We start from the raw sequence: 223,721 nt of genomic DNA on the forward strand, positions 1-223,721 counted from the left end.
TACGTCACCGCGCCGAACGGGACGGCGACCGCGAGGAGGAGCGGGTTGACGACGACGCCGGCGACGAGGAGCAGGGCCGTGAGCCCCGCGAACGCCGCCGCCATCCCGACGATGATCGGCCGGTTCGTCACGTGCTCGCTTGGGAGTGGAGGATTGTAAGCGTCTCGGGACCCGGACCCGTTCACCCTCGCACGTGGATCGAGGAGCCGAGATACTTGTGGAGCGTCTCGTCCACCGAGTCGGCGTTGAACGCGTCGAGGTCGTCACGAATGGCCGTTTTGAGAGCGTTGAGAGACGCCTCGTCAGTGCGAAGCTCGCGGAAGTCGACGGCGACCACGTCGACGCCGAGTCGGTCGCCGGCGAACCGGCGGAAGGACGGCTCATCCCCGACCTCGCCACGCCAGAGTCGGTCGCGGAAGAACAGCCACCCGTTCTCACCGGGCTCCGCGGCGGGGACCTCCATCGTCGTCTCGAAGGTGTCGGGGTCGACGCGGACAGCGTCGCCCTCCTCGCGGATGGGAGCCGGATCGAGCCGGAACGTGACGTTGAAAACGTACGCGGCGTCCATGTGGTGAGAGTCGGCGGCCGACCGGAAAAGTCGTCGGGCCGGCTCAGAACTCGTCGTTACAGAGGCCCGCCAGCCGAATGTCGCGGTTCGTGATACCGTCGGCCTCGTGAGTCGTGAAGCGGACCGTCACCTCGCCGTAGCCGATCACGATCGTCGGGTGATGTTGCTCCTCCTCGGCTACCTCCGCGACGGCGTTCGCGAAGGTGACGCCGTCGAGATAGTCGTCGAACTGGTAGCTGCGGACGACCTCGTTCTCCTCGCGGTGCCACCCGTCGGGCAGGTTCCGGTCGATCGCGTCGTCGTCGAGTACGTCGGGCATGCACGAACAGTCACCGTGTGGCCCGTTAATCGTTTCCCCACGAACTGCGGCGAGCGACCCGGGTCGGACGGTCGGCGGACGGCCGAGGAGTCACACAAACTACATACCTCGGGGTGGCGTTCGTTCGCCCATGATCGGTCGGCTCCGCGACGGCTTCGAGCGCGCCTACCGGCGCCACCTCCGGCGGGAGATCGACGACCCGCCCGCCCACGTCGCGGTCATCCAGGACGGCAACCGGCGCTACGCCCGCGAGCGCGGCGACGATGCGCCCGACGGCCACCGCGCCGGCGCCGACACCACCGAGCGCGTGCTCGACTGGTGTGCGGATCTCGGCGTTGCCGAGCTCACGCTGTACGCCTTCTCCACGGAGAACTTCGACCGGCCGGACGAGGAGCTCGACCCCCTCTTCGACCTGCTGGAGCACAAACTCCGGGAGTTCGCTGACGCCGACCGCGTCCACGAGCAAGGCGTCTGCATCCATGCGATCGGTGACGTCGACCGGCTTCCGCCGCGCGTGCGGGACGCCGTCGCCTACGCGGAGCGCCGCACCGCGGGCTACGAGGAGTTCCGACTCAACGTCGCGCTCGCGTACGGCGGTCGCAACGAACTGCTGTCGGCCGCCCGCGAGATCGCCGGCGAGGCCGCCGCCGGCGACCTCGACCCGGAGTCGGTGGATGCAGAAACCGTCGAGGACCGGCTGTACGACCGACCGGTTCGCGACGTGGACCTCATCGTCCGCACCGGCGGCGACGAGCGCACCTCCAACTTCCTCCCGTGGCACGCCAACGGCAACGAGGCGGCCGTCTACTTCTGTGCGCCCTACTGGCCGGAGTTCTCGGAGGTCGACTTCCTCCGGGCGATCCGCACCTACGAGTCCCGCGAGGAGTCCTGGCAGCGCGCCCGCACCGAGCGCGCCGCCGCGCTGGTTCGTGCCGTCGCGGAGGTCGAACTCGACGAGGCGCGGCAGGTCGCCGCGCGACTCCGCGAGCAGCTCCCCGGCGGCGACCCCGACTCGCTGGCCGACGACGCGCTCGGGGTCGGTGCCGCGGACACGGAGGGGGCGGACTCGGAGCCGGCGGACTAAGGCAGCGCACCGACCCCCGGCGCGACGCCGCAGTCGTTCCGGGGCAGCAGGGACAGTGTAGCCGACGACAGCCGGTGAGGAGGTGACGTGGGCGGGCAGTCGACGGCGGCGTCGGCGGCCAGCCGGCGCGTCGCTACGAGGGGTTCTTGCGGCTCAGGTCGCTGCCGCAGATCGGGCAGCGCTCCTTGTCGTCGTCGAAGACGCGGCCACAGCCCGCACACTGGAAGCGCCACTCGCGTTCCTCGGTGATCCCCTCTTGGGCGATCGCCTCGACGGGAATGTCGAGGCGCTCGGCGACGTTCTGCATCGCGTAGTCGTCGGTGACGAGCGTGGCGCCGAGTTCGAGGGCGGCGGCGATCAGCCGCACGTCGGTCTCGGAGAGCTCGCCGGCGTCGCCGGAGCCCGCGGCGGCGCGCTCGACCCGGCCGATCACCTCCGGCTGGGGGACGTGGACGCGCATGCCGGAGCCCTCCATCGCGTCGAAGCGGAGGGCGTGGCCGCCCTCCAGCTCCTCGTGGACTTCGGGAATCGAGACGACCTCGGCGTTCGTCGTGTACTCGTGGATGAACGCGGACGTATCGAGGACTTGCATCAGCGGCTAACGACGATGTAGTCTTTCACCGCCTGCACGTTGGCGACCGGCACCAGCAGTCGCCCCATCTCGTCGACCTTGAAACTCGACCGCGCGGGGTCGAGGTGTTCGTGCGGGCTCACCAGCAGGTGGTGGAGCTGCCCCGATTTGAGGTCCATCGTGATGTTGTACAGGTCGCCGATCTCCGTCCCGTCCGACCCCATCACGGCCTTGCCGGAGAGGTTCTCCGCGAGGATGTCTGCCATGTCCCCATCCACCCGTGCAACGGGCTTAAACGCCACGGAGCGTCAGACGGGCGGCCGACGGCGACGCCCGGCGGTCGAGCCCGGCGTCTGCTCCACCCGTCGTCATTCTGAAAGGCTTAACTGACGCCCGGGCGGAACCATGGACAACCACCTTTTTGGGGCGATTTCCATGACGAACGACACCAACTCGGAGACCCTGCGGACGCCCATCGTCGCCGTGCTCGGCCACGTCGACCACGGCAAGACGAGCCTGCTCGACAAGATACGCGGATCCGCCGTCAGCGAGGGTGAAGCCGGCGCGATCACCCAGCACATCGGCGCGACGGACATCCCGCTCTCGACCATCTCGGAGATGGCCGGCGAGCTGATCGACCCGGACGACTTCGACCTCCCGGGGCTGCTGTTCATCGACACGCCCGGCCACCACTCCTTCTCGACGCTGCGGGCGCGCGGCGGCGCGCTCGCCGACATCGCGGTGCTGGTCGTCGACGTGAACGACGGCTTCCAGCCGCAGACCGAGGAGGCGATCGACATCCTCCGACGGACGGGCACGCCGTTCGTCGTCGCTGCCAACAAGGTGGACACGACGCCCGGCTGGAACCCGCAGGAGGGCGAGCCGATCCAGCAGAGCATGGAGGCACAGTCCGAGCGCGCGATGTCGATGCTCAACGAGAACCTCTACGAGATCATCGGCGAGCTCTCCGATAACGGGTTCTCCGCCGACCTCTACTGGCGCGTGCAGGACTTCCAGAAGAACATCGGCGTCGTCCCCGTCTCCGCGCTCACCGCGGAGGGCATCCCGGACCTGCTCACCGTCCTGATGGGGCTCTCCCAGCGGTTCATGAAAGAGGAGATGGAGATCGACGTGGCCGGCCCCGGCGAGGGGACGGTGCTTGAGGTGAAAGAGGAGCGCGGCTTCGGCGCCACCGTCGACGCCGTCCTCTACGACGGCGTGGTCCGCGCCGGCGACACGATCGTCGTCGGCGGCCAGGACGACCCCATCGTCACCGAGGTGCGCGCGCTGCTCCAACCGCGCCCGCTCGCGGAGATCCGCACCGAGAAGAAGTTCGAGAAGGTGGAGGCCGTCGGCGCGGCCGCCGGCGTGAAGATCGCCGCGCCCGACCTCGACGACGCGATGGCCGGCGCCCCCGTGCGCGTCGTGCGCGACCGCCCGCTGGAGGAGGTCATCGAGGAGGTAAAAGCCGAGCTCGCCGAGATCGAGGTCGACACGGCCGAGGACGGCGTCGTCGTCAAAGCCGACACGCTCGGCTCGCTGGAGGCGATGGCGAACGCGCTGAAGGAGGCCGAGGTGCCGATCATGCGCGCGGAGGTCGGCGACATCGCCCCGCGCGACATCGCCATCACGGAGACGGCCAACCAGGACGAACACAAGGCGCTGCTCGGGTTCAACGTCGACGTGCTGAAAAACGCCGAACGCGAGCTGGAGAGCGCGGACGTGAAGCTGTTCACCAACGACGTCATCTACCAGCTGATCGAGGACTACGAGACGTTCGTCGAGGAGCGCCAGCGCGCCCAGCAGGAGACCGTCCTCGACAAGATCGTCAAGCCGGCCCGCTTCCGGATCCTCCCCGACCACACCTTCCGCCAGAACGACCCCGCAGTCGTCGGCGTCGAGGTGATCTCCGGCACCCTCCAGAACAACCGCAACGTCGGGTTCTTCGAGGGCAACGAGTTCGAGCGCGTCGGCCAGCTCTCGGGCATTCAAAAGCAGGGTGACGACGTGGACGAGGCGCGCGCCGGCGAGCGCGTCAGCATCGCCATCGACGGCCCGACCGTCGGACGCGACATCGAGGAAGGCGACACCCTCTGGACGGAGATCCCCGAAAAGCACGCCAAGATCCTCGAACAGGAGCTGAAAGGCGAGATCACTGCGGACGAACTGGAGGCGCTCTCCGGCTATCTGGAGACGCGTCGCAAGCGGGACCCCTTCTGGGGCAAATAATTGGAATATTATTCACCAATCCACCGGCAATTGACCGTGTCTGGTTGGTGATCCCTGTTGAAATTCGCCGACAATAATCTATATTTGATATTCTCCCGTAGTGTACACCGGAGGTGATGAACATGAGCGTACAGTCCCCAAACACCTTCGACGACGTACAGGCGAACGACCAGTCGACGACTACGTACGACCTGCTACTGGCGTCGATCCCAGTTCCGTTGGCCGTCGGCGGTGGTGCGGCAACGCTGGGGATAGTGAGCGAGCCCGTCGGCGTCGGCCTCGGCGCCGTGCCGGCGGCGCTGCTCACGCTGTACGCGCTGTTCGTCGCCGCCCCGAAGACGCCGAGCGTGTCGGCAGCCTAATGTGAAACCCCGGGCCAGGAGTATCGCGACCGAGAAGATTCGCTCCGTCCAGTCGGATTCGCGCCGGCTGACTCGCTTTTCTACCGCGCGGTCGGCGTCACGTCGCCGACCGCGTTCATCACCTGGACCGCCGCGCTCGCGGCGAGCCCGCGGGCGACCTCGTCGGCGTCGTCGTCGGTGATACCGTCGGCGAGCTCGTCGGCATCCGGCGTGAAGCCGGCCGACACGGGGTGGCCGGCGGGTGGGTTGACGGCGACGGTCGCCTGTGCTCCTTCAGCGCCGACGGAGAGCTCGGAGCCGACGACGTAGCTGTCGGGGAGGTACGATTCCGTCCGCGTGACGATGCCCGCGACCGTCGTCCGAAGTCGCCGTTCCTGCTCGGGCGTGAGGTCGACGGCGGCGGGCTCGCCGGCGTTCGTGACGCCGGGTGCACCCGCGTACGGGTTGTTGCCGTTCATGAAGCTGACACACCTTGGCGGCAGCGCCTCAAAAAGGCGTCGGCGTCGAGGGTCGTTGCCGGTTATAAGGGCGACTCCGAGACGCCGTAGGCGGCGATGACGACTGCGGTCGTGTAGCCGTCGGGCGCGGGGTCGGCCGCCTCCACGTGGACGGTCCGCTCGGGGAGTTCCCAGTCGCGGAGGTCGGCGCCGGCGTCGAGGCCGGCGTGGATCCGCTCGCGCACGTCGTCGGGGTCCTCGCCCGTCACCTCATAAAAGAGCCCCGGGCCGGGACCGGTCGCCCAGCCGAGCCCGGCCGCGACGGGTGGGTGATGGCGCGGCGCTCGCGTCGAGCCGGACTCCTCCGCGCCGGCGCGGCCACCCTCGCGGAAGTCGACCTCGTCGCCCGGACCGACGGTCCGGCGGGCCTCGACGACGGTGAGCTTGTTCCCGGCCGGGCCGAGATCCGGGGCTTCCTCCACGTGTTTCACCTCGGCTTCGGCGGGGACGACTGACGACACCGCGACGAGGTTGTAGTTGTGGAGGTTCGCGTCAGCGAGCGCGGCGTCGTAGGAGGCCATCGCCGTCGGGGCGACGCCCACGCCGCCTGCGACGTGGATGGTGTTCATGTTTGGTCATCGACGGCGTCCGAGGTAAGGGGTTACGGAATGCGGTTCAGAGGGTGGTGTTTGAACGCTTATAAGGGACGTTTTCTCATCCGGATCCACTCCAGACAGAATCCTTGATGAGTGACTGCGGGAGTGAGTATTGCAATTCGTCATCGGCGGGAGAGTATATAAACCGTCGAGAGTGGCGGTGACGCTCTCCTTATAAATGGAGGTGCGGTGCGGTGGCGCGCCCGGCGAGCGCCCCGCGGGGCGCTCGTCGGCGCGCGAGGGAGTCGTCGCCGCAGGCGACGACGAGGCTGGGGAGGCGTGAGGTGCGGTCCGGTTGCGGGGCGGGGTGGGACTCAAAGGGGCAGCCTGCTCCGGGACGACGGGCGACGTAAGCACTCAAAAGGCCGAGCATCGCGAGGCCTTTTGAGCGCGCAGCGAGCCCCTCGACCGGAGCCGGCTGGGGCTTTGCCGGCGGTCCTAACCAGCGTCTCACCAGCGATTCACCAGTCAAACACACCTTATAAACAACCGACAACCCCACCAACGCCCCACTTATAAATGCCACTACCAACCACGTACTACACTCACTCTCGAGGTCGCTCAACAGGCAATCTCCATCAACCGGCAGTTTCAGATTAGTTGGCGCCTAAAAAGGAGTTTCAACAGAGTCGGTACAGAGAGACTGGGCGGGCGGTTGTGGTGCCGCGCAGTGGCTGCAAGAGGACGTTGCGGTTCGGACGGCCACCGGCGAGTTCCGCGAGCGCCGGCGCTCGCGGCCTTGTGGGTGAGATTTGTGGCCGGGGTTGAGCCGAATCGCCGCGGGCGATTCGGCGAACCTCCGGCGAAAACGGTCCGCTCTAGTACTGGTAGTTGATGACGCGGTCGGCGGTCTCCTCGGCGTCCGCGAGCTTCTCGCGGGCGTTCTCGAAGTCCTCGCGCCGGACCTCGGTGCGGTCGTCGCGGATGGCGAACATGCCGGCCTCGGTGGCGAGCGAGGCAACGTCGGCGCCGGAGTAGCCCTCGAGCTCGCGGGCGATGTCGGCGGTGTCCACGTCGTCGGCGACGTTCATCTCCTCGGAGTGGATCTGGAGGATGCGCTCGCGACCCTCGGCGTCGGGCTCGGGCACCTCGATGAGGCGGTCGAAGCGACCCGGGCGGAGGATCGCCTCGTCGAGCATGTCAAAGCGGTTGGTGGCAGCCATGATGCGGATCTCGCCGCGGTCGTCGAAGCCGTCCATCTCGGAGAGCAGCTGCATCATCGTCCGCTGGACCTCGGCGTCGCCGGAGGTCTTCGAGTCCGTCCGCTTGGCGGCGACGGCGTCGATCTCGTCGATGAAGATGACGGCGGGCTCGCGCTCCTCGGCCAGCTCGAAGAGGTCGCGGACGAGCCGGGAGCCCTCGCCGATGAACTTCCGGACGAGCTCGGAGCCGGCCATCTTGATGAAGGTCGCGTCGGACTCGTTGGCGACGGCCTTCGCGAGCATCGTCTTCCCCGTGCCCGGCGGGCCGTGGAGGAGCACGCCGCTCGGCGGGTCGACGCCGACCGCATCGAACTGCTCGGGGTTCTCGAGGGGATCCTCGACGGCTTCACGGACCTCCCGGATCTGCTCGTCGATGCCGCCGATGTCGTCGTACACCACGTCCGGCGACTCCTGGACCTCCATCGCCTGCGCACGCGAGTCGGTCTCGTCGTCGAGCACCTGCTGGACGGCGAAGGAGTCGTTGATCGCGACACGGTCGCCCGGCCGGAGGTCAGCGTCGAGCCGCGTGGCAGCCTTCGTCAGCACCTCCTGATTGTTGCCGTGCTGTTTGATCACGACGCCCTCGTCAGTGATCTCCTCGACGGAGGCGATGTACAGCGAGGAGGTTTTCAGCACCTCGTTTTCGCGTTTGAGCTGGTCGACGTCCTCCTTCAGGTCGGTGCGACGACCCTGGGCGTCGTCGAGGCGATCCTCGAGCTGGTCGTTCACCTGCACGATCCGCCGGAAGTGTTGGCGGATCGCCTCGAGCCGTTCCGCCTCGCTCATCTCCGGATCGAGTTCCAGGCGGGGGCGGTCGGGCAGTGAGGGGCTGTGTGACATTCGTTGTGGTCGGCTACGGCGCGCGCGTAAATGTGCCTTTGGGTCACGGCTCCCTCAGTTCGGGTCACGATCGTCGGTTCGTCGGTAGCCGGCGTGCTTGTCGTGGCCGCTGTTCGCGCTCGACGTGCTCGCCGCGCGCGACGCCTCACCCATCCTGTTATCATGACGGATCTCTCGGGGACAGCGTTTATTGCCGCGCCCGTGAAGGTTCACTCATGACCGTGCGAGTCGTGACGACGGACACCGAAAGACCGGATCGGGCTGTCGTACACACGGGCGACCACGGGTGGCCATGAGCGACGACACAGCGACGGTGCTCGCCGTCGACGATGAGGCGGACTTGGCGGAGCTGTACCGGGTCTACCTCGCCGAGGCGTACGACGTTGACACCGCCACCAGCGGCGCCGAGGCGCTCGACCGCATGAACGAGGACGTGGACGTGGTGTTGCTCGACCGGCGTATGCCCGACATGTCCGGCCACGAAGTGCTGACGGCGATCCGCGAGGAGGGATACGACGCCCGCGTCGCGATGCTCACCGCCGTCGAGCCCGACGTGGACATCGTCGAGATGCCGTTCGACGATTACCGGACGAAGCCGGTCGACAAGGCGGAGCTGCTCGGACTCGTTGCGGTCCTCCTGCGCCGTGCGGAGTACGACGCCCACAGCCAGGAGTTCTTCGCGCTCGCCTCGAAGAAGGCCGCTCTGGAGGTCGGCGACCGAACGAACACCGAGGAGTACGAGGAGCTACTCGACCGAATTGACGACGCCCGCGAGGAGGTCGACGCTGCGCTCGAGGAACTGGCCGCTCGCGACGCTCTCGTGGAGATCTCCGGGGACGTGTCCTGAACCTGCGGGACCGCGGCGGACCGCCGTCCGCCGCCACCCACTACACGACCCTTAAAAGTCGTCCTCGAACACGAACGTGCCGTTGCGCTGGACGACCTCGCCGTCGACCTCGATGACGGAGTCCTCGCTCATGTCGACGATCATGTCGACGTGCTCGGCGGACTCGTTGCGCTCGTTCTCCTCGCCGACCGTCTCCGGATACGCGGAGCCGACAGCCATGTGCACGGTGTCGCCCATCTTCTCGTCGAACAGCATGTTGTAGGTGAACTGGTCGATCTGGCGGTTCATCCCGATGCCAAGCTCGCCGAGATACCGCGAGCCCTCGTCGGTGTCGAGGATCCCCTCCAGCAGGTCCTCGTTGCGCTCGGCGGCGTGTGAGACGACCTTCCCGTCCTCGAACCGGAGGCGCACGCCCTCGATCTCGCGGCCGTAGCGGTACAGCGGCAGGTCGAAGTACACCTCGCCGTCGACGCTATCGCGCACGGGCGCGGTGAACACCTCGCCACCGGGGAGGTTCGCCTCGCCGTAGTCGTTGAGCGTGTCGTTGCCCGCGACGCTCATCGTGAGGTCCGTCTCGTCGCCCGACTTGATCCGGACCTCGTCGGCGTCGTCGAGGAGTTCGACCATCTGCGCCTGGAACTCGCGCTGTTCGTCCCAGTCGAGCGAGACCGCGTCCCAGACGAAGTTCTCGTACGCCTCCGTGCTCATCCCGGCGAGCTGGGCGTGTCCCGAGGTGGGGAACTGCGTGAGACACCACGTCTTCGAGAGCCGCTCCTTCTTGACCGCCTCCATCGCCCGGTTGTACGCCGCGTTGGTCTCGGGGTCCACGTCGGCGTCCTCGGTGACGTTGGGGCCGCCGCGCGCGATGACGAACACGTCCGTCTCCTCGAACAGCGCGAGCTGGTGGTCGGGCTCGTCGAACTCGTCGGCGCTCCGCTTGAACGCCCGGTCGGCGCGCTTGGAGTAGTTGATGTACACCGGATTCGCACCGCGGTCGCCACACACCTCGTGGAGCGCGACGGCGAGCTCCTCGGCCTCCTTGGGCAGCTGGATGACGACGTTGTCGCCCGACTCGATGCCGGTCGAGTGGTCCGCGATGATCTCCGCGTGCTCTCGGATACGGGAATCCATACGGGTGGCTCTCGCTCGCAGGAATTACTCCTTTCGGAACGAGAATACGGTGGTCGGCCCCACAGCCGGGGCCGTCGCCGGTGCGCGATCTCGGTCGTCGTCCGTCTCACCGTGGGGATCGACCGGAACGGCCGAACGTTGCACTACACGTTGATCCCGTAGTGGGTGTACAACAGCAGGCCGACGGAGACGGCGCTCACGATGACGATCCAGCCGACGATGATCCAGCCGACCTGCCGCATCGTGAGGTTCTGTCCGTCGAGGATTTCGGAGATGCCCATAACTCACCAACCGAACGCCGACATATAAAATATCTCAATCGCCGGGGGCGGTGTCGCCGTCGTCGTCGCTGGCCGGCGCCGGCCAGCGTCGACCAGCCCCGACTACCCCTCGAAGCCGTCCTCCCACCGGAACGTCCCGTCCCGCTGGACGACCTCGCCGTCGACCGCCATCCGGGAGCGCTCGCTCACGTCCGTGATCATGTCGACGTGGACTGCGGAGTCGTTCCCGTCCTCACCCTCGGGCATGCAGGCGTCGTAGGCGCGCCCGACGGCCATGTGAACGGTGTCGCCCATCTTCTCGTCGAAGAGGATGGAGTCGGTGAAGCGGTCGATGCCGCGGTTCATCCCGATGCCCAGCTCGCCGAGCCGGCGGGCGCCCTCGTCCGTGTCGAGGATGCTCGCAAGCTCCTCTTCGCCCGTCTCCGCCGAGAAGTCGACGACCGCCCCGTCCTCGAAGACGAGATGGACGTTCCGGACGCGGGTGGCGTTGATCGTCATCGGCACGTCGAAGTACGCCTCGCCCTCGGTGCCGTACGGCGCCGTAAAGACCTCGCCGGACGGGAGGTTGTGTGAGTCGTACGCGACCGACGCCGCGGAGTTGACCGCCGTGCGGCCGTCGATCCGCATGGTCACGTCCGTGTCGGGAGCGTCGTCGCGCTCGGTGACGAGCCGGACCTCCTCGCCGTCGTCGAGGATCTCCTTCATGTTCGCCATCTCGTCGGCGAGGGTCTCCCAGTCGCGGAGCACGGCGTCGTACACGAACTCCTGATACTCCTCGTAGGCCATCCCGGCCTGCTGGGCGAGGCTCCGGGTGGGGTGGACCGTCGAGACCCAGTCGGTGTCCATCCGCGCCTCCCGCACGTCCTCGCGGGCCTTCGAGTACTCCCGGCGGATCTCGCTCGGCACGTCGGCGGTTGCCGTGGTGTTGCGCCCGCCGCCGAGGCTGAGGTAGACGTCGGCGGCCTCGAACAGCGCGCGGTCGACGGCGGCATCGTCGTCGAACTCGCCGTCGTGCGCCTTCAGGTACGCCCGGCTCATCTCGGCAGAGGCGTACAGCGTCGTCACGGTGGCCCCGACCGCACCGAGCTTCTCGGCGACCGCGACGCCCAGCTCGTGGGCGTCCTCGGCAACGCTCACGACCACGTCGTCGCCCTCATCGACCCGTGCGCTCCAGTCGACGAGCACGTCGGCGTGCTCGCGTACACGTTCGTCCATGCCGGTCCAACTCCATCCCGGACAAAAACCCCGACGGAAGCGGCTCGGAGGACCGGTGTGTCCAGCGACCGGCTTTTAAGACCCCTCGCGGAGACGCTGTTCCATGTACCACCCCTCCCGGAGCGAGCTCGGTCGACCGCTCGGTCCCCTCGCGTTCGCCGCGCTCTGGCTCGCCGGCGACGGGCTCGGGCTCGCGCCGGATGCGGCCGCCGCGCTCGCGTGTACCGCGTGGATCGTCGTCTGGTGGGTGACCGAGGCGGTCCCCATCCCGGCGACGAGTCTCCTCCCGATCGTCCTGTTTCCGGCCGCCGGCGTCTTCGACACGGCGACGACCGCGCGCCAGTACGGCGACCCGATCGTCTTTCTCCTGTTGGGCGGCTTCCTGCTCGCGCTCGCCGTCGAGCGCACCGGCCTCCACGAGCGCGTCTCGCTGCTCGTGATCAGCAAGGTCGGGATGAGCGCTCCCGGGCTCCTGTTCGGGTTCATGGCCGCCACCGCGCTGCTGTCGATGTGGATCTCCAACACCGCAACCGCGATGCTGATGATCCCCATCGCGGTCGCCGTTATCTCCCAGACGTACACCGTGACGCCCGGTCCAAAGGTCGACATCCCCGAGGGCGTCGGCGACCTCGTCCACGACACCGACGAGGACCCCGACCAGCTCCCCGTCACGGAGTTCGGCGTCGCGCTCATGCTCGGCATCGCCTACTCCGCCTCCATCGGCGGCGTCGGGACGATTATCGGCAGCCCACCAAACGGGATTCTCGCGGGCGTCGCGGAGAACCAGCTCGGCGAGCCCGTCGGCTTCCTGGAGTGGATGCTGTTCGGGGTCCCGGTCGCGGTCGTCGGCGTGCTCGCGGCGTGGGCCGCGCTCGTCGCCGTCGTCCGGCCGACGGTGAACGTGGAGCCGGGCCGTGAGGCGGTCGCCGCCCACAAGCTCGCGGAGCTGGGGCGGATGACGCGGGGCGAGCGCCGGATCGCCGTCCTGTTCGGGCTCGTGGCGCTCGGATGGATGACCCGTCCGTTCCTGATCGAGCCGTATTTCCCGATGATCTCCGACGCGGTCATCGCGGTCGCCGGCGGCGTTGCGGCGTTCCTGATCCCGACCCGGGCGAGGAAGGGGGAGTTCCTGCTCGACTGGGAGTACGCCGTCCGCCTCCCGTGGGGCGTCCTCCTGCTGCTTGGCGCCGGCTTCGCGTTGGCGGCGGCGTTCCGCGAGACGGGACTCGACCGGCTGGCGGCCGACGCGATCACCGGCATCGGCCTGGAGTCGTTCGTCGGACTGGTGATTCTGCTCGCGGTCGTCGTCGTGGTTCTCACGAACGTCACCTCCAACACGGCGACGGCGTCCGTCTTCATGCCGATCGCGGTCGCCGTCGCCGCGGCGGTCGGTGCCGAGCCGCTGGCGCTGATGGCGGTCGTCGCGCTCGCGGCGTCGTTCGCGTTCGTGCTTCCCGTCGCGACCGCGCCGAACGCCATCGTGTTCGGCTCCGGCTACCTCACGATTCCGCGGATGGCGAAGGTGGGCGCCGTGGTCAGCGTCGTCGGCACCGTCGTCATCGTGCTCGGCGTCGTCGTCTGGCTGCCGATCGTGTGGGGCTGAGGCTCCCCTACTCGTCCTCTCCAGGCGACCACAGGACTATCCGACTGGGAGGCATATGATAAACGATGCCAGATGACAAGCGCGGTCGAGAGAAACAGGCACGCAACGCCGAGCGGCGCCAGCGAGAGCGAAGTATCGCCGAGGAGCTGGAACGGGGAGACGAGAGCGAGCCGCCGATCGACGACGACGCGCTCGTCGACGTTGACGCGGACCTCGAATCGGTCGAGTTCCCGGCAACGGGAGCAACGGTCGTCGCGGCGGTCGGCGATCGAACGATCGACACGGGCGAGGAACGCTACGCCGTGGCTGACCTCGTTCCCGAGACGGCCGCGGAGTCGTTCGACTCCCCGGGCGCCGTTCGAATGCGCATACAGCGCCCGACGGTCGCCGCGGCGATGAAACGCGTCGTCGAGGCTGCCGAATCGCTCCCGAACACGGAGCTCGTCAACGCACAGCGGAAGGCCTACGAGACGACCTTCCGGGAGCTGAAGGCCATCGATGCGGATGACGACGACGAGGGGATCCGCGTCGTCGCCGACTGGATCGTCGACCGGATCCGCGACGACGAAACCGTCCCGGGCTCCCGGGCGGTACGCCGCCGCGCGGCGGAGTTTTGCCGGGAGAACGGCTACGAGATCCGGAACGACGAGTGGCTCGGCATCTAGGCCGATACTGCGGATGCAGGCGTTGCCGGTCGCTTTTTCAGCTGTCCAGTTGCTCCCGTGCGACCCACCCACCTACGCCGTTCGTCGCCGGAGCCACCAGCCGCCGATGGCGAACGCCGTGAGCACGGCGAGCACCACGATCACGGTCACCGCCTCCAGCGGCGCGCCGTCGGGCAGCCGGCGCCACGCGGTCACCAGCGGGTCGGTGGCGAAGCGGTAGGCCGTGACGACCCCGAGCATCGGGGGGATGACGTACTTCACCAGCGGGAGGACTGGCGAGGATCCGAACTCCGCGCGGAGGGCCGCCGAGTCGCGGTACCACGTGAAGCCGACGGCGACGAGGAGCGCGGCGACCGGCAGGCCGAACGCGCCGACGGAGCCGTCGAGCAGGTCGAGCACGGGCACGCCGGCGAGCGTCAGGTCGACCGCGCTGTAGCTCAGCGCCGAGGGAAGCCCGAGCAGGATGATGCCACCCGTGGCGACGACGGTTGCCGCGCGCCGGCTCAGGTTCGTCGTCCGAGTGACCGAGGCGACGCCGACCTCCAGCATCGAGACGGAGGGCGCGATCGCGGCAAAGAAGAGCAGCCCGAAAAAGAGCAGGCCGAACACGCCGCCGAACGGCATCTGCGCGAACGCCTCGGGTAGCGTGGCGAACGCGAGCTCGCTGCCGGCGGTCGGCGTCAGCCCGAAGGTGAACACGACGGCGAAGATGACGACGCCCGCCAGCAATGCGACCGCGAGGTCGGCGGCGGCGATGACGGTCGCCGACTTCGCCACGTTCGCCTCGCCGTCGAGGTAGCTCCCGTAAGTGAGCATCACGCCCATCCCCACGGAGAAGGAGAAGAACACCTGGCCGAACGCCGCACTCCAGATCAGCGGGTCCGACAGCACCGAGACGTCCGGCGTGACGAAGAACGCCAGCCCCTCGCGGAACCCGTCGAGCTGGGTGGCCCACAGCGCCATCGCGCCGAGGATGACGAACGCGAGCGGGATCAACACCGTGGTGAGCCGCTCGATGCCGTCCTGCACGCCGAAGGAGACGACGAGGCCGACCAACAGCGCCGCCACGACGAACGTCACGACGGGCTGGAGCGTCGCCGTGAAGCCGGCAAAGGTGAGCCCGCCGCCGGTCGCGGCGTCAACGAGAAACGCCAGCACCCAGCCGGTGATCACGAGATAGTAGCTGAGCACGACGACCACGACCGCGGTGACGAGCCAGCCGAACGCCGCGAACGCCGGGCGCACGCTACGGAACGCCGATACCACGTCCGCGCGCAGCGATCGTCCGGTCGAGATCTCGAAGATGAGCAACGGCAGCGCGAACGAGACCACCGCGATCAGGTACGGGACGAGGTACGCACCGCCGCCGTTCTGTCCGACCACTGCCGGAAACCGCCACACGTTGCCGAGGCCGACGGCGGCGCCGATCGCCGCGAAGACGAATCCGAGTCTGGAGGACCACTGTTCCATGCGAGGGCGGTCGGCGGGCCACCTCAAGTAGGTTCGGGCGTGATCGTGTTCGCCGAACGACGTTACTCAGTCCAGAAGGCGCGCTGTCGGTCCTCTATCTCCGCAAGTACCGCCGAGAGTACGTCACGCCAGTCGGTTGAGTGGTCGGCGTCGTCTCCCGGCGTCGGCGCGTCCGGTCCGCGATGAACGTGGTCCCGCGTATTGTGGTCCGAGGGGTGTCGGTCCCATCGATGGTCGAACGTCCGGTCTCCGTGGTCCTCGTGGTAGTGGAGCGAGAAGTCCCCGTTCTCGTACCACGCGACCTCGAGATGCGCTCGTTCGACGACGTCGGGATAGAACCGCGAATCGTACACGCACACGAGACGGTCCGGCACGAATTCGGGCCGTTCGTCGATCCGGCTGAAGCGGTCGTCGGTCGCGAGGCGGTCCCGAACGACTTCGAGCCGGTCGAAGTCGATCGGTGCTCCGCCGTTCCCCTCGGGTGTAGTGTCGCCGTCTTCCCGGTCCGTCATACCGCCGTTCGCCCACCGACGGCGCCGTCGGATCCGGTCGTGAGAGCGCGTTCGAGAAGCTCGACGCGCCGTCGAGCCGTCTTCCACGCGGACACGTCCTCCCACACGTCCTCGACCGACCGACCCGTCTCGGAAGCGTGTGTGGTGATCGACACCGATTCGGGTGATGCAACGTCGAAGCGTTCGCTGAGCGACTCCGTACGCTCGGTTTCCTCCTGCAGAAACGCGAGGAGCTCGTCGTCCGAGTACGCCTCCCGGAGTCGCTGGACGCGACGCCAGTTCAGGTACGCCTGATTCCGGCGGTACGTCGCCGGCGATTCGGTGACCTGCGTGACGATTCCGAGGCGCTCGAACCACTCCAGATACTCCCGTGCCGCGTCGACGCCGCGTCCTGCGCGATCGGCCACCTCGCCTGCGGTCGCCGGCTCGTCCAGCCCGAGGACGGCGTCGAAGAAGTCGTCGCGGGTTCGGTCGCCACGGACGACCTCATCGGGCGGCGTCAGGGAGTCGAAGTCGGGAGGAGTCGCCTCATCGGCAGCCGCCGCTTTGCGCTCTTCCCTCGGGGTCTCCATGTACCATGCTACACGTGCTGACGGAATAAACCTTGTTAAGGAGATATATCCCGTCCACATACGATCCGTCGTTTTCGGTCGCCGCGTCGGTCTCCGCTCCGTCCCCGGCCGAACCGCAACCACTACGGCGGCCGCCAGCGACCCTCCGCACATGCAACTGGGCGTCATCGGACTCGGACGGATGGGGCAGATCGTCGTGAACCGCTCGCTCGACGCCGGCCACGACGTGGTCGCGTTCGACCTCTCGGCGGAGGCGACCGCACACGCCGCGGACGCGGGTGCGGAGCCGGCCGACTCGGTCGCCGACCTCTGTGAGCGACTCGGCGCCGAAAAGCGGATCTGGCTGATGGTGCCCGCTGGCGACGCGGTCGACGCCACCCTGGAGGACCTCGAACCGCATCTGACGGAGGACGACGTGGTCGTCGACGGCGGCAACTCCCACTTCGAGGAGAGCGTGCGCCGGGGCGAGGAGACCGACGCCGCCTACCTCGACTGCGGCACCTCGGGCGGCCCCGCCAGCGCGACCGAGGGCTTCTCGCTGATGGTCGGCGGTCCCGAGTGGGCCTACGAGGCACTCGTCCCCGTCTTCGACGCCGTCGCCACCGGCCCGGCGGGCCACGACCGCATGGGCGAATCCGGGTCGGGCCACTACGTGAAGATGGTCCACAACGGCGTGGAGTACGCGCTGATGCAGGCGTACGGCGAGGGGTTCGAGCTGCTCCACGACGGGCGCTACGACCTCGACATGGAGACGGTCGCGCGCACCTGGAACAACGGCGCCGTCATCCGGTCGTGGCTGCTGGAACTCTGTGAGGAGGCGTTCGCCGAGGAGGGCTCCGACCTCGGGGACGTGGCCGACCACGTCGCCGGCGGCTCCACGGGGACGTGGACCGTCGAGGAGGCGCTCGAACAGGAGGTGCCCGTCCCGCTTATTTACGGCGCGCTCGCCGAGCGCTTCGACTCCCGCAACGAGGGGCGGTTCTCCCGGCGGCTCGCCAACCGGCTCCGCTACGGTTTCGGTCGTCACGAGGTCGCGCGCGAGGAGTAGGCGAGAAAGAAGCGGGACACAGGCGAAATCGTTTTTCACCCACGCACCGAAACGTCGCGTATGAGTGAGAACCCCGACGACGAACGGCTGGAGGAACTGCGCGAAAAGAAGATGCAGGAGCTTCAGGAGCGCGCCGGGGGCGAGGGCGCCGGCGCCGACGCACAGGCCCAACAGCAGGCACAGGAGCGCGCGGAGGCGCAACAGGAGGCCGTGCTCAAACAGCACCTCACCGACGGCGCGCGCCAGCGACTCAACGCGGTCGAGATGTCGAAACCCGAGTTCGCGGCCAAGGTGAAAAAGCAGGTCGCCGCGCTCGCCCAGAGCGGGCGGGTGCAGGGCCGGATCGACGAGGACCAGATGAAGGAGCTGCTGCGGGAGCTCCAGCCCGACCAGCAGAGCTTCGACATCCGGCGGCGGTAGATGGAGCTCGCGCTGCTGTACAGCGGGGGGAAGGACTCCTCGCTCGCCGCGCTCCTGCTCGACCAGTTTTACGACGTGCGGTGTGTGACGGGCACGTTCGGGCTCACCGACGACTGGGAGCACGCCGAGCGCGCCGCCACGGAGCTCGGCTTCCCGTTCGAGCGTGTGGAGCTGGACCGCGCCGTCGCCGAGGCTGCCGTCGAGCGCATGGTCGCCGACGGCTATCCCCGAAACGGGATCCAGCAGGTCCACGAACACGCGCTGGAGACGATCGCCGAACTCGACGTGGACGCCGTCGCCGACGGGTCCCGGCGTGACGACCGGGTTCCCACGGTGTCGCGAGCGCAGGCACAGAGCCTGGAGGACCGCCACGGCGTCGACTACATCTCGCCGCTGTCCGGCTTCGGCCGGCACGCCGTCGACCGGCTCGTGGCTGCTACCTTCGAGGTGGAGCAGGGGCCGAGCGAGGAGATCCCGAAGGCCGACTACGAGGGCGAGCTCCGGGCGCTGCTCGCGGAGACCGCCGACGAGGCCGCCGTCGGTGAAGTGTTCCCCGAGCACGACCAGACGTACGTCCACGGACGGAGCGACTGAGCGGAGGCTGGCTTTTTTTGATCGACCGCCACGCCCCGCCTCGAAAGGAGTGGTTTCAAGCGGCCGAACGCCGAACCACGGTTCATGTACGACCGACTCAAGGGGTTCCGTGACTTCTACCCCGGCGAGCAGTCCGCCCGGCGTGAGGTGACCGACGCCGTGGAGGGCGCCGCCGCGCGCCACGGGTTCCGCGAGATCGCCACGCCGGCGTTGGAGCGAACCGAGATGTACACCGACAAGTCCGGCGACGAGATCGTCGAGGAGCTGTACGCCTTCGAGGACAAAGGCGGCCGCAATGTGGCGATGACGCCCGAGCTGACGCCGACCGTCGCCCGGATGGTCGTCGACAAGAGTCAGGAGCTCTCGAAGCCGATCAAGTGGGTGTCCACCCGCCCGTTCTGGCGCTACGAGCAGGTCCAGCAGGGCCGGTTCCGCGAGTTCTACCAGACCAACATCGACGTGTTCGGCTCCTCTGAGCCGGAGGCCGACGCCGAGGTGCTCGCGGTCGCCGCTGAGGCGCTGACGGACCTCGGGCTGACGGGCGACGACTTCGAGTTCCGGGTCTCACACCGCGACATCCTCGGCGGGCTGGTCCGCGCGCTCGCGGACGACCCCGATTCCGTCGATACCGCCGACGCCATCCGCGCCGTCGACAAGCGCGCGAAGGAGGATCACGCCGCGTATCTCGGCCTGCTGACGGACGCCGGGCTCGCCCGTGACACCGCTCGGGAGTTCGACGACCTGATCGCGGGCGTCGACACGGTCGACGACCTCGACGCGATCGCGGATGCCGGCGGCGAGGACGTGGAGGCCGCCGTCGAGAATCTCCGAAACGTGCTCGCGGCCGCCGACGACTTCGGCGCCGGCGAGTTCTGTGAGGTCTCCCTGACGACCGCCCGCGGGCTCGACTACTACACCGGCGTCGTCTTCGAGTGTTTCGACTCCACCGGCGAGGTGTCCCGCGCGGTTTTCGGCGGCGGGCGCTACGACGACCTGATCGAGAGCTTCGGTGGCCAGCCGACGCCCGCGGTGGGCGTCGCCCCCGGCCACGCCACCCTCAAGCTGCTCTGTCAGCGCGCCGGCGTCTGGCCCGACGAGGAGCCGACGACGGACTACTACGTGCTCTCCGTGGGCGACACGCGCGCGAAAGCGGCGGCGATCGCCGGCGGGCTCCGCGAGCTCGGCCACGTCGTCGAGCAGGACGTGTCCGACCGGTCGTTCGGCGGCCAGCTCGGCTACGCCGACTCGATCAACGCCGAGACGGTGGTCGTCGTCGGCGAGCGCGACCTCGCGAACGGCGAAGTGACGATCAAGGACATGGCCAGCGGCGACGAAACCACCGCCCCCGTCGACGACTTCCCGCCCGAGTCGGGCCGGCCGACCTACGAGGACTACGAGTAGGCGCATGCGCCGGCTCGCCGTCCGTGCCGTCATGGGGGTCGTGGGGATCTTCCTGCTTGTCGCCTACCTCGCCGCCGCGGGGCTCGCCGCGTGGGTTCTGAGCTGGCTGTGGGCCGCACGACCGGACCCGCTGGAGGTGGCCGCGATCCTCGCCGGCATGACGCTGCTGTCGGCGTACCTCAGCTACCGCGTCGGAACCGCACAGCTCGTGCGGGCGCTGGAGTCGACGCGGGTTCCCCGCGATCGGGCGCCGGCGGTTCACCGCCGGGTGGACGCGCTGACGGAGCGAATGGAGATAGACCGCCCCGAGCTGTTCGTCGCGGACATGCGCGCACCCAACGCGCTCGCAGTCGGCGGGTCGGAGAACGGCGCCGTCGTGCTCGACCGGTCGCTGTTCCACCTGCTCGACCCCGCAGAGCTGGAGGCGATCATCGCACACGAACTGGCGCATCTGGAGGCGGACGACGGCCTGATACAGGCGATCGGCCACGGGATCGGCCGGATGCTCGCCGGGCTCGTCACGCTCGTGTTTCTCCCCGCGCTGTTGGCGCTGTCGGGGTTCGCGAAGGCGTCGGCGTGGTTCCGTGGGCAGCCCTTCGACCGCACGGGGCCGTTCGCGCGGCTCCACTGGACGCTGGCGTCGGTCGTGATGCTCGTCGTCGTGATCGGCACGCTCGTCGTGCGCGCCCGGTCGCGCAAGCGGGAGTTCGCAGCCGACGACCGTGCGGTGGCGGTGACCGGCGACCCGATCGCGCTCGCCCGCGCGCTCCGGAAGATCGAACGCGCCAGCGAGCCGTCGTGGCCGCTGGCGCCGCTGTCGACCAACCGGGAGACCGACGACGCGATCGAACGCTGGCTCTCGACGCATCCGCCCACGGACGAGCGGATCGAGCGGCTGGTCGAGCGGGCCGAAGTCGAGTCAAAGCGGCGGGGACGGGAGGGGTGGACGGGCGTGCCGGTGCGGTAGCGCCGCCGCACGCAGGTCGTCACCCTCCGACCACCCACGAAACCGCCGGTTCCCACAGCCCCTTTTGACCCCCGGCCGTCGCGCCGGTATGACGGAGCTTCCGGCGCGCGTCCTCGGCGACGCGCGCACCAGCGACTTCGGATGGAACCTGCTCACCGACCTCACCGATATCGGCGACCGGATGGCCGGCACCGCCGGCGAGCGCGCAGGCGCCGAGCGCGTCGTCGAGGCCTACGAGGAGGCCGGGTTGCGAAACGCCGGCTTGGAGGAGTTCGAGATCCCCGGGTGGTGGCGCGGCGACAGCGCCATCGGGGTTTCAGGACCCGTCGAGCGCCGACACGAGAGGAGCCACGACGTGATCGCCCTTCCGGGAACTCCCGCTGGCGAGGTGACGGCGCCCCTGGTGGACGTGGGTGACGGCACCCACGAGGAGTTCGAGAACGCGGGCGCGAAGCTGGAGGGCGCGGTCGCGATGGCGAGCTCGCGAACCCCCGACGACCACGGGCGCTGGCTCCACCGGATGGAGAAGTACGTCAACGCGGCCGAGCACGGCGCCGTCGGCTTCGTCTTCCGCAACCACATCGAGGGTGCGCTCCCGCCGACCGGCGAGATCGGCTACCACAACCGCCCCGGTCCGATCCCGGCCGTGGGGGTGTCAAAGGAGGTCGGCGCCCGGCTGGAGCGGCTGACGGCGGCCGCCGAGGAGCCCGGAGGCGACGGCGAGCGCCCCGAGGTCACCATCGAGGTGGACTGCCGCAACGAGCCGACCACCTCCGTCAACGCGGTGGCGGACGTGGGGCCCGACACGGAGTCCGCCGTGTTCCTCACCGCGCACGTCGACGCCCACGACGTGAGCGACGGCGCCAACGACAACGGTGCGGGCTCCGCGCTCGTCGCGGAGGTCGGCCGGCTCCTCAAGTCCGTGGAGGACGACCTCGACACCCGCGTCCACCTCGTCACCTTCGGCGCCGAGGAGATCGGCCTGTGGGGCGCCTACCACGCCGCCGAGACGACGCCGACGGAGGCGATCGAGTGCGTCGTCAACCTCGACGGCGCCTGCAACTCCCGGAATCCCCGGGTCGGGACGAACGGCTTCGACGCGATGGGCGAGGTGTTCGCGGACGTGGCCGACGCGTTCGCCGCGCCGCTCTCGACCGGAGACACCATCTCGCCGCACGGCGACCAGTGGGCGTTCGTCCAGGAGGGGATCCCCGCCGTGATGACGTCGACTACCTCCGGGCAATCCGGGCGGGGATGGGGCCACACCCACGCCGACACGCTGGACAAGCTCGACGAGCGCGACCTCCGCGAGATGGCCGCGTTCGTCGCGGAGGCCGTCTTCCGCTTCGCGAGCGACGACGTGGAGACGCCGCACCGCTCGCGTGAGGAGGTGCGCGACGACATCGACGACGGCTACGTGCAGGAGCTGAAGACGGGCGGGCGGTGGCCGTACGACGACGAGTAGAGCGGTGTCGACGGCGACGGCGGCTTCGGCCTCTCTCGTGGGTGATTCCGGGGCGTTTCTGGCCTTAAAAGGGGGTTCCGGCCTTTCCGTTCGAGGGCAGCAGCCTGTGCAACGTCGGGTGGTTGTGCGGTTGCGGTGGTGAGCACGACGGCGAGCATCTTCCACGCCTCTGCCGGACCCTTATAAGCGGTTGATGGTGTGATGGTGAAAGCAAACACCGCCAAAGCACCAGCCGGCTCCTTATAAGCAAGTTGTGAGGAGAACACGCCGGCGAGCACCTCCAAAGCCCCAGCCGGCTCCTTATAAGGAGTCTGTACGGTGAGCACGACGGCGAACACCTCCAAAGCCCCAGCCGGCGACGACTCGCGCGGCTTGCTGCGCGCTCAAAAGGCCTCTCCGCACCGCCCGGCCTTTTGAGTGCTTGCGTCGCCGTGCTTCGTCCTCGCCGGCTGCCCCTTTGAGTCCCGCCCCGCCCAGCACAGCAACCGCACCTCACACCTCCCCAGCCTCGGCGGGCGGGCGCCCGCGGGCTCCGCACCGCGCCGCGGGCGCCCGCCGCCTCCCTCGCGCTCCGCTCGCGCCCTTAAGAGGGCGCTCGCGGGCGCGCCAATCGCATTAAAAAGAAGTTTTCTCGCGTCTCCCGTTTCAGTGTTCGCCGCCGGTGCCGCGCCGGTCGGAGTCGAGGTCGATGTCGAGGTCCTCCAGCAGTTCCTCCGCCTCCTCGCGTTTCTCCTGGTGGTCTTCGAGGAACTCGCGCATGAGCTCGGCGGCCTGCTCCTTACAGCCGCCACAGAGGCGCTCGCCGCCGACGCACTCCGTGTACACCTCCTTGGTGAGTTCGTCGTCGTCGCCCGCCAGCAGGTAGGCGTACAGCTCGTAGACGGGGCAGTCGTCGGGCTCGCCGCCGAGTTCGCGCTGCTCGTCCGCGGTGGCGCGCCCGCCGGTCGCCGCCGCCTTCACCTTGTCGTAGCCGTCCTCGGGGTCGTCGAGCAGCGAGATGTGGCTCGCGGGGATCGACGACGACATCTTCCCGCCGGTGAGCCCGGACATAAAGCGGTGGTAGATGGAGGAGGGCTGCCGGAAGCCGAAGCCGCCGTGGTCGACCTCGACCTCCTGTGCCAGCGTCTCGGCCTCGCTCCGGGTGAGGTCGAACGCGTCGACGTGGCCCTCGAACACGCGTTTGTCGCCCTCGACGGCGTCGATGAGGGCCTCGAACGCCTCGTCGGTCGCGTTACGATCGAAGAAGCGGACACGCGGGCGGAGCGGCTCCTTGCCGCCGGCGCGGAGCTTCTCCATCGCCCCCGGCTTCGCGCCGGCGAGCTCGGGTACCGGCCCGTACGCTTCCAGCCAGTCGGCGGCGTCCGCACACCGAACGTCCGGGTCGTCGGGATCGTCCGCCTCCGCGGCGAGCGCGTCGTAGGCGGCCCGCACCAGCTGGCGCTCGTCGTCGTCAAGCTCGAAGGAGGCGAACGCCTCGGTCACCTTGAAGTAGCGCATCCGGGTGGCGAGGTCACGCGTGAGGCGGACGTGCGGGTCCTGGTCGGGTCCGACCGGGATGACGGTCGGCTTCGGCTCGTCGACGAGCTGCGGGTAGAGGATGTCGGCGGTCTGGGTGATCACGCTCTGCATGTGCGAGATGTTCGTCTCGCCGTCGAAGCCGTAGATCGCCTCGAACTCGGAGAAGTTCGCCTTCGAGCCGAGCTCGAAGCCGAGGTCCTGCACCTCGCGGTTGTCCGACTGGCGGTAGAGCTCGCCGTCCTCGGCGTCGAAGCCGAGCGCGAGCAGCGAGAGGAGGTAGTTGCGCGCGTGCTCGTCGATCTCGTCCCACGACATCCCTCGCGCGGAGTGCGCCTCCAGGTCCGCGATGAGCCCGAAGGCGTCGGCGCCCTGCTCCTGATGCCAGATGATCTCGTCGAAGACGAGTTTGTGGCCGATGTGCGGGTCGCCCGTCGGCATGAACCCGGAGAGCGCGGCGAACGGCTCGTCGTTCGCCATCGCCGAGGCGACGGCGTCGTACTCGCGGTGGCCGAAGATGACGCCACGGCGCATCAGGTAGTGTGGGTCCGGCACCTCGTCGGCCACGTCGTCGAACGCCTCGATGCCGAACTCCTCAAACAGGTCGCGGTAGTCGCCGACCGACGCCGACCCCCACGGGTCGAGCGCGACGTCCTCGGCCGGATCGTCCGCGCGCTCCGTCCCGCCGTCCGTGCGGACGGCGTCCGTGGGGTCCTCGGCAACCGGGGGCATGCCGCCGTCCGCCGGCGGGCTCCCCTCGGGGGTGTCCTCGTGCATACATATCCCTCCCGGCGGTCGACGCAAAAACCGTTCGCTTGCGCGGGAGGGCGTGACACCCCGTCGAAACGGTGATCGCTCTGTCGCTGTTCAGGGGGTGAGCCGGGTCACCGCCAGCCACTCGATGTCGGCATCGGTGCCGGTCGCGTCGTCGCCGTCCGCGCGGTCCGCGCCGTCGCCCGCGTCCCCGCGGACGGGCGAACCGTCCGTCAACGCGAACGTCATCTCCTTGCGGACGCCGCCCGCTAACCGCACGTCCAGCGAGAGCTCGCGAGGCGAGAACACGTGGTCCGGCTCCACCACCCGCACGAGGTGCGTCGAGTGGGGGAGGTCCTCAATCGTCTCCACGTCGAGGTACGTCCGGAAGTCGGCACCGAACTTGAACCCGGTCTTGGGCACCGCCTTCCCGCGACGGAGCTCGCGGTAGACCGCCAGACGACGGTCAAACCGCTCACCTTCCACGGCGCGCCCGCGGTCGAGGATCGCCGCGGTAGCGGCCGCCGGGTCGTCGGTGCGGCCGGTTTTACCAGCTCCACCGATCGCTTCGTCGAGCGTCAGCACGCCGTCGCTCGCCAACGAGGCGGCCTCAAGCAACGAGAGCTGGACTGCACCCTCGATTTCGGCCGCGCGCCCCGTCAGCGGCTGGCCGTAGAAGCCGCGCTCGTAGAGTCTCTCGGGGGCGTCCCAGACGACCACCCGGTCCGAGAGCAGGACGCCCGAGAGGGTCGCCGGCGGCTCGTAGTCGGTGGCACCGCCCATCTCCGGCTCCGTCGCAGCGAAGTAGGTGAGGTCGCTCTCCTCGTCGACGACCGCGAGGGTGCGGCCGGCGAGCCCCGCGGCGGGCAGGGACTCGCGCTCACCGACCACCCGAACCGGGTGGAGCACGTCGCCCGTGTCGGGCGTGGAGCCGCGCTCGTAGGCGATCAGGTCCACGTCGTCACCGAAGTCGGCGCCGTCGCGGCCGCCGTCCCATCCCTCGCGGACGGGCGAGAGGTAGAAGCCGCGGTCACGGAGGTCGGCGTACACGAGGTAGCGCACGGCGAACCGCGATTCGGCCGCCGCGCTCGCGACGAAGAAGCGCTCGAAGCCGACCGTCTCGCCGATGCCGCTGGCCCCCTCGTCGTCTCCGAGGTCGATGCCGGAGAGGTCGCCGCGGAACAGGAGGTGTGCCGCCTCCACGCGGGTCAAGGCGATCTCGTTGCCCGAAAGCGGGCGGCCGTAGCCGCGGGAGTCGTAGAAGCGCTGGCGGGCGTCGCCGCCGACGCGGACGGCGCCGTCGCGGAGCACGCCGGTGGGTTGCATGCACGAATCGCCGGCCGGGCGGCGTAAGGGGGTTGCGGTTACCGGCCCGCCTCGACCGCCTCGCGCATGTCGTTCGCGAGCCGCTCGGCGCGCTCGGCGTCGGCGGACTCGGCGTAGATCCGGATCTTCGGCTCCGTCCCGGAGGGGCGAACGAGCACCCACGCGTCGCCGTAGTCGAGCCGGTAGCCGTCCGTGGTGTCGGCGTCGGCCTCGGCCGTCTCGACGTACGCGCGGGCGGCCGACAGCATCTCGTCGCGCTCGTCGGCATCCTCGTGGGTCACGTTGATCCGGACGAAGTGGTAGTCGCTGTACGGCGCGACGACCTCGCTGGCGGGCGCGTCGCTCGTGGCGAGCAGCTCGAGGAACTTCGCGCCGATGTAGGCGCCGTCACGCGAGAGCCGGTACGGCGGGAAGAAGACGCCGCCGTTCCCCTCGCCGGCGATGGGGACGCGGGTGCCCTCGCGCTGAAGCTCGCGGGTGCGGGTGATGATGTTCGTCGCGCCGATCGGCGTCAACTCCAGGTCGGCGCCGGCGGCCTCACACACGTCGACCAGCCGCTGGGAGACGTTGACGGCGCTGACGACGGCGTCGCCGGCCTCCAGCTCGGCGTCCGCCAGCGCGGCGAAGGAGGTGTCGCCGTCGATGAACGTCCCGGTCTCGTCGACGAAGACGGCGCGGTCGGCGTCGCCGTCGTGGGCGATCCCCACGTCGGCGTCGGAGGTGGCGACCAGCCGACGGAGCGCTTCGAGATTCTCGGGGACGGGCTCGGACTCCCGGCCGGGGAAGTGACCGTCCGGCGTCGCGTTGACCGTCCGCACGGTGCAGCCGAGTTCGCGGAGCACCTCGGGAGCGGCGACCGACGCCGACCCGTGACCGGGGTCGACCGCGACGGTGAGCTCGGCGTCGGCGATCGCCTCGCGGTCGACTGCGTCGACCAGCTGGGTGACGTAGTCGTCGACGACCCCCTCCACGCGGGTCGTGTCGCCGGCGGTGTCCCACGTCGCGAGATTGTAGTCGTCCTCCAACACGCGGCGTTCGACCCGTTCGAGGTCCTCAACGGCAAGCTCCACGCCGTCCGGGCCGACGAGTTTGACGCCGTTGAACTCCGGCGGGTTGTGCGATGCCGTAACGAGCACGCAGGGGACGCCCGCACTCTCACAGTAGTTTCCCACGGCCGGCGTGGGGACGACGCCCAGCCGATCGACGTCACAGCCGACGGCCGCGAGCCCGCTGGCGGCCGCATTGACGAACAGCTCGCCGGTCGTTCGGGTGTCGCGTGCGACGGCGACGCGGTCGGCGTCCCACGTCGAGCCGGCCGCCTTCGCGATGTCGAGGACCAGCTCCGGCGTGAGGTAGCGCAGCGCCACCCCGCGAATGCCGCTGGATCCGAACAGTTCCATATCCGTTCGTCCGCCGGCCGACGGGAAAGCCGTTCCGAACGACCACCACTACGACTGGGCCTCACACGCGCACGCCGGGACAGCCGGCCCTGTCGCCGGCGTCCGCGGCGATCGGCCGGCTTCGCGGGGTTGAAACCCGACCGGCGGCAAACTGGAGCATGACTCGTTCGCGACGCGACCTGCTCCGTGCCGCCGGCGGTCTCGCCGGCGCCGGCGGACTCGTCGGTGCCGCCGGCTGTCTCGACTTTGCGGCCGGCGACGGCCCACAGGGCCCCGACGGGACGCCGACGGAGCTCTCCTGTGCCGACGAGTCGTTCGTCCGGCTGGACGCCCCGTTCGACGGGCACGTCGCCGAGCGCACGACGGAGACGCCGGAGACGACCCTCGAACTCTCGACCGAGGGAACCTCCGAGACGTACGGCAGCGACCTCCGGCTCGTGCTCCGGAACACGGGTGACGCCGCCGCCGAAACCCGCGGCGACGAGGCGTACGCCCTCCAGCGGGAGACCGACGCCGGCTGGCAGGACGTTCGCGGCTCTCCGGACGGTGAGGCGAGCGAGCTCGGCGACGACCCCGCCCCGTTCGAGCCGAACAGCACCCACTCGTGGGACCTGACGCTCACCGAGGACGGGCTAGCCGACGACATCGACGCCGTCGACTCCGTCGGCCTCACGGTCTGTCCAGACCTCGGCCCGGGCACGCACCGGTTCGTCTACTGGGGCATCGAGGACGCCGACCCGGTCGGGATCGAGTTCGAATTGGTGGGGTAAGGGGCCCCCACGAGCGTCTCCACCCCGTGGCGCCCCGTCCGCGTCAGTCGACGGTTTCGGCGACCGCGTACCGTTCGGTGGCGGGCGTGTGGACGATCTCGCTGCAGGTCCCCACGAACTCGGTGAGCCGTGACGCGGCCGACCGGTCGAGCGAGATCAGCGTTCCCTTCGTCCCGTCTTCGGGGAGGTGGATGACGACGCCGTTCTCGTGGACCTCCGTCGTGGCGTGGGTCCGTCCGAGTCGTGGGTACTCGGACTCGGGGATCAGCGCGCGCTCCGCCCGTGCCCGTTTCACCGCCGTCGACACGATGTCGCGGAGCTCCTCCGGGGGGAGGTCCGGTCGCCCGTAGATGGCATCCCAATCGTCCGCGTCGTAGTGGACCGCCGTCCGGTAGCTGTCGCCCGCCTCCTCTTTGAGGTACTCGTGGAGCCGCCGGTGGCGTTCGGATAGCACAGTCGACATCTCATTTCGCTAATTGAAAGAAAGTGGTGGCCGTGAATCGGCTTACTCAGTGTGAGACACGCTGAATGGGGGTCTCAGCGGTTCAGCGTGTGGATCGCCTGGCCCTGCGCGTTCTCGGCGGCCTCCATGACGGCCTCCGCGAGCGTGGGGTGGGTGTGGACGGTGGCGCCGATGTCCTCCAGCGTGGCGCCCATCTCGATGGCGAGCGTCACTTCCGCGATCAGCTCGGACGCCTCCGGGCCGACGATCTGGCCGCCGAGCACGAAGCCGTGTTCGGCGTCGGCGACCAGCCGGACGAACCCCTCGGTGTGACCCGTCGTCATGGCGCGTCCGGAGGCGTTAAACGGCATCTGGCCGACGGCGACCTCGAAGCCGGCCTCCTCGGCCTCCGCTTCGGTCATCCCGACGGTGGCGACCTCGGGGTCGGTGAAGACGGCCGCGGGGATCGCCTGCTGGTCGAGCGCGGCGGGCTCGCCGGCGATCACCTCCGCGGCGACGACGCCCTCCTTCGACGCTTTGTGGGCGAGCATTGGCTCGCCCGCCACGTCGCCGACTGCGTGGATGTGCTCGACGTCCGTTCGGGTGCGGTCGTCGGTCTGGAGGAAGCCGCGCTCGTCGGTCTCCAACCCGGCCTCCTCGAGGTTGAGCGTGTCCGTCACGGGCTGGCGGCCGACGGCGACGAGCACCTTGTCGGCAGGATAGGTGGACTCCTCGCCGTCCTCCGTCTCCGTGTGGACCTGGTAGCCGCCGTCGGGGGACTCCGACCAGCCGCTCGCGCCCTCGCCGAAGTGGAACTCGACGCTGAGCTCCTCGGCGCGCTTGCGAACGACGCGCTTGATGTCGTCCTCGTACGGTCCGAGGATGTCGTCGAGCATCTCGACGACCGTCACGTCCGCGCCGAGCTTGGCGAAGACCGTGGCGAGCTCCATGCCGATGTAGCCGCCGCCGACCACGACGAGCCGCTCGGGCACCGTCTCGGCGGCGAGCGCGTCCTCCGAGGTCCAGATATGGTCCTCGGCGAACTCGAAGCCGGGGATCTGGATCGGCCGCGAGCCCGTCGCGACGATGGCATGCTCGAAGTCGATCGACTCCGACCCCTGGCCCTCGCCGCCGTGTGCGACGCGGACGCTGTTCTCGTCGGCGAACGTCGCCGTCCCCTCGATCAGGTTGACGCCGTTGGCCTTACAGAGCTTCTCGACGCCGCCCGTCAGGCGGTCGACGACGCCGTCCTTCCACTCGACCATGCGCGTGAGGTCGACGGCGGGGTCGGCGTGGACGCCCATGAACTCGGCGTTGCCGGCCTCGTGAGCCAGCCCCGCGCCCGTGATCAGCGCCTTCGACGGGATACACCCGCGATTTAAGCAGGCACCCCCGTAGGCGTCCTTCTCGACGAGCGTCGTGTCGAGCCCCTCCTGTGCGGCGCGGATGGCGGCCACGTAGCCGCCCGGTCCCGCCCCGATCACCAATACCTCCGTTCCGGTTGAAATGTCTCCTACGACCATCTTACTCGTTCAACAGCAGCAGCGGGTTTTCCAAGTGGTCCATCACGGTGTTCGAGAACTCGGCGGCGATCGCGCCGTCGATCACGCGGTGGTCGATCGACAGCGACAGCGGCAGCGTCGGGGCGGGGACGACCTCGTGGCCACCCTCGTCGTCGAGGAAGCCGTCGCTCCCTTCCCGTTCGCGTACGACGGGACGCTTCTCGATCGCCCCGAGCCCCATGATGGCGGTTTCGGGATAGTTGATGATCGGCGTGGCGTACTCGCCACCGATGGCGCCGAAGTTGGTGATCGTGAACGTACCACCCTGCATCTCCTCCGGCTTGATCTTCCGATCCCGGGCGCGGCTCGCCAGGTCGTTCACCTCATCAGCCAGCTCGAAGATCCCCTTCTTGTCGACGTGTTTCACGACGGGCACCATCAGCCCGGCGTCGGTCGCCACGGCGATCCCGATGTTGTACTCCTTTTTGAGGGCGATCTCCTCGTCGTCCTCGCGCAGCTCGCTGTTGAGGTACGGGTGCTCTTTGAGCCCCGCGACGATCGCCTTCATCACGAACGGCATGTAGGTGAGCTTCACCCCCTTGGCCTCGGCTTTCGGCTTCAGCTGCGCGCGCGCCTCCACGAGCGCGTCGACCTCCGCCGTGTCGTGGTGGGTGACGTGGGGTGCCGTGTACTTCGACTCCGCCATCTTCTTGCCGATCGTCCGGCGGACGCCGCGGTACGGCACGGTCTCCTCAACCTCTGTTGCCCCACCCGTCGCGGAGACGGGCTCGGTCTCGCCGACCGGCGTCGCCGCCGGCTCCGTCTCACCCTCGGCGTACGCCCGCACCTGCTCGGCGGTGACGAACGCCTCGCCGTCGCGCGTCTCGTCTGTCGGCACGTCGTCGATATCGACGCCGAGTTCGCGGGCGACTTTCCGGGTTGCTGGCACCGCCAGCGTCGTTTCGCGGCCGGCGGGCTCCGCTGTCGGCGCAGCGGAGGGCGACGCACCCTCGGCCATCTTTGCGCCCTCGCCGCGCTTTTTCACGGCGGACTTGCGCTTGCCGGACTCCACGTCCGTCGGCTTGGGGCTCGGTTTCCCATCGTCCTCGCCGGCCGCACCGTCCTCGCCGCCCGCGCCGCCCGCGCCGCCCGACTCCGCGTGGGCGCGTACGTCGGCCTCCGTGATCCGACCACCCGGGCCGCTCCCGGAGACGTCGCCGATGTCGACGCCGAGCTCGCGGGCCATCCGGCGGGCGGACGGCGGCGCGAACGTCCGGCCAGAGGCGGTCTCGGGCTCGGTGTCGGCCGATTCGGCCTCGGTCTCCGGAGATTCGGATTCGGTCTCGTCGGTCGACTCTCCCGGCTCCTCCTCGCTGGCGTCCTGGGCCTCGTCGGCCGCCGCAGCCTCCCCATCCTCGTCGACGCGGAACGAGATGATCACGTTGCCGACAGGGACGATCTCGCCCTCCTCGGCGAACAGTTCCTCCACGACGCCGTCGTACCGCGAGGGCACCTCGACGAGCGCCTTGTCCGTCTCGACCTCGGCGACGGGCTGGTCCTCGGTGACGCGGTCACCCGGCTCCACGAGCCAGTTGACCAGTTCTCCCTCGGCGACACCCTCGCCCACGTCAGGTAGCTTGAACTCCTTGATGGCCATGTTAGAACTCCACCGTGTCGATGATTCCCTCGGCGATGCGCGCCGCGCTCGGGAGGTAGTAGTCCTCCAGCGCGTACAGCGGGTACGGCACGTCGAAGCCGGTGATCCGCTTGACCGGTGCCTCCTGATACAAGAGCGCTTCCTCCTGTAGAATCGCCGTAATCTCGCCGGCGAGGCCGCCCGACTTGGGCGCCTCGTGGACGACCGCCGCACGCCCGGTTTTCTCGAACGCCTCGATGACGGCCTCGCGGTCCAGCGGGGAGATGGTGCGGAGGTCGACGACCTCACACTCGATCCCCTCGTCCTCGGCGAGATGCTCGGCGGCCTCCAGCGTCGGGCGGGTCATCGCGCCGTAGGTGAAGACGGCCACGTCCGAGCCCTCACGCCGGGTTGCGGCCTCGCCCAGCGGGATCGTGTACTCCTCCTCGGGCACCTCGCCGCGGAACGCCCGGTAGATCAGCTTCGGCTCCAAGAAGACGACGGGGTCGGGGTCGCGGATCGACGCCGCGAGCAGCCCCTTCGTGTCGTACGGCGTCGAGGGGATGACCACCTTCAGCCCGGCCTCGTGGGCGTAGAACGCCTCCTTCGACTCCGAGTGGTGTTCCGGCGCGCGGATGCCGCCGCCGTACGGCGCGCGTAACGTCATCGGCAGCGACATCTCGCTGCGGGTCCGTGTGCGGAACCGCGACATGTGTGAGACCACCTGGTCGAACCCGGGGTACATGAACCCGGAGAACTGGATCTCCGGCACCGGCTTCAGCCCCATCGCGGCCATGCCGACCGCACAGCCGATGATGCCGGACTCCGCCAGCGGCGTGTCGACGACGCGGTCGCCGCCGAACTCCGAGAAGAGTCCTTCCGTCGCGCGGAACACGCCCCCGTTTTTTCCCACGTCCTGGCCCAAGACGAGCACCTCGTCGTCCCGGGTCATCTCGGTGTACAGTCCGTCCCGTACCGCCTGTACCAGCGTTAGATTCTGTGTGTCGCTCATTTAGTCCTCCAGGAACGCCTCATCGCCGTGCTTCTCGCGAACCGCCGCGAACTCCTCGTACTGCGCGGCGAGCTCGGCGGGCATCTCCGCGTAGGCGTGCTCGAACATCTCGCGCGGCTCGGGGCGCGGGACGCTCTCGGCGTCGTCGATGGCGTCTGCCACCTGTGCCTTCACGCCGTCCTCGATCTCCGCGACGCGCTCGTCGTCGAGGATGCCCTCGTTCCGGAGATACGCCTCCAGCCGCGGAATCGGGTCCTTCGCCTTCCACGTTTCGACCTCCTCGTCGTCGCGGTAGACGGTGGGGTCGTCCGCGGTGGTGTGCGCGCCGAAGCGGTACTGGACCGCCTCCACGAGCGTCGGGCGCAGCTGCCCCTCGTCGGGGTTCCGCGCCTTCTCGACGGCCGCCTTCGCGACCGAGTAGACGGCGAGCGGGTCCATCCCGTCGACCTGGACGCCGTCGATGCCGTACGCCTCCGCCTTCTGTGCCAGCGTCGCGCTCGCCGTCTGCCGCTCGCGCGGCACGGAGATCGCCCACTGGTTGTTGTTACACCAGAAGACGGTGGGGGTGTCGAACACGCCGGCGAAGTTGAGCCCCTCGTGGAAGTCGCCCTCGCTGGTGGCGCCGTCGCCGAAGTAACACATGAACACGTCGTCCTCGCCGCGGAGCTTCTTCGCCCACGCGCCGCCGGTCGCGTGCGGAATCTGCGAGGCGATGGGCACCGCGACGGGGAACACGTTCGTCCCCTCGGGGAACTCGTTGCCCGCCTCGTGGCCCATCCAGTAGAGCAGCGTCTTTTTCAGTGGAACCCCGCGGACGAGCGCGGCGCCGTGCTCCCGGTAGGACGGCACCATCCAGTCGTCCTCGGCGAGCGCGAACGCCGAGCCGATCTGTGCGCCCTCCTGGCCCGACAGCGGCGGATACGTCCCCATCCGCCCCTGTCGCTGCAGGCTCACCGCCCGCCCGTCGAAGTGGCGGGCGAGTTTCATGTAGCGGTACATCTCGACGAGTTCGCCCTCGTCGAGGTCGGGGACGTCGCCGACGACCTCCCCGTCCTCGTCGATCACGCGGACGGTGTCGTCGTACGCTCGGTCGAACACGGTCACGGCCGAACCCTCCTGTGCATACATGGACACTCCGACGCCCGGCTAATAGGGTTTTCGTAAATAATTTACTATGAACAGAAATTCTGCCAACGAGTAGCAAACCGTCCAGCGTCACGGTTCCAAATCGTACACTCTTCTACCCGATCTCGATTATAGGGCAATACTTTCGGCCAAACGGTAATTTTGCCGAATAGTAATGGACAAACGGGAGGGATTCTCGGGGAATCGGAACCGGCCGGCGACACCCATCGTGGACTCGGGCCCATGGATGCGGTTTCACTTCCGATCGACGGTGACGCCGTTGGTGTTCCAGCGTGTCGTCTCGTACCCGTACAGCTGTCCTCTCGACGGAGTTTGTTGAAACACGCCGATTCGATCGTGTTTTCGCCCGAAACTGCAGGCCAATCAGTGCCGCTTGATGACCGATACCGGGAGTGAGTATTGCAATTCGTCATCGGCGGTAGAGTATATAAATCGTCGAGAGTGGCGGTGACGATCTCCTTATAAATGGGGTGCGGTGGCGTCGCCGGCGCCCCGCGCCGGCGGGCCGCGGCGGCGAAGCCGACGCGAGGCGCCCGGCGAGCGCCCCGCGGGTGCTCGCCGGCGCGCGAGGGAGTCGTCGCCTACGGCGACGACGAGGCTGGGGAGGCGTGAGGTGCGGTTGCTGTGCGGTGCGGGGCGGGACTCAACGGGGCAGCCGGCGAGGGCGACCGGAGGGAGCCCTCGGAAAGCGAGCGGCGAAGCCGCGAGCTGGCTCCGGGAAGACGGGCGACGTAAGCACCACAGCGGGCGGTGCTGAGAGCGAGGAGCGCAGCGAGCGTCCCGCGAGTCTACGAGCGGGACGACGGAAGTCGCAGCCGGCGAGCGCTTAAAAAGCGCGAGCCGGACCGTCTTCCGGAACCCTCGACCGGAGCCGGCTGGGGCTTTGCAGGCGGTCCTCACCGGCGAACTCCCGGCGACCCACCGATCATTCACGCCTTATAAACGAAGTACGACACCATCTACGACCTACTTATAAATGCCGCACCCACTCACGTAATACCCCCACTCCCGATCTCGCTCAGCAAGGAATCTGCACTGACCGGGTCCGAGTCAGAATGTGTCCGCTTCCAGAGCGTGCAACAGAGCCGTCCGACGAGAAACGCCACGGAACCCCGACTCCGACGGTACGGGAACGAGTAGCCCCGCCCGGTCAGTCGCCGCCGGCCGCCCGCGCCCGCCGGCGGGCCTCCTCGGCGGAGGTGCCCTCGCGCAGAAGCGCCTCGACGAACAGCTCGCCGGCCTTGTACGACGACCGGACCATCGGGCCGGACGCACAGTAGAGGAAGCCGAACTCCGCTTCTGCCACCTCGCGCCACACGTCGAAGGTGTCGGGGTGGACGTACTCGAACACGTCGAGGTGCGAGCGCGACGGCTGGAGGTACTGGCCGAACGTCACCACGTCGACGCCGATCTCCCCGAGGTCGCCGAGCGTCCGGTACACCTCGTGGTCGTACTCGCCGACGCCGAGCATCAGGCTGGTTTTCGTTTTGATCTCGGAGGTCCGGTCCACGTGGTCGAGCACGCGCAGGCTCTGCTCGTAGGTCGCCCGGCGGTCGCGGACGGGCCACTGGAGCCGCTCGACCGTCTCCACGTTGTGGGCGATCACGTCCGGCCCGGCGTCGATGATCCGGTCGACGGCCTCGAGGTCGCCGCCGAAGTCGGGGATCAGCGTCTCCACGAGGATGCCCGGGTCGCGCCGTTTGATCTCGCGGATCGTCTCCGCGAAGTGGGCGGACCCGCCGTCCGCGAGGTCGTCGCGGTCGACGGAGGTGAGCACGACGTAGTCGAGGCCGATCTCCGCGACGGCGTCCGCGACGTTCGCCGGCTCGTCGGGGTCGAGCGGCTCCATGCCGCCGGTCTCCACGTCACAGAAGTTGCAGCCGCGCGAACACCGGTCGCCGAGCAGCATGAACGTCGCCGTTCCCGGGCCATCCCGGCCGGACCAGCACTCCCCCATGTTCGGGCAGTTTGCCTCCTCACAGACGGTGTGAAGGTCACGCTCCCGAAGCGACTCCGTGATCTCCGTGAACCGGCTGCCGGACGGGGGCCGGGATTTCAGCCAGTCGGGTTTCCGCCGGCCGCGTTGCATACCTGACCCTTGGCGGGGGGAGGCAAAAGCGTGAGGATCCCCCGTCTCTCGTGTGGTGGCGGGAGGCGGCCGCGTGTCATGACCCGTCACGTGTCGTCCACCGACCGCCTTCGTCGCCGACTTGGTGAAGTACCGGGCGATTCGCTTCCCCATCGCCGTCGCCGCAGTCCCCGCAAGTGCCATCGTCCCCGCGTTCGGGGTCGCGGGTGTCCCGGGGTCGGTTGGGGAGGCGAGGCGATCGTCTGTGCGGTCATCATCTCGAACGTCGCCGGCTTCCTCGGGCTCGCGACCTCCTTCACGTACACGACGGCACAGGGATCTTCGCCAACGCGGCGGACCGTGCGACCGCGGCCGCCGGCGGCGGAGACGGCGCGGACGCCGACGCCGCGAACGACTGAGCCGCGTTCCGCGGCGGCCGCTTCTCCTCCCCCTCACCGCTCCCGCTCGAAGCCGGCGGCGAAGGCGTCCGCCCCGATCGTGAGCACCGTGGGTCGGCCGTGCGGGCAGGCGAACGGGCGCTCACACTCCCCGAGTCGGTCGACGAGCGCGCGGGCCTCCTCGTCGCCGAGGGTGTCGCCACGTTTCAGCGATGGGTGACAGGCGAGATCGGCAAGTAGTCGCTCGCGGGCGTCCGCTCCGGATGCCGCCTCGTCGGCCAGGGTCGCGATCGCGTCCCGGAACGCCTCGGGCTCCGCGGTGCGGCCGAACGGAGCCGGAACGCTTGCGAGCCGGACCGTCCCGCCGCCGAACGCACTCGTCTCGAACCCGAGCGCCGCGAGGTCCTCGGCGTGCGCCTCGGCGGCGGCCGCCTCCGGCGCCGACAGCGAGACGGTCACCGGCGGGTCGAGCGGCGCGGTCGCCACGTCCTCGTTCGCGAAGGCCCGCTGGAGGCGCTCGTAGTTGACCCGTTCGTGGGCCGCGTGCTGGTCGACCACCAACAGTTCACCGTCGGCCTCGAACAGCAGGTATAGTTCCGCAAACTGGCCGACCGGCTCCGCGTCCGCGAACGTCGCCGCTCGCGTGCCGTCAGCCTCGCCAGCCGGCGTCAGCGCGGCGTCGATCCCGGTTGCCGTCTCCTCGCGCCGCCGGAGGTCGGCTCCCGTCAGCGCGTCGTGGACGGCGGCCTCGACGGCCGTGGCGACCGCCTCCCCATCCCGCAGCCCGACCTCGCGTTTCGCCGGATGGACGTTCGGGTCGACCCTGTCCGGGGAAAGCTGCACGTCGACGGCCGCCACGGGTTCGCGCCCGTCGGGGAGCAGCCGCCCGTATCCCGCCCGCACCGCGCCGGCGAGGGCGGGGTTCCGGACGGGCCGACCGTTGACGGAAATCCGCACGTGGTCGCGGTTCACACGGGTGACGGCGGGATACGCGAGCACGCCGGCACACGCCACCTCGACGCCAGTATCCGATGTCGCGGTCGCCGTGAACGTCGTCGACTGGCTCGCCGTCTCGCGGTCGTACACGCCGAGCAGCGCGTCGGTCGAGCCGGTGCCGGGCGTCGAGAGCGTCGTCGACCCGTCATGGTCGAGCGTGAACGCCACCCCGGGATTGGCGAGCGCGTAGTCGGCGACGGTGCTGGAGACCCGCGCGAACTCGGCCCCTTCGCTCGCGAGCGCGTCCCGTCGCGCTGGCCGATTCGCGAACAGGTCCCGGACGATGACGGTCGTCCCGCGTGCGCGCCCGGCGTCTCGAACTTCGGGGTCTGCGGAGTCGTCGTCACCTCCTCGGGGTCGCCCGTCCACGACGACGCGCGTCCCGAGCGGACCGCCGTCGTTGGTGACCACCTCCAGCCGCCCGGCGTCGGCGAGGGCCGCAAGCGCCTCCCCGCGAAAGCCGAGCGAGGCCACGCCGACGGGGTCGTCGCCGGGCGCGAGCTTGCTCGTGGCGTGGCGGGCGACCGACAACTGCGCGTCCTCGCGGGACATGCCGTGGCCGTCGTCGGCGACGCGGATCTCGTCCGTGCCGTCGCCCTCGACGGCCACCTCGATTCGGGAGGCGTCGGCGTCGAGCGCGTTGTCGACCAGCTCCGCGACCGCACGAGCGGGGCGGGTCACCACCTCGCCGGCGGCGATCCGGTCGACCGTCGCGTCGTCGAGCCGACGAACGCGGGGCGGGTCGTCCCGGCTCATCGCTGCCCGCCGAACCTGCCTGGCCCGTCGTCGTTCTCGCCGTCGTCGTCCTCGCGATTCCGGTTCGTGCGGTTTCCTCCCTCTCCGTTCCCACGATCCGCCTGCTCCTGCAGATCGTGGAGGGCGTTCAGCGCCTCGATCGGGGTCATCCGTGCGAGATCGAGGTCACGGATCGCGTTCTCCAAGTCGCTCGCCGGCGGTTCCGGTGCTTTCGGAGCTCCGTTCGCCTCGTCAGTGGCGGATCCGGGCCGTGGCGGTCCGTCCGCCGCCGGCGAGTTCGCACCGGATTCCGTCTCACTGGCCTCCGTTTCCTCAAGGAACTCCCGAAGTGACCGTTCCTGTGAGGGCTCTTGGTCGGGCGTCGTTTCGTCGGGGTCCGGCCCTTCGTTTCCCGCCTCTGCACGTTCCGTCTCGTCCGCATCGACGAGCTCGCGCGAGCGCTCGACGACCGTCGAGGGGATCCCCGCCAGCTCGGCCACCTCGACGCCATACGACGACGACGAGGCGCCCCGCACGACGCGGTGGAGGAACGTCACCTCGCCGTCCTCGCGGGTGGCGGTGAAGTGGAGGTTGAACACGCGCTCGCGCTCGTCCGCGAGGTCGGTGAGCTCGTGGTAGTGGGTGGCAAAGAGGGCGGTGGCGCCGAGCTCGTCGTGGAGAAACTCCACGGCGGCGCGAGCGATCGCCCGCCCGTCGGTGGTGGCAGTTCCCCGTCCCACCTCATCAAGGAGCACCAGCGAGTCCGGGCCGGCGTCGTGGAGGATCTCCGTCAGCTCGCTCATCTCGCGCATGAACGTCGACTGGCCGCCGGCGATGTCGTCGGACGCGCCGACGCGGGTGAACACCCGCGAGAGGACGGGGAGCCGCGCGGCCTGTGCGGGGACGAACGACCCCGTCTGTGCGAGTACGACGGCGAGCGCAACCTGCCGCATGTACGTCGACTTTCCGCTCATGTTCGGACCCGTGATCACTGCCACGGAACCGCGTTCGAGGTCGGTCTCGTTCGGGACGAACGACTCCTCGGTGCGCTCGACGACCGGGTGGCGTCCCCCCTCGATCTCGATGCCGGCGCCGGTCCCGATGCCGGCGTCGGGGTCGTCGACCATCTCCGGCCGGACGTAGTCGTGGCGGACGGCCACCGCCGCCAGCGACCGGAGCGCGTCAAGCTCGGCGAGCGCGTCCGCGAGCGCCTGGATGCGCTCGGTGGCGTCGGCAACTTCCTCGCGCACCTCGACGAACAGCTCGTACTCCAGTGCGTCGGCGCGCTCGGCGGCGCCGACGATCTCCTCCTCGCGCTCCTTCAGCTCGGGGATGACGTACCGCTCGCTGTTCTTTAGGGTCTGCCGGCGGCGGTAGTCGTCGGGCACGCGGTCGAGGTTGGCGTCGGTCACCTCGATGTAGTAGCCGTGCACCTGGTTGTGGCCCACGGAGAGCGAGTCGATCCCCGTCCGCTCGCGCTCTTGAGTCTCCAGGTCCGCGACCCACTCACGACCCTCCCGCTCGGTCGCGCGCAGTGCGTCGAGCTCCTCGTCGAACCCCTCGCGGATCACGCCGCCCTCGGTGATCTCCTGTGGCGGATCGGTGGCGATGGCGTCCGCGATCAGCTCGCGCACCTCGGTCAGCTCGTCGAGCCGGTCGTGGAGGTCCCGGAGGTGGTCCGTCCGTGGGAGCGAGACGTTCGGCTCGTCGGTGGCTTCCCCGCTTTCCGCCCCGACGAGCGTCGCCTTCAGCTCCGGCACGACCGCGAGGGTGGTGTGCAGCGACCGGAGGTCGCGGGCGTCCGCCCGCCCCCGCGAGACCCGTCCGATGAGCCGTTCGAGGTCGTACGCCGTCGAGAGCGCGTCGGCGATTGCCTCCCGGGTGAGCGTCCGGTCGGCCAGCTCCCCAACTGCGTCGTGGCGACTCTCGATGGCGGTTGCGTCAACCAGCGGCCGTCGGAGCCACTGCTCCAACCGTCGTCGGCCAAGCGCACAGCTCGTGTCGTCGAACGCGTCGAACAGAGTGTCGCCCGCGCCCAGCCCGCGGTTCTCGAACAGCTCCAGACTCCGCTGGGCGGCGGCGTCCAGCCGCAGGTGGTCGCGGGGGTCGTACCGCCGGATACGGGTGACGTACTCCAGCGGGCCGTCGTCACCCTGGGTGTACTCCGCGTACGCGAGCACGGCGCCGGCGGCACGGATCTCGGCGTCGCCGTCGAATCGCCGGTCGGGCTGCGGGAGGTACGCCGAAAGTCGGTCCTGGGCCGCCCGCGTCTCGAAGACGGCGTCGTCGTAGTCGTGTTCCTCCCAGCCGCGTGCGGCGTCGGCCGGGTCGTATCGCGGAGCGTCGGGGCCGCGGATCAGCTCCGCCGGTGCGATGCGGTCCAGCTCGTCGGCGATCGTGTCGCGGTCGCCGGCGGTGACGAGACACTCGCCCGTGGTGACGTCGACGGCGGCGAGCCCGACGGGTGTCGTTGCGTCGTCAGGATGCTCGCCGCCGTCCTCATCGCTCCCGCGAGCGACCGCCGCCACGTAGTTGGTCGTGCCCGCCTCCAGCAAGTCGTCCTCGACCACCGTCCCGGGCGTGATCACCTCCGTCACCGCCCGGTCGACGAGTCCGGACGCCTGCTCGGCGTCCTCCACTTGGTCGCCGAGCGCAACCCGGTAGCCCGCATCTAGGAGAGAGTCGAGATACGGTGCGGCGTTGTCGATGGGGATCCCCGCCATCGGGTAGTCGCCGGTCGAATCCGACCGCTCCGTGAGCGTCACCTCACAGACGCGGGCGACCGTCTCCGCCGCCTCACAGAACGCCTCGTAGAAATCGCCCACCTGGAACAAGACGAGTGCGTCGGGGTGAGCCGCACAGAGGTCCGCGTATTGGGAGAGCATCGGCGTCAGCTCGTCGCGGACCGCCGCCACGCCGGGCGGCAGTCCAGTGACCGTCTCGCGGTCCGCCGTTGGCATACTCAAAAAACGGGTCAGCCGCGGATATAAACCGCACGGAGCGGCAGGTCCGGATCGGGGTCCGTCTCGGGATCAGGCTTGGAGACTAGTGCTCCTCGCCCGCCCAGTCGCCGCCGACGCGGTCCAGCCCCATCATGTTCTCACCGGCGTGCTCCGTGAACACGACCTTCGCGTTCGGCTCGGGGACGCCGAACTCCTCGACGGCGTGTTCCATCACGGCGACGGCGAACGCGCGCTTGTACTCGAACGGCCGACCCTCGCGGATTTCGGCGTCCAGCAACAGCAGGTCACCCTCGACGGCCCGTCCGAGATGAAGCTCGGAGGGTTCGCGCTCGCGGAGCACGACGGCGACGTGTCCGGCCGTCGTCTCCATCTCCGTCGTGTAGGCGTCGGTGACGAACGCCGCAAACGACTCGCGCGCGGCGGGCGACAGCGACAGGGTGGTCTCGAACTGTAAGAGCGGCATACCCGCGGGTGGGGTTGGTGGTTGTTGACTGTATCGGCGGTGGCAGTGGCGGCGACACGACGGCGGTTGGACGCACCGCTTGATGGGTAGTTTCGAAAGGAAAGGGCATCGGCCCGTGCCGGGAAAAGGTGGCACGAGCCGTCGCCCCTATAGGTCCCCGCTGACGCTTCGGCCCTCCAAAGCGAAGCGTCACCTGAACCAAACGGCGGGAACAACTTAAGGATGCCGGGGGCGGCAGTCGCCGCCGTTGAACAACTGTTCAGACAGTTTTCATCGGGATATTGTCGGGTGATTACACCCGAATAGTGTTCGCAGAATTACTGCTTTGCCGGGTGGTCCTCGCGAAGGCCGGATTGTCCCTCTCCGAGGAGTCGTTCACGGAGCGTGTCGCCGGCGGGCGCCTCGTCGGGCGCGCGAACCAGTCCGCGCTCGCGGAGCTCCGGCACGACGAGGTCGACGAAGTCCGTGAGCGAGTCGGGGCGGACGACCTCCTTCACGTTGAAGCCGTGAACGCCGACCGCCTCGTGCCAGTACTCGAGCTCGTCGGCCACCTGCTCGGGCGTGCCGACGAGCTTCGGCGAGGTGGTGCCGAGCCCGCAGAACTCCGCGACCTCGCGGACGGTCCACTCGCGGTCCGGCTGGGCCTTGGTGAACGCGTTCATCGTCCCCTGGATGGCGTCCGTCTCGATGTGCTCGACTTTGGTGTCGGGGTCGAGTTCCGAGAGGTCCATGTCGAGGAAGCCGGACAACAGCGCCAGCGTCGCCTCCACGTCGACGTGGTTTTTGTACTCCTCGTATTTGGCCTCCGCAATCGCCTCCGTCTCACCGACGACGGGGACGACGCCGATGAAGAACTTCAGGCTCTCGGGGTCGCGACCGTTGTCGGCGGCGCGCGCCTTCACGTCGTCCATGTACTCGCGAACGCCCTCCTCGGTGGGCTGGCTCGCGAAGACGGCCTCCGCGTTGGCGGCCGCGAAGTCGCGCCCGCGGTCCGAGGACCCGGCCTGATACACGACGGGCGTCCGCTGGGGCGACGGCTCACAGCCGTGCGGGCCGGGCACCGAGAAGTGCTCGCCCTCGTGGTCGATGGCGTGGACCTTCTCGGGGTCCGAGTAGCGCCCCGTCTCCGCGTCGCGCTCGACGGCGTCGTCCTCCCAGGAGTCCTCCCAGAGTGCATAACACACATCGAGGAACTCGTCGGCACGGTCGTATCGGGTCTGCTTGTCCATCCGCTCGTCGAGCCCGAGGTTCGCGGCCGCCGACTCCAAATAGGAGGTGACGACGTTGAGCGCGATCCGGCCGTCGGTGAGGTGGTCGAGCGTCGAGAACTCCCGTGCGAGCTGGTACGGGTGGGTGTACGTTGTCGAACGCGTCACCGCGAAGCCGAGGTCGTCGGTGACCTCCGCCATCGCCGGGACGACGAGCTGCGGGTCGTTCGCCGGTGTCTGGACCGCTCGCTCGACGGCGGTGTCGCGGTCGTCACCGTACACGTCGTAGATGCCGCGCACGTCGGCGAAGAACACCGCGTCGAAGCCGCCGCGCTCGGCGGTGCGCGCGACCTCCGTCCAGTACTCGCGGTCGGTGTACTCCGTCGAGCGATCCCCCGGATACCGCCACGACCCCGGCGAGACGTGCTCGACCGAGTTCATCGTGAAGAGGTTGAGGTGCAGGTGGTCGGACATACACAGGGGTACGTCGTCCGGCCGTAATACCCCGGAGATGGTGGCGATAATCGTTGGTTCTTGCCCGGATTCGGCATAGGCGTCCGGAACGCCGGCAAGGTTCGCCTCGCGACGCGGGCAAGGTTCGCCTCGCGGCGTCGGTCGCGGTCCGCCGCGATCCCGGACGTTGCCCCCTGAAAATGCGCCGTCAGGTCGTCGTCGGCGTCCCGACCGTCGAGAGGTACGACGCCAGGTCGGAGGTGGTGATCATCCCGATAGGGGACCCCGTCTCGTCGACGACGGGGACGTGGTGGAAGCCGCCGTCGACCATCTTCGCGGCCACGTCGGCGACGCTGTCCTGTGCGCCCGCCGTCACCAGCCCCGTCGTCATGTACCGTTCGACGGTCGTCTTCGCTTTCGGCTTGCTCTTGGCGACGATCTCCACGAAGTCGGTCGTCGTGAGGATCCCTACCAGCTCCCCGTCGTCGACGACCAGTACCGAGCTGATGTCGTTGTCCAGCAGCACCGCGGCGGCGTCCTCCACCAGCGTGTCCGGGGTGACCGTGTGGAGGTCCGTCGTCATCAGGCGTGCGACGAAGATGTCGTCGATGTCGTCCATACCCGGAAAATGCTCCGCTCCGCTCATAAGGATTGTCATGGGTAGGTGTGGCACCCGACTCAGGAGGGGCGGGTCGCCGGCGGCCGCCGTCCGGCTCAGTCCGGACTGTGGGTCAGATCGGGAAGTCGAGCACCCACGCCGAGACGCCGATGAAGATCACCATCCCGAACACGTCGACCATGTTGGTGACGATGGGGATGGTGGTGTCGTCGGGGTCGATGCCGAGCCGGTAGGAGCCGTACGTCGCCGCAAACGAGAAGACGACGGCGATGGCCGCGACGGCGAGCCCGCTGGTAAGCGAGATGACGAGCAGGTCGCCGAGGCTGAGCACGGCGCCCGTCGCCTGCCCGATACCCCACGCGCCGAGCGCCAGCGCGGTGAAGACGGTGGCGGCGAGCGCGAAGACGGCGGCGACGTTCGCCCAGAGCACGCGGTCGCGCGGGTCGAACTTCGTGGTCCCGAGGTGGAGCCGCGTGGTGAGCCGCGAGGAGAGGATGGCGCCGAGGTTCCCGCCCATGTCCACCATCGTCGGCACCATCACCGCCAGCAGGCCGTACTGCTCCAACATCTCCTCGGCGTCCTCCAGCGTAATGCCTGCCCAGAGGACGATCGCACAGAGCACGACCAGCAGGGGGAACATGTTGGTGACGATAGACTTCGCGTCCCACGAGCCGAGCGACCCGCTGCCGCCGGGGACGACCATCAGAAGGTCACCTCCACGACGAGCACGGCGAACAGCAGGAACACCATCCCGAAGATGTCACCCAGCGTGGTGACGATGGGACCGACGAGATTGTCGGGGTCGTAGCCGCGCTTGTAGCCTAAGAAAATGAGCAACAGCAGCCCGAAGATGAGCACGACGGAGGTGAGCACGCCGGCGACCAGCATGATCGCCACGAGCTCGTACATCGGCGCGGCGTCGCGACCGAGCGCGATGAGCGCGATCCACGAGATGATCCCGATCACGATCGAGATGCCGATTCCGTTGACGAATGAGGCGATAACGGCATTAACCAGCCGCTCCTGTCTCTCGAACCGTGGCTCGATCAGCCCCTGGTGGAGCCCGCTGGAGATCCGCCCGCCGAGCGCCCCGTACACGTTTCCGCGTGTCGCGAGGAACACCGGCACCATCACGAGTAGCCCGGGGAACCGCTCGACGCTCTCGATCAGCTCCTCCAATACGAGTCCGGCGAACAGGCCGCCGGCGAGCGCCACTAACAGGATCGGCAGCGCCTCCCGATAGATGGACCAGAACCCCTCGCGGAAGGTCATGTGCTGTGGTCGGAGAGTTCGATGTTAAAACTACCGAGACGATGAGATATGGGCGTCCGCCGTGCGAGGACTCGCCACTATCCGACGGATTCCGTGGCGTTCGGCTCGTGACCCCGCAACACTCAACAGTCGCCGGCGACTCACACGACACGAGTCGATGGACCCATCAAGAGGACAACGGGACGTGGACCCGCTCGGTGAGGACTACGACCCGTCGGTGTTCTCCCGGGGACTCGACAAGTTGGTCCCGAACGCGCTCGCACGCCGTGCGGTCGCCATCGACGTTGAGACCGACCGTGCGGCGTACGCGCCGGGCGACCGGATCGAGATCCGGGTGACGGTCACGAACCGGCTGCCGGTCCCCATCGAGGTTCCCATCGCCGGGCAGCGCATCTGGGGGTGGACGGTCGACGGCTTCCTTGAGGGCGCCGACGAGCGGACCTACGAGCCCGACGGGAGCCGAACGCTCGCGCTACGCGCCGGCGAGAGCCGGACGTACGAGCGGGAGTGGAACGGCCGGGTGCGCCACGACGCCGCCCGGACGACCTACGACGTCCTCGACCGTGGAGACCACGAGATCACGGCGTTTCTCGGAACCGACCCGAAAAAGACGGCGACGACGACGATCCGGGTCCGCTGACGGACGCCTCGTCGGTCTCCGGACGGTCACGGCCCGTTTCGGGGCGCTGCGGCCTGCGAAAATCACGGAGCGATCCCACGGCTGTAGCCGTCGAGGGATGTCACACCGCGTCGTCGCGGTGGAGGTGGCAGCCCACGAAGTGCCCGCCCTCGCCGTACTCGGACGGCACCGTATAGTGCGGCTTGTCGGTTGCACAGACGGACTGTTCCTCGAACCGCTCCGTGACGAGTTCCTGTGCGTCGTCCCACTCGCGGTCGGCAACCAGTCGACTGACTTCGTCGACGACGTCCCCGGCGGCACCGTCGGGACGGCCGTCGGGGAAGTACTCCGCGTCGACCGTCTCGTCGATGCGCCCGACGGAGAGGCCGGCGTCGTCGTCCGGGTAGTCCGGGGCGAACGTCCGGCGCTGGATCGCCCGCGTGAACGCGAGCACCCGGTCCCACCCCTCGGCATCGAGGTCGTACTCGTTGGGAGCGATCAGCTGTGGACATCGCGTCCGGAACCGGCAGCCGCTCGGCGGGTCGATGGGGCTCGGCACGTCACCCTCCAGCGTTCCGCGTGCGTCGCGGCTCCGCGGGTCCGGGATCGGGATGGCGTCGAGCAGCGCCTGCGTGTACGGGTGTTTGGGGTTCTCGAACAGCTCCTCCTTCCCGGCCAGCTCCGCGATGTGGCCGAGGTACATCACGGCCACCCGGTCGGCGATGTAGCGGACGACCGAGAGGTCGTGTGAGATGACGAGGTAGGTGTAGCCGTACTCGTCCTGGAGCTTTCGCATCGTGTTGAGCACCTGTGCCTGCACGGAGACGTCCAGCGCGGACACCGGCTCGTCACAGACGATGAGGTCCGGGTCCGTCGCCATCGCCCGCGCGAGGTTGATGCGCTGTCGCTGGCCGCCGGAGAACTCGTGGGGATAGCGGTTGTAGTACTCGCGGTCGAGCTCGACGCGGTCCAGCAGCTCCTTGGCGCGCTCGCGCCGCTCCTCGACCGTGTACATGTCGTGGGCCTCCATCGGCTCCTCGATGATCTGTCCCACCTTCATCCGCGGGTTGAGCGAGGACTGCGGGTCCTGAAAGATCATCTGCATATCCCGGCGGAGGGGACGGATCTCCCGCTGGGAGTGCTCGGTGAGGTCGACGCCCTTGAATGACGCGCTGCCGGCGGTGGGCTCGATGAGCTGGAGGATCGTGCGCGCGAGCGTGCTCTTCCCGCAGCCACTCTCGCCGACGAGCGCGAGCGTCTCCCCCTTCCGGAGGTCGAACGAGACGTCGTCGACCGCTTCGACGGAGTCCGAACCGAACAGCCCGGCGAGGAAGCCGGAGTCCGACTGGAAGTGTTTGGTCAGCCCGTCGATCTCCAGTATCGTCTCGCCCATCTCGACCTCGTCGAGCCGGTCGAGCACGCTCATTGCTCGCCCTCCGTCTCCAGCGGCTCGCTCTCCCAGTATCCGATGTCCTCGTGTTTGAGGCAGGCGGCGCGGTGCGACTCGGCGTCCGCGTCCCCCACTGACGTGAACGCCGGCGCGACCTCCCGACACGGCTCCCGCGCGTCGGGACAGCGCGGATGGAACCGACAGCCCGACGGCGGATTGCGCGCGCCCGGCATCGTCCCCGTGATCGGCTCGAGGTCCTCGACCGTCCGGTCGGGACGAGGGATCGAGTTCAACAGCGCCTTCGTGTAGGGGTGTTTCGTGTCGTAGAAGATCTCGTCGATCGGCCCCTGTTCGACGATCTCTCCGAGATACATCACGTTGACGCGGTCACAGATCTCGGCGACGACGCCCATGTCGTGGGTAACCCAGATGAAGCTCGTTCCGTACTCCTCTTGGAGCTCGTTGACGAGTTCGAGTATCTGTCCCTCGACGGTGACGTCGAGGGCGGTCGTCGGCTCGTCGGCGATTATCAGGTTCGGTTGACAGCCGAGCGCCATCGCGATCAGGACGCGTTGACGCATGCCGCCGGAGAACTCGTGTGGGTAGTCGTCGTAGCGGTCGGCTGCCTCAGGGATCCCAACGCGACGAAGCATCTCGATCGCCTCCGCTTTGGCCTCCTTCCCGTCGATGTCGCGGTTGAGTTCGATGAACTCCCTGACCTGTCCGCCGACGGTGTAGACGGGGTTGAGACTCTCCATCGGATCTTGGAAGATGATGGCGATCTCGTTGCCCCGGATCTCCCGGCGCATCTCGGCGTCCGAGAGCATCTCGTCGCGGGGGACGAGCTCCTCGCCGGTGTCCTCGAACCCGACGAGCGTCCGGTCGCCGTACGTCACTTCCCCGCCGACGACCTCGCCGGGCTCCTCGACGAGCCGCATAATGCTGGAGGTCGTTACGCTCTTTCCGGCGCCGGACTCGCCGACGAGCCCGACGATCTCCCCCTGTTTCACGTCGAAGGAGACGCCGTCGACGGCGCGAACGACGCCCCGTTCCGTGTAGAACTGTGTTTTCAGGTCGCTAACGTTGAGAATCGTGTCTGACATGTGTTGGTAAGACTGGAGTAGATCACTTGATTCGCGGGTCGAGCGCGTCCTGTAGCCCGTCGCCGAAGAGGTTGAACCCCATGATCGTGATGAGGATCGCCATGCCGGGCCAGATGCTCATCCACGGATTGGAGTGCATGTACTGGTGTGAGATCCGCAGCATCTCGCCCCAGTCCGGCGTCGGTGGCTGGGCGCCGTAGCCGAGGAACGAGAGTCCCGCGACGATGAGGATGGTGACGCCGATCTGTAGCGTCGCCAGCACCAACACCGGCGCGAAGCTGTTCGGGATCACGTGGCGCCGGAGGATGTCTCTGTCCTTCACGCCCGTCGCGCGGGCGGCCTCGACGTAGTCCATCTCCCTGACGCTGAGCACCCGGCTCCGTATCAGTCGGGCGAACACCGGAATGAAGGCGATCCCCACGCCGAAGACGGCGTAGGTGATGTCGGGGTCACCACCGCTCACGAACACCGTAAAGACGATGACGAGCACGAGCGGCGGGATGGCGTACAGCGTCTCGACGGCACGCATCAGCACGTCGTCGATCCATCCGCCGTAGTAGCCGGAGACCGCACCGACTATCGTCCCCCCGACCAGCCCGAGTCCCGTCGCGATGATCCCGACGAAAAACGAGATCCGGGTCCCGTAGACGAGCCGAGAGATGTAATCACGGCCGTTCCGATCGGTTCCCAGCGGATGTTCGAGCGACCCGCCCTCGACGAAGAACGGCGGCATCCGCCGTTCCGTCGTTCCGGGATCCGGATGTCGCTCGGGGTGATACCACACCGAATCGATGAGCGCGAAGTCGTCGACGCGTCCGAACGAGAGCCGTGAGAGGTTCGCGTCGACCGTCGTCACGACCGCGATGGTGGCCACCACCGCGATCACGTACAGCCCGAAGCGGGCCGTCGCGTCCTCCATGATCTTCCCGAACGTGTGACGCCAGCCGACGCTCGCCTCGAACTCGTCGCCACCTCCCTCGTCTTCCTGTGTCTGTTGTTCGCCGATAGCCATGTTAGCTCTCCTCCCCGTAGGACACGCGGGGATCCACGTACGCGTACGAGATGTCCGTGATGATGACGCCGATGACGAACACGAACCCGATCACGACGGTCGTCCCGAGCGTGAGTTGGTAGTCGTGCGTCTGGATCGCCTGGATCAGGAGCCGTCCCATCCCGTTGATCGAGAACACGGTCTCGATGAGGACGGCACCCCCGATGGCGCTCGTCAGATTGAGACCGATGAGCGTGATGACGGGAAGCTGGGACGGCCGGAACGCGTGCTTTCGAACGATCTTCCGTTCGGAGACGCCGTACGCGCGGGCGAGCTTGACGTACTCCTTCTGGAGCGATTCGATCATCGAACTCCGCTCGACCCGCATGATGGTCGCCATCTGCAGCGTCCCGAGCGCGATCATCGGGAGGATCAGGTGTCTGACCGTCTGGTAGTACAACTCGAGCTGTGAGCCGAGCCCGTAGTGTGACGGGTCACGCCATGGATACACGAGCCTGCCGGAGGGTAACCATCCCAGTTGGACCGAAAAGAGGATGATCAACATGATCCCGATCCAGAACGACGGCGTCGACACGCCGATCAACGCGACGACCCGCGAAACGTGGTCGGCCGGCTTGTTCCGGCGTTTCGCCGCGAGCACGCCGAGCGGAACGGCCGTCACGATCGCGAACGCGAACGCGGAGGCCATAAGCAGCAGCGTCGGCGGCAGCCGATCGATCATGAGGCCCGACACCGGGCGTTCGTAGTACATGCTGAATCCGAGGTCACCCTGTAGCAGTCCCGGCGGGCTCCCGGCGAATCCGGGGACCCCGACGGCTCCGAGGATCCACGACGCCCCGATGTAGTTCAGAAACTGGATGTGTAGCGGTTCGTCGAGCCCGTACCGCGCCTCGATGGCCGCGATCAGTTCCGGGCTCGCTTCCTGCTCGGCAAGCATGAGATCCACCGGATCCCCCGGCATCGCGTTGACGAGCAGAAACGTGATAACGGCGATCCCGAACATGACGGGGATCGACTGTAGCACGCGGTTGAGTGTGTATCGGAGTAGTCCCATTGATTAGTCGTTGACGATGGTTATCAGTGATGTCCGCCCGATTCGTGTGAACGATCGCAGTGGATCGAACGGCGAGTCGGTCGAAGGGTGTGAGCCCGGCGTTACTGTAGCGAGACCGATGGCAGGTCCACGCGCGGGGTCGTGGACGTGCTCGTGTCAGGGAGCACGCCGTCGACGCGACTCTCGTTGATCGCGATCGCGCTCAGCGTGTTCCAACCGGGGATCCAGACGCACTCTTCGAGGAGCTCCTCCGTCACGTCGATATAGTTCTGGCGACGGGTCTCGAAGTCGACAGTTCGTCGCGCTTCTTGGATCTTCTCGTGGAACTCGTCGCTGTCGTAGAAGTGGCCCTGATTGACGCCCTCGCTGTCACGATGGAGCAGGTTGTAGAAGTACGTGTCCGGATCCGCACCGCCGGTCCACCCGAGCGTGTAGGCGTTGTAATCGTCTGCGTCCCCGGTGTCGTACGTGTTGGTGAACGTGTCCCAGTCGAGGCGCTCGACCGTCCCGCCGTACCCGATCTCGTTGAGCCGGTCGGCGGCCAGCTCACACCACTGCTGACGGAGGTCGTCCGGCGGGGAGATGAAGTGGAGCTCCTCACCCTCCTCGATCGCGTCGGAGCCGTCGAGCAGCTCCTGTGCGAGGTCGGGGTCGAACTCGTACGCCATGTCGTTCCACTCGTCGACCGGGAAGTCCCACTCGTCGGCGATCGTCGGCGCGACCGGATAGTTGATGTGCTGTCCGGCCTCGCCGATGACGTCGTCGACGAACGCGCCGATGGAGTGGCAGTGGGCGACCGCACGGCGGACGTCGGGATCCGTGGTCGGGCCTTCGTTCGTGTTGAACGCCATGTAGAACACGCCGGTGTCCGGCGTGGACTCGACGCGGATCCCGTCCTCGTTTTCGATCTGCTCCCAGTCAGCCGGCGGAATGCCCTCCATCACGTCGGTCTCCTGTGCGAGGATCCGCGAGACGCGGCCCGCGTCGTCCTCGGCGGGCTCCCACCGGATCGAGGGGATCTCGCTCGGCTCATCCCAGTAGTCGTCCCATCGCGTGACGTCCGCGAACTCACCGACGACGGCGTCATCGAACTGGTAGGGACCGGAGCCGATCGGGTTCTCCGTGTTGTACGCTTCGGGGTCCGACTGACGTGCTTCGGCGTTGACGACGTGTCGGGCCAACGTCATCTCGGCGAACGCGCCGTACGGGAACTCGAGGTCGAACTGGACGGTGTGCTCGTCTATCGCCTCCGCCGACTCGATCATGTCGACGTCGGGCATGTTGTCGGTCTGCTCCTCGACCGGGGCCAAGTACGTGTGCACGACGTCCTCGGCCGTTACCGGCGTCCCGTCGTGGAACTCGGGTTCCTCCCGGAGCGGGACGATGAACCGCTCGCCGTCGCGCTCGATTTCAGGTTCGGCGGCCGCGATCTTCGGCTGCGGATCGAGCGTCTGCACGTCGTACTCGTAGAGACCGTCGTACACCGTGTGAATGATCTGTTCCGAGTACGCGTCGTTCAGGATGATCGGGTCCCACTCGATCGGCGCCACCTGTTGGGTGATGTTGAGCTGATCGACGATGTCGTCATCGCCGCTGGGGTCCTCCTCACCGTTTTCGCCCGGAAGTTCTTCCGACGGGTCATCGTCGGCACAGCCTGCCAGCAGCAACGGCACGGAAACTGCGGCTCCGCGAGCTATCGCCTGTCTGCGTGTGAGTCGTGAACGGGGATCACTGTCGCGTGACATGGACGGTGCTTTTGAGCATCAGTTTATAAATCTTGTCCAAAGTTACGGGAACCACCTCGAACGATCCGCGCATTTCGAGAAAACGCTGGGATTCTTCGAACTAAGCCTGACGATCGTTTCCACTGGGTCCCTCCCCCTCGCCGGCGTTCTCCGGCATGTTCGTCGCGTCTCACTCAACATCGACGACCGTTCCGACCCCCTTCGAGCCGCCCTCGCGGAAGACGAACCGCTGTCCCTCCTCGACGAGGTACGGCCGAAACTTGAACCGGACCGTCACGCGGCCGGTGTCTCCCGGGAGGAGCTGCCCCCCAGCCGGCCGAAACTCGGCGGCCTCCGAGAGCGTCTCTAGGTGGACGACGGGCTCGTACCCCTCCCGGATCCGAGTCGGGTGGTTGAGCACCATCACCTCGGCCTCGAACTCCCGGACGGCCTGCGGGTCGGCGTCCCGCGGCAACAGCGCCATGCCGCGCTCGATCTCCGCCTCCTCGACGCCCTTCAGCGCGATGCCGACGATGCGGCCGGCGGTCGCCTTGTCCACCCGGTGGTAGTGCATCTCGATGGAGCGCACCTCCACCTCGCGGAAGGAGCCGTCCGGCATGGGACCGAGCAGGAGCTCGTTGCCGGCCTCGACGGTGCCGGAGGTGACCGTCCCCGAGGCAACTGCGCCCACCCCGGTCACCCGGTAGCTCCGGTCGACGTACATGCGGAACGTCTCCCGTTCGGGCGTCGCGCGCTTGGGGAGCGCGGCGAACAGCCGGTCGAGGTCGTCGATCCCCTCGGTCGTCACCGCGCTGGTTCGCAGGACGGGCACCACGCCGTCGCCGACCTCGGCGACCGCCGTGTCGACGCCGTGGCGCTCGACGAGCAGCGGCGTCTGGTTCGCGTCCCGGAGCATCGACTCCACCTCGCGTTCGGCCGCGGCGAGTCGCTCGTCGGTCACGGCGTCCGTCTTGGTGAGCACGACGAGCGTCGGCAGCTCCGTCGCCAGCAGGATCCCGAGGTGTTCCCGAGTGGTCTTCGTCGGACCGTCGTCGGCCGCCACGGCGACGAGCCCGTAGTCGAGCTTCTGGCCCACCAACCCCCGAATCGTCGTGCGGAGCCACGGCTCGTGGCCCACCGTGTCGACGAACGAGACGAGCCGGTCGGCCTCCTCGACGACCGATGCGCGGTCCGTCTTGCGGTGGGGGTTGTCCATCCGCACCGCGTCATCGGGGTCCGGTGACCCCTCCTCGTCCTCCCGGAACCCGTAGACAGCGTACGAGAGGTCCGCGGAGAGGCCGCGCTCGACCTCGTGTGGCTGTACGTCGAGGAAGCTGCGCGTGCTTCCCTGTCCGTCGTCGGCCTTGCCCGTGACGAGCGTGCCGACGAGCGTGGACTTCCCGTGGTCGACGTGGCCCGCCGTCCCCACCACGAGGTGGTCGTCGTCGGCCTCGAACATGCCGCCCTCCCGAATCGTGGCGAGTCCGACGAGCCCCTCGTCGTCGCCGTTTCCGGCCGAGCCCGCGCTCCACGTCTCGACGTCGGCGATGTGGGCGTCTGCCTCCTCAGCCAACAGCGAGAGCACGTCCATCGTCTCCGAGAACGCACGGGGAGAGATGCCCGCGAGCCCGCCGTCGTCGGTGACGCCGAGCACGTAGGTGGCCTCGCCGTCCCCGGAGAGCACGCGATGCCGGAGTTGGGCCACGAGCGACTCCATACGACCCTCCGAGAGGTGTACCTCGCGGGTGAGTCGCTCTTTGAACTCGATGGAGCCGCCGTCGCGCTCGCCGTGGTCGATGGCCCGCCGGAGGGCGGACCGGTCGGCGCTCATAGAAGAGCGTAGGCGACGACGCTTGTTAACGGTTTCCGTGGGTTTGGTACACCCACGCACGAGGTTGCGGCGCCTCGCCCACGTTCGGCGATCGGGTCAGTACCCCTGCGCGTTCCCGTCTTTTCGCGGCTCCGTCGCTCCCGAGAGGACGCCCTCGGCGTCCTTCCGGGCGATCTGCGCGCCGCCGAACAGTCCGGGCGAGAGGGTGCGCACGTCGTGGCCCTTCCGGACGAGTTTGGCGGCCACGTCGTCGTCGAACTGCGGTTCCAAGGCGAGCTCGCCGTCCTCGCGGTAGCGCCAGCGCGGCTCGTCGAGCGCGCGCTGGAGCGGCATCCCGTAGTCGACGATGTTGGAGATCACCTGCACGTGCCCCTGCGGCTGCATGTAGCCGCCCATCACGCCGAAGGCGGCCCAGTCGTCCTCGTCGAACTCGACGAGCCCGGGGATCAGCGTGTGGAACGGGCGCTTGCCCGGCTCGATGACGTTCGGGTGGTCAGCGTCGAGCGAGAACGACGAGCCGCGGTTCTGGAGCGCGATGCCGGTGTCGCCGGCGACCAGCCCGGAGCCGAATCCGGCGAACCGGGAGTTGATGTAGGAGACGACGTTCCCCTCGTCGTCCGCGACGGTGAGGAGTACGGTGTCGGCGTCCTCGGCGACGGCCGCGTTCGGCACGCCGAAGCTCACGTCGTGGTTCGCCTCCTCGCCCACCTCGGCGGCGCGCGTTTCGGCCCACTCCTCGGATGCGAGGGGCGGAACCTCCTCGTACTCGGGGTCGGTGATGTAGCGGTGGCCGTCGTGGAAGGCGACCTTCATCGCCTCGGCGAAGTAGTGGACGCGCTCGGCGGTGTCGTAGTCGTACTCGCCGGCGCCAAGCTTCTCGGCGACGTTGAGTGCCTCCAGCGCGATGAGCCCCTGGTTGTTCGGCGGGAGCTCGTACACCTCGGCGCCGTTGTACGTCGTGGAGACGGGCTCGGGCCACTCGACCTCGAAGTCGGCCAGGTCCTCGACGGTGAGGAAGCCGCCCTCCGACTGCACCTCCGCCGCGATCTGCTCGGCGATCTCGCCCTCGTACACCACGTCGGCGCCCTCCTCGGCGATCGTCTCCATCGACGCGCCGAGCTTCGGCAGCGTGACGTACTGGCCAACGTCGGGGGATTCGCCGTCAAAGAGGAACGCCTCGCGGGCGTGGTCGCTCTCGAACAGCTCCTCGCCGTGCTCCCACTGGGCGGCGACGACCTCCGAGACGGGGAAGCCCTCGGTCGCGTACCGGATCGCGGGCTGGAGCAGGTCGCCGAGCCCGAGGGTCCCGAAGCGCTCGGCGGTCGCCTCCCACCCGCGGGCGGTTCCGGGGACGGTGACGGCCTGAGCGCCCGTCGCCGGCATCTCCGCGTCTGCGGGGTCCTCGGCGTCCGTCTCGTCGTCCGCGGCGACCGCTTCGCGGACGTTTTCGAGGGTGGCGTCCGCCGGCGCGCCGCCACAGGCGCGCATCGCGCCGACCTCGCCGTCGGCCGTTTTGTAGAGGGCGAACACGTCGCCGCCCAGTCCCGTGGAGGTGGGCTCGACGACGTTGAGCGCGGCGGCGGTCGCCACCGCGGCGTCGAAGGCGTTGCCGCCCTGCCGCATGATCTCGATGCCCGCCTCGCTGGCGAGCGGCTGGCTGGTCGAGACGACGCCGCGCGATCCGTAGACGGTGGATCGACGCGAGTTGAACCGGTCGAGGTCTGGTTCCATACGCTCGCTTGCGGGGGCGTCCCACTAAGAACCCCACCGAAATAGTTCGGTGTCGGTGGCTCCCCGAATAGTTCCGGTGTGAGGATTATTCGCCCGGCGTCCGCACCTCTCACCATGACGTTCTCCATCTGCGTTCGTGAGGAGACCGAGGACGGTCCCGTTTTCGCGACGGCCGTCACGACCGACGCGCCCGCGGTCGGCGCGCTCGCGCCGTGTATCGGCGAGCGCGGCGTCGTGAGCACCCAGGCGTTCGTCAACGTCCGGCTCGGCCGTCGCGGCGTCGACCTCCTTGATGCCGTGCCGGTCGAACAGGCGCTCTCCGGCGTGCTCGAACGCGACGCCCACAGCGACCTCCGCCAGCTTCACGGCGTGGACGACACGGGCGTGTTCGTGCACACGGGCGAGAACACCGAGGGCTGGTCCGGCCACGAGACGTACCCCGACGAGGGCGTCACCGTCGCCGGGAACATGCTCGTCGGCCCCGCCACCCTCACCGCGGTCGCGGAGGCGTTCCTCGAAAGCGAGCCCGGGGAGGGAGCGGGTGCTGGCGGGCCGGACCCTGACGCGCCCGACGCCGGCGTCGTCCCCCGCCTGCTCGACGCGCTCGCTGCCGGCATCGAGGCCGGCGGCGACAAGCGCGGCCACAGCTCCGCGGCGGTCCTCGTTCACGCGCCGACGGTGACGCCGTACCACGACCTCCGCGTCGACCACTGCGAGGACGACCCCGTCGTCGAGCTCCGGCGCGTGTACGAGGCCGCCTACGAGGCGACCGACGGCTTCAGCGAGGACTCCAAGGAGCGCGTGTTTCGGTGAGATCGCCCCGTTGTGGGCAAGCTTGGTGAGGAACGCTCACGGCATCTTCACCGGCGGGACGTAGCGGATTGTGAGTGACCACGGGAGTGGGTGTTGCACGTGGGTGGAGGTGGCGTTTATAAGCGAGGCGTTGGTGGGGTTGGTTTCTCTTTATAAGGCGTGTTTGTTCGGTGAGTTGCTGATGATTCGGTGACGGAGACCGCCTTCAAAAGCCCCAGCCGGCTCCGGTCGAGGGGCTCGCTGCGCGCTCAAAAGGGCTCGCACGGCTCGCCCTTTTGAGTGCTTACGTCGCCCGTCGTCCCGGAGCCGGCTGCCCCTTTGAGTCCCGCCCCGCACCGCACAGCGACCGCACCTCACGCCTCCCCAGCCTCGTCGTCGCCTCCGGCGACGACTCCCTCGCGCGCCGACGAGCGCCCAGTGGGGCGCTCGCCGGGCGCGCCACCGCACCGCATGTCTGTTTATCAGAGGAACGCCACACCCTCTCTCGACCGTTTATATGACACGTCGCCGGCGGCGAACTGCAATACTTATTCCCGATCTCGCTCAATAAGCAGCTCCTACTGACCGGCTGTTTCAGTCGAGAATATATTTAAAACCTATATCCGGCACGTCCGTAGCCCCACGTATAATGCAATTCTGCGACGCGTGTGGGTCGATGATGCACACGGAGGACGAACGGTGGGTCTGTCGCGCCTGTGAGAACGTGGAGCCGCGGGACTCGCAGGCGGAAGCGGCGATGGCGACGCGGGAGGGGCAGCGGGATGACGGGGCCCCTGCCGTGGCCGATACGACCCAAGACGCCACCGAGACGATGCAGGAGCCCTGTCCGGCGGACGACTGCGACGGCGACCGGGCCGACTACGAGATGATGCCGAAGCCGGGCGGGTCCTACGAGGTTCGGCTGTTCACCTGCGTGGAGTGTGGCCGCAAGTGGCGCGAGTCCTGACGGCACATCTCGCGCCCGCCCGTTTCACCGACGCACGGGGTTAGTCGTCGACGGTCGGCGTCCCCGGCGCCTCGGGGTCGTTGCGGTGGCACGCCGCCCAGCCGGGGTCGACCCCCTCGGGCGTCGTGGCGTCGATGTCGCCGGCGGCCACGCCCTCGTCGGCGTGGACCCGCCGGGGGGCGTCCGTCTCACACGGGGAGACGAACGCCTCGCGAACGGCGTCGGCGGCGGCCTCGTCGTTCCCCTCGGCGGCGTCGTGCGCGGCGGCTTCGACCGTCTCCGCGGCGTCCGCGGGGAGGTCCGCAAGCGTGCCGGGCAGCGACTGCTCGATGAGGTAATCGGCGATCGCTCCGGGATCATCGGTGCCGAGGCGCGTGGCGGCGGCCTCGGGGTCGACTTCCCCGTCAAGGAGGCGGTTCCGGAAGGCGAACGCCGCCCGGAACGCGGGCTGGTCGCCGGTCCAGTCCGCCGGCGGGATCACGGCCGGACACCGGGTGTGGAACCGGCAGCCCGACGGCGGGTCGATCGGGGAGGGAACAGTCCCGGTTAGCAGGGTGCGGTCCGTCCGCGTCTCCGGGTCGATCCGCGGGACGGCCGAGAGCAGCGACGCCGAGTAGGGGTGGGCCGGCGCCTCGAACAGCCGCTCGGTGGGCGCCGTCTCAACGATCTCGCCGAGGTACATCACCGCGACGCGGTCGGCGACCTGCCGGACCACCGAGAGGTCGTGGGTGATGAACAGCATGGCGATGTCGAGCTCCTCCTGCAGCTCCTCCAGCAGGTTGAGGATCTGCGCCTGGACGCTCACGTCGAGCGCCGAGGTGGGCTCGTCCGCGACGAGGAACTCCGGCTCGACGGCCAGCGCGCGGGCGATGGCGACCCGCTGCTGTTGGCCGCCCGAGAACTGGTGGGGGTAGCGGTCGACGTGCTCGCGTTCGAGGCCGACGCGCTCCAGCAGGTCGCGGGCGCGCTCCAGCCGGTCCTCGGCGTCCGCCCCGATGTCGTGGACCTCCATCGGCGCCGTGAGGATCGAGCCGACGCTCTGACGCGGATTGAGCGACGAGAGCGGGTCCTGGAAGATCATCTGCATCCGCCGGCGGTACGGCCGCATTTCCCGGTCGGAGAGGCCGCCGATCTCGTCGCCGTCGAACCGGATCTCGCCGTCGGTCACGTCCTCAAGGTTGAGCACGGTACGGCCGAGCGTCGACTTTCCGCAGCCGGATTCGCCAACGACCGCCAGCGTCTCGCCGCGCTCGACGGCGAGGTCGACGCCGTCGACCGCCTTCACGCTGGCGGACTCCCCGACGAGCTTGTCGAGGAAGCCGTCGCCCTGCGGGTAGTGCTTTTTCAGCCCGCCGACGCGCAGGAGCGCGTCCTCGCGAGTGCTCGAAACGCCGGCGGTGTCGGCGTGGTTACCGTCGACGCCAGCGGACGCCGAGTCGTGTTCCGGCGTGTCGGCGCTCATAGGCGCTCACCCTCCGGGCCGCGGCGGAGACACGCCGCCTCGTGGTCCTCGCCCACGTCACGGAAGTGGGGGTCCTGTTCGTAACACGCCGACTTCGCCTCCGGACACCGCGGCGCGAACTTGCATGGCGGCTGCTCGCCGACGCCCTCGGGGACGCTCCCGGGGATCGGCTGGAGGTCGGCGTCCGGGTCGTCGACCCGGGGCGTGCTGGCGATCAGCCCCTGCGTGTACGGGTGCGAGGGGGAGTCGAACAGCGTCTCCGTCGGGGCGCGCTCGACGATCTCGCCGGCGTACATCACGTTCACGCGGTCGCAGGTCTCCGCGACGACCGCAAGGTTGTGGGTGATGAGCAGGATCGTCGTGTCGAACGCCTCCTTGAGGTCGCGCAGCTCGTCGAGGATCTGCGCCTGGATCGTCACGTCGAGCGCCGTCGTCGGCTCGTCGGCGATCAGCAGGTCGGGCTCACACGACAGCGCGATGGCGAGCATCGCCCGCTGGCGCATCCCGCCGGAGAACTCGTGGGGGAAGTCGCCGGCGCGCGCGGCGGGCTCGGGGATCTGGACCGCCTCCAGCATCTCGATCGCCCGGCGCCACGCCTCGCTGTTCTCGGCGGCGCCGAGGATCTTCCGTTTCATCTCGGCCGACAGCGAGACGGACTCGCCAACGTCCTGGTTCAGCCGGACCGTCTCGGCGATCTGCTCGCCGACGGACAGCGTCGGATTGAGGCTGTGCATCGGGTCCTGAAACACCAGCGAGACGGTGCTGCCCCGAAGCTCGTTGAGCCGTTCCTCGTCGGCGTCGACCAGCGATTCGCCGCGGATCCGCACGTCGCCGCCGACGATCTCGCCGGGGTCGTCGACGAGCCCCATGATCGAGCGTGCGAGCACGCTCTTGCCGGAGCCGGACTCCCCGACGAGCCCGACGATCTCGCCCGAGTCGAGCGAGAGGTCGACGCCGTCGACGGCGGTGACGGTGCCGCGGTCCGTGTGGAACGCGGTGTGGAGCCCCTCGACTTCCAGCAGCGATGCCTCCTCGTCGACGGCGGGCGCGGCGTGTCCGTTCGGGGTATCCGGCGCGTCGCCGGAGGGGGTGGAGCTCATCGGTCGCTCACCTCGCCCTCCTTGACGTCGAACACGTCACGCAGCCCGTCGCCGAACATGTTGAACGCGAGTACGGTGATCATGATGGCGAATCCGGGGAAGATGGAGATCCACCAGGCCTGCGAGAGGAACTGGCGGCCCTCCGACAGCATCAGCCCCCACGTGGGGGTGGTCGGCGTGACGCCGAGCCCGAGGAACGAGAGCCCCGCTTCCGCGAGGATCGCCAGCGGGATCATCAGCGTCACCTGCACGATGATCGGCGCGACGGCGTTGGGGAGGATCTCCTTCGTCATGATCCGGCGATCCCCCATGCCGACGGCGCGCGCGGCCATCACGTACTCCTCCTCACGCAGGGAGAGGACCTCCCCGCGCACCAGCCGGGCGAAGTCGTCGATGAACGCGACGCCGATCGCGATGATGACGTTCCAGACGCCGAGCCCGCCGGCGAACGCGATGATGCCGGCCGCGAGGATCAGCGTCGGGAACGCCCACTGGAAGTCGACGTACCGCATCAACACGGTGTCGACCCAGCCACCGTAGTAGCCGGCGACGACGCCGATGGCGGTGCCGACCGTGAACGCGAACAGCACGGTCGCGGCGGCGACCAGAAGCGACACCTGCGCCCCGTAGATGATCCGCGAGAGCACATCGTGGCCGTAGGAGTCGGTGCCGAGCAGGTGGAAGAACTCCCCGTCCGCGGTCGTCGAGTGAGTGGCCGGCTCCTGCAGCACGGTGAACGTCGTGTTCGGGTCGTACGGCGCGAGGATCGGCGCGAGCAGCGCGGTGAACACGAACCCGACGACGACGACGGCGCCGGCGAGCGCCTTCCGGTCGTTCCGGAGGCCGGCGACCAGTCGTTCGCGGAAGGTGCGGCGCGGCTCGACGTTCCCGTCGTCCTGGAAGCGTTCGGGCGGCGCCGCACCGGGGTACGCCTCGCCGGCAGCGGTGCTGCCGGGAGCGTCGCCGGCGGCTTTCGTGCTGTCGTCGGTCGGGGCATCCGGCCCCGTGGGATTGGTGCCGCTCATTGCTCACCCCCGTAGCGGATCCGCGGGTCGATGAACGTGTACAGGATGTCGACGGCGAGATTGGTGAACACCATGATGGCGGCGACGAGCAGGATGACCGCCTGGGTGACCGGGTAGTTCCGGTCGAGGATCGAGTCCACGAGCATCCGGCCGATGCCGTTGATGCCGAAGACGATCTCGACGGTGACGGAGCCGACGAGGATCAGCGCGACCTGGATCCCGGCGACGGTCACGACCGGGATCAGCGCGTTCTGCATCGCGTGTTTGTACAGCCGCACGCGGGAGTCGACGCCCTTCGCGCGCGCCGTCGTCATGTAGGGCTCGTTCATCGTCTCCAGCAGCGACGACCGCATCATCCGCATGACGATCGCCGCATACGGGAGCCCGACGGCGATACCGGGGAGGATGATGCTCTCCAGCCACGGGACGAACCCGTCGCCGATCGGCGTGTAGCCGTAGATCGGCAGCCAGCCGAGCTGGACGCCGAACACGATCGCCAGCAGGATGCCGATGAAGAACGCCGGCATCGAGAGCCCGAGGAACGCCACGACGGTGGCGACGTAGTCGGCGGGCTCGTGTTTCCGCGTCGCGCTCACGATCCCCGCGGGGAGCGCCAGCGCGAGGCCGACGACGACGCCGACGATGGCGATGGAGAAGGTTCTGGGGAACGCCGACGACAGCAGTACGGTGATCTCCTGACCGGTCGTGATGCTGGTCCCGAGGTCGCCGACGAACAGCCCCGAGAACCAGTCGAGATACTGGACGTACAGCGGCTGGTCGAGCCCCATCTGGGTTTCGAGGGTCTCGACGGCTTCGGGCGTCGCCTCCGGGCCGAGCATGGCGCGGATCGGACCGCCGGGGATAGCCCGGAGCCCGAAGAAGACGACCGTCGCCACGAGCCACATCACGAAGAGCGCGTGGAGAACGCGTTTCGCGACGTACTGCTTCATTCCTCGACCCAGACCTCGTGGAAGTTACGGAGGAACGACGGAATGTGGGTGAAGCCGCCGACGTGGTCGCCAAAGCCCACGACGTCCTCCTCGTGGACGAGGTAGGCGTCGGGCGCGTCACGGATGAGGACGTCCTCGAGCTCCTGGAGGATCTCGGCACGCTCGTCCTGGTCGGCGGCGCGCCGCTGGTCGCCGAGCAGGTCGTGGGCCTCCTGGCTCTCGTAGTTGTACCAGTTCCAGACGCCGCCCTCGTCGGGCAGCCGGTAGAAGTTCCAGACGGACTCCTCGGGGTCGGGTTTCTGGACGCTGCCGGAGACGGTCATGTCGTAGTCGCCGTCCTCGTAACGCTCCCAGTAGGTGGAGTCGGTGACCTGGTCGATCTCGACGGAGAGTCCGAGGTTCTCCAGCTGGTTCTGAACGGTCCGTGCCGCGCGCAGACTTTCCTGCGTCTGCATGATCTGGAACTCCTCCTCGTCGTCCATCAGCGGCGTCCCCTCAAGCAGCTCCTGTGCCTCTTCCGGGTCGTGGGCCTGCGTCTGGTCCTTCTCGTCGTTCGGGCGGGCGACCCACTCCGGGAGCGGACCGAACACGCCCGTCGCGGGTTCCGCGTAGCCGAAGAAGGCGTTCTGGGCCAGTAGCTCGTTGTCGATCGCCTTCGCGATCCCGCGACGGACGTCGACGTCGTCGAACGGCTCGCGATCCTGGTTCATCGAGAAGCCGAGCCAGCCGTTACCGACGACGCCGCTGATCTCGATCTCCGGGTTCCCCTCGACCTCGTCGACGTTCTCGAGCGGGACCTGGTTCGCGAAGTCGATGTCGCCCGCCTGAAGCGCGTTGACGATGGTTCCGGGCTCCGGGATCATCTCGATGTCGACGCCGTCGAGATACGGGAGCTGGTTCCCCTCGTCGTCGGTCTCGTGGTAGTCGTCGAACGCGTCAAGCGTGATGTGCGATCCGACCTCGTGTTCGGCGACCTCGAACGCGCCGGTGCCGACGGGCTCCAACGAGTACTGGTTGACGCCCATCTCCTCGAGGGCCGTCTCGTTGATGATCGCGCCCACGCGGCCGGGACCGCGCGTGAGGTGTGCAAGTGCCGCGGCGTTCGGGCTCTCGAAATTGAGCGCGACGGTGTAGTCGCCGATCACTTCGACGCCACCCTCGTCGATGGGCTGGAGGTCGGCGAGCCGCGACGCCTGTGGTGCGTTCTCCTGGATGTTGTGCCGGAGCGTGAACTCGACATCCTCGGCAGTGAACGCCTCGCCGTTGTGGAACGTCACGTCGTCGCGGAGCTCGAACTCGTAGCGGAGCCCGTCGTCGGAGACCTCCCAGTCGGTCGCGAGGTCGCCGACGATCTCGACGTCCTCGTTCAGCGTGACGAGGCCGTTGAAGATGTTTGCGGAGATCTGGAAGTACTGGCCGACGCTGATGTACGCCGGTGCGAGGTCGCCAACCTCACCCAGGTACCAGCCGGCCGTGATCCGTCCGCCCTGCAGGTCGTCGTCGTCGACCTCGCCCGGATCCGGTCCGTCATTGCCGCCGTCGCCGCCACCGCCGTCGTCGCCGTCGCCGTCGCCCGCACAGCCGGCGAGCGCGCTGACTCCAGCAGCTCCGAACAGTTTCGTGACGGTTCGTCTGTCGACGTGAGGTCCGGAGAGCTCCTCCGGGTCGAATTGCTGTGACATGCGGTTACACATGGGTGGGATATCCATGTGGTTGAGTGTTTCACCGAATATATCCGGACCGCGGCAGCGTTTGTGATCCGCCGTCCTCATATTGCTGTTCAGGAACACGGATCGATCATCCAAAAACGAACTTCCGGGACGTACGTACACACCAATGGCTGGTTCGGACCATGAGCGCCGAACGCCGGGACTCGATGATGGTGCCGAAACCGCTATCACCCTCCGTCCGCTGACGGAGGTATGCGCGAGGTGACGCTACGGATCCGCCACAACGGCGAGCCGGAGTGTGAAGTGAGTGCCCGCCACCCCGACGTGACGATCCGCTCCGTCTCCTCGATGACCGGTCGAACCGCCGAGCGGAAGCGGATCATCGAACTCGAGGGGCCGACCGACGCCATCGAGTCGTTTCTCGTGGCGTTCCGCGAGACCGAGTCCGTGCTCGAAGCCGAGCCGCTCTCCCCGCTGAGTGGCGACCACGTGTACGTGGCGCTCGTCGTCGACGCCTACGAGTGGGACAGCATCTCCGAGCGGCTCTCGGATATGGGCATCCACTACCGAATGGGAACGACGATCACCGCCGGCGTGGAGCGCTGGACGCTGTATCTCGACCCGGATGACGACCTCTCCGGCGTGATGCGGTCGCTTGAGCGCGGCGGCAACGACGTCGAGCTCGCCCGAAACGTCCACCTCTCGGAGATCGACCGGCCGCCCCAGCTGGAGGTAAGCCGCTTTCTCGACGACCTCACCCGTCGTCAGCGGGAGGTCCTCGCGACCGCCATCGGCGTCGGCTACTACGACCACGGCGGCGGCGTCGGCGTGGAGGCGGTCGCAGAGGAGCTCGACCTCGGCACCACGACCGTCTGGGAGCACCTTTCGCGCGCGGAGGCGAAGGTGATGTCCGGGATCGCCGACCGGCTCGTGGAGTGAGCGGTCGACGGCCACACCACCGCCCGCCTCCACACCACCGCCCGCCCCCACACCCGCCGACCGCCGACTGTTTACCCGTCGCCCGCGAACGCCGGCCATGACCAGCGGTCCCGCTCCACCTCTCGACCCAGCCGCCGTGCCGCCGGGCGCCGACACCGTGCTCGTTCGGGTCGGCGCCATCGGCACGAAAAGCGAGTCCGTCCGGCGCAACATGCAGGGGACCCTCGGTGAGAATCTTCGAGCCCTTCTCGCGGACCGTGGGATCGACGCCGCGGTGGAGCACCGACGAAATCGCCCCGTGCTCACCTTCGAGGACGCCGACCCGGATCCGGCCGCCGTCGCCGCGGCAACGGACGCTGCCACCGACGCGCCCGGCGTCGTCTCCGCAAGCCCGGCAGCCACCGTCGAACCGACCCACGACGCGGTCGTGGACGCCCTGGCGCGGGTCGCGGCAGCGGGCTTCGAGGGAGAAACCTTCGCCGTTCGTGCGTCCCGTGTCGGCACGGACTACCCCTTCGACAGCAGGGACCTCGAACGCGACGGCGGCGCGGCCGTCGCCGGAGCGCTCGCCGACCGGGATCCGACCGTCGACCTCGACGACCCCGACTACACGGTCCGGACCGAGGTTCATCCGGACCGGGCGTTCGTCTTCGACGAGAAGCGACCCGGTCCCGGCGGGCTTCCGCTGGGAACCCAGCGGCCGCTCGTCGCGCTGCTGTCCGGCGGGATCGACTCGCCGGTCGCCGCCTTCGAGGTGATGTCGCGGGGCGCGCCCGTCATCCCCGTCTACGTTGACCTGGGAGACTTCGGCGGCCCGGACCACCGGGCGCGCGCCGAGGCGTCCGCCCGCCAGCTGGCGACCTACGGCCCGAACCACCTCGACGAGCTCCGCGTGGTCGACGGCGGCCCGGTCTGCCGGGAGCTCGCCGACACGATGGACACCGGCCGGATGCTCGTCTTCCGGCGCTTTCTCTACCGTGTCGCCGCCGAGATCGCCGCCGCGGAGGGCGCGACCGGCGTCGTCACGGGCGAGGCGATCGGCCAGAAGTCCAGTCAAACCACACAGAACCTCTCCGTACTCGACTCCGCGACCGAGTTTCCGGTCCACCGTCCCCTCCTCACCGACGACAAGCCGACGATCACGGAGCGTGCCCGCCGGCTCGGCACCTACGAGTCCGCGGAAATATCGGCCGGCTGCAACCGGTTCGCCCCCGACCAGCCGGAGACGGGCGCCGGGCGCGCCGAGATGGCGGATCTCGTCCCGGACTGGCTCCGCGAGCGCGCGGCGGACGCTGCCGAGGCGGCCGAGCGAGTTGACCTGTCCGCGGAGCGTTCGTAGCGCTAGACGCGGGGGTTTTAATCGTCCGGGCGCGTTCCCACCACCATGACGGACCGACCCGTGTCGCTGCCGGCCGCCCAGTACGAGCGTCTCGCGGCGCTCGCCGACGCCCGCGGCCTCGACGTCGAGACCCAGCTCGCCCGACTCGTCGACGACGCCTACGAGGGTGCCGGAGCGACCCCGGAGGACGGGCTGCCGCTCGGCGTCTGTGACGGCAGCGAGCGTGAGTGAGGGCGCCGGACTAAGGCCGTCGCCGTCGACCACGCTTCGACGCGGCGACCATCTCGGAGCACGACCCGCCGGCCACGACGACCGCCGACAACGTATAAACCTTCCTCCGGTTCCGGCCGGTGAGGAACGCCCCTGAACCACTTTAGTAGTGCATCCTGTACGACCGAGTGGGCAGCGGCACCCTGACATCACCTCGCGTCGACCGCGACGCGAAGAACCCACCGCAGCCAACGGCTGCCCACCTGCGTGAACACTATCCGACGCCCGTACGGGGGATTCCCCTACGGGGGTCATCTTCGGCGCCCGCGGGGGATCCCTCCCCGCGACCGCGCCCCGGCGGTCGCGGGCGTCCCCCCGCGACAGCCCCTCTTTCCGTCTCCCGTGCGTCCGCCCCCGCTCCCGGGGCGGACGCACACCCATCCACCCGCCGCCCCGCTCGTCCCAGCGGATCGGCGGCGCTCTCACCCTCGAAGCGGCAGCTCCACGCCGTTCGCCAGGTTCCTCACTCGCGCAAAAGTGGCCGACGTCGCTCAATTGTCGAGTTCGTCTTTGCGGTAGACGCCGAGCGCGCCGCCGAGCGCGTGCTGGCGTGGTTCGACGAGGTCGCCCATCCGACCGATCGGGAACCGGGTGGCGCGGCGGCGGACGCGACGCCGGCGGCAACCGCGGCAACCGCGGCGCCCCCCCCCCCGGCACACGCCGGCGACGAACCCCACCGATCTTGCCGGGAAGCGACCGCCCGTGACCCTCCGTGTCGAAGGGGCGGACATGCGAACCACCGAGGCCTTCGTCGGCCTGCGCTGTGTCGACTGTGAGGAGCACTTTGACGCCGAAACAGCCACCCACCGCTGTCCCGACTGCGGCGGCATTCTGGACCCCGACTACGACTACGACCGCATTCGGGTGACGCCCGAGGATCTCCAGGCGCGCCCGTTCTCGTCGATGTGGCGCTACGAGGAGCTGCTCCCGTTCCCCTCGGGCGTCGCAGTGTCGCTCGGCGAGGGGGCGACGCCGCTCGTTGAGTGTCCCGACCTCGCGGACGCGATGGGCGTCGGGCGCGTCCTCCTGAAAGACGAAGGCGACAATCCGACGGGGACGTTCAAGGACCGCGGGCAGGCGGCGGCGATGACCGCCGCCGTCGAGCACGGTGCCGCCGACGTGGCGCTCAACTCCGCGGGCAACGCCGGGCAGGCGGCCGCCGCGTACGCCGCCTGCGCCGACCTCGACGCGCACGTCTTTCTCCCGTCGCGCGCCGGGTTCACGCAGAAGGCGATGGTGGAGGTCCACGGTGCCGACCTCACCGTGACCGACCCCGTCGGCGGCACCTCCCAGATCGGTGACGCGGGGAAGGCGTACGCCGCCGCGATGGACGAGAACCCCGACTGGTACTCCACGAAGACGTTCGTCACGCCGTACCGTCACGAGGGGAAGAAGACGATGGCGCTGGAGCTGCTCGAACAGCTCGACTGGGAGGCGCCCGACGCCGTCGTCTACCCGACCGGCGGCGGCGTCGGCCTCGTCGGGATGCACAAGGCTGCCCGGGAGGTCCGCGACCTCGGCTGGACCGACGAGCTCGCCCCGATGTACGCCGCGCAGGCCGCGGGCTGTGCGCCGATCGTCGAGGCGTTCGAGGCGGGCGCCGACCGCCACGAGCCTCTCTCCGACGACGAGATCACCACTGCCTGCAACGGGATCGCGATCCCGGACCCCGGCGCCAGCCCGATGATCCTCGACGCGCTCCGGGAGTCCGACGGCGGCGCCGTCGCCAACACGGACGCCGAGATCCTCGACGCCGCGATCGAGGTCGCCCGCGAGGAGGGGCTGGAGATGGGCGCGACCTGCGCCGCCGCGGCCGCCGGCGCGTTCACGCTGGCCGAGCGCGGCGAGTTCGGCCCGGACGACACCGTCGTCCTGCTCAACACCGGGGCCGGCAACAAGGACGTGGACACCCTCCGCGCGCACGTCGGCGAGCGCGAGGACGAGGGCGTGGGTGGGGCCTGAGACGGGGTTATAAGAGGCGATACGGGACGATCCCCGTCGGAGACGCTGCTAATCGGCGATCTGGGATGTGCTGAGAGCGGAGCCGGGAGAAACGCCGGCGTCGCCGGCGACCACTGATACGGGCTCTGTGGGAACTCCATCCTTCAGGCACATTCTCGCCTGAAACAGCCGGTCGATGCGGACTGCTTGGTGACCGGCTGTTCCATTCTTCTCCGCGTTTGAAGAAGAAGATTTCAACAGAGTCCGTTGAGCCAGAATTGTTAATTATTATGTGGCGGATTAACGGCCATAATGAACACATCTGGAGACATCGGATCAATAGTCAGCTTCGTTATAGCAATCATAATATTTCAAATAATTGAGTTGTTCACGATAGGATTCCCGCTCCACAACTATCTTAATGAGTTCCACTGGCTCTTCATTCAAGCGGCGATTATAGCAGTAGCTACGGCACTCTTCATTTCTCATCTAGATGTTGAGCTGAAACAGTTTCTGCCAGTGGCGGTGATTATACCCTTTGCGGTATTCTTTCTCATAGCGTTCATTATTAGGGCACGGGCCCCACCTTTTGGTTTTAACTTAATCTCACAGCTTCTCGGGTTTCTCGGAGGTGCCACAATTTGGGTAGCGTATGTATACTGGAGAAGATTCATCAGTTAAGCCGTGAGGTGTTGCCCGCGTTAGATTGTTCCCCTGTATAGACCGAGGCTGGGTCGGCATCGGTCACCTGATGGGGGTTTCAACGAACCCGATAAGGAACGCTCCGCCGCTCATCGTCCACCGATAAAACGAGCCGACGACTCTACTCCAGTTCGAGCAGCTCGGCGACCTCGTCGAGGTAGTCGTCGTAGATGCCGATGGCGGACTCGATCGGGTCGGGCGACGCCATGTCGATGCCGGCGAGCTCGACGACCTCCAGCGGGTAGTCGGAGCCGCCGGCGGCGAGCATCTCGCGGTAGTCGGCGGCGGCCGCCTCGCCCTCCGAGAGGATGCGCTCGACGATGGCGGCGGCGGCCGCGATGCCCGTCGAGTACTGGTAGACGTAGAAGTCGTAGTAGAAGTGCGGAATGCGCTGCCACTCGCGTTCGATGCCGCCGGTGAGCTCGGCGGGCTCGTAGTAGTCGCCCTTGAGCTCGGCGTACATCTCGTCCAGGGCGTCCGGCGTGAGCGGCTCGTCGTTCTCGACCGCCTCGTGGATCCGCTGTTCGAAGGTGGCGAACATCGTCTGGCGGAACAGCGTCGAGCGGAACCGCTCCAGGTACTCGTCGAGCACGTGCGTCCGCAGCTCGGGGTCCTCGACGTTCTCCAGCAGGTAGTGGGTGAGCAGCGTCTCGTTAACGGTGGAGGCGATCTCCGCGACGAAGATCTCGTAGCTGGCGTCGTGCCAGCGCTGTTCGTCGCCGGCGAGCTCCGAGTGCATCGAGTGACCGAGCTCGTGGGCGAGCGTGTACATCGAGGAGATGTCGTCCTGGTAGTTCATCAGAATGTACGGCTGGGTGTCGTACGTGCCCGAGGAGAACGCCCCCGAGCGCTTGCCGCGGTTCTCGTACACGTCGACCCAGCGGTCCTCCAGCCCCTCGGCCATCCGCTCCTGGTACGCCTCGCCCAGCGGGGCGACCGCCTCGATCACCCACTCTTTCGCCTGCTCGTACTCCACGTCGGGGCCCTGCTCGCCCGTCAGCGACATGTAGAAGTCGTGGCTCTGGAGCTGTTCGACGCCGAGTGCCTCCGCCTTCAGGTCGGCGTGCCGGTGGAGCACGTCGAGGTTGGCGTCGACGGTGTCGACCAGCGTGTCGTACACCTCAACCGGAACGTTCGAGCCGTCGAGCGCGGCGGCGCGCGCGGAGTCGTAGTCCCGGATGTCGGCGCTGATCGTGTGCTCGCGGACGGCCTTTTCGAGCGAGGTGCCGACGGTGTTGCGCACGTCGGCCCACTCGTCGTAGAACGTCTCGTGGACGCGCTGGCGGAACTCCCGGTCCGGGTTCGTCTGGAGTTTGGTGAAGTTCGCCTGCGTGATCTCGACTTCCTCGCCGTCGGGGTCCTCCACGGTGCCGTAGGTGAGGTCGGCGTTCGTCAGCATCGAGTAGATGTCGCTCGGCGCGGAGGTGACCTCCGAGAGGTCGGCCAGCACCTCCTCGACCTCCGCCGAGCGCGTGTGCGGTTTCATCCGCAACACGTCGTCGAGGTAGTGCTCGTAGTCGGCGAGCTCCGGCTCCGCCTCGACGAACGCCTCGACGTCATCCTCGGTCAGCTCCTGCAGCTCGGGTTCGAGGTACGAGATGGTGCTCGACGCCTCCGACCGCAGCGAGGAGGCCTTCGCGGACATCGCCTGATACTCCTGGTCGCGCGTGTCCTCGGCGCTGCGAAGCCGGGCGTACACCGCCACCTGTCCGACCTCGCGGAAGATCTCCTCGCGAAGCTCCAGCAGCTCCAGCAGCGTCTCGGCGTCCTCGGTGACGCGACCCTCGTAGTCGGCGAGCTCGTCGATGCGCCCGGCGACCGCCTCGTACGCCTCCGCCCACGCCTCGTCGTCCGGGAAGATGCTCTCCAGATCCCACTGATACTCCGCGTCGATGTCCGCCCGTTCGGGAACCGAGCTCATACTATCGGGTTGCCGTCCCGTCGTGTAAGCCTTGCTGAAACCGGAAGACACGTCGTCCCCGTTGTCGCCGGCGTGGGTGGGCCGTCAGCGTGTTGGGCCGTCAGCGTGACCGGGCCGTCGGCGTGACTGGCTCGCCGACGCGTTCGTCACCCGGTCGGTCAGCGTTCCTCGACCCACTGGTCGAGGTCGACGACGAGCACGAGCGCGTCCTCCCCGTCCGGGTAGTAGCGCGGCACCCGCCGAAGCGGCTCGAACCCCTCGTCGGCGTACAGCGAGCGCGCGGCCTCGTTGCTCGTGCGCACCTCGAGTTTCACGACGGCGGCACCCTGCGCGTGCAGCCGGAGGAGCGCGGCGCGCAACAGCGCGCGACCCACCCCCTCGCCGCGGGCGTCGGGTGCGACTGCGAGGTCCTTCACGTGGCCGATATCCCGGCCGAAGTTGGGCGTGGAGTCGGCGACGACGTAGCCCACGATCTCGCCGGTGGCTCCGTTACTGGACGTCCCCACGGGGGCTCGCTCCGCCACCAGAAACGCCGGCTCCTCGAGAAAGCGCTCGAACGCCTCGAACGGCCACGGGTCCGAAAAGCAGGCGGTCTCGATCCGCTGGACTGCCAGTAGGTCGGCGCGTTCCACCTCCCGTATGGCCGTTTCGACTGGCGTCACGGTCCGACGTTCGCCCTCCGCGCCGATAAGGACGACGGCCCCGGCGGGTGTTTTCCCTTTTAAGCGAGTACGACCTGATTCCGGATGTGTGACCTCGGGAGTAGGTGTAGTACGTGGTTGGTGGGGGAGTTTATGAGTGGGGCGTTGGTGGGGTTGTTCCCCCTTTATAAGCAGAGGTTGTCCGGTGAGTTGCTGGTTTTGCGCTGGAGAGGACCGCCTGCAAAGCCCCAGCCGGCTCCGGTCGAGGGGCTCGCTGTGCTCCTCGCTCTCGACACCGCCCGCTGCGGTGCTTGGCGTCGCCCGTCGTCCCGGAGCCGGCTGCCCCTTTGAGTCCCGCCCCGCACAGCACAGCAACCGCGCCTCATACCTCCCCAGCCTCGCCGCTCGCTCCGCTCGCGGCGTCCCTCGCGCGCCGCCGAGCGCCCACGGGGCGCTCGCCGGGCGCGCCACCGCACTGCAGCCCGTTTATCAGGAGAGCGTTGCTGCTCTGCTCGACTGTTTATATACTCTGCTGACGGCGACGAATTGCAATACTCACTCCGGAGGTCGGTCGACGAGCATCGTCGTCTCGGTGTCTCATGCGCCAACCGCTCCACCACCCTCCGGCGAACGGGCGCTCGCCGACCCTTTTTCAGGGAACCCCGACCAGCAGACGCACCACGAGGAGGGCGACGGACAGCGCCACCCCGCCGACGATGCCGAGCCAGAGCCCGATGCCCATCGGTGACGCCTCCGCGGCGAACTCCTCAAGCCGGTCACGAACGCCATCCGGCTCGCGGGTGTACTCCAGCGTCGCCTCCGCACAGTAGCCGCACAGCGCGCGCCGCTCGCGCGGGCGCTCGTGCTCGCTCCGGCAGAACGGCAGCCCGTCACAGGAGTACGTCTCCGCGCCGATCCCCACGGGGACGGCATCCTCGGGAACCACCTCCTCCCCGCAGTTGGCACACGTCACCACCTCGTACTCCACGTCGCCGTGCGGGGTCGGCGCCGACCGCGTGCGTGCCTGCGACATGCCCGAGATTGGGGCGGCCGCCGGCAAAAGGGTAGCGGGGCGGTGTCGGCGTCGCGCGCCGGTCGCTACGCTACGCGGCTGAAAAAACGGAGAAAACGGGTTGTGGTCTCCAGCTCAGTCGTCGGCGGGTGCCGCACCGGAGTCGCCGCTGTGCTGCTGTTTGACCCACGAGAGCTTGCCACCGGAGGCGAGGATCTCGCGCTCGCGCTCGGAGGCGTCGAGGTCGGCGGTGAACTCCCACTCGCCGTCGTTGACGCTGACGGTGAACTCCTCGACGCCCTCGGCAACCGCACTGCCGACATCGTCGACGATCTGGATGTCGTCGCCCTGGTCGATCTGCTCGTACGTTTCGGCGTCGATCTCCAGCGGGACGATGCCGAAGTTGAACAGGTTCGCCTTGTGGATGCGGGCGAAGCTCTGTGCGAAGACGGCCTCGATGCCGAGGTACATCGGACAGAGTGCGGCGTGCTCACGCGAGGAGCCCTGACCGTAGTTCTCGCCGGCGACGAGAACGCCCTCACCGGCTGCCTTGGCGCGGTCAGCGAACGTGTCGTCGACGCGCGAGAGGGTGAACTCCGAGAGCTTCTCGATGTTCGAGCGGAACTTCAGGATGTCCGCGGTGGCCGGGATGATGTGGTCGGTGGTGATGTTGTCCTCCATCTTGAGGAGCGCTTCACCGCCGATGTCGGCCTCCAGCGCGTCCCGCAGCGGCACGTCGCCGATGTTGGGGCCCTTGATCAGCTCGTCGTCGATCGCCTCGTCGGGCGTGATGATGTCGGGGTCGTCCTGGCCCATACCGGGACCGTAGCTCTCGCCCATCTCGAGGCCGGGCGCCTCCAGGTCGCCGAGCTCGTCGGCGAGGTCACGCGGGTCGACGATCTCGCCGGCGATGGCGGCCGCGGTGGCGACCTCGGGCGAGCAGAGGAAGACGGAGTCGTCCTCGATGCCGGAGCGACCCTCGAAGTTGCGGTTGAAGGTGCGCAGCGAGACGGAGTCGGAGGCGGGCACGTGGCCGATGCCGATACAGGCACCACACGTCGCCTCGGAGAAGTTGACGCCGGCCGCCATCATCTCCGCGGTCCAGCCCTCGCGGGCTAGCATCTCGGAGGCCTGCTTGGAGCCCGGTGCGACGATCATCTCGGTGTGTTTCGCGACCTCGCGACCCTCGAGCATCTTCGCGCCGGGGAGGATGTCCTCGTAGGCGCCGTTCGTACAGGAGCCGATGATGACCTGCTCGACCTCGGTACCCTCGAACTCGCTGACGGGGGCGACGTTGTCGGGCATCGACGGCGCGGCCACGAGCGGCTCGAGCTCGTCGAGCTCGACGGTGATCGTCTCGGCGTACTCCGCGTCCGCGTCGGGCTGGAGGTCGACGTACTCGTCCTCGCGGCCCTGCTTGGCGAGCCACTCTTCCGTCTTCTCGTCGGTCGCGAAGATGGAGGAAGTGGCGCCGAGCTCGGTGCCGAGGTTGGTGATCGTCGTCCGCTCGGGGATCGTGAGGTTCTCCGCGCCGGAACCGGTGTACTCGAACACCTTGCCGACGCCGCCTTTCACGGTCAGCTCACCGAGCAGGTGGAGCGCGATGTCCTTCGCCGTCGCCCATTCGGGGAGCTCCCCTTCGAGCTGGACGTTGACGACCTCGGGCATCTCGACGTAGTAGGCGCCGCCGCCCATCGCGACGGCGATGTCGAGGCCGCCGACGCCGATCGCCAGCTGGCCGAGCCCGCCGGGCGTCGGGGTGTGCGAGTCCGAGCCGAGGAGGGTCTTGCCGGGCGCCGCGAAGTTCTCCTTGTGGACCTGGTGGCAGATGCCGTTGCCGGGCCGGGAGAAGTAGGCGCCGAACGAACCGGCCGCCGAGCGGAGGAAGCGGTGGTCGTCCGTGTTCTTGAAGTCGAACTGGTACGTCTGGTGGTCACAGTACTGCGCGGCGAGCTCCGTCTGGACCTCGTCCATCTCGAGGGCCTCGAACTGGAGCCACACCATCGTCCCCGTCGTGTCCTGTGTGAGCACCTGGTCGATCTCGATGCCGATCTCCTCGCCGGGCGTCAGCTCGCCCTCGACGAGATGCTCATCGAGGATCTTCTCCGTAATCGTCTGTCCCATATCAGCTGAAGATGGCCCCGCCTCGAATATAAATCCCGCGTGTTTTCGTCCGAACGACCGTGTGGAATTCGCCTACGTGCGGCAATTCTTTGTGCGAAATCGGCGTGTTCACATGAGTCATGAAAACGGATCACAATTCAGGTATTGAAGGGTGTAGTGCATCCTTTCACGGTGGGTCGTCCCACGACGAACACGAACGGTTTTGGCGGCGGCCGTGGGACCATCGGTATGTTCGAATCCGGGGCGTACGTGGCCGCCGCGCTGGAGGCCGCCGGCGCCGACCTCGACGACGAGCAGGTGCAGCCGAACGGCGTCGACCTCACGCTCGGAGCCGTCTTCCAGCAGACCGAGCCGGGCGCGATCACCCGCGAGGGAAAACACGTCGCCGAGCGCACGGAGCTGACGACCACGAACGACACCTACCGGCTCGAACGCGGCAGCTACGTCGTCCGCTACGGCGAGCCGGTCGGGATCCCCGACGAGCACGTCGGCTTCGTCTACCCGCGGTCCAGTCTCCTGCGCAACTCCTGTATGCTCAACACCGCCGTCTGGGACGCCGGCTACGAGGGCGTGGGTGAGGGGCTGCTTCGTGTCGGCTACCCGATCGAGCTGGAGCCCGGCGCCCGTATCGCCCAGATCGTTCTCGCGCACGCGGAGCACGAGGAGACGTACGACGGCGACTATCAGGGAGAACGACTGTAGTGCCAGATCAAACGTCCAAACACCTCGCGTCGCCGTGTCACCGGACCGACTAAATCGGCTGCCGCGTGAGGTGAGGTATGCGCACGCCACTCGGTAGGCTCGACGGCACGACCGTGCCGACACTCATCGTCGCCGTCGTGGTGATGCTGTTGGCCGTGGCCAACTATTTCACAGGGGAACGACTCCGTGCGGCGGTGCTCGTGCTGCTGGCAGTCGGGTTATTGCTGTTTTCGATGCGACGCGGTGCCGAGTAGTAGTCCACTCCCGAAACCGTCCCTGACGTTACGCCTCGAACCCGCGCTCGACGCCCGCCTCGTCGAGCACGCGCTCGGCGTGTCGCGTCGCGCGGGCGCGAACCGCCGCGGCGTCGATGCCGACGTGCTCGCCGTCGTCGTAGACCACGTCGCCGTCGACCATCGTGAACTCCACGTCGTCGCCGTGGGTGGCGTACACGAGGTGTGAGAGCGGGTCGTGGAGCGGGGTCGCCCGCGTCTTGTCCGTCGTGAGGCCGATCACGTCGGCGCGGTAGCCCGGCTCCAGCTTCCCGAGGCGTTCGAAGCCGGCAGCACGGGCGCCGTTGACCGTCGCCATCTCCAGCACCGTCTCCGCGGGGAGCCGCGTCGGGTCGAGCGCGTCCACTTTCCCGAGCAGGCTGGCTTGGCGCATCTCCGTGAACGGGTCGAGCGTGTTGTTGCACGGCGGCCCGTCGTTGCCGAGCGCGACGGTGATGCCCCGGTCGAGGTAGTCCTGTATCGGGGCGATCCCCGAGGCGAGCTTCATGTTCGAGGAGGGGCAGTGGGTGACGACGGTGTCGGTGTCCGCGAGCACCTCGCGTTCGGCCTCGTCCGTGTGCACGCAGTGGGCGAGCGTCACGTCCGGACCGGTGATCCCCACCTCGTCGAGCCAGAGCACGTTCCGCATCCCGGTGTCCGTCTCGACGGCGGCGATCTCGTCGGCGTTCTCGCTCGCGTGCGTGTGGATCCGCACGCCGTCGTGGCGGTCGACGATCTCCCGACACCCGCGAAGGCACTCCTCCGTACAGGAGACGGCGAATCGGGGCGTGACGGCGTAGCGCACGCGCCCGTCGGCCGCGCCGTGATACTCGCGGATCAGCGACTCCGTCTCGGCGAGCGCGGCGTCCGTCTCCTCGATCAGCCCCTCGGGCGACTCCTTGTCCATCAGCACCTTGCCGAGCCGTCCCCGGATCCCGGTGTCGACGGCGGCCTCGAACGCCTCCGCGGCGTGGTTCACCGAAAGGTGGTCGAGCACGGTCGTGGTTCCCGACTCCAGGCATTCGAGGTAGCCGAGCTCGGCGGCCGCGCGCGTCGCCTCGGCGTCCATCGCCGCCTCCATGGGGAGGACGGCGTCGAACAACCAGTCGAGGAGGGCGGTGTCGTCGGCCACCCCGCGCCCGAGCGACTGGACGGAGTGGACGTGCCCGCCGACCAGTCCGGGCGCGACGAGGTCGTGCTCGCGCCGCTCGTGGTCGGGGTACTGCGCTTGCAGGTCGTCGCCGTCGCCGACCGCGACGATCTCGCTCCCCTCGACGACGACCGCGCCGTCGGGGATCACGGTGTCGGGGCCGGCGACGACGGTTCCAGCGATCAACATGTCCGTCCGCTTGTGGCGGCGGTCCGCAAAGAGGGTGTCCGTTCGGCGGCGCGTCGAATGGTGTGTCATTTGGTATCAGTTAAATAGATCTTCTCTCGGTGAGAAACTGTGTTTAAAACAGGTTTCGGCGCCTCAGGCATGCGAATTGCTGGTTCGATGTGGTGTCGATCATATTCCGCAGACTTTTGTGAATGAGGCGAATAGTGCGTCACAGCATGCCAAAGCGTGAACACCTTTCACGGAGGCGATTCCTGACTGCATCGGGCGGCGTCGCGACGGCCGCGGCGGTCGCTGGCTGTTCGAGCCAGGAGCCCGACGACGAGGACGACAACGGTGAGAACGGCGACGACGAGCCTTCGGGTCCGGACCTCGGCGAGCACAACGTCGACAAGGCTCAGGAGGCGTGGGAACGCGTCCAGGCCAACCCCGGACCCGAGGCCGAGGACGTCCGCAATCAGGCCTACGTCGAGATCGAGGAAGCGGTCCGTGACGACATGGTGCTGCTCCCGCTGTATCACGGGCTCACCGAGCGCTTCTCCTACGAGTGGGTCGAGCTGGACTCGATGGGCGCGCTCGGGCTGCACCACCAGACGTACAACGACGTCGAGATCGACACCGACCACGACCAGAAGGACGAGAACGTCCTGTCGCTGATCAACTCGACCATCTCGACGCTCGACCCCATCGCGTCCACCGACACCGCGTCCGCGACGCTGCTTAGCCAGCTGTACGAGGGGCTCACCACGTACCCGGCGGGCGTCGCCGAGGTCGAGAACCAGCTGCTTGAAGAGGTCGAGATCTCCGAGGACTCCGAGACGTACACCTTCCACATCAACGAGGACGCCGAGTTCCACGACGGCACCGACCTCACCGCCGGCGACTTCAAGTACGCGTGGCGCCGCCTCGCGGAGTCGCCGTCGAGCCAGCGCGCGAGTTTCCTGCTCGACGCCGGCACCGGCGTCGGTATCACCTACGAGACCGACGAGGACGAGGGCGTCGGTCCGCGTAACGTCGTGCCGGACTCCGAGGGTATCGAGGTCATCGACGACCACACCTTCGAGATCGAACTGCAGAGCCCCAACCCGGCCGTACTCGAGATCGTCACGTACGACTCCTTCGCGGCCGTTCCCGAAGGCTACGTCGACGACCTGCCGGACTACGACGGCGAGATCTCCCAGGAGGACTTCGCGACGGAAGATCCCAACGGCACCGGTCCCTTCGAGTTCGACGAGTGGGTCCCGGACTCCGAGGCGCGCGTCGAGCGCTTCGACGCCTTCCACGGCTCGCAGGCGAACGTCGAGGCCGTCGAGTGGAACGTCATCGAGGACGCCGACGCCATCTGGACGGTCATCACGGAGCGCAACGTCGACGCGTTCGAGATCCCCACCGCCTTCTACGACCGCGAGCTCGTCGACGCCGAGACGGACGACCGCCAGCGCGACATCGGCGAGTACGGCCCGATCGAGAACGGCGACATGCTGAACTACGTCGGCGTGCCGGACATCGCGACGTACTACTTCGGCTTCAACGTCGCCCAGACGGACCGCGCGGCCCGGAAGGCGTTCGCCCACCTGATGGACCACGAGGAGCTCGTCCAGGAGGTCTTCGAGGGCCGCGGTACCGAGGCGTTCAGCTTCACGCCGCCGGCGATCTGGCCCGAGGAGACGATGCCGTACGACGACTGGGTCGACCAGTGGCCCTACGGCGTCAACGAGACCCAGCGTGAGGAGGCCCGCGAGATCATGGAGGGTTCCGGCTACGACGACGACGACCCCTACGAGCTGACGCTCACCACCTATCAGGACCCGACGTTCCAGGACGCCGGCCGCCTCGTCCGTGACAAGGCTGCCGGGATCGGGCTGGACATCGACCTCGAGGAGGCGCAGTTCAACACGCTGCAGAGCCGCGGTGAGGACGGCGACCTCCAGGCGTACTCGCTCGGCTGGGTGTGGAGCTGGACGGACATCGCGTACGGCATGTTCGGCTTCGAGCCCGCCAACACGGACACGGACCTGCTCCCCGAGGAAGCGGACGGCTACTACCTCGACTGGGAAGCGGCCCGCGACGAGTAACGACTCGTCGATCGACGACCGTTCGAACCGCGGGGCGCGTCGTCCACGACCACGCGGTTTGCTTTTTGGGTTCGACAAGCGGCGCGGCTGTGCTCCCACTACAAGCCGTTATGGATCGGGGTAAATATTAGGCTCCACGTTAAGGGTGGGACAGACGGAATCGCAAGCATATGCTACGACAACGGTACACAAACGACCGGCTATGAGCCGCTGGCACTACTTCTTCAAGCGGCTCCTGTTGACCGTCCCCGTCCTCTTCCTCGTGATGACGATCATCTTCGTCGCACTGCGGATGGGCCCCATCGACCCGGTGTCGGCGATCCTGGGTCCCGAGGGGACCGGAGGGGACGCGGCGGCGCTCCGCCAGCAACTCGGCTTGGACCAGCCGCTGTGGCGGCAGTACATCGACTTCATGATCAACCTGATCACCTTCGACCTCGGTCAGTCGTGGGTGATCCACCGGGGCCGGACCGTTGAGGAGCTCGTGATGATCTTCGCGCCGCGGACGCTCTGGCTCGGCTTCTGGGCCATCCTGCTGCCGCTTTTCATCGGCATCCCGCTCGGCTTCTACGCCGGCCTCAACCCCAACAGCTGGGGCGACTACGTCGCCTCCTTCGGCGGAATCGTCTGGCTGGCCATGCCCAACTTCTGGCTGGCGATCATGCTTCTGACGATCCTCCGGCGCACCGACGGCGGCGGGTTCCTCGGCTTCGACTGGTACGAGATCGGGCCGTCGGTCGACAGCCTGATCGGCACGCCCCCGCTGGATTTCATCGCCCCGGGTGAGGGAAGCGTGGTTCTCGGCATCGGGATCCCGATCGACTTGGGGACGCTCGCGGTCGCGATCAAGATGACCATCCCGCCGGCGCTGGTGCTCGGCTCCGCCTCCATGGCGACCGAGCTCCGGATCGGCCGGACGGCGATCCTCGAGACGATCAACTCGAACTACGTGGAGACGGCGAAGGCGAAGGGGCTCCCCAACCGGCTCATCGTCTGGAAACACGTGTTCCGGAACGCGCTGATCCCGCTCGTACCGGTGATCACCAACGAGGCCTTCCTGCTCATCGGCGGGTCGGTCATCGTCGAGGTGATCTTCGGGATCAACGGGCTCGGCGCGCTGTTCTTCAACGCGGCGGTGCAGGGCGACCTGCCGCTCGCGGGCGCGCTCCTGTTCATTTTCACGCTGGTGATCATTCTGATGAACATCTTCCAGGACCTCCTGTACACGATACTCGACCCGCGTGTGGGGTACGACACATGAACGACACCGACACACCCACGACGGACACCGCCACACCCACGACGGACACCGACCGGGCGGCTGACCTCGACCGCTCGCTGCGCGACCGAGTTGCGGAGAACCCCCGACCGGCAGCGCTCTGGCTCGGCGGACTCGCGCTGTTGCTCGTCGTCGAACTCGGTCGCATCGCCGGCGCGACGGTTCGCATCGGCGAGCTGACCCGCTGGGCGCTCGCCCGAATCGCCGAGCTCCCCGGCCAGGTCGAGATGAACGTCGCGGCAAGCGCCGGGATCGTCGGCGGCATGGTCGGCTTCACGGTCACCGCGCTCGTGCTGCTGCTGGTCGCCGCCGCGGTGGTGAAGTCCGTTCTCGTCCCGGTCTCGCTCGTCTCCCTGCTCGGGATCGAGCAGGGGCGGGACGTGGACGAGCTCGTCGAGCGGCTGCTCATCGCCGGCACGCTCGGCGTCGGCGCCGCACTCGTCGTCTACACGCCGGTCGGCGCCGTCCTCGACATGCTGGTCGCCATGTTCACGCAGGCGTTGGAGACGATCTCCTCGCTGAACACGCTCACCAGCCGGGAGTTCATCTCGAACGAGGGCCACCGGCTGCCGGAGGGCGGCTGGGAGGGGACCTTCCTGGGCCTCTCGCCGGCGTGGGCGTGGGCGCTTCGCGTGGTCGTCATCTACGCGTACGCGTTCGCGCTGCTCGCGTGGCTGTGGAAGGGGTACAACGTCTACCGCGACCACTACCGCGAGGCGGACTGGACGCCGCGTGACGACGTGATCAACCGGTTCAGCAGCCACTACTGGGGGCTGCTCGGCCTCTCCATCGTCTTCGCGTTCGTCGTGATGGCCATCTGGGCACCGTCGCTCGGCGCCGCGGCGGTCGAACACAACATCTACCAGCCGTACGAGTACGAGTTCTCCTACCTCGGGGACGACGGCGAAGTGCAGTCGATCGCCCACGGGTCGGCGAACCTGCAGGTGCGCTCGGACGGGTCGGCCTCGACGGTCGGCCCGCTGAGCTACGACGCGTTCGACCGCTGGGCCCCGCTCGGCACCACCGTCGACGGCCAGGACATGATGACGTTCCTCGTGTTCGGCGCGCGGACGTCGCTCGTGATCGGCCTCATCGCCATCGGGCTCGGCACGGCCATCGCGCTTGCGCTGTCGCTGATCACGGCCTACTACAAGGGCGTCGTCGACGCGCTGACGGTGATCGTCTCCGACACGATCATCTCCATCCCGGCGTTCCTGTTCGTGCTGTTGTTGTCCGTGCTGTTCCAGCAGGCCAACCATCCGGTCGCGGAGGTGTACGACGGCGGCCTGCTGTTGGCGCTCATCTTCGCCGCGGTGTACTGGCCGGGGATGTGGCGTTCGATACGTGGCCCCTCGCTGCAGGTGGCCGAGGAGGAGTGGGTCGACGCCGCGAGAAGCTTCGGCCAGTCGCCCGGCGCGACGATGCGCAAGCACATGGCGCCGTACATCGCAACCTACATCATGATCTACTCGTCGCTGCTGTTGGGAAGCATCATCATCGCGACGGCCGCCCTCTCGTTCCTCGGGCTGGGGATCAACCCCCCGACCCCCGAGTGGGGGCGGATCGTCTCCGAAGGACGCTCGTACGTCTCGACGCAGGCGTGGCACGTCTCCACGCTGCCGGGGCTGCTGATCGTGGCGGTCGTCACCGGCTTCAACGCCTTCGGTGACGGGGTCCGCGACGCCATCGACCCCGAAAGCGACGTCGACACCGATACCGCGGCCGCAGGGGGTGGTGGCGGATGAGCGACGTGAGCGACGACCCGATCCTCTCCGTTCGGAACCTGCGGACGGCGTTCTTCACGGACAAGGAGACGATCCGGGCGGTCGACGGCGTCAACTTCGACGTGACGCCCGGCGAGACCGTCGGCGTCGTCGGCGAGTCCGGCTCCGGAAAGAGCGTCACGGCGCGCTCGATCATGGGGCTCGTCGACTCGCCGGGTCGCGTGCTCGACGGGTCGAGCATTCGCTTCACACACGTCCCGACGGTTCGGGAGTTCGCCGAGCGCTTCTCGGGCCACACGGCCGACCTCTCGGCGCTGGACGAGGAGCCGGCGGCGATGTTCGACCGTCCGGACATCGACGCCACGCCGGCAACGTTCGGCTACGAGGACGCCGCGGCGGCCACCGTCGGCGACTTCGTCGCCGCCGGCTACGGCGAGGCGCTCGGCGTGGCCGACGACGACTACGTGATCGTCACCGAGGGGAACCCCAGCGACCCCGACACCATCGAGGAGGGGTACGTGGAGATCACCCGCCTCGAAGGAGAGTCCGCCCGCGCGATGCGCGGCGGCAAGATCGCGATGGTGTTCCAGGACCCGCTCACCAGCCTCAACCCGGTGTACACGGTGGGCAACCAGATCAAGGAGTCGCTGCGGCTCCACCAGGGACTTCGCGGACAGGAGGCGACCCGCGAGGCGATCGACCTGCTGGAGGCGGTCGGGATCCCCGACGCGCGCCGGCGGGTCGGCGAGTATCCCCACCAGTTCTCGGGCGGGATGCGCCAGCGCGCCGTCATCGCGATGGCGCTGGCGTGTGACCCCGAAGTGCTGATCTGTGACGAGCCGACGACGGCGCTCGACGTGACGATCCAGGCGCAGATCCTCGAACTCCTCGAGGAGCTGCAGGAGACGCGCGACCTCGGCATCCTGTTCATTACCCACGACATGGGCGTCATCGCCAACGTCACCGACCGGGTGAACGTGATGTACGCCGGCGAGCTCGTCGAACAGGCCGACGTGGAGACGCTGTTTGCGAACCCGAAGCACCCGTACACGCAGGGACTGCTCCGGTCGATCCCCGGCACACAGAGCGGCGACAGGCTGGAGACGATGTCCGGAAACGTCCCGACGCCGAACGAGCCGGCGACGTACTGCCGGTTCGCTCCACGCTGTCCGGAGGCGTTCGGCGACTGCGAGTCCGTCCATCCGGAGCTGACGCCGGTCAGCGAAGAGACCGACGAGGACGACGACCACCGGGCGGCGTGTCTCCTCTATCCTGAGGGCGCCGACCGGGCGGACGCGGTCGCCCGGCACGCCAAGCGGGGTGCGGACGGCGACCCGACGGGCCGCGCCGAAACCGACGGAGGTGAAAGCCGATGAGCCAGACCACACCACCATCGACCGACGAGGCTGAACCGGCCGACGAGGAGACGCTCTGGGAGGTACGCGGCCTCAAGACGTACTACGACGAGGGGGGACTCCTCGGCGGCGACCCCGTCAAAGCGGTCGACGGCGTCGACTTCGACATCAAGAAGGGGGAGACCCTGGGACTGGTCGGCGAGTCCGGCTGCGGGAAGACGACGCTCGGGCGCACCCTGCTCCGACTGGAGTCGCCCACGGGCGGCGAGATGCGGTACAACGACCGCGACGTGATGGAGCTGTCCGGCAAGGAGCTCCACGCCTGGCGGCGCAACGCCCAGATGGTGTATCAGGATCCAGACTCCAGTCTCAACGACCGGATGACGGTCGGCGAGATCGTCCGCGAGCCGCTCGACGTTCACGAGTGGGGGACGCCGAGCGAGCGCAAAGAGCGCGTTCGTGACCTGCTGGAAACGGTGGGACTTCAGCCCGAGCACTACTTCCGTTACCCCCACCAGTTCTCCGGCGGGCAGCGCCAGCGGATCAACATCGCGCGAACGCTGACGCTGGAGCCGGACTTCATCGTGCTCGACGAGCCCACCTCGGCGCTCGACGTGTCGGTGCAGGCCGAGGTGATCAACCTGCTGGAGGACCTCCAAAACGAGTTCGGGCTCACCTACCTGTTCATCGCGCACGACCTCTCGGTCGTTCGGCACCTCTGTGACCGGGTTGCGGTGATGTACCTCGGCAACGTGATGGAGATCGGCCCGACCGAGCAGCTGTTCGAGAATCCGGCGAACCCGTACACGCACGCGCTGTTGTCCGCGATCCCGGAGCCGGACCCGACGGCGAGCGACGAGCGGATCACGCTTCGGGGGACGCCCCCGAACCCGCGGCATCCGCCACGCGGCTGCCCGTTCAGCACCCGCTGTCCGGTGCGGATCCGTCCGGACGCCTACGAGAACCTCGACAACGAGCTGTGGGGGCGCATCAACGTTCTTCGGGAGGTCACTCACGAGCGAATGCGAACGAACAAGTCCGTCACCGAGCGGATCGGCGAGCTGCTCGGCCGCGAGCCCGCGTTCGGCACCGTCGACGAGGTGTACGACGAGCTGTTCGGCGACGTGGCCGTGCCGCCGGAGGTCGAGTCCGTCCTCGACGACGTGGCCGACGAGCTCCGCGACAACGACGAAGCGGGCGCCATCGAGGCGCTCGACGCCGAGTTCGGCGGGATCTGTGAGGGGTACGACCCCGACGGTGACGAGAGCCGCGAGCCCGTCGAGCCCGACTACCACGTCGTCGACGAGACGGGGCGCAAGAGCCTCTGTCACCGCCACGACGCAGAGTATCGCGACCCCGACACGGTCATCGAACAGCGTCACAACTGACCGGCTACACTGACCTCCGCCCTGACACTCCACGCGGACACACCACACCGACACCCCACGCGGACACACCACACCGACACACCACGCTGACACACCACACCGACACACCACGCTGACACACCACACCGACACACCACGCTGACACACCACACCGACACACCATGTCCACGCGCCGCCATCTCGTTGATCGCATCAGGGTCGCCGCGCTCGTCTGTGCGGACGCGGCCTCCTACGTGCTGGTGGTGACGACGGGCGTGACGCTGCTCGCGGTGTCGCTGTCGCTTGCGGCCGGCTACGGCATGGTCGGCGCCAAGACGCTGCTGTTCCTGATCGGCTTCGTGCTGCTGGGGTACGCCACGCTCAAGCTCTGGCCCTCCTCCATCGACGACGTTCGCGACGAGCGCTCCGGGCGGTCACTGCCCGCCGTCGAGCGCTCGCGAATGAGCCGGATCGCCGCACGCGTACCGCCGGCGCGTTGGCTGCCGGCGCCGGACCCGACCCGTCGGCTCTCGCCGAGCGGGAAGCTGTTCTGGACGGCCGTCGCCGTGCTCGCCGTCTCGCTGTACATGGAGGTCGGGCTCGGCATCGTCTGATCGACCGTCGTACGGACCGACCGTCGTACGTGAGGGCTTAATGTCTGGAGGTCCGATAGCCGGTATGGAACCGAACGGGCCGCAGCCCGCCGGCACTGGACCCGCCGGCGAGGCCGTCAGCGAGGCGTGGACGCGGACGAACGACGAGCGCGAGGCGATCGCCGCCGAGCGCCGCGAGGAGGGCTGGGAGGTCGCGTCGATTCCGACGGTACAGACCTCGACGCCCAGCCGCGCGGAGCGCGACCCCGAGCGCTTCGGGCTCGCACACGTGATCCCGGACAACTACGCCGACGAGTTCAGCGAGGCGTACGAGGCCGGCGAGTTCTCGGAGTACCTGGTGTACTTCAACACCGTCCACAACTCCGCGTTCCTCGTCGTCGAGCATATGGACCCCGACGCGAAGATCGCCATCGTGCTCTCGGCACACTACGACATTCGACACGCACAGGGGATGGTGCGGTCGGCCATCAACGAGGGCCGGATCCACACCTACGCGAAGACGATCAACGGCACGGAGCTCGGCGAGTTCACCCACGAGGAGTACCGGCCCTTTATCCCCGACCCCGCGAAGTTCGACGCCGACATGCCGTCCCCGGACGAGACGGCGTAGAACGCCGGCGGTCGCTCGACTCGCCTTTTGAGGGACCGCACCGTGACCCTCGAATAGCGCCACGTAGTGCTCGATAGTGGGAGTGGGTGTGGTACGTGGTTGGAGGTGGCGTTTATAAGTGGGACGTTGGTGGGGTTGTGGTTCGTTTATAACCAGAGATTGTCCGGTGAGTCGCTGGTGCGACGCTGGTGAGAACCGCCTGCAAAGCCCCAGCCGGCTCCGGTCGAGGGTTCCGGAAGACGTTCCGGCTCGCTTCGCTCGCGGGCTGCGACTTCCGTCGTCCCGCTCGTAGACTCGCGGGACGCTCGCTGCGCGCTTATCAGGACGTCTCTCTGCACCGCCCGACGCCCTGATAAGTGCTTACGTCGCCCGTCGTCCCGGACCACGGGCGAGACGGTCGGAGCCGTCTCGCTGTTTCCCGCCTGCGGCGGGAACGGCTGCCCCTTTGAGTCCCACCCCGCACAGCGACCGCACCTCACACCTCCCCAGCCTCGGTCGACGGCGGCCGCGGGACCGCAACGCCGCGGCCGCCGCCGACCTCCCTCGCGCGCCGGCTCGCGCCCACTGGGCGCTCTCCGGGCGCGCCACCGCACCGCACCCCATTTATAAGGCGTGCGTCGCCGCCGCTCTCGACCGTTTATATACCAGTTCGCCGGCGACGATCTGCAACATCCACTCCCGAGGTCACTTATCGAAGGTCCTGTTTTGACGACCGTTTCGCCTCGTTTCACACGTGAGCTCGCCGCGAGAAGCCGGGCCGGGAGGGATTCGAACCACGGGAAGACGGTCCGGAGTGCTCGCTTCGCTGCGCTCCCGGGCTGCGACTTCTCTCGTTCGAATCCCTCCCTCTTTCGAGACCTGTCGCTCGCGACGTTGCTCGCGACAGGAAACGGGCCGGGAGGGATTCGAACCCCCGACCGTCCGGTTAAAAGCCGGACGCTCTCCCTAACTGAGCTACCGGCCCGCATCCCCTCGTAAACGGAGCCGCCCCATAAGCGTTTAGAAACCCGGCGCCCGCCGGCGACCCGAAACGTTAGGCGGTCCCCCCACGTCGCGCCAGCCATGAGCTTCGACTCCCGCGAGTTCGCGGACCGCCTCTGCGGATTCCGGTCGACCGCTGGCGAGGAGACGGCGGTCGCCGAGTGGCTCCGAGACCGACTGGCCGAGCTGGGCTTCGAACCGTACGTCTGGGATGCGGATGCCGAGCTGCTCGCCGGCCACCCCTCCTTCCCCGACGACCCGGCCGAGATGGCGACGGCGGGCCGGCGGAGCGCCGCCGGCGTGCTCGCACTCGGTGATGCGGACCCGGCCGGGGGCGACGACTACCCCACCATCGTCCTCAACGGCCACCTCGACGTGGTGCCCGCGGAAGCCGAGTGGGAGAGCGGCGACCCCTTTGAGCCCGTTCGACGGGGTGGGCCGGGCGGACTGAATGGCGAGCCCTCCGACGCCCCCGAGACGCTCACCGCGCGCGGCGCCGCGGACATGAAGTGCGGGGTCACCGCCTGCGTCGGCGCGGCTCTCGACGTGCGCGAGGCGGTCGAAACGGGCGACGCGGCGGTCGACTGCCGGATCGTCGTCGAGGGCGTGGCCGGCGAGGAGGACGGCGGCTACGGCGCGGCGACCGCCGCGCTCGACAACCCGTACCCCTTCGAGCGGGACGCCGCGATCGTCGCGGAGCCCACCTCGCTCCGGCCGGTCGTCGCCACGCAGGGGAGTTTGATGGCACGGCTTCGGATCGAGGGGCGGAGCGCGCACGCGGCCACCCGCTGGCGCGGCGAGGACGTGCTCCCGCGGTTCGAGCGGATCCGCGAGGCGTTCATGACGCTGGAAACGGAGCGCGGCGAGGCGGTCACCCACCCACTGTACGAGGCGTTCCCCGTCGCGTGGCCGGTCGTCTGTGGCACCGTCGAGGCGGGGTCGTGGGCGTCGACGGTACCCGCCGAGCTGACCGCGGAGTTCCGGATCGGCGTCGCCCCCGGCGAGACCGTCCGCGAGGTGGAGGCCGCCTTCCGCGAGCGGCTGGCGAACGTCGTCGCGAATGACCCGTGGCTCCGTGAGCATCCGCCGGCGTTCGAGCGCTTCTCCGTGCAGTTCGAGCCCGCCGAGGTCCCGCCGGACGCACCCGTCGTCGAGGCGGTCCGCGCGGGCATGGCCGACGCCGGGCTCCCCGATGCCGAGCCCGAGGGAGCCACCTACGGCGCCGACTCACGCCACTACATCGCGGCAGGGATTCCGACCGTCCTCTTCGGGCCGGGCGACATCGAGGAGGCGCACTATCCTGACGAGACGATCGCGTGGAACGAGGTCGAATCGGCGCGCGACGCGCTCGCCAGTGCGGTCGTGCGCTACGCGAACGCCTTTTGACGGCCCGGTCAGTCGTCCTCGGCGAAGTGGGTGTCGAGCGCCTCCCCGACGACGACGCCGGGGTCGACGTTCCGCATCGAGGCGCGCCGACGGAGTTCGACGTACACCCCCGGTGGAAGCTGCATGGTGAGCTGGCCGAGCTCGACACCCTCTGCCCGGAGGGCGTCCTCGACGGAGGTGCCGTCGTTGACGGCGGAGGCGACGGAGCGCACCTGTCGAACGGTGAGGTCGGCGTCGAGCGCGGCCCACGCCAGCAGATAGCGGTCCTCGCCGCCGACGCGCGCGACGTGCTTGGCGGCGCTCGGCGCGATGTGACCGCGCGCGACGTGGCGGCGGATCGCCTGCGGGAGGTCGTGCACCCGGGCCCACTTGCGGATGAAGGAGACGGAGACCCCGTCGCCGGCGCGCTCGGCGGCGGCCTTGTACGACCCCACGCCGCGAACCAGCGCCGCACAGGCCGCGGCTCCCCGGAGCATCAACACGTGGTCGTCGCCGGCAACGTCACCCGTGGCAAATCGAGCGACCGTCTCGGCCGCCTCCGCGAGGCTCTCTGGGTCGTCGGGGTCGAACCCGACGGCCTCGGATGCGCGCTCGCCGGTGACTTCGGGGTCCGCACGAACAACCGGCTCGCCGACGGGCGAGCGGCGGTCGGCCCGTGACTCGTCGTCCATACGACCGCTTCGACAGCGCCCTACATAAGCGGCAGGCACCGGGGCAGGTATCGCGGACGACGGTGACGGGGACGCGGCAGCGTACCGGTGGTCGTCGAGAGCACGCCGCGAGCGCGGCGAGCAGCTCATCCGTCCGTGACCGAGCACGAGCACGCACGCCCGGTGGCGTTCCGGATCGGACTGTCGCCCTGCGCTACGACGACAGCTCCACCCGCTCGCCGAGCGCCGGCGCGCTCGCGTCGAGCCCGTCGGCCCGGAGTCGCTCGGCGAACCCCGCGGTGTCGTCGCCGTGGACGGGCAGGATCTCGGCGTCGTCGTACTCGTCCAGAAATTCCCGCAACCCCTCACGGTCGGCGTGCGCGGAGAAGTCGAACAGGTCCGTGCGGGCGGCGACCGGGACGACGCCCTCGTTCAGCTCGCAGCGCCCACGATCGAGCAGGTTGCGTCCCGGCGTCCCCTCCACCTGGTAGCCCGTCAGCGTCACCGCGTTCGTCGGGTTCTGTCGGATCAGCGGGAGGTACGTCATCACGGGGCCGCCTGACACCATTCCGGAGGTGGTGACGACGAGCGCGTTCTCGTCGGCGATCCGCTTGCGCTGGCCGTCGCGGCCGCTCACCTCGCGGGCGCCGCCCGCGGCCCGCCGGAGCGAGTCGGGGTCCCGGACGAACTCGGGGTACTGCCGGAGCATGCGTGTCACCTCGACGCCCATCCCGTCGACGTACGGGGTGATGTCGTGTGCCTCTGCGACGAGCAGCAGCTCCTGTGTCCGGCCGATGGCGAACGCGGGCGCGACGACGGTGCCGCCCTCCCACATCGTGGTCCGTACGCGCTCGACCCACTCGCGCTCGACGCGGGCGCGGTCCTCGTGGCTCACGTCGGCGTAGGTGCTCTCGCAGATCACGACATCCGCGTCGGGGCGCGCCGTCGACCCCGCCACCAGACGCTGGTCGTCGGTGTGGAAGTCGCCGGTGTACAGCAGCCGCGTGTCCCCGTCGTCGACGAGGACGTGCGCGCTCCCGGGGATGTGGCCGGCGTTGTAAAAGGTCACCTCGTAGGTCGTGTCCCCCGCCTCGACCTGAAACGGCTCGTCGTAGCCGTGGCGCACTTCCACCTCGCCAAGTCGCTGGACGTGTTCGGCACCAAAGGGGCACAGTGGGCTGTTGCCGTGGAGTTTGAGCGTGTCACGGGCCAGCGTCCGCGCGAGTTCGGCGGTCGGCGGCGTCCAGTGGATCTGCGGCCGGCGGTCGCCTTTTAAAAGGGCGGGCACCGCGCCGGCGTGGTCGAGATGACCGTGCGAGACGACGACGGCGTCGGGCTCGGGCGTCTCGACGGGGTACTGCGGCGGGTCGGCCGACTTGATGCCGAAGTCCAGCAGGAGCTCGTCGTCGACGAGCACCGCGCTCCGCCCGACCTCGCCGGCGCCACCCAGAAACTCGACCTCCATTGGGGGGTCGTAGCCGGCGCGGGCGTTAGTGCTCGTCGGTCGGGGCTGGAACGGCGGAGTGGTCCTTCGGCGGGTGGCTCCGTTGAAAGCCTTAGAGAGGAACACGTTCGTCCTACTTCGGTCAGTCCAAGATCCACGATGAACGACTCCGGGAGTAGGTGTATCACGTGGGCGGGTGCGGCGTTTATAAGTTGGACGTTGGTGGTGTTGTTCTCCTTTTATAAGCAGAGGTTGGCCGGTGAGTTGCAGGTGCGACGCTGGTGAGGACCGCCGGCAAAGCCCCAGCCAGCTCCGGTCGAGGGCCTCGCTGCGCGCTCAAAAGGGCTCGCAGTGCTCGCCCTTTTGAGTGCTTACGTCGGCCGTCTTCCCGGAGCTGGCTGCCCCTTTGAGTCCCGCCCCGCACCACACAGCGACCGCACCTCACGCCTCCCCAGCCTCGTCGTCGCCTGCGGCGACGACTCCCTCGCGCGCCGGCGAGCACCCGCTGGGCGCTCGCCGGGCGCGCCACCGCACCGCGCCTCCGTTTATAAGAAGAGCGTCGCTGCTCTGCTCGACCGTTTATATACTCCCTCGCCGGCGGCGAACTGCAACACCCACTCCCGACATCGGCCATCAAGAAACCCTCACGACCGGCTGTTTACCTGACTTCGTGTCTACAGAATCGGGTTTCAACAGGGGCCAACGGGTGTCTCTTCCGTCCCGCCCGCCTCCGGATCCGTTGAAGCGCTGCGGCTCGCGGCCGCCGGCGTATGCTCCGTCGCGCTCACCAGCTGGGCGATGACCGCCACGGAGACGGACACGCGCCGGCGTGCGCGACGACCCTCATCGTGTCGCTCGGCCTGCTGTCGACGGTCACGGCGGCGACGACCCTCGCGGTCGCGATCTTTGTCGCGGTTCATCAAGTCGCCATCGCCGGCTTCGAGGCCGCGGTCTCGCGCCTTGAGGCGTGAAAAGGCGTCGCCGTCCCCTCAGTAGTCGTCCGCGTCGGGGTCGTATCGGTCGCCGTACTCCCGGGCAGGGTCGACGGGTTGTCCCTCGTCGGTTTCGGGGGCGATGTAGTCGACGAACGCCTCGGGATCGGGGTCGCGAACGCGCACGTCGACGGTGATGTCACCGAGCTCGTCAGGATTGCCGACGGAGAAGTTGACGACGCCCTCGAAGGCCGCCTGCTTTTTCAGCGCGAACGAGAACCCCTCGTCGGTGAGGTTCCGGCGGAACACGCGCCGGGCGGTGTCGAGGATCTCCTGTTCGTGGAGCACGTCCGAGAACGCGTCGAGCGTGTGCGTCTCGGCGACGAGCATCCCGTCCTCGTGGGTGAGATCGGCGTCGGGGAAGACGTTGTGAACGGCGTCGGCCACCCGGTCAGTCACCTCCGTGTCACGAACCGGCGCCTCGATCCGCGCGTCGATGCTGTAGATCATGCCGCGTCACCTCCAGGCTCGCCGGCGGTCTCACTGGCAGTCGCCCCCTCGCTATCCGCCGCCACGCCGAACACCTCGCGGACGCGCTCGCGGAACGCCTCGAGCGTGCCCGTGTTGTCGATGTCGACGTCGGCGCGCTCCAGCGTCTCGCCGAGCCCGAGGTCGATCTCGCGGGCGTCGCGCTCGCGGAGCGACTCCAGGTCGGCGTCGGACTCGTCGCGCCTGCGCTCGCCGAGCCGCTCGGCGCGGAGCTCGAAGGGCGCGTGCACCGCCACTAGGGTGAAGTCGTCGCCGAACGCCTCGCGGAAGCGCTCCAGCTCGACGGTCGACCGCAGTCCGTCCACGACGACGGCGTCGTGCTCGCTCTCCGAAAGCGCCTCGCGGATCCGCGGGAGGGAGCGCTCGGCGATGGCGTCGTCGCCCTCCTCCTCGCGGAGCGCCTTCGCGACGCGTCCGTGATGCTCTGCGGGGTCGAGCCCCCGTCGGATACACTCCTCCCGGACCACGTCGCCCATCACGACGACCGGGATGCCGGCCGATTCGGCCACGTTCGCCGCCTCGCCCTTGCCGCTGCCGGGGAGGCCGACGGTTCCGTAGACGTTCATTACTGCTCGCTACTGGTGTCGCGGACTTAGGCTTGCTGTTGGGCGCCCGTCAAAAATTCGGCGCGAGTTCCGGTCCATCCCCGACTCCGGCGCGTCGACGAGCACGTCCTGCCCCGGAACCGCCACGGGGTCGCCGGCGTGCTCCGCGGGGACGACGACGACCAACTCCGCCACCGTCGCGCGGCAAACCTCGGCCATTTTTAAGCGCCGGCGACGATGAGTCGACGAGGGCGCGTAGCTCAGCCAGGAGAGAGCGTCGGACTTCTAATCCGATGGTCGTGGGTTCGAATCCCACCGCGCTCGTCGCTGCCGCAAGGGTTCCTCCACGCTCCGAAAACACGGGGGAGTCTTTTTGCCGACGTATCTCCCACAGGAGGTATGACCGGTATGGCGAGCCCGACTGCGGAGGAGGCGCTGCACACGACGCTGGACATGTCCTTCGAGGACGCCGTCCCGTTCGTCCAGCTGGAACACGAGCTCGCGGACTTCGAGACGGTGCAGGTGACCCGGCTGGACGCGATGATCGCGGGGATGCTCGGCGACGAGGACGTCGAGCGCACCGCGCTCGTCGTCGTCTGTCACCCGGAGGTCGCCCGCGACGCGATCGCGATCGACCAGACGCTGGCAGGGATGCTCCCCTGCACGACGGTCGTCTACGAGAAGGCGGGCGACGACCGCGTTCACGTCCACCACGTCTCCGCGACGAAGGCGATCCGGGACCTCGGCTGTGCGCCCGGCGACTGCGACGAGGAGATCGAGGACCTGATCGAGCTGACCGGCGAGCGGATGACCGACGTCTGGGAGAACATCGAGAAACACGCCGATTCGGCGTCGATGGACTGAGACGCCGGGCTGTGCGGTCGCCGGCGTGTCGCCGCCGGCAAGTCGGCGCCGTCGACTACTTCGACTACTCGTCGTCGCCGCTGTGCCCGTCTCCGTGGGCGTCCCCGTTTCCGTGCCCGTCTCCGTGCCCGTGACCGCTGGCGCCCTCCAGCGCGCCGGGACCGAACTCGTCGACGGGCATCACGCTGTAATCGACGGTGAGCGTGTCCTTCGTCGCGCGGATCTTGCCGACGAAGGTGGATATCTCCTCCAGATCGCCTTCCAGCACGAACAGCTCCATGCAGTAGTGCGGGCCGACGTGGCTGTGGAAGTTGGAGGCCACGAGGTGCTCGTGTTCGTGACGCAGGTGCATCATCCGCTCTTCGACGCTCGTGGTCTCGTAGTTGAACAGGACGGTGACGACCGCCATCAGGTCGCGGTCCTCCAACTTGGCGTCCTCGAACTCGCCAAGCAGGTTGCGCGACGCTTCGCGTACGACCTCGCTGCGGCCGGTGTACCCGTGCTCGTCCGCGAAGGAGTCGAGCCGTTCGAGGAGCTCTTCCGGCATGGAGACGCTGACGACTGTCATGTAATAACCCAGTGGCCGATTGTTGTTAACCTTTTAGTTCTCGGCGCGGTCCTCACCCGCCCCGTCGTCAGTTGCGGTGCGGTCCTCACCCGCCCCCTGACGCGACTCCCCCGCCGCCATCCGCTCGGAGAGCCAGTCGTAGTGGTCGCGGAGCGCGCGCTCGCCGGCGTCGAAAAGCGCGTATACGTCGGCGAGCCCCTCGGTGTGCCGTTCGAGGAAGCCGGCGTCATCCAGCGCCGAGAGGGTGCCGTAAAAGGAGCCGGGGTCGATCCGCTGGTCGTAGTGGGTCTCCAGCCGGTTTTTCAGCGACTGCGCCCGAAGCTCGCCAGCGTCGTGGACCAGCGCGCAGATGTCGCGGCGCCGGCCGCTGTGGAGCCACTTCGTCATACGCGCCCGTTTCAGGGGACGCGTTAGGTGGGTTTCGGTCGCGCGCGGCGGGCGCGAGACTCGCGCCTGCCCCACTGCCGGATACGCCCCAGCGTGCGCCCGGCGACCGATAGACGAAAGGCACCCGCCCACGCATATCGGGTATGAGCGACGAGGCCGAGGACGTCATCTCGCCAAGCGACGTCGGCGGCGAGGGGCCGCCCATCGAGGAGAAGCCGTACAAGATCATCTTCGAGGCGAACAAGTGCTTCGCCGCCGGGCGCTGTGCGGAGGTCGCCGACAACTGGGAGATGGACATCACGAGCGGCATCGCGAAGCCGAACTCCTACTACATCGGTGAGGACGAGCTCGACGAGAACGTCCGGGCCGCCGAGATCTGCCCCGCGAAGAAGGAGCGCGGCGTCATCCACGTGATCGACCGCCGGACCGACGAGGAGATCGCGCCCGACCCGCACGGGGACGGCACGCTCTCCGTCGACTGGTAGCGCCCCCGGATCCGAAAGGGGTTTTGCGCCCCCGCGGAAACTCCCGGTCGCCGGCGGGGGTGGCTGAGCCTGGCCAAAAGCGGCGGACTTAAGATCCGCTCCTGTAGAGGTTCGAGGGTTCGAATCCCTTCCCCCGCATGCTGCCGCGAACACCCCGTGAGCGGCAGCTTCGGAGTGGGATTCGAATCAGGGAACGGAGCGAAGCGGAGTGACCGTGGTTCGAATCCCTTCCCCCGCATTCCTGCCGCGAACAACCCGTGAGCGACAGCTATCGGCTGAAGGTCCGAAGCGTGTTCCTCGCAGAGTTGTTGGTGTTGCGGTGAGCACGCCGGCGAATATCTCCAAAGCCCCAGCCGGCCGCTTATAAGCGGGTTGTGCGGCTTATAAGATGAGCACGACGACGAACCACTTCAAATCCCCAGCCGGCTCCGGTCGAGGGTTCCGGACGACGGTCCGGCTCGCTGCTCGCGGCTTCACCGCTCGCGTATTGCGGTGCTCCCGTCGGTCGCACCTTACTGCGCTCGCGGGCTGCGACTTCCGTCGTCCCGCTCGTAGACTCGCGGGACGCTCGCTGCGCTCCTCGCTCACTCCGTTCGCTGTGGTGCTTACGTCGCCCGTCTTCCCGGAGCGAGGCGCCCCTTTGAGTCCCGCCCCGCCACGCACCGCAACCGCACCTCACTCCTCCCCAGCCTCGGCGGAGAGCGCGCCGGCGGACCGCACCGCAACGCCGGCGCGCTCCCGCCTCCCTCGCGTGCCGGCTCGCGCCAGCGGGCGCTCGCCGGGCGCGCCACCGCATCGCATGTCCACTTATAAACGGAGCCTCCATGCTCACCCGTCCGTGTACGTCTCCAGCCCGGCGATGGCGTCCTCCTCGAAAGTGAACACGTCGACGTAGCCGAACAGCACCTCGCCGTCGGCGTCGAGGAGTCGCCCGCGGGCGGCGACGCCGACTCCCTTCGGGTAGACGGCGTCGACGACGTGCTCGGTCTCGGTCATGGGACGCTCCTCGCGCATGAACCGGACGAAGCGCTCTCGCCCCTCGATGGTCCGGTCGGGCCGGTGATGGGTGAAGGTCGGCCGGAGCAGGGCGGCGAGCCGGTCGTAGTTGCCGCCGTCGATGGCGTCGTAGTACTCGCGGACGGCGGCCTCACGGGAGGTGGCGTCGCCGGCTGAGTCCTCGGCGACCGAACTCTCGTCGCTCATGGAGTGTCGGTCGGTCGGCGCGGGCAAAAGTCGGCGGGTGTGTCCGTGTCGCCGCGGGGGGTCAGCCAGACAGCCGCTCGAACTCCTCGGCGGAGGTTCGGGTCCCCTTCGAGATCACCACGTCGCCGACGCGCAGCGTGGTATCGATGTCGGGGCCGACCAGCCACCCCTCCTCCGGACGGCGGATCGCGAGCACGCTCGTGGAGATGTCGGTGGCGGGAACGCCGTCGACGACCTCCGTGCCGGCGAGGTCGCTGCCCTCCCGCACCGTCGTCCGGGTGATGATCTCGTCGGACTCCTGAACGGCCATCTCGACGACCGGGTGGACGCCGAGGTCCCGAAGGACGCCCTCGGTGATCTCGAGGGCGGCGTCGGAGATCTCCTCGGTGGCGACGCCGAGGTGGATGAGTCCGCGGAGTGCGACGGGGTCGTCGGCCTCCTTGGCGGCCCGCAGGGTCCACGCCTCGAAGCGTGACTGGAGCGCGTCGACTTCCACTTCCAGATTTGTGACCTCGTCGGCCAGCTCCTCGTTGTCGAAGAGGACGGAGCCGTACGCCAGGTCGACGGCCAGCTCGGAGAGGTTCTTCATCAAGACGATGGAGTCGACGGCGCGCTCCAGGTCGTCGATGGCCGGCTCGGCGGGGGGTGACGGGTCGAACGGCTCGCCGGTCAGCTCCGGGTACACCTCCGAGACGGCGGTCTCCGGACCGCGCAGGAGCATCACGTCGGCGGCTTCGATGCGAGTCTCCGGGCCGGGGTTGAGGATCCAGTCGTCGTCACGCCGGATGGCGATGACGCGAACGCCCGTTTCGCTTTCCAGGTCGATCGCCTGAAGCGTTCGGTCGGCGTAGTCGGAGTCGGCGGCGACGGTGCCCCGAACGAGCGTCTCGACGCCCTCGGAGAGGGCGCCGCGCATCGCATCGGGAAGGCCGATCTCCTCCAACACGATCTTCGCGATGTCGCCGGCGGCGTCGGAGACCTTGTCGGCGCCGGAAACCACGCCGAGCACGGGCGCGAGCTTCTCGGCCTCGTCCGGGTTGCGCGCGGCGAGCATCAGGCTCATCCGGGCGCGCATCTGGAGCACGTCCATCTTGTTCTCCAGTGCCAGCACCTCCTCCGCGACGGTCGGACTCCCGTGGAGCACCGCGGAGTACGAGAGGTCGATCAGCAGCTCCGCCGTGTCCTTCATCTCCACGAGCAGGTCCTTCACGCTCGCGGGCTCGTATTCGACCGGCTCCGGCGGTTCGCGACCCTCGAATCGTCCCATAGTGGTTCCTCATTCGCTCCCGGTAAAAGCGTTGTCACGCCCCGCTGCGAGCGTGAGTCAGGCGGCGTCGCCGGCGACGTAGGCGGGGTCGCCCGTGCTGACGCTCGTCGAGCCCGCACAGACCGGCTCCGCGAGGTCGACGAGCATGAACCACCGCAGCAGCCGGTCCGCCCGGTCGCGCCAGGTCTCCTCCCAGTTCGCGTCGCGTGCGCGGTCGTGGCGTGGTACCGACTCGCGGGTGGCCGTGAACAGGTCGTCGGCCGTCATCGGGTCCTCCGGGGTCGCCGCAGACAGCAAATCATGCGTTTCGGGAGCGAGCAGAACGCCCGACAGCAGTCCCTCCCGGACACGCTCGGCGGTCACCTCGCCGCCCCCGCGGACGAACCCGCGGGGCGTCTCCTCCGCGAGGCCGATCGCGCGCAGAAACGCCAGCCAGTCGTTCGCGGCCTGCCGGCTCGGAAGGTCGAGCCGGTTACGGAGTCGGGCACAGCAGTCGTCCGTCGACCCCGGAATCAGCGGCACCGCTCGGCGGACTTCGCGGAGGGCGTCGAGGTCGTCGGGCGGCTCGGGGACGGGCTTGATGCGCATCGGCCCGCGGGTTAGCGGATGTCGAACGACTCCGCGAGCAGGTCGTCGTCCGTCTCGCCGAACGCGTAGACGGGGCCGTCGACCACGTCGACGGTGACCTTCGCGGGCGCGAAGACGCTCTCGGGCACCTCGTAGAAGTCCCAGTCCGCCTCCTCGAACACTTCGACGAACGGCGTGCCGTAGTCCTCTCGCGCGGTCGAGACCAGCTGGTCGAATCGGTCGTCGTCGCGGGCGACCTGCAGGTGGACCTCGCCGCCGTAGGCGATGGCGTCGTTGGTCCGGCCCATCGCGAGGTCCTCGTCGTACGTGACGGGCGCGACCGGCGCGGAGCCGGAGGCGTGGAGCACGTCGGTAGGCTCGTAGCCGATCTCGAGCAGACGGAAGACGGCGAGCTCGGCGGCGCGTGCGGCCGTCGAGACGGATCCCGCGGTCGAGCCGGTGGCGAACGTCGGGAGGAACACGCCCTCGGGGTCGGTCTCGGTGAGGTCGGCCACGTGCTCGGCGACCTCCTCGTCGGGCAGCTGCGTGGACTCGATCGCCAGCGTGGCGAACTCCGAGGAGTCGTAGTACCCCACCTTCTCGAACTCCGTCTCGCGGCCGACGAGCGCGCGGGCCGGCCCGGAGCCGAGCCCCTCGAAGCCGCTCTCGAAGGCGAGCTCCCACCCGGCCTTCTGTGAACAGAGCAGCGCGACGGCGGGATGGTCGGTGGACAGTTCGACGTGCTGGCGCGGGGTCCCGGCGACCTCGCCCATGCTGGTGCGGACGTTCGCGAGGCCCGCGGTCTGGATCTCCGTGAGGAGGAGTCCCGCCTCGACCCCGCCGCCGGCGTCGACACCGAAGTCGACGACGGTGGCGCCGTTGTCCAGCTCGTAGCTCGACACGTTGAGCTCGCCCGCAAAGTCGAGCGCCTCGTCGACGAGTTCGATCGCGGTCCGGTTGATGCTCTCCATATCCCCACTGTGGGCTCCGCGCGTAAGGGGTTTATCAGTCGGGGCGCTCGTCGGCAGGCCGCTTTCGAAGTCGTCGCCGTCGCGTGTCCTGAGAACTGCCGTGTACGCTCCCGTACGACACCTTATCAACGAAGCCGCCGCACCTCGCCCCGCGATGGCCGACACCACCGACTCCGACTCGCCCCGATCGCCCATCAGCCACTCCAGACGCTCGCTGATCGCCGGGTTCGCGGGACTCGTCGGCGCCGCCACGGCGGCGGGCATGACGCTCGCCACGGCCGCCGAGCCCGCGGTCGCCGTCGACACGGACCCCGCGGCGCTGGAGGTCGGCGGCGACCCGACCGTGACGAGCAACGACGGCCGGATCGAGGCCGTCTACCTCTCGCCGGAGCTCTCGGTGTCGTGGGAGGACTTCGGCGAGGGCGTGGAGATGCTGGAGGTTACGCTCGGCGTCGGCGGCCCGGCTGGCGTCGACGAGATGTACCGGGAAACGCTGTCGGACGCCGATCCGGAGACCACGCCGGGCGACGTGCGCGAGGTGTCAGGCGACGAGTTCGGCACCACCCACGGAGATCTCACGGTCGCGCTCGACCGCGCGGACGCCACCGCGCGCGGCGACGCGGTGACGAGCGACGCCTTGAGCGACGGCGACCTCTCCGGCGGGGAGACGGCGTCGACTACGCTCGACGTGGTGAGTGCCGTGACGGTCGCGGGCGGCGACGACGAGGCGAGCGCCACCCGCACGGCGACCGTCGAGGTGGCGGTGACCAATCCCGAAGGAACCGTCGACGCCGGCGGCGAGGTGGTCGTGGACGCCGCTTAAAAGGCTCTGAGGGGCCGCTTAAGAGGGGTCGTGCTGCCCGCCGCGGGCCGGCCGTCCAAGGTGCTCCTCGACGGCGTCCACCTTGTCGGCGGCCGACTGGTCGACAGTCCGCTTGTCGTCCACCTTCAGGACGGTGGAGACGCGGTCGCCGTCGACCGCCTTGTGGGCGGCGCCGACGGCCGCAAGCAGGGTGTCGATGTCGTCGGCCTCGATCACCGTTCCCATCGGGTTGGTCTCGTAGCTCACGTCGAAGTCGTCGAGGGCCGCGACGGCCTTCGCCACTTCGCCGGCCATGCTCTCCTCGGTCACCGGTGCGACGCTCAGCAGGGCAACGACGGTCATGGCCGGACGTGCGCTCGGCGGCGGCTTAAAAGGGCCGAACGGTGCAGGGACCGACTACCGGTCGAGGGCATTCGCCCGGTGTGACTACCGGTCGCGAGCGCCCACTCGCCCGGTGCGACTACCGGTCGAGGGCGTCCTTCAAAAACGAAAGCTGATGCCCGACGGCGGGCTCGAAATCCTCGCCGTACACTGAAAAGTGGTCGGCGGGCATCGTGACGAGCGTCCCGCGGTCGAGCCGCTCGGCGGCGTCCGCGACGCGGTCGACGGGCACGATCGTGTCGTCCGTCCCGGCGAGCAGGAGCGTCGGCGCGGTCACCTCGTCGATCGTCTCGATCGGCCGGTAGGTGACGAGCTTCAACAGCCCGCGTGCGGGCGTCTCGTTGCGCCAGTTCGACTCCCGGTCGACCAGATCGAGGTAGGCGCGCTGGGTGCGATCCTCGGTGATGGCGGCGAGCTCCTCGCTCCCGCCGACGATCGGCACGGTGCGTCCGCGGCCAAACCGGGCCCCGAGCAGGTCGCGCACGCCGGCGAGCGTCGCCCGCGCGACGTACCGCCAGCCGCGCGAGAGCGTCACGGCCCGGGCGTCGAGTAGCGGCGTCTGGGCGACGACGGCGTCCACGTCGTGCCGGTCCGCCGCGAGCGTGAGGACGTGGGCGGCGGAGAGCGAGGCGCCCCAGAGGACGAGCTCGCGACCGACCGCGTCCACTCGCCGAACCCGCTCGATGGCGGCCTCGTAGTCGGCGCGCTGGCGGGCGGGGTCCACGAGCTGGTCGCGGCGGTCCGACTCCCCGAATCCGCGGTAGTCGAACAGAAACGCGGCGTAGCCGGCGTCCGCGAACCGCTCGGCCAGCGCCGGGTAGCCGAAGGTTCGCTCCGCGCCGAGCCCGGGCGCCATCACGACGACGGGAACGTCCTCGTCGTCGCCGGCGGGCAGGTACAGCGTGCCGCGGCAGGTGTCGCCGCCGGCGTCGAACGCCAGCGACCGGGTGGCGAACCGCTCGCGGGCGGGTCGGTCGAGTCGTCGTTGGGCGCGGTTGACGGGGTGCCGGCGGGTCACTGCGACTCCTCCGGCGGACCGTCGTCCGTGGGTGACGCTTCGCCGTCGACGTGTTCCAGCGTGGCGAGCACGCGGGTGGAGAACTCCGTTTCCGTCAACTCACCGGCAGAGAGCGCCTCGAACCACTCTCCCTCGGCATGCCAGTATCCGAGTTCGTCGCCGGGCGTGCGCACGACCGTCGCCTCGACGCGGACGGGCTCCCACGCGCCGGCGTCCGCGCGGTCGAGCAGCGCGTTGAGCGCGCGGCCGATCTCCCGTTTGTGGACGCTCCGTCCGGGAAACGCCGTCATGTACGTCAGCTTCAGCGGGTCGCCGCCGTCGAGAGATTCGACGCTGACGCCGTAGCTCCGGAGCGTCGCCTCCACACGGTCCGCGGCCTCCTCGGCGGTCATATCGGGTGCACGTTCGCGCCGGATAAATCCCTACCGGCGTCGGCGTCCGGTGAAGGGGATCCACACGTCCACGAGCAGCGACGCCGATGGTCGCCGACGCCGTCGCTCACGGGTGTGGAAAGCCGCAGGCGGGGGCCCGGAACGGGCCTGATCGGCTCTGTCAGAGGCACACGATCGTCCCGCGCGGCCAATTCCGAATATCTCCCGAACGGGCTTAAACGCTCGGTGAAGAAGGTTTCAGTCAGCAGAATTAGATATCTCTCCCTGGTTCGGACGACCGGGACTCGACGAGACCCTGCAGGGGCCGCGACCTATTACTAATGCCAATAATGAACGTGAAGAAATATGTTTGACGCCCCGGTGTGTGGAGTCGGATGCCCGCCACATCGGCCGCCGCGAACGCCTTCGTGATGTGGCTCGGTCGCTCCTTACAGGAACCGTGAAGGGTCTCTGGGGAGCGAGACGGACGACAGCGCCGCCGAGGCGCACGCCGCCGGCGTGGGCTTCGCGCCGTCACCCCGCCGCTGCGGAGTGTGGCCCCTGCTGGCGGTCGTCTCGGATCCCGAAAACGGGGGCTACATTATCGGCGGCTTCCAACGATCGGCCATGCTTGCACTGCAACAATCGCCCCCGACGAGCACGAGAGGGGTGCCGGCGTGACGCTCCGGCGGACGCACGACTGCGTGCGCTGTGGCCGCGCCATCACCCCCGGCGACGAGTTCGCCGCGGTGGACGTGTTGGACCCGGACGGCGAGCTGCGCGTGTTGTTGTGCGTTGGGTGTGGCGGCGATCTTCGGGCGTTTCTCGACGGTAACGGGGCGGACGGCAAGGAGTGAGCGAGCGCCGCCTCGCCAGCCCTTTTACTCGCCGGGCGTCAACTCCAGCCATGAACCTCGTCGCGGCCCTTCGGGCCGAGGACGCCGCCGTCGCCGTCGTCGGCGCGGGCGGCAAGAAGACCACGATGTACGCGCTCGCGCGGCGACTCGACCGCCCCGTGATCACGGCGGCGGTCCGCATCCCGATCTTCGACAACGATGCGGCTCGCGTGGCAACGACCGACAACCCGGTGGCCGCCCTTAAGGCGGCGACCGACGACGACTTCCCCCTCGGATTGGTCGCCGCCCGCGAGCGCGAGGACCGCTATCTCGGCTACGACACCGAGGTCGTCGCCGACCTGATCGACGCCAATCCCGGCGCTACCCTCATCAAGGCCGACGGCGCCCGGATGCGCGACTTCAAGGCGCCCAAGGAGGGCGAGCCGCAGATTCCGCGAAACGCCGACGTGGTGGTGCCCGTCGCCTCCGCGCACGTCGTGGGTGAACCCCTCGACGAGAGGCTGGTCCACCGCCCGGAGCGCGTCGCCGCGGTCGCTCAGGCGGCCGGCGTCGATGTCGCCGTGGGTGAGCAGATCACGCCCGACGTGGTCGGCGCCGTCCTCGCCAGTCGCGACGGGGGGCTCAAGGACGTACCGGCGGGCGCGACGGCGATTCCCCTCATCAACAAGGTCGACGACGAGGCGGGTGCGGCCGCCGCCCGCGAGGTTGCCGCCGCGTTCACTGACCACCTCGACGCCGCTCGGCTGGCGGACGCCGGCGTCGAGGTCCCTCACGTCGTGCTCGCGCGGATGATCGACGCCGCGGTCGTGGATGTCGTCTCGGTGTAGGTCTTTTTTAGCGCTCAGAGCCCGGTCGGATGGCTCACGTACTCCGTCTCCAGCCCCCACGCGTCGACGATCTCCTGGAGGTTGCGGACGCCGAACGTCTCCGTCGCGTAGTGGCCGCCGAGCACGACGGTGATCCCGGCCTCCCGGGCGTCGTGGTACACCTGCTGTTTCCCCTCGCCGGTCACCAACGCGTCCGCACCGGCGTCGACCGCCTCGTCGAGCCAGTCCGTGCCCGACCCCGTGAGCACGGCGACGCGCTCGACGGTCTCCGGGCCGAACTCCAGCACCTTCGGCTCCTGCACGCTCCCCTCGAACTCCGCGAGGTGACTCCGCAGGAGAGGGACCGAAAGCGGGTCGGCGGCGTCGCCGACGAGGCCGACCGTCTCCGGGCCGACCGAGCCGAACGGCTTGCGGTTCTCCAGTCCCAGTTCGTCCGCGACGCCCGCTGCGTTGCCGAGTTCCATGTGGCCGTCGAGCGGGAGGTGCGAGACGTACAGCGCGATGTCGTGCTCGACCAGCGCCGCGATCCGGTCGTGGGTCCGGCCGGTGACGCGCTCGATGCCGCCCCACGAGAGCCCGTGGTGGGTGACGAGCACGTCGGCGTCGGCGCGCGCGGCGGCCTCGATCGTCTCCATCGCGGCGTCGACCGCGAAGGCGACGCGCTCGACGGTCGCCTCCTCGGGGCCGACCTGCAGGCCGTTGGCGCTGGCGTCCACGTCGGCGTAGGCGGCGGTGTCCAGTCGGTCATCGAGCCGGCGAACGAGCTCGGAGAGGTCCATGTGCGCGCTTGCTCGGGATGGGGGTTAAAAACGGCGGCCGCAGGTCGCGACAGCAGTGGAGACGAGTCAGTCGTCGAGTTCGTCAGCGATCGCGTCCGGCATGCCGCCGGTACCGGTGCCGCCGGCGCCCGTTTCGCCCTCGTCGGGCGACTGTGGGGGGGCGTCGAACTCGGGGTCGAACAGGGTGAGGGCGGTCTGGATCGTCTCCCAGTCGTCCTCGGCGGCGGCGTCGCGCAGGGACTTGGTGGGGGCGGCAAGCAGCTGTCCCACGAGCGCGTCCGCCATCGCCTGCACGGACTCGCGCTGGTCGTCGGTGAGCCCGCCTTGCGCCTCCAGCTTGGTGACCGCCTTCTCGACCTCGCGGGCCTTCACGCGGTCGGCGGCGGCGTACATGGTCGAGATGGCGTCGTCGGCGCGCTTGCGCTTGTACGACTCCAGCAGGCGGTCGAGCTCCTCGTCGATCATCGCCTCCACCTCGTGGGCCTCCGCCTCGCGGCGCTCGCGGGTGCGGCGGGTGACGCTCTCCAAAGCGTCGATGTCGTACAGCGTTACATCGTCGAGTTCGCCGGCGGTCGGGTCCACGTCGCGGGGTTGGGCGATGTCGATACACACCGTCTCGCCGGCGTCCGCGAGGTCGCCCCGACCGAGGACGGGTTCCGGGCTGCCGGTCGCGGTGATGACGAGGTCCGCGTCCGGAAGCGCGCCGGCGAGCGCGGCAAGGGGGAGCGCGCGGGAGTCGGCGTCGACCTCGCTGGCGACGAACTCCGCGTTTGGCACGGTGCGGTTGGCGACGACGACCTCCGTGACGCCGGTGTCGTCGAGCGCGCGGGCCGCGAGCGTTCCCATCTCGCCGGCGCCGACGATGAGCGCGCTGGCGTCGTCGAGGTCCGTCTCGTCGCTCGCGAGCTCGACGGCGGCCGAGCCCAGCGAGACGACGCCCTCGTTGATGGCGGTCTCGGTGCGGGCGCGCTCGCCGACGTGGAGGGCTTTCGTGACGGCGTCCTCGAGGACGGGACCGATGCCGCCGGCGGCGCGGGCCTCCTCGTAGGCGTCGCGCACCTGCCCGATGATCTGGTCTTCCCCGAGCACGAGCGACTCCATGCCGGCGGCGACGCGCATCAGGTGTTCGAGGCTCTCCTCGTGGTCGAGACGGCGGACGGCGCCGCCGCGCACGTCGGGCGCGAACGACTCCAAGGCCGCGGCGCCGTCCACGGCGCGGTCGGCGACGACGAACGCCTCGGCGCGGTTGCAGGTCGTGATCGCGAACGCCTCCTCGACGCTGTCGCGGGCGAGGAGGTCGGAGACGGTGGCCCGGACGCTGTCGCCGCCGGCGGCGTCGATCTCGTCGACGCTTGCGCGGGCGTGGGCAACGCTCATCCCCGTGATAACGCCTGTCCGTTTCATGTGTGAGCCGTCCATCTCATCTGTCTACCATCTCCGCTGCGACCCGCTCGGCTTCTTGCCTGCCCTTGGATTCCGCCTCTTGTAAAGCCTTCCAAACCGGGGTGGAGCGGACGACTTCCCGCACCGCCTCCCGGCGGGTTTCGGGGTCGACGCCGCGCGCCTTGAGGTCCTCGCGGATGTCGCCGGAGACCCGGGCCATCGCGCCCGCGCCGTCGATCTCGGCGTCGATCCGCTCGCGCAGGTGCTTGGCGAGCGCGGGGCTGGCGCCACCCGTCGACAGCGCCACCCGAACGGGCTCGTCGGCAACCGTCGCGGGCACGACGACGCTGTCGGCCGCCCGCGAGCCGGAGCGGTCCGTCCGGTTGACGAGCGCGCCGGCCTCGCGAGCCGCGGCTTCGGTCGCGGCGTTGATGGTCTCGTCGTCAGTTGCGGCGACGACGAGCACGGGGTCCAGCCGGTCGACCCACTCGCGGACGCCGTCGGCGTCGGGCGCCTCACGGACGAGTTCGAGGTCGGTTTCGGGGTCCGTCCGAAGCGCCTCGAATCGGTCGTGGAACGCCGGGCTGACGACGACGACGACGCTCGCCTCCGTGGCGAATCGCGCCGCCTTCCGGGCGCCGACGGCGCCGCCGCCGACGACCAGCACCGTCTCTCCGTCGAAGTCGTGGAATAGGGGGATCATGGTGAGTGAGGGCTCATTGTGGGCGGGAGGGTCATGGCGGGCGAGTTACGCCGCGTCCGTGTTGCTGTCGGCGCGCTCGTCGATCCGGATGCCCGTCTTCTTCAGAATGCGCGTCGAGAACAGGGTGTCCCAGTCGTCTGCGCCCACGTCCCAGTAGTCGGTCATCAGGTCGCGCACCTCCGCGACGCGCTGTTCGCTTTCGGCTTCCGTGCGCCCGTGGGTCATCGCGAAGAAGTTGTACTCCCAGACGCCCTCGTGGCGCGGGCGCTCGTAACAGTGCGTGACGAAGTCGAGGTCCGCGACCGCCGGCCCGACCTCCGCGAGCACGTCCTCGGGCACGTCCCAGACGGTCATTCCGTTCTCCGTGTAGCCGAGCGCGTAGTGGTTCGGGATGACGCCCACCCGGCGCACCTTCCCCTCCTGATTGAACCGCTTGATCGTCTCGACCACCCACTCGGTATCGGCGTCGATCGCCTCGGCCACGTCGGCGTATGGCGTGTCCGTCACCGGAAGCCCGCCCTGGATCTCCACGACGAGATCGCGCTCCTCGGGCGTGAGCGTGTCGCGATTTTCGGGGGTTACCTCGGGGCCGAGGTCGGACAGGTCGAGATCGCCGTCCGGCACGGGACCGTCGACGAGGAACTTCGCGCCCACGTGGAACTCCTGCTGTTTCGGCAGATTGTACGTCTCCTGGCCGGTCGCGTCCTCGATCTCCGCGAGCACCTCCTCGACGCGGTCGGACCCGTCCTTGTCCGGATCCGGGTGATCCGCCACCGAGACGACGAACCAGACGTTGAGATGCGGGTGCTCGCGCTCGTAGTTGTGCGCGACCTCGCGGAAGTCGTTCACCGTCTCGACGACCGCCTCGAACCGCTCTTCGGGGGCGTGCATCGCGACGAGCGACGCCGCGCCGCCGATCTCCTCGGCGTTGACCAGCGCGCCGAACCGCGAGAGCACGCCGGACTCGTCGAGCTCCGCGACGCGCTCGCGGAGCTCCTCGCCCATCACCTGAACGTCGCGCTCCCGGAGCGCGGCGGCCGCCGGCTCGAACGGCCGCTCCACGACGGGGAACCCGCCCTGGAACGCGTTGATGATCGCCCGGTCGAGCGCCGACAGCTCCGCGTCGACCTCCTTCATGAGAGGTGATCGGACCCGAACGAGAATAAGGGGTTCGACAATGCGCGGCCGGTGGGAGACGCTGCTACTCGGCGCTTAAAAGGGCGTTTGTGGAGTATGGTGGATGGGCGGTTGTAGACGTGTTTGGCGCGGTCGTGGGCTTATAAGCGGTTGGCGTAGTTGCTGGAGTGTCTACGCCGGCGACCACTGCCAAAGCCCCAGTCGGCACCTTATAAGCGGTTGACGGAGTGAGTGCGACGAAGAACACCTCCAAAGCCCCAGCCGGCGACGACTCGCGCGGCTTGCTGCGCGCTCAAAAGGCCTCTCCGCACCGCTCGGCCTTTTGAGTGCTTGCGTCGCCGTGCTTCGTCCTCGCCGGCTGCCCCTTTGAGTCCCACCCGACCGCGCAGCCCCGCAACCGCACCTCACACCTCCCCAGCCTCGGCAGACGGACGCCGGCGGGAAACCGCTCCGCCGGCGTCCGCTGCCTCCCTCGCGCTCCGGCTCACGCCCGTTGGGCGCTCGCCGGGCGCGCCACGTTATAAGACCGGTCTACGCACTCAAAAGGCCGACCCGCAGTGTCGTGGCCACTTAAAAAGCGGTTCGGGGCGCCCGACTCACCCGTCGATGTCGCTCGCAATGTCCGCGAGTGACGATCGGGGGCCACGCTTGGCATCGTAGACGGCGCGCTCGCCGGGGATCCGGAGCCCGTAGTGGTCACCTGGAACGACCACGTCGAGCACGAGCGCGTCGTCCTCCTCGCGGCCGTGCTCGCGGAGCCACGCGACCAGCCGGTTGTCGCCCTCGCCGGGGGTGCGCGCGAGCCGGCGATTGTCGAAGGCGCCGCGGAACACCCGCTTTTGGCGGTCGCCTTCGACTTTCGCGTGGTACTCCTCTCGGTCGAACGTCAGCCGGACGAGGTCGCCCGGCTCGACGCCGAGCGCGTCACACGAGCCGGATTCGACGCGCTTCTCGAGGTCGTCGTCCGCCGGCAGCCGCACGCAGGGGCGGCGGGTGCCGCCGCTGCGCGCGACGCGGACGCGAACGGACGCGACGCTGTCGTCGTCGGAGGTGACACGCGGCATGTGAAGTGAAATCCGCAGTGAAAAGGCGGCTTACTCCTCGTCGTCGCCGTCGTCGCCCTCGCCGAGCGCGTCAGCCACGCTGCCGTCGCCCTCGACCACCGAGACGTTGATCTGGGCCACGTCGTCGGCGATCTCGCGACCGCGGACGGTGATCCGCTTGCGCTCGCCGTCGCGGGTCGGCTTGTAGCCGACGCCGCCCTCGAGCAGCATCTCCTTCAGGCGCGTGCCTGCAACGTCGCCCCGCATCGGTCGACCGGTTTCGTCGGAGCCACCGGTGATCTCGACAGTGAACCCGTCGAGTCCCACCGCGTCGCCGCCGATCTCGTCGCCGATGTCGCGGCCGAGGAATCGATTTGCGTCCTGTCCGTCAATTTCTTTCTGGAACGTCTCGCCGGTCTCGGGGTCGGCGACGACGACCTTGAATTCAGCCATACGGATAGCGTGTCCCCCGCCGAGTAAAAACACGTCGAAACCTCCTCTTCGCGTCGTCTCCCGGCATAGGCTGTCTCGCCGCCGATCGCTCGGCCTCGACGACGATCCGTCACTCGACCAGCGGTCGTTCGGCGAGCGTCCGAATCCGGCGGTCGGCCGGCGCACCCGATCCGTCCGCATCGTCCCAAGCGTCAGCGAGCGCCGTCTCCAGCGCGGCGGCCACCTGTTTGGACGAATCCGGCCCGCCGGCGGCCGCGACGCTTCCCACGGATTCCGGGTCGAAAGCCACGCCGAGTGCGGCGTACACCGGCTCCAGAACCGAGGCGATGGGCGTCGTGTCCGTCTGTTCGACGAGGACGCACCCGGAGACGAGCGCGGCGTCCGCACGAACCCGTTGAGCGATCCCCGACACCTTTCCACCGCCGGCGACCCGCACGGAGTGGTCGCCCGGACAGAAGGCGTCGGGTGGCTCGTCCGGTTCCACGTCCGCTCCGATATCCCGAAGAGCCTCGACGACCGTCTCCGTCGCTAGATCGTACCGTTCGGTGATCCCGGTTCGCATCCCGGACTGCGGGATTCCGACCGCGAACGCTAGCGTCCGCCCGGTGTACGCCACCGCCCGCCCGCCCACGCTCCGCTCCACCGGCTCGAACCCCTGGGAGCGGGCGGCGGCAGCCGCACGCTCGTAGCCGTCCGCACGAGTGTCTCGGCGCCCGAACGCAACCTGTCGGTGGGTTGCCCACACCCGAACGACCTCCTCCGCGTTCTCGCCTGCCCGGTCGAGCGCGGCGGCGGTCGCCGCCCGGTCTCGCTCGACGGTCGGCTCGCGACCCCGCACCAGTTCCATAGCCGCTCTCGGGGACGGAGCGACAAGTGACTTCCCCGTGTGTCGCTTCGCGTAGGTGCCCGTTCCCGTTTTGGCGGTCGAGGGCCGTACCGACGCCGGTTTCACGCCGCCTCGCGTATCGCCGTCGATGAGCGTCACGCTCCCGGCGTCGGTCTGTCGACGATACGAGCGACTCTCCCGGTTCAACTCGCCGTATCCGGCACACGACGACGGCCGTGCCGTCGACTGCTACCCGTCGACGAACGACGGGATCTCCCCGGTGGCGGGGACGGTTCGTGCGACCCGAACCGTCGGCTGTCCGGACCGTCCGCACGCCGCCGACACGGACCACCTGATCGTCGTCGAGCTTGGCGACGACTGGTGTGCTCAGGCGGGCGCGGAGCCGGGAACGGTCGCACGGATCCTCCACGTGGACCCGGAGGTGGAGCCGGGCGACGAGGTGGTCGTCGGCGACCGCCTCGGGCCGATGACGCGCTCCGGCTTCTTCGGCCAGTGGGTCGCCAACCACGTCCACCTCGGCTTTCGGGCGCCGGGCACGAGCCCGCTCCGGGCGAGCGGATCGCTGCCGGTGTCGCTCGGCGTCGACGTGACGCCCGTTCCGTGGGACGGGACGGGTACCGTCGTCGAGACGGGGCCGACACACGCGGTGCTGGACGCGCCGGCACACCCGGCGTCGGGGCGCGCGTTCGCGGCGCTCGCGAGTGACGGGGATGTCCCGCTGGACGGCGGGCTCACCCACTACGCCGGCGGCGGCACGTTCGAGCGGGAGACGGATGCCGGCTCCGTCGCGGATTCCGCAGTAGGTGAGCCGGTGTCGCTACTCGGCACGCGCGTCGGCATCAGGACGGAGCGCGGGATCGCGTGGGACGACGTTGATGTGCTCGCGAACGGTGAGCGCGTCACGGGGCTGTCGCTGTTCGCGTCTCGCGACCGGCTCGGCGTCAAACTCGTCTGCCCGGACAGCGAGTTCGCCGTTGGCGAGACGGTCATCGTCGCGGTTCGGGAGAGCGACGACCCGATCCGGCTCGGTGTTGGGCGGTAACGGGCCTGTTAAGGAGGGATTTGGAGGCTAACAGCCGGCGCGCTCGACGACCCCACGGCGGTACGCCGGACTCCCGTCTCGGCCGCCGCAGGCAGCTGGTCAGACCACGGCGGGGCTGGTTCGTGATCGGCTAAAAGGTGTGACACCGATTTGGGCGGCGGCATGCGGGAGCGTGCCGTTCCATGCGAAACCCCCGACGTTGAAGCCGACGCCCGACCACCGCCGGGTATGGCAGATTTCGACCCGGGGGCGTTCGACCCGCTTCCCGACGAGGCGGCGTCGTTCGTCGAGCGCTACATCGAGGAGGAGCACGGCTACCTCTCGTGGCTCGGGACGCGTGTCGAGACCGTCGAACGCGGGCGAGTGGTGCTGTCCCTCCCGTTCGACGAGAAGCTCACGAACGCGGACGGCCAGACGATCCACGGCGGGGTCGCCGCCACGCTCGTCGACACGGCGGGCGGCGTCGCCCAGCGCACGACGTTCGCTGACCCGTTGTCGGGCGGCGTCGCCACCGTCAACCTCAACGTGAACTACCTCCGACCGGCGAACGGCGACCTGCGCGCGGAGGCGGATGTTGTCCGCGCCGGCGGCTCCATCGGCGTCAGCGATATGCGGGTGACGACGGGTGGCGGTTCGGCGGCGGACGCGGAGGGCGGGAACGCGCCGTCGGACGACGGCCGGCGGGAGGTCGTCGTCGGTCAGGGGTCGTTCCGGCTGTTTCGGGAGTAGCGCCTGCCATCGTCGCCATCGGCGGGCGACCGTCCCTACGCCTCGTAACCGGGAAGGTCGCCGAGCACGACCGCGAGGTCGTCGAGCGCGGCGTCGAGCTCCCGAACCGCGTCACGCTCGACACGGTCGGGCGCGGCGTGGACCCGGACGGGCTGGGTCCCGAGCGACACGAATCCGCAGTCGAGCTTCTCGGCGGTCGCGCGAAGCCCGAGTCCGACATCCGCCTCGCCGGCGGCGACCTTCCGTGCGGGGCTCTCGAAGGCGCGGACGGTGAGCTCGTAGCCGTTTACGGCGCCGGTTAGCTCCGTCCGGGTGGCCTCTCGCTCCGCCGCCAGCGCGTCGAACGCCTCGTCGAGGCTCCGGCGGAGCCCGGCGTCGGTCGGCCGGTTGACGAACCGGAGGTCCGCGTCAACGAGGTCGTCGAGCCACTCGACGCCTGCGGGGTTCCCTTCGGGGACGACGAGCCCCCACTCGCGCTCGAAGCCGCCGAGCGTCACGCGCTCGACATCGCGCTCCACGGGGCCCGCGGTGACGGCCACGTCCGGCACGCCGTCGCGCAGCCGGCGGAGCCCCTCGCGGGAGCCGACCGGAAGATACCGCGGCGCCGACAGTCGGTCGAGCAGCCGGTTGATCGCGGGGTCGTCCTCGCCGGCGCCCAACAGGGTCGGGGGACGGACATCGGGCGAGAACAGCTGGACGGTTACCTCCTCGCCGGCGTCGAGGTAGTCCGTGTCGGGATCGACGGCGACGACGCCGTCAGCCTCGACGAGGCTCGTCGTCGCGCCGGAGCCCTTGTCAACGGGGTAGACGAGGGGGAGGTCGGAGTCACCCGCCGGCGACTCCGCGGCCGTGCCGTCACCCAGGTCGAGCAGGCCGACGGGCATCAGCCGGAGGCGTCCCTCGCCGTAGCGCTCGCCGATGGCCATCCGTCCGTCGACGGTCGCGGTGCGGGGCTCGGGCTGTCCCGCGGCCGAGCGAATCTTTGGAGCCACGAACGTCCGGAAGATGGTGAGCGCGGAGACGGGGTAGCCGGGAAGCCCGACGTAGGCGGACTCGCCGCCCTCGCCCTTGTCGAGCCGGCCGACGAGCATCGGCTTGCCGGGCTTGACGGCGACGCCGTGGAGCAGCAGGTCCCCGCGCTCCTCGATGACGCGGTAGATGACGTCGACCGCGCTGGCGGAGGTGGAGCCCGACGAGAGCACTAGGTCGCACTCCTCGGCAGCCGTTCGGAGCAGCCGCTCCATCTCCTCGTAGTCGTCGCCGGCGTGTGGGTAGAGCACGGGGTCACCGCCCGCCTCCGCGACGCCCGCGGCGATGGTCGTGGAGTTCACGTCGTAGATCTCCCCGCGTGAGGGGTCGAGCGGCTCGCCCGGCCGGACCAGCTCGTCGCCGGTGGAGACGATCCCCACTTTCGGCCGTCCCTTCACCGGCACCTCGTCGACGCCGAGCGCCGAGAGGAGGCCGATCTCGCGGGGGGTGAGCCGGGTTCCGGGACCGAGCGCCCGGGCGCCGGCAGCGATGTCGGCGCCGGCCGCCATCACGTGGTCGCCGGGCGCAACCGAGGTTCGAATCGCGATCCGGTTGGGATCGTCGTCCGCGGGGTCGTGGTCGACCGTCTCGCCGGCCGTGGCCGATTCTCGCACCTCGTCGGTGCGTTCGACCATCACGACGGCGTCGGCGCCGTCCGGCATCACGGCGCCCGTGGAGATCTCCGCACAGGTACCCTCCTCGACGGTCACCTCGGGGGTCGCGCCCGCGTGGACGTGACCGACGTGTTCGAGCTCGACGGGGTCGGCCTCGTCGGCGCCGAAGGTGTCGCGGGCACGGACAGCGTAGCCGTCCATCGAGGCGCGGTCGAAGCCGGGCACGTCCATCGTCGCATCGACGCGCTCGGCGAGGACGCGCCCGCGGGCCTCCGTCAGCGGGACCCTCTCGGGCTCGGGCGCGAGGTCGAGCGACGCGATCGCCTCGTGGGCGGCCTCGGGCTCCGCGAGGTCGCGGAACTCCTTGCGGTCGCTCATCGGGTCACCTCCCACAGCTCGGCGTCGACGACCTCGCCGGCGTCGAGTCCCTCACGCGGCTCGGGCACGACGACCCAGCCGTCGGCGAGCGCGACGCTGGAGAGGACGCCCGACCCGCTGGCACGCGTCGGCGTCGCTTTGAGCGCGGGCTCGCCGGGGTCGCGACCGCCCTCACCCTCGTCGGCGGCGGGTGCGGGCTCCAGCCGGACGCGCGCAAAGGTGCGCGTCCCGGGTTCGCTCGCCACCTTCCGGGTCAGCGTCGCGCGCCGGGTCGGGTGCGGTTTCGCCTCCGTCCCCGACACGCGTTTTTGAACCGGCCGGAGGAACTGCACGGCGTTGACGATGCAGGCGACGGGATAGCCCGGCAGCGACACCACGGGCGTTCCCGACACCTCGCCGAGACAGACCGGGTGGCCGGGTTTGAGCGCGACGCCGTGGACCAGCACCTCGCCAAGCGAGTCGACGACCTCCGGAAGCAGGTCGCGCTCGCCGACGGAGGAGCCGCCCGTTGTGACGACCACGTCGGCGTCGAGGTCGTCCTCGATGGCGGCCGCGAGCGCCTCCTCGTCGTCGGTGACGATATCGCGGTATCGCGGGTCGCCGCCCCACGACTCGACGAGTTCCGACACCGTGAGCCCGTTCGTCTCGATCACCTCGCCCGGACCGGGGTCCGCTTGGACCAGCTCCTCGCCGGTCGGGATGACGGCCACGTCGGGGCGCTCGTACACCCGCACCTCGTTCAGTCCGACGGACTTCAGCAGGCCGAGGTCGGAGGGGCGGAGGACGTGTCCCTCGTCGTAGAGGTGTTGCCCCTCGGCGACGTCCTCGCCGGCGTCGCCGACGTTCTCGCCCTCGGCGACGGCGTCGAACGTCTCGACCTCCTCACCGACCTCCTCGACCTGTTCGATCATCACGACGGCGTCGGCGCCTTCCGGGAGGTCGCTCCCCGTGTGGACGCGGGCGGCCTCGCCCGGCCCGACCGGTCCCTCGGTGTGCCGGAGCACGGCGGGCGAGCGGTCGGAGGCGCCGAAGGTGTCCTCGGCGCGCACCGCGTACCCGTCCATCGCGGCGCGGTCGTACCCCGGCACCGGCGCCGGAGCGGTTACCGGCTCGGCGACGACGCGATCGGCGGCGTCCGCGAGCGGGACGACTTCGGTCCGGCCGTGGGGTTCGGCGGCCGACAGCAGCGTCGCCAGCGCGTCCGCGACGCGGGTTCGCTGTTTGAACCCGGCCTCGTGTCTATCGTGGCTCATGGGCGAGGGTTCCGCCCCCATCGGGAAAAAGCGCGCGGACGTGGCGGTGCTGTGGCGGTGTGGGGTACACGGCGCCCTGCGTGTGAAACGCCGGTGACACGTGACGGCTACCACACCCTTTTTCGACGCCCAGCCCCAACGGCGAGTATGTCAGCCCTGCGCGACGCGCTCCGGGACCTCCCGGACGCGGTGTTTGCGGACCTGCTCGAATCCGACGAGGCGTACGTGCTCGTCGTCGACCTTCCCGGGGCGACCGCCGAGACCGTCGAGGTGTTCGCGGAGGACGGCCGGCTCATCGTCGAAGCCCGACGTGAGAAGGCGACGCCGGAGGGGTTCCGCTACGTGCGCGAGGACCGACCGCTGTTTCTCGACGCCGAGCTCCCGCTCCCGCCGGATGCCGACGGTGCCGCCGCGGAGGCGGACATGGAGCGCGGCGTCCTCGAAGTCACGCTCCCCAAGCGGGTCGGCGGCGAAGCCCGTGCGATCCCGGTCGAGGGCGGCGAGGACGCCGACGAACCGGCGACCGACGGCGCCGGCGACGCCGACGCCCAGTCGACCGACAGCTCCGACGGGTCGACGACCGACGACACCTAACGGGTGGTCACGCTGGTCCACCTTCGCGCCTACTGGCGGTTTCTCGTCGTCCTCCGGCAGTTCTCCCCGCTGATCGTCGCCTACTGGCGTGACCGGCGGCGGTTTCTGTTGTTCGGCGGCTCGCGGTCGGTCGACGAGGCGACGCAGCGTGAGCGCGCCGACGTACTCCTCGACATTCTGCTGACGCTCGGGCCGACGTTCATCAAGCTCGGCCAGCTGCTGTCGACCCGCCCGGACATCCTCCCGCCGGCGTACATCGACGTGTTGGAAGGACTTCAGGACGACGTGCCGCCGGCGCCCTGGCCCGAGACGAAGCAGGTGTTGGAGGACGAACTCGGGCCGCTTGAGGAGACGTTCGACGACTTCTCCGACGAGCCGATAAGCGGTGCCAGCCTCGGACAGGTGTACACGGCCCAGTACGACGGTGACGACGTGGCCGTGAAGATCCGCCGACCGGGGATCGAGGAGCTGGTGGAGGCGGACCTCGTCGCCATCCGGTGGTCGCTTCCGCTCGTGCGCCGGTTCATCGGCGGCGGGCGCGCGTTCTCGCTGGAGAACCTCTCCGACGAGTTCGCCAAGACGATCCGCCAGGAGATGGACTACCGGCGCGAACGGGAGATGCTCGAGGAGATCAGCGGGAATTTCGCGGACAACGACCGGATCCGGATCCCCGAGGCGTACGCGGGCGCCTCCGGGCCCCGCGTGCTCACGATGCAGTACGTCCCCGGCACGAAGATCAGCCACGTCGACGAGCTCGACGCCGCCGGCCACGACCGCGAGGTGCTCGCGGAGACGCTTCAGGAGGTGTACCTCCAGATGATCATCGACGACGGGGTGTTCCACGCGGACCCGCACCCGGGGAACCTCGCCGTCGACGACGACGGCGCCATCGTCTTCTACGATTTCGGGATGTCCGGGCGGGTCGACCCGTTCGTCCAGGAGAAGATCATCGACTTCTACGTCGCGGTGGCTCGCCAGGACACCGACGCCATCCTCGATACGCTAGTGGCGATGGGGACGCTCTCGCCCGAGGCCGACCGCGAGGTGATGGGTGACGTGTTGGAGCTCGCCATTGCCGACGCGCGCGGCGAGGACATCGAGCAGTACCGGGTGAATCAGATCATCGAGCAGGTGGAGTCGACCATCTACGAGTTCCCGCTGCGGCTCCCGCGGAATCTCGCGCTCGTTCTGCGGGTCGCCACCGTCGTGGAGGGCGTCTGTGTCACCCTCGATGAGGACTTCGACTTCATCTCGACGGCGACCACCTATCTCCGCGAGGAGGGCTACTACGAGCAGACGGCTCGCGACCTCGCCGAGGACGCCGGCCAGCAGGCCCAACGCACCGCGGAGGCGCTGTTCTCCGTCCCGCCCAAGGCGGACGCCTTCCTCGAAACGGCCAATCGCGGCGACCTCCACGTCAACATCACCATCGAGGACGAGACGAACGTCCTCGACAAGCTCGCGATGCGGATCGCCTACTCCGTGCTGCTCGCGGTCGGCGTGCTCTCGGCGACCATCCTCTACTCCTTTGCCGACGCGCTGGAGCTCGCGGTCGTCGTGCTCGGGCTCTCCGCGCCGATGGCCGTCGCGCTCTACCGCTCGTTCCGCAAGAAGCGAGGGATCCGCGCGAAGCCGCAGTTCACCCGGCAGAGCATGAAACAGCAGCGGGACGACGACTGAGAGCGGTACGGAACCGGTCCCTCCAAAGAATTTAGGGAGTAGGCACTTGCTCAACGAGGCCCCTGCTGTGAGTGGACGAGGCGTTTTCCGAGCGAGCGCTCGTCCGACGGCACCCATGTGGACGGATCCCCCTCCCGTCCCCTCGGTTTTCGTGTCCCCCTTCTGCTATGCCGATGCGGTCGTCGAGCGCCAGCCGTCGCTTACACCACCCTGTTCGCGTAGCCGTCGCCGTCCGCGAGCCGACGGAGGCTTTCGGCGACGATATCGCCGACGCGCGCGGCGTACTCCCGATGGGCGGCCGCGGCATGCGGTGTCACCACGACCTCCTCGTGGTCCCACAGCGGGGAGTCCGCCGGCAGCGGCTCCGTCTCGAAGGTGTCGAGCGCGGCGCCCGCGACCGTCTCGTCCGCAAGCGCGGCCTCCAGTGCGGACTCGTCGACGACTGCACCCCGAGCGACGTTGATGAGGTAGGCGTCGTCGCGCATCGCCGCGATTTCCGTCTCACCAACAAGCCCCTCAGTCGCCGGCGTCAGTGGAACTGCGAGCGCGACGAATCGGGCGTCAGCGATCGCATCGGTCAGCCCGTCCGGGCCGACCACGCGGTCGACGTTCGTCACGGGAACGGGCGTACGCTTCACGCCGACGACCTCCATGCCAAGCGCGTCCGCCCGGGCAGCGATTCCCCGGCCGAGCCCGCCGAGCCCGACGACACAGACCCGCTCGCCGCGCAGCGAGAACGGCTCGTCGTGGGCGGGCCAGGCCCACTCGCGCTCACGCTGCTGGTCGCGGAAGACGTGAAGTCGTCGGGCGAACGTGAGCATGTAGCCGGCGACCGTGTCGCCGACGGAGTCGCCGTGGATCCCCGTCGAGTTGGTCAAGGCGATCCCGCGCGCCTCCAGCTCGTCGAACGGGAAGCGGTCGACGCCAGCCTGGATCGAGTGGATCCAGTCCAATCCCGCACTCAAAAAGGCCGCCTCGTACGCGAACGTCACCAGCGCGTCACAGCCGGCGAGCTCGTCGGCGTCCCCCTCCGGAACGACGCGCAGTTCGACGCCGTGCTCGTCGGCGACATCCGCGAGCGCGTCGGTCAGCGACGACGGCGGAAATACGGCCCCGACCGACTCGTGAACGCCAAGCGTGGCAACCATGCACGCGGATCGGGCGGACTCCTACTTAAAAGACGTCGAGCCGGCGAACGGTGCGGACGCCGGCGTCATATCCCGAACTCGCCCTCCTCTTATCGCAGGAACTCCACCGCCGCGCCCTGCCCGAATCCGACACACAGCGTGGCAAGCCCGCGCTCGGCGTCGCGCTTTTGCATCTCGTGGAGCAGCGTCACCGGCAGGCGCGCGCCGGAGGCGCCGAGTGGATGGCCGATGGCGATGGCGCCGCCGTTGACGTTATACACGTCCTCGTCGATCCCGAGCGCTCGGCGGGCGTACTCACACTGCGAGGCGAACGCCTCGTTGAGCTCGACCAGATCGTAGTCGTCGATGGAGGTGCCCGCGCGGTCGAGCAGGCTCTCGGTCGCCGGCACCGGGCCGATCCCCATCACGGTCGGATCGACGCCCTCGACGGCGTTTGTGCCGACTTCCGCGAGCACGTCAAGGCCGTAATCCTCCGCGAACGCCTTGCTCGTGACGAGCACGAGCGCGGCCCCGTCGGAGATCTGCGAGGCGTTACCCGCGGTCACCGTCCCGTCGCCGGCGAACGCCGGCGGGAGCCCGGCGAGCTTCTCGGCGGTCGTGTCCGGGCGGATCCCCTCGTCGGCCTCGACCAGCCCGTCCTCCGTCTCCACCGGGACGATCTCGTCGTCGAACCGGCCGGACGCCGTCGCCTCGGCGGCGCGCTGGTGGCTCCGGGCGGCGTACTCGTCCTGGGCCTCGCGGCTCACCTCGTACTCCTCGGCCACCTTCTCCGCGGTCATCCCCATCTGCAGCTGGGAGACGTTGTACCGCTCGGAGAGCCCGGGATGGAGGTGCTGGTAGGCGTCGCCGTCCATCGGCACGCGGCTCATGTTCTCGACGCCGCCCGCCACGATGCAGTCGCGGTTGCCCGCGGCGACCGCGTCGGCCGCCGAGATGACCGCCTGCATGGAGGAGGCACACCAGCGGTTGATCGACGTCGCCGGCACGGACTCGCCGAGCTCCGAAAGCAGCGCGATCACGCGTGCCACGTTGTTGTCCTGCTCGCCACGCTGCTGGGCCACGCCCCACATCAGGTCGTCGACGTGGTCGCTCGTCAACCCCGTCTCGTCCAGCGTGTGGTCGATCAGCCGGGTCGAGAGGTCCTCACTGCGGACCTCGCTGAAGACGCCGTCGTCTTTCCCCTGTGGCGTTCGGTACGCCGCCGCAACTACGGGCGTGGTCTCGTCGCTCATACCGAGACCTGATCCCTCACGGTCTTAAAGGCGGGTGGAACCCGGGAAAACTCCGCCGGCGTTTACCGTTTACAACACGACGGTGCCTGAACCTTTTAAGCAAAAACGGAACCACACTCGCCGTGACCTGAGAACGGTCCGCGGCGGTCGGGACGGGAGTCCGGCGCGCCGCCGCGGAACACGGGCTCCGCCCCATGCGCCGGCTGTTCGCCACGCCGTTTCTCCGTCCGGCAGCCGTGCGTCCGGCAGCGTCTGTCTAGGCGCCCCAGTTCTCCGTCCGCTTCGGCCGGTCCGACACCGCCATCACGTCGAGGTCGTCGCCGGCGTGCTCCAGCGCCTCCAGCGCCGCCTTCGCGGACGCCGGCGTCGAGAAGTAGGTGATCTCCTCCTCGACGGCGACCTCCAGCAGCTCCCGCTGCCGGGAGACGATGAGGTCGATCTCCCCGCGGCGCGCCGACTCGATGAGGTCGGTCGCCGTCGACAGCTCGAAGTGCGCCGAGAACCCGTCGACGATCGCCTCGCCCGCCTCGGTGTCCGGGTCCGGGAACTCCTCGGCCGAGAGGTCGACGACCGCCGTTCCCGACTCCGGGATCGGCTTGCCCGTCGCGTCCTGGGCCTTGTCGTACGCCTTGCCGAAGGTGTCCGCCGTCCCCATCACCTCGCCGGTCGACTTCATCTCCGGGCCGAGCCGTGGGTCCGATCCGGGCAGACGGTCGAACGGGAGCACGACCTCCTTCACGCTGCACTGCTCGGGGATCTGCTCGTCGACCTCTAGGTCAGCGAGCGAGAGCCCGTCCGTCATCACCTTTGCCGCTAGTTTCGCGATGGGGACGCCCGTCGCCTTCGAGACGAACGGGACCGTGCGCGAGGACCGTGGGTTCGCCTCCAGGACGTACACCTCGGCGTCCGCCTCGGGGTCGTGGACGCCAGTCACCGCCAGCTGAACGTTGAGGAGTCCGCGGGTGTCGAGCGCGCGGGCGATGTCCTCGGTCACCTGCCGGACGCGCGACAGCGTGTCGTCGTCGAGCGACCGCGGCGGGATCATACACGCCGAATCGCCGGAGTGGACGCCGGCGCTCTCGACGTGTTCCATCACGCCGCCGATGAGCACGTCCTCGCCGTCAGCAACCGCGTCAACGTCGAGCTCCACCGCGTTTGCGAGGAACTCGTCGATGAGGATCGGCTTGTCCGGCGAGACGCGGACTGCCTCCTCGATGTAGCGCTCCAGCTCCTCGTCGTCCTCGACGACGCGCATCGCGCGCCCGCCGAGCACGTAGGAGGGACGGACGAGCACCGGGTAGCCGATCCGGTGTGCCAGATCGAGCGCCTCGGTGCGGCTGGTCGCCGTCCCGCCCTCGGGCTGACCCACGCCGATCTCGTCCATCAGGACGTTGAAGCGGTCGCGGTCCTCCGCGAGGTCCATCGCCTCGACGCTCGTCCCCATTATCTCACAGTCCAGTCCACGGCGCTCCAGCTCCGCCTCAAGCGGTTCGCCCACGTTGACGGAGGTCTGTCCGCCGAACTGGACCATCACGCCGTCCGCGCCGGTGCGCTCGACCACGTCGGCGACCTCCTCGGCGGAGATCGGCTCGAAGAACAGCCCGTCGGAGGTGTCGTAGTCCGTCGACACGGTTTCGGGGTTGTTGTTCACCACGTGCGCGTCGATGCCGAGTTCACGGAGCGCGCGGACCGCGTGGACCGCACAGTAGTCGAACTCGACGCCCTGTCCGATGCGGATCGGGCCGCCGCCGACTACGACGACGCTCTCAACGTCGGGGTCGACACGCACCTCGTCGGCCGCGCCGGCGGTGTCGGCGTCCATCAGGAACTCCGGCAGGCGTGCGGAGTAGTAGTAGGGCGTCGACGCCTCGAACTCGCCGGCACAGGTGTCGACCTGCTTGAACGTCCGTTCGGGGACCGACGTTTCCACGTCCGCCACGCTCGCGTCCACGCCGCCGGCGGCAGCAGTGGCGGCGATCTCCGCGTTGGTGCGGCCGGCGCTCGCGGCGGGCGTGAACTCGCCCTCCTGGGCCTTCGCGGTCGCCTCGGCGACGTTGGCGAAGCGCTCGACGTACCACTCGTGGATGTCGGTGAGCTCGACGACCTCCTCGACGGTGTAGCCGCGGTCGAACGCCTCGAACATCGCGTACGGGCGGTCCGGGCTCGGACGGATGAGGTACTCCGTCTCCAGCTCCTCGTCGTCCACCGTCTCGAAGTCGACGGCGGGGTCGTACTCCGAGGAGCGCAACGCCTTCACGAGGCTCTCCTCGAACGTGCGGCCGATCGCCATCGCCTCACCCGTCGACTTCATCGCCGTGCCCAGCTCGAAGTCCACGTCCTCGAACTTGTCGATGGGCCATCTCGGCACCTTCGTCACCACGTAGTCGATGGCAGGCTCGAAGGCGGCGGTCGTCTCGCCGGTGATCTCGTTGTCGATCTCGTGGAGGCGCTTGCCGAGTGCGACCTTCGCGGTGACGCGGGCGATGGGGTAGCCGGTCGCCTTCGAGGCGAGCGCCGACGAGCGCGAGACACGGGGGTTCACTTCGACGACGCGGTACTCGCCGCCGGGGGTCCCGTCGTCGTGCCACGCGAACTGGATGTTACAGCCGCCCTGGATGCCGAGCTCGCGGATGACGCCGAGCGCGGCGTCGCGCATCTCCTGGTGGCCGTCGTCCGGGATCACCTGCGAGGGAGTGACGACGGTGGACTCGCCCGTGTGGATCCCCATCGGGTCGATGTTCTCCATGTTGCAGATGATGATACAGGAGTCGTCGGCGTCCCGCATCACCTCGTACTCCAGTTCGACCCAGCCGGAGATGGACTCGGTGATGAGCACCTCGCTGTTCCGCGAGAGGCGGAGTCCCTTGCGGACGCGCTCGACGAGCTCGTCGAAGTCGTCGACGACACCGGAGCCGGAGCCGCCCAGCGTGTAGGTGGTCCGGGCGATGACGGGGAGGCCGCCGACGTCGTCTACTGCTGCCTGTACGCGCTCACGAAGCGCACTCTCGTCAAAGTCGGTGACCGACTCGCCCTCTTCAAGCGAGATGGTCGTCGACGCGGGGACGGGCTGGCCGATCTTCTCCATCCGCTGGCGGAAGAGGTCGCGGTCCTCCGTCGCGTAGATGGTGTCGAGCGGGGTACCCATCACGTCGACGTCGTGTTCTTCCAAGATTCCCTCTTCCGCGAGTTCCGCAGTGACGTTGAGGCCGGTCTGTCCGCCGAGCCCGGCGATCACGCCGTCGGGCTCCTCGATTCGGATGACCTCGGCGATCGCCTCGGGGGTGATCGGCTCGATGTACACCCGGTCGGCCGTGTCCGGGTCGGTCATGATCGTCGCCGGGTTCGAGTTCACCAGGACGACTCGCGCACCCTCCTCCTGAAGGGCGCGACATGCTTGTGCGCCGGAGTAGTCGAACTCCGCCGCCTGTCCGATCTGGATCGGCCCGCTGCCGATGAGCAGAATGGTCCGGTCCTCACTCATTGTCCCGACCGAGTACGCTCATCGTAATAAGGTCGGCGATAGAGTACGAATCTCGCAGGAGTTTTGCGATTTTCGCAAGCCATGGTGTCACGTGGCACGCTTCGCCCCCACTGGGCAGCGTCGAGTGTCTCGCGGGATTTTTACGGTCGTTCCGCGAGGAGCACGACCATGGAGTTTACGACGCCGCCCCCGCTCGCCGACGACCAGACGCTCGCGATCGTCGCCCCCTCCCGGCCCACGGAGTCGACGAAGCTCCGGATCGGCCGGGAGCGGCTCGCCGACCTCGGCGTCGAGACACGAGTGTTTCCGACGGCGGACCCGGACCGCGAGGAGGCGGCGCCGCCCGCCGAGCGCGCCGCCGACATCGAGGACGCGTTCACCGCCCCGGAGATCGGTGGCGTGATGGCGTACACCGGTGGTGACGACCAGATCCGGATGCTCCCGCATCTCGACGGCGACCTCCTCGCCGAACACCCAACCCGATTCTTCGGGTACAGCGACAACGACAACCTCCGGCTGTTCCTGTGGAATCAGGGGCTCGTGAGCTACGGCCTCGGGATACACCCGGACCTCGTCTGTGACGACGCGCTCCGACCGTACACCGAGCGGTACCTCCGGCGCGCGCTGTTTGCGGAGTCGCTCGGGCGGGTCGAGCCGTCGCCCGAGTGGACCGACGAGTGGTTCGACTTCGACACCGGCGAGCCTCGCGAGTGGGAGGAGAACCCTGGCCCGACGACGTGGGTTGGCCCGGAGGCGGACGGTGACGCTCCCGTCCGCGGCCGCGTCTGGGGCGGGAGTTTTGCGATCGTGAAGTGGCACCTGCAGGCGGAGCGATATCTTCCGGATCCCGCGGATCTCGACGGCTGCGTGCTCGCGCTGGAGACCTCCGAGGACGTGCCGCCGCCCCGCGAGGTCGGCTACACCCTCCGGGCGATGGGGGAGCGCGGCCTGCTGGAGCGGTTCGACGCCGTCGTGCTGGGACGCCCGCGGACGCACTCGCCGCCGCTCGAGTGGGACCCCGACCCGGAGACCTACCCGGAGGAACTCCGCGAGGTCGTCACTCGAGAGCTGTCGCGGTACAACCCGTCGGCGGTCGCCGGCTTCGGCTACGACTTCGGCCACACCGCCCCGACCTTTCCGCTTCCGCTCGGCGCGCGCGCCGGCTTCAACCCGCAAACCGGCGGGCTGACGTTCGGGTAGCGACCCGTCCGCGTGTGACGGCGCCGCCGCTCCCGCGGCGTCGTCGGACACGCTTGACGGCCGTCCGCCCGGTCACGTCTCCAGCCGGTACCGGTACGGACGCCCGGCTATCACGTCCACCTCTCCGCGCTCTGCCCACCGTCCCAACACGGTTGCGACCCGGTGCGGGCTGTCGATCTCATCCGCCTCCGAAAGCAGCGTGTGGATCTCCCGCGCCGTCAACGGCTCCTCGGCGTCGGCGAGCACACCGCGGATCCGGTCGTACTCCTGGGTGTGCATGTGTCTTACGTACGGTCGCGAAGGATATAGGGTTCAGTGAGACGTGAGTCGGACAACCGTCAGACACGGGCGGGAGAGACTCTGAGAGCAGCGAAGATGCCCCTTGTGTGTCCGGAATCCGTCCTCGCCTGTGACCGCCGGCGCGCTCAGGCGTACGGATCCTCGGCTTCCAGGTCGCGCTCGGCACGGTACTGGTCGACGAACTCGCTCACGTCGAACTCGACCATCTCCTCTTCGAACTGCGAGAGGGCATCGTCGTCATCCGAATGGCTCACGGCGTGTTCCATCAGCTCGACGACGAGCTCGATGATCACCTCGTGGAGTCGGCGGGAGTCGAAGTCCGCGACCCACACCATCGCATAGCCCACGTCGGCGTTCTCGCTGGCGTCGTGTGCGACGACCGCCTCGGGGAACTCCTCTAACACGATGCCAAGCAGGTGGGGGGTGTCGAACTCCGGCATCTCCTCGCTCGTCGTCTCGATCGCCTCGCGCAACACGTCGACGAGGAACTCCGGGAGGAAGCGTTCGGGCGGGTGGACGTCCATCACGACGGCGTGGGTCGCCCCGCAGTCGCACTGGTACTCGCGCATGCCGAGGTCGAGCGCCCCGAGCGGAACGGTCTCGCCGCAGGGGAGCTCGAGGGCGTCACCACCGCCGCCGGGGACGCGCGGCTGAGTCATACCCCCGATTGGTCCGTTCGGGGGTTAAAAGGCGCGGAAGGCGGACGGCGATGCGGTCGCCGCGGTGTGGTAGCTGTGCGGATGCGGAGGCTGTGCGGATGCGGAGGCCGTGCGGATGCGGAGGCCGTGCGGATGCGGAGGCTGTGCGGATGCGGAGGCTGTGCGGATGCGGAGGCTGTGCGGATGCGGAGGCTGTGCGGATGCGGAGGCGGTGGCTGGATGGTGTGGCACCGCGAGCGCGCGAGGGCGCTTGCGCCCGATGCGCGGCTCGCGGCTCTTTTTGGTGGAGATTTTTGGCCGGGGGTTGAGCGGAACCGGCGGAGCCGGTTCCGCGAACCCCTGGTTAAAAAGGTCCGTCGCTATTGGAAGCCGATGCGCCCGCTGCCGGAGTCGCGCAGCGAGTCCTTGGCGCCGCCCTTGAACTGCTGCTCGACATCGTCGTAGTACTCCAGCAGGTCGTCGGTGACGGTGGGCCGGACCGACTCCATCGCCCGCCGGAAGTGCTTCATCTCGACCTCCTCGGCGTCGTCGTCGTCACGCAGCGCCTCGATGGCGGCCTCGCGGGCGATCCCCTCGAGGTCGGCGCCGACGTAGCCGTCGGTGATCTCCGCGACCTCGCGGAGGCTCACGTCGGGCGCCAGCGGCGTGTCCTGCGTGTGGATCTCGAGGATCCGCTCGCGACCCTCCTGGTCGGGCTGGCCGATCATCACGAGGCGGTCGAACCGGCCCGAGCGGAGCAGCGCGGGGTCGATCATGTCCGGACGGTTGGTGGCGCCGATCACCATCACGTCGCCCATCTCCTCCAACCCGTCGAGCTCCGTGAGCAGCTGGTTGACGACGCGCTCGGAGACGTTGTTCCCCATATCCTGCCCGCGCGCCGGCGCGAGGCTGTCGAGCTCGTCGAAGAAGACGATCGTCGGGCTCACCTGCCGCGCCTTCCGGAACGTCTGGCGGATCGCCTTCTCGGACTCGCCGACCCACTTCGAGAGGAGCTGTGGCCCCCTCACGGAGATGAAGTTGGCGTTGGTCTCGTTGGCGACGGCCTTCGCCATCAGCGTCTTCCCGGTTCCGGGCGGGCCGTACAGCAGGACGCCCTTGGGGGCATCGACGCCCATCCGGTCGAACTTCTCGGGCGAGGTGAGCGGCCACTCGACCGACTCCTGCACCTGCTGTTTCGCTTCCGAGAGCCCGCCCACGTCGTCCCACGAGATCTTCGGGAGCTCGACGAGCACCTCCCGCATCGCGGAGGGTTCGACCTCCGTGAGCGCGCCGGAGAAGTCGTCGCGTTTGACGATCATCCGGTCGATGAGGCTCGGCGGGATGTCCTCCTCGTCCAGGTCGATCTCGGGGAGGTATCTGCGGAGCGCCTTCATCGCCGCCTCCTTGGTGAGGCTCTCGATGTCGGCGCCGACGAAGCCATGGGTCTCGTCCGCGAGGTGGTCGAGGCTCACGTCGTCGGACAGCGGCATGCCACGGGTGTGGATCTGGAGGATCTCCTTGCGGCCCACTTCGTCGGGGACGCCGATCTCGATCTCGCGGTCGAACCGGCCGGGGCGGCGGAGCGCGGGGTCGACGGAGTCGACGCGGTTCGTCGCCGCAATGACGATCACCTGGCCGCGCGTCTCCAGCCCGTCCATCATCGTCAGCAGCTGGGCGACGACCCGGCGCTCGACCTCGCCGGTGACGTCCTCGCGTTTGGGCGCGATGGAGTCGAGCTCGTCGATGAAGATGATCGACGGCGACTCCTCTTTGGCGTCCTCGAAGATCTCCCGGAGCTGCTGTTCGGACTCGCCGTAGTACTTCGAGATGATCTCCGGGCCCGCGATGGAGAAGAACGACGCGGAGGTCTCGTTGGCGACGGCCTTCGCGAGCAGCGTCTTCCCGGTGCCGGGCGGGCCGTGCAGGAGCACGCCCTGCGGCGGCTCGATCCCGAGCTTCGAGAAGATCTGCGGGTGTTTCATCGGGAGCTCGACCATCTCGCGGACGCGCTGGATCTCCGACTGGAGGCCGCCGATGTCCTCGTAGGTGATGCCGCCGCCGGTCTTCTCGAAGCCGGAGATCGGCTCCTCGCGGAGCTCCACGTCCGTGTCCTCGGTGATGAGACAGACGCCGTCGGGCTCCGTCTCGACCGCGATCAGCGGTATCGCCTGGCCGGGCGAGCGCATGAACGGGTGGTTCGTCGACGACATCACGGGGACGATGTCGCGCTCGACGACCGGCCGCTTGAGGATCTGGCGTTTCACCATGCCGGCGGCGTCCGAGCCGAACTGGACGGACGCCTCCTCGGGCGGGGCCAAGACGAGCTTGTCGGCCTTCTCGGCCTCGGCCTTGCGGATGGTGACCCGCTCGCCGATTCCCACGTCGGCGTTCTGTCGCGTGAACCCGTCGATGCGGACCGTGTCGGTGTTCCAGTCCTGTCGGTCGGCACGCCACACCTTCGCGGCGGTGGTCTCCGCGCCCTCGATCTCGATGATGTCGCCGGGCGAGAGCTTCAGGTGCAACAGCGTGTCGGGGTCGAGCCGGGCGATACCGCGCCCCGAGTCGTTCGGGTACGCCTTCGCCACTTCGAGTTGAACTTCGTTCATGGTTCCTCGCGGGGGATGGAGCTACCTGCACTCGGTGCGGCCATAAGCCTGTTGCTCCGACGGGTATCGCCGTCCCGTCGGGCGGTCCGTGCGCCGCCGCCGAATGAGTGTGTCATATTATAGCATGGTATGGCGCGGGCAGTTAAAACCCCGTCGCATTCGAGGGTTTTCGCCGGCGTCCGTGTCGGCAATTCGGTGTACAGAGCGCGGCGAGCGCAGTGGGGATGGCGAGCGCGACGGAGTGGATGGCTCTTTACGCCCCGCCCGCCTTTGCTCGGCCATGCGAACGCTCGCTTTCGATGGCCGGACCGGCGCCGCCGGCGACATGGTGTGTGCCGCGCTGATCGCGGCCGGCGCCGACCCCGCGGTTCTCGCTCCCGTCGAGGACGCGCTCCCCGTCCGCTACGAGGTCGGCGAGACGACGAAGAACGGCATCCGTGCGACGACTGTCGACGTGCTCCTGACGGAGACGGACGGCGGCGAGGACGATGAAGAGGGGAGCCACGGCCACTCGCATGGTCACTCTCACGACCACGGTGACGGTCTCTCCCACGACCATTCACACCCTCACGGAGATGAGGACCACAACCACGACGATCACAGCCACTCACATGACCACGCGGAGGGCGCCGGCGTCCACCGCACTTACACCGAGGTCGTCGACCTCGTCGAGTCGATGGAGCTCCCCGATTCGGTCGAGAGGACCGCGCTCGACGCCTTCGAACTGCTCGGCCGCGCGGAGGCCGCGGTCCACGGCACCGACCTCGACGAGACGCACTTCCACGAGGTCGGGGCGGACGACGCGGTCGCGGACGTGGTCGGCGCCGCGCTCCTGCTGGCGGACCTCGATCCGGTCCGCGTCGTCACGGGGCCGGTCGCGGCCGGCAGCGGACAGGTGGAGATGAGCCACGGCGTCTACCCCGTTCCCGCGCCGGCGGTCGTGGAGATCGCCGAGCGAAGCGACTTCTCGCTGGTCGGCGGGCCGGTCGACCGCGAGCTGCTCACACCGACTGGCGCCGCGATCCTCGGCGCGATCGCGGAGGGCGTCGACACGCTCCCCTCGATCCGCGTCGAATCTGCGGGCTACGGCGCCGGAGACGCCACGTTCGATCGCCATCCGAACGTTCTGCGTGCGCTGGTTGGCGACGGCGGGGACGCTGCGGAGACGGCTGCCGAGCACCCGACGGGCCACGAGCATTCAGACACGCACGAACATGCCGGATCCCACCACGGCGGGCTCAAACACGACGACGTGGTCGTCCTGGAGACGAACCTCGACGACGCCCCGCCGGAGGTGCTCGGCGGACTCCAGTCGACGCTTACGGACGCGGGCGCCCGCGACGTGACCATCGTGCCGACCACGATGAAGAAGTCTCGTCCGGGCCACCTCGTGAAGGTGATCTGCAAACCCGCCGACTCCGAGGCCGTCGCCGAGCGACTCGCCCGCGAGACGGGGACGCTCGGCGTGCGCGAGGCCACCGCCAGCCATCGGTGGGTCGCGGAGCGGCGATTCGAGACCGCGACCCTCGAACTCGACGGCAACATCCACGAGGTGTCGGTGAAAATCGGCGAGACGACCGACGGCGAAGTGTACGACGTGAGCGCCGAGTACGACGAGGCGGCGGCGGTCGCCGCGGAGGTGGGCGTCCCGATCCGGGACGTGCTTCGCCGGGCCGAGACCGCTGTTCACGAGCGACTCGGTGGGGAAACGTAGCCGGCCGGAGTCGTCGCCGGCCGGTGGCGAGTTAGGACTCGTCTCGGTGCTTCTCGACCGCTTCCGCTACCGTGAGCTCGCCGGCTGCGACCCGGCGAGCCAGTGATTCGTCGACGGTTAGCTCTCCGCCCGACTCCCGCCGGGACTCGTCTTTGATCCGCTGGAGCTCGCCCTCGGTGGGCTCGATCTCCCGTTCCTCGACCCGCTCACCGGGAATGTGCGCGATATTGACCGCGGCGAGCACGTCCGCCATCCCCCGCGCGCCGGCGCCGAGATAGGGAGTCGTCCCGGTCTCGTCGACCAGTTCAACCGCGAGGTCCTCGTCCAGATCGCTGAGATCGGAGATGATGCGGGCCCCTTTCAGTCGGTCGCCATCCCCCACCCGCACGAGAGCGTCGGGCTCGCCGGCGACCTCCTCGACGACCACGCCGGCGGCGTCCTCGACGGGGACGCGAAAGGCGGCGACGACCATGTCGCCGACGAGGACGGCGATACCGGGATTCGGCCCGGGGTCGACGCCCACGATGGTTCGTCCGCCGTCGCCCCGGAGGACGGCGAGCGCCTCGTCGACTGCGGCCCGGGGGTCGTCAGGGTCGCCCGCCACGAATGTCACGTCGCTGCGCCCGCCGAGGTCGACTGCGTCCTCGCGCGTCGCGATCACCACGTCGGCGTCGTCCGGGATCGGATCGCCGGGCTCGATGGTCGTGAACGCCACGCCGCGCTCGCGGAGCGCGCTCACGGCCTCGTGGTACAGCTCGAAGTCGGCGGTGGCGACGACGATCACACACCGGCGTGGGCCGCCGTGGCTCCTAACTCCACCGAAAACCGACCCAGAAACAGCCGCTACTCGAAATCCGTCTCCTCGACGAACGCCTCCCTGAACGCCGGCGAGAGGTACTTCTCCTGCCATTTGCGGGCGCCCTCAGCGCCAAGCACACTCGCCCAGATCGTGATCAGCGTTACGCAGAGCGTGAGGCCGGGGACGACCGCGAGCGCGGCGTCGACGGCCATCCCAAGGTCGGGAAGGAAAAAGCCGACCCGACTTCGTGCGCCCTCCCAGTTCGGGCCGAAGACGGTCCAGCGGAGGAGAAACGGCACGAGTGTGACCGTGAGGAAGGGGTACGCCAACACGTTCGTCACCGGCCCACCCTTCCCGCGAATGAACGCGAGCGTGTAGTAGCCCCAGCAGGCCAGCGACGCGAACACCGTCGCGACGCGGCGAGGCCCGGCGGGGGCGCCGTGGTCGAGGGCGCTCAGGTCGTAGAGGAGCACCGCGCCGCCGACGTACCCGACCAGACAGGCGAGCACGCCACCGACCGCCACCGCGGCGTGTTCGGCTCGGGACTGGTTCGCGAACGGGTGGAGGCCGAGCGGGACGTTCATCGGCGGAGGGTGGGGCCGGCCGGCCGTTGAAGCTTCCGGGTTCGGTCAGGAGAGCTTGCCGAGCGCCTCAAAAAAGTCGGACTCCGGCCCGGCGATCCGCATCGCGGGCTCCGTGCGCTCGACGACGACCTCGACCGGCCCGGAGAGCTCGTGGGGATTCCGACCGTCGCTGACGACGACCGCCTCGGCGTCCGCGCCGGTGACCGTGACGCTCACGGTCGCATCGACGTCGACCGCGAGCGGAGGCATCCCGTCGGTCGGGCACATCTCGTTGACCACGAGCGCCTCGACGGTCGGGTGGACGAGCGTGCCGCCCTCCGAGAGGTTGTAGGCGGTCGAGCCGGTCGGCGTCGCCACGAGCACGCCGTCGGCGTGCCCGCCGGAGTACAGCGCGCCGTTCACCCGGAGTTCGTAGTTGATGCCGCCGCCGTTGCCTCGACGGCTCCCCTGGATCACCACTTCGTTCGCGGCCGGCACCGACTCCCAGCCGTCGGTTCGGGCGGCGAGCCGTGGCGCTTCCCGGACGTTCATCGCGCTCTGCTGGAACTTCTCGACTTCCGCGACCACGGCTTCCTCGGCGCGCTCCGGGGGGACGGCGTTGAGGAAGCCGACCTCACCCAGATTCACGCCGAGAACCGGCGTTGACCCGGCGTTTCGAGCGGCGAACAGGAACGTCCCGTCACCGCCGACCGCGACCGCGAGGTCACACTCCGAGAGCGCGTCGACCGGGCGCCCGTCCGTGCCGACGGCCTCCGCGGTCGCCTCGTCGAGCCAGACGGTCGCGCCGGCGTCGGCGACCGCCTCTCGGATGGCGTCCGCCAGCGAGACCGCCCGCTGATTCCCCTTCCGCGCGACGATGCCGACCTGCATTGGGAGGGGGTTCGTCGTCCGCTGAGAAAAACCTCGGGATAAAGCTTCAAGCGGCCGGCACTCGTTTCCCCCACGAGGCGACCCATTCGGGTCGTGACACAATGAGTGAGGAGGACGAGGACGACTGGTTCGAGCGGGCACTTCGAGACCTTGAGGGGGACGAGGAGGCTGCGGAGGCCGCGGAGGCCGACGACACCGACGACACCGACGACACCGAGGCACCCCCGGGCAGCGACGGCGACGAGGACGCCGAACCCGCCGAGCGTGGCAAGGAGGCGACCGAGAAGCCCGACCAGGTCTCGGAGCCGACCGGCGAACCCGTCCCGGACTCGGAGGAGGACCCGTTTGGCGGCGTGCGCGATGGTGCCGGAGATGCGCCGACGGGCGAGTCCGATGCGTCCGTCGCGCCCCCCGAGCGCGATGCCGGAGACGCCGAGGAGCCGGCGCCGTTCGCCGACCGTGGCTCCGCTCCAACCACAGGGGACGAGAACGACCCGTTTGGGGGGTTCGGTGGCTCCGGTGGCGGGGAGTTCGGCGGCTCCGATGGCGGTGACGAGTTCGGCTTCGCCGACTTCGGCGAGGGTGGAGGTGGGGGTGGGAGCCCTGAGGCCGGCGGTAGCCCCACCGCCTTCGAGGAGGAGTCGTTCGAGTCCGACATCGAGCGCATTCGGATCGGCATCGAGGGGCTCGACGAGATGATCCTCGGCGGAGTCCCCCGCCGGTCGCTCATCTCCGTCATCGGCTCCCCCGGGACCGGCAAGTCGACGCTCGCGCTCCAGTTCCTCCACGAGGCGCTCCGTTCGGGCGAGCGCGCCGTCTACATCACGCTGGAGGAGAGCCGCGAGGCGATCCTCGACACCGCCGAGGAGAAGGGGTGGTCGTTCCGCCAGTACGAGGAGGAAGGGCTGTTGGCGGTCGTCCCGCTCGACCCCATCGAGATGGCGAACTCGCTAGCGTCGATCCGCAACGACCTCACGCGGCTCATCTCCGAGTTCGGCGCCGAGCGACTCGTGCTCGACTCCGTCTCGCTGCTGGAGATGATGTACGACACGCCGGCGAAACGCCGCTCGGAGGTGTTCGACTTCACCCGGTCGCTCAAGGAAGCCGGCGTCACCACGCTGGTCACCTCCGAGGCTAGCCAGGAGCACGCCTACACCTCCCGGTACGGCCTCGTCGAGTATCTCACCGACGCGGTGTTCATCCTGCAGTACGTGCGGCCGGACGACTTCCGCGAGACGCGGCTCGCCGTCGAGATCCAGAAGATCCGCGACGCCAACCACTCCCGGGAGACGAAGCCGTACGAGATCACTGACGACGGCATCTCCGTCTACCGGCAGGCGAACATCTTCTGAACGGACCTTTTTCTGCGTCGGGTCGGCGGCCGGGGCGCCTGCGGCGCCCCTGCCGACCACTCCTTGAAAAATCTCCACCAAAAAAGGGCCGCGAGACGCGGCGCGCGGCGCCGCGTCTCGCGGTACTCAAAAGGGACCGTACAGCCACCGCCCCGCATCCGCACAGCCACCGCACCCGCATTCGCACAGCCACCGCCCCGCATCCGCACAGCCACCACTATCCGATGTATTCCAGCGTTCGGCTATAAAAAGCGAGGCGGATCGAAACTCGTTCAAAAGTCGCTTCGGAGTACCAGTTCGCTCCTCAGTCGTCGTCGGTGACAGGCTCCGTGGTTTCGGCGTCCGTCTCGCCGGCGTCCGCCTCGAATTCCCCCCAGTGAGCGACCTCCTCGACGGGTCGGCGGAACTTCCGGGGGAGCGTCTCGTCGTCGGCGTCCTCCGCCGGGTAGCCGAGCGTCACCAGCATGACGGGCTCGTAGCCGTCGGGCACGCCGAACTCCTCGACGAGCGCCTCCGGGTCGAACCCGCCCATCGGGCAGGAGGCGACGCCGCGGGCGCGGGCGGCAAGCATCAGCTGCGAGGCGGCGAGCGCGGTCGACTTCGTCGACCAGACGCGGCGCTCCGTCTCGCTCTGCGCGGCCATTCCCTCGACCGACTCGCGGGTGGCCTCGGCGCCCTCCTCCGTCCGATACCCCTTCTCCACCTGGTCGTCGAGCACGCGGTCGACGTGTGCGGACGGGTCGAGGTTGCCGAGCACGGCGAGCACGACGGGGGCATCCGTGACGTGCGGCTGGCCGTAGGCGACTTCCTGGAGGCGCTCGCGGTCGTCGTCCTCGCTGACGACGACGAACTCCCACGGCTGGAGGTTGAAGCTGGACGGGGCGAGTGTCGCGTCCGCGATGATCGCCTCGACCGTCTCGCGGTCGAGCTCCTCGTCGTTGTAGTCGTGGACGGACCGGCGTTCGGTGATGACGTCGCTGAAGTTCACACTTGCGCTACGTGGCCGACACGTATCACCTGTGAGGTCTCGCACGCGGTTGCCGACGGCGACGGTTTCAGATACCGTGGGAGGAGCACTAATAACCGTTGTGGGCGTCGCTGTCACCCGGTTACGCTGGTGTTACTCGACGCTCCGCCACCTTCCGTGCGGTGCCCCGACCAGTTCACCGAACGACGGTTGCCGGGATCTCCGATTTGCGGACGACGGACTCCGCGACGCTGCCGAGGACGACGCGTGAGAGTCCCGTACGACCCTGGCTGCCGAGGACGATGTGGTCGAACGGCTCGTCGCCCTCGTCCTGATCGCCGGCGGCGACCGCGAGGATCGTCGGCGCCGGTCGACCGACCTCCAGCCGCGTCTCAACGTCGCGGCCGACGCGGCCGGCGGCGCCGGACAGGAGGTTCTTCCCGCGCTCGCGGGCGGCCTCGTACCACTGCTCGACCGCACCGGGGAACCCGCCTTCGGCGCCCGTCGTCGACTCGGCGGGGTTGATCACGTGGAGCAACGTCAGCTCGGCGTCGGGCCACTCCTCGGCCGCGAACGTGAGCGCTTCCTCGGACCATTCGGAGCCGTCAACCGGAACGAGTATCCGCTTCGTCATGTCCCGGGCTTCTCCGGGAGGCGACAAAAAGGTCGGCGTCCCGGCGGAATGGTCGGCGTCCCGGCGGGATGGTCGGCGTCCCGGCGGGCGTGTTACGGTCGAGGCGAATCAGTCGCCGTGACGCGTCACGCACTTCGGGAGGCCGATCAGCTCCACCGGCTCGGAGTTGTCCGGCGAGTAGACGACCATCTGACCCTTCTCCATGTACGGCACCTTGCCGGCGAGGTTGGTCGGGATGTTGACGCTGGAGATGGCGTCCTCGTCGCCGAGGTTCAACACTATCTTCGTGTTCACCTGCTTGAAGACGGAGTCGGCGATGTCCTGCGGGTCCTGGGTGATCAGAAAGAGCCCCAGTCGCTCCTTCCGTCCCTGTTTCGCGGCGTCAGTGAATTTCCCGATCACCTGAGTCGCCTGCACGGTGTCCGCGTCCGTGAGGAAGTTGTGCGCCTCGTCCATCCCCACGAGCAGCGGCGTCTCCTTGATCCGGTCGCTCCGCGGCGAGTTCGAGAGCTTGTCGTCGATGAGCATCGACGAGACCGCCAGCACGAACATCTCCTTCTGTCGCGAGGAGCTCAGGTGGTAGGTGGGGACGACCGTGAGCCCGCCGGATCGCACGAGGGTGTGGTCGAGCTCCGTGATCGGCTTCGCGTCGCCGTCGAAGACGCCGCCGGGAACCCCGCGAACGCGGCGTTTGACCGCGTCGAACGTCGCCTCGTGGACGCGGCCCGACTCGTCGAGCTCCTCTTTGAGCGCTGGGTCGTCGAGATACGAGAGGAACTGGCTGTACGTGCCCGAGCTGCCGTAGTCGCGGAAAAAGCGGTTGAGCAGGGTGAGCAGCGCGGCGTACTGGTTGTCGTTGAGCCCGCTGCCGGCGATCAGCCACGGCATGTCGTACTCGTCGACCATCGAGAACGGGATGGTGAACGGGACCTGCTCGGCGCGATGGCCCTCACCGGGGTAGGTGGCGTTCGGAACGGTGGGGATCAGCGCGACGGTGTCGTCGTGGCCGCCGTAGGCGACGCCCTCGCGCTCCAGCCGCCGGGCGAACCCGTCGTCGAGGTCGGGGTTGTCGTCGTGCATCTGCGCGTACTCGTCCTGCGGGTCGAACTGGACGACCGCCATCCGCGCCTCCCGACCGTCGTCCATCGGATACGTGCGGTCGGCCGCGAGGTACTGCCGCAGCACGTTCTTCGAGGCGTGCGTCTTCCCTGACCCCGTCCCGCCGGCGACGAGCGTGTGCCGGAAGGCGAGCGGGTCGCCGTCCGCGTAGTCGTCCTTCACCCGGTAGTCGACGGTGGGCGGCTCCGCCGCCGTCCGCACCTTCTCGCCGCCGACGGAGAGGTGACCGAGGAAGACGCCGTCCTCGGGGATCTTCAGCCCCGTCTTGATCTCGGTGGCGTCGGCCGCCTCCTCGACGACCGCACCCGGCTTCGGCACCCGGTCGGTCATCCGACGTTTGGCGTCCTCGCCGGCGCCGTAGACGACGGACATCGGCTCCAGCTCGGCCATGAACTTGTAGTCGCGCTCCGTGAAGTCGTCACGGCGCATCTGGCGGCGGGCGTGGATCTCCGTGGCGTCGTCCGACTGGAACTCCTGGGCGTACTCCAGCCCCGTGATCCGGCAGAACAGTCGCTCGCCGTCGGGATACGCGATGGTGAGGTACTTGCCCAGTCGGACGCGCTCGCGGTTGTCCGCCGTCACGAACGCCTGCAGGGTGGTTTCCTCGGCGTCCTCGGCCACGCGGAGGCCGCGCGAGACGGAGACGACGCCGAGTCCCTCGTCCTCGCCGGCGGGTTCGGCGTCAGTCGTCTCGAACGTCGTCGCCGCCTCGCCGCCGGCGCCCGCGGATTCGCTTTGGGACTCGCCGGCGGACTCCCTCGACGGCCCGTCGTCGGGGGCGCTGCCCTCGCTCCCGCCGTCGTCCTCGTCGTCACCTCCGTAGTCGCTGAAGTCCTCTAAGGTCACGTGCGAGTCACCGCCGCCCAGCCGCAAAGCGCTTTCCCCGTCGCCGGCGAGCGCTCGGGGCGTCCGTGGGGCGTCGGTGCGACAGCCCGCGGACGCCACCCGTCCGCGCGCCCCTTTTAGGTGCCGAGCGCCTACATCACGTATGATACTCGTACGCGGCAGCGGCGGTGGGACGGACCTCACCGGGACGGTGTTCGAGCGCGGCGAGGAGCCGCCGTCCTACAAGGGCGCGCCCGACGAGGACGCCCCGTACGTGTGGGTGTGCGACTCCTTTTATCAGGTGGAGAGTGGCGGCTCCGCGCTCCTTGTCGACGGCACCGAGATTCGCGTCGCCTTCGAGGAGCCGATGGCGCGGGGCTTCGACACCCGGGAACAGGCGCTCGACGCGGCCAAAGAGCACGTCCGCACCCAGTTCGCCCGCATCGGCGTCGACTCCGACGAGGTCGACATCGAAGTGACGAAAGCCGATCCGGCCTGAGAAACGCTCGGAAGCGGCGACGTCACTCGACTCTCTCTTTCCTTTATAAGGACGCTACTGGTGAACAGGCGCGGTGCGGTGGCGCGCCCGGCGAGCGCCCGTTGGGCGCGAGCCGGCGCGCGAGGGAGGCAGCGGTCGCCGGCAGAGCGGTTTCCCGCCGGCGACCGTCTGCCGAGGCTGGGGAGGCGTGAGGTTCGGTGCAGTTGCGGTCGGGTGGGACTCAAAGGGGCAGCCGGCGAGGACGAAGCACGACGACGCAAGCACTCAAAAGGCCGGGCGGTGCGGAGAGGCCTTTTGAGCGCGCAGCGAGTCGCGCGAGTCCCGCGAGCGTGCGAGCGGGACCTCGGAAGACGCAGCCCGCGAGCGCAGCGAGCAGGAACGTCTTCCGGTGGTCGTCGCCGGCTGGGGCTTTGGAGGTGGTCGCCCCCGTGCTCACCGACACACCCACACCCTCAACCACTTATAAGGGCTACCCCTCCAGTTCCTGCCGCGCGCGCCGTGCCTTCTGCGACATCGCGTCGTTCCCCTCCACATCCGCCAGCGACTCGACGGCGTCGAGCCGCCGGATCGCGTTGTCGAGGAACGAGCGAACGTCGCCGGTGTAGGCGTACACCATGTAGTCGTCGGTCATCACGTTGACGATGGCGTCGGGGCCGAACCCCTGCGCGCGGAGTTCGAGGACGTACTGGATGAACTTCCTCTCGGGACAGCCACAGTAGGGGTTCGACTGGCAGTCGCAGTCGAGGAAGTCCTCGGCGAAGTCGAGAATGCGGTCACGGGTCGTCGAGTCGAGCTTGGAGAGCCCGTCGCCCGTAAACAGCAGATCCAGCGTCGCCCCCGAAAACGCTCCCTTCGGGACGTTCGTCTCCAGCTGTGAGGAGAGCTGCTGGTGGTTCTTGACGTAGATCTTGTCCGTGAACGCCACAGTTGCCTCCTGATAGGCCGTCATCCTTCATAAGGGGCGTGGTGGAGGTCGGCAGCGGTTACCGCGGTTGCGGCCGGCGCCCGCCGGCGATCGCGAGTGTGCCGGGGTACCACGCCCGGCGGGAGTCGTAACCGTTATTTGTGCAAGCGGGGTACGTGACGATGCGTGTCCGGGTTAGGGTAGTGGACTATCCTTCAGCCTTGTGGAGGCTGAGACGCGGGTTCGATTCTCGCACCCGGACCTTCTCGCAACTCGTCACCTCCATCCGAGGAGCGACGGCGCCCGCCGACCCCGTTTTCGTCGCCGAGCCCGCCGGCGAGCGCCTCGCCATTCCGCTTGCAATCCTCCCACACACCTAAGTAATCCCCCGCCGACGCATACATATATGCCAACTGACAAACCGGCCGGTCCGCTCGCGGACCTGTACGAGGGGCGCATCGGGACCCCCACCACGGACGACGAGGTGAACGGCTACTGGCTCTTTTCGCTCGGCGTCCTGTTGGGCGTGCTGGGCGTGATCGTGTTCGCGTTCACGGAGCCACGAACCGGCGCCCGCGCGCTCGGCTACGCGCTCGTCGCGCTCTCGCCGCCGCTCGTGATGATCGGCGCCGTCGTGCGCTTCCCGCTGCGAAAATCGGCGACGGGGCTGGCGGCGTTCGGCGGCCTCCTGACGCTGGCGGCCGTCGCGTACTTCCTCACCGTCTTCCCGGACGGCTGGTCGACGAGCGCCGGCAACGAGGTCGTCAACGCGCTGTACGCCGCCGGCATCGTCCTCATCGGGCTCGCGGCGGCCGTCGTGCCGCTGATCACCGACCCGGTTCGCGCGGAGTACGAGCAGCTACAGGCCGAATCCGCGGCCGCCGAGACGGAGCATGCGGGTACCGCGGCCGAACTCGAAGAGACCAAGACGCGCGTCGAGGAGCTGGAGGAGGAGCTCGCCGAGGCGTCGGCGGAGGTCGACGCCCTCCGGACGAGCAAGGCGCGATTCGAGCTGTTCGACGACCGTTCGGGCAACGCTCGCTGGCGGCTCCGCCACCGCAACGGCAACGTGATCGCCAGCTCCGGACAGGGCTACAGCAGCCGCGGGAAGGCCCAGCAGGGGCTTCACAGCGTCCGCCGGAACGCGCTCGGCGCCGGCCTCCTCCGGATCGAGAGCGAGGCGGACACCGGTGCCCAGGCGGACACCGACACCCAGGCGGAGGACGGCGGTCCCGCTCCGGCCGATGCGGAGAGTCCCGACGTGGCTGTCCCGACCGAGGTCGAGACGATCGACAGCCCGGCCACCTTCGAGCTGTTCGCGGACGACGCCGACGAGTGGCGCTGGCGACTCCGCCACGACAACGGCGAGATCCTCGGTGACTCCGGCGAGGGCTACTCGTCGAAGTCCAACGCGACCCGCGCGCTCAACCGGGTTCGCGAGCACGTCGCCGCCGCCGATTACCTCCGCATCGACCCCGTCGCCTTCGAGCTGTTCCGCGACACGGGCGGCGACTGGCGCTGGCGGCTGATCCACAAAAACGGCGAGATCCTGGGCGACTCCGGCGAGGGGTACTCCTCGCGCTCGAAGGCCCGACAGGGTGCCGAGAGCGTGCGGAACAACGTCGGCGAGGACGGCAACGCCGAGTTCGAGGTGTACGAGGACGCCGGCGGCGACTACCGCTGGCGGCTCCGCCACACCAACGGCAACATCATCGCCGACTCCGGCGAGGGCTACGCCTCCGAGAGCGGCGCGGAGGACGCCGTCGAGCGCGTCCGGAACCACGCGCCTAACGCCGACGCCCTCGACGTGGGCAACGCGGCCTTCGAGATCTACGAGGACGCGGACGCGGAGTGGCGCTGGCGGCTCCGTCACCGCAACGGCAACATCCTCGCCGACTCCGGCGAGGGGTACGCCTCCCGCTCGGGAGCGGTCGAGGCCGTTACCGGCGTCAAGGAGTACGCGCCCGGCGCGGACGCGGAGACGGTCGAGTAGCAGTCCCCTCAGGTCCCCCAGTCGAACTCCCCGCGGGCCGGCCGCGGCGGCTCGTACACGTATCGCACGTCGTCGAGCAGCACGTAGTAGCGGCCGTCGCTCTCGATCACGCGGCGGTCGCTGTCGATGGCGACGTCGACGAGCCCTTCGAGCGTCTCCATCTCCACCGTCTCCGCGTCGGTTCGGGGGAGCGAGCCCGCGGAGATCCACTCGTCGAACGCCTCGCGGTCGCGCTCGTGAGCCAGCCGATCGCGTTCGGCGGCGGTCACGTCGAGTCGCCCCCGCCGTCCGTCGCGGATCAGGGTTCCGGCGGCGACGGCTGCGAGCAGCGCGACGAGGGGCGCCCCGTACGCCCGGAGCGGTCCGGGCTCGACCGGCACGGTGACGGTTTCGGTCGCCTCATGCTCGGTCGGCCCGTCCATCTCCGCGCTGACGTGGTACGTGCCGTCCTGCGGGTCGATTTCGAGCCGCTCGGTGCGTGTCTCGGCGGTCGACTCCTCGCCGACCTCGCCGTCGAGGGTCACCGTCGGCTCGACGAGGATCTCCGTCGAGCCGGGCGAGGCGTCGAGGTCCTCCTCGATGGCCGCGACCCGCTCCTCCTGTGCCGGCACGTCGACGGAGAACGGGACGACGAGCGGGTCGTCGGCCGCGACGTCCTCGGCCTCGCGAGTCGCGAGCGTTTCCGCGTCGCGCCAGTGGACGACCGTCTCGCCGTCGACCTCCTCGACGGACCGGACGACGAGCGACAGCTCCGCGTCCGCGACCGCCGCGCCGTCGCCCGCGTACGCGAGGGCGTACTCGCCGTCGAGCTCGGGCGCGACCGACGTGAAGTAGCGGGAGCGGTTTTCGAGGCGCTCGCCCGCGTCGAACACCGCGGTGTCGCGCTCGACGGTCGCGCCGTGCGTGAACGACGCGTCCGTCGTCGCCGCCGCGGTCGTCCGCACCTCCGTGCGCGTCTCGTCGCCCGTGTGCGCGGAGACGGCGATGAAGCCGCCGACGAGCGCGACGACGACGAGCGCGGCGACGACGACGGCGAAGTTGTCCGCGAGGAAGCGGCGGAGCCGCAGTCGGGACGAGTCGCCGGTCATGGGCCGTCGAGCCCCCACTTGTCGGCGAGGTACGATTCAACGTCCTCGCGGTCAGCGTCGGCTTTCGCGACCTCGTACACGAGGAGTTCCGCGATGTCCCCCTCGAACCCTTCGTTTCCGTCTTGGTCCGCACCGAGGCCGATAGTGAAGTCGCCGAGTCCGGTCCCGTTCATGGTCAGGTCGCCCTCGTCGGCCATGTCGCCGTCGAGGTACGTGGTCATCTCGAGGTCGCTATCGTTGCCACCCTCGTTCACTTCCCCTTCGATGACGAACGTAACGAGCGTCTCGCCCGCGAGTTCGGTGTCGAGACGTACCGTCTCCGTACCGTTTTCCGGCTGGGAGAACTCGGCGACCACCTCGCCCCCTTCGTCGTCCTCGTCGATGTCGAACCTCACTTCGTTGTCGTCCTCGAACGTGAGCGGGTAGGCCCCGCCCTCCACGTCGAGGACGAAGAACACCGTCATCGACGGCTCTCCGGTGTCCGACAGGTCGATCGAATCGCCGATGAGATACTCGTCTTCGTCGAACGCGACGGTGCTGTTGCCGTTCAGACCGTCGGTGTCGTACTGCGGAGTGCCGTTATCTTCCACATCGACGCCGTCAGAGAGGTTCTCCTCGTTGCGCGACTCCCAGTCGGAGACGGAATGCCCGTCTGTGGATTCCTCGATCGTGTCCTCGGCGGTCGCATCCAGCCAGACGTGGAGCTCCTCGTCGTTGTCGCTCGGCTCGAAGCCGTCGAGCGTGATCTCGCGGTCGAGCTCGGCGGTCGCACTGTCCCCCGCTGCCGTCAGTTCGACCACGTCCGTGGCGCCGTCGGGGCCGTCGACGTCGATCTGCAGCGACGTCTCCTCGTCGGGGCCGAGGTCCGCGTCGGTCCAGGAGTCGCCCCCCTCATCGACGATCGAGAAGTCGTTGCCGACGCTGGCGGTCATGGTGACGGGCTCCTCGAAGTTGTTCCGCAACTCGATGCGGTGGGGCAGCTCGTCGTACGTGTGCCCGCCGACGAGGGTCTCGTTGCGGATCCCGATGGCGGCGTCCTCGCGGTCGTCGGCCACCTCGACGTCGAGCACGCGGTCGGCGAGCAGGCTGGTGAACGCGCGCGTGTCCGCGGCGACGAGCGCGCCTCCGGCGGCCATCAGCCCGAGTGCGGCCCGTCGCGTGCGCTTCTCGCTCACGCGTTCAGCTCGGGCGGGAGTCCCTCGCTCCCGAGACGCGACCCGCGGCTCTCCAGCACGTGCGCGGCCGCCGAGATGAGGAACACGGAGACGACCACCCCGGCCAACGCCACGTCCGGGACCGACGCCGGGTACAGGCCGGCCCACGCCATCCCGAGCAGCGTCGCGCCCACCGCGGAGAGGCCGAGGTAGTACTCGGCCCACGGGATGGAGTCCTCCGGGACCACGTCCATATACACGTCGAGCTCCTGGGCCTGTTCGGTGAGTTCGATCTCGGAGCGCTCGACGTCGATGACGCCGGCCTCCTCCATCGCCGGGAGGTGCGTCTGCTGCAGGGCGGTGTAGACGCGCCGGCGTTCCTCCGACGTGAGCGCGGCGACCTCCTTCCCGTACTCCCACGCGGCCACCTGCTCGGCCAGGTCGGAGATGTCGATCGCGTCGTCCGTCTGCTTGCAGGCGTGGAGCGCGTAGCGCCGGCGCTGGCTGCTGAGCAAACTGAAGACCTCGTCTTTCGCGATCGCCCGGGATTGTCCCACCATGGTTTCCACGACCGTTAGTACAGAAACCTGACCATAAACGTTGTTGGCCATGTTTACGGCGTCTGAGATGTCGACGCCGGCGCCGGAAACCGCCCGACGAAACCCGGATCACGGGAGGTCTGATCCGGATTATGGCCGTGCGTGAGCCAGTCCCGGGTCGAGCGGGAGAACGATATCGCCGACCCTGATCCTGATCACGTGGCCATTATATAAGCAGTAATCCGGCGTTGGCCGGAGTGCAATCATGAACCTGAACCGTCGAAACGTCCTCGCAGGACTCGGCGCGGCTGCGGTCGGTACTGGTGCGGCGTTCGGATCGGGCGCGTTTACGAGTGTTGAAGCGGAGCGTGAGGTAACGGTCGATGTCGCAGAAGACGCCGAGGCACAGGTGGGCCTTAACGCAGACGACGATGATGACGTAGAAGGAGTAAGTAACTCACAATTGGCGATCAACCTCGACGACGTTAATCCGGAATCGACCGTTAGACTCGGAGAAGTCGATGACACTAGCGACGAGGTGACTACGAGTGCTTTCAGCATCGAGAACAACACCGATCAGTCCTTCGACTCCGGTGAAGAGATCGAAGTTGAAGCAGAGGTAGACGATATCGGGGACGGCGACGACAATATCGAACTCATCGCCGAGGATCCCGATGGGAGCCTCGTTGACCTACACGAGGAATCTGAGGAGGTGACTCTCTCCTCGTCGGAGAATGCTTCAGTAGCTGTCGAGATATTCGTAGAGGGTGAGGAGTTCGAGGACGGGGACATCACATTCTCCGCTGAGAATACCGCACACCAAACTTAAGGAATGCATGTTCGGCCCCTCGTCCTCTCGATCCTCGTTCTTTCAGCTGGAGTCTCGACTGGAACTGCAGCAGTGATACTCGGGGACGAGGTGCGCCACGACGCGGAGCTGTTTCTTTCGCCGGCGGACAGCCTCAACGGGCAGGCGTACGCCGAGCTCGAAGACGACGAGATCGCGGTCGAGATCCGCGGGCTCAACCCGTCCGCGGAGACGGTCGTCGACGACCTGCTCGTCGTCGCGTACGCCGGCGCCCCCGAAAGCGACGCGAACGCCGACAAGGTCTGGATCGACCACGACGCCGAGGAGGTGACGGTCTACCGCATGGACACCGGCGAGCCAGTCGACGGCGAGGCGGACGCCTTCGCACTCGAACCGGAGGAGTCGGTGACGCTCGGGCTGCTCGTCGACGCGGGCGAGCCCGGCGTCGTCCTCGAATCCGTGACGCTCCATGCCGAGGAGTCGCCCGTGTCGAGCGGCGGGGGCGGCGGCGGAACCCCCGACTTCGGCGTGCGCGCGTCGCTGTCGGAGACGGCGGTCGACCCCGGCGGGGAGGTCGTCGTGTACGCGACCCTTTATAACGAGGGCGACGCGCGGGGGACGTTCGAGCCGACGCTGTACGCCGACGGCGAGCCGGTCGCCGAGGCGTCGACGTCGCTCGCGGTCGACGAGGAGCGGCCGCGGGAGTTCGCGGTCACGTTCGAGGAGCCGGGCGAGTACGAGCTCCGACTCGCGAACACGACCGTCGGAACGGTCACGGTCGGCGACGACGGGGCGGCTTCCGGAACCGCGAACGGCGGGAGCGGCGCCGGGACGACCGAGACGCCGACTGCGACGCCGGAACCGACGGAGGCCCCGACCGCGACGCCCGCGGAGGGTGCGGTCGCCGCCGAGGTGATCGAGCCGGAGACCGAGGCGGTCCCCGCGTGGCTGCTGGTCGCCCTGCTCGCTCTGACGGCCGTCGGCTACGGCGTCCGCCGGATCCGCTCGTAGCCGGGGGCGGTCCGTTCGCCCATCACCGTTATCGGCGCGGATTGCGGAGGATGTACACGTCGAATGGACTCGGACGTGCTCGGCAGCCTCGTGACGGCCCTGCTGGTCGTCTGCGCGCTCGCGCTCGTCGCCGGTCAGCTCGCCGGCCAGCCGGTGCTGCTCGGCTACGTGACCAGCGACAGCATGGAGCCGACGGTGTCCGCCGGCGACGGCTTCGTTGCGGTCCCGGCCGCGGTCGCCGACGACCCCGAACCGGGCGACGTGGTCGTCTTCGAGGCGGAGACGCTCCACGACGGCGGGCTGACGACCCACCGCGTCGTCGACGAGACCGCGGACGGCTACGTGACGCAGGGCGACGCCAACCCCTTCACCGACCAGGACGGCGGGGAGCCGCCGGTCACCGACGACCGGATCGTCGCACACGCGGCGGGCCCCGGCGACGACGTGGTCGCGATCCCGCACCTCGGGACGGCCGTGATGGGGACGCAGTCGGCGGTGCTGGCCGCACAGGAACGGGTTGCGGCTGCGCTCGGCACGCGCGCGCTCGTCGGCGCGCAGGGCGTCGGAACGCTCCTGTTCGTGACCGGCCTCGCGCTGTTTGCGCTGTCGGCCGTCGGCGGGCGAACCGAGCGGAGCCGCGACCGGACGGGCGCCCGCAGACGCGGGGTGAACACCCGGCGCGTCACGTTCGTCCTCCTGCTCGTGGTGCTGATCCCGGCGAACGCCGCGATGGTGGGACCGAGCGGGGCGGAGCAGGTCGTGATCGACGGCGACGACACGTCCGAGGCGGGGATCGCGTCCGGCGAGCCGGTCCACGAGGAGATACGTGCGGTCAACGACGGACTGGTGGCAACCTTCGTCGCCGTCGAAACCCGCGACGCGGAGACGGCGGTCGACCCGAACGGACTGGCCGTCGCCAGCGGGGAGAGCGCGGAGGCGACGCTGACGGTCCCGGCACCACCGCCCGACGAGGAGCGGACGGTCGCCGTCTCACAGCACCGCTACCTTCTCCTGCTGCCGCCGTCGGTGCTAGCGGCGCTCCACGGGGTGAGTCCGGTCGCGGCGTGGGGCGCGATCAACCTGCTCGTCGGCGTTAGCGTCGTCGGAATCGTCGTCGGTGCACTCGGGACAGGTCGGGTGCGGGACACGAGCCGCGACCTGCCGGTCGGGGAGCGCGTGCGCCGGCTGTTTCGGTGAAACAGAGCGTTTCGTGGCGGTACTGTTCCCGTTAGAAGAGCCCGTCGTCCTCGGCTCCGCGACCGCGGAGCACGCTCGGCGCGCCGCCGGTCTGGATGATGTTGAACGCGGTCATCAGGTCGGTCCGGGAGATGAGCCCGACGAGCTCGCCGTCGGCGTCGATGATAGGCAGGCGGCCGACGCCGTGCTCCTGCATCGACTGCAGGGCGTCCATCGCGTCCGTCTCGGGCGTCACCGACTGGACATCCCGCTCCATCACGTCGGCGACGGTGTAGGCGTCACGCTCGACTTCCCGAACTTCGCGGGCGTCCTCCAAGGTGACCATGCCGACGAGCTCCTCGCGTTTCATCACGGGGTAGCCGGTGTGGCGCTCGCTGAACATCCGGTTCATCAGCTCCGCGACGGTGGTGTCCTCCGAGACGGTGTGGAGCTTCTCGCGGGGCGTCATCACGTCTGCGACGGTCACGTCCTCGAAGGCGGCCTTCAGGGTGGTCTGCTGGGCCTCGCCGGAGGCGGCGATGTAGATGAAGAAGGCCAGCAGGATGAGGATCCAGTTGCCGAACAGGCCGACGATCGCCATCATGAACGCGAACACCTTCCCGATCGCCGCCGCGGTCTGGGTCGCCTGTGCGTGCGGCTGATTGCGCGCCAGCAGCGCGCGGAGCACGCGCCCGCCGTCCATCGGGAACGCCGGCAGCATGTTGAACACCGCGAGTACGATGTTGAGGATCGCGAGGTAGCCGAACACGAACAGGAGGGCGTCGGCACCCGTCGGCGCCGCGATCTGGACGCCGTAGAACACGCCGTAGCAGGCGATCCCGACGGCGATGCTCACGATCGGCCCGGTGACCGCGATCCAGAACTCGTGTTTCCAGTCCTCGGGGAACGTCGCGAAGTTGGCGAGCCCGCCGAGCAGCCACAGCGTGATCGACTCGATCTCGTAGCCGTAGCGCATCGCCACCAACGAGTGACCGAACTCGTGGAGCGTGACGCCGGCGAACAGCCCGAGTGCGGCGGCGAGTCCGAGCAGCCACGGCATGTAGCCGCCGGCGAGCGCGTCGACGTCGATGCCGGCGCCCATCGCCTGGTTCATCACCTCGGCGATCTCCGGGAGCTGTGAGCCGATGAGGAACGCGAACACCGGGAGGATGAGCAGAAACGTCCAGTTGAGTCTGATCGGGATGCCGAAGGCGCTCCCGATCCGAATTCCACGCATGGTCCGTCGTTGGGGCGGGGGCCGCTTATAAGGTCGGGGCGGGCGGCGGCATTCCGGTACGACACTCGTCGGACGCCGGCGCCACGGCGTGACGCTCGTCGGCCGCCCCGCCGGGCGCCCTTTTAAGTGAGCGCACGGCACAGCATCGCGTATGAGCGACTCACCGAAACCGGTCGTCAAACGCGGCGAGAACGTCACCTACGAGCCGGTCGGCGCCGCCGACGGCATGCGAAAGGGCGTCCTGCTCGACGAAACGGACGGCGCGCCGAACTTCGCCATCCGCCGATTCGAGCTGGATCCCGGCGCCGAGGTGCCCCGTCACACCAACGCGGTCGAACACGAGCAGTACGTGCTTCAGGGGGAGTACACGGTCGGAATCGGAGAAGAGGAGCACGTCGTCGCCGCCGGCGACAGCCTCCTCATCCCGGCGGGCGTCGAACACTGGTACCGCAACGACGGTGACGAGGCCGGCGCGTTCATTTGTGCGGTCCCGAACGGCGACGACACCATCGAGCTGGTCGAGGAGTAGAGGAGGGAGCGGTCGCCGGCCGCCGGCGACCGGTATCCGGCGGCCGCCTGCGCCAGCCCGAAGACACTTATCAGGGCCGGCGGACCTGACGGCCATGCGCCGACGCCACGCCCTCCGGTCCGCCGCCGCGCTCGTTTCGACCGCATTCGTCCCGGTCGCGCTCGCCGGCTGTCTCGACGACGGCGACGGCGCCGGCGACCCGGACCCCTCGGACCACGAACAGCAGGGCGGCAGCCGCGCGGTCCGGCTCTCGGCCGATGTTCGCGAGAGCGAGGAAGGGGAGGAGGAGGACGACGACGAGCCGTCCGCGGACTACGAGTCGGTGACGCTGGAGAGCAGCTGTCTCGACGAGCCCCGCACCCTCGAACCCGGCGACGCGGCCGTCGTCCGGCGCGAGGAGGCCGGCGACTCCTGCTCGTTCACCGTGCTGGTCGACGGCGAGCAACGACACGAGGGGACCGCTTCGGGTGCGGAGACGTACGACCTCCGGGTGGCGCCCGACGGCTCCGTGGAGACCGAGGCGATCGCCACGGTGTAGCGACGACGGACGGAGAAAAGACGAACCGCTTAGTGGTCGTGGTCGTGCCCGTCCTCGTGGTCGTGTCCGTGATCGTGGCCGCCGTCGCCGGCGGTCTCGCCGACGATCTCGGCGCCCTCGCCCTCGATCATGTCCATGTTCTTCAGGTTGTCCCGCTCCTCGAAGTCCTGGACGGCGGACATCACGTCGTCCTGGGTGATCATCATGCGGTCCTCGGTGAGCGCTTCGAGGACGGCCTCACGGAGGACCATTCGGAGGTCGGAGCCGGTGAGCCCCGCCGTGCGCTCGGCGACCTCCTCGGGGTCGAAGTCGGCGATCTGCATGTCCCGGGTGACGACGCGCAGGATGTCGGCGCGCATCTCCTCGTCGGGTTTGGGGAAGTTGACGATCTCGTCGAACCGGCGCCAGGCGGCCGCATCGAGCTGGTCCGGGTGGTTTGTCGCGCCGATCAGCAGCACCTCGTCGCGGACGAGCGAGATGTCGTCGATCGACTTGAGCAGGGTGTTGACCGCACGCTTGAGCGCGGCGTGCTCGTCAGAGCGGCGGGTCTTCGCGACGGAGTCGAACTCGTCGATGAAGAGGATACACGGGGAGAGTCGCTTTGCGACCTCGAACGTCTTCTCGACGTTCTTGGCGGTCTCGCCGAGGTACTGGCTGGTGATCATCGAGAGCTTCACCTCGACGAACGGGAGCCCGAGCTCGTGGGCGAGCGCCCGCGAGATCGTCGTCTTCCCGGTGCCCGGCGGGCCGACGAACAGGAGCTTGCCGATCTCCCGAAGGCCGATCTCCGCGAGGTACTCGCGGTGTTCGATCGCCTTGACGATCTTCTGGATCTCGCCCTCCTGGTCGCCCGTGAGCACGAGGTCGGTGAGCGTCGTCTCGATCTCCTCGGGCGCGCGGACGTTGACGAGGTCGAGCATCTCCGCGTCGTCGTCCTCGTCGAAGTACTCCGCGAGCAGCGCGTCGATCCAGACGCGGTCGGCCTGGATGGGGCGCACGTCGCTGCGCGCCTCCTCGTGTGAGACGGGCGCCGAAAAGTCGGATTCGGTCTCCAGGGCGGCGATTACGGTGGGATTGGACGCGATCCGGTCCGGGTCGGCGTTGTCGACCACCCACTCCAGCGCCATATCGGGCTGGGTGAGGGTGATCTCGCCGGTGAACTCCGTGCGCTGGGTGAACAGCAGCTCCGAGACGGCCTCCCACGGGCGCTCGACGCCGGTGGCGGTGCGGGCCGCCTCGCCGGTCGCCTTCAAGGGGCGCTCGACGCCGCCGGGGGCGTCCTCGGCGGCGTCAGCCGACCAGAACACCTGCCGGAAGCGGGGCGGCAGGTCGTTCTCGTCGAGGTCGCGGTTCTCGGTGTAGAGGTGGGCAGTCAGAACGAACTCGACTACGTCGAGCGCCGGGTCACTCATCCCCGTGAGGTAGTCCCGTCGACCGCTTAAGGCCGTCGAACCGACGGTGTCACCGGCGTCGACCGCGCACGACGCCAAACCGGAACCGGAGACGACCGGCACCCGTCGAACGCAACGGTTAGTGTCGGGGAGTGCGACGCCCTCTCCATGGGCTTTTTCGACACGCTCGCGGACCGGACCGCCGCGACGGACAGCGTGGTCTCCGTGGGACTCGACCCGGACCCGGACCGGCTCCCCGAGTTCGTCGCCGACGCCGACCTCCCGCGGTGGGCGTTCAACCGCCGGATCATCGACGCGACCCACGAGCACGCCGCCTGCTACAAGCCGAACGCGGCCTTCTACGAGGACGCGGACGGCTGGCGCGCGCTGAAGGAGACGGCCGCGTACGCCGAGGGGAAGGGCGTCCCCGTGCTGCTCGACGCCAAACGCGCCGACATCGGCAACACGACCCGCCAGTATTCCGAGGTGCTCGACTGGGTGGACGCGATCACCGTGAACCCCTACATGGGCCGCGACTCGCTCCAGCCGTTCCTCGACCGCGAGGAGAAGGGCGTCTTCGTCCTCTGTCGCACGTCGAACCCCGGCGGGGAGGACCTGCAGGGCCTCGAACTCGCCTCCGGCGAGCCGCTGTACGAGCGCGTCGCCGCGCTCGCGGACGTGTGGAACGCGAACGGCAACGTCGGGCTCGTCGTCGGCGCGACGGCGCCCGAGGAGCTGGCCGAGGTCCGCGAGATCGTCCCGGAGATTCCCTTCCTCGTCCCGGGCGTGGGCGCACAGGGCGGCGACGCCGAGGCCGCCGTCGAGCACGGGCTTGCCGACTATCCGGGCGCCGACGTGGACGTCGGGCTCGTCAACTCCTCGCGCGGGATCATCTTCGCCGGCGAGGAGTCGTCCGCACCCGACGACGAGGCCACCTACTTCGGCGCCGCCGGCGACGCCGCCAAACGCCTGAAAAAGCGGCTCAACCGGTTCCGCTGAGAGCCGGTGTCGTCTTCCCCCTCGTTCCCTCGCCCTTCCACCGCCACGCCGGCTAGTCGTCCAGTTTGAACCCGCTCGGCTGGTCGGGGTCCTCGGCGACCTCCGCACACTCCAGACAGACGTGTGCGTCGGCATCCCAGTGTTTCGGGCAGACGAACGCGCCGCAGCGGTCACAGGTGTACCGTCCCTCCGCGGCCTCGCACACGTCACAGAGTCCTTCGACGCTCATGTAGGGGTCGCCGAACGGGCGCGGTATCAAGGCTGTGGCCGTCGAGCGGCTCGTGGCGAGCCCCCGATCGGATCAGGATGGCGTTCGGGCGGCTTATGACGCCCCGGACCGACCCTCCGGCATGCGCCAGTTCGTCGTCGTCGGCCACGACGCGCCGACGACTCCCGACCCGATCTCGTTCGACGACCTCCCCGGTGCCGGCCGGCTCGACCTGCTGTGCCGCTGTGTGGGCGCCAGCGTCTTCCTCTCACACGGCATCCGCGACGACGTGCGCGTCCATCTGGTCCATGACGACACGTTCACGATCACCTTCGACTCCGCGTCGCTCCGCCACCTCCATCCCGACGAGCGCAACGTCGCCGCGCGGATCCGCGACGCGCTCGCCGCCCGCGACGAGGCGATCGGCCACATGCCCGCGGACGTGTCGCCCGGCGTCGAGTGCCGGCGGATGGGCGTCGAGGCCACCCTCGACCGACTGGACCGCGAGGGGACGCTCGTGGAACTCCACGAGGACGGCGACCCGCTCGTCGAGGCCGAGCCGCCCGCGGACCCGATCTTCGTGCTCTCGGACCACAACGACTTCACGGAGGCGGAGGCCGACCTCCTCGCGGAGCGGAGCGACCGCCGGGTTCGGGTGGGTCCCGAGCTGCTCCACGCCGACCACACGATCACGGTGGCGCACAACTGGCTCGACACTGACGGCTACACCACCTACTGACCATGGCGGAGCGGGAGTCGACCGCTGACGACGTCGACGATGCTGACGACGATCGCCGAACCACCCGCGCCCCCGCGCTCGACGACCGGTTTCCGGTTCTCCTGCGGGGGATCGCCGTCGATCCCGAGACACGCTGTAGCCACTGGGACGACCCCGTGGATGTCGTCGCGCTCCGATTCGGCTGCTGTGAGACGTTTTACCCCTGTGACGCCTGCCACCGAGAGTCGACCGACCACCCAGCGGAGCCGTGGCCTCGCGGCCGGTTCGACGAGCCCGCCGTGCTGTGTGGCGTCTGCCGCGAGACGCTGACGGCTCGCGAGTACCTCGACGGCGACGACGCCTGTCCCCACTGTGGAGCACCGTTCAACCCCGGCTGCCGGGCACATCGGGACCGCTACTTCGAGGCGTAGTTCGCCGGCGGGCGCCGGCACGCTCGGCGGCCTTCTCTCACTCGCTCCCGCGTCCACTCCCGTGTCCACCCCCGAGCCCGCCCCGTGTCACGCCCTGTCCACCGTTCACGGTTTCGGAAGCGTTAAAGGAACGAGCGGCGTTGGAACAAACGCGGGCCGGTGGGGTAGCTTGGTATCCTTCGGCCTTCGGGTGGCCGTAACCTCAGTTCGAATCTGAGCCGGCCCATTTCTACCCCCTTTCAACGTTCGTGAGCCGCCGGTGTGGCGTCGTTCTGGTGGCCGTACCCCAACCCCGATCCCCGCGAGCGAAGCGAGCGCTCGGTGGCGAGTCCCGTTGCGCTCCCAAGAATCCTGCTTAGTCCTCACTGCCGCCGGCGGAGGACCCGTGCCCGTTGGTTCGACTCGGCGTGCCGGCGGTCCACTCGTCGGTCCGGTCGAGGACGAGGTCGAGCGCCTCGCGGTGGCGTCCCTCGGCGACCGCCGTCCGGGCGCGGTCGGCGACCGCCGGCGAGACCTTGTCCAGCCGCTCCAGTTCGTCGACGAGGTCGCGAACGTGCTCGTCGTCCCAACTCGACATGGTTCACGTACCGGCGGCTATCCCCTTAACACGAGGTCGTGCTGTACCCGGATTAATCCGGATTTTCCTCGATTTGGCGGGACGAAGGCGGACCCTCGACATCCTGAAACACCGCTAGAAACTCCCTGAAACGCGTGAAACGGGCGGTATTGGCAGATCGAATCCCGTCGAACGGAGTGTGTCCGGGTCCGCATGCCTCGCGGAGAACCGGGCCGGATTCGGTCGGGGATCGGCCGGATGAACATCGCCGGCGGTCGCGCGCGCCAGCGAAACGGCCAGAAGGTATCTGTGGAACTCCGGTGTCGGTCGGGAGATGACCGGCGACGTGAACGGGTCGGGCGCCGCGGTCGCAGCTCGACTCCGGCGACCGCTCGAAGCAGCGGAGGACGACGAGGCCCGATATCAACTTCGGGAGGCGCTCCAACTGTGCATGGCTGCGGAGGACGGGACGGAGGCCGACGGAGCGGGTGTCGGCGGAGCGTCGCTCTCCACCGACGGCGGGCGCCCGAGGTAGCGGGCCTGCGGCAGCCCGCCGGCAGCAGTACGCCGGCAGTTTTTCCGTGCCGACGGGCGACCGTGGACCATGGACGAACTCGCGTGGGAGACCACCGATACGGCGATCGACTACACCTGCCCGGGCTTCGACGTGCGCCGGGACGCGGTCAGGTTTCCCGACGGCACCGACGACGAGTACCACTACGTCGAGGAGCCGCCGGCGGTCGTGGTCCTCCCGTTCACACCCGACGGCGACGTGGTCGTGATCGACGAGTGGCGACAGGCGGTCGGGCGGACCAACCGCGGGCTACCGGCGGGCACGGTCGACGAGGTGCCCGCGGACGCCGACGGGGACCCCAATTCGACGGTGCTGGAGCGCGCGGCCGCCCGCGAGCTCGCCGAGGAGACGGGCTACGAGGCGGACGCTTTCGAGCACCTGATCACGGTGGAACCCTCCAACGGAATCGCGGACTCGGTGCATCACCACGTTCTGGCACACGGCTGTGAGCCGACCGCCGAGCGCGACCTCGACGACAACGAGTCGATCGCGGTGACGGTGGTCGACTACGACGACCTGCTCGCGAGCGTCGTCGACGGCGAACTCCGAGACGGGCGCACGGCGACCGGCGTGCTCCAGTACGAACTCACGCGCCGGTGACGTGGTCGCCGCCGGCGAGGACCGTCGCTGGTCGGGGTGCACGTTCCCCGTTCGGTAGAGCCATTCGCCGACGGACAGGTCTTTGGCGTCGCCGGTTCAACGGTGGGGTATGACGGACCCCTCCACTCCCCGTGACGGGGAGACGGACGCGGCGGCCGGCGACTCGCCCGACGAACCGGCGGATGACCCCGGATCCGTCTCGGACTCCACGGGGATCGCGGTGGTGGCGGCGCTAGCACTCTCGGTCGGCGGCGTCCTCGTAATGGTGCTGGCGTCGCTCGGAACCTCGCTCCTCACCGCGCCGCTGCCCTTCTCGCCGGGCGTCCAGGTCGGTGTCTCGATCGCCATCGCCCAGTACGTGGGGTTCATCGGCGTCGGCCTGGCGTACCTCCGCTGGCGCGGCTTCGACTGGTCGGGCGTCGTGTCGTATCTCGGGATTCGGCGTCCCTCCCTGCTGGAGTTGGGGCTGGTGATCGGCGGGTGGGTCGTCATCTTCGGCTCAGCGATCCTCATCTCGCTGCTCGTGCAGGCGCTCGGCGCCGAGCCCGCCGCCAACCAGAGCGCCGAGATGGCGTTCGACAACCCGGAGATCATCCCGATCCTCATCCTGGCGATGTTCCTCGTCGTTGGTCCGGCCGAGGAGGTGCTGTTCCGGGGCGTCGTGCAGGGACGGCTCCGGGAGTCGATGTCGGCCGCGCCGGCCATCGTCATCGCCTCGGCGCTGTTCGCGGCCATCCACGTCATCGCGCTCACCGGCGGGATCGAGGGGCGGCTCGTCACCGTCGCCGTGCTGTTCGCTCCCAGCCTGGTGTTCGGCGCCGTCTACGAGTACACCGGGAACCTCGTCGTGCCTGCGCTCCTCCACGGACTCCACAACTCGGTGTTGATGACGCTCATCTACATCGTCGCCACCTTCGGCGAGGACCTTGAGGAGTTCGAGGAGCTCGCCGGCGAGGGCGCCGCGACGGCGCTCGCCACGCTCGCGCCCCTACTCGGGTTCTAAGGAGCGGGCCTCGGTGAGTGGGATCGGGAGTAGGTGTTGTACGTGGTTGGCGATGGGATTTATAGGTGGGTCGTTGGTTGGGTTGAGTGCTCTTTATAAGACGTATTTGGTCGGAGAGTCGTTGGTGCGACGCACATGAGGACCGCCTGCAAAGCCCCAGCCGGCTCCGGTCGAGGGGCTCGCTGCGCGCTTTTCAGGGCGTCTCTCCGCACACCCCGACGCCCTGAAAAGTGCTTACGTCGCCCGTCTTCCCGGAGCCGGCTGCCCCTTTGAGTCCCACCCCGCACCGCTCCGCAACCGCACCTCACGCCTCCCCAGCCTCGTCGTCGCCTGCGGCGACGACTCCCTCGCGCGCCGACGAGCGCCTTATAAGGCGCTCGCCGGGCGCGCCACCGCACCGCATCTCGTTTATAAGTGAGACGTTGCTTCTACTCTCGGTCCTTTATATACCACATCGCCGGCGACGATCTGAAACACCTACTCCCGATATGTTTCACCGGATCCCTCCGTCCGGTTTCGAATCCGAACGCAACCCTTACCGCCGGCGCCCGGAAAGCCGGTGTATGCGCGACCACTTCGAGATCCGGGACCACGACGGCGCCGGCCGTATCGGCCGTCTGGAGGTCCCCAGCGCGGGCGTCACCGTCGAGACGCCGGCGCTGCTGCCAGTCGTCAACCCCAACGTGGTGACGATCGAACCGAGCCGACTTCGTGAGGAGTTCGGCGCGGAGATGCTGATCACCAACTCCTACATCATCCACAGCACCGACCGGGTTCGCGAGCAGGCGCTGGAAGAAGGGCTCCACGAGATGCTCGGCTTCGACGGCGCGATCATGACCGACTCCGGCTCCTTCCAGCTGGCGGAGTACGGCGACATCGACGTGACGACCGAGGAGATCATCGAGTTCCAGCGCCGGATCGGGACGGACGTGGCAACCCCCGTCGACGTGCCGACGCCGCCGGACGTCGACCGCGAGCGCGCCGAGGAAGAACTGGCGACGACCAAACAGGCGCTCGCCGACGCCGAGGCCGCCGACACGGGCGAGATGCTCGTCAACGCGCCGGTGCAGGGCTCGACGTACCCCGACCTTCGCGAGGAGGCCGGCCGCCACGCCGCGGCCACGGACCTGGACGTGTTCCCCGTGGGCGCGATGGTGCCGATGATGAACGCCTACCGCTACGGCGACATGGTCGAGGCCGTGCTCGGGGCGAAACGCGGGCTCGACCCGGACTGTCCGGTCCACCTGTTCGGCGCGGGCCACCCGATGATGCTCGCGCTCGCCGTCGCCTGCGGCTGCGACCTGTTCGACTCCGCGGCGTACGCGCTGATGGCGCGCGACGGGCGCTACCTCACCGTCTCCGGCACGGAGCACCTTGAGGAGATGGAGTACTTCCCCTGCTCGTGTCCGGTGTGTGCCGACAACACACCCGCCGAGCTCCGCGACCGCGACGACAACGAGACTGAGCAACTGCTGGCCGAGCACAATCTCCACGTCACCTTCGAGGAGCTCCGCCGGATCAAGGCGGCCATCCGCGACGGCAACCTGCTCGAACTGGTCGACCGGCGCGCCCGCGGGCATCCCGCGATGCTCGACGGGTTCCGCGCGCTGCTCGACGAGGCCGACCAGCTGGAGCGCACCGACCCCGTCTCGAAGGGGACGTTCTTTTACACCTCCCACGAGGCCGCGCGTCGGCCCGAAGTCCGCCGGCACCACGACCGGCTCGCCCGGCTGGAGACGCCCGACCGGCTGCTGGTGACGGAGTCGAACGCCCCGTCCGACCACGACTACGGTGCCGTCTGGCGGCTGAAACCCCCGTTCGGCCCCTACCCGAAGGCGCTCTCGGAGACGTACCCGCTCACCGCGGAGGTCCCCGAGCGCACCGACCGGGCGGCCGAGGAGGCGGCCGCCGCGGGCGTCGCAAGCCTCGCCGCCGCGAACCCCGACACGGAGATCGTCGTCGGCCACGACGGCTGGGGCGACGCCGCGCTCGCGGTCGTCCCCGACCGGGTCGAGATGGAGAATCTACAGGAGATCGGGCGGTAAGGGTCGCGATTCGGCGCCGATGCCGGTCGCGTACTCCCGGTTCGCACTCGCGGCTTCGCCCGCGCCCGGCGCCACCGGAACACAACACAGTTGAGCGTCCCCCCATGATGAGGCGTATGACCGAGTATTTCGAGGTTCACGAGCGGGACGGCGCCGCCCGCGTCGGCGAGCTCCGCCTTTCGGAGCCCGTGACGACGCCGGCGCTTGCCGACCCCGTCGTCGAGGACGCCGGCAGTCTCTGGGCGGGCGAGCGAGAGGTGCCGGAGGGCGACGAAAGCGCCCTCACCATCCTGCCGCACCGCTCACTTCCTGCCGGGACCCGCGAGCCGGTACGCGAGTCGTTCGCCGTCGACCACCCGGACGTGGAGTTCCCCTCGGCGGCCGTGGTGGACAGCCAAAGTGCCGAGCCCGCGGGCGCGGACGCCTACATCCTCTCGGACGCGTCGGGCTTCGTCGGCCACGGCGAGGCGTTCCGCGACGCCATCGTGCGCGCAAAGGAGGCGCTGCCGGCCGACACCGCGCTCTACCTCTCGGGCGTCGCCACGCCGCTGAACGTCGCCACGCTGGCGTACGCCGGCGTCGACCTCGTCGACGAATCGCTCGCACGAACGAAGGGGACGCAGGGAATGTACCTCACCGCCGACGCCCAGCACTTCCTGGAGGACCTGACGGAGCTGCCGTGTGCCTGCCCGGCGTGTGCAAAACCCCGATCGGAGTTCACCCGTGCGGACTGTGCCGACCACAACGTCAACGCGCTTGCCGCCGAACTCCGTCGGGTCCGCGAGCGGATCCGCGCGGGCCGGCTGCGCGACTACATCGAGGGCCAGGCGCGCCACGAGCAGTGGCTCACCGCCGCCTTCCGGGAGTTCGACGACCAGTGGTCGTACCTCGAACAGCGGACGCCCCTGATGCGCGACGCCGAGGTGACGGCGGCGACCGCGGAGTCGCTCGACCGCGTCGAGATCCAGCGCTTCGCCGACCGGGTGACGAGCCGGTACCGCAACCGGTTTTCCGACCAGCCGCTCGTGTTGGTGCCCTGTTCGGCAACCAAGCCGTACAGCGACTCCCAGAGCCACCGGCAGTTCCACGACGCGATCGAGTGGCGCGGCCACACCGTCTCGATGACCTCGCCCATCGGCGTCGTCCCCCAGGAGCTGGAGACCACCTACCCGGCCCAGCACTACGACAGCGTGGTGACCGGCGACTGGAGCGAGGACGAGATCACGTTCGTCGCCGAGGTGCTCCGCCGCTACCTGGTGCGCAACAACGGCTACTCGCGGGTGATCGCCCACCTGCCCGAGCACGGCTACCGCGAGATCTGCGAGCGCGTCGAGTCGGACCCCGCGATCGACATCCCGTTCGAGTACACCTGCGTCGACCACCCGACGACCGACGAGTCGCTCGGGGAGCTCAACGCCGCGCTCCAGGGCGAGCCCGCCTACAGCAAGCGCGAGCGCGAGCACAACACGGTCCGCGCCATCGCGGACTACCTGCTCGGCGACGGCGCCGGCGACGAGCTGTTCGGCGACATTCGGACGACGGGCCGCTACCCCAAGCTTCAGGTTCGCACCGACGACCCCGAGGCGGGCCGTGGCGGCGAGCCCGGCGCACAGCTCGCGACGATGGTGCCGCAGTACGGCACGCTCTCCTTTACGCTGGAGGGTGCTCGTCAGTGGGTCGAAAGCGACGCACCCACGAAGCGCGTGACGATCGACGGGTTCGTCCCGCGCGGCTCCGTGCTCGCGCCCGGCGTCGTCGACGCCGACGACACGATCCGCCCCGGCGACGAGGTCGTCATCGAGGGGCCGAAGGCGTTCGCCGTCGGCCGCGCGGAGATGTCCGGGCCGGAGATGGTGGAGTCCACGCGGGGCATCGCCAGCGAAGTGCGGCACTGCGACGAGAAGTAGGCGTTTCGGCTCCGTTGAAACTCTCTGCTGCAGGCAGGATGTGGCGTAATACAGCCGGTCGACGGACACCGTTTATTAGTCGCCATCGGGAGTGGGTGTCGCAGCCAGCGACAGCGGCGATCGCTGATAAACGGCCGGGAGTGGTTCCGCCGCACCTTTTTTAAACCCTCGACGGGCGGTCGGCGCGCGCGAGAAACGCGCGCGAGGGAGTCGTCGCCGCAGGCGACGACGAGGCTGGGGAGGCGTGAGGTGCGGTTGCGGGGTAGGGTGGGACTCAAAGGGGCAGCCGGCTCCGGAAAGACGGGCGACGTAAGCACTTTTCAGGGCGTCGGGCGGTGCGGAGAGACGCCCTGAAAAGCGCGCAGCAAGCCCCTCGACCGGAGCCGGCTGGGGCTTTGGCGGTCGTGTTCTCCGTGGTCGACGCCGTGCTCATCACACAAACCGTTTAAAAAGAGCCTGCTGGGGCTTTGGCGGTGTTCGTCGTCGTTCTCACTCCAGCACCCACTTAAAAAGAGCCGGCTGGAGCTTTGGCGGTGTGCGTTGTCACTCCGTCACTCACCACGTCTCCACGTATCCCTCGCGTACGTCCTCCGCACAGCCCTCGCAGTCCGGGTGGCCGGGCTCGAAGCAGGCGGGTCGCCCCTCGGGGTCGACGGCGACCGCCCGCTTTTCGGCGTGACGCCGGCAGACGATCCGGGCGTTGCCCGACTCGTCCGTCGGCAGGTCGTAGTCGTCGGCGCCGCCGCGCTCGCCGGCGCGATCCTCGTGGCCCTCACGATAGGCGCGTTTCGCCTCCTCGTACTGCTTGCCGGCCTTCCGGAGCTGCTGGCGAAGCACGCGTTCGAGCCGGTCGTCCATGGACGTAGTGGGTGATGCTCCCGGATATGTCCGTTGCCGTTCGGGCTCGGAGGTGAGATTATAAGCGAGTGGTGACGGGGGTGCGCCGGCGGACGATTGTGACGTTCACGACTGGTGCTTATAAGTGGTGAGCGGTGTGAGGACGGCACGTTCGGTGATCAGGGTCACCAACTCCCCTGTCGGCGTCTTATACGCGAGTTGAGCGGGTTGAGTGGTGAGCACGACGGTGAACGCCTCCAAAGCCCCAGCCGGCTCCGTATAAGCGAGTTGAGCAGTTTAAGAGGTGAACACGACGACGAACACCGCCAAAGCCCCAGCCGGCGACGACCACCGGAAGACGTTCCGGCTCGCTTCGCTCGCGGGCTGCGTCTTCCGAGGTCCCGCTCGCAAGCTCGCGGGACTCGGGGGACTCGCTGCGCTCCTCGTTCGCTCCGCTCACTGCGGTGCTTACTTCGTCCGCCTTCGTCCTCGCCGGCTGCCCCTTTGAGTCCCACCCCGCACCGCACCGCACCTCACGCCTCCCCAGCCTCGGCCGACGGCGGCCGCGGGACCGCACCGCCGCGGCCGCCGCCGTCCTCCCTCGCGCTCCCCTCGCGCCCCTATCAGGGCGCTCGGGGGCGCGCCACGCGTTCGGGCTGTTGGGTCGTCGCGCTCCCGAATTCGGGGTGGGTGTGTCACACAGTTCCACTCGAAACGGCGCCCGCGTCTGGCTGACGAGCGTCTGACGCCGGCGGTTTGGGCTGCGACCCACGCTCGCAAACCCGCCGCGTACGCCGGCGCTCGCGGGCTTTGGCGCTGTTTCGGGGACGGCGCGGCGAACCACTTTCACCCTGCTTGCGGACTTTTTAATACCATGAGGAACCAATCGGCGTACGCCTCCCATTGAAACACGACCGGAGGCGACACACCCATGAGCGAACTGCGACAGGAAGCGGAAGCGATAGCGGAACAGTTCTCGGACCACCTGGACGTCTCGGCCGACGAGGTCGAGGAGCGACTGGAAAACCTCGTCAACGAGTACCGCGTCCCCCTCGACGAGGCGCGCCGGAGCGTCACCAACAGCTACCTCGACGATGCCGGCATGGAGCGCGACGAGCTCGGCCGCGGCGGCAGCGAGCGCGTCCAAGTGAACGACATCGACCAGGACGAACAGTGGGTCGACCTTCGCGTGAAGCTGGTCGACCTCTGGGAGCCGCGCAGCGACGCGGTCGCACAGGTCGGGCTCGTCGGCGACGAGTCCGGAACGATCAAGTTCGTCTCCTTCGCCACCTCCGAGCTCCCCGAGCTGGAGGAGGGGAAGTCGTACAGCCTCTCGAACGTCGTCACCGACGAGTACGAGGGCAACTACTCGGTGAAGCTCAACCGGACGACGGGCATCACCGAACTCGACGAGGAGGTCGAGGTCGGCGACAACGCCGAAACCGTCGAGGGCGCGCTCGTCGACATCCAGTCCGGCTCCGGGCTCATCAAGCGCTGCCCCGAGGAGGACTGCACCCGCGTACTCCAGAACGGCCGGTGTTCGGAGCACGGCCAGGTCGACGGCGAGTTCGACCTCCGAATCAAGGCCGTCCTCGACGACGGCGAGTCCGTCCACGAGGTCATCTTCGACCGCGAGGCCACCGAGGACCTCACGGGGATCACCCTCGAAGAGGCCAAGGACATGGCGATGGACGCGCTCGACACCACCGTCGTCGCCGAGGAGATGCAGGGCGACCTGCTGGGTCGCTACTACCGCGTCTCCGGTCCCGTCTTCGGCCGGTACGTCCTCGTCGACGAGATGGAGGAGCCCGGTCCGGTCGACGTTGAAAGTGCGCTGATCAAAGCGAGGTCGATGTAAATGAGTCAGTCAACCCCCACCCGAGAAGTCGCCCGGCGCGTGTTCGCAAGCGAGTTCAACGACGCCGGCTACATGTTCCAGGAGTCCGACGACGACCGCGCGCCCCGCTACCTGCTGTTGCCGACGGGCGAGTCGGCCAACCGCGTGTTCTTCGTTGGTACGCTCACCGAGAAACAGGACGTCGGCGAGGATGCCGAGTACTGGCAGGCCCGGATCGTGGACCCGACGGGCACGTTCTTCGCGTACGCCGGCCAGTACCAGCCCGAGGCCGCCGCCACCATCCGCGACATCGAGACACCGGCGTACGTCGCCGTCGTCGGCAAGCCGCGCGCCTACGAGACGGACGACGGCGACATCCGCGTCTCCGTCCGCCCCGAGTCGATCACCGCGGTCGACGAGACGGTCCGCGACCGCTGGGTCGTGGAGGCCGCCGAGCGCACGCTCGAACGCGTCGCCGCCTTCGACGACGAGGGCAACGAGTACGCGCGGATGGCCCGCGAGGAGTACGACCTCGACCCCGCCACGTACAAGGCCGCCGCGCTCGCCGCGCTGGAGGACCTCGACGAGAGCGCGAGCGCCGGGTCCGCCGGCGGCGAACGCGCCGGCGATGGCGGCACCACCGACGCCGCGCTTGACGACGACGTCGAGACCCCGGAACTCTGACCGCTCCGGCGGCACGCCCCCGGTCGTAACGACGACGCCCTGCGGACGGCGACGCTGCTGCCGGCGACGATGCTGGCGGACGGCAACCGTCCGTGCGGGCGTCTGACAAACGCTTAAGTGCGACGCGCCACGATTGGCCGTTGATGGGCAACAAGAACAAGACGATCTCGTTCCGCGTCAACGAGGACGCGTTCGAGACTCTCCGCGACATCGCCGAAGAGCGGGACATCTCGCTGTCGGCCGTGTTCCGGGACTACGTGGACACGCTCGTTGCCCACGACGGACAGGTCCGCGTCGTTCCCGAATCCGAGCTGGAGAGCATGGGCGAGGGCGAGGAGTCGTTCCCCCCGAAGATCGAGGTCCCCAAGAGCTTCGTCCGTGAGCACGAGCGTCTCGAACTCGAAGCCGACCACCTCCGCGAGCAGCTGGAGGAGCACAAACGCTACGTCAACTACCTCCGCGAGCAGCTGGAGGACGGCGAGGAGGACGTGATCCAGCTGGAGGACCTCGACGGCGAGCCCGACGAACCCTCCTTCCGGCTCGGATAGCGGTCAGCCGATCGTCGCCCGCGCCCGCCGGCGTTTTCATCCACTGAACCCGCCACCCGCCAGCTGCGCTACTCCTCGCCGAGCTTCGACTCGCCGACGGCGTCGTGGCCGTCGATGACCTCGGTGCCGCCCATGTACGGGCGGAGCGGCTCGGGAACCGTCACGGTGCCGTCCTCGTTCTGGTAGTATTCCAAAATGGCGACGACGATGCGGGGGACCGCGAGCCCCGAACCGTTGAGCGTGTGGAGGTGCTCGGCCGACTCGTGGTGTTCCTCGCGGTACTGGATGCCGGCCCGGCGCGCCTGGAAGTCCTCGAAGTTCGACACCGACGACACCTCCAGCCAGCGCCCGCCCTCCTCGGGGCCGTCCTCCATGTCGTCGGCGGGCGCCCACACCTCGATGTCGTACTTCTTCGCCTGCGTGAAGCCGAGGTCGCCGGTGCACATCTCGAGGATTCGGTAGGGGAGCTCCAGCCGGCGGAGCACCTCCTCGGCCTCGTCGACGAGGCCGTCGAGTCGGTCGTAGCTGTTCTCCGGTTTCACGAAGTTCACCATCTCCACCTTGTTGAACTGGTGGACGCGGACGATCCCGCGGGTTTCGGTGCCGTGCTCGCCGGCCTCCTGACGGAAGTTGGGCGAGTACGCCTGATACTTGAGTGGAAGGTCCTCGTCGAGCAGGATCTCGTCACGGTGGAGGTTGGTGACGGGGACCTCCGCGGTGGGGAGCAGCCAGAGATCGTCGTCGTCGTACTCCTCCTCGTTGGTGCCCTCAACGCGGTAGGCGTCCTCGGTGAACTTCGGCAGCTGACCCGTCCCCTGCATCGACGCCGAGTTGACCGGGAGCGGCGGGAACACGTCGTGGTACCCCTGCTCGCGGTGGAGCTCCAGCATGAACTGGATCAGCGCGTGTTCGAGGCGGGCGCCGTCGCCCTTCGCGAAGTAGAAGCCGCCGCCGGACACCTTCGCGCCGCGCTCGAAGTCGAGGATCTCCAGCCGCTCGCCGAGGTCGTAGTGGGGCTCGACCGCCTCGGGGAGCTCGCGGAGCGCGTCGAACCCCTCGCGGCGGACCTCGACGTTTTCGTCCTCGTCCTCGCCGACCGGGACCGACTCGTGGGGGATCTGCGGGAGTTCGAGCAGCGACTCCTCCAGCTCCGCCTCCAGCTCGTCCGCGCGCGACTCGATCTCCTGCAGCTCGGATTTGAGCTCCTGTGAGCGCTCGATGGCCTCCTCGGCCTCCTCGTGCTCGCCGGCGGCTTTCAGCTCGCCGATCTTCGAGGACACCTGGTTGCGCTCGTGACGCAGGTCGTCGCCGCGCTGTTTGAGCTCGCGCCACTCCTCGTCGACCGCGAGGATGCGGTCGAGGTCGACGTCGACGCCCTTGTTTGCGAGGGCTTCACGCACCGTCTCGGGATTCTCACGGACGAACTGTCGAGAGAGCATTTGTCGGGGATTCCGCCGGATGGCCCAAAACCGTATCGGAGCGCGAGTCTCGTTGCCAGCGTCCGGGTGCCGGCTGCCGACGAACATACCGGCAATAAGACCCGACACCACCTGACCGTCGATCGCCCGAAGGTGGTTCCGAGACCGACGGCGGATGGTCCGCGACGGCGAACTCGAACGCTGCGAGAGCGGACACGACGACCCACGGGCATCCCGGATATCCGCGGCCGAACCCGTTCGGCCAGCCGGGCGGTGTGCTGCGTAGCTGTTGACGAGCCGAGATGTCGGAGATACTTGCACCACTCGGGAATCATCACTCAACTTTGACGATTACATGAACGTAACCACCCTCCGGGGAGTACGTCGACGTAGATGGCTCGAACACATTCGCGGCGATCCGCGCTCGGTCTCATCGGCAGTACTGCGGTCGCTTCGCTCGCCGGCTGCGTGGGTGGAAGCGGAAACGGAAACGGCAACGGAACCGTGCGGATCTCCGGCGGAGTCGGCCCGCTCCCGATGGTCGAGGTCTGGGTCGACCTGTACGAGGAAACGACTGACGCGACCTTCGACGTCTCCGGCGGCGGCACCGGCGTCGGCGTCTCGGACGTGCTCAACGATCAGGTTGATATCGCGATGATGGGCCGTCAGCCGGAGCCCGAAGAGGAGGATCAGGGGTTGTCCGCCGTCCCGATGCTCATCGACACGGTCGTCGGGACGGTCAACGCGGAGAACCCGGTCCTCGACGAGCTACAGGCGGAGGGGCTGACCCGCGAGGACCTAGAGGAGGTCTTCACCAAGGAGGTGACGAACTGGGGCGAGCTCGTCGACGCCGACGTCGACGAGGAGATCGTCGTCTACGGGCGGTCCGACGCGTCCGCAGCGTACAAGCAGTGGGGCGACTTCCTCGCCGGCGAGGACGGCGCATACACCCAAAACGAGCTCGAGAACCTGGCGGACGCGAACCACAACGGCGACCAGCCCGTCGCGGAGGCGATCGGCAACGAGGCGAACGCGATCTCGCTGAACAACATCAACTACGTGTATGATCTTTCGAGCGGCGAGCTGGAAGGCGACATCCGGCCGATCCCGCTCGACGGCGACGGGACCGGACTCGACCCCGAAGAGGACTTCTACGAGACCCGAGAGGAGTTCCTCGGTGCCGTCGAGGCCGGCGACTACCCCGCACCGCCGGCCCGTGAGATGTTCCTCGCGTCCGACGGCGGCTTCGGGAGCGAGGCGGCCGACTTCGTCGAGTGGGTCCTCACGGAGGGTCAGCAGTACGTTCGCGAGAACGGCTACGTCCCGCTTGAGGAGGATCGGCTCGAAGCGGCACAGGACGCGCTCCCTGACGGGTCGTAGTTCGAATGAGCGAACACTCGGGAGGGACGGATCCGGGGGACGATGGCCGACCGTCACGTCGCGATCGCCGCCTCCTCGTCGAGCGACTGAGCAGCTACTGGCTCCGCGGTGCCGGCTACTTCGCCGTTGGGCTGTTCGTCGCGATCGTGGTGGCGCTGTTCTACCAGTCGCTCCCGCTGTTGGCCGAGTACCCGCTGAGCGAGGTCCTGCTCTCCTCGAACTGGGACCCGGCACAGAACCAGTTCGGGTTCTTCCCGGCGATCGTCGGGACTATCTACGTGACGATCCTGTCGATGGCGATGGGCGCGCCGATCGCGATCCTCGCGGCGGTGTACATTGCCGAGTACGCCGAGGGGCGGCGGAAAACGCTCGTCTCCTCGTTCATCGACGTGCTCGCGGCGATACCGAGCGTGATCTTCGGGCTGGTCGCGCTGGTCGTCGTCGTCCCGTTCGTCGGCAACTACCTCGCGCCCGCGGTCGGCGCGGACGCGACTGGACTCGGGATCCTGACCGTGAGCTTGGTGATGGCGATCGTCGTCACCCCCTTCATGATCTCGTTGTCGGTCGAATCGCTTGAGGCGCTCCCCGACGAGCTCCGGGAGTCGTCGCTGGGCGTCGGTGCGACCGAGTGGGAGACGATCCGCTCGGTCCTGTTGCGCGCGGCGGGTCCGGGGATCTTCTCGGCCGTACTGTTAGGCTTCGGTCGGGTGTTCGGCGCGACGATCGTCCCGGCGATGCTGATCGGCGGACAGACCCAGCTGCCGGACTCGGTGTTCTCGACCGGACAGACCCTGCCGACGCTCATCGTCAACGACTTCGGTGAGCTGATGTCGCTGCCGCTCACCCAGTCCGCGCTGATCTTCGTCGGACTGCTGCTCGTCGTCGTCGTCTGGGTGTTCAACTTCGCCGCGATGGTGGTCCGTCGCCGGCTCCAGCGGAGGTGGCAGTACCAATGAACCGGTACACGACGGAGCGGATCGCCGGCGTGGCGGTCCGCGCGGCGACGACGCTCGTCCTTGCCGTGATGGTGATCGTGATCGGCGTGACGCTCGCGCGCGGCGGTCGCGTGCTCCTCGCGAATCCGACGATCGTCGTCACGCCACCCGGCTCGCGGTACATGCTGGAGGCGAACGGCGGGTTCCTCCACGCAGTCCTCGGGAGCCTGTTCATCGTCGGTCCCGCGACGGTCGTCTCGATGGTCCTCGCCGTCTCGACGGCGTCGTACCTCCAGAGCGACTACTCCAGCGAGCGCTTCGCGGACGTCACCAACATGTTCCTGAACGTGCTCTGGGGGACCCCCCCGATCGTCTACGGCGTGTTCGTGTTGACGATCGTCATCGCGATCGGCGCACGAACGAGCCTGTTCTACGGCATCGTCGCCATCGCGATCTTCCAGTATCCGATCATGACCCGATACACCGACGAGGCGCTTCGCTCGGCTCCCGACACCGTTCGAGCGGCGACGTACGGTCTCGGTGCGACCCGCTTCGAGAGCGCGGTCATGACGGCTCGCGCCGCGCTCCCGGGGATCGTCGCCGGCGTGATCATAGGGTTCGCGCGCGGCGTCGGCGACGCCGCGACGGTCCTGTTCACCGCCGGTCGGAGCACGCGCATGCCGGGCGGGCTGTTCGAGCCGGCGACGACGCTTCCGGTGCTCGTCTTCGACCAGGCGACCTCGTTCAACGCGGAGGTGCGGTCGCACGCGTACGCCGCGTCGTTCGTTCTGATCGTCGCCGTGTTGGGACTCATACTCGCCTCGAAGCTGCTCGCCGGACGCTACGCCCGGTTCGCGCCGGGAGGTCGAAACTCATGACGAACACCGTACTCGAAACCGAGAACCTCGCCGTAACGTACACCGGAGACCGCCGCGTCGACGCCGTCAAAGGAGTTGATCTGGCGTTTCCGGAGAACCGCCTGACTGCGATCATCGGCCCATCCGGCTGTGGGAAATCGACGTACCTCAAGGCGCTCGACCGCCTCCACGACATCCAGCCGAACGTGGAGATCTCCGGGGAGGTGTTCCTCCGTGGGGAGCCGGTGTACGACACCGACGAGCCGGCACCGGAGATCCGAAAACAGGTCGGCTACGTGCCACAGGAGCCGACGGCGCTCCCGCTGTCGATCTACGAGAACGTCGCCTACGGGCTTCGGATACACGGGCTGTTCGACTCGAAAGACGAGCTCGACGACCTGGTCGAACGACACCTCCGCAAGGTGAACCTCTGGGACGAGGTGAGCGACCGGCTCGACGCGCCCGCCGCCGGGCTCTCAACGGGACAGATCCAGCGGCTCTGTCTCGCCCGCTCCTTGGCGGTCGAGCCGGACGTACTGCTCTGTGACGAGGTGACCTCCGCGCTCGATCCGATCTCCGCGGAGAACGTCGAGGAGACGCTGGCGGAACTCGCCGCGGAGTACACGATCATCATGGTGACACACAGCATGGACCAGGCGAAGCGGCTTGCCGACGAGGTCGTCTTTCTGTATCTCGGAGAGGTGGTCGAGGCGAACGACGTGCGGTCGTTCTTCGAGGACCCCCAACACGAGCGGACCAAGCGGTTCGTCAGCGGGCCGACCGACGACAAGTACGCCGTCGCCGCCACGGATTGAACCGCCACGGATTGAACCGCCACGGTTTATGTCGGGGGCCGTATCCCTCCACGCATGTTGCTCACAGGCGCGGAGCTGGCCGACGGACGGGTACGGGACGTGCGGGTTCGGGACGGAACGTTCACGGAGGTCGGCAAGGGGCTCGATCCCGTCGCCGGCGAGCGGGCCATCGACGCCCGGGGCCGGCACCTCCTCCCCGGTGCGCTCGACGTGCACGTCCACTTTCGGGAGCCCGGCGCGAGCCACAAGGAGACGTGGGCGACCGGCTCCCGGAGCGCGGCGGCCGGCGGGGTCACCACGGTCGTCGACCAGCCGAACACGGAGCCGCCGACGGTCGACGGCGACGCGCTCGCGGCGAAGATCGAACACGCCGCCGAGCACTCGCTCGTCGACTTCGGGATCAACGGCGGCGTCACCGCCGACTGGGACCCCGACTCGCTGCTCGACGGTGACCTGCTCGCGCTCGGTGAGGTGTTCCTCGCGGACTCGACCGGCGAGATGGGGATCGCCGTCGACCTGTTCGGCAAGGCGGTCGAGGCGGCTGCGGCACGCGACGTGCCCGTCACCGTCCACGCCGAGGACGAGACGCTGTTCGACGAGTCGGCGCTGGAGGGCGACCTCGGCGGAGTCGGAACCGCAGCGACCGTCGACGCGTGGTCCGCCTTCCGCACCGCCGAGGCCGAGGCGGTCGCCGTCGAGCGCGCGGTCGAGGTCGGGACGGACGCGGGCGGCCAGCTCCACATCGCCCACACCTCGACGCCGGAGGGCGTCGATGTCGTGCGCGCGGCTGCCGATGAGGGTGCCGACGTGTCGTGTGAGGTGACGCCCCATCACCTGTTCCTCTCGCGGGAGAACGCGGGGCGTCTCGGGACGTTCGGGCGCATGAACCCGCCGCTGCGCTCGGAGGAGCGCCGCGCGGCCATGTTCGAGCGGCTTCGTGCGGGCGAGATCGACGTGGTCGCGACCGACCACGCCCCCCACACCGTCGCGGAGAAGACGGCGGGGCTCACGGACGCCCCGAGCGGCGTCCCCGGCGTCGAGACGCTGTACCCGCTCCTGCTGGAGGCCGTCCGGAAGGGCGATCTGTCTCTGGAGCGCGTCCGTGACGTGGTCGCCGCCAACCCGGCCGAGATCTTCGGGCTCGAACGGAAGGGGACGATCGCGGAGGGTGCCGACGCCGACTTCGTGCTCGTCGACCTCACGAACCCCCGCGAGATCGAGGCGTCGGCGCTCCACTCCAACTGCGGGTGGACGCCCTACGAGGGATGGCAGGGCGTCTTCCCCGAGCTCACCGTCGTGCGCGGCGAGGTCGTCTATGACCGGGATCCGGTCACCGGCGCGGCGGCGTTCGGCGAGCCCGCCGGCGAGAACGTGCGGTGACCGGGCGGGAGTGACCGTCGGCCCACCCGACACTATTTAATACCGCCATCGAGTATCCACAACCTGTAATGTCGGAAGTCTGCTCGACGTGCGGGCTGCCCCAGGAACTCTGCGTCTGTGAGGACGTCGCCAAGGAGTCCCAGCAGATCAGCATCCGCATCGACGAGCGCAGATACGGGAAGGAGGTAACGGTCATCGAAGGATTCGACCCCAAGGACGTCGATATGGACTCGCTGTCCTCGGACCTGAAGTCGAAGTTCGCCTGCGGCGGCACCGTCGAGGACGGCGCCATCGAGCTGCAGGGGAACCACTCGGGTCGCGTGGAGGACTTCCTCCGCGAGAAGGGGTTCAACGTCGCGTGACCGTCGCCTAACACCCGCCGTCGAGCCGGTTTTTCCAGCCGTCCCGCCTCGCGAGCGGCGGCGCCGTCGACGGCCGCCGCTCCACACCCCTTTTAACCGTCAGCGGCGAATTCTCCGCCAGTGGACCTGCACGTACGGTACGAGGGCGACGACGACCCGGACAAGTGTACGGCCCGGAAGCTCGCGCGATTCGACCTCGCCGAGCTCCACCGGTCGGACCGGGCGACCCCCTACGGGGTCGTCTTAAACCCCCATGCGGAGCGCGCGCTCTCGCCGGCGGACGCCGACACGGCCCGCGAGGAGGCGCTCGTCGCGCTCGACTGCTCGTGGGAGTCCGCCGGCGAAAAGCGCTTCTCGCTGCCGGGTGACCACCGCGCGCTCCCGTACCTCGTCGCCGGCAACCCCGTCAACTTCGGGCGGCCCATGCAGCTGACGACCGTGGAGGCGTTCGCCGCCGCACTCCACATTCTCGGCGAGCCGGACCACGCCGAGCAGGTGATGGCGAAGTTCACGTGGGGCCAGACGTTTCTGGACCTCAACGAGGAGCCGCTTCGGCGATACGCGAACTGCGAGGACTCCGCCGAGATCGTCGAGGTCCAACAGGAGTATCTCGATCGGGAGTAGGGTAGCGACCCGAAGTCGCGTAGCGACCCGGCATGGACTGTCGGCCCGAGGTGGCCGTCGGAGTCCCGCCGTCGCCGACCTCGGGGAACCCGACCGCAACGCGACGCGGGGCTACTCGACGAACGCGACGATCTCGCGGTACTCGTCCGGGAGCTGGTCGCGAACCCGCTGGAGTTCCCGGTCGGGCACGACGAGGGAGAGCACGAACGTCACCTCCTCGACGTAGGCGCGGGCCCCCTCCTCGGTCACCTCCGCGCGAGCAGCCACGCGGTCGAGGAACTCGTCGATGCCGAAGTCGCCGGCGTCGTCGTGGTCGGCGTCGAGCAGCCAGTCGGCGGCGTCGCCGTGGAGGTACGCCGCGACATCCTCCGCCTCGCCCCGGGTGATTCGCTGGCCGAGGACGTGCAGCGTCGCGCGCGTCGCGTCGAGCATCTCGCCGCCGAGACCCGTCTCCTCACGGACGGCGTCCGTGAACGTCTCCTGGACCGGCACCGCCTCGTCCGCGATGATGGCGCCGTACTCCGGCGGGAGCTGGTCCGCCGCGTTCGCCACCTCCGCAGGACCCGTGTACTCGACGACCGCCGCGAAGACGCTCCGGAGCGTGGCGCGGGGTTGGTCCCCGAGTTCTTCCTCCTCACTTACGGCGTCGACGAACTCGCCGAGCGGCTCCGGCGACCGGTTCCGGTCCTCGACGTCGAGCACCGCCGCCGCGTACGGACCGGGAAGCCGGTCCGCGAGGTCGGACGCCTCCCCCTCCGAGAGGTTCTTCGAGAGCCGCCGGAGCGTGGCCGTCGTGACGGCCTCGGCGTGCTCCTCATCGTCGAACGGTGCGGCTCGCACCACGAGATCGCGGAACTGCCGTTCGCTCATGACGATCGGATCCGCACACGGGGCGCTGAAAAGTCCGATGGCCGCACCGCCACAGCACGCGGGCTCGCCGCCGCCAGCGCCCGCGGGCGTGACGCCGACGGCGAACAGGGGGTGCGGGAAGGCCCCGAACGCTGGCAGGCGGGAGCCGTTCGAACGGAGACGCGGGAGGCGGAAAGCGCCACAGGAGTTACGAATAATAGAACGATAATTAATAATAATTAGTATAAATACCCGCTTTTGTGGCAGCAATCTTAATAACTCCCGGCCCGCTATCTCCTCACAATGACGTCCCGCGATGACGAGTCCGCCGGCACGGACGACTGTTGTTCGGACGGCCACGGCGACGGGAGCCAGGGGGACGGCGACGAATCCGGCACTCCCCCACCCGGCGACGCAGCCGCCGAACTCCAGCTTTCGGTCCCGGCGATGGACTGCCCGTCGTGTGCGGCCAAGGTCGACCGCGCCGTTCGGGAGCTGTCGGGCGTGTCCGGCGTCGAGACCCGTCCCACGACGGGGACGGTCGTCGTCTCGCACGACCCGGATGCTGTCGGGGCGGAGCGGATCCGGGCGGCGGTCGCCAAGGCCGGCTATGCGGTCGCGGACGAGCGCACCGAGCGGTTCTCGGTGCCCGACATGGACTGTCCGTCCTGTGCGGGCAAGGTGGAGCACGCCCTCGACGTCGAGGGCGTGCTCGACGTGGACACGCGCCCGACTGCCGGCGAGGTCGTGGTCACCTTCGACCCGTCGGTCGTCGGCCGGGGCGGCGTGGTTGCGGCGGTCGAAGCGGCCGGCTACGACGTGGTCGACGGTGAGGTGTCGCCCGTCGACGAGGCCCTCTTCCGGAGCCCGCGGGCGATCGCCACCGCGGTCGGCGGCGTCTTCCTCGTCGCGGGGCTGATACTCGAGTGGTTCCTCCCCGAGCTGAACCCCGCGATCGGGACGGTCGGGCCGGTCGGCCCGCTCGCCGCCTGGGAGATCACCGGCGCGTGGGTCGCGTACCTGCTGGCGGTCGCCGTCGCCGGCCCGCCGATCCTGCGGAACGGGTTCTACTCGGTGCGCCAGCGAAGTCTCGACATCGACCTGCTGATGTCGGCCGGCATCGTCGCCGCGATCCTCGTCGACCACCCGTTCGAGGCCGCCACGCTGGCCGTCCTCTTCTCGACGGCGGAGCTGCTGGAGCGGTACTCCGTGGACCGCGCCCGCGACTCCCTGCGGGACCTGATGGAGCTGTCCCCGGACGTGGCGACCGTCCTGCGCGACGGCGAGGAGGTCACCGTCCCGGTCGAGGATGTCGAAGTCGGTGAGCACGTTGCCGTCCGTCCGGGAGAGCGGGTCCCCCTCGACGGCGTCGTGAGCGAGGGGACCGGGGCCGTCGACGAGTCGCCCGTCACGGGCGAGTCCGTCCCCGCCGATAAGGCGCCGGGTGATGAGGTGTACGCCGGCTCGATCAACGAGGCGGGCTACTTCGAGGTCGAGGTGACGACGCCCGCCTCGGAGTCGACCATCGCGCGGGTCGTCGAGCTGGTGGAGGCCGCCGGCGCCGAGGACACCCGCGCCGAGCGGTTCGTCGACCGCTTCGCCGCCATCTACACGCCGCTCGTCGTCGTCGCCGCCATTCTCACGGTGACCCTCGGAATCCTCGTCGTGGGCGGGCCGACGGACCAGTGGTTCGTTCGCGGACTCACCCTGTTGGTGGTCGCGTGTCCCTGCGCGTTCGTCATCTCGACGCCCGTCAGCGTCGTCTCCGGCGTCACCGCCGCCGCGCGCAACGGGGTCCTCATCAAGGGTGGCGAACACCTGGAGGCCGCCGGCGAGGTGGACGCGGTCGCGGTGGACAAGACGGGCACCCTGACGACCGGCGAGCTCGCCGTCACCGACGTGATCCCGCTCGGCGGCACCGACGCCGACGACCTCCTCCGGTGTGCGACCGCCCTCGAACGCCGGAGCGAACACCCCGTTGGCGAGGCGATCGTCGAGCGCGGCGAGGCGACGTTTGCGGGGGGCGATACGCCGGACGACGACCGCGACGTGACGGGCTTCGAGGCGCTGACCGGAAAGGGCGTCCGCGCGGACCTCGACGGAGTCACCCACTACGCCGGCAAGCCGGCGCTGTTCCGCGAGCTCGGCTTCGACCTCGAACACGCCCATCTGCGGACCGACGGCGGGTCGTCGCGGAGCCCGGGGAGCGCGGGCGAGCTCCGCGGTACCCGCGATCCCTCGACGGATGTCGCCATCGGCGACACCGACACCGACGCCGACGCGCTCGCCGCGGAGGCGACCGACTGCGACCACGGCGCCTACGTCGACCTCGTGAGTGAGACGATCCCGCGTCTCCAGAACGAGGGGAAGACCGTCGTCCTCGTCGGCACCGAGGACGAACTGGAGGGGATAATCGCCGTCGCCGACACGGTGCGCCCGGAGGCGGCGTGGGCCGTCTCCCGGCTCCACGACCTCGGCATCGAGCGCGTCGTGATGCTCACCGGCGACAACGAGCGCACGGCCCGCGCCATCGGCGACCGGGTTGGCGTCGACGAGGTGCACGCCGACCTCCTTCCGGAGGAGAAGGTCGACCGTGTCCGCGAGCTCCGAGAGACCTCGGACGGGGGCGTCGTGATGGTCGGCGACGGCGTCAACGACGCGCCGGCGTTGGCGGCCGCGACGGTGGGCGTCGCGATGGGCGCCGCCGGCACCGACGCCGCCCTGGAGACCGCCGACGCCGCGCTGATGGGCGACGACCTCACTCGGCTCCCGTACCTCATCGACCTCTCCGGGCGCGCGGGGCGGACCATCCGGACGAACATCGTCGCGTCGCTCGCCGTGAAGGGCGTGCTCGCTGCCGGCGCCCCCTTCGGCTACGTCACCGTCGCGATGGCGGTGATCGTCGGCGACATGGGGATGAGCCTCGGCGTGACGGGGAACGCCCTCCGACTGGGGAACGTCGAGCCCGCCGAGCCGCCGGCGGAGGCGCTTGACGGGCCGGCTCCCGATCCGTCGGCAGATTGAGGTGCCCGGCTCCCGTTCGACCGGATATGGCGCGGCAGCCCTCCACCGCCACCGAATCGGCAGCGTCCGAGTGGTCCGCTTCATCTCCAGCATCCGCTTCGTCCCCAGCATCCGCTTCATCCCCGACGCCGCCACCGCCCGACCCCGTCGAGTGGGGACCGGTTCGGTACGAGCGCCTGCGGTCGTTCGCGGCCGGCGCGGGACTGTCCGCCCTCTGTGCACTTCTCCTGTTCGTCGGGGCCGTGCTCGCGATGTCGGCCGTCGGCGTGTTCTCGGCTGCGACTGCCGGCGACGCGTCCCTGCTTCCGGCGGGTGACACGCTGCTCCTCGTTGGGGTTCTGCTGCTTGTCGGCGGTCCGTTCTCGCTGGTGTACCTGCTGGTGGCGTACGACCGGTCCTCGCCCGAGGCGCGGTCGTCGCTGCGCACCCAGTTCGGCTCGTACACGTATGACCCGCGGAGCTACCGCCCCCGCTGGGTCGCCGTCGGAAGTCTGCTCGCGGTCGCCGTCGGCTGGGTGGTGCTGACGGGCGGATGGACTGGCGCGATGTTCCCGATGGTGGTGGTTGCCTTCTGCTTCCTCCCGATGCTCGCCGGCACGCGCGGGACGAGCTTCCGGCTCGACCCGGCGAGCGCGACGCTTTCGTCCACCTACCACTCGCACGACCGGACGAACGAGACGGACCTGACCGCCGTCGTCCGCTACCGGCGGCTCGACCTGCCGTGGACGACGCTGTTTCTCACGCCCGTTCGAGGGAACCAGTGGCTCCGCTCGACGCCGTGGCTGTTCGTCCCCCACGACCGGGCGGACGCCGTCGAGGAACGGCTTCGGTGGGTGATCGAACACACCGACGGCCCGGAGCGCCTCAGCCGGACGGAGCGAATCGTGCTCGTCGCCGTCGGCTCCAGCGCCCTCCTCACCGGGGGCCTTTTCGCCGTTCTCGGCGGTGCCGACGGCGGGTGGGTGCTCACGTTGGTGTCGCTCCCCGTCGCGCTGCTGTTTCTGGTGCTGGCTGTGCGGCTGTGAGGCTGCCGTGGGACGCTGAGCGCGAGCGCCGGTGCCCGGCTGCCCGCCAGTGTGTCCTTGTCACATTCTACCACGAAGCTCATATACGCCGGGTTCGTAGTTCAGGTATGGACCCGAAGCGGTTCGACGCCGCCCTCGAGGACGCCTTCGGCGGCACGCCCGCCGAGCGCCGGCCGATCGTGCGCGCGGCGCGCGACCTTGCCGACGCCGGAAAGCCCTCCCGCGACCGCGGCCACGCGCTGACGCCGCAGGGCGTCGTCCGGAATCTGGCGGACGCCCCGGACGGCTCCTCGGTCGTCGAACGCTGGAACTGGTGGATGGGGGCGCTCGACGCCGCCTACGGCGGCTACGACGCGTTCACCGTCCGGTTCCTCTCCGGCGACGAGGAGGCCGAGCTCCAGCGATAGCCGGAGCACGGCGATATTCCGTCGTTCGGCATGACACCCCGCCGCAGTCGCTTACTTTCACTTTCACTCCGGACATGGCTCGATTATAGGTGGAACTCCGCCCATCTTTCCCCTATGAGCTCCCGAAGCACGGGGACGCCGCGGTTCGCCTCCCCCACCCGACTCGACGTGACGGACTGTCCCGCCGACCGCCTCGACGACCGTGCCCGCGCCAACCGGGTCAGCGACGGCGAGCTCCACCTCGAACGGCGCGGCGGCCGCACGTTCCTCGTGGCGACGCCGACCGAGCGGTAGCGAACCTCCCGACCGACGCGTCTCCCGTTCTCCTCGGTTTAAGTGGTTCGCGGCCCGGTTACGGTTGTGACTCCCACTCGTTCCCCGCTCCCCTCCCTCCCACCCGAGGGCGCCCACGAGCGAGCGCGGCTCGCGGGCGCCGGCGCCACGCTCGTCGCGCTCGGCGGCATCCTGCTGGCGACGCTGCTCGATCCGACGTTCTCGTGGGCCGACGACGCGCTCTCCGACCTCGGCGTGCGTCCCCGGTCGACGCCCGTTTTTAACGGCGCGCTGGTGCTCGCCGGGTTGGTCGGACTCGGCTACGCTCCCGGGCTGTGGCGAGTTGGGGATGGCGACGGCGGCCGGCTCCTCCCGCGGGCGGTCGCCGTCGTCTTCGCGCTCTCGATGGTCGGGCTCGCCGGCGTCGGGCTGTTCGACCTGACGCACCAGCTCCACTTCCCGGCTGCCGTGGGCTTTTACCTGCTCGTGACGCTCGCGTTCGCGCTCGACGGGGTCGCCCGCCGGCGGACGCGGACGGGGCGGATCACGCTGACGCTGGCTCCGCTGCACGTTCTCGGCTGGTGGACCTGGACCGCCGGCTACTGGGGCGTGTCGGGGCTCGCGCTCCCCGAGCTGTTCGGCGCGCTGCTGTTCGCGGCGTGGGTGTGGGTGCTCGGCCCGCTCCCGGTCGTCGAGCGCGCTTAAAAGGCGATAGCGGGGTCGTGGTTGCCGTCGAGGTGACCGCTGGCACCTACTAAGTGGTTGGTGGAGTGAGTGTGCCGGTGAACACTTCCAAAGCCCCAGCCGGCACCTTATAAGCGAGTTGAGTGGTGAGCACGCCGGCGAACACCTCCAAAGCCCCAGCCGGCTCCGGTCGAGGGACTTGCTGCGCGCTTTTTAGGGCGTCTCTCCGCACAGCCCGACGCCCTAAAAAGTGCTTGCGTCGCCCGTCTTCCCGGAGCCGGCTCGCGGCTTCGCCGCTCGCTCTCCGAGGGCTCCCTCCGGTCGCCCTCGCCGGCTGCCCCTTTGAGTCCCACCCCGCCCCGCACAGCACCGCACCTCACGCCTCCCCAGCCTCGTCGTCGCCTGCGGCGACGACTCCCTCGCGCGCGTTTCTCGCGCGCGCCGACCGCTCGTCCAGTTTAAAAGGGTGAACACACTCCAAACGCAACCGGAATCGAGCCTCCACTGCAGGTGTTCCGAGCCGCCGTCGCTCACCACGAGGGAACGAGCAGGAGCGCGACAGACAGCGAGATGAAGACGACCTTCAGCACGGTGTTGAGCACGACGACCTTCGTGCCAAACTCCGGGCCCCAGATGCCGTACTGGAACGGGATGGAGCGTTTGAACGTCGAGACGGCAAACGAGAGCACGCCGCCGATGAGCAGCGTCGCCACCGCCGTCCGGGGGGTGAAGGTACCGTCCGCGACCAGGGGCGCGGCGGTGATGGCGCCGGCGGTCGTGTCCAGCGAGTGGACGGCGATGACGGCGGGCGCCGCGCTCGGCAGGCCCACGGCGGCCGTCACGGGCTCCGCGAAGGCGGTCAACGCCTCCACGTCGTAGTAGGTGGTGAAGGCGACCACGAGCGTGTAGATGACCGCGAGTCGGGGAACGATCCGCGAGAGGGTGCTCCACGACTTCTCGCCGGCGTCGCGGACGCGCTCGCGCCGGCCGCGGTCGTCGCCCTCCGGTCCCGACGCCTCCAGGTCGTCGAGCGCGGAGCGGTCGACGTTGCGCTCGGACAGCAGGAGCGCGCCGCCGACCACGCCGACAGCAGTGATCGCGAGGGCAATGCCGGCGCGGAAGGAGACGTACAGCACGCCCGTCGTCGCGCCGAGGATCGGGATCAACACGGGAACGTAGTAGGTGATGACGTGTTGGAGAAACCCGAAGAACGTGTTGATGGTCACCGCCACCAGCGTGGCGCGGTCGTCGAGCAGCCCGGATTCGCGGTACTCCGCGAGGGTGGCGTAGCCGGCGGTCGTCGACGCCGCGGTGGTGAGGATCGCCGTGCCGGCCTCGTCCGGCAGATTCGCGGGGCGAGTGAGGTACCCGGCGACGCCGGCGACGTAGCGCACGAGCCCGAAGGCGACGGCGACGTTGGCCGCGAACACGCCGGCGGCGATGAACAGCGTGATCCGCGCCAGCCGCGGCGCCACCTCGGCGAGCAGTCCGACGAGCTCGACGGCGACCGAGTTCACATCGGAACTCGGTGACGGGTGATAAAAGGAGCGTCGGTGGCTCTCGGTCTGCGGGAGTCGCGGCGCCGAGCGCTCCCCGTGGCGACCCCAACCGGCAACGACCGGCTTTTTGAGGCAGCGACACCCATTCCGGCACAATGGCCCCTGCAGACGACGACATCTCGATCGAGGAAAAACGGGTGTACGCCGGCACCGCGGGACGCACCGACGCGTACGTCGCCACCGCCGACGGACTGGTCCGAGTCGCGGCATCCGGCGACAAGATCGGGTCGTTCGAGCTCGTCGCCGACGTCGCCGCGAGCGACGTGGCGGTGTACGGGGGTGACCCGGAGGATGGCGCGGCCGGCCACTCCGCACCCGTCCTCGCGGTCGCCACCGAGACGGACCTCCTCGTCGCCGCGCTCGACGACGATGCGGACACGGACGGGACCGCGGATCCGGATCTCCACCCCGTCGGCTTCGGGCCGGCGGCCGCGGTCGGCGTGTACGACGACGCCTTCCTCGTCGCCGGCGCGGACGGGACGGTCGCCCGCGTTGATCCCGATGTCGAGGCTGACGCCGGCGGCGAACCGGCGGCCGACGGTGCGGCCGCAGCGACTCCGCTCGGGACCGTCTCCGACCCCCGAGCCGTCGACGGGCCGCTCGTGGCCGCCGCCGACGGCGTCCACCGGGTAGTCGAACGGGGGACTGACGGCGAGGCGACCCTCGAATCGGTCGGTCTCGACGATGTCGCCGACGTGGCCGGGTCGGGTGTCCCGCTGGCGGCCACTCCCGAGGGCGTCTACTGGCTCGGCAACGGCTGGATGGACGCGCTTGCGGGCGAGACAACCCGGGTTGCGGCCGACGGCGACGGCCACGCCATGGCGGTCGTCGATGACGAGCTGTACGTCCGGACCGGGACGGACGGTGCCGGCGGGAGCTGGGACGCGGACGCGTGGACGCCGGCGACCCTGCCTGTGGCCGAACCCCCCGTCGCGCTCGGCTACGGACCGGGCGTCTCGGCGGTGGTCACGGCGGCAGGGACGCTGTGTCTGGACGCCGGCGACGGCTGGCGCCACCAGGTGATCGGCATCCGTGACGCGAAGGCGGTCGCATTGACGCCGCCAACCGACGACTAAAGGAAACTGGTTTACCCGAGTCCACGGAACGGTCGGCCATGATCGTACCCGGGTCGAGCTCCCAGCAGCTCGCGGCCGCGCTCGCCGACGCGACGGACCACGAGCTGGCGACGGCGACGTACGACCGGTTCCCGGACGGGGAACGGCTGGCCGCGGCGCCGGCGTTCGCCGATGCCGAAACGGACCACGCCGTCGTCGTCGCGACCACCGACAGCGACGAGGCGTGGGTCGAACTGCTCCAGCTCCAGGACGCCGTCCGCGAGGCCGGCGCCGAGCGCGTGACGACCGTCATCCCCTACATGGGCTACGCCCGGCAGGACCGCTCGTTCAAACCCGGCCAGCCCGTCTCCGCCCGCGCGATGGCGCGAGCCGTCTCCACCGGCACCGACAAGGTCGTGCTCGTCAACCCCCACGAACCCGCAGTCGCCGACTTCTACGACGTGCCCGTGACGAGCGTCGACGCCGCCGCCGCGCTCGCCGACCCGCTGCCGGACCTGACGAACCCGCTGTTTTTGGCGCCCGACGAGGGCGCCGTCGACATCGCTGAAACGGTGCGGAACGCCTACGGTGCCGGCGATACCGACTACTTCGAGAAACACCGCGACCGCGACACCGGGACGGTGGAGATCACGACCGCCGACGCGTCGGTTGCCGACCGCGACGTGGTCGTCGTCGACGACATCGTCGCCACGGGATCGACGATGAGCGAGGCCGTCGGCGTGTTGCGCGCGGACGGCGCCGACCGAATCCTCGCCGCCTGCGTCCACCCGATGCTCGCCGCCAACGCCGTCACGAAGCTCCGGGCCGCCGGCGTCGACCGGCTGGTCGGCACCGACACCATCGAGCGCGGGTGTAGCGTGGTGAGTGCCGCGGGCGCGATCGCGGACGCGCTGTAGTCGGAGCCGCTTCTACGCCAGTCCACCATGCCCGTCGAGGACCCCCGCGACGCGTACGACGACCTGATCACCACCGAGCGGCGCGAAGAGCTGTCGCCGGAGACGTTCGCCGACCACGCGAGCTCGGAGGCGATGGCCGCCGGCTGGGTCGTCGTGGCCTACGTGTTCGACGACGCCGGGCGCGTGCTGCTGGTCGACGAGCCGTGGGCCGACGGGTGGAAGTCGCCGGCGGGTACTCACAAGCCCGGCGAGTCGCTTCCGGAGACCCTTCGACGTGAGGTTCGCGAGGAGACCGGCATCGAGGCGCGTCCCGGTCGCCCTCACGCCGCGGAGACGTACACCGCCGTGAACGCCGATACGGGCGAAACCGCCTCCATGGTCGCCGTGGGGATGGCCGCGACCGCGGAGACGACGACCATCGCCGCCGACCCCGGGGTGGACGGCGAGACGATCGAGGACGTTCGCTGGTTCACGGAGTTGCCGCCGACCGTGTTCAACCCTGACGTGACCGAACCCGTGTACCGTCGCTGTCTGGAGGAGCACGGCTCGCGATAGTGGGGTGGGCGGGGCGGAAGGACGGACGGAGAACGACGTTCGCGTTACGAGCGGTCGGTGACCGCACGAATCCGCGGAAGCACCTGTTCGTAGCCGAGCGCGACGACGCCGATGTACAGCGCGATGGCGCCCATGCCGAGCGCCCAGAGCCCGGTAGCGACATCACCCGTTGCGATGGCCGAGAACGCGACCCGTTCGAGCGCGACGCCCGCCAGCGCGGCGGCGCCTGCGCCGACGAACAGCACGAGTAACTCGAGCAGCTCGACGGCGAACGCGGAGATGTTCTCCATACATCCTCACGGAGATACCCGGTAAAGACGTTTTCGCCAGGCATCTCGACGGATAGTCGGCGGGTATCGGGTGTTTGCACCCGGTTGTCGTGGATTCGGGGTCGGGAGTGCATCCGTCGTTCAGTTCAACGCTCTTCCGTAGGAGATCGTTGATACAACCTCCCGTTGCAAACACTACTCAGTAGCTGGCCGTCAGAACCGCTGCGGCGCACGTTCTTGACCCGTCCAGCTCACAACAGAATCGCAGGAGTGCTCTCCATCAACAATGTACTACACGAGGGCGTACTTCAATATCGGGCTCCGGTTTGGGCGTTCGTACACCTTCATTCGGACGCCCGTAGCCTGAGCGTTTCACTCGGGCGATTCCGGTGAGATGCGGCACGCCGGTCGGTCGTCGGTCGCGTCGGTTCCCGCTACTCCGACCGGGTCCGTTCCGCCAGCTGCTCCTGCCACTCCTGCACGCGGGAGAGCAGCTCGACCGGCGCCGTCTCGTTCACGTCGAGGTCGGCGAGCGCCTCCAGCACCGCCTCGGCTTCCGGGTCGACGCCGGCGGCGGATTCCGCTGCCGCGGCCGCCTCACTGCTCCCGTTGCTGACTGTCTCGGCCGCCGCCTCACCAGCAACATCGGTGGCCGCCTCACCGACGCCGGAGCCGCCACGCTCGTCCGACCCGTCGAACGACCCCGTCGAGAGATCGAAGACGGCCTGTTTCGTCTCGCCGCTTGCGCCGCCGCTCCCTTTCGCCTCGATCGCCTTCTCCTCGCGGAGCCGGTCGAGCACGGTGTCCGCTCTGTCGACGACCGGGTTCGGAACGCCGGCGAGCCCCGCCACGTGGATCCCGTACGAGCGGTTCGTCGGCCCGTCACGCACCGTCCGGAGGAACGTCACGTCGCCGTCGCGCTCATCGACCGCGACGTGGACGTTCTCGACGCGGGGAAGGTGGTCCGCCAGCGTCGTCAGCTCGTGATAGTGGGTGGCAAATAATGTGCGGGCGCGCACCTCGTTGTGGAGGTACTCCGTGGCCGCCCACGCGATCGAGATGCCGTCGTAGGTGGCGGTGCCGCGGCCGACCTCGTCGAGGATCACGAGCGACTCCTCGGTCGCGGAGTGAAGGATGTTCGACAGCTCCTGCATCTCGACCATGAACGTCGACCGGCCCTGTGCGAGCTCGTCGAGCGCGCCCACGCGGGTGTAGACGCCGTCCACGAGCCCGACGGTCGCCGAGCGCGCGGGGACGAACGAGCCGATCTGCGCGAGCAGCTGAATGAGCGCGGCCTGGCGCATGTACGTCGACTTCCCGCTCATGTTCGGGCCGGTGACGATGAGGAAGCCGCGCTCCTCGTCCAGCCGGAGGTCGTTGGGGACGAAGTCGGTGGTGCGCTCGACGACCGGGTGCCGGCCCGCCTCCACGTCGAGAACGCCGGGGTCGGCCAGCTCGGGACGCACCCAGTCGTTGCCGGCCGCGTGCGTCGCCAGCGACGCGAGCGCGTCGAGCTCGGCGATGACACGCCCGACTTCCTGGAGAAGCGCGGCCTCGGCGGCCACGCGCTCGCGGAGCTGCTCGAACAGCTCGTACTCCAGTTCGCCGCGAGCCTCCTCCAGCCTGAGGACCTCCCGCTCGCGCTCCTCCAGCTCGTCGGTGACGAACCGCTTGGAGTTTTTCAGCGTCTTGATCTCCCGGTAGTGCTCCGGAACCTGGTCGGCGACGGACTTGCCCACCTGGATGTAGTAGCCGTCCGTCTTGTTGCGGTCGACGGTGACGTGGTTCAGGCCGTGCTGGCGCTTCTCGCGGTCGGCAAGCGTGTCGAGCCACTCCTTTGCCTCCTCGTGGCGCTCGATCAGGTCGTCGAGCTCCGGGTCGTACCCCTTCTTCAGGAGCCCGCCCTGCGTCTTGGTGCTGGGCGGGTCCTCGGCGAGCGCCTCCGCGAGTTCCGTGTGCAGGGCGTGCACCCGGTCGCGGTCGACGCGCCGGAGCACCGCGGCGATGGGCGAGTCCGCGAGCAGGGTCTCCTCGATGGCGGCCTCCAACTCGGGAAGGAGCGCGAGCGTGTCCCGCACCGACAGCAGCTGGCGGGCGCCCGCACTCCCGCTGGTGGCGCGAGCCGCGAGCCGTTCGAGGTCGTAGGCGTCAGCGAGCGTCTCCGTCAGCCGGTCGCGCGCCAGCGCCGCGCTCGCCAGCGCCTCGACGGCGTCCAGCCGCCGGTCGAGCTCCGCGCGGTCGCGTTTCGGGCGCGTGAGCCACTCGCGCAGCAGCCGGCCGCCGGGCGAGGAGACGGTGTGGTCGACCGCGTCGAACAGCGACCCCTCCGTCTCCCCGTTCATCGTGCGGGTGAGCTCCAGATTGCGCTGGGTGGTGGCGTCGAGCTCGACGTGGTCGTCGGCGCCGTACGCCGTCAGCCGGCTCATCGAGGCGAGCACGCCGGCGCCCGTCTCCTCGACGTAGCCGAGCACGGCGCCCGCCGCCCGCACCGCGAGTTCGGAGTCGAGCCCCACCGCCTCCGCGGTCTCGTCGCCGAACTGCTCGCGGACGGCGTGTTTCGCGCGCCCCGGCGCGAACGCCTCCGCGTCGAAGACGGAGACGGTGCCGGACAGCTCCTCGCGGATCCCGGAGAGGAGCGCGTCGTCGTTGCGCACCCGCGGGCCGGGGAGCACCTCGATGGGGTCGAACCGGAACAGCTCCGCGCGGAGGTCGCCCTCGTCGGCGATCTCCGTCGCGAGGAACCGACCCGTCGTCACGTCGGCGAACGCCACCCCGTAGGGGCCGTCGGCGTCCGTGCCGTCGCCGCCCGCGCTCCCCGGGGCGTTCGGCCGCAGTGGCCCGTCACCCTCGCGGACCACGGTCGCAAGATAGCGCGCTTCCGCGTCGGTGGTCTCCAGCAGGGTCCCGGGCGTCACGACACGGGTGATCTCGCGGGCGTGACCGCCGTCCTCCGTGTCGTACTGGTCGGCGACCGCGACGCGGTAGCCGCGCTCGACGAGCGCCTTCAGGTAGGGAGTGAGGTCGTTCAGGGGGACGCCCGCCATCGGATACGACGAGCCGTGTGAGGACTTCTGGGAGACTTTTAAGTCGAGCTCGTCGCCGACCGTCTCGGCGTCGTCCGCGAAGAACTCGTAGAAGTCGCCACACTGCATCGCGAGGAGGTCCGCGTCCGTCTCCGATTTCAGGTCGAGAAATTCCCCGACGATCCCCGTTGGCATATACGCGTACTCCCGCCGTCGGCGGCTAAAACCCTGCGGGTCGCCGTGGGCAATATCGAGGCGTTACAAAAATCGTCCACGGTTGTTCGGTCTCGACCGAAACGACGCCGGCGGACGCGAGGCTTCGCGTTAACGGCGGGAACCTAAATAATCGTTCCATCTAAAGTGAAAATAATCAACACCGGGAGTGAGTATTTCACTCAGCGTCATCGGTGACTACTTGTAAATGACCATCAACGATTCCGCTGCTCTCCTTTTAAACACCGGCTGCGGTCGGCGCGCGCGATAAACGCGCGCGAGGGAGGCGGCGGGCCGCCGCGGAGCGGTCCCGCGGCGGCCCGCCCGCCGAGGCTGGGGAGGGCTGAGGCTGCGGTGCTGTGCGGGGCGGGGTGGGACTCAAAGGGGCAGCCGTTCCCGCCGCAGGCGGGAAACAGCGAGACGGCGCCGACCGTCTCGCCCGTGGTCCGGGAAGACGGACGACGCAAGCACGTTGCAGGGCGTCGGGCTGTGCGGAGAGACGCCCTGCAACGCGCGCAGCGAGCGTCCCGCGAGCCTGCGAGCGGGACGACGGAAGTCGCAGCCCGCGAGCGTAGCGAGCCGGAACGTCTTCCGGAACCCTCGACCGGAGCCGGCTGGGGCTTTGGAGGTGTTTGTCGCTGTACTCACTCAAATAGTCACTTATAAACGACTCACAGCACCACCGACGCCCCACTGATAAACGACACACCAACTCACATGACACATCTACTCCCGATCTCACACACCGAGGAGATCGTATAGACCGCAGTGACGTTAGAATCCGTCACCTGATCAGAATTTCAACAGACCCGAGCAGCCATAACGCGCTATCCGGACATCACTCCGTCGAGGCCGTCCACTTCCGGATCTCCCCATCGGCTTCGATCTCGCTTCCGACGTTCTCGAACGTGACGCCACCGTAGGCGACGCTGCTTCCGGGGCCGGAGTAGATCCCTGCACCCCCACAGTCCGCCGCGCGGGCGGATGTGAGCGTCGCGTCGACGTTCTCCCGGAAGCGGAAGGCCTGGTCGACGGCGCCCCGCGCCGTCGTCCCGCGCAGTTGCAGGCCGTCCATGTCGTCGAAGATGACCGAGTTCGTGAACGCGCCGTCGACGACGACGTTCGAGATGTCGCCGCCGTCGAACCCGGCGGCGTACAGCCCTGATCCGCCGGCCAGCCCGTCGTCCTCGGTCCGGACGGTGACGTTGCTGATCGTCAGGCCGCGACGGCCGCTCTCGACGTGGCCGAGGGTGATGCCACGGGCGTTTTCGTGACACGAGACGCGGTCGATCGTCAGGTCCGTCACCGCACTGTCAGGATCGGCCCGAACAGCCGTGAAGCGACAGCCGTCGATGTACCCGTCCGTGATCGAGACGGATTCGTGTGGGCCGCGATGGAGATGCACCCCGTAACTCGGGGCGTTCTCCGGGTCGATCTCGAAGTTCGTGAGCCTGCATCGTCTCGTTGGCGTATCGTCGTCCCTGACGAGGGTCATCGATGTCCCGTCCCACACGCCATTTGAGGTGGTCCCTGACCGCTGTGCGTCGAACTGCATGGGCGCGTCCGACCCGCCCTCGCCGCCCCGACTCGCCCAGTATCCGTCGACGACGACGTTCGTCGAGGAGACGACGTCGATGTGGTGGTAGTAGATGCGGTCGCCGTAGAGGTTCTCCAGTCGCACGTTCGACGCGTGTGCCGGCATGATGCCGTTCGATTCCGGGGAGTCGATGCGCACGTCGCGGACGCTCCAGTTCGAGGCGCCCTCGTATCCCGTCGCGTCGTACCCCTGATTGGACAGGAGCGCGCCGCGCCCGTCGTCCGGACGCACGCCCTCAAAAACGGTCGAACGACCCGCGCCCACGAGGTGCGTGTCGTCGCCAACCAGCGGCGTCCGCTCGAACAGGTATCGTCCGGGTGGGAAGTAGACGATTCCGCCTCCCTCAGCGCCCACGTCATCGAGGAGTTCGTGGACGGCTGCACCGACCTCGGTCTCGCCGTCGCCGTCGATTCCGCGCGTCTCGACGTTCCACACGCCGGCGTCGTCCAAACTGCTCGGCGGTGCGCCGTCGGTCGAGTCGCGGTCGTCGAGACAGCCGGCGAGCGTTCCGCACCCCGCGGCGACCGCGCCGAGGAACGCCCGTCGCCGCAGCCGTGAGCGAGTCATGTCCGCTACCGTTTGCGAGGAGAGTATATAAACCGGGAAGAACGTCCTGACAATTCCCACCGGACACTCAAAAGGGGGAGCTGGCTCCCGAAAACGTCGCTGTCGGCCCCGTCCGTTTATAAGCGCCGCTCGCCAGCGTCTAACGCGTGTCGCGGGGCCGAGTCGGGCCCCTACCCGAGCGACACGGCGCCCGCGACGGGGATACGTCACCACGCGGCGGCTTTCAGTCTTTCCCGTCTCGACCGGTATCGCGACGCCACACCGCCGGCGTCCGGCGCCTGACGGTGGCACGCCTCACTCCAGCATCGTCGGGTTCACCGCACCCGGCCCCTCGCCAATGTCGTAGCCGCGCCGGATCGCCTCGGACATGCCGCCGAGCGCGGCGGCGACGGCCTCCCGGAGAGCCTCGCCGCGGGCCAGGCGGGCGGCGACCGCGCTGGAGAGCGTGCAGCCGGAGCCGTGGGTGGCGTCGGTGTCGACGCGGGAATGCTCGTGGGTGATGACGGCCGGGTCCTCGTTCGCCGTTCCGACCCTCGCGCCGGCGACCACGAGTGTGTCAACAACGGTGTCGGCGGCGCCGTCGCCCCCGCCGAGGTGCCCCCCCTTTATCAGGGCGGCGTCGGCGCCGCGCGCCACGAGCTCCCGTCCGGCCGCGGCGGCGTCCGCGGGCGTCTCCACCGGCTCGCCGACGAGCACCTCGGCCTCGTCGGCGTTGGGCGTCACGAGCGTCGCCTCGCGAATCAGGTCGTCGTAGGCGTCCTCGGCGGCCGGTGACAGCAGCCGGTCGCCCGTCGCGGCGACCATCACGGGGTCGACGACGACCGGCGCGTCGATGTCGGCGACCAGTTTCGTCACCCGCGCGACCGTCTCCGCGGTGGCGAGCATCCCGGTTTTCACCGCGCCAACGTCGAAGTCGTCGACGACGGCGTCGAACTGTGCGGCGACGTGGTCGGCCGGCACGGGATGCACGTCGTGGACGCCCCGCGTGTTCTGGGCCGTCGTCGCGGTGAGGACGCTCGTGCCGAAGACGCCGTGGACGGTCATCGTCTTCAGGTCCGCCTGGATCCCCGCGCCGCCGCCGCTGTCGCTGCCGGCGACCGTCAGCGCGACCGGCGGCGAGACGGGGTCGTACGGGAGGCGGTCGTCGTCACTGGCGGCTCCGTTTTCGTCGGGCGTCGGCGGGCTCATACGCTGGTGGTACTCCCCGCTGGTTTGAATGCGCGTCGCTTGCCTCCGAACCTCACGGCGCATCGTCCGAGGCTGCCGGCGCCGAACGTGCCTTCCGTCTCGCGGCACTACAACAGCCATGACCGACACCGTCACCGTCTACTCCGACTATGTCTGCCCGTTCTGCTACCTGGGCCGAAAGTCCCTGGAGCAGTATCGCGAGGAGCGCGACGAGCCGCTCGACGTCGACTGGCACCCGTTCGACCTCCGGGCCGGCAAGCGGAACCCGGACGGCTCCATCGACACCGATGCGGACGACGGCAAGGACGACGACTACTACGCGCAGGCCCGCGAGAACGTGCGTCGCTTACAGGAGGAGTACGGCGTCGAGATGGCACAGGAGCTCCGGACGGACGTCGACTCGCTGCCGGCTCAGCTGGTCTCGCTGTACGTGAAAGACGAGCATCCCGAGGCGTGGCACGACTTCGACTGGGCGGTGTTCGAGGCGCTCTGGTCCGAGGGTGAGGATATCGGTGATCAGGACGTGTTGGGAGCGGTCGCTGCGGATATCGACGGGCTGGACGCCGCAGTCGTCGACCGCGCGCTCGACGACGGCGACCTGCGCGACCGGCTGGAGAACCTGTTCCAGCAAGCGCGCCGTGAGGGCATTACCGGCGTCCCGACGTTCGTTTACGGCGAGCACGCCGCTCGGGGCGCCGTCCCGCCGGCGCAGCTTCGTCGTCTCGTCGACGGAACCTAACGCCCGACTTCTCACCGCGGTCGCCACAACGCGGTCGTCTGTGGCTGGGGCCCTCACGAACTGGATCGGTTGATGGATCTCCAATATACCGTTATACTTTCAGGAACGGAATTTGTAGAGCTTCTATGAGTCTCACCGACGCGCAGCGTCACCGGATCGGGCTGGGGACGCTACTCGGCGTCGGCGCCGTCCTGTTGACGGTCCCGCTGTTGGACGTGACGACGACGCTGCTGTCGCCGAACTCCCCGCTGTCCTCAGCAGTCGAAAACGCCTTTCCGACGCTGCTCGTGGCGTTTATCCTGTTCGTCGCGTGGTATCTCCACCGGACTGAACGACTCCCCGAGGACACCCTGATCGTGGCACGGTGGACGCTCGGCGGCAGTGCCGTCGGCGCGGTCGCCGTCCTCGGCGTGGTCAGCGTCCAGACGATGACCCAGCACGTCCTCCGGCCGTACCTCGTTGCGGGGAACCTGCTGATGGTGCTCACCGCCGCCGGTACCGTCGTCGGCCTCTCGCAGGTACGCGCCGCCGACCGACGGCGCGAGCTCTCCGTCGAGCGCGACCGCTTTTCGGCGCTGTACGAGAACTCGCCGGACTCCATCCTCGAACTGCACACCGACGGCGAGGTGTCGGTCGTCGACCGAAACCGGACCTACGACGTGACCGTCGACGAGACGGACACCGACCCCTTCGACGCGATCGAGGCGGTCGAGGGTGAGCCGGCGTTCGACCGGGAGACCGTGGCGCGTCACCTCGATGCGGGCGAGAACTACCGGTCCGAGGTTCGAATTCGGTCCGCCGGCGAGAACCGCGACTTCGTCACCCAGGCGATTCCGGTTGGCGAGGAGCGAGCGTTCCTGATGCTCACCGACATCACCGCCCAGAAGGAGCGTGAACGGCTGCTGGAACGTCGCGAGGAGGAGCTGGAACACGAGGTGACGGAGCGTGCCGAGGAGCTCGCCGAGCGCACCAGCCAGCTGGAGTTCCTCCACAGCCTCCTGCGGCACGACGTACAGAACGGCATGATGGTGATCCGGTCGCGGGCGGAGTTCCTCGCCGACAACGTGGGAGGTGACCTCGAACGGTACGCCGACACGATCGTCGCCCGAGCCGCCGACATCTCCGACCAGATCGACCGCATGCGGACGACGATCGACACGCTGACGGGTGAGGACCGTGCCACGAGCCGAATCGACCTCTCCCGGATATTGCGGGAGCGAGCCGCCAAGCTCCGCGAGGCGGAGCCCCGGGCGACCGTCGAGCTCGACGTCGAGCCGAGCCTCGCGATCGTGGCCGACGAGATGGTCGACGACGTGTTCGCCAACGTGTTCCGCAACGCGGTCGCGCACAACGACAAAGACGAGCCGCGGATCGAGGTGGACGCGTGGGCGGATGACGGCACCGTTCGCGTCGAGATCGCCGACAACGGCCCGGGGATTCCCGAGGAGCACCGCGATAGTGTCTTCCGGCGAGGCGTGACGCGCGCGTCGGCCGACCACGAGAGCGGGTCCGGGTTCGGACTCTTCTTCGTCGACACCATGGTGTCGGCATACGACGGCGCCGTCCGGATCGAGGATAACGAGCCCGAGGGAACGCGGTTCGTCTTCGAGTTCACGAGCGCCGACGCCGCCTGACGCCCCCGGGACGGCCACCTCTTTTTTGTTTGATGGATGAGAGATGTTGGATGACGCATGAGCCCTGACCAAGACCCGGTGGTCCTTGCCGTCGACGACGACGAGGAGGTGCTGGAGACGTACCGCCTCTGGCTGTTCAACGTCTGTGAGGAGGTGCGGCTAGCCGAGGACGGTGAGTCCGCACTCGACGCGCTCGACGACGCGGTGGGTGTCGTCGTGCTCGACCGGATGATGCCCGGGTTGTCGGGTCGTGAGGTGCTCGACCGGATCGACGACCGCGAGGAGGACCCTGCCGTCGTGATGCTCACGGCGATGGACCCGGACTTCGACGTGGTGGAGATGCCGTTCGACGCCTATCTCACCAAGCCGACGACCAAAGAGGAGCTTCGCGAGACGGTCGACCTGCTCGCCCGGCGGGAGACGTACACCGAGGACCTCCGGGAGTACTACTCGCTGGCCGAGCGCGCGGCGACGCTGGAGGCCGCCAAGACGGAGTCCGAGCTCGATGACCATGAGGGGTATCAGGAGCTCCAGCGCCGGATCGACGAGCTGAAGAATTCGCTCGGAGACGAACTCGATCTGGGCCACGACGAGTTCGTCGCGGTCGCGAAGGACCTCTGAGGGCGCCGGCGCGTTCAGTCGTCGGCCGGCGCCGCCGTCTCCGCGAAGACGGTCTCGATGGCGGCGTCGAGCGCGTCGACGGCCTGGTCCACTTCCTCGCGAGTGACACACAACGGCGGGGAGACGATCACCTGCACGTCGGGTCGCCCGCTGCCGAACAGCACGCCGTGGTCCTCGGCCTCCTGGCGGACGGCCGCCACCGGGTTTTCTCCCTCGGCTTCCGACAACGGGTCGAAGAACGGCTCGCCCGTCTCGGGGTCCTCGAAGACGAGGCTCCACAGCATCCCCCGCCCGCGACACTCGCGGATGGCGTCGTGGCGGTCGGCGACCGCTTTGAGGCGCTCTTCGAGATAGGCGCCGACCTCGACCCCGTTCTCGATGAGGCCGTCGTCGTACGCCTCCAGCGCGGCGAGTCCGGCGGCACAGGCGACGGGATGGCCGGCGAACGTTTGCCCGAGGTCGTGGTCGGCGGCCCGCACCTCCGCGGCCACGGCCTCGTCGACGATCACGCCGGCGAGCGGCACGTACGCGCTCGTGACGCCCTTCGCGAAGGTGATCATGTCGGGCTTGACCCCCTCCGTCTGGATGCCGAACCAGTCGCCACACCGCCCGAAGCCGGCGATCACCTCGTCGGAGATGAGGAGCACGTCGTGATCGTCACAGATCGCCCGGAGTCGCTCGAAGTAGCCCGGCGGGGCAGTGTAGGCGCCGCTCGTGCCGGCGACGGGCTCCATCACGATGGCGGCCACGGAGTCCGTCCCCTCGTTGCGGAGCACGTACTCGACGTGATTCGCCGCCTTCTCGGCGAGCGCCTCGCCGGTGGCGCCGTCGAAACACTCCGGCAGCGGCGGGAGGAACTTCCCGCTGCCCGTCGTGGCGGCGTAGCGCTCCAGCGTCGAGCGCGTGCTGGGGTCGCCGGTGAGCGCGCCGGCGCCGTAGGTGCCGCCGTGGTACGACTGCCACCGGGTGAGCACTTTCGGTGCGTCCTGGACCTTCCGGGCGATCTGGATCGCGGCCTCGTTCGCCTCGCTTCCCGTGACCGAGAAGAACACGTCGGTCAGGTTCGCCGGCGCCACGTCCGTGAGCGCGCCGGCGAGCGCGGAGCGCGTGTCGTTGTGCTTCGCCGAGGAGACGTACGGCACCGTTCGAGCCTGGTCGTCGATGGCGTCGAGGATCGTCTCGTTACTGTGACCCGCGTTCACACAGTACAGCTGCGAGAGGAAGTCGAGGTACGCGTTTCCAGCATCGTCGTACACCGTGGCATCCTCGCCGTCGACGATCGTGATGCCGTCACCGTCGGGGCTGTACCAGTGTGGGATCGCTCCTCCGTCCTCGGCTGTCACGTCGTCGCTCATACCTCGCCATACACCCGGGTAACTACATGTGTTTCGGTACCACACTGCAGTCTCCGGCACCCGTCGACCGCCACCACGTCGACCAGTCCATCGCGGACGGACGGTGCCTTTTAAGTGGCCTCCCCAGATCAGTCCGCCAATGAGAGTTCAGTTCGAGTGCTCCTGTGGGGCGGAGATCACGGAGTTCGCTCGGGGCCAAACCAGCCGGGGAATCCACGTCGAGTGTGGGAGCTGTGGTGCGGTTTACGCCGTGACGATCACCGAGATCCAGTAGCTCGTTCGGGTCAGCTAACGCCCCGTTGGTCGTCTTCGTCGTGCCGATTCCGAACGGCGTCCACCACGTTCCCCGCACTCGCCGCCGCGCTCGTCGCGTCGGCTCCGTCGGGCTCCGGCGCCGACTGGAACCGGAGCGTGACCCGGGTGCCGTCGTCGTTCGCGTCGAACGTCACGTCGCCCTGTTGGAGCTCACAGAGCCACTTGACGAGCCACAGCCCGATGCTGCTGGCGTGTGACAGCGGCGTCTCCTCGGCCGACTGGAGCACGGCGAGCTCGTCGTCGGGAATGCCGGGACCGTTGTCCTGGACGACGAGTCGCGTCTCCGCCGTCGCCCGTTCGAGGTCGAGCTGGAGCCGACAGGTGTCCTCGTCGTTGTGGGCGATGGCGTTTTCGAGCACCTCCTGGACGGCGTAGCCGCACGACTCGTCCGCTCGTATCCACGCGCTCGCGGGCGCGTCGATCCGCGTCTCCACGTGCTCGGCGTCGCGCTCGACGGTCGCGACCGTCCCCTCGACGATGCCGACCAGGTCGACGCGTCCCTCGGTCGAGCCGGTTTTCACCTCCTCCAGCATACGGAGCTTCTCGCTGATGGAGACCACGTCGTCCGTCGTCTCTCGAATGGTGGCGAGATACTCCAGCTCCCGTTCGTCGTCAGTCCGGCTTGCCAGCAGGTTGGTGTAGCCGCGGACGACGTTGAGGTCGTTCCGGATGTTGTGGCGGAGCACCCGGCTTACCACCTGGAGCTGTTGGTCGGACGCTTCGAGCTCCCGGCGAACGTCATCGGCCCGCCGCTGTCTGGCGGCAACGGCGGCGTAGAGCAGCCCGCCCGACCCCGCGACGAACACCCAGCCGCTCGCCACGCCCGTGGACGAGACGGTGTCGACGCCGAGGGCGGCGTCGAGCGCGGCCCATCCAAGCGGAACCCAGACCACCCCGGCCAGCACGTAGACGGCGGCCAGGGCGCAGGGCCGGCAACCGAGAAGCTTTCGGGCGATAGAGTTCATTCTTCAGATACGTCCCGGGAAAACCCGTAGACGCTATGCGGTTAGTTCATTTTATTAGTATTAAAACTTTATACGGGATTATCGGAACGTACCATCCGCACCGCTTACCAGGGCTTGCAGTCCGCACACACCAATGTGCCGCCGTCCTCCCAGCGGCGTTCCGCGACCGTTCCGCAGCCGTCACACGCCGCACCCTCTCCGGTCCACGCCGACGTGGTGGTCGCCGGCTCCGCGTCATCGACCGTCGCGTCGGGGAGACCGGCGGGGTCGGCGGAGTCCGCGGTGCCGTCGGCGTCGGCAGTGCTCTCGGCGACCGCCTCGCCGCCGGCCGCCCCCTCGCTGCCGGTCGTTCCTTCGTCATCCGCCATCTCGTCCTCCTCGTCGTCGTCCGCGTCACTTCCTGCATCGTCGGCGAACTCGTCGAGCGACCGGTCCTCGGACATCTACGCCTCCCGTCGGAGCCGAGCGACCACGAACTCGCGCTCCAACTCGCCCAAAAACTCCCCGAGCCGAGGCCCCTGCGTCTCGTCGAAGAACAGCCGGTAGCCGGCGGCGAAGAAGTCGGACACCTCCACGTCGTGGTCGCGAGCCGTCTCGAAGATCTGCTCTTGGATCGCCTCACCGTCGTGGCCCGCCGCGACGAAGTCGGCCAGGTCGTCGAGCGCGGCCGCCACGTCGTCGTCGAAGTCGGTGTCGGGGAGGTCGGTCTGAAGCCGGTAGTTGTACTCGTTGTCCATCCGCTCGGCCCAGTTGCGCGCTTTCTCCACGCGGGCGAGGGCCTCCTCGACCGCCCACTCCGGCGTCTCGTCGGTGATGTGCCCCTCGTCGCGCGCCAGCTGCTCGCGGAGCTCCTCGTCCTCGACCATGCCGAGCACGGCGGCGAAGGTGTACGGGAGCCGCACGGTTCCCTTCCGGGGCTCCGCGTTGTCGGGGCCGGTGCCGGCCCCGGATCCGACGACGAAGGGGTACGCCCGCTCGGCGAACGCGGTGAGGTCCTCGTCGTCGACCTCGCCGAAGTAGGCGCGCTCGAACCGGTCGAAGCTGTCGACGAGCTGGTCGAGGCGTTCGAGGTCGAGGTCCCGCGCCTTCTTCGGGTGGAGCGCGAAGAAGTAGCGGAGCACCTCGGGCTCCAGCAGCTCCAGCAGCTCGGGAACGGTGACGATGTTGCCCGCCGACGAGGAGAGCGCCTCCCCGTTGAGCGTGAACCACTCGTACACCATCGGGACAGGCGGCTCGTTGCCGAACACGTTTCGCGCCACGTCGACGCCCGAGGGCCACGATCCTTCCGCGTGGTCCTTGCCGAACGGCTCGAAGTCGACGCCGAGCACCTGCCACTGGCCGGGCCACTCCAGCCGCCAGGGGAGCTTCCCCTCGCGGAACGTCGCCGTCCCCTCGTGGCCGCAGCCCTCGATGGTGTTGTCGCCCACGTCCATGTCCGTGCAGACGTAGTCGACGGTCTCCGCGTCGACGTCGATCTCCGTGACGGTCTCCGTGATCTTGCCGCACGCCGCACAGACGGGGTTGAACGGGACGTACTCGTCGTTCACCTTGTCCTGATACGTCGAGAGCACCTCGCGCACGCCGTCGAGGTCCGAGAGAACCGTGCGGGTGACCTCGTCGAACGCGCCGTCGGCGTACAGCTCGGTGTTCGAGATCATCTCGACAGGGATCCCGAGTCGGTCGGCGTCGGCTTTCAGCAGGTCCGCGAAGTGGGCGGCGTACGACTCCTTCTCACCGAACGGGTCCGGGATCGACGTGTACGGCTTGCCGAGGTTGCGCCCGAGGGCGCCGGCGTCCACGTCGCCAAGTCCGACGATCTCGCCGTCGGGGTTCGCGAGCTTGCGGGGGATCTTCCGAAGCGGGTCCTTGTCGTCGGAGGTGAACACCTGCCGGACCTCGTGGCCCCGCTCGCGGAGGACCTCGGCGACGAAGTAGCCCCGGATGATCTCGTTGAAGTTGCCCAGATGGGCCACGCCGGAGGGAGAGACGCCACCCTTGATGACAACCGGCTCGTCCGGGTCGCGGGCCTCGACCTCGTCCGCAACCGTGTCGGCCCAGAAGGCGTTAAACGACGCTTCTTCCTCGTCGTCGCCCGCCTCGCCGTCTCCGGACCCGCCGTCCCCGGATTCGCCACGCTCGCCGCGCTCACGGGTGGCCTGCTCGGAGAGGATGTGTGGGGAGTCGTCGTAGGTGGTGTCGTCGCTCATCGGTCCTCCCACGCGTCGGGCTCCTCGCTCGCTTCCGGCACCACGTCGGTCCCCGTGTGCTCGCCGGCGAGGATCGCGTCGACGAGGACGGACGGCTCCGTGCCGTCGACGACGATGGAGCGCAGCCCCGCCCGGTCGATCAGCTTGGCGGCGAGTAAGTCAACGGGCGCGGACGCACCCGCGTCACGGCTCATCGGCACGACCACGTCGACCAGCTGTTCGGGGGTCATCTCCGCGAACTGCTCGGCGTCGTCGTGAACGTTCGGATCGGCGTCGTAGACGCCGTCCGCGCTCGTCGCGTACACGAGCAGGTCGGCGTCGACGGCCTCCGCGAAGCCCGCGGCGACCGCGTCCGTCGTCTGGCCGGGCATCACGCCGCCCATCACGGCGACCTCGCCCCGGCGGAGCGCGGCGGCGGCCTCGTCGTACTCCTCGGCGGGCGAGAGGTTCGCGCGCTCGCCGAGCGCGGCGATCAGCAGCCGGGCGTTGAGCCGGGTGGTGCCGATCCCCAGCCGGTCGAGCTGCACCTCGTTGGCGCTCAGCTCGCGGGCGGCCTCGATGTACTCCCGGGCGACGCCGCCGCCACCGACGACGACGCCGACCTCGGCTCCGTCCGCGGCGACTCGCTCGATCGCCTCGGCGTGGGCGGCGACGCGCTCCGGATCCAGATCCGGCGCGAGCACACTCCCGCCGATGGAAACGACGACTCTCATTGTGTGCGGGTAGCCCGGTCGCGGGCTTAAGGATTATCAAGCGTGCACGCGAGGCGGGACACGATGGGGCGGGATGCGACCAAGCGAGTCGCCCGGTGGCGAAGCGCCTAAGCCCGTGGCAACCCGCCGTCCGGTATGCAACCGATCTCGATCCTCGGCCCGGGCGCCGCCGACCTCGCGGCGACGCTCGCCAGGACGCTCGACGGCCGGGTGGCCGTCGTGGAGCGCGACGTGGAGCCGCCCGCCGGCGGCGCGCCGAACGAGACCGACGGCGGCGCGTCGACGGCGGCGACCGGCACGTCCGCGGAAACGGTGCCGGACCGCCCCGGAACGACCGTCGCGCTGGCGGCCGACGGAACCTGGCACGGGTCGGGCATCGTCGGCGGATTCGACGACCTGCTCGACCGATTTGCGCCGGACCACGACTACCTCGTCGCGGTCGGCTACACCCGACTCCGAGTGCCGACCGTGCTCCTCGGTGACGACGAAACGGGCGCGGACGACGTTCCGGGTGACGTGATTCTCCAGGCGGACGCGCCCGAGGACGTGGACCCCGAGTCGGTCGTCGAGTCGCTTGACACGGCCGAGCCGTGGATCACGCTGGAGGAGCTCGTCGCGGAGGTCCGCGAGGCGGACGGCGCCGACCGCTCCGGCGCCATCGCCACCTTCACCGGGCGAGTGCGCGCGAAGGAGGACGCGGACGACGACCGTACGACCCACCTCGCGTTCGAGAAGTACGAGGGCGTCGCCCGTGAGCGCATGGACGACATTTCCGCGGATCTGGAGGAGCGCGACGGCGTCTTCCGCGTGCTGATGCACCACCGGACGGGCGTCATCGAGGACGGTGAGGACATCGTGTTCGTCGTCGTGCTCGCCGGCCACCGCGAGGAGTCGTTCCAGGCCGTCGAAGATGGGATCAACCGCCTCAAGGACGAGGTGCCGATCTTCAAAAAGGAGACGACGGAGTCCGAGGCGTTCTGGGTCCACCAGAAGTAGGATTCTGGGAATACGGTCGATTCTGTTTATAAAGCCCCGTCGGATGGCTGCCCCCGACGGGTGTCGCAGCCGGCGCGCGCGGCGGGGAGGAAGCACGCGGCCGAGCGCTTCGAGGGGAGCCATCCGGCAACTATTGCTGGTGATTGGCGGAGGGTTCGGCCGGTATCGGCGGAAGCGGGTTTTGCCAGAGAGATACCGATCGAGCTACGCAGAACTACTGATAAACAGTCTAAAGAGATTTGAAACGTTTCTAAAGAGTCCGTCAGACACGTTTTAGCATTCGTGAACTCCTGAAATCCCCCGAACGGGGCCGAACGTTGTGGCCTTTATATCCCCCCTCGGCGGCAAGCAGGGAGTGTAACATGAGCGCGACAGCATCCCCCTCCACGGACGCGAGCACGACCGACGAGCCCAGCAAGGAAGAGCGGCTCAAACAGTACCTGCTCGACCGCGCCGAGGACGGCGAGATGTACTTCAAAGGGAAGTTCATCTCCGACGATGTCGACCTCTCGCCCAAGGAGATCGGCGCCCTGATGGTGAAGCTCAGCGACTCCGCGACGGATATCTCCGTCGAGAAGTGGTCGTACACGGGTGCGACCACCTGGCGCGTCGAGCCTGCCTAACGACCGACATCGCGACCGTCCACGCGCGCTCCGCGCGTCCCCGCATCGTCCCCCAACTGGCCCTCCCTTTTCCCCCGACTGCATCTCTCCCAGCGACAGCACTCCAGCCGGCAACAGCTCCTCACCCAGCAACAGCACGACATCTCGCGCCGGCGCCGTTTCGACCGGTGACGCGGGGTTTATACTCGACGACGGACAACTCCGTGCCAATGGCAGAACGCGAGGACGGGACGGCGTCGGACGGCACCGACGTCCCTCGTCCCGAGCCCCTCCGCACGTTCTTCCGCACCGACGCGGTCCGTGACGACGACGGGCGAATCCGGTACGTGGGCGAGTCGTACGTCCCCGAGCGTGTGCTCCTCCGGAAAGTCGCGCCCGCGTTCCGCGATGCGGGCTACGATGTCGAACTCCGGTCGATCGAGGACGCCGGCGTCGAAGCCGGCGCCCTCGACGGGGCGAACGTGGGCTCCCGTCACGTCCTCGTCGCAACGCCGTTCGGCCACGACCGGGGCGGGATTCCGTGGACGAACCTCGCGCTGTTCGTCACCACGGTGCTCACCACGCTGTTCGTGGGCGCACACGGCTGGTACTACATCCCACTCGCGGAGATTCGCGCGAACCCGCTCACGATGCTGCAGGCGTGGCCGTTCACGGCCGCCGTGCTCGGCGTCCTGATGGTCCACGAGCTGGGCCACTACGCCGCCGGGCGCTACCACGGCGTGGACGTGTCGCTCCCGTACGTGATCCCCTTCATCTTCCCGTTCGGCACGCTCGGCGCGGTGATCCGGATGCGCGGGCGGATGCCGTCCCGCAAGGTGCTGTTCGACATCGGCGCAGCCGGGCCGATCGCGGGGCTGATCGCGACGGTCGTCGTCACCGTTATCGGCCTCTCGCTCGATCCGATTCGGGTGCCCGCGGAGATCGCCGCCCAGTCGGGGACGATGATCCGGTTCAACGACCCGCCGCTGTTGACGCTGATCGCCGAGCTGCTCGGCCAGGAGACGGCCCACGAGGACCCCGCGCTGTCGGCACACCCGGTCGTGATCGGCGGCTGGGTGGGGATGTTCTTCACCCTTCTCAATCTGCTGCCCGTCGGCCAGCTCGACGGCGGCCACATGGTCCGGGCGATGCTCGGCGAGCGTCAGGAGACGCTCGCGGCGGTCGTCCCCGGCTTCCTGTTCGGTCTTGCCGCCTACCTCTACTACGGCCGCGGGCTCGGGCTGAACGAGTCCGTGGGATTATGGGCGTTCTGGGGCGCCTTTGCGATGCTGATCGCGTTTAACGGTCCCGCCAACCCGGCCGACGAGCGCCGGCTCGGACTCCCGCGGCTCGTCGTCGGGCTCCTCACGTTCGCGGTCGGCGCGCTCTGTTTCCTCCTCGTCCCCATCGAGGTCGTCACGACGTAGGGCGTTGGTGTGCGGGAGGCTCCGGCTGGTGGCGTTGCTTCTCCCTGACCGCTACCCGTGGGTGTAGCCGCGGTCCGGCAGCGGGTCGCCGTCGACGCGCACGCCGGCGTCCGCCTCGACGACGGTTCCCACGCGCGACAGCCCGGCCGGACACGCCTCGTCGAGGGCGTCGACCGCGCTCTCGGGCACCGTACACACCAGCTCGAAGTCCTCCCCGAAGTGGACGGCCGACTCGAACCGGTCGGCGGGATCCGTCGCGACCGCCTCCACCGCGGGGTCGACCGGAACCGCTTCCCGGTCGAGCGCGAATCCGACCTCGCTCGCCTCCGCGAGCTGGTGGAGCGACCGCGCGAGCCCGTCCGAGGAGTCCATCGCGGCCGTCGCCCGGTCGGCGAGTGCCAGCCCGTCGGCGATTCGGGGCGTGAACCGGAACAGCTCGTTGGCGCGGTCACGGAGGTCGCCGTCGGCTTCGGTGCCGTCGCTCGCCTCGCTCGCGCGCTCGAACAGCCGGAGTGCGGCAGCGGACCGGCCGAGCGTTCCCGTGACACAGAGAGCGTCGCCGGGCTCGGCGCCCGAGCGGGTCAGGGGACCCACCTCGGTGGTCTCGCCGATCGCGGTCGTCGCCGTCGTGAACTCCGTGTGCGTGTCGAGGTCACCGCCGACGTACTCCGCGTCAACCGCCTCGCACACGTCGACGGCGCCACGGACGAAGTCGTCCAACTCGTCGGGGTCGAACGCCTCGTCGGCGTAGACGGCGACCGCCGCGGTCGCAGCGGCACCGGTGGCGGCCACGTCCGACAGCGAGGCCCCGACGGCTCGCCAGCCGGCGGTGTAGCGGGTCGTCCCCGGCGGGAAATCGGTGCGCTCGTGGAGCATGTCCGTCGTGATGACGGTGCCGTCCACGACGGCGGCGTCGTCGCCGGCGTGCGGGAGCGTCGCGGCGAGGCTGCGGAGGGCGTCGCGCTCGTTCACACTGCATCGTGGTGCCGCCGCGTGCTTAAAAGAGGGGTTCCCGCGCACCGACGCCTGTCGCGGGGTTTAATCCGGCGTCTCTCCTACACTCGGCTAATGTTCGACAGCTACCGTGGGGTGTTCGGCGCCGTTCCGTACGCCATCCTCAACACGGACTCGTGGACGATGCGAGCCTACGGGGTGATCGGCACCATCGCGGCCGTGTTCGTCACGACGGTCGTCGCGCTCGCGCTCGTCGTCTGGATGGGCGAGACGGCCGACATGGATGGCGGGTTGTTCTTCTTCTCCCGGTCGCTGTACGTGATCTTGGGGCTAGCGGCCGTCGGTCCGCTCATCGCGCCAATGCTGTTCGTTGCCCGCCGGCACCGCCGGGAGGATCCGGTCCAACCCGGCTACGACCGGGCGCTGGCGCTCGCCGGCTTCGGCTTTCTCGCGTCCCTGTATCTCGCGATGCTGATCTCCGCGCCGGCGGACCTCCGCGACCCCACCGACTCGGCCGTGATCGGGGCACTGTACGCGCTTCCGTCGCTCGCCGGCTTCGTTCCGCCAGTCGTCGCCGCGGTCCTCATCGCGGTGGTTCACCGCCGGCTCCGCGTCGACAGGGAGGACGCCGAGTCGCCGGCGGAGTGAGGGCGTGCCCTCGTGCTCCATCTTCGCGTCCCCGCATCCCCACGTCCCCGCGGCTCGAAACCCGGAAAAGGCTCGCTCGCTTATGACCGAGCATGAGCGACGATTCGGACGCCAAGGAGAGCACGTTCCTCGTCACCCACGTCGAGGCGGAGTCGGCCGTGTTGAAGGACGTCCACGACGGGCAGGTGCACACGCTGAGCAGCAACCCCGGGCTGGAGCTCGACGACGCGGTCGAGGCGACCGTCGCGCCGGACCCCCCGATGAACGTCACCTATCAGGTGGTCGAGGTCGACGAGCGCCGGGCGCTCTCCATCGAGGAGAGTCCGGAGCCGCCGACGAAACAGGAGCGCGAGATCGCCGCCGACCAGCTGGAGGGCGAGCTCACCCGCGAACCCCGGGCGGGCATCGGCGAGATCCACGTGCTCACGCCGCCGGCGGAGACGACCGAGCAGGCGGTCCGTGACGTGGTCGAGGACCGCGAGGCGACGCTCGCACGCGCTGCCCGGCTCGGCGTCAACCGCGTCGAGGTGCGCTCGGAACCGGGGATCGTGAGCGTGCGGTACATGCCGTGACCGGCACCGATAACGCGCGGAGGCCGACCATCGCACACCTGCCAACGTCGACGCCGGCGATCCTGCTGGACGCCGATCGCCGCAGCCGGGGCGAGACTCTCGGTGATGCTGTTCTCGGGCGACCGGAGAGATAAGAAGGCTTATTCGGCACGGTTCCGGATTCCGTGGCATGGTAGAGATCGAGGTACCGGAAGTCGACTACACCGAGTACACGAACCGTCAGCTCGTGATGGTGCCGCTCGCCGTCCTCGTGCTGGCGCTCGTGATCATCGGCGGGTGGTACCTCGCGACGGGTGCCCCGGCCAACCTCGGGCTGGAGTTCACCGGCGGGACGGAGCTTCGTCTCGCCGACGACGGGCAGGGCGACATCGAAGAGCGGATCGAGGAGGCGTTCACCGCGGAGCCGGACTCGATCCGCGCTGTCGGCGGTGACGACGCCTACGTCGTGACGTTCCGTGCCGACGACGCGGACGCCGGCCAGCTGGAGACGGAGGCGGATGCCGCCGGCCTGGAGATACTGGCGATAGACCAGGTCTCCGCGAGCTTCGGCGCCGACACCGCCACCACCGCGCTGTTCGGGGTCGGCATCGCCTTCCTCGGCATGAGCGTGCTCGTGTTCGCGATGTTCCGGACGTTCATCCCCTCCATCGCGGTCGTCGCCTCCGCGTTCTCCGACATCGTCATCCCCATCGCGGCGATGAACCTCCTCGGCATCGACATGACGCTGGGGACCGTCGCCGCCCTCCTGATGATCATCGGGTACAGCGTCGACTCCGACATCCTGTTGAACAACTCCGTGTTGCGCAGAACCGGCGACTTCTACGAGTCGGTGAGCCGGGCGATGCGGACGGGTGTGACGATGACCGTCACGTCCATGTCCGCGATGATCGTCATGGCGATCGTCGCCACGATCTTCGGCATCGACCTCCTGCGTGACATCGGCATCATTCTCGCTATCGGCCTCTGTGCCGACCTCATGAACACGTATCTGATCAACGTCACCCTGCTTCGCTGGTACAAGTTCGAGGGGGTGAAGCGCTGATGCTCGACCCGATCAAGAACAACTGGCGGATCCTCCTCCTCGTCGTCGTGATCGTCGGGGCGTCGGTGGCGCTGTTCGCGCCGCAGTTCGCCCCGGAGACCGCGCCGGGCGAGGACGACGACGACGCGCGGCAGGGGATCACGAACCTCCAGTACGGGCTCGACCTCGCGGGCGGGACCCGGATTCGCGCGCCGCTGATGGGGTACACCGCGACGGGCGTGGAGTTCGGCGGTGACAACCCCTCCGAGGTGGCCCAACGCGTCGCCGACGAGCTCGACGGCGTCTCCGCACGCGACGTGAACGCCGAACGGCGTGACGAGAACACCGGGGACGTGGAGGTGACCGACCGGGACGTGACCGACGAGCAGTTCCGGACCGCACTCGACGCCGCCGGCTACGGGTACGGCGACGTGCGCCCCGGCGTCACTGCCGAAACGCGTGACGCCGCCGAGCGCGTCATCGAGGGGAAGATCAACGAGGCGGGTCTCTCCGGCGGGACCGTCCAACAGGTCGCCTCCGCGACCGGCGAGTACTTCATGATGGTCGAGGTGCCCGGCGAGGGTCGTCAGGACGTGATCGACCTCCTCGAGGAGCGGGGGACCGTCCAGATCGACATCGCCTACCCCGACGACGAGGCCGAGGACGGAACGGGTGTCGCGGAGGAGGTGCTGATCCAGGAGGACTTCGTTAACATCGGCACCGCCAGCCGCGACCAGAACGACCAGCCGTACGTCCCGGTGTCCGTCGTCAACACGGCGCCCGAAGGCGAGCAGTCGCCCGCACACCGGTTCCAGGACGCCGCCGTCGAGTATGGCGTCGCCTCCAGTCAGGGCGGGGCAAACTGCGACTACATGGTTGAGCCGGAGGGCGAGCTCACCCAGCCCTGTCTCCTGCTCGTCGTCGACGACGAGGTCGTCAACGCCTTCGGCATGAACGACGGACTCGCCCAGAGCATGGCGAGCGGGTCGTGGGCCGACGAGGGGAACTTCCGGCTGACCACCACCTCCTTCGAGGACGCCCAGGAGATCTCGGTGAACCTCCGCGCCGGCGCGCTCCCCGCGGAGCTCGACATCGCCGGCGAAGGGACCTCCTCGTTCATCTCGCCCACCCAGGGTGAGAACTTCCGGACGTACTCCGCGCTCACCGGCGTGCTCGCCATCTTCGCGGTCGCCGGCATGGTGTTCCTCCGCTATCGCGAGCCGAAGGTGGCGCTCCCGATGATCGTCACCGCGCTCGCGGAGGTGTACGCGCTGCTCGGCTTTGCCGCGCTCCTCGGCTACCCGATCGAGCTCGCGGTCATCGCCGGCTTCATCGCCGTCGTCGGTACGGGGGTGGACGACCTCGTGATCATCGCCGACGAGGTGATGAGCGAGGGCGACGTCTCCTCCCGAAAGGTGTTCGACTCGCGATTCCGCCGCGCCTTCTGGGTGATCGGCGCCGCCGCCGCGACGACGATCATCGCGATGTCGCCGCTGATGGTGCTGAGCCTCGGGGACCTCTCCGGGTTCGCGATCTTCACCATCCTCGGCGTGCTCATCGGCGTGCTGATCACGCGACCCGCCTACGGCGACATCCTGCGTCGCCTGCTGACGGTGCGGTAAGCCGGCGGGTCGGGGTTTCGTCTGGGTGCACGCCGAGCGCTTGAAGAGACGCGCTTTTTCGCTCGTTGTGAACGGAGACCGTGTGGAGCGTCGGCGTCCGTTTCGTTCCCAAGCGAATTCCGAATCGCGGATCTGCCAAACGCTCATCTGTGATACCGCTGTATCACAGCATATGAGTGCCGACACGAACACCGGAGATGATCGGATGGAGAAGATCAACGTCCGGGTCCCCGAGAGTCTCCTCCAGAGCATCGACGAGGAGTGGAAGCGCCGAGGATACTCCAGCAAGTCCGAGGCCATCCGTGACGCGCTGCGCGACTGGGTGAACCCTGCGGTGACGTTGTCCGAGGAGACGCTCGCGGACCTTGAACAGAGCCGTGAGCAGGCGGAAGAGGAGAACACGGTGTCTGCGGAAGAGGCCCGAGAGCGGCTGTAACGCCTCCCTTATAATCGGACGCGCGGTGCGGTGGCGCGCCCGGCGAGCGCCCGCTGGGCGCTCGTCGGCGCGCGAGGGAGTCGTCGCCGCAGGCGACGACGAGGCTGGGGAGGCGTGAGGGCGGTTGCTGTGCAGTGCGGGGTGGGACTCAAAGGGGCAGCAGGCTCCGGGAAGACGAGCGACGTAAGCACTCAAAAGGGCGAGCATCGCGAGCCCTTTTGAGCGCGCAGCGAGCTCCTCGACCGGAGCCGGCTGGGGCTTTGCAGGCGGTCGTCACCAGTGCACCACCAACAACTCACCGGACAAACGCACCTTATAAACGAACCACAACTCCACCAACGTCTCACTTATAAACGCCTCAGACAACCACGTACAACACCTACTCCCGGTGTCACTCACCACGTCCGTACGGTCCGGTCATCACCGGTCCCGGTATGTCCGTGTCCCGTCCACACCGACATGCTGCCGACGGCCCCCGCTCCGTCCTTAAAACTCGTCCAGCCCGGCCTGTTCGGCGGCCGCCAGCACGTCGTCGCAGGTCGACCACGACCGGCGAGCGCACGCCGGCACGTCGCTGTGCGCCTCGACGTACGCCGACAGAAACTCGCGGGTCGTGGGGTCGCTCGGGTAGCCGGAGCCGACGCCGTCGAAGGCGTCGTGGACGGCGTCGAGCTCCGCCATCCGGGCATCGCGGGCCACCTTCGCGACGATGCTCGCGGCGCCGACCACGGCGTCGTCGGCGTCCGCGCCGTGGTGCGCGTCGACGGCGAGGTCGTCGGACTCGTCATCGCGCTCGTCCACTTCCGCTCTTTCTTCGCCGACGAACTCCGCGAGCCGCCGGGCGAACCGCGACTCGCTGGTGTCGCCGGCGTCCGCAAGCACGCGGTCATCAGGCTCGACGACCCGAGAAACCGCCCGGGCCTGCCCGTGCACGGTGAGCGTGTTCATGTCCGTCTCGGGGCGGTCGATCTCGGCGGGCTCGATAAACGCCACGGCGACGGTCACGTCCTCGCGCTCGCGGAGGTCGGCGGCGATCGCCTGCCGTCGCTCGGGGGCAACGCGCTTGGAGTCGTCCACGTCGTCGGGGAGGGTGGCGGGGTCGGCCCGGACCGCGGCACACACCATCGGCCCGAGCACGGGCCCCTTCCCGGCCTCGTCGACGCCCACGTACACGGCTACGAGGAGAGAAGTTCGCGCGACTCCTCGGAGAGCTCCACGGTGAGGTCCTGGCGCGTTTCGGCGTCGAGCTGGTCGATGTTCCGGGTGAGCACCTCCAGGATGTCGGCGGGGTCGGGGTAGAGGATCATGATCCCGTTTTCGTCCTCCACCACGAGCTGGGTGTCGTTGAGGTGGATCTGGTTCCCCTCGACGCTTGCGGCGATGGCGGGAAGCGCCTCGGCGCCGCCCTCGTCGGCCTCGTCGACGAAGTTGAGGTAGACGGAGTCGATGCCCAGCAGGTCCTTGTACTCGCGGATCGTCCGGACGCACTCGACCATGTCCCGGATCTGCGCCGTTTTCTCGGGGTTGCCGTGCTCTCCGTCGTAACAGAGCTTGCACGCCCGGAGTTCCATCTGCATACACACGGATGGGGCGCGGATTCGGAAATACCTTAAGAAGGCGGCCGCGGACGCCGGCGACCGGCGCCGGCGTGCGCCAGTGTTCGCCGGCGGCGCTCGTCCGCATCCGCCAGCGTTCGCCGGCGGCACGGCTCACGGGGTGAGAAAAACGGAAGCAGGAGACGGGGTTACTCGAGGAGGACCGCGTTGACCTGGCCCGTCTGGCCGGGACGCGAGGTGACGCGAGCCGTCCCTTCGCTCGTCTCGATGACGGCACCCTTCGTGATGATGTTCCGGCGCACGTAGTTGACGTTCGAGGGGTTCTCGACGACGTCGGTGATCTCGGCTTCGACGACCTCGCCGCCGTCGGCGACCTGTGCGACGTTCGTGGAGAGCGCGCGGAGCTTCTTTTCCGTACCGCGGGAGTCGATGTACTGGATGCGGGTGTCGCCGACGGTGGTCTCGGCGGGCTCGCGGCCCAGCTGGTGTCGCTTCTTGTTCGACTGGTGCTTGAGTCGGCCGCCGGTCCGCTTGCGCGTGGAGCGTCCCTGGTCTTTCATACACTCACGAACAGCCAGCGGATACTTGAACCGTTCGACTTCCGGCGTCCGACGCGCCCTGCGAGGGCGGACACGGGAACGATGCAGTCGATGTGCGGCTGGTTCGGTAGGTTTACCGGCGCCCGCTGTCGCGTTGAGAATATGAGTTTGGAGGTCGCCGTCGCCGCGCCGTTCATCCAGCGCGCGACGAACCGACTGGGGGAGGGAGAGTTCGTCGTCGCGCTCTCGTTGGACCGTGACTGGTTCTCGCCGGACCAGGCCAAGCGCTTGGTCGACGTCGCCGTCGGGCGCGGGCTGCTGGAGGAGGACGACGGCGATCTCGTCGCTCGATTCGACCCCGACGAGGTGGCCGTCCCAGAGGAGTTCGTTCCCGACGAGTCGATCCTTCGTGAACAGTCCACGTTCGAGCGCGCGCTCGACGCCATCGTGGCCGCCGGCGTCGAGAAACAGACCGCGGTCGCCGCGATCAACGAGCGCCAGCGCGCGCTGGCGGTCTCCATCGAGGCCGCGGCGGTGCTGTACGCGAAAGAGCACGGCGCGGACGTGTCGGGGCTGGCAGACGACGTTCGTGCGAAACTCGTGGAGGCCGAGTGATGGTCCAAGATCGACTTGACGACGGCGTTCGCATCGCCCAGCTGCTCGCCTCGGAGATCAGCGGCAACGAGGGGCGGCTGAAGCCGCTTGCCGTCTCCGACGCGGACCCTGACGTGGAGCCGACCGCCGACGGCGCGCTCGCGTACACGGTGCGGGTCGCCGGCGAAGCGGAACCCGTGGATGGGGACGAAGCGACCCCCGTCGCGGAGGTGTACGTCCAACCCGACCGCATCCGGGTGGAGTTCACGGTCGCCCCGGATGTCGCTGCGGACGCCGCCGCGGAGGCGGGTTCGGAGGAGGGACTCCGCGTGCGCCCGAAGGCCGTCCACCCGCCCCGCACGCTCGTCTTCGTCGAGGACGGTGCGCAGGTGAAGTGGGTCCTGCCCGTCTTCGAGGCGGTGCTCGCGGCGCGAGAGGACGCGGCTTAGTCGGCGCGAGGGGACGCGGCTCAGTCGTCGGCCGGTGGCTCGTAGCCCGGCGCGACGCCGAAGTGCTCCACGTCGACGCCGCCCGCCTCATCGACGGCGACTTGCAGCCGGAGGGGAACGCCTTCTTCAGGTTCGACCGCCGGGTCGCCGGCCGCATCTCCATCGGCGTCTCCGTCTTCGGCTCCCGCCAGCGTCACCGCCTGTGAGAACGTGTAGGTGCCGGGGATGCAGTCGTGGAGGTGGTACAGCGTGTACGTTCCCTCGACTGCGGCCCCGGCCGCGATCTCGCGACCGGTCAGGCCGGGTGGGACGGCGGTCCCGTCGAACGCCTCCGAGATCCGCCAGCAGCCGTTCTCGGCGGATTCGGGGAGCACCTCCGCGGTGGGCGCGAGCTCGTTGTCGTCCACGCGGAGCCAGCGATCGTCGGCGCCGTCGGGATGACAGACAAGTCGCTCGACGCCGCCCGCGGCCGTCCCGATCCGCTCCGCGAAGGGGAGGACGGGGCCCTGCGTCGATGTCGCGGTCAGCTCCCGGTCGCCCTCGTTTTCGACGCGAAGCGTGAGTGCCGCCGGCGCGTCCTCCGTGAACGGCTCGACGCGCTCGACGGAGAACGACAGCGCGTCGGACGGTCGGTCGGGGCGATCCGGGTCGGTCCCGCCGTCGAGACAGCCGGCGACGCCGGCGAGCCCGGCGGTGGCGACCGCGGCGGAGGCGAGAAATCGGCGTCTGTTCATTGGTTTATATCCTCCGACCAGAGTCAAGTAGCTTCCCACGGATACCCGACCCACTTTTGAGTCCGCGGCACGCTCTGGGAGACGTGACGCTCGACCCAATCCACGTCGAGAACATCGCCCAGCTCGCGTACGGCATCGCGAACGACGTGGACACCTCGGACCACGAGGACCTCTCGGGAGCGGTCTGGAACGACTGGCTCACCGGGCTCCACCGTGACGGCCGCACGGTGATCGAGCCCGTCGGCGACCACGCGCTCCGCCGAGTGTCGATCGACGACGTGGCGCTCGCCGGGCGCCCGTTCGAGACGACTCACGGACTCGATTCGGGGACGATCAACCCGACGACGTTCAAAAACGGGCTCGTCGTCGACGTGGCCCACGCCGCGATGGCCGCGGAGCCGACGGACCTGGACCTCCACCGGGACCGGACCATCGTCGCCACGGTCCACTCCGGCGACTCGACCAGCGGGTTCGACGGCGACTGGACCGAACGCGACGAGGGTCACACCCGCCAGCGGGTGCTGCATGCACCCCGGGTGAACCGGTACGCCGAGAGCGTCGTCCACGCGCTCGCGTTGTACCTCGCCGAGGGGACGCACGCGCTCGACCACGCCGACCGCGTCGAGGACCTGCTCGTGCTCGATGGCCCCATCTACCCCAAGGAGCTGTTCACGTGGGAGGACCGCGACCCCGAGCTCGGCGAGCTCGCGAGGGAGGCGAAACCCCGCGCAGTCGTCGAGAACTACGTCCGGCTCGTCGAACGGTTCGTCGAGCGCGACGTGCCGCTCGCCGGCTTCGTCAAGAACCCCTCCAGCCGGACGATCGTCCGCACCCTGGCGCGGAAGGGCTTCGAGCCGCCGTGGCCCGACGACACCGCCCTCTTTACTGCCCTGCTGGAGCGCCACGAGGACGGCGAGCGCGTCGACGCGGAGCTCACCTACACGACGTGGTTCCACAGTCGCGGCGGCGCGGACCGCCGGATGTCCGCGGACGCGGACGCGCTCGGCGTCGACCGCGAGCTCGATCCGGCGCTGTACGAGCCGACGTACGCCATCATCTACGACCCCCGAACGGACGTGACGTACAAGCTGGAGGCGCCGTACGCGTTCACCCGCGATGCGGACCTTCGCGAGGCCCTGATCCGGCAGGCGCTCGCGGACGTGGCGACAACACGCGGCCCGCCGGCGGCGGTGAAAAAGGCCGACGAGCTCGCGCGCATCAGCACCGGCGAAAAGACGGCGCTCCGCCGCAAGTTCGAGGAGCGGTTCGACAGCGACCAGCAGGCGACCTACGACGACCATCGGTGGGGAAAAACGAACTACTGAAAGGGGCCGACGACCGGTGGGACGGGGTCCTGATAAAGGACGGCGGCGTTGTTGAGAACCCCCTCTTCAAATACGACGCTGAATGAGGCTGCCGATTACGGTGCGTTGCGAAGTGACTGCCGAGAATCCTCCCTGTTCGAGATGGTGTTTGGATCGCCGTGCAGGATGCAGGGGTCAGATACTGCATAAAAACCCATCAAAAACGAACTGCTCGGATCGATCATCAATGCGACGCCGAGCAGTTATAGAATACAAAGATTCTTAGGCGATTACTATTAATGAGTTTACAATAATGGGACTGTCGGGAGAGGAACATCGGGAACTGGTTAGAAACATTCCCAATGGGGTTCTACTTGTGGATGACTCCGGTGAGATTCTGTATGAAAATCCAGCTGTACAGCGTATCACCGGGTATGCGCCGGCTGAGCGTGTTGGTGGTCACGTGTTCGAACATGTCCATCCCGACGACCAACAGCGAGTTCGTGAGGCGTTCGATGAATTCCGCACATCCGAGGATAATGAGATTAGTACTGCCGAATTTCGCTACCGCCACAAGGATGGATCATGGGTCTGGCTTGAGACTAGGGGGAGTAATCGAACGGCGACCGCGATCGACGGATACGTGGTGAGTGTCAGCGACATTACTGAGACCAAGGAGCGTGAGAAACGTCTCAAACAGACCACGGCCCGTTTCGAAGCCCTCTTCGAAAACTCCCCGGATATGATCAATATCCATACCACTGATGGGACTCTCGTCGATGTGAATCAGCGGTTCTGCGAGGCGTTCGATCAGCCGAAAGACGAACTCGTCGGGCAGAAGGTTTGGGAGATCGATCAGGAAATCGGTCAAGACGAATTGCAGGACAGTTTGGATGGAATGGACGTTGGAGACCGGATCGAAGTCGAAACGACATTCGAGGCCGATGACGGCACACGATTCCCTGTCGAAGTGCATCTCACGCGGCTTCCTGTAGAAGATGGTGATCGGTTTCTCGTCATCTCGCGGGACATCACCGAGCGGAAGCAACGGATGCGAGAAATTGAGACACTCAAGGAACGTCTCGAACTCGCGATCGAAGGCGCGAACCTTGGCGTGTGGGATTGGGACTTGACGACCGACGAAGTAGAGTTCAACGAGCAGTGGGCCGAGATGCTCGGCTACACGCTTGACGAACTCGAACCACACCTCCGGACGTGGGAGGCACGCGTTCACCCGGACGACATCGACGAAGTCGAAGCTGCACTTGATGCACATATTCAGCAGCAAACGGATCACTACGACACTGAACACCGAATGCGAACTGCGGATGGCGAGTGGAAGTGGATCCGGGATCTCGGCAAAATCGTTGAACGAGATGAAGCCGGTGACCCCATCCGTGCTGTCGGGACTCACCTCGATATTGATGAATCCAAGCAGTACCAGCGGGAGCTCAAACGGAAAACCGAGGAGCTGGAGGAGCTGACAACCCGGCTTGAAGAGCAGTATCAAACCTTATTCGAGGAGGCCCCCGTGATGGCGGTCGTCACACGAATGGAGAACGGTCGACCAATTATCGAGGACTGCAACAACCAGTTCGCAGAAACCCTGCAGATCGAAACGGAGGCACTCATCGGAACCGAGCTCGCGGAACGCTACACGCCTGACTCCCGGGAGGCACTGATCGAACGTGGTGGATACGAACGCGCCTTAACGGATGAATTTGCCACAGAGCCCCGGAAGTTGGTGACTGCTGACGGGGAAGTCGTGGAGACCGTGTTGCGGGCAGTCCCCCGTAAGGACGCAGCCGGGAAGGTCGTCGGAACGATGGCGATGTACATGGACGTTACGGAGCGCGAAAAAGTAAAGCGAGCCAATGAGAGGCTTAAGGAGTTCGCTAGCATCGTCTCACACGATCTTCGAAATCCGCTGAACGTTGCTGTGGGGCATTTGGAGTTAGCGCGTGACGACTGTGAGAGCCAACACTTGGACAGCGTTGAGCGAGCACACGGTCGGATGGAGAGCCTTATTGAGGACCTACTCACGCTGGCCCGTGAGGGAGAGAGCGCGGTTGAGACGAACGCAGTCGATCTCACAGCCGTAGTCGCAGACTGCTGGAAAACCGTTGAAACAGCCGAAGCCTCGCTTACTCTCGAAACTGATCAGCTGGTAGTCGCTGATGAGCCCCGGCTCAAACAGCTATTTGAGAATCTTATTCGAAATGCGGTCGAACATGGTGGCAGTGCAGTGACCGTAACCGTGGGGGAACTAGAGGACGGTTTCTACATTGAGGATAACGGGAAAGGGATCGGGGAAGCTGCCGTTGACTCCGTGTTTGAGGTAGGGTACTCAACGAATACCGAGGGTACCGGGTTCGGACTGAGCATCGTGCAACAAATCGTTGAGTCCCACGATTGGGACATCCGGGTTACTCGTCGCTCGGGGGGTGGCGCGAGATTCGAGATTACGGGGGTTGAGTTCACCGCTACATAGGCCCTCTGTATCTTGCACGGCCGTCTTACCAGCTGGTGGATCGTCAGTGTGTCCCGTGTTGGTTCGTTTGTCCGTATGGACGGGAACCGGTCCTGCCATTGTCACGTTATGAGGATTTCAACAGCGCCGGAACGACGGCCGGTGCGGCGCGCTCCTCACAACACGCCGTACAGCAGCGTCACGTAGATGGCGGCGTTGTAGAAGCCGTGCGCGAGCCCGGGGACCAGTACGTTGTCGGTGTACTCGTACAGCAGGCCGAGGAGCGCGCCGAGCACGCCGACGACGCCGGCGTACGCCAGCTGTTCGCCGAGCGTCCCGCTCACGGCGAAGACGTGTACGAGCCCGAACAGGGCACTCGCGATCAGGATCGCGGGCCATGCCGAGTAGGCGCGTCGGAGCCCGCCCTGGACGACGCCCCGGAACAGCACCTCCTCGGCGGGGCCGACGACGAGGATGGAGACGACGATCAGCGCGAGATAGTAGACGACGGGATCACCCGTGGGAACGGTCGCCTGATTCTGCCCGGTCGAGAGGCCGATCTGGCTGAGCACGAACAGGAGCCCGTACTGGAGTGCGAGCAGGACGACCGCGCTGCCGGCGATCAGCCCGACATCGCGGAGGGAGGGCGTGTCGATGCCGAGGATCTCCCACTCGTTCGTCACCGCGAGGTAGCCGACAGCCGCGAGCAGGAAGCCGACGAACTGGAGAATCGTCGAGGTGACCCGCTCCGCGGTGGAGTCGGCCGAAAAGAGGCCGAGCTCGACGCCGAGCGCGGTGAGGGAGGTCGCAAAGAGCGAGGCGACGATCAACGCGGCGAAGATCACCACGATGGAGCTGCCGATCCGGCCGATTCCGTTGTCGGGCAGCGTGACGTAACCGCTCATACACGAACACGGGGCAGAGCGGATTTAGGCCCGTCGGTCGCGCGTGTCACGCGCGCGACGGTCGTCCCGCTGGCTGTGTGCTATTCCCGCCCGGCGTCCGCGGAGACGACCAGCTCGCGTTTGTCCGCGACGGCGTCGGCCTCGGGGAAGTCGCCGCCGCCGAGCAGGCCACGGGCCGCCTTCTTCCCCCACTCGACCGCCGGCTGGGTGAACGTCGAGACGCTCGCGAGCTCGCCGTACAGCACCGTGGCGGCCTCCATGCCGTACAGCAGCTCGCCCAGATTCCGCTCGTCGACGCGGTCGATCTCGATCCGCACGTTCGGTACGTCGGCGGCCGCGAGGCTCGCCTCCGTCGCCGCGAACTCGGCGTCGAGCAGCTCGCCGAGCGAGGAGCCGCCCAGATAGGCGAGCCCCTCCAGGTCGGTCTCCGGGATGGCGGTATCGCGTCGCTCGCGGGGTCGGACCAGCGTCACGAGCTTGTCCGGCGGGCCGGCCCGGTAGAGCTGAAGCTGGGAGTGCTGGTCGGTGGCGCCGAGTGCGCGGGCGGGCGTCTGTCCCAGCCCGTCCTTGCCGAGGCTCTCGGCCCACAGCTGGGCGAACCACTCGCCGAACGTCTCCAGCGACTCCGCGTACGGCATGATGGCGTTGGTGAGCGCGCCGCGCTGGGCGAGCGCGTACGTCGTCGCGCCGTAGGCGTATGCCGGCGAGTCGAACAGCGAGCCGGAGAGCGCGTCCATCCCGTCGCGGCCGCCAGCGAGGACGGCCTCGATGTCGTGGCCCTGCAGGGCGGCCACCGCCAGTCCGACCGTCGAGAGGACGGAGAAGCGCCCCGGCACGCCCTCGGGTACGTCGAGCGCTGGCAGGTCGTGCTGGTCGGCGAGCCGGCGGAGGTTCCCCGACTCGCCCGTCGTTACGAGGGTGCGCTCGGTCCAGTCGACGCCCGCGGTCTCCATCGCCTCGCGGACGACGAGGAAGTTGGCGAGCGTCTCCGCGGTCGTCCCCGAGTTGGAGACGACGTTCACCACGGTGTCCGCGAGCGGGAGGTCCTCAAGCAGGGCCTCGACGTGGTCGGGATCCACGTTGTCGAGGTAGTAGGCGTCCACGGGCGAGTCGAGTGCCTCGGAGAGCGTCGCCGCGCCGAGCGCGGAGCCGCCGATCCCCACGGTGACGACCGCCTCGGGGCGACCGAAGGGCTCGACTGCGGTCCGAATCGCGTCCGGATCCGCCGTCTCGGGGAGGGTTAGCGAGGCGTAGCCGAACTCGTCGTTCGCCATCCCGTCGGCGATCCGTGCGTGGGCGTCCGCCACCCGGTCGTCGAGTCGCTCCAGCGTCTCCTCGGTGACGCCCGGGGTCGTGCCGAGCGCGTTGCCGATGTCCACGTCCATACGTGGTGAACCGGGCGACTGCACCTTAAGGGTGGGTCACCCGGAGTTGCGTGGGTCCTCCCGGACGCCCCCTTTCAAGTCCGCCGGCGCGCTCCCCCCCGCATGGACAAGCAGACGCTCCGCGAGACCGTCTGGGACGCGCTGGAGGAGCGCGGCGTCGCCCGATTCCCGTTCCCGCCTCACGGTCGCATCCCGAACTTCGCCGGCGCGGACGACGCGTGCGATCGGCTGACGGAGACCGACGAGTGGCGAAACGCGGAGACGCTCAAGTGCAACCCGGACGCGCCACAGCTTCCGGTCCGCCGAGCCGCGCTCCGGGCCGGCAAGACGGTGTACGTGGCGCAGCCGCGGCTGCGCGACCCCGACCCGTTTCTCCGGCTGGACCCCGAAGAAGTGACCGACATCGACGAGGCGACGACTGTCTCGGGCGTGAGCAAGCACGGCGTCCCGGTCGCCCCCGAGGACGTGCCACACGTCGACCTCGTGGTGTCCGGCTCCGTCGCGGTCACGACCGACGGCGCGCGCGTCGGGAAAGGCGAGGGGTACAGCGACCTCGAATGGGCGATGCTCCGCGAACTCGACGCCGTGAGCGACGAGACGACCGTCGCCACGACCGTGCACGAACTGCAGGTGGTGGATGGTCCGGAGTCGCCGGTTGCCTCGTCCGAGCAGTCGGACGACGAACACGACGGCGAGCTCCCCTCCCCCGACGCCCACGACGTGCCGCTCGACCTCGTGGTCACGCCGCAGGGCGTCGTCCGGACGGAGACGCCGTACGACCGCCCGACCGGCGTGGACTGGTCGGCGCTCGACGACGAGCGACTGGCCGAGATCCCGGTGCTCGCCGAGCGCGCGCCGGAGCGGGAATAAGCGGATGCACGCGGGGAGCTGCGACACCTCCATCCCCACCTTATAAGCCTCGCCCGGGCGACCGACGACCGTGCGACTCGTACAGGTGATGATCCCCGCCGGCAAGCGCGCGGCGGTGATCCGCGCGCTCGACGAGAAGGGGATCGACTACGTGATAACCGACGAGACCAGCGGCCGCGAGTTCACGGCGGTCGCGACGTTCCCGCTGCCGACCGCGGCGGTCGAACCCGTCCTGGAGGAGCTTCGCGACGCGGGGATCGACGAGCGGACCTACACCGTCATCGTGAACGCCGAGACCGTGATCTCCCGGCGGTTCGACCAGCTGGAGGAGGAGTACGCCGAGGAGTCCGAGCGGACCGAAGACCGGATCTCCAGACAGGAGCTCCAGTCGAAGGCGAAGGACCTCGTCTCGGGGATGCAGACGTACGTGCTCCTCACGGTCGTCTCCGCGGTGATCGCGACCGCCGGGCTACTGCTCGACTCGCCGGCGACCGTCGTCGGGTCGATGGTGATCGCCCCCCTCATCGGGCCGGCGATGTCCGCCGCGGTCGGCACGGTCGTCGACGACCAGGACCTGTTCCGGCGCGGGGTGCGGATGCAGGCGCTCGGCGTCGTGCTCGCGGTGGCGTCGGCTGCGCTGTTCGCCGCACTCCTCCGCGGGCTGAACCTCGTTCCGCCGGGGATGGACCCGTTGGCGCTGGCCGAGGTCTCCGAGCGGCTCGCCCCCAACGTGCTCGTGCTCGCGGTCGCCATCGGCGCGGGGATCGCGGGGATCGTCTCGCTGATGACCGGCGTCTCCGCCGCGCTCGTCGGCGTGATGATCGCCGTGGCGCTGATTCCGCCGGCGGCGGCCGTCGGGATCGGCATCGCGTTCAATATCCCGCGGCTGGCGCTCGGCGCCGGCGTGCTCGTGTTGGTGAACGTCCTCTCGATCAACCTCGCCGCCCTCGTGGTGTTGTGGTACGAGGGGTATCGACCGGAACAGTGGTTCCGCGAGGACGAGGCCCGGTCGGCGCTAATAAAACGCGGCGCCGTACTCGTGGTCGCCATCGCCTGCCTGTCGCTGTTTCTCGGGGGCGTCACCTACGACACGTACACGGCGACGACCGCCGAAGAGGAGATCCGCACCGCCGTCGGCGACGAGCTGGAGGCGCTCGACGCCGAGCTCGAACTGCTGGAGCTCGACATCGAGCGGACGGGCACCGTTCCGCCACGAACGACCGAACGCGTGGTGGTTACCGTCGGAGCGCCACCGGGTACGTCGGTCGACGGACTGGCAACCAGACTCGACCAGCGGATAGAGACTGTCACCGGCACCTCCGTTATCGTGGAAGTCCGGGTCGTGACGCTCGAACGCTCGCGATAGGCCGACGGTCCACAACGCTACCGGAACCGGCACCGATCGTTCGCCGTTCTCGATGGCACAAACGGCGCTTTGTCCCACCGCTGGCTTATAGGGGCCGGCGCGTGTGCTGGCTGACATGAACCGGAAACTGGCTGCGCTCGGCGGGCTCGCCTTTCTCGTGCTGTTGGCGGGCTGTGCCGGGCTGACGGGTGCCGCTGAGAACGGCGCCGACGAGGAGATCGACCGCACGATAGACGTGACGGCGGAGGGAGAGGCGGAGGCCGACCCCGACCGCGCAAGCGTTCGCGTGGCCGTGACGGCGACCGACGACGACCCCGAGGCGGTTCGTGACGAGCTGGCGTCCCGGGAGGACGCGCTACGCGCGGCGCTGTACGACTGGGGACTCGACGAGGACGACGTGCGCACGGACCGCTACTCCGTCCGCGAGACGCACCAGTCCCGTCAGGAGCCGAACGTGACGGAGTACGAGGGCGAACACCGCTACGCGCTCTCCGTCGACGACGTGGACGCCGTCGGTGAGGTGATCGACGTGGCGATCGACGGCGGCGCCGACGACGTCCAGCGGATCGAATTCGGGCTGAGCGAGGAGCGGGAGACGGAACTCCGTGAGGAGGCGCTCGCCGACGCGATGGACGCCGCGGACGCCGACGCCGAGATAATCGCGGCCAACGCGGGACTGTCGGTGGTTGGCGTGGCGCAGGTCTCCACCGCCGACGCCCGCGCGACGCCGTACACGACGAGCGACGTGGCCGAGGCGGTCGCGGCCGACGACGCGAGCGCGGCCGAGACCGGCATCGAGGCCGGTGACGTGAGCGTGAGCGTCACGCTGGCGGTGACGTTCGAGGCGGGAGAGTCCGAATAGCGAAAGCGTCGGTAGCGGCGCCGCGGTCTACTCGGCGTCCCGCGAGGGAAGATCCGGCTGGAAGTCGGCGGCCTCGACCGCGAGGTCGAGCACCTCGTCGACGTTCTCCTCGTTGGTGACGCTCATCGTCGCGTCGACGCTCTCGGCGCGCACGGCGTCGAACCGGTCGTGTTTGTTGGCGACGGTGATCATCGGCGTGTCCGCGCCGAACAGCTCGGCGACCTCCGCGCGGAGTTCGAGCTGGGACTCCAGCGGGTAGCCGCAGTCGCCGGAGGGGTCGAGCACGAACAGCACCACGTCCGCGAGGTGGTCAAGCGCGCTGACGGCCTGGCTCTCGATGTCGTTGCGCTCGTCGGCCGGCCGGTCGAGGATCCCGGGCGTGTCGATGATCTGGTATCGGACGTGGTCACGCTCGAAGTGGCCGATCTGGACGCCCTTCGTCGTGAACGGGTACTCCGCGATCTCGTTTGAGGCGCGGGTGACGTAGTTGACGAACGAGGACTTGCCGACGTTGGGGTAGCCGGCGACGACGATGGCGGGCTCCTCCATCCGGATCTCCGGCAGGTTCTTGAGGTCGTCGCGGGAGTCGCCGATGTAGCGCAGGTCGTCTTCGATCTGGTCCATGATGTCCGCCATCCGGGCGAACGCCTGCTTGCGGTGCTTTCTGGCGCCGTCGACGTCCGAGTTGCGGACCTTGGTGGTGTACTCGTCGCGGATCGACTCGATCTGCCGGCTGGCCCACATCACCTGCGAGAGCGCCTGCCGAAGACGGTCGACGTCGACGATCGCGTCGGCGAGCTCGTAGTAGAACGGGTCGACGTCGAAGCCGAAGTCCGGCCAGGTGACGACGACGTTCTCGAGGTTGTCGGAGAGAATGTTGCCGGCCGTCCGGAGCATCGACTCCTGGGCTTCGTGCCCGCTTTTGGCGTGTCCCGCACGGGCCGCCCGGGAGAACGCCTTGTCGAGGAGTTCCTCCGAACGGGGCGTGGTGGGGAGCCCCTCAAATATCATGTTGGCACGTCTAGCCGGTCGAGGCGTATAAGACCGTCCGTTCGTGAAGCCGGGCGGTACGGCGGCACACGGCGTGCAGCCGTTGGGTCGTGCGCTCGACGTGCCGTCCGTGGTCGACCGTCGCCCGCTTCGTGTGGTGAGTGATAACGGGATCCATGCTTTGTGGGAATAATACAATGGGTATTTATGCAATAGAGACATAACTCGGCCGATGGCAGATGGCTTCACGCCGACGACGTTCGAGGATCTCGATCCCGAGCGCCGCCCGAGCGTTCGGCTCGCGCTGGTCCCCGTCCTCGCCGTCGTGGCGTTCCTGGGCATCGGTTCGGCGGTGCTGGGGCTCGACCCCCACGTACCGCTGCTGTGGAGTATCGTCTTCGTCGGCGCCTTCGGCCTCTGGCTCGGCTACGACTGGAACGACCTGTTCGACGGCGTCGCCAACGGACTCGTGATGGGGCTGCAAGCGCTGCTCATCATCTTCACCATCTACGGGCTCATCGCGACGTGGGTCAGCGCCGGGACCATCCCCGGCCTGATGTACTACGGACTCGAGGCGCTCACGCCGACGACGTTCCTCCCCGCCGCCGCGGTCATCGGGGCAGTCGTCGCGTTCGCCATCGGCTCCTCCTGGACGACGGTGGGAACGCTCGGCGTCGCGTTCGTCGGGATCGGCGCCGGTCTCGGCGTCCCCGCGCCGATGACGGTTGGGGCCGTGCTCTCGGGGGCGTACGCCGGCGACAAGCAGTCGCCGCTGTCGGACACGACCAACCTCGCGGCCGGCGTCACCAACACCGACCTGTACGCCCACATCAAGCGCATGCAGCTCGGGACGTTCGCGGCGTTCGGCGTCGCGGTTCTCGGCTTCATCGTACTGGGGCTCCGGACGACGGGGGAGATTCCTGCGGGCCGGATCGCGGAGATCCAGAGTGGCCTCACCGAGGTGTACGCGATCACGCTGCTCGCGTTTCTGCCCCTCCTCGTCACCTTCGGGCTTGCGCTCCGGGGATACCCGGCGCTCCCGACGCTGGTCGCCGGCGTGTTCGCGGGCGCGTTCACCACGATCCTCGTGCAAGGGACCGGCTTTGTCGCCGCGTGGGAGATCTTCATGTCCGGCACCGCGCCCGAGTCCTCCTCGGAGACGGTAAACGAGCTGCTGGCGACCGGCGGGCTGACGGGGTCGGCGTGGACGATCACCGTCGTCGTCGCCGCCCTCTCGCTCGGCGGGATCCTGGAGCGGACCGGCGCGCTCGCGGTCATTGCCCACGGCTTCGTCTCCACGATCCGGAGTCCGGGCGTGCTCGTCGCTGGTACCGGTGTTTCGGCGATTGCCGTCAACGCCCTCACCGCACAGCAGTACATGAGCATCGTGCTCCCGAGCGTCACCCTGCGGAACACCTACGACGAGCTGGGGCTCGACACCGACCAGCTCTCCCGGGCCGTCGAGGCGGCCGGGACGCCGACGGGCGCGCTGTTTCCGTGGCACGCCGGCGCCGTCTTCATGACGGGCGTGACGGGCGTCCCGACGCTGGAGTACGTCCCCTACTACTTCTTCGCGTTCCTCTCGCCGCTGGCGCTGTTCGTCATCGCCGCGACGGGCTACTCGCTGAACGTGTCGAAGCCGCCGGCGTCCGCCGACTGACTGTGCCGCTTTGGGGGGCAGCCGCTGGCCCTTCGGCTACTCGGAAGTATACGGCTCCCCGGCGTCCTGTCCGCCTAGCCAGCAATTCGAGAATAAGCGCCGTCGCTCGGCGGTACGAGCGGACTGAGGGGAGTAAGCCCCCTTCTGTTCGTCCCGACATTCGGCTGAGCGTCCGTGCCGTGGCCGGACTACCTGATGGCACGGACTTGCACCGGCGAGGATTCGCCGTTCCATCCGTCCCTGCCCGTCGGTCCTCTGCGGGTTAACTCCCTTCCCTCGCGGGTCGGTTCGCACGCGTCACGGGTCGGGGCAGGGGGTCTCGTTGCTGTTCCAGAGCCAGCCGTCTCCGACTCCGGGCTTGTGCCCGGTCGCCTGTCCGGCCGGTGGGGGGACTTTCCTCATGGCTGACGCCACGGGAGTCGGGCTCCCTCTGTCCGCCAATTCCTAGCCGACTCCCACCAATAAGGGGTTCGGTCGGCGGGACCGCCGGGCGCACGCCGGCCTCCACTCGCTCGTACCTCCGAGTGGTCATTCGACTCGCAGGAGAGACATCGACCGCGACAGCGGACGAGAAATGAGATATCACCGATCCTCGAAAGGTCATGAACGTTCACGCGGAAGGGACACGTTCAAGTCGGCCGCACCGCAAGGGAAGGTATGTCCGAGGCCCAGACCGTTGAGCTATCGTACGAGGACGGAGCTCGAGCGGTCGAACTCGCACGCGAGGCGGTCGAATCGTTCGTTTTGCAGGGCCAACGTGAACATCCGGGGAGCATGCGCGACGCCTTCTACTCCCGGACGGGTGCGTTCGTCCGCCTGCAGTCGACACGCGGTCGCGGCCGGCTCCGTGGCTGTGCCGGCGCGTACAAGACCTCCGACCAGCTCGGTCACGCCATCGTCGAGGCCGCGATTCAGGCCGCCTCCGACGACTCCTGTGGCTCCGAGGTGGAGCCGAAGGAGCTGGAGCACCTCACCGTCTCCGTCTGTATCGTCTCGAACACGGTGCTCACCAACGACCCGCTCGCCGACCTCGAACTCGGCACGCACGGCGTCGCCGTCGACGCCGGCAACGCCCACGGCTGGCTCTACCCGACGCTCCCCGTCGAGAACGGCTGGTCAGCTGCCGAGTTCCTCTCGCGAGCTTGCCGGAAGGCGGGACTCTCGCCGACCGCCTACGAGGACGAGGAGACGATGGTCACGCTCATCGAGGGCCAGGTCTTCCGCGAGCGCCCCGACGGTGGCGCCGTCGAAGAGCTGTAACGGACTGGAGGCCGCGCCTACTCGACGCTTCCCCGCCTCGGAGCGTCCGCCTCACGCAGCCATTTTGTTTTCGAGCGAGAGCGACGTCGCCGACGTGCGCCGCGGCTACCGCCGCTCCGCAGTCCCGTCGCCGTAGCCGACGTGACCCGCATCCGCCAGCGCCCGCTCCGTGCCGGCGTCCAGATCGAACAGCGCCTCGTCGACCACCTCGCCGTCGCGAATGACGGGCTGGAGCAGCTGTTCGGCGCCTTCGGGCCCCTCACGGCCCGCGAGCCCGACGGCGTGGTCGCCGTCGGCGGTCCGGTACACGTGTTTCGTTCCGGAGAGCTTCCCGCGTTTGGACACCGGTTCGCCGTCGACCTCGACGATGTCGAGCGCGAAGTCCACGGGATCGGCGTTCGAGACGTAGCCGCCGATGCCGAAGCCGTCGACCACGTCGCGGAGCCGTCGGAGGTCGTCGGGCCCGAGTCCGCCGGAGACGTACACGTCCACGTCCTCGTGGCCGCGCGCGTCGAGCTCCCAGCGCACCTCCCGCACGATGTGCCGGAAGTCTCCGCGGCGCGAGCCCGTCGTGTCGAGCCGGACGCCCGAGAGGCGGTCGCCGAGCGCCTCGACCGCCCGGATCACCTCGTCCTTCTCGTCGGTGTAGGTGTCACATAACGCGATCCGCGGGACGCGCTCGTCGACCGTCTCGTCGAACGCGCGCCACGCCGCCTCCTGGTTGCCGGCGCCGAAGCAGATCATGAGCGCGTGCGGCATCGTCCCCGACGCCTCCTTGCCGAGGAGGTCGCCGGCAGCGACGTGCGAAAAGCCGTCAAGGCCCGCAAGCAGCGCGGAGCGCTCGACGACCGCCGTCATCGACGGGTGGACGTGGCGCGCGCCGAACGAGAGGACGTGGGAGTCGGGCGCGGCGACTCGCGCGTCCAGCGCCGCGGTGGCGATGCCGGACGCGTGCGAGAGAAAGCCCAAAAGCGACGTCTCCAGCCGCGCGAACGTCAGGTAGTCGCCCGTGATCCGCATGACTGGCCCGCCGTCGAACAGCCGCCCCTCGGGGATCGTGTCGACGTCCACGTCGCGTCCTTCGAGCAGGGCGACGGCGTCTTTCAGCCCCGCAAACAGCTCGAACTCCCCGTCCGGAAACTGGTCGGCGGTCACTTCCGCGACGACGCGCGGATTCCGGCCGGCGGCCTCGAGCGTCGCCTCCGTGCGCTCGAAGTAGGCGTCGGTGGCCCGTCCCGACCGGATCGCGTCGGCGTCCACGATGTCGAACTCGGTCATTGCTCGCCGTTCGCCCGGCAGCCGCAAAAAGCCAGGTGGGATGCGACCGGTTCGGCGGCACCCAACTAGAACTCGGAGTCAAGCAGATCGAGAGCTGGTTCGACCTCGAACAGCCCGGACCCATAAAACGCTGCGAGCGGTAGCTCGCGGCCGTCCGCAGCGTACTCCTCCCGCCACGTGCTTGCGAGCGTTTTCAGATCCGCTGCTCGAATCAACCGGATGTCCTTTCCGATCTGCATCTCCAAGCGCTCCGCGTTCTTCTCGGCCTCCTCGGTGAAGTCCGGAGCAACGATCAGGAACCACTCCACCTGATGCTGTTTGTCCTTGGTGTCGATGTAGCTCTTTATTTTGCTTCGAGCATCGCTTCCGAGCCGGAACTTCTCCCGCCGGCGCTTGTTGTCCCAGAGTAGCCACTTGCCGTCCTGTTCGATCTCCCCGTCGGCGACCATCCCGGTCGCGTGTTGGCCGAGCTGGTTCGTTCCGTCGAGACCGAACGCCTCCCGAAACAGTTCCCCGGTAGCCTCCTCGAACAGGATGTCGAGCTTTCGGTCCGCGTTCTCGACGTCGACGAGATCCTGTAGCTGTGGCGGCACCTGCGTGACCGTTCCGTCGGCGATATCCTCGTACGTCTCGATAAATAGCTCGACTTCGGGGTCGTCGTCGTCGACCGCCTTCTGCGACTGTTCGAAGTACTCGATGATCGCGGTGACCATCTCGTCCGTCCGCCGTTTGTGAGCATCGAGGCCGTAGCGGTCGACGATCGCTTTGAGGTCCTCCTTGTCGACTACTTCCCGGAGCAGTTCGCTGGGATACACGCCTGCGGCGACGATGTTCTCCCGTCTATTCTCGTTGCGTCCATAGTTTTTCCCTTCGATGTCGAACGTTTCACGCGCCTCTATGAGCACCGACTGACGGTCGAACGGTTCAAGCGTCTCGAGCATCCGGTGAAAGTTCTCTTCCGACATCTCGTAGTGGAGCCAGTCGCCGATGACGTCCGCAAAGTCCTCCGGAATTCCGACGAGGTCCTTCGTGTCTCCGTCGTTCACCTCGTAGACGAGAGCTTGTTCCTGAAGCGACCAGATCCCCTTCTCGATGGTATCACGGGCGTGCTCGGGGCTGTCGGAGCGTGAAACCTTCGGGAACCGCTCGATTGCCGACAGTCGTTTGAAAAACTCCAGCCAGGTGTAGTACTCGTGTTTACTCTCGTACGCACGATTGTGTAATTCAAAGAAGCTAGATACCATATGAAGCTCCGAATCATCGATCTGGTTTTCGTAATCGACGGCTGCGTGTGCCAGATGGAGCAACTCATCGTCCTCGGAGAACGAATCGCCATCGTACGTGTCGATGAACCCCCTCTGCCACTCCTGTACGGCGTCCAGCAACTCCCCTTTCTGCATGCTGTACCCCGGTTGTTGAATGAGTTGCCTGAGGACGCCGAATCTGATCACGAGCGCCTGGTACGGTGAATCGTTGATCGACGAGAGCCGTGGAGGCGTGAAGTCCGTGAGTTCGGCTTTGACCCGTCCCTCCTCGGCGAGCGCCGGTACGTACGTGTTCAGATACGTTTCACGCTCCGAGAATCCGTCGTGTTTGAACGCTTCGGGGTCGAACGCTTCCGTTTTTGACTTGGTATCGTCGTTGATGAAGCGCTTCCGTTCGTAACTGTTCCAGTCCTTATCTATCAGATCGCGCAAGTACATCGGATAGAATGACAATTGGTCACATGATACTTTAAACTGAGTATCGTTGAGACGTAACCTCGACTCGCGGATCTAGTCCCGTGTCCGAAGCACCACCGTGGCACAAAGCAGCGCGACGAGCGCGACGACGACGCCGAACCCGGGCGCCATCTCGTCGGACGACCCGTCGCTTTCGGGCGTA

The 223,721-nt window shown here is 68.6% G+C and carries 211 protein-coding genes, 5 tRNA genes, 1 other RNA gene and 2 pseudogenes (2 of these 219 cut by a window edge); 103 read left to right on the forward strand and 116 right to left on the reverse strand.

Annotation, left to right across the window (positions count from 1 at the left end; all coding sequences use genetic code 11):
- The 3 genes in view from ACYQ07_RS10660 to ACYQ07_RS10670 are tightly spaced (at most 50 nt apart) and all read right to left on the reverse strand, a layout consistent with a single transcriptional unit that may run on beyond the window.
- Positions 1–131: the start of a J domain-containing protein gene (locus tag ACYQ07_RS10660; RefSeq protein WP_459881217.1), read on the reverse strand. The gene continues 412 nt to the left of window position 1, outside the view; 131 of the gene's 543 nt are visible here — the first part of the coding sequence; its start codon is at positions 129–131; the stop codon falls past the left edge of the window.
- Between the two features lie 50 nt (positions 132–181).
- Entirely contained in the window at positions 182–568 is a 387-nt protein-coding gene (gene lwrS / locus ACYQ07_RS10665) for an LWR-salt protein (RefSeq protein WP_459881220.1), read from the reverse strand.
- A 43-nt stretch (positions 569–611) separates the two neighbouring features.
- Positions 612–887, reverse strand: coding sequence for a 4a-hydroxytetrahydrobiopterin dehydratase (locus ACYQ07_RS10670; protein WP_459881223.1), 276 nt, complete (start codon positions 885–887; stop codon positions 612–614).
- 130 nt (positions 888–1,017) lie between these two features.
- Here ACYQ07_RS10670 and uppS point away from each other — a divergent pair, with 130 nt between their 5' ends.
- The gene (gene uppS / locus ACYQ07_RS10675; protein WP_459881226.1) at positions 1,018–1,971 is read left to right on the forward strand and encodes a polyprenyl diphosphate synthase; all 954 of its coding nucleotides are present in this window, start codon (positions 1,018–1,020) and stop codon (positions 1,969–1,971) included.
- Positions 1,972–2,104: 133 nt separating this feature from the next.
- On the opposite strand, the gene ACYQ07_RS10680 is transcribed toward uppS, so the two are convergent.
- Both ACYQ07_RS10680 and ACYQ07_RS10685 read right to left on the reverse strand, forming a co-directional pair.
- The gene (locus ACYQ07_RS10680) at positions 2,105–2,563 is read right to left on the reverse strand and encodes an NOB1 family endonuclease (RefSeq protein WP_459881229.1); all 459 of its coding nucleotides are present in this window, start codon (positions 2,561–2,563) and stop codon (positions 2,105–2,107) included.
- Complete coding sequence (locus ACYQ07_RS10685; protein ID WP_459881232.1) at positions 2,563–2,808, reverse strand: PRC-barrel domain-containing protein; 246 nt, start codon at positions 2,806–2,808, stop codon at positions 2,563–2,565. Before ACYQ07_RS10685 ends, ACYQ07_RS10680 begins: the two co-directional genes overlap by 1 nt.
- Before the next feature lie 169 nt (positions 2,809–2,977).
- Between ACYQ07_RS10685 and infB the strand changes: the two genes are divergently transcribed.
- Together infB and ACYQ07_RS10695 are read left to right on the forward strand one after the other, a co-directional pair.
- On the forward strand, positions 2,978–4,771 hold the full coding sequence (gene infB, locus ACYQ07_RS10690; RefSeq protein ID WP_459881235.1) for a translation initiation factor IF-2: 1,794 nt from the start codon (positions 2,978–2,980) through the stop codon (positions 4,769–4,771).
- 122 nt (positions 4,772–4,893) lie between these two features.
- Positions 4,894–5,133, forward strand: coding sequence for a DUF8015 family protein (locus tag ACYQ07_RS10695; RefSeq protein ID WP_459881238.1), 240 nt, complete (start codon positions 4,894–4,896; stop codon positions 5,131–5,133).
- Between the two features lie 80 nt (positions 5,134–5,213).
- Here the strand turns inward: ACYQ07_RS10695 and ACYQ07_RS10700 are convergent, their stop codons facing one another.
- The 3 genes from ACYQ07_RS10700 to pan2 form a co-directional block, all read right to left on the reverse strand.
- The gene (locus ACYQ07_RS10700; protein ID WP_459881241.1) at positions 5,214–5,591 is read right to left on the reverse strand and encodes a DUF5811 family protein; all 378 of its coding nucleotides are present in this window, start codon (positions 5,589–5,591) and stop codon (positions 5,214–5,216) included.
- A gap of 62 nt (positions 5,592–5,653) precedes the next feature.
- A complete protein-coding gene (locus ACYQ07_RS10705) occupies positions 5,654–6,199 on the reverse strand; it encodes a pyruvoyl-dependent arginine decarboxylase (RefSeq protein WP_459881244.1) in 546 nt (181 codons plus the stop codon).
- An 845-nt stretch (positions 6,200–7,044) separates the two neighbouring features.
- Positions 7,045–8,268: a proteasome-activating nucleotidase Pan2 gene (gene pan2, locus ACYQ07_RS10710; protein WP_459881247.1), complete on the reverse strand. Its 1,224-nt coding sequence runs from the start codon at positions 8,266–8,268 to the stop codon at positions 7,045–7,047.
- A gap of 292 nt (positions 8,269–8,560) precedes the next feature.
- Between pan2 and ACYQ07_RS10715 the strand changes: the two genes are divergently transcribed.
- Positions 8,561–9,115: a response regulator gene (locus ACYQ07_RS10715; RefSeq protein ID WP_459881250.1), complete on the forward strand. Its 555-nt coding sequence runs from the start codon at positions 8,561–8,563 to the stop codon at positions 9,113–9,115.
- Between the two features lie 51 nt (positions 9,116–9,166).
- Here the strand turns inward: ACYQ07_RS10715 and ACYQ07_RS10720 are convergent, their stop codons facing one another.
- From ACYQ07_RS10720 to ACYQ07_RS10730, 3 genes are all read right to left on the reverse strand, one after another.
- Positions 9,167–10,246 (reverse strand): aminopeptidase, encoded by a 1,080-nt coding sequence (locus tag ACYQ07_RS10720; protein WP_459881253.1) that lies wholly within the window; start codon positions 10,244–10,246, stop codon positions 9,167–9,169.
- Between the two features lie 143 nt (positions 10,247–10,389).
- A complete protein-coding gene (locus tag ACYQ07_RS10725) occupies positions 10,390–10,527 on the reverse strand; it encodes a hypothetical protein (protein WP_459881256.1) in 138 nt (45 codons plus the stop codon).
- Positions 10,528–10,629: 102 nt separating this feature from the next.
- Positions 10,630–11,742, reverse strand: a complete 1,113-nt coding sequence (locus tag ACYQ07_RS10730; RefSeq protein ID WP_459881259.1) for an aminopeptidase — start codon at positions 11,740–11,742, stop codon at positions 10,630–10,632.
- 103 nt (positions 11,743–11,845) lie between these two features.
- Between ACYQ07_RS10730 and ACYQ07_RS10735 the strand changes: the two genes are divergently transcribed.
- Together ACYQ07_RS10735 and ACYQ07_RS10740 are read left to right on the forward strand one after the other, a co-directional pair.
- Positions 11,846–13,345 (forward strand): SLC13 family permease, encoded by a 1,500-nt coding sequence (locus ACYQ07_RS10735; protein ID WP_459881262.1) that lies wholly within the window; start codon positions 11,846–11,848, stop codon positions 13,343–13,345.
- A gap of 65 nt (positions 13,346–13,410) precedes the next feature.
- The gene (locus ACYQ07_RS10740) at positions 13,411–14,010 is read left to right on the forward strand and encodes a DUF5789 family protein (protein WP_459881265.1); all 600 of its coding nucleotides are present in this window, start codon (positions 13,411–13,413) and stop codon (positions 14,008–14,010) included.
- Positions 14,011–14,082: 72 nt separating this feature from the next.
- Here ACYQ07_RS10740 and ACYQ07_RS10745 read toward each other — a convergent pair whose 3' ends face one another.
- The 3 genes from ACYQ07_RS10745 to ACYQ07_RS10755 all read right to left on the reverse strand — a co-directional run bounded on the left by ACYQ07_RS10745 (position 14,083) and on the right by ACYQ07_RS10755 (position 16,564).
- On the reverse strand, positions 14,083–15,480 hold the full coding sequence (locus ACYQ07_RS10745) for a sodium-dependent transporter (RefSeq protein WP_459881268.1): 1,398 nt from the start codon (positions 15,478–15,480) through the stop codon (positions 14,083–14,085).
- 62 nt (positions 15,481–15,542) lie between these two features.
- Entirely contained in the window at positions 15,543–15,992 is a 450-nt protein-coding gene (locus ACYQ07_RS10750) for a toxin-antitoxin system TumE family protein (protein WP_459881270.1), read from the reverse strand.
- On the reverse strand, positions 15,989–16,564 hold the full coding sequence (locus ACYQ07_RS10755; RefSeq protein WP_459881273.1) for a DUF7342 family protein: 576 nt from the start codon (positions 16,562–16,564) through the stop codon (positions 15,989–15,991). Before ACYQ07_RS10755 ends, ACYQ07_RS10750 begins: the two co-directional genes overlap by 4 nt.
- Before the next feature lie 151 nt (positions 16,565–16,715).
- On the opposite strand from ACYQ07_RS10755, the gene gnd reads away from it, so the two are divergent.
- The 6 genes from gnd to ACYQ07_RS10785 all read left to right on the forward strand — a co-directional run bounded on the left by gnd (position 16,716) and on the right by ACYQ07_RS10785 (position 22,459).
- Entirely contained in the window at positions 16,716–17,612 is an 897-nt protein-coding gene (gene gnd / locus ACYQ07_RS10760; protein ID WP_459881276.1) for a phosphogluconate dehydrogenase (NAD(+)-dependent, decarboxylating), read from the forward strand.
- A gap of 60 nt (positions 17,613–17,672) precedes the next feature.
- Positions 17,673–18,032: a DNA-binding protein gene (locus ACYQ07_RS10765; RefSeq protein WP_459881279.1), complete on the forward strand. Its 360-nt coding sequence runs from the start codon at positions 17,673–17,675 to the stop codon at positions 18,030–18,032.
- Positions 18,033–18,626 (forward strand): DUF7411 family protein, encoded by a 594-nt coding sequence (locus tag ACYQ07_RS10770; RefSeq protein ID WP_459881282.1) that lies wholly within the window; start codon positions 18,033–18,035, stop codon positions 18,624–18,626.
- A gap of 84 nt (positions 18,627–18,710) precedes the next feature.
- Positions 18,711–20,027: a histidine--tRNA ligase gene (gene hisS, locus ACYQ07_RS10775; protein ID WP_459881285.1), complete on the forward strand. Its 1,317-nt coding sequence runs from the start codon at positions 18,711–18,713 to the stop codon at positions 20,025–20,027.
- Between the two features lie 4 nt (positions 20,028–20,031).
- Positions 20,032–20,994, forward strand: a complete 963-nt coding sequence (locus tag ACYQ07_RS10780) for a M48 family metallopeptidase (protein ID WP_459881288.1) — start codon at positions 20,032–20,034, stop codon at positions 20,992–20,994.
- An 88-nt stretch (positions 20,995–21,082) separates the two neighbouring features.
- Positions 21,083–22,459 (forward strand): M28 family peptidase, encoded by a 1,377-nt coding sequence (locus tag ACYQ07_RS10785; RefSeq protein ID WP_459881291.1) that lies wholly within the window; start codon positions 21,083–21,085, stop codon positions 22,457–22,459.
- Positions 22,460–23,104: 645 nt separating this feature from the next.
- On the opposite strand, the gene ACYQ07_RS10790 is transcribed toward ACYQ07_RS10785, so the two are convergent.
- The 3 genes from ACYQ07_RS10790 to glmM form a co-directional block, all read right to left on the reverse strand.
- Positions 23,105–24,751 carry a tryptophan--tRNA ligase gene (locus ACYQ07_RS10790; protein WP_459881293.1) on the reverse strand — a complete coding sequence of 549 codons (1,647 nt, stop codon included), beginning with the start codon at positions 24,749–24,751 and terminating at the stop codon, positions 23,105–23,107.
- Between the two features lie 90 nt (positions 24,752–24,841).
- Positions 24,842–26,053, reverse strand: coding sequence for a tRNA-intron lyase (endA, locus tag ACYQ07_RS10795; RefSeq protein WP_459881296.1), 1,212 nt, complete (start codon positions 26,051–26,053; stop codon positions 24,842–24,844).
- Positions 26,054–26,091: 38 nt separating this feature from the next.
- The gene (glmM, locus tag ACYQ07_RS10800; protein ID WP_459881299.1) at positions 26,092–27,453 is read right to left on the reverse strand and encodes a phosphoglucosamine mutase; all 1,362 of its coding nucleotides are present in this window, start codon (positions 27,451–27,453) and stop codon (positions 26,092–26,094) included.
- Between the two features lie 158 nt (positions 27,454–27,611).
- Between glmM and ACYQ07_RS10805 the strand changes: the two genes are divergently transcribed.
- Positions 27,612–28,223 carry a hypothetical protein gene (locus ACYQ07_RS10805; RefSeq protein ID WP_459881302.1) on the forward strand — a complete coding sequence of 204 codons (612 nt, stop codon included), beginning with the start codon at positions 27,612–27,614 and terminating at the stop codon, positions 28,221–28,223.
- A 43-nt stretch (positions 28,224–28,266) separates the two neighbouring features.
- Here the strand turns inward: ACYQ07_RS10805 and ACYQ07_RS10810 are convergent, their stop codons facing one another.
- The 6 genes from ACYQ07_RS10810 to lipA all read right to left on the reverse strand — a co-directional run bounded on the left by ACYQ07_RS10810 (position 28,267) and on the right by lipA (position 36,050).
- Positions 28,267–28,677, reverse strand: coding sequence for a DUF7522 family protein (locus tag ACYQ07_RS10810; RefSeq protein ID WP_459881305.1), 411 nt, complete (start codon positions 28,675–28,677; stop codon positions 28,267–28,269).
- An 83-nt stretch (positions 28,678–28,760) separates the two neighbouring features.
- On the reverse strand, positions 28,761–30,188 hold the full coding sequence (gene lpdA / locus ACYQ07_RS10815) for a dihydrolipoyl dehydrogenase (RefSeq protein ID WP_459881308.1): 1,428 nt from the start codon (positions 30,186–30,188) through the stop codon (positions 28,761–28,763).
- A 1-nt stretch (position 30,189) separates the two neighbouring features.
- A complete protein-coding gene (locus ACYQ07_RS10820) occupies positions 30,190–31,824 on the reverse strand; it encodes a dihydrolipoamide acetyltransferase family protein (RefSeq protein ID WP_459881311.1) in 1,635 nt (544 codons plus the stop codon).
- Position 31,825: 1 nt separating this feature from the next.
- Complete coding sequence (locus tag ACYQ07_RS10825; RefSeq protein ID WP_459881314.1) at positions 31,826–32,815, reverse strand: alpha-ketoacid dehydrogenase subunit beta; 990 nt, start codon at positions 32,813–32,815, stop codon at positions 31,826–31,828.
- Positions 32,816–33,943 carry a pyruvate dehydrogenase (acetyl-transferring) E1 component subunit alpha gene (gene pdhA / locus ACYQ07_RS10830; RefSeq protein WP_459881317.1) on the reverse strand — a complete coding sequence of 376 codons (1,128 nt, stop codon included), beginning with the start codon at positions 33,941–33,943 and terminating at the stop codon, positions 32,816–32,818. It abuts the gene before it with no gap.
- 1,168 nt (positions 33,944–35,111) lie between these two features.
- Positions 35,112–36,050, reverse strand: a complete 939-nt coding sequence (gene lipA / locus ACYQ07_RS10835; protein WP_459881319.1) for a lipoyl synthase — start codon at positions 36,048–36,050, stop codon at positions 35,112–35,114.
- Positions 36,051–36,144: 94 nt separating this feature from the next.
- Here lipA and ACYQ07_RS10840 point away from each other — a divergent pair.
- Positions 36,145–36,448: pseudogene (locus ACYQ07_RS10840) on the forward strand (MATE family efflux transporter); the annotation flags it as partial.
- A 33-nt stretch (positions 36,449–36,481) separates the two neighbouring features.
- Here the strand turns inward: ACYQ07_RS10840 and mutL are convergent.
- The 7 genes from mutL to ACYQ07_RS10875 form a co-directional block, all read right to left on the reverse strand.
- A complete protein-coding gene (gene mutL, locus ACYQ07_RS10845) occupies positions 36,482–38,179 on the reverse strand; it encodes a DNA mismatch repair endonuclease MutL (protein WP_459881322.1) in 1,698 nt (565 codons plus the stop codon).
- Positions 38,176–41,118 carry a DNA mismatch repair protein MutS gene (gene mutS, locus ACYQ07_RS10850; protein ID WP_459881325.1) on the reverse strand — a complete coding sequence of 981 codons (2,943 nt, stop codon included), beginning with the start codon at positions 41,116–41,118 and terminating at the stop codon, positions 38,176–38,178. The genes mutL and mutS (ACYQ07_RS10850) overlap by 4 nt, the downstream gene beginning before the upstream one ends.
- Before the next feature lie 85 nt (positions 41,119–41,203).
- Positions 41,204–41,584, reverse strand: coding sequence for a tautomerase family protein (locus tag ACYQ07_RS10855; RefSeq protein WP_459881328.1), 381 nt, complete (start codon positions 41,582–41,584; stop codon positions 41,204–41,206).
- A 317-nt stretch (positions 41,585–41,901) separates the two neighbouring features.
- Complete coding sequence (locus ACYQ07_RS10860) at positions 41,902–43,266, reverse strand: LLM class flavin-dependent oxidoreductase (protein WP_459881331.1); 1,365 nt, start codon at positions 43,264–43,266, stop codon at positions 41,902–41,904.
- Between the two features lie 187 nt (positions 43,267–43,453).
- Entirely contained in the window at positions 43,454–43,864 is a 411-nt protein-coding gene (locus ACYQ07_RS10865) for a CBS domain-containing protein (protein ID WP_459881334.1), read from the reverse strand.
- 112 nt (positions 43,865–43,976) lie between these two features.
- Positions 43,977–44,567, reverse strand: a complete 591-nt coding sequence (locus ACYQ07_RS10870) for a magnesium transporter (protein ID WP_459881337.1) — start codon at positions 44,565–44,567, stop codon at positions 43,977–43,979.
- Entirely contained in the window at positions 44,567–45,136 is a 570-nt protein-coding gene (locus ACYQ07_RS10875; protein WP_459881340.1) for a magnesium transporter, read from the reverse strand. The genes ACYQ07_RS10870 and ACYQ07_RS10875 overlap by 1 nt, the downstream gene beginning before the upstream one ends.
- Positions 45,137–45,293: 157 nt before the next feature.
- On the opposite strand from ACYQ07_RS10875, the gene ACYQ07_RS10880 reads away from it, so the two are divergent.
- The gene (locus ACYQ07_RS10880; RefSeq protein ID WP_459881343.1) at positions 45,294–45,776 is read left to right on the forward strand and encodes a DUF7974 family protein; all 483 of its coding nucleotides are present in this window, start codon (positions 45,294–45,296) and stop codon (positions 45,774–45,776) included.
- Between the two features lie 100 nt (positions 45,777–45,876).
- Here the strand turns inward: ACYQ07_RS10880 and ACYQ07_RS10885 are convergent, their stop codons facing one another.
- The 7 genes from ACYQ07_RS10885 to ggt form a co-directional block, all read right to left on the reverse strand.
- Positions 45,877–47,181, reverse strand: coding sequence for an ABC transporter ATP-binding protein (locus ACYQ07_RS10885; RefSeq protein WP_459881346.1), 1,305 nt, complete (start codon positions 47,179–47,181; stop codon positions 45,877–45,879).
- Positions 47,178–48,248, reverse strand: a complete 1,071-nt coding sequence (locus tag ACYQ07_RS10890; RefSeq protein ID WP_459881349.1) for an ABC transporter ATP-binding protein — start codon at positions 48,246–48,248, stop codon at positions 47,178–47,180. The genes ACYQ07_RS10885 and ACYQ07_RS10890 overlap by 4 nt, the downstream gene beginning before the upstream one ends.
- 22 nt (positions 48,249–48,270) lie before the next feature.
- Entirely contained in the window at positions 48,271–49,260 is a 990-nt protein-coding gene (locus ACYQ07_RS10895; protein WP_459881352.1) for an ABC transporter permease, read from the reverse strand.
- Position 49,261: 1 nt separating this feature from the next.
- On the reverse strand, positions 49,262–50,314 hold the full coding sequence (locus ACYQ07_RS10900; protein WP_459881355.1) for an ABC transporter permease: 1,053 nt from the start codon (positions 50,312–50,314) through the stop codon (positions 49,262–49,264).
- Between the two features lie 101 nt (positions 50,315–50,415).
- On the reverse strand, positions 50,416–52,059 hold the full coding sequence (locus ACYQ07_RS10905) for an ABC transporter substrate-binding protein (protein ID WP_459881358.1): 1,644 nt from the start codon (positions 52,057–52,059) through the stop codon (positions 50,416–50,418).
- Between the two features lie 169 nt (positions 52,060–52,228).
- On the reverse strand, positions 52,229–53,869 hold the full coding sequence (locus ACYQ07_RS10910; protein ID WP_459881361.1) for a GTPBP1 family GTP-binding protein: 1,641 nt from the start codon (positions 53,867–53,869) through the stop codon (positions 52,229–52,231).
- Between the two features lie 96 nt (positions 53,870–53,965).
- Positions 53,966–55,600, reverse strand: coding sequence for a gamma-glutamyltransferase (gene ggt, locus ACYQ07_RS10915; RefSeq protein WP_459881364.1), 1,635 nt, complete (start codon positions 55,598–55,600; stop codon positions 53,966–53,968).
- A gap of 114 nt (positions 55,601–55,714) precedes the next feature.
- Between ggt and ACYQ07_RS10920 the strand changes: the two genes are divergently transcribed.
- Both ACYQ07_RS10920 and ACYQ07_RS10925 read left to right on the forward strand, forming a co-directional pair.
- The gene (locus tag ACYQ07_RS10920; protein ID WP_459881367.1) at positions 55,715–56,413 is read left to right on the forward strand and encodes a DUF1028 domain-containing protein; all 699 of its coding nucleotides are present in this window, start codon (positions 55,715–55,717) and stop codon (positions 56,411–56,413) included.
- Between the two features lie 628 nt (positions 56,414–57,041).
- Positions 57,042–57,359, forward strand: coding sequence for an RPA12/RPB9/RPC11 RNA polymerase family protein (locus ACYQ07_RS10925; protein ID WP_459881370.1), 318 nt, complete (start codon positions 57,042–57,044; stop codon positions 57,357–57,359).
- Positions 57,360–57,399: 40 nt separating this feature from the next.
- Here ACYQ07_RS10925 and ACYQ07_RS10930 read toward each other — a convergent pair whose 3' ends face one another.
- Genes ACYQ07_RS10930 through ACYQ07_RS10950 form a run of 5 tightly spaced genes read right to left on the reverse strand, consistent with a single transcriptional unit; the run spans position 57,400 to position 63,578 of the window.
- A complete protein-coding gene (locus ACYQ07_RS10930; RefSeq protein WP_459881373.1) occupies positions 57,400–58,821 on the reverse strand; it encodes an ABC transporter ATP-binding protein in 1,422 nt (473 codons plus the stop codon).
- Positions 58,818–59,921, reverse strand: a complete 1,104-nt coding sequence (locus tag ACYQ07_RS10935) for an ABC transporter ATP-binding protein (protein ID WP_459881376.1) — start codon at positions 59,919–59,921, stop codon at positions 58,818–58,820. Before ACYQ07_RS10935 ends, ACYQ07_RS10930 begins: the two co-directional genes overlap by 4 nt.
- Positions 59,918–60,946 (reverse strand): ABC transporter permease, encoded by a 1,029-nt coding sequence (locus ACYQ07_RS10940; RefSeq protein ID WP_459881378.1) that lies wholly within the window; start codon positions 60,944–60,946, stop codon positions 59,918–59,920. Before ACYQ07_RS10940 ends, ACYQ07_RS10935 begins: the two co-directional genes overlap by 4 nt.
- Positions 60,943–61,896 (reverse strand): ABC transporter permease, encoded by a 954-nt coding sequence (locus ACYQ07_RS10945; RefSeq protein ID WP_459881381.1) that lies wholly within the window; start codon positions 61,894–61,896, stop codon positions 60,943–60,945. Before ACYQ07_RS10945 ends, ACYQ07_RS10940 begins: the two co-directional genes overlap by 4 nt.
- Positions 61,893–63,578, reverse strand: a complete 1,686-nt coding sequence (locus tag ACYQ07_RS10950) for an ABC transporter substrate-binding protein (protein WP_459881384.1) — start codon at positions 63,576–63,578, stop codon at positions 61,893–61,895. The genes ACYQ07_RS10945 and ACYQ07_RS10950 overlap by 4 nt, the downstream gene beginning before the upstream one ends.
- 240 nt (positions 63,579–63,818) lie before the next feature.
- On the opposite strand from ACYQ07_RS10950, the gene ACYQ07_RS10955 reads away from it, so the two are divergent.
- The 5 genes from ACYQ07_RS10955 (at position 63,819) to ACYQ07_RS10975 (ending at position 68,736) form a co-directional block, all read left to right on the forward strand.
- Positions 63,819–64,505, forward strand: coding sequence for a helix-turn-helix domain-containing protein (locus ACYQ07_RS10955; protein WP_459881387.1), 687 nt, complete (start codon positions 63,819–63,821; stop codon positions 64,503–64,505).
- A gap of 97 nt (positions 64,506–64,602) precedes the next feature.
- A complete protein-coding gene (locus ACYQ07_RS10960) occupies positions 64,603–65,844 on the forward strand; it encodes a tRNA sulfurtransferase (RefSeq protein WP_459881390.1) in 1,242 nt (413 codons plus the stop codon).
- A gap of 45 nt (positions 65,845–65,889) precedes the next feature.
- Entirely contained in the window at positions 65,890–66,075 is a 186-nt protein-coding gene (locus ACYQ07_RS10965; RefSeq protein ID WP_459881393.1) for a hypothetical protein, read from the forward strand.
- 768 nt (positions 66,076–66,843) lie between these two features.
- A complete protein-coding gene (locus tag ACYQ07_RS10970) occupies positions 66,844–68,076 on the forward strand; it encodes a threonine synthase (protein WP_459881396.1) in 1,233 nt (410 codons plus the stop codon).
- 291 nt (positions 68,077–68,367) lie between these two features.
- The gene (locus ACYQ07_RS10975) at positions 68,368–68,736 is read left to right on the forward strand and encodes a hypothetical protein (protein WP_459881399.1); all 369 of its coding nucleotides are present in this window, start codon (positions 68,368–68,370) and stop codon (positions 68,734–68,736) included.
- A gap of 142 nt (positions 68,737–68,878) precedes the next feature.
- Here ACYQ07_RS10975 and pepF read toward each other — a convergent pair whose 3' ends face one another.
- The 4 genes from pepF to ACYQ07_RS10995 form a co-directional block, all read right to left on the reverse strand.
- Entirely contained in the window at positions 68,879–70,678 is a 1,800-nt protein-coding gene (pepF, locus tag ACYQ07_RS10980; RefSeq protein ID WP_459881401.1) for an oligoendopeptidase F, read from the reverse strand.
- Between the two features lie 158 nt (positions 70,679–70,836).
- Positions 70,837–71,340 (reverse strand): GNAT family N-acetyltransferase, encoded by a 504-nt coding sequence (locus ACYQ07_RS10985; RefSeq protein ID WP_459881404.1) that lies wholly within the window; start codon positions 71,338–71,340, stop codon positions 70,837–70,839.
- Positions 71,341–71,971: 631 nt separating this feature from the next.
- Entirely contained in the window at positions 71,972–72,352 is a 381-nt protein-coding gene (locus tag ACYQ07_RS10990) for a hypothetical protein (RefSeq protein WP_459881407.1), read from the reverse strand.
- 114 nt (positions 72,353–72,466) lie between these two features.
- Complete coding sequence (locus tag ACYQ07_RS10995) at positions 72,467–74,455, reverse strand: aconitate hydratase (RefSeq protein ID WP_459881410.1); 1,989 nt, start codon at positions 74,453–74,455, stop codon at positions 72,467–72,469.
- Between the two features lie 228 nt (positions 74,456–74,683).
- Here ACYQ07_RS10995 and ACYQ07_RS11000 point away from each other — a divergent pair, with 228 nt between their 5' ends.
- A complete protein-coding gene (locus ACYQ07_RS11000) occupies positions 74,684–75,157 on the forward strand; it encodes a deoxyuridine 5'-triphosphate nucleotidohydrolase (protein ID WP_459881413.1) in 474 nt (157 codons plus the stop codon).
- A 77-nt stretch (positions 75,158–75,234) separates the two neighbouring features.
- The gene (locus ACYQ07_RS11005; protein ID WP_459881416.1) at positions 75,235–75,411 is read left to right on the forward strand and encodes a hypothetical protein; all 177 of its coding nucleotides are present in this window, start codon (positions 75,235–75,237) and stop codon (positions 75,409–75,411) included.
- A 28-nt stretch (positions 75,412–75,439) separates the two neighbouring features.
- Here the strand turns inward: ACYQ07_RS11005 and ACYQ07_RS11010 are convergent, their stop codons facing one another.
- Positions 75,440–76,768, reverse strand: a complete 1,329-nt coding sequence (locus ACYQ07_RS11010; RefSeq protein WP_459883052.1) for a 5'-deoxyadenosine deaminase — start codon at positions 76,766–76,768, stop codon at positions 75,440–75,442.
- A 215-nt stretch (positions 76,769–76,983) separates the two neighbouring features.
- Here ACYQ07_RS11010 and ACYQ07_RS11015 point away from each other — a divergent pair, with 215 nt between their 5' ends.
- The 7 genes from ACYQ07_RS11015 to ACYQ07_RS11045 all read left to right on the forward strand — a co-directional run bounded on the left by ACYQ07_RS11015 (position 76,984) and on the right by ACYQ07_RS11045 (position 85,789).
- A complete protein-coding gene (locus tag ACYQ07_RS11015; RefSeq protein WP_459881419.1) occupies positions 76,984–78,840 on the forward strand; it encodes an ABC transporter substrate-binding protein in 1,857 nt (618 codons plus the stop codon).
- A gap of 202 nt (positions 78,841–79,042) precedes the next feature.
- Positions 79,043–80,101, forward strand: a complete 1,059-nt coding sequence (locus ACYQ07_RS11020; protein WP_459881422.1) for an ABC transporter permease — start codon at positions 79,043–79,045, stop codon at positions 80,099–80,101.
- Positions 80,098–81,864 carry an ABC transporter permease gene (locus tag ACYQ07_RS11025; RefSeq protein WP_459881425.1) on the forward strand — a complete coding sequence of 589 codons (1,767 nt, stop codon included), beginning with the start codon at positions 80,098–80,100 and terminating at the stop codon, positions 81,862–81,864. The genes ACYQ07_RS11020 and ACYQ07_RS11025 overlap by 4 nt, the downstream gene beginning before the upstream one ends.
- Positions 81,861–83,219, forward strand: a complete 1,359-nt coding sequence (locus ACYQ07_RS11030) for an ABC transporter ATP-binding protein (RefSeq protein WP_459881428.1) — start codon at positions 81,861–81,863, stop codon at positions 83,217–83,219. Before ACYQ07_RS11025 ends, ACYQ07_RS11030 begins: the two co-directional genes overlap by 4 nt.
- Entirely contained in the window at positions 83,216–84,586 is a 1,371-nt protein-coding gene (locus ACYQ07_RS11035) for an ABC transporter ATP-binding protein (protein ID WP_459881431.1), read from the forward strand. The genes ACYQ07_RS11030 and ACYQ07_RS11035 overlap by 4 nt, the downstream gene beginning before the upstream one ends.
- Positions 84,587–84,747: 161 nt before the next feature.
- Positions 84,748–85,179: a DUF7555 family protein gene (locus tag ACYQ07_RS11040; RefSeq protein ID WP_459881434.1), complete on the forward strand. Its 432-nt coding sequence runs from the start codon at positions 84,748–84,750 to the stop codon at positions 85,177–85,179.
- Positions 85,180–85,243: 64 nt separating this feature from the next.
- Positions 85,244–85,789 (forward strand): DUF7529 family protein, encoded by a 546-nt coding sequence (locus ACYQ07_RS11045; RefSeq protein WP_459881437.1) that lies wholly within the window; start codon positions 85,244–85,246, stop codon positions 85,787–85,789.
- 890 nt (positions 85,790–86,679) lie between these two features.
- Here the strand turns inward: ACYQ07_RS11045 and ACYQ07_RS11050 are convergent.
- Positions 86,680–86,753: transfer RNA gene (locus ACYQ07_RS11050), tRNA-Lys, on the reverse strand.
- A gap of 98 nt (positions 86,754–86,851) precedes the next feature.
- Between ACYQ07_RS11050 and ACYQ07_RS11055 the strand changes: the two genes are divergently transcribed.
- Positions 86,852–88,156 (forward strand): M20 family metallopeptidase, encoded by a 1,305-nt coding sequence (locus ACYQ07_RS11055; RefSeq protein WP_459881440.1) that lies wholly within the window; start codon positions 86,852–86,854, stop codon positions 88,154–88,156.
- 8 nt (positions 88,157–88,164) lie between these two features.
- Here the strand turns inward: ACYQ07_RS11055 and ACYQ07_RS11060 are convergent, their stop codons facing one another.
- Together ACYQ07_RS11060 and ACYQ07_RS11065 are read right to left on the reverse strand one after the other, a co-directional pair.
- Positions 88,165–88,827: a DUF7119 family protein gene (locus ACYQ07_RS11060; protein WP_459881443.1), complete on the reverse strand. Its 663-nt coding sequence runs from the start codon at positions 88,825–88,827 to the stop codon at positions 88,165–88,167.
- Between the two features lie 193 nt (positions 88,828–89,020).
- Positions 89,021–90,271: an MBL fold metallo-hydrolase gene (locus ACYQ07_RS11065; protein ID WP_459881446.1), complete on the reverse strand. Its 1,251-nt coding sequence runs from the start codon at positions 90,269–90,271 to the stop codon at positions 89,021–89,023.
- 749 nt (positions 90,272–91,020) lie between these two features.
- Between ACYQ07_RS11065 and ACYQ07_RS11070 the strand changes: the two genes are divergently transcribed.
- Positions 91,021–91,221: a hypothetical protein gene (locus tag ACYQ07_RS11070; RefSeq protein ID WP_459881449.1), complete on the forward strand. Its 201-nt coding sequence runs from the start codon at positions 91,021–91,023 to the stop codon at positions 91,219–91,221.
- A gap of 18 nt (positions 91,222–91,239) precedes the next feature.
- Here ACYQ07_RS11070 and ACYQ07_RS11075 read toward each other — a convergent pair whose 3' ends face one another.
- The 3 genes from ACYQ07_RS11075 to ACYQ07_RS11085 are packed head-to-tail and all read right to left on the reverse strand — an operon-like array spanning position 91,240 to position 92,471.
- Positions 91,240–91,692, reverse strand: coding sequence for an RNA-binding domain-containing protein (locus ACYQ07_RS11075; protein WP_459881452.1), 453 nt, complete (start codon positions 91,690–91,692; stop codon positions 91,240–91,242).
- Positions 91,689–92,297 carry an AAA family ATPase gene (locus tag ACYQ07_RS11080; RefSeq protein ID WP_459881455.1) on the reverse strand — a complete coding sequence of 203 codons (609 nt, stop codon included), beginning with the start codon at positions 92,295–92,297 and terminating at the stop codon, positions 91,689–91,691. Before ACYQ07_RS11080 ends, ACYQ07_RS11075 begins: the two co-directional genes overlap by 4 nt.
- 9 nt (positions 92,298–92,306) lie before the next feature.
- Positions 92,307–92,471, reverse strand: coding sequence for a hypothetical protein (locus tag ACYQ07_RS11085; RefSeq protein ID WP_459881458.1), 165 nt, complete (start codon positions 92,469–92,471; stop codon positions 92,307–92,309).
- 54 nt (positions 92,472–92,525) lie between these two features.
- Here ACYQ07_RS11085 and ACYQ07_RS11090 point away from each other — a divergent pair.
- Positions 92,526–92,600: transfer RNA gene (locus ACYQ07_RS11090), tRNA-Arg, on the forward strand.
- A gap of 75 nt (positions 92,601–92,675) precedes the next feature.
- Positions 92,676–93,140, forward strand: a complete 465-nt coding sequence (locus ACYQ07_RS11095) for a DUF302 domain-containing protein (protein ID WP_459881461.1) — start codon at positions 92,676–92,678, stop codon at positions 93,138–93,140.
- Positions 93,141–93,204: 64 nt separating this feature from the next.
- Here the strand turns inward: ACYQ07_RS11095 and ACYQ07_RS11100 are convergent, their stop codons facing one another.
- The gene (locus ACYQ07_RS11100; RefSeq protein WP_459881464.1) at positions 93,205–93,708 is read right to left on the reverse strand and encodes a CopG family ribbon-helix-helix protein; all 504 of its coding nucleotides are present in this window, start codon (positions 93,706–93,708) and stop codon (positions 93,205–93,207) included.
- Between the two features lie 33 nt (positions 93,709–93,741).
- Positions 93,742–94,095 carry a PadR family transcriptional regulator gene (locus ACYQ07_RS11105; RefSeq protein WP_459881467.1) on the reverse strand — a complete coding sequence of 118 codons (354 nt, stop codon included), beginning with the start codon at positions 94,093–94,095 and terminating at the stop codon, positions 93,742–93,744.
- 143 nt (positions 94,096–94,238) lie between these two features.
- On the opposite strand from ACYQ07_RS11105, the gene ACYQ07_RS11110 reads away from it, so the two are divergent.
- Together ACYQ07_RS11110 and ACYQ07_RS11115 are read left to right on the forward strand one after the other, a co-directional pair.
- Positions 94,239–94,580 (forward strand): ferredoxin, encoded by a 342-nt coding sequence (locus ACYQ07_RS11110; RefSeq protein WP_459881469.1) that lies wholly within the window; start codon positions 94,239–94,241, stop codon positions 94,578–94,580.
- Positions 94,581–94,633: 53 nt separating this feature from the next.
- Positions 94,634–94,718: transfer RNA gene (locus ACYQ07_RS11115), tRNA-Leu, on the forward strand.
- 690 nt (positions 94,719–95,408) lie between these two features.
- Here the strand turns inward: ACYQ07_RS11115 and ACYQ07_RS11120 are convergent.
- The 4 genes from ACYQ07_RS11120 to mch all read right to left on the reverse strand — a co-directional run bounded on the left by ACYQ07_RS11120 (position 95,409) and on the right by mch (position 98,588).
- Positions 95,409–95,783 (reverse strand): nuclear transport factor 2 family protein, encoded by a 375-nt coding sequence (locus ACYQ07_RS11120; protein WP_459881472.1) that lies wholly within the window; start codon positions 95,781–95,783, stop codon positions 95,409–95,411.
- A 61-nt stretch (positions 95,784–95,844) separates the two neighbouring features.
- On the reverse strand, positions 95,845–97,050 hold the full coding sequence (locus ACYQ07_RS11125; protein ID WP_459881475.1) for a potassium channel family protein: 1,206 nt from the start codon (positions 97,048–97,050) through the stop codon (positions 95,845–95,847).
- A 57-nt stretch (positions 97,051–97,107) separates the two neighbouring features.
- Positions 97,108–97,638, reverse strand: coding sequence for a double winged helix-containing putative transcriptional regulator (locus tag ACYQ07_RS11130; RefSeq protein WP_459881478.1), 531 nt, complete (start codon positions 97,636–97,638; stop codon positions 97,108–97,110).
- 11 nt (positions 97,639–97,649) lie between these two features.
- Positions 97,650–98,588, reverse strand: coding sequence for a methenyltetrahydromethanopterin cyclohydrolase (mch, locus tag ACYQ07_RS11135; RefSeq protein WP_459881481.1), 939 nt, complete (start codon positions 98,586–98,588; stop codon positions 97,650–97,652).
- Between the two features lie 154 nt (positions 98,589–98,742).
- Here mch and ACYQ07_RS11140 point away from each other — a divergent pair, with 154 nt between their 5' ends.
- A complete protein-coding gene (locus ACYQ07_RS11140; protein WP_459881484.1) occupies positions 98,743–99,411 on the forward strand; it encodes a hypothetical protein in 669 nt (222 codons plus the stop codon).
- Between the two features lie 18 nt (positions 99,412–99,429).
- Here ACYQ07_RS11140 and ACYQ07_RS11145 read toward each other — a convergent pair whose 3' ends face one another.
- From ACYQ07_RS11145 to ACYQ07_RS11155, 3 genes are all read right to left on the reverse strand, one after another.
- A complete protein-coding gene (locus ACYQ07_RS11145) occupies positions 99,430–99,753 on the reverse strand; it encodes an MTH1187 family thiamine-binding protein (protein WP_459881487.1) in 324 nt (107 codons plus the stop codon).
- A 118-nt stretch (positions 99,754–99,871) separates the two neighbouring features.
- A complete protein-coding gene (locus ACYQ07_RS11150) occupies positions 99,872–100,810 on the reverse strand; it encodes an alpha/beta hydrolase (RefSeq protein ID WP_459881490.1) in 939 nt (312 codons plus the stop codon).
- On the reverse strand, positions 100,807–101,202 hold the full coding sequence (locus tag ACYQ07_RS11155) for a DUF8159 domain-containing protein (RefSeq protein WP_459881493.1): 396 nt from the start codon (positions 101,200–101,202) through the stop codon (positions 100,807–100,809). The genes ACYQ07_RS11150 and ACYQ07_RS11155 overlap by 4 nt, the downstream gene beginning before the upstream one ends.
- Before the next feature lie 656 nt (positions 101,203–101,858).
- Between ACYQ07_RS11155 and ACYQ07_RS11160 the strand changes: the two genes are divergently transcribed.
- Together ACYQ07_RS11160 and yqeC are read left to right on the forward strand one after the other, a co-directional pair.
- The gene (locus ACYQ07_RS11160) at positions 101,859–102,038 is read left to right on the forward strand and encodes a hypothetical protein (protein WP_459881495.1); all 180 of its coding nucleotides are present in this window, start codon (positions 101,859–101,861) and stop codon (positions 102,036–102,038) included.
- Positions 102,039–102,088: 50 nt separating this feature from the next.
- Positions 102,089–102,865, forward strand: coding sequence for a selenium cofactor biosynthesis protein YqeC (yqeC, locus tag ACYQ07_RS11165; RefSeq protein WP_459881498.1), 777 nt, complete (start codon positions 102,089–102,091; stop codon positions 102,863–102,865).
- A gap of 14 nt (positions 102,866–102,879) precedes the next feature.
- On the opposite strand, the gene ACYQ07_RS11170 is transcribed toward yqeC, so the two are convergent.
- The 7 genes from ACYQ07_RS11170 to ACYQ07_RS11200 all read right to left on the reverse strand — a co-directional run bounded on the left by ACYQ07_RS11170 (position 102,880) and on the right by ACYQ07_RS11200 (position 109,210).
- Positions 102,880–103,644, reverse strand: coding sequence for a Nif3-like dinuclear metal center hexameric protein (locus ACYQ07_RS11170; RefSeq protein ID WP_459881501.1), 765 nt, complete (start codon positions 103,642–103,644; stop codon positions 102,880–102,882).
- 66 nt (positions 103,645–103,710) lie between these two features.
- Entirely contained in the window at positions 103,711–105,048 is a 1,338-nt protein-coding gene (gene hemA / locus ACYQ07_RS11175) for a glutamyl-tRNA reductase (protein ID WP_459881504.1), read from the reverse strand.
- Positions 105,049–105,064: 16 nt separating this feature from the next.
- The gene (locus ACYQ07_RS11180; RefSeq protein ID WP_459881507.1) at positions 105,065–105,730 is read right to left on the reverse strand and encodes a precorrin-2 dehydrogenase/sirohydrochlorin ferrochelatase family protein; all 666 of its coding nucleotides are present in this window, start codon (positions 105,728–105,730) and stop codon (positions 105,065–105,067) included.
- A gap of 45 nt (positions 105,731–105,775) precedes the next feature.
- A complete protein-coding gene (gene ahbB / locus ACYQ07_RS11185) occupies positions 105,776–106,867 on the reverse strand; it encodes a siroheme decarboxylase subunit beta (protein WP_459881510.1) in 1,092 nt (363 codons plus the stop codon).
- Positions 106,868–107,463: 596 nt separating this feature from the next.
- Positions 107,464–107,931: a DUF7112 family protein gene (locus tag ACYQ07_RS11190; RefSeq protein ID WP_459881513.1), complete on the reverse strand. Its 468-nt coding sequence runs from the start codon at positions 107,929–107,931 to the stop codon at positions 107,464–107,466.
- 30 nt (positions 107,932–107,961) lie between these two features.
- On the reverse strand, positions 107,962–108,363 hold the full coding sequence (locus ACYQ07_RS11195) for a 30S ribosomal protein S6e (protein WP_459881516.1): 402 nt from the start codon (positions 108,361–108,363) through the stop codon (positions 107,962–107,964).
- A gap of 109 nt (positions 108,364–108,472) precedes the next feature.
- Positions 108,473–109,210, reverse strand: a complete 738-nt coding sequence (locus ACYQ07_RS11200; RefSeq protein ID WP_459881519.1) for a lipoate--protein ligase family protein — start codon at positions 109,208–109,210, stop codon at positions 108,473–108,475.
- Positions 109,211–109,337: 127 nt separating this feature from the next.
- Between ACYQ07_RS11200 and ACYQ07_RS11205 the strand changes: the two genes are divergently transcribed.
- A complete protein-coding gene (locus ACYQ07_RS11205; RefSeq protein WP_459881522.1) occupies positions 109,338–110,252 on the forward strand; it encodes a DUF8155 domain-containing protein in 915 nt (304 codons plus the stop codon).
- A 228-nt stretch (positions 110,253–110,480) separates the two neighbouring features.
- A complete protein-coding gene (locus ACYQ07_RS11210; RefSeq protein WP_459881525.1) occupies positions 110,481–110,981 on the forward strand; it encodes a PaaI family thioesterase in 501 nt (166 codons plus the stop codon).
- Here ACYQ07_RS11210 and ACYQ07_RS11215 read toward each other — a convergent pair.
- Positions 110,951–113,002: pseudogene (locus tag ACYQ07_RS11215) on the reverse strand (molybdopterin biosynthesis protein). The gene ACYQ07_RS11210 and the pseudogene ACYQ07_RS11215 overlap by 31 nt on opposite strands.
- On the reverse strand, positions 112,999–114,255 hold the full coding sequence (locus ACYQ07_RS11220; protein WP_459881528.1) for a molybdopterin molybdotransferase MoeA: 1,257 nt from the start codon (positions 114,253–114,255) through the stop codon (positions 112,999–113,001). The pseudogene ACYQ07_RS11215 and the gene ACYQ07_RS11220 overlap by 4 nt, the downstream one beginning before the upstream one ends.
- 147 nt (positions 114,256–114,402) lie before the next feature.
- Here ACYQ07_RS11220 and ACYQ07_RS11225 point away from each other — a divergent pair, with 147 nt between their 5' ends.
- Both ACYQ07_RS11225 and ACYQ07_RS11230 read left to right on the forward strand, forming a co-directional pair.
- A complete protein-coding gene (locus tag ACYQ07_RS11225) occupies positions 114,403–114,849 on the forward strand; it encodes an Hsp20/alpha crystallin family protein (protein ID WP_459881531.1) in 447 nt (148 codons plus the stop codon).
- Between the two features lie 3 nt (positions 114,850–114,852).
- Positions 114,853–116,529: an ABC1 kinase family protein gene (locus ACYQ07_RS11230; protein ID WP_459881534.1), complete on the forward strand. Its 1,677-nt coding sequence runs from the start codon at positions 114,853–114,855 to the stop codon at positions 116,527–116,529.
- Between the two features lie 200 nt (positions 116,530–116,729).
- On the opposite strand, the gene ddh is transcribed toward ACYQ07_RS11230, so the two are convergent.
- From ddh to carB, 3 genes are all read right to left on the reverse strand, one after another.
- A complete protein-coding gene (ddh, locus tag ACYQ07_RS11235) occupies positions 116,730–117,677 on the reverse strand; it encodes a D-2-hydroxyacid dehydrogenase (RefSeq protein ID WP_459881537.1) in 948 nt (315 codons plus the stop codon).
- 89 nt (positions 117,678–117,766) lie between these two features.
- The gene (locus tag ACYQ07_RS11240; protein ID WP_459881540.1) at positions 117,767–118,909 is read right to left on the reverse strand and encodes a thiolase family protein; all 1,143 of its coding nucleotides are present in this window, start codon (positions 118,907–118,909) and stop codon (positions 117,767–117,769) included.
- Between the two features lie 256 nt (positions 118,910–119,165).
- The gene (gene carB, locus ACYQ07_RS11245) at positions 119,166–122,390 is read right to left on the reverse strand and encodes a carbamoyl-phosphate synthase large subunit (RefSeq protein WP_459881543.1); all 3,225 of its coding nucleotides are present in this window, start codon (positions 122,388–122,390) and stop codon (positions 119,166–119,168) included.
- 168 nt (positions 122,391–122,558) lie between these two features.
- Between carB and ACYQ07_RS11250 the strand changes: the two genes are divergently transcribed.
- On the forward strand, positions 122,559–123,590 hold the full coding sequence (locus ACYQ07_RS11250; RefSeq protein WP_459881546.1) for a S66 family peptidase: 1,032 nt from the start codon (positions 122,559–122,561) through the stop codon (positions 123,588–123,590).
- 72 nt (positions 123,591–123,662) lie between these two features.
- Here ACYQ07_RS11250 and ACYQ07_RS11255 read toward each other — a convergent pair whose 3' ends face one another.
- The 3 genes from ACYQ07_RS11255 to ACYQ07_RS11265 all read right to left on the reverse strand — a co-directional run bounded on the left by ACYQ07_RS11255 (position 123,663) and on the right by ACYQ07_RS11265 (position 127,134).
- Entirely contained in the window at positions 123,663–123,869 is a 207-nt protein-coding gene (locus ACYQ07_RS11255; RefSeq protein WP_459881549.1) for a hypothetical protein, read from the reverse strand.
- Positions 123,870–124,015: 146 nt separating this feature from the next.
- The gene (locus ACYQ07_RS11260; RefSeq protein WP_459881552.1) at positions 124,016–124,549 is read right to left on the reverse strand and encodes a DUF5815 family protein; all 534 of its coding nucleotides are present in this window, start codon (positions 124,547–124,549) and stop codon (positions 124,016–124,018) included.
- A 359-nt stretch (positions 124,550–124,908) separates the two neighbouring features.
- A complete protein-coding gene (locus ACYQ07_RS11265) occupies positions 124,909–127,134 on the reverse strand; it encodes a CDC48 family AAA ATPase (RefSeq protein WP_459881554.1) in 2,226 nt (741 codons plus the stop codon).
- A 280-nt stretch (positions 127,135–127,414) separates the two neighbouring features.
- Between ACYQ07_RS11265 and larC the strand changes: the two genes are divergently transcribed.
- Positions 127,415–128,848, forward strand: coding sequence for a nickel pincer cofactor biosynthesis protein LarC (larC, locus tag ACYQ07_RS11270; protein ID WP_459881557.1), 1,434 nt, complete (start codon positions 127,415–127,417; stop codon positions 128,846–128,848).
- 31 nt (positions 128,849–128,879) lie between these two features.
- Here the strand turns inward: larC and ACYQ07_RS11275 are convergent, their stop codons facing one another.
- The 3 genes from ACYQ07_RS11275 to ACYQ07_RS11285 are packed head-to-tail and all read right to left on the reverse strand — an operon-like array spanning position 128,880 to position 131,101.
- Positions 128,880–129,632 (reverse strand): hypothetical protein, encoded by a 753-nt coding sequence (locus tag ACYQ07_RS11275; protein WP_459881560.1) that lies wholly within the window; start codon positions 129,630–129,632, stop codon positions 128,880–128,882.
- A gap of 59 nt (positions 129,633–129,691) precedes the next feature.
- Positions 129,692–130,231, reverse strand: coding sequence for a hypothetical protein (locus tag ACYQ07_RS11280; protein WP_459881563.1), 540 nt, complete (start codon positions 130,229–130,231; stop codon positions 129,692–129,694).
- A gap of 45 nt (positions 130,232–130,276) precedes the next feature.
- The gene (locus tag ACYQ07_RS11285; protein WP_459881566.1) at positions 130,277–131,101 is read right to left on the reverse strand and encodes an NAD(+)/NADH kinase; all 825 of its coding nucleotides are present in this window, start codon (positions 131,099–131,101) and stop codon (positions 130,277–130,279) included.
- Between the two features lie 101 nt (positions 131,102–131,202).
- On the opposite strand from ACYQ07_RS11285, the gene ACYQ07_RS11290 reads away from it, so the two are divergent.
- Positions 131,203–132,453: a KaiC domain-containing protein gene (locus tag ACYQ07_RS11290; protein WP_459881569.1), complete on the forward strand. Its 1,251-nt coding sequence runs from the start codon at positions 131,203–131,205 to the stop codon at positions 132,451–132,453.
- Between the two features lie 304 nt (positions 132,454–132,757).
- Here ACYQ07_RS11290 and ACYQ07_RS11295 read toward each other — a convergent pair whose 3' ends face one another.
- From ACYQ07_RS11295 to ACYQ07_RS11305, 3 genes are all read right to left on the reverse strand, one after another.
- Positions 132,758–133,441 carry a nitroreductase family protein gene (locus ACYQ07_RS11295; protein WP_459881571.1) on the reverse strand — a complete coding sequence of 228 codons (684 nt, stop codon included), beginning with the start codon at positions 133,439–133,441 and terminating at the stop codon, positions 132,758–132,760.
- A 175-nt stretch (positions 133,442–133,616) separates the two neighbouring features.
- The gene (locus ACYQ07_RS11300) at positions 133,617–134,054 is read right to left on the reverse strand and encodes a universal stress protein (protein ID WP_459881573.1); all 438 of its coding nucleotides are present in this window, start codon (positions 134,052–134,054) and stop codon (positions 133,617–133,619) included.
- Positions 134,055–134,162: 108 nt separating this feature from the next.
- Positions 134,163–136,019, reverse strand: a complete 1,857-nt coding sequence (locus ACYQ07_RS11305) for an ATP-binding protein (RefSeq protein WP_459881576.1) — start codon at positions 136,017–136,019, stop codon at positions 134,163–134,165.
- Positions 136,020–136,161: 142 nt separating this feature from the next.
- Between ACYQ07_RS11305 and ACYQ07_RS11310 the strand changes: the two genes are divergently transcribed.
- Entirely contained in the window at positions 136,162–136,497 is a 336-nt protein-coding gene (locus tag ACYQ07_RS11310; protein ID WP_459881579.1) for a DUF7113 family protein, read from the forward strand.
- Positions 136,498–136,966: 469 nt separating this feature from the next.
- Here the strand turns inward: ACYQ07_RS11310 and ACYQ07_RS11315 are convergent, their stop codons facing one another.
- Positions 136,967–137,422, reverse strand: a complete 456-nt coding sequence (locus tag ACYQ07_RS11315; protein WP_459883054.1) for a DUF5814 domain-containing protein — start codon at positions 137,420–137,422, stop codon at positions 136,967–136,969.
- Between the two features lie 168 nt (positions 137,423–137,590).
- On the opposite strand from ACYQ07_RS11315, the gene ACYQ07_RS11320 reads away from it, so the two are divergent.
- Together ACYQ07_RS11320 and ACYQ07_RS11325 are read left to right on the forward strand one after the other, a co-directional pair.
- Positions 137,591–137,663 (forward strand) — tRNA-His (locus ACYQ07_RS11320).
- Between the two features lie 144 nt (positions 137,664–137,807).
- Complete coding sequence (locus tag ACYQ07_RS11325) at positions 137,808–139,394, forward strand: YegP family protein (protein ID WP_459881582.1); 1,587 nt, start codon at positions 137,808–137,810, stop codon at positions 139,392–139,394.
- 8 nt (positions 139,395–139,402) lie between these two features.
- Here the strand turns inward: ACYQ07_RS11325 and ACYQ07_RS11330 are convergent, their stop codons facing one another.
- From ACYQ07_RS11330 to ACYQ07_RS11340, 3 genes are read right to left on the reverse strand one after another with little or no spacing between them, the layout of a single operon-like run.
- Complete coding sequence (locus ACYQ07_RS11330) at positions 139,403–140,482, reverse strand: DUF5305 domain-containing protein (RefSeq protein WP_459881585.1); 1,080 nt, start codon at positions 140,480–140,482, stop codon at positions 139,403–139,405.
- Positions 140,479–141,657, reverse strand: a complete 1,179-nt coding sequence (locus ACYQ07_RS11335; RefSeq protein WP_459881588.1) for a hypothetical protein — start codon at positions 141,655–141,657, stop codon at positions 140,479–140,481. The genes ACYQ07_RS11330 and ACYQ07_RS11335 overlap by 4 nt, the downstream gene beginning before the upstream one ends.
- Entirely contained in the window at positions 141,654–142,196 is a 543-nt protein-coding gene (locus ACYQ07_RS11340; protein WP_459881591.1) for a DUF7344 domain-containing protein, read from the reverse strand. The genes ACYQ07_RS11335 and ACYQ07_RS11340 overlap by 4 nt, the downstream gene beginning before the upstream one ends.
- 244 nt (positions 142,197–142,440) lie before the next feature.
- On the opposite strand from ACYQ07_RS11340, the gene ACYQ07_RS11345 reads away from it, so the two are divergent.
- The 3 genes from ACYQ07_RS11345 (at position 142,441) to ACYQ07_RS11355 (ending at position 145,191) form a co-directional block, all read left to right on the forward strand.
- Positions 142,441–143,004 (forward strand): hypothetical protein, encoded by a 564-nt coding sequence (locus ACYQ07_RS11345; RefSeq protein WP_459881594.1) that lies wholly within the window; start codon positions 142,441–142,443, stop codon positions 143,002–143,004.
- Between the two features lie 72 nt (positions 143,005–143,076).
- Entirely contained in the window at positions 143,077–143,994 is a 918-nt protein-coding gene (locus tag ACYQ07_RS11350; RefSeq protein WP_459881597.1) for a CARDB domain-containing protein, read from the forward strand.
- A 63-nt stretch (positions 143,995–144,057) separates the two neighbouring features.
- Positions 144,058–145,191 (forward strand): signal peptidase I, encoded by a 1,134-nt coding sequence (locus ACYQ07_RS11355; RefSeq protein WP_459881599.1) that lies wholly within the window; start codon positions 144,058–144,060, stop codon positions 145,189–145,191.
- A 31-nt stretch (positions 145,192–145,222) separates the two neighbouring features.
- Here ACYQ07_RS11355 and ACYQ07_RS11360 read toward each other — a convergent pair whose 3' ends face one another.
- On the reverse strand, positions 145,223–146,407 hold the full coding sequence (locus ACYQ07_RS11360; protein WP_459881601.1) for a CBS domain-containing protein: 1,185 nt from the start codon (positions 146,405–146,407) through the stop codon (positions 145,223–145,225).
- Between the two features lie 151 nt (positions 146,408–146,558).
- Between ACYQ07_RS11360 and ACYQ07_RS11365 the strand changes: the two genes are divergently transcribed.
- Together ACYQ07_RS11365 and ACYQ07_RS11370 are read left to right on the forward strand one after the other, a co-directional pair.
- Positions 146,559–146,936, forward strand: a complete 378-nt coding sequence (locus ACYQ07_RS11365; RefSeq protein WP_459881604.1) for a cupin domain-containing protein — start codon at positions 146,559–146,561, stop codon at positions 146,934–146,936.
- Positions 146,937–147,030: 94 nt separating this feature from the next.
- Complete coding sequence (locus tag ACYQ07_RS11370; RefSeq protein WP_459881607.1) at positions 147,031–147,474, forward strand: hypothetical protein; 444 nt, start codon at positions 147,031–147,033, stop codon at positions 147,472–147,474.
- Between the two features lie 29 nt (positions 147,475–147,503).
- Here ACYQ07_RS11370 and ACYQ07_RS11375 read toward each other — a convergent pair whose 3' ends face one another.
- The gene (locus tag ACYQ07_RS11375) at positions 147,504–148,886 is read right to left on the reverse strand and encodes an ATP-binding protein (protein WP_459881610.1); all 1,383 of its coding nucleotides are present in this window, start codon (positions 148,884–148,886) and stop codon (positions 147,504–147,506) included.
- Between the two features lie 147 nt (positions 148,887–149,033).
- Between ACYQ07_RS11375 and pyrF the strand changes: the two genes are divergently transcribed.
- On the forward strand, positions 149,034–149,864 hold the full coding sequence (gene pyrF / locus ACYQ07_RS11380) for an orotidine-5'-phosphate decarboxylase (protein WP_459881613.1): 831 nt from the start codon (positions 149,034–149,036) through the stop codon (positions 149,862–149,864).
- A gap of 52 nt (positions 149,865–149,916) precedes the next feature.
- Here the strand turns inward: pyrF and ACYQ07_RS11385 are convergent, their stop codons facing one another.
- On the reverse strand, positions 149,917–150,093 hold the full coding sequence (locus ACYQ07_RS11385) for a zinc finger HIT domain-containing protein (RefSeq protein WP_459881616.1): 177 nt from the start codon (positions 150,091–150,093) through the stop codon (positions 149,917–149,919).
- Between the two features lie 121 nt (positions 150,094–150,214).
- Between ACYQ07_RS11385 and trmY the strand changes: the two genes are divergently transcribed.
- The 3 genes from trmY to ACYQ07_RS11400 all read left to right on the forward strand — a co-directional run bounded on the left by trmY (position 150,215) and on the right by ACYQ07_RS11400 (position 151,447).
- On the forward strand, positions 150,215–150,811 hold the full coding sequence (gene trmY, locus ACYQ07_RS11390; protein WP_459881619.1) for a tRNA (pseudouridine(54)-N(1))-methyltransferase TrmY: 597 nt from the start codon (positions 150,215–150,217) through the stop codon (positions 150,809–150,811).
- A gap of 2 nt (positions 150,812–150,813) precedes the next feature.
- A complete protein-coding gene (locus ACYQ07_RS11395; RefSeq protein ID WP_459881622.1) occupies positions 150,814–151,221 on the forward strand; it encodes a CHY zinc finger protein in 408 nt (135 codons plus the stop codon).
- A gap of 153 nt (positions 151,222–151,374) precedes the next feature.
- Positions 151,375–151,447, forward strand: a tRNA-Pro gene (locus tag ACYQ07_RS11400).
- Between the two features lie 129 nt (positions 151,448–151,576).
- Here ACYQ07_RS11400 and ACYQ07_RS11405 read toward each other — a convergent pair.
- Positions 151,577–151,798, reverse strand: coding sequence for a hypothetical protein (locus ACYQ07_RS11405; RefSeq protein ID WP_459881625.1), 222 nt, complete (start codon positions 151,796–151,798; stop codon positions 151,577–151,579).
- A 313-nt stretch (positions 151,799–152,111) separates the two neighbouring features.
- Between ACYQ07_RS11405 and ACYQ07_RS11410 the strand changes: the two genes are divergently transcribed.
- The 5 genes from ACYQ07_RS11410 to arcS all read left to right on the forward strand — a co-directional run bounded on the left by ACYQ07_RS11410 (position 152,112) and on the right by arcS (position 157,906).
- On the forward strand, positions 152,112–152,312 hold the full coding sequence (locus ACYQ07_RS11410) for a hypothetical protein (RefSeq protein ID WP_459881627.1): 201 nt from the start codon (positions 152,112–152,114) through the stop codon (positions 152,310–152,312).
- 69 nt (positions 152,313–152,381) lie between these two features.
- Positions 152,382–152,951 (forward strand): NUDIX hydrolase, encoded by a 570-nt coding sequence (locus ACYQ07_RS11415; protein ID WP_459881630.1) that lies wholly within the window; start codon positions 152,382–152,384, stop codon positions 152,949–152,951.
- Between the two features lie 109 nt (positions 152,952–153,060).
- Positions 153,061–153,954 (forward strand): CPBP family intramembrane glutamic endopeptidase, encoded by an 894-nt coding sequence (locus ACYQ07_RS11420; RefSeq protein ID WP_459881633.1) that lies wholly within the window; start codon positions 153,061–153,063, stop codon positions 153,952–153,954.
- Positions 153,955–154,517: 563 nt separating this feature from the next.
- Entirely contained in the window at positions 154,518–155,999 is a 1,482-nt protein-coding gene (gene tgtA, locus ACYQ07_RS11425; RefSeq protein WP_459881635.1) for a tRNA guanosine(15) transglycosylase TgtA, read from the forward strand.
- A gap of 116 nt (positions 156,000–156,115) precedes the next feature.
- Complete coding sequence (gene arcS / locus ACYQ07_RS11430; RefSeq protein ID WP_459881638.1) at positions 156,116–157,906, forward strand: archaeosine synthase subunit alpha; 1,791 nt, start codon at positions 156,116–156,118, stop codon at positions 157,904–157,906.
- Positions 157,907–158,461: 555 nt separating this feature from the next.
- Here arcS and ACYQ07_RS11435 read toward each other — a convergent pair.
- Complete coding sequence (locus ACYQ07_RS11435) at positions 158,462–158,764, reverse strand: DUF7091 family protein (protein ID WP_459881641.1); 303 nt, start codon at positions 158,762–158,764, stop codon at positions 158,462–158,464.
- A gap of 910 nt (positions 158,765–159,674) precedes the next feature.
- Here ACYQ07_RS11435 and ACYQ07_RS11440 point away from each other — a divergent pair.
- From ACYQ07_RS11440 to ACYQ07_RS11450, 3 genes are all read left to right on the forward strand, one after another.
- Positions 159,675–160,601, forward strand: a complete 927-nt coding sequence (locus tag ACYQ07_RS11440) for a replication factor A (RefSeq protein WP_459881644.1) — start codon at positions 159,675–159,677, stop codon at positions 160,599–160,601.
- A complete protein-coding gene (locus ACYQ07_RS11445) occupies positions 160,602–161,264 on the forward strand; it encodes an RPA family protein (RefSeq protein WP_459881647.1) in 663 nt (220 codons plus the stop codon).
- Positions 161,265–161,407: 143 nt separating this feature from the next.
- Entirely contained in the window at positions 161,408–161,812 is a 405-nt protein-coding gene (locus ACYQ07_RS11450; RefSeq protein ID WP_459881650.1) for a DUF8146 domain-containing protein, read from the forward strand.
- Between the two features lie 68 nt (positions 161,813–161,880).
- Here ACYQ07_RS11450 and serS read toward each other — a convergent pair whose 3' ends face one another.
- Complete coding sequence (gene serS, locus ACYQ07_RS11455) at positions 161,881–163,251, reverse strand: serine--tRNA ligase (protein ID WP_459881652.1); 1,371 nt, start codon at positions 163,249–163,251, stop codon at positions 161,881–161,883.
- A gap of 372 nt (positions 163,252–163,623) precedes the next feature.
- Here serS and ACYQ07_RS11460 point away from each other — a divergent pair, with 372 nt between their 5' ends.
- From ACYQ07_RS11460 to ACYQ07_RS11490, 7 genes are all read left to right on the forward strand, one after another.
- Positions 163,624–164,610 carry a PstS family phosphate ABC transporter substrate-binding protein gene (locus tag ACYQ07_RS11460; protein WP_459881655.1) on the forward strand — a complete coding sequence of 329 codons (987 nt, stop codon included), beginning with the start codon at positions 163,624–163,626 and terminating at the stop codon, positions 164,608–164,610.
- A gap of 5 nt (positions 164,611–164,615) precedes the next feature.
- Entirely contained in the window at positions 164,616–165,566 is a 951-nt protein-coding gene (pstC, locus tag ACYQ07_RS11465; protein WP_459881658.1) for a phosphate ABC transporter permease subunit PstC, read from the forward strand.
- A complete protein-coding gene (locus ACYQ07_RS11470) occupies positions 165,563–166,423 on the forward strand; it encodes a PstA family ABC transporter permease (RefSeq protein WP_459881660.1) in 861 nt (286 codons plus the stop codon). The genes pstC and ACYQ07_RS11470 overlap by 4 nt, the downstream gene beginning before the upstream one ends.
- Positions 166,420–167,217, forward strand: coding sequence for a phosphate ABC transporter ATP-binding protein (locus ACYQ07_RS11475; RefSeq protein ID WP_459881663.1), 798 nt, complete (start codon positions 166,420–166,422; stop codon positions 167,215–167,217). The genes ACYQ07_RS11470 and ACYQ07_RS11475 overlap by 4 nt, the downstream gene beginning before the upstream one ends.
- A 54-nt stretch (positions 167,218–167,271) precedes the next feature.
- The gene (locus ACYQ07_RS11480) at positions 167,272–168,597 is read left to right on the forward strand and encodes a dihydroorotase (RefSeq protein ID WP_459881666.1); all 1,326 of its coding nucleotides are present in this window, start codon (positions 167,272–167,274) and stop codon (positions 168,595–168,597) included.
- A 68-nt stretch (positions 168,598–168,665) separates the two neighbouring features.
- Positions 168,666–168,959 (forward strand): stress response translation initiation inhibitor YciH, encoded by a 294-nt coding sequence (gene yciH, locus ACYQ07_RS11485; RefSeq protein WP_459881669.1) that lies wholly within the window; start codon positions 168,666–168,668, stop codon positions 168,957–168,959.
- Between the two features lie 120 nt (positions 168,960–169,079).
- Positions 169,080–169,583 carry a DUF367 family protein gene (locus tag ACYQ07_RS11490; protein WP_459881672.1) on the forward strand — a complete coding sequence of 168 codons (504 nt, stop codon included), beginning with the start codon at positions 169,080–169,082 and terminating at the stop codon, positions 169,581–169,583.
- A 111-nt stretch (positions 169,584–169,694) separates the two neighbouring features.
- On the opposite strand, the gene ACYQ07_RS11495 is transcribed toward ACYQ07_RS11490, so the two are convergent.
- Positions 169,695–170,453 carry a DUF2267 domain-containing protein gene (locus tag ACYQ07_RS11495; protein ID WP_459881675.1) on the reverse strand — a complete coding sequence of 253 codons (759 nt, stop codon included), beginning with the start codon at positions 170,451–170,453 and terminating at the stop codon, positions 169,695–169,697.
- Positions 170,454–170,735: 282 nt separating this feature from the next.
- Here ACYQ07_RS11495 and ACYQ07_RS11500 point away from each other — a divergent pair, with 282 nt between their 5' ends.
- The 5 genes from ACYQ07_RS11500 to ACYQ07_RS11520 all read left to right on the forward strand — a co-directional run bounded on the left by ACYQ07_RS11500 (position 170,736) and on the right by ACYQ07_RS11520 (position 175,866).
- Complete coding sequence (locus ACYQ07_RS11500; RefSeq protein WP_459881678.1) at positions 170,736–173,456, forward strand: heavy metal translocating P-type ATPase; 2,721 nt, start codon at positions 170,736–170,738, stop codon at positions 173,454–173,456.
- A gap of 26 nt (positions 173,457–173,482) precedes the next feature.
- Positions 173,483–174,481 carry a hypothetical protein gene (locus ACYQ07_RS11505; RefSeq protein ID WP_459881681.1) on the forward strand — a complete coding sequence of 333 codons (999 nt, stop codon included), beginning with the start codon at positions 173,483–173,485 and terminating at the stop codon, positions 174,479–174,481.
- A gap of 107 nt (positions 174,482–174,588) precedes the next feature.
- Positions 174,589–174,888, forward strand: a complete 300-nt coding sequence (locus tag ACYQ07_RS11510) for a WNWW family protein (RefSeq protein ID WP_459881684.1) — start codon at positions 174,589–174,591, stop codon at positions 174,886–174,888.
- Between the two features lie 114 nt (positions 174,889–175,002).
- Positions 175,003–175,182: a hypothetical protein gene (locus ACYQ07_RS11515; RefSeq protein WP_459881687.1), complete on the forward strand. Its 180-nt coding sequence runs from the start codon at positions 175,003–175,005 to the stop codon at positions 175,180–175,182.
- Between the two features lie 66 nt (positions 175,183–175,248).
- Complete coding sequence (locus ACYQ07_RS11520; RefSeq protein ID WP_459881689.1) at positions 175,249–175,866, forward strand: DUF998 domain-containing protein; 618 nt, start codon at positions 175,249–175,251, stop codon at positions 175,864–175,866.
- Positions 175,867–176,375: 509 nt separating this feature from the next.
- On the opposite strand, the gene ACYQ07_RS11525 is transcribed toward ACYQ07_RS11520, so the two are convergent.
- Positions 176,376–177,362 carry a nucleoside recognition protein gene (locus ACYQ07_RS11525; protein ID WP_459881691.1) on the reverse strand — a complete coding sequence of 329 codons (987 nt, stop codon included), beginning with the start codon at positions 177,360–177,362 and terminating at the stop codon, positions 176,376–176,378.
- Between the two features lie 137 nt (positions 177,363–177,499).
- On the opposite strand from ACYQ07_RS11525, the gene ACYQ07_RS11530 reads away from it, so the two are divergent.
- The 3 genes from ACYQ07_RS11530 to ACYQ07_RS11540 are packed head-to-tail and all read left to right on the forward strand — an operon-like array spanning position 177,500 to position 179,931.
- Positions 177,500–178,480 (forward strand): HVO_0234 family beta-propeller protein, encoded by a 981-nt coding sequence (locus ACYQ07_RS11530; RefSeq protein ID WP_459881694.1) that lies wholly within the window; start codon positions 177,500–177,502, stop codon positions 178,478–178,480.
- Between the two features lie 38 nt (positions 178,481–178,518).
- Positions 178,519–179,376 (forward strand): ribose-phosphate diphosphokinase, encoded by an 858-nt coding sequence (gene prs, locus ACYQ07_RS11535; protein ID WP_459881697.1) that lies wholly within the window; start codon positions 178,519–178,521, stop codon positions 179,374–179,376.
- A 27-nt stretch (positions 179,377–179,403) separates the two neighbouring features.
- Positions 179,404–179,931, forward strand: coding sequence for an NUDIX hydrolase (locus ACYQ07_RS11540; RefSeq protein WP_459881700.1), 528 nt, complete (start codon positions 179,404–179,406; stop codon positions 179,929–179,931).
- Between the two features lie 44 nt (positions 179,932–179,975).
- Here the strand turns inward: ACYQ07_RS11540 and ACYQ07_RS11545 are convergent, their stop codons facing one another.
- The 4 genes from ACYQ07_RS11545 to thiD all read right to left on the reverse strand — a co-directional run bounded on the left by ACYQ07_RS11545 (position 179,976) and on the right by thiD (position 186,788).
- On the reverse strand, positions 179,976–180,221 hold the full coding sequence (locus ACYQ07_RS11545) for a DUF8151 family protein (RefSeq protein ID WP_459881703.1): 246 nt from the start codon (positions 180,219–180,221) through the stop codon (positions 179,976–179,978).
- Between the two features lie 413 nt (positions 180,222–180,634).
- Positions 180,635–183,418 carry a DNA mismatch repair protein MutS gene (gene mutS, locus ACYQ07_RS11550; protein WP_459881706.1) on the reverse strand — a complete coding sequence of 928 codons (2,784 nt, stop codon included), beginning with the start codon at positions 183,416–183,418 and terminating at the stop codon, positions 180,635–180,637.
- Positions 183,419–184,274: 856 nt separating this feature from the next.
- On the reverse strand, positions 184,275–185,600 hold the full coding sequence (locus ACYQ07_RS11555) for a glycosyl hydrolase family 28-related protein (RefSeq protein ID WP_459881709.1): 1,326 nt from the start codon (positions 185,598–185,600) through the stop codon (positions 184,275–184,277).
- A 294-nt stretch (positions 185,601–185,894) separates the two neighbouring features.
- Positions 185,895–186,788 (reverse strand): bifunctional hydroxymethylpyrimidine kinase/phosphomethylpyrimidine kinase, encoded by an 894-nt coding sequence (gene thiD, locus ACYQ07_RS11560; protein ID WP_459881712.1) that lies wholly within the window; start codon positions 186,786–186,788, stop codon positions 185,895–185,897.
- 118 nt (positions 186,789–186,906) lie between these two features.
- Between thiD and ACYQ07_RS11565 the strand changes: the two genes are divergently transcribed.
- The 3 genes from ACYQ07_RS11565 to ACYQ07_RS11575 all read left to right on the forward strand — a co-directional run bounded on the left by ACYQ07_RS11565 (position 186,907) and on the right by ACYQ07_RS11575 (position 189,782).
- Positions 186,907–187,527, forward strand: coding sequence for a DsbA family oxidoreductase (locus ACYQ07_RS11565; protein WP_459881715.1), 621 nt, complete (start codon positions 186,907–186,909; stop codon positions 187,525–187,527).
- A gap of 125 nt (positions 187,528–187,652) precedes the next feature.
- The gene (locus tag ACYQ07_RS11570) at positions 187,653–189,161 is read left to right on the forward strand and encodes a sensor histidine kinase (RefSeq protein ID WP_459881718.1); all 1,509 of its coding nucleotides are present in this window, start codon (positions 187,653–187,655) and stop codon (positions 189,159–189,161) included.
- Positions 189,162–189,218: 57 nt separating this feature from the next.
- Positions 189,219–189,782, forward strand: coding sequence for a HalX domain-containing protein (locus ACYQ07_RS11575; RefSeq protein WP_459881721.1), 564 nt, complete (start codon positions 189,219–189,221; stop codon positions 189,780–189,782).
- Between the two features lie 14 nt (positions 189,783–189,796).
- Here ACYQ07_RS11575 and ACYQ07_RS11580 read toward each other — a convergent pair whose 3' ends face one another.
- The gene (locus tag ACYQ07_RS11580; protein ID WP_459881724.1) at positions 189,797–191,137 is read right to left on the reverse strand and encodes an aminotransferase family protein; all 1,341 of its coding nucleotides are present in this window, start codon (positions 191,135–191,137) and stop codon (positions 189,797–189,799) included.
- Between the two features lie 139 nt (positions 191,138–191,276).
- Between ACYQ07_RS11580 and ACYQ07_RS11585 the strand changes: the two genes are divergently transcribed.
- Positions 191,277–191,411, forward strand: a complete 135-nt coding sequence (locus ACYQ07_RS11585) for a hypothetical protein (protein WP_459881727.1) — start codon at positions 191,277–191,279, stop codon at positions 191,409–191,411.
- 10 nt (positions 191,412–191,421) lie between these two features.
- On the opposite strand, the gene ACYQ07_RS11590 is transcribed toward ACYQ07_RS11585, so the two are convergent.
- From ACYQ07_RS11590 to pyrH, 4 genes are all read right to left on the reverse strand, one after another.
- Complete coding sequence (locus ACYQ07_RS11590) at positions 191,422–192,417, reverse strand: sensor histidine kinase (RefSeq protein WP_459881730.1); 996 nt, start codon at positions 192,415–192,417, stop codon at positions 191,422–191,424.
- 104 nt (positions 192,418–192,521) lie between these two features.
- Positions 192,522–192,860: a DUF7573 domain-containing protein gene (locus ACYQ07_RS11595; protein ID WP_459881733.1), complete on the reverse strand. Its 339-nt coding sequence runs from the start codon at positions 192,858–192,860 to the stop codon at positions 192,522–192,524.
- Complete coding sequence (lysS, locus tag ACYQ07_RS11600) at positions 192,861–194,624, reverse strand: lysine--tRNA ligase (protein WP_459881736.1); 1,764 nt, start codon at positions 194,622–194,624, stop codon at positions 192,861–192,863.
- Complete coding sequence (pyrH, locus tag ACYQ07_RS11605; protein ID WP_459881739.1) at positions 194,621–195,337, reverse strand: UMP kinase; 717 nt, start codon at positions 195,335–195,337, stop codon at positions 194,621–194,623. The genes lysS and pyrH overlap by 4 nt, the downstream gene beginning before the upstream one ends.
- 135 nt (positions 195,338–195,472) lie before the next feature.
- On the opposite strand from pyrH, the gene ACYQ07_RS11610 reads away from it, so the two are divergent.
- From ACYQ07_RS11610 to ACYQ07_RS11620, 3 genes are all read left to right on the forward strand, one after another.
- Positions 195,473–196,333 carry a molybdopterin synthase gene (locus ACYQ07_RS11610; RefSeq protein ID WP_459881742.1) on the forward strand — a complete coding sequence of 287 codons (861 nt, stop codon included), beginning with the start codon at positions 195,473–195,475 and terminating at the stop codon, positions 196,331–196,333.
- 362 nt (positions 196,334–196,695) lie between these two features.
- Positions 196,696–196,956, forward strand: coding sequence for a DUF7123 family protein (locus ACYQ07_RS11615; protein WP_459881745.1), 261 nt, complete (start codon positions 196,696–196,698; stop codon positions 196,954–196,956).
- Between the two features lie 209 nt (positions 196,957–197,165).
- Complete coding sequence (locus ACYQ07_RS11620; protein ID WP_459881748.1) at positions 197,166–198,362, forward strand: site-2 protease family protein; 1,197 nt, start codon at positions 197,166–197,168, stop codon at positions 198,360–198,362.
- Between the two features lie 51 nt (positions 198,363–198,413).
- On the opposite strand, the gene thiL is transcribed toward ACYQ07_RS11620, so the two are convergent.
- Positions 198,414–199,334 carry a thiamine-phosphate kinase gene (thiL, locus tag ACYQ07_RS11625; protein ID WP_459881751.1) on the reverse strand — a complete coding sequence of 307 codons (921 nt, stop codon included), beginning with the start codon at positions 199,332–199,334 and terminating at the stop codon, positions 198,414–198,416.
- A gap of 96 nt (positions 199,335–199,430) precedes the next feature.
- On the opposite strand from thiL, the gene ACYQ07_RS11630 reads away from it, so the two are divergent.
- From ACYQ07_RS11630 to ACYQ07_RS11650, 5 genes are all read left to right on the forward strand, one after another.
- Positions 199,431–199,964, forward strand: a complete 534-nt coding sequence (locus tag ACYQ07_RS11630) for a DUF8056 family protein (RefSeq protein ID WP_459881754.1) — start codon at positions 199,431–199,433, stop codon at positions 199,962–199,964.
- 92 nt (positions 199,965–200,056) lie between these two features.
- Positions 200,057–200,536 (forward strand): DUF5812 family protein, encoded by a 480-nt coding sequence (locus ACYQ07_RS11635; protein ID WP_459881757.1) that lies wholly within the window; start codon positions 200,057–200,059, stop codon positions 200,534–200,536.
- A gap of 169 nt (positions 200,537–200,705) precedes the next feature.
- On the forward strand, positions 200,706–201,578 hold the full coding sequence (gene secF, locus ACYQ07_RS11640; RefSeq protein ID WP_459881760.1) for a protein translocase subunit SecF: 873 nt from the start codon (positions 200,706–200,708) through the stop codon (positions 201,576–201,578).
- Positions 201,578–203,179 carry a preprotein translocase subunit SecD gene (locus tag ACYQ07_RS11645; RefSeq protein WP_459881763.1) on the forward strand — a complete coding sequence of 534 codons (1,602 nt, stop codon included), beginning with the start codon at positions 201,578–201,580 and terminating at the stop codon, positions 203,177–203,179. Before secF ends, ACYQ07_RS11645 begins: the two co-directional genes overlap by 1 nt.
- 172 nt (positions 203,180–203,351) lie before the next feature.
- Positions 203,352–203,615, forward strand: a complete 264-nt coding sequence (locus ACYQ07_RS11650) for a ribbon-helix-helix domain-containing protein (protein WP_459881766.1) — start codon at positions 203,352–203,354, stop codon at positions 203,613–203,615.
- 486 nt (positions 203,616–204,101) lie between these two features.
- Here ACYQ07_RS11650 and rnhB read toward each other — a convergent pair whose 3' ends face one another.
- The 3 genes from rnhB to ACYQ07_RS11665 all read right to left on the reverse strand — a co-directional run bounded on the left by rnhB (position 204,102) and on the right by ACYQ07_RS11665 (position 205,731).
- Positions 204,102–204,788, reverse strand: coding sequence for a ribonuclease HII (rnhB, locus tag ACYQ07_RS11655; RefSeq protein WP_459881769.1), 687 nt, complete (start codon positions 204,786–204,788; stop codon positions 204,102–204,104).
- A 2-nt stretch (positions 204,789–204,790) separates the two neighbouring features.
- On the reverse strand, positions 204,791–205,192 hold the full coding sequence (locus tag ACYQ07_RS11660; RefSeq protein ID WP_459881772.1) for a hypothetical protein: 402 nt from the start codon (positions 205,190–205,192) through the stop codon (positions 204,791–204,793).
- Between the two features lie 167 nt (positions 205,193–205,359).
- On the reverse strand, positions 205,360–205,731 hold the full coding sequence (locus tag ACYQ07_RS11665; protein WP_459881775.1) for a 30S ribosomal protein S8e: 372 nt from the start codon (positions 205,729–205,731) through the stop codon (positions 205,360–205,362).
- 141 nt (positions 205,732–205,872) lie between these two features.
- On the opposite strand from ACYQ07_RS11665, the gene ACYQ07_RS11670 reads away from it, so the two are divergent.
- Positions 205,873–206,325, forward strand: a complete 453-nt coding sequence (locus ACYQ07_RS11670; protein ID WP_459881778.1) for a DUF2240 family protein — start codon at positions 205,873–205,875, stop codon at positions 206,323–206,325.
- Positions 206,325–206,753 carry a DUF7993 family protein gene (locus ACYQ07_RS11675; protein WP_459881781.1) on the forward strand — a complete coding sequence of 143 codons (429 nt, stop codon included), beginning with the start codon at positions 206,325–206,327 and terminating at the stop codon, positions 206,751–206,753. Before ACYQ07_RS11670 ends, ACYQ07_RS11675 begins: the two co-directional genes overlap by 1 nt.
- 20 nt (positions 206,754–206,773) lie before the next feature.
- On the opposite strand, the gene ACYQ07_RS11680 is transcribed toward ACYQ07_RS11675, so the two are convergent.
- Positions 206,774–207,487: a DUF8130 domain-containing protein gene (locus ACYQ07_RS11680; protein ID WP_459881784.1), complete on the reverse strand. Its 714-nt coding sequence runs from the start codon at positions 207,485–207,487 to the stop codon at positions 206,774–206,776.
- An 83-nt stretch (positions 207,488–207,570) separates the two neighbouring features.
- Between ACYQ07_RS11680 and ACYQ07_RS11685 the strand changes: the two genes are divergently transcribed.
- Positions 207,571–208,812: a DNA double-strand break repair nuclease NurA gene (locus ACYQ07_RS11685; RefSeq protein ID WP_459881787.1), complete on the forward strand. Its 1,242-nt coding sequence runs from the start codon at positions 207,571–207,573 to the stop codon at positions 208,810–208,812.
- Positions 208,813–209,104: 292 nt separating this feature from the next.
- Positions 209,105–211,282: a PAS domain-containing sensor histidine kinase gene (locus ACYQ07_RS11690; RefSeq protein ID WP_459881790.1), complete on the forward strand. Its 2,178-nt coding sequence runs from the start codon at positions 209,105–209,107 to the stop codon at positions 211,280–211,282.
- A gap of 155 nt (positions 211,283–211,437) precedes the next feature.
- Here ACYQ07_RS11690 and ACYQ07_RS11695 read toward each other — a convergent pair whose 3' ends face one another.
- Positions 211,438–212,166, reverse strand: a complete 729-nt coding sequence (locus tag ACYQ07_RS11695; RefSeq protein WP_459881793.1) for a CPBP family intramembrane glutamic endopeptidase — start codon at positions 212,164–212,166, stop codon at positions 211,438–211,440.
- Between the two features lie 80 nt (positions 212,167–212,246).
- A complete protein-coding gene (locus ACYQ07_RS11700) occupies positions 212,247–213,551 on the reverse strand; it encodes a glucose-6-phosphate isomerase (RefSeq protein ID WP_459881796.1) in 1,305 nt (434 codons plus the stop codon).
- Positions 213,552–213,653: 102 nt separating this feature from the next.
- Here ACYQ07_RS11700 and ACYQ07_RS11705 point away from each other — a divergent pair, with 102 nt between their 5' ends.
- From ACYQ07_RS11705 to ACYQ07_RS11715, 3 genes are all read left to right on the forward strand, one after another.
- Positions 213,654–214,421 (forward strand): 5-formyltetrahydrofolate cyclo-ligase, encoded by a 768-nt coding sequence (locus ACYQ07_RS11705; protein WP_459881799.1) that lies wholly within the window; start codon positions 213,654–213,656, stop codon positions 214,419–214,421.
- Positions 214,422–214,491: 70 nt separating this feature from the next.
- Complete coding sequence (locus ACYQ07_RS11710) at positions 214,492–215,787, forward strand: TIGR00341 family protein (RefSeq protein ID WP_459881802.1); 1,296 nt, start codon at positions 214,492–214,494, stop codon at positions 215,785–215,787.
- 115 nt (positions 215,788–215,902) lie between these two features.
- Positions 215,903–216,649 (forward strand): SIMPL domain-containing protein, encoded by a 747-nt coding sequence (locus ACYQ07_RS11715; RefSeq protein ID WP_459881805.1) that lies wholly within the window; start codon positions 215,903–215,905, stop codon positions 216,647–216,649.
- 27 nt (positions 216,650–216,676) lie between these two features.
- Here ACYQ07_RS11715 and ACYQ07_RS11720 read toward each other — a convergent pair whose 3' ends face one another.
- Complete coding sequence (locus tag ACYQ07_RS11720; protein ID WP_459881808.1) at positions 216,677–217,660, reverse strand: NOG1 family protein; 984 nt, start codon at positions 217,658–217,660, stop codon at positions 216,677–216,679.
- Between the two features lie 211 nt (positions 217,661–217,871).
- On the opposite strand from ACYQ07_RS11720, the gene arcD reads away from it, so the two are divergent.
- The gene (gene arcD, locus ACYQ07_RS11725; RefSeq protein WP_459881811.1) at positions 217,872–219,299 is read left to right on the forward strand and encodes an arginine/ornithine antiporter ArcD; all 1,428 of its coding nucleotides are present in this window, start codon (positions 217,872–217,874) and stop codon (positions 219,297–219,299) included.
- A 121-nt stretch (positions 219,300–219,420) separates the two neighbouring features.
- On the opposite strand, the gene rnpB is transcribed toward arcD, so the two are convergent.
- Positions 219,421–219,734, reverse strand: an RNA gene (rnpB, locus tag ACYQ07_RS11730) — RNase P RNA component.
- Between the two features lie 222 nt (positions 219,735–219,956).
- Here rnpB and ACYQ07_RS11735 point away from each other — a divergent pair.
- On the forward strand, positions 219,957–220,559 hold the full coding sequence (locus tag ACYQ07_RS11735) for a TIGR00296 family protein (RefSeq protein ID WP_459881814.1): 603 nt from the start codon (positions 219,957–219,959) through the stop codon (positions 220,557–220,559).
- Positions 220,560–220,664: 105 nt separating this feature from the next.
- Here the strand turns inward: ACYQ07_RS11735 and ACYQ07_RS11740 are convergent, their stop codons facing one another.
- The 3 genes from ACYQ07_RS11740 to ACYQ07_RS11750 all read right to left on the reverse strand — a co-directional run.
- The gene (locus ACYQ07_RS11740) at positions 220,665–221,837 is read right to left on the reverse strand and encodes a nicotinate phosphoribosyltransferase (RefSeq protein ID WP_459881817.1); all 1,173 of its coding nucleotides are present in this window, start codon (positions 221,835–221,837) and stop codon (positions 220,665–220,667) included.
- A gap of 65 nt (positions 221,838–221,902) precedes the next feature.
- Complete coding sequence (locus ACYQ07_RS11745; RefSeq protein WP_459881820.1) at positions 221,903–223,540, reverse strand: restriction endonuclease FokI C-terminal domain-containing protein; 1,638 nt, start codon at positions 223,538–223,540, stop codon at positions 221,903–221,905.
- Positions 223,541–223,612: 72 nt separating this feature from the next.
- Positions 223,613–223,721: the 3' portion of an Hvo_1808 family surface protein gene (locus tag ACYQ07_RS11750; RefSeq protein ID WP_459881823.1), read on the reverse strand. The gene runs 1,532 nt beyond the window's last position; the window shows 109 of its 1,641 coding nt (coding positions 1,533–1,641); the start codon falls outside the window, past its right edge; the stop codon is at positions 223,613–223,615.

This window comes from Halorubrum gandharaense (genome assembly GCF_054654575.1).

Bases quoted from the DNA above. Each gene is read 5' to 3' on its own strand.
- thiD (WP_459881712.1), bottom strand. From the start codon at position 186,788: ATGAGCCCGCCGACGCCCGACGAAAACGGAGCCGCCAGTGACGACGAC.
- ACYQ07_RS11680 (WP_459881784.1), bottom strand. From the start codon at position 207,487: ATGAACAGACGCCGATTTCTCGCCTCCGCCGCGGTCGCCACCGCCGGG.
- ACYQ07_RS10970 (WP_459881396.1), top strand. From the start codon at position 66,844: ATGCGAACCACCGAGGCCTTCGTCGGCCTGCGCTGTGTCGACTGTGAG.
- ACYQ07_RS11330 (WP_459881585.1), bottom strand. From the start codon at position 140,482: ATGACCGGCGACTCGTCCCGACTGCGGCTCCGCCGCTTCCTCGCGGAC.
- tgtA (WP_459881635.1), top strand. From the start codon at position 154,518: ATGCGCGACCACTTCGAGATCCGGGACCACGACGGCGCCGGCCGTATC.
- ACYQ07_RS10955 (WP_459881387.1), top strand. From the start codon at position 63,819: ATGCGCGAGGTGACGCTACGGATCCGCCACAACGGCGAGCCGGAGTGT.
- ACYQ07_RS11080 (WP_459881455.1), bottom strand. From the start codon at position 92,297: ATGAACGTCTACGGAACCGTCGGCCTCCCCGGCAGCGGCAAGGGCGAG.
- ACYQ07_RS11155 (WP_459881493.1), bottom strand. From the start codon at position 101,202: ATGACCGCCGAGGAGGCCGCGGACCGTGTGGAGGCGACGCTCCGGAGC.
- ACYQ07_RS11670 (WP_459881778.1), top strand. From the start codon at position 205,873: ATGAGTTTGGAGGTCGCCGTCGCCGCGCCGTTCATCCAGCGCGCGACG.
- ACYQ07_RS10695 (WP_459881238.1), top strand. From the start codon at position 4,894: ATGAGCGTACAGTCCCCAAACACCTTCGACGACGTACAGGCGAACGAC.
- ACYQ07_RS11310 (WP_459881579.1), top strand. From the start codon at position 136,162: ATGATACTCGTACGCGGCAGCGGCGGTGGGACGGACCTCACCGGGACG.
- pstC (WP_459881658.1), top strand. From the start codon at position 164,616: ATGAGCGAACACTCGGGAGGGACGGATCCGGGGGACGATGGCCGACCG.
- ACYQ07_RS11650 (WP_459881766.1), top strand. From the start codon at position 203,352: ATGAGTGCCGACACGAACACCGGAGATGATCGGATGGAGAAGATCAAC.
- ACYQ07_RS11055 (WP_459881440.1), top strand. From the start codon at position 86,852: ATGAGCTTCGACTCCCGCGAGTTCGCGGACCGCCTCTGCGGATTCCGG.
- ACYQ07_RS10925 (WP_459881370.1), top strand. From the start codon at position 57,042: ATGCAATTCTGCGACGCGTGTGGGTCGATGATGCACACGGAGGACGAA.
- trmY (WP_459881619.1), top strand. From the start codon at position 150,215: ATGCGCCAGTTCGTCGTCGTCGGCCACGACGCGCCGACGACTCCCGAC.
- ACYQ07_RS11000 (WP_459881413.1), top strand. From the start codon at position 74,684: ATGTTCGAATCCGGGGCGTACGTGGCCGCCGCGCTGGAGGCCGCCGGC.
- ACYQ07_RS11010 (WP_459883052.1), bottom strand. From the start codon at position 76,768: ATGTTGATCGCTGGAACCGTCGTCGCCGGCCCCGACACCGTGATCCCC.
- ACYQ07_RS11340 (WP_459881591.1), bottom strand. From the start codon at position 142,196: ATGGTGGGACAATCCCGGGCGATCGCGAAAGACGAGGTCTTCAGTTTG.
- ACYQ07_RS11475 (WP_459881663.1), top strand. From the start codon at position 166,420: ATGACGAACACCGTACTCGAAACCGAGAACCTCGCCGTAACGTACACC.
- ACYQ07_RS11170 (WP_459881501.1), bottom strand. From the start codon at position 103,644: ATGGACCTCTCCGAGCTCGTTCGCCGGCTCGATGACCGACTGGACACC.
- ACYQ07_RS10820 (WP_459881311.1), bottom strand. From the start codon at position 31,824: ATGGCCATCAAGGAGTTCAAGCTACCTGACGTGGGCGAGGGTGTCGCC.
- ACYQ07_RS11565 (WP_459881715.1), top strand. From the start codon at position 186,907: ATGACCGACACCGTCACCGTCTACTCCGACTATGTCTGCCCGTTCTGC.
- ACYQ07_RS10880 (WP_459881343.1), top strand. From the start codon at position 45,294: ATGGACCCATCAAGAGGACAACGGGACGTGGACCCGCTCGGTGAGGAC.
- mutS (WP_459881325.1), bottom strand. From the start codon at position 41,118: ATGCCAACGGCGGACCGCGAGACGGTCACTGGACTGCCGCCCGGCGTG.
- pan2 (WP_459881247.1), bottom strand. From the start codon at position 8,268: ATGTCACACAGCCCCTCACTGCCCGACCGCCCCCGCCTGGAACTCGAT.
- glmM (WP_459881299.1), bottom strand. From the start codon at position 27,453: ATGGAACTGTTCGGATCCAGCGGCATTCGCGGGGTGGCGCTGCGCTAC.
- ACYQ07_RS11015 (WP_459881419.1), top strand. From the start codon at position 76,984: ATGCCAAAGCGTGAACACCTTTCACGGAGGCGATTCCTGACTGCATCG.
- ACYQ07_RS11735 (WP_459881814.1), top strand. From the start codon at position 219,957: ATGTCCGAGGCCCAGACCGTTGAGCTATCGTACGAGGACGGAGCTCGA.
- ACYQ07_RS11575 (WP_459881721.1), top strand. From the start codon at position 189,219: ATGAGCCCTGACCAAGACCCGGTGGTCCTTGCCGTCGACGACGACGAG.
- ACYQ07_RS10920 (WP_459881367.1), top strand. From the start codon at position 55,715: ATGACGTTCTCCATCTGCGTTCGTGAGGAGACCGAGGACGGTCCCGTT.
- ACYQ07_RS11095 (WP_459881461.1), top strand. From the start codon at position 92,676: ATGACCGGTATGGCGAGCCCGACTGCGGAGGAGGCGCTGCACACGACG.
- ACYQ07_RS10790 (WP_459881293.1), bottom strand. From the start codon at position 24,751: ATGCACGAGGACACCCCCGAGGGGAGCCCGCCGGCGGACGGCGGCATG.
- pepF (WP_459881401.1), bottom strand. From the start codon at position 70,678: ATGAGCTCGGTTCCCGAACGGGCGGACATCGACGCGGAGTATCAGTGG.
- ACYQ07_RS11020 (WP_459881422.1), top strand. From the start codon at position 79,043: ATGAGCCGCTGGCACTACTTCTTCAAGCGGCTCCTGTTGACCGTCCCC.
- ACYQ07_RS11715 (WP_459881805.1), top strand. From the start codon at position 215,903: ATGAACCGGAAACTGGCTGCGCTCGGCGGGCTCGCCTTTCTCGTGCTG.
- ACYQ07_RS10825 (WP_459881314.1), bottom strand. From the start codon at position 32,815: ATGAGCGACACACAGAATCTAACGCTGGTACAGGCGGTACGGGACGGA.
- ACYQ07_RS10670 (WP_459881223.1), bottom strand. From the start codon at position 887: ATGCCCGACGTACTCGACGACGACGCGATCGACCGGAACCTGCCCGAC.
- ACYQ07_RS10975 (WP_459881399.1), top strand. From the start codon at position 68,368: ATGAACACATCTGGAGACATCGGATCAATAGTCAGCTTCGTTATAGCA.
- ACYQ07_RS11140 (WP_459881484.1), top strand. From the start codon at position 98,743: ATGGCCGACACCACCGACTCCGACTCGCCCCGATCGCCCATCAGCCAC.
- ACYQ07_RS10965 (WP_459881393.1), top strand. From the start codon at position 65,890: ATGACGGACCGACCCGTGTCGCTGCCGGCCGCCCAGTACGAGCGTCTC.
- ACYQ07_RS11620 (WP_459881748.1), top strand. From the start codon at position 197,166: ATGGCAGAACGCGAGGACGGGACGGCGTCGGACGGCACCGACGTCCCT.
- ACYQ07_RS10995 (WP_459881410.1), bottom strand. From the start codon at position 74,455: ATGGGACAGACGATTACGGAGAAGATCCTCGATGAGCATCTCGTCGAG.
- ACYQ07_RS10765 (WP_459881279.1), top strand. From the start codon at position 17,673: ATGAGTGAGAACCCCGACGACGAACGGCTGGAGGAACTGCGCGAAAAG.
- ACYQ07_RS11690 (WP_459881790.1), top strand. From the start codon at position 209,105: ATGGGACTGTCGGGAGAGGAACATCGGGAACTGGTTAGAAACATTCCC.
- yciH (WP_459881669.1), top strand. From the start codon at position 168,666: ATGTCGGAAGTCTGCTCGACGTGCGGGCTGCCCCAGGAACTCTGCGTC.
- mch (WP_459881481.1), bottom strand. From the start codon at position 98,588: ATGGAGAGCATCAACCGGACCGCGATCGAACTCGTCGACGAGGCGCTC.
- ACYQ07_RS11195 (WP_459881516.1), bottom strand. From the start codon at position 108,363: ATGGCTGAATTCAAGGTCGTCGTCGCCGACCCCGAGACCGGCGAGACG.
- ACYQ07_RS10890 (WP_459881349.1), bottom strand. From the start codon at position 48,248: ATGTCAGACACGATTCTCAACGTTAGCGACCTGAAAACACAGTTCTAC.
- pyrF (WP_459881613.1), top strand. From the start codon at position 149,034: ATGGGCTTTTTCGACACGCTCGCGGACCGGACCGCCGCGACGGACAGC.
- carB (WP_459881543.1), bottom strand. From the start codon at position 122,390: ATGAGTGAGGACCGGACCATTCTGCTCATCGGCAGCGGGCCGATCCAG.
- ACYQ07_RS11700 (WP_459881796.1), bottom strand. From the start codon at position 213,551: ATGGACGTGGACATCGGCAACGCGCTCGGCACGACCCCGGGCGTCACC.
- lysS (WP_459881736.1), bottom strand. From the start codon at position 194,624: ATGAGCGACGACACCACCTACGACGACTCCCCACACATCCTCTCCGAG.
- ACYQ07_RS11005 (WP_459881416.1), top strand. From the start codon at position 75,235: ATGCGCACGCCACTCGGTAGGCTCGACGGCACGACCGTGCCGACACTC.
- ACYQ07_RS10785 (WP_459881291.1), top strand. From the start codon at position 21,083: ATGACGGAGCTTCCGGCGCGCGTCCTCGGCGACGCGCGCACCAGCGAC.
- ACYQ07_RS11365 (WP_459881604.1), top strand. From the start codon at position 146,559: ATGAGCGACTCACCGAAACCGGTCGTCAAACGCGGCGAGAACGTCACC.
- ACYQ07_RS11630 (WP_459881754.1), top strand. From the start codon at position 199,431: ATGTTCGACAGCTACCGTGGGGTGTTCGGCGCCGTTCCGTACGCCATC.
- ACYQ07_RS10705 (WP_459881244.1), bottom strand. From the start codon at position 6,199: ATGAACACCATCCACGTCGCAGGCGGCGTGGGCGTCGCCCCGACGGCG.
- hisS (WP_459881285.1), top strand. From the start codon at position 18,711: ATGTACGACCGACTCAAGGGGTTCCGTGACTTCTACCCCGGCGAGCAG.
- ACYQ07_RS11745 (WP_459881820.1), bottom strand. From the start codon at position 223,540: ATGTACTTGCGCGATCTGATAGATAAGGACTGGAACAGTTACGAACGG.
- ACYQ07_RS11280 (WP_459881563.1), bottom strand. From the start codon at position 130,231: ATGAACGTCCCGCTCGGCCTCCACCCGTTCGCGAACCAGTCCCGAGCC.
- ACYQ07_RS11290 (WP_459881569.1), top strand. From the start codon at position 131,203: ATGAGTGAGGAGGACGAGGACGACTGGTTCGAGCGGGCACTTCGAGAC.
- ACYQ07_RS11530 (WP_459881694.1), top strand. From the start codon at position 177,500: ATGGCCCCTGCAGACGACGACATCTCGATCGAGGAAAAACGGGTGTAC.
- ACYQ07_RS11740 (WP_459881817.1), bottom strand. From the start codon at position 221,837: ATGACCGAGTTCGACATCGTGGACGCCGACGCGATCCGGTCGGGACGG.
- ddh (WP_459881537.1), bottom strand. From the start codon at position 117,677: ATGGTTGCCACGCTTGGCGTTCACGAGTCGGTCGGGGCCGTATTTCCG.
- ACYQ07_RS11445 (WP_459881647.1), top strand. From the start codon at position 160,602: ATGAGTCAGTCAACCCCCACCCGAGAAGTCGCCCGGCGCGTGTTCGCA.
- ACYQ07_RS11415 (WP_459881630.1), top strand. From the start codon at position 152,382: ATGGACGAACTCGCGTGGGAGACCACCGATACGGCGATCGACTACACC.
- ACYQ07_RS11200 (WP_459881519.1), bottom strand. From the start codon at position 109,210: ATGGAACTGGTGCGGGGTCGCGAGCCGACCGTCGAGCGAGACCGGGCG.
- infB (WP_459881235.1), top strand. From the start codon at position 2,978: ATGACGAACGACACCAACTCGGAGACCCTGCGGACGCCCATCGTCGCC.
- ACYQ07_RS11435 (WP_459881641.1), bottom strand. From the start codon at position 158,764: ATGGACGACCGGCTCGAACGCGTGCTTCGCCAGCAGCTCCGGAAGGCC.
- ACYQ07_RS11065 (WP_459881446.1), bottom strand. From the start codon at position 90,271: ATGGAGGTCGAGTTTCTGGGTGGCGCCGGCGAGGTCGGGCGGAGCGCG.
- ACYQ07_RS10780 (WP_459881288.1), top strand. From the start codon at position 20,032: ATGCGCCGGCTCGCCGTCCGTGCCGTCATGGGGGTCGTGGGGATCTTC.
- ACYQ07_RS11060 (WP_459881443.1), bottom strand. From the start codon at position 88,827: ATGGACGACGAGTCACGGGCCGACCGCCGCTCGCCCGTCGGCGAGCCG.
- ACYQ07_RS11205 (WP_459881522.1), top strand. From the start codon at position 109,338: ATGAGCGTCACGCTCCCGGCGTCGGTCTGTCGACGATACGAGCGACTC.
- ACYQ07_RS10990 (WP_459881407.1), bottom strand. From the start codon at position 72,352: ATGTCGCAGGCACGCACGCGGTCGGCGCCGACCCCGCACGGCGACGTG.
- ACYQ07_RS10940 (WP_459881378.1), bottom strand. From the start codon at position 60,946: ATGAGCGGCACCAATCCCACGGGGCCGGATGCCCCGACCGACGACAGC.
- ACYQ07_RS11240 (WP_459881540.1), bottom strand. From the start codon at position 118,909: ATGAGCGACGAGACCACGCCCGTAGTTGCGGCGGCGTACCGAACGCCA.
- ACYQ07_RS11325 (WP_459881582.1), top strand. From the start codon at position 137,808: ATGCCAACTGACAAACCGGCCGGTCCGCTCGCGGACCTGTACGAGGGG.
- ahbB (WP_459881510.1), bottom strand. From the start codon at position 106,867: ATGAAGGAGGTCGACGCGGAGCTGTCGGCGCTCGACCGGGCGATCATC.
- ACYQ07_RS11590 (WP_459881730.1), bottom strand. From the start codon at position 192,417: ATGAACTCTATCGCCCGAAAGCTTCTCGGTTGCCGGCCCTGCGCCCTG.
- ACYQ07_RS10700 (WP_459881241.1), bottom strand. From the start codon at position 5,591: ATGAACGGCAACAACCCGTACGCGGGTGCACCCGGCGTCACGAACGCC.
- ACYQ07_RS11285 (WP_459881566.1), bottom strand. From the start codon at position 131,101: ATGCAGGTCGGCATCGTCGCGCGGAAGGGGAATCAGCGGGCGGTCTCG.
- ACYQ07_RS11515 (WP_459881687.1), top strand. From the start codon at position 175,003: ATGAGCTCCCGAAGCACGGGGACGCCGCGGTTCGCCTCCCCCACCCGA.
- ACYQ07_RS10910 (WP_459881361.1), bottom strand. From the start codon at position 53,869: ATGAGCGCCGACCGGTCCGCCCTCCGGCGGGCCATCGACCACGGCGAG.
- lwrS (WP_459881220.1), bottom strand. From the start codon at position 568: ATGGACGCCGCGTACGTTTTCAACGTCACGTTCCGGCTCGATCCGGCT.
- ACYQ07_RS10730 (WP_459881259.1), bottom strand. From the start codon at position 11,742: ATGGACGAACGTGTACGCGAGCACGCCGACGTGCTCGTCGACTGGAGC.
- ACYQ07_RS10885 (WP_459881346.1), bottom strand. From the start codon at position 47,181: ATGAGCGTGCTCGACCGGCTCGACGAGGTCGAGATGGGCGAGACGATA.
- ACYQ07_RS11255 (WP_459881549.1), bottom strand. From the start codon at position 123,869: ATGCACACCCAGGAGTACGACCGGATCCGCGGTGTGCTCGCCGACGCC.
- ACYQ07_RS11125 (WP_459881475.1), bottom strand. From the start codon at position 97,050: ATGGGACGATTCGAGGGTCGCGAACCGCCGGAGCCGGTCGAATACGAG.
- ggt (WP_459881364.1), bottom strand. From the start codon at position 55,600: ATGGAACCAGACCTCGACCGGTTCAACTCGCGTCGATCCACCGTCTAC.
- arcD (WP_459881811.1), top strand. From the start codon at position 217,872: ATGGCAGATGGCTTCACGCCGACGACGTTCGAGGATCTCGATCCCGAG.
- ACYQ07_RS11440 (WP_459881644.1), top strand. From the start codon at position 159,675: ATGAGCGAACTGCGACAGGAAGCGGAAGCGATAGCGGAACAGTTCTCG.
- uppS (WP_459881226.1), top strand. From the start codon at position 1,018: ATGATCGGTCGGCTCCGCGACGGCTTCGAGCGCGCCTACCGGCGCCAC.
- endA (WP_459881296.1), bottom strand. From the start codon at position 26,053: ATGCAACCCACCGGCGTGCTCCGCGACGGCGCCGTCCGCGTCGGCGGC.
- ACYQ07_RS10855 (WP_459881328.1), bottom strand. From the start codon at position 41,584: ATGCCGCTCTTACAGTTCGAGACCACCCTGTCGCTGTCGCCCGCCGCG.
- ACYQ07_RS10895 (WP_459881352.1), bottom strand. From the start codon at position 49,260: ATGGCTATCGGCGAACAACAGACACAGGAAGACGAGGGAGGTGGCGAC.
- ACYQ07_RS10755 (WP_459881273.1), bottom strand. From the start codon at position 16,564: ATGGAGACCCCGAGGGAAGAGCGCAAAGCGGCGGCTGCCGATGAGGCG.
- ACYQ07_RS11720 (WP_459881808.1), bottom strand. From the start codon at position 217,660: ATGATATTTGAGGGGCTCCCCACCACGCCCCGTTCGGAGGAACTCCTC.
- ACYQ07_RS11405 (WP_459881625.1), bottom strand. From the start codon at position 151,798: ATGTCGAGTTGGGACGACGAGCACGTTCGCGACCTCGTCGACGAACTG.
- ACYQ07_RS11210 (WP_459881525.1), top strand. From the start codon at position 110,481: ATGGCAGATTTCGACCCGGGGGCGTTCGACCCGCTTCCCGACGAGGCG.
- ACYQ07_RS10770 (WP_459881282.1), top strand. From the start codon at position 18,033: ATGGAGCTCGCGCTGCTGTACAGCGGGGGGAAGGACTCCTCGCTCGCC.
- ACYQ07_RS11610 (WP_459881742.1), top strand. From the start codon at position 195,473: ATGCAACCGATCTCGATCCTCGGCCCGGGCGCCGCCGACCTCGCGGCG.
- pyrH (WP_459881739.1), bottom strand. From the start codon at position 195,337: ATGAGAGTCGTCGTTTCCATCGGCGGGAGTGTGCTCGCGCCGGATCTG.
- prs (WP_459881697.1), top strand. From the start codon at position 178,519: ATGATCGTACCCGGGTCGAGCTCCCAGCAGCTCGCGGCCGCGCTCGCC.
- ACYQ07_RS11410 (WP_459881627.1), top strand. From the start codon at position 152,112: ATGACCGGCGACGTGAACGGGTCGGGCGCCGCGGTCGCAGCTCGACTC.
- ACYQ07_RS11030 (WP_459881428.1), top strand. From the start codon at position 81,861: ATGAGCGACGTGAGCGACGACCCGATCCTCTCCGTTCGGAACCTGCGG.
- ACYQ07_RS10740 (WP_459881265.1), top strand. From the start codon at position 13,411: ATGCCAGATGACAAGCGCGGTCGAGAGAAACAGGCACGCAACGCCGAG.
- ACYQ07_RS10945 (WP_459881381.1), bottom strand. From the start codon at position 61,896: ATGAAGCAGTACGTCGCGAAACGCGTTCTCCACGCGCTCTTCGTGATG.
- lipA (WP_459881319.1), bottom strand. From the start codon at position 36,050: ATGCAACGCGGCCGGCGGAAACCCGACTGGCTGAAATCCCGGCCCCCG.
- ACYQ07_RS11510 (WP_459881684.1), top strand. From the start codon at position 174,589: ATGGACCCGAAGCGGTTCGACGCCGCCCTCGAGGACGCCTTCGGCGGC.
- ACYQ07_RS11040 (WP_459881434.1), top strand. From the start codon at position 84,748: ATGTCCACGCGCCGCCATCTCGTTGATCGCATCAGGGTCGCCGCGCTC.
- ACYQ07_RS11355 (WP_459881599.1), top strand. From the start codon at position 144,058: ATGGACTCGGACGTGCTCGGCAGCCTCGTGACGGCCCTGCTGGTCGTC.
- ACYQ07_RS10900 (WP_459881355.1), bottom strand. From the start codon at position 50,314: ATGGGACTACTCCGATACACACTCAACCGCGTGCTACAGTCGATCCCC.
- ACYQ07_RS11075 (WP_459881452.1), bottom strand. From the start codon at position 91,692: ATGATCTACAGCATCGACGCGCGGATCGAGGCGCCGGTTCGTGACACG.
- mutS (WP_459881706.1), bottom strand. From the start codon at position 183,418: ATGCCAACGGGGATCGTCGGGGAATTTCTCGACCTGAAATCGGAGACG.
- ACYQ07_RS10805 (WP_459881302.1), top strand. From the start codon at position 27,612: ATGACTCGTTCGCGACGCGACCTGCTCCGTGCCGCCGGCGGTCTCGCC.
- ACYQ07_RS10905 (WP_459881358.1), bottom strand. From the start codon at position 52,059: ATGTCACGCGACAGTGATCCCCGTTCACGACTCACACGCAGACAGGCG.
- ACYQ07_RS10685 (WP_459881232.1), bottom strand. From the start codon at position 2,808: ATGGCAGACATCCTCGCGGAGAACCTCTCCGGCAAGGCCGTGATGGGG.
- ACYQ07_RS11705 (WP_459881799.1), top strand. From the start codon at position 213,654: ATGGACAAGCAGACGCTCCGCGAGACCGTCTGGGACGCGCTGGAGGAG.
- ACYQ07_RS11420 (WP_459881633.1), top strand. From the start codon at position 153,061: ATGACGGACCCCTCCACTCCCCGTGACGGGGAGACGGACGCGGCGGCC.
- ACYQ07_RS11070 (WP_459881449.1), top strand. From the start codon at position 91,021: ATGCTCCGTCGCGCTCACCAGCTGGGCGATGACCGCCACGGAGACGGA.
- gnd (WP_459881276.1), top strand. From the start codon at position 16,716: ATGCAACTGGGCGTCATCGGACTCGGACGGATGGGGCAGATCGTCGTG.
- ACYQ07_RS11585 (WP_459881727.1), top strand. From the start codon at position 191,277: ATGAGAGTTCAGTTCGAGTGCTCCTGTGGGGCGGAGATCACGGAGTTC.
- ACYQ07_RS11660 (WP_459881772.1), bottom strand. From the start codon at position 205,192: ATGCAGATGGAACTCCGGGCGTGCAAGCTCTGTTACGACGGAGAGCAC.
- ACYQ07_RS11145 (WP_459881487.1), bottom strand. From the start codon at position 99,753: ATGACCGTCGTTGCCCTGCTGAGCGTCGCACCGGTGACCGAGGAGAGC.
- ACYQ07_RS11130 (WP_459881478.1), bottom strand. From the start codon at position 97,638: ATGCGCATCAAGCCCGTCCCCGAGCCGCCCGACGACCTCGACGCCCTC.
- ACYQ07_RS10930 (WP_459881373.1), bottom strand. From the start codon at position 58,821: ATGAGCGCCGACACGCCGGAACACGACTCGGCGTCCGCTGGCGTCGAC.
- ACYQ07_RS11695 (WP_459881793.1), bottom strand. From the start codon at position 212,166: ATGAGCGGTTACGTCACGCTGCCCGACAACGGAATCGGCCGGATCGGC.
- ACYQ07_RS11450 (WP_459881650.1), top strand. From the start codon at position 161,408: ATGGGCAACAAGAACAAGACGATCTCGTTCCGCGTCAACGAGGACGCG.
- ACYQ07_RS11540 (WP_459881700.1), top strand. From the start codon at position 179,404: ATGCCCGTCGAGGACCCCCGCGACGCGTACGACGACCTGATCACCACC.
- larC (WP_459881557.1), top strand. From the start codon at position 127,415: ATGCGAACGCTCGCTTTCGATGGCCGGACCGGCGCCGCCGGCGACATG.
- ACYQ07_RS11120 (WP_459881472.1), bottom strand. From the start codon at position 95,783: ATGAGCGACGAGAGTTCGGTCGCCGAGGACTCAGCCGGCGACGCCACC.
- ACYQ07_RS11665 (WP_459881775.1), bottom strand. From the start codon at position 205,731: ATGAAAGACCAGGGACGCTCCACGCGCAAGCGGACCGGCGGCCGACTC.
- ACYQ07_RS11110 (WP_459881469.1), top strand. From the start codon at position 94,239: ATGAGCGACGAGGCCGAGGACGTCATCTCGCCAAGCGACGTCGGCGGC.
- ACYQ07_RS10715 (WP_459881250.1), top strand. From the start codon at position 8,561: ATGAGCGACGACACAGCGACGGTGCTCGCCGTCGACGATGAGGCGGAC.
- ACYQ07_RS10865 (WP_459881334.1), bottom strand. From the start codon at position 43,864: ATGGACGACATCGACGACATCTTCGTCGCACGCCTGATGACGACGGAC.
- ACYQ07_RS11470 (WP_459881660.1), top strand. From the start codon at position 165,563: ATGAACCGGTACACGACGGAGCGGATCGCCGGCGTGGCGGTCCGCGCG.
- ACYQ07_RS11250 (WP_459881546.1), top strand. From the start codon at position 122,559: ATGGAGTTTACGACGCCGCCCCCGCTCGCCGACGACCAGACGCTCGCG.
- ACYQ07_RS11505 (WP_459881681.1), top strand. From the start codon at position 173,483: ATGGCGCGGCAGCCCTCCACCGCCACCGAATCGGCAGCGTCCGAGTGG.
- hemA (WP_459881504.1), bottom strand. From the start codon at position 105,048: ATGAAACGGACAGGCGTTATCACGGGGATGAGCGTTGCCCACGCCCGC.
- ACYQ07_RS11265 (WP_459881554.1), bottom strand. From the start codon at position 127,134: ATGAACGAAGTTCAACTCGAAGTGGCGAAGGCGTACCCGAACGACTCG.
- ACYQ07_RS10870 (WP_459881337.1), bottom strand. From the start codon at position 44,567: ATGGTCGTCCCCGGCGGCAGCGGGTCGCTCGGCTCGTGGGACGCGAAG.
- ACYQ07_RS10950 (WP_459881384.1), bottom strand. From the start codon at position 63,578: ATGTCACAGCAATTCGACCCGGAGGAGCTCTCCGGACCTCACGTCGAC.
- ACYQ07_RS11360 (WP_459881601.1), bottom strand. From the start codon at position 146,407: ATGCGTGGAATTCGGATCGGGAGCGCCTTCGGCATCCCGATCAGACTC.
- ACYQ07_RS11190 (WP_459881513.1), bottom strand. From the start codon at position 107,931: ATGCCGCGTGTCACCTCCGACGACGACAGCGTCGCGTCCGTTCGCGTC.
- ACYQ07_RS11480 (WP_459881666.1), top strand. From the start codon at position 167,272: ATGTTGCTCACAGGCGCGGAGCTGGCCGACGGACGGGTACGGGACGTG.
- ACYQ07_RS11300 (WP_459881573.1), bottom strand. From the start codon at position 134,054: ATGACGAAGCGGATACTCGTTCCGGTTGACGGCTCCGAATGGTCCGAG.
- ACYQ07_RS10960 (WP_459881390.1), top strand. From the start codon at position 64,603: ATGACCAGCGGTCCCGCTCCACCTCTCGACCCAGCCGCCGTGCCGCCG.
- ACYQ07_RS11555 (WP_459881709.1), bottom strand. From the start codon at position 185,600: ATGACTCGCTCACGGCTGCGGCGACGGGCGTTCCTCGGCGCGGTCGCC.
- ACYQ07_RS11595 (WP_459881733.1), bottom strand. From the start codon at position 192,860: ATGTCCGAGGACCGGTCGCTCGACGAGTTCGCCGACGATGCAGGAAGT.
- ACYQ07_RS11025 (WP_459881425.1), top strand. From the start codon at position 80,098: ATGAACGACACCGACACACCCACGACGGACACCGCCACACCCACGACG.
- ACYQ07_RS11615 (WP_459881745.1), top strand. From the start codon at position 196,696: ATGAGCGCGACAGCATCCCCCTCCACGGACGCGAGCACGACCGACGAG.
- ACYQ07_RS11495 (WP_459881675.1), bottom strand. From the start codon at position 170,453: ATGAGCGAACGGCAGTTCCGCGATCTCGTGGTGCGAGCCGCACCGTTC.
- yqeC (WP_459881498.1), top strand. From the start codon at position 102,089: ATGAACCTCGTCGCGGCCCTTCGGGCCGAGGACGCCGCCGTCGCCGTC.
- ACYQ07_RS11345 (WP_459881594.1), top strand. From the start codon at position 142,441: ATGAACCTGAACCGTCGAAACGTCCTCGCAGGACTCGGCGCGGCTGCG.
- ACYQ07_RS11100 (WP_459881464.1), bottom strand. From the start codon at position 93,708: ATGACAGTCGTCAGCGTCTCCATGCCGGAAGAGCTCCTCGAACGGCTC.
- ACYQ07_RS10935 (WP_459881376.1), bottom strand. From the start codon at position 59,921: ATGAGCTCCACCCCCTCCGGCGACGCGCCGGATACCCCGAACGGACAC.
- ACYQ07_RS11460 (WP_459881655.1), top strand. From the start codon at position 163,624: ATGGCTCGAACACATTCGCGGCGATCCGCGCTCGGTCTCATCGGCAGT.
- ACYQ07_RS11260 (WP_459881552.1), bottom strand. From the start codon at position 124,549: ATGACTCAGCCGCGCGTCCCCGGCGGCGGTGGTGACGCCCTCGAGCTC.
- ACYQ07_RS10750 (WP_459881270.1), bottom strand. From the start codon at position 15,992: ATGACGGACCGGGAAGACGGCGACACTACACCCGAGGGGAACGGCGGA.
- lpdA (WP_459881308.1), bottom strand. From the start codon at position 30,188: ATGGTCGTAGGAGACATTTCAACCGGAACGGAGGTATTGGTGATCGGG.
- ACYQ07_RS10720 (WP_459881253.1), bottom strand. From the start codon at position 10,246: ATGGATTCCCGTATCCGAGAGCACGCGGAGATCATCGCGGACCACTCG.
- ACYQ07_RS10725 (WP_459881256.1), bottom strand. From the start codon at position 10,527: ATGGGCATCTCCGAAATCCTCGACGGACAGAACCTCACGATGCGGCAG.
- ACYQ07_RS10745 (WP_459881268.1), bottom strand. From the start codon at position 15,480: ATGGAACAGTGGTCCTCCAGACTCGGATTCGTCTTCGCGGCGATCGGC.
- ACYQ07_RS10680 (WP_459881229.1), bottom strand. From the start codon at position 2,563: ATGCAAGTCCTCGATACGTCCGCGTTCATCCACGAGTACACGACGAAC.
- ACYQ07_RS11570 (WP_459881718.1), top strand. From the start codon at position 187,653: ATGAGTCTCACCGACGCGCAGCGTCACCGGATCGGGCTGGGGACGCTA.
- ACYQ07_RS10875 (WP_459881340.1), bottom strand. From the start codon at position 45,136: ATGACCTTCCGCGAGGGGTTCTGGTCCATCTATCGGGAGGCGCTGCCG.
- ACYQ07_RS11395 (WP_459881622.1), top strand. From the start codon at position 150,814: ATGGCGGAGCGGGAGTCGACCGCTGACGACGTCGACGATGCTGACGAC.
- ACYQ07_RS11220 (WP_459881528.1), bottom strand. From the start codon at position 114,255: ATGAGCCACGATAGACACGAGGCCGGGTTCAAACAGCGAACCCGCGTC.
- ACYQ07_RS11035 (WP_459881431.1), top strand. From the start codon at position 83,216: ATGAGCCAGACCACACCACCATCGACCGACGAGGCTGAACCGGCCGAC.
- ACYQ07_RS11375 (WP_459881610.1), bottom strand. From the start codon at position 148,886: ATGAGTGACCCGGCGCTCGACGTAGTCGAGTTCGTTCTGACTGCCCAC.
- ACYQ07_RS11645 (WP_459881763.1), top strand. From the start codon at position 201,578: ATGCTCGACCCGATCAAGAACAACTGGCGGATCCTCCTCCTCGTCGTC.
- ACYQ07_RS11225 (WP_459881531.1), top strand. From the start codon at position 114,403: ATGTCAGCCCTGCGCGACGCGCTCCGGGACCTCCCGGACGCGGTGTTT.
- serS (WP_459881652.1), bottom strand. From the start codon at position 163,251: ATGCTCTCTCGACAGTTCGTCCGTGAGAATCCCGAGACGGTGCGTGAA.
- ACYQ07_RS11180 (WP_459881507.1), bottom strand. From the start codon at position 105,730: ATGATCCCCCTATTCCACGACTTCGACGGAGAGACGGTGCTGGTCGTC.
- ACYQ07_RS11385 (WP_459881616.1), bottom strand. From the start codon at position 150,093: ATGAGCGTCGAAGGACTCTGTGACGTGTGCGAGGCCGCGGAGGGACGG.
- ACYQ07_RS11545 (WP_459881703.1), bottom strand. From the start codon at position 180,221: ATGGAGAACATCTCCGCGTTCGCCGTCGAGCTGCTCGAGTTACTCGTG.
- ACYQ07_RS11500 (WP_459881678.1), top strand. From the start codon at position 170,736: ATGACGTCCCGCGATGACGAGTCCGCCGGCACGGACGACTGTTGTTCG.
- ACYQ07_RS11370 (WP_459881607.1), top strand. From the start codon at position 147,031: ATGCGCCGACGCCACGCCCTCCGGTCCGCCGCCGCGCTCGTTTCGACC.
- ACYQ07_RS11045 (WP_459881437.1), top strand. From the start codon at position 85,244: ATGGAACCGAACGGGCCGCAGCCCGCCGGCACTGGACCCGCCGGCGAG.
- ACYQ07_RS11580 (WP_459881724.1), bottom strand. From the start codon at position 191,137: ATGAGCGACGACGTGACAGCCGAGGACGGAGGAGCGATCCCACACTGG.
- mutL (WP_459881322.1), bottom strand. From the start codon at position 38,179: ATGAGCCGGGACGACCCGCCCCGCGTTCGTCGGCTCGACGACGCGACG.
- ACYQ07_RS10860 (WP_459881331.1), bottom strand. From the start codon at position 43,266: ATGTCCGACCACCTGCACCTCAACCTCTTCACGATGAACTCGGTCGAG.
- arcS (WP_459881638.1), top strand. From the start codon at position 156,116: ATGACCGAGTATTTCGAGGTTCACGAGCGGGACGGCGCCGCCCGCGTC.
- ACYQ07_RS11675 (WP_459881781.1), top strand. From the start codon at position 206,325: ATGGTCCAAGATCGACTTGACGACGGCGTTCGCATCGCCCAGCTGCTC.
- ACYQ07_RS10735 (WP_459881262.1), top strand. From the start codon at position 11,846: ATGTACCACCCCTCCCGGAGCGAGCTCGGTCGACCGCTCGGTCCCCTC.
- ACYQ07_RS11635 (WP_459881757.1), top strand. From the start codon at position 200,057: ATGAGCGACGATTCGGACGCCAAGGAGAGCACGTTCCTCGTCACCCAC.
- pdhA (WP_459881317.1), bottom strand. From the start codon at position 33,943: ATGTATGCACAGGAGGGTTCGGCCGTGACCGTGTTCGACCGAGCGTAC.
- ACYQ07_RS11105 (WP_459881467.1), bottom strand. From the start codon at position 94,095: ATGACGAAGTGGCTCCACAGCGGCCGGCGCCGCGACATCTGCGCGCTG.
- secF (WP_459881760.1), top strand. From the start codon at position 200,706: ATGGTAGAGATCGAGGTACCGGAAGTCGACTACACCGAGTACACGAAC.